The sequence below is a fragment of the Nocardia sp. NPDC004340 genome (assembly GCF_053602575.1).
On sequence record NZ_JBSGDW010000002.1, the window covers coordinates 507,353 to 738,038 of the forward strand.

Sequence of the window (230,686 nt, forward strand, 5' to 3'; positions counted from 1 at the left end):
GCTCCTGCTGGGCGCGCTCCACCCAGGGAATGGCGTCGAACAACAGCTGATCGTTGTTGCGCGGGGTGAGCCTGCGCAGCTCGTCGCCCGGGCGGTGCAACAGCACCGTGCGCAGTGCGCCGACCTCCGAGGTCACGGAAAACGGTCGCGCCGTGGGTGCGGCCTTTGTTCCCATGACACGACGGTAGTTGCCCGCGGCACGGATGGCATGCAATTCGCACCTGGGAAAACCTCGAGTCGCCCCGGTGAATCCTCCGGTCGCCGGGTCGCCACGGCCGGAAACCTGGAGTAATGTTCAGGAATGCAGACCGCGTCGTGGCAGGCGAAGGAGCTGACCCCCGGTCAGCTCGCCCAGCGAGCCGGAGTTTCGGTGTCCGCCTTGCACTTCTACGAACGAGAAGGGCTGATCAGCGCCCGCCGGACCAGCGGCAACCAGCGCCGCTACTCCCGCGAGACCCTGCGCCGGGTCGCCTTCATCCGCATCTCCCAGCGGGTCGGCATTCCGCTCGCCGAGATCCGCCGCGCCCTCGACAACCTCCCCGACGGGCGCAATCCCAGCCGCCGCGACTGGGAGACCCTGTCCACCACCTGGCGCGCCGACCTCGACGACCGGATCGAACAGCTGGTACGGCTGCGCGACAACCTCACCGGATGCATCGGCTGCGGATGCCTGTCGCTGGGCGTGTGCAAGATCTTCAACGCCCACGACCACCTGGGCGACGAGGGCCCGGGAGCGCGCGTGCTGGACACGCACGCGGCCGAGAACTGTGTCTAATTTGCCCTCCGCTTCGCTCCGGGCGGGTTCGCGGCCCCTGGTCCCGATTCTTCCCTCCTCCGCTCCTCCGCTTCGCTCCCCCGCTCCGTCAGTCCAGAATCGAGACGGCCGCGAACCTGACAGCGGCGGCACCGCGACCAAGTGTGCCCCTACCCCTTGGGCAAGAAGGTCGTGAACAGGTCGTTGGCGCGGTGCATGGCGAACTCGTACGGCCAGGCGAACTTGCGGGCCCACCAATAGCCGAAGCGGATGTCGAACTGGGTGTGGATCAGGTAGGTGCCCTTCTCCACGCCGCGCAGAATCGTCTGGGCCACCTCGTCCGGGGACTTGGCGTGGCGGCGGAAGCGCTTGATCCAGGCCTGGATTCGCGGGTCGTCCCGGTCGACCCCGACGATGTCCACGGTCTGCACCAGCGGGGTGTCGACCGCGCCCGGCACCACCAGGTGGACATTGATGTCGTGACGGGCCAGATCGAAGCGCAGCACCTCCGAGACGCCGCGCAGACCGAACTTGCTGGCGCTGTACGCGGCGTGCCACGGCAGCGCGAGCAGACCGGCCGCGGAGGACACATTGACCAGCGCCCCGCCCCGCCCGGCCTCGACCATGGGCGGCACGAAGTTCTCGATCACATGGATGGGACCCATGAGGTTCACATCCACCATGCGCTTCCAGTGCTTGTGCTCGAGGTTCTCGACGGTGCCCCAGGTGGAGACGCCCGCGATGTTCATCACCACGTCGAGCGAGCCGAGCTGCTCGTGCACCTTCTCCGCGAAGGCGGTGACGGCGTCGTAGTCGCTGATGTCGAGGGCGGTGGCCACCTCCACGATGCCGCCGCCGGAACGGATGGATTCGACGGTGGCGTCCAGCCCCTCGACGTTCACGTCGGTGAGCACCAATCGGGCGCCCTTGCGGGCAGCCGCCAGCGCCGTGGCCCGGCCGATGCCGCTCGCCGCGCCGGTAATCAAAGTCTTCTTGCCGCTCAGGCCACGATCACGCACGCCGATCCATCCCTTACTTCGACAGCCCTGTCAGAACCGCACGCTACAACACGAACAATAGTGTTCGCGAGTCGGGCGAGTACCGGTTTCGCCCCGATTTTCCGGGGGCTCGGATCATTTCCGGGCAGGTCAGGACGGTCCGGGCAGGACCGACCGGCTGGTACCGGGCAGATCCAGATCCAGCGCGATCCGGCCCGCCGCCAGATGCTCCTCGACCTCCTCGGCCGGCATCGGCCGCGCGATCAGGAAGCCCTGTGCCCGGTAACAGCCCAGCGCCACCAGCGTGCGCGCCGCCACCGTGGTCTCCACACCCTCGCCGACCACACCGAGACCGAACGAACCCGCCAGCCCCACAATCGATTTCACGATCGCCAGATCATCCGCGCTGGCGCCCAGCCGCTGCACGAACCCGCGGTCGATCTTCACCGCGTCCACCGGCAGCGCCTTCAGATGCGACAGCGACGAATACCCCGTCCCGAAGTCGTCGATCGCGATCTGCACGCCCATCCGCTTGAGCCCGCGCAACGTCACCTGCGTGCGCGCGAGATCCTGCACCACAACATGTTCGGTGATCTCCAGGCACACCGACGACCCGTCGATCCCGTACCGCCGCAGAATCCCCTCCATGGTCTCCACGAAGTCCAGCGAAACCAGCTGCACCGGAGACACATTGATCCGGATCACCACATTCGACGCCAACCCCCGCCGCCGCCACAACGCGAACTGCTCACTGGCCGTGCGGATCACCCACCGCCCCAGCTCGCCCGCCAGATTCGTGGCCTCCGCCACCCCGACGAACGCCCCCGGCGGCAACAACCCCCGCGTCGGATGCTGCCACCGCACCAACGCCTCCAAGGCGACGACCCGCCCCGTCCGCAAATCCACCTCGGGCTGATAGTGCAACACCAGCGACCCGTCCGACACCGCGCTCCGCAGATTCAGCTCGACATCGTCCTGCAACTCGAACTGCGCCCGCATCGCGTCGGTGAAGACAGCCACCCCATTGCCACCACTGGACTTCGCCGACAACAGGGCATGATCGGCCCGCCGCAGCACGTCGGAGACCGTCGTCTCCCCGGGAATGCCCAGCGCGACACCGACACTGGCCCCACGGCTGACGGTTTCCTCCCCGCCCGTCACCCGCCGCCCGATCAACTGCTGAATCCGGGTGGCCTCCACCCCGGCCGACTCCGCGTCCATCGGCTTCGCGGGCACGATCACGAATTCGTCGCCACCGAGCCGGGCGATCATGTCGGCGGGGTCGAGGTTCTCGCGCAATCGGGTCGAGAGCGAGCGGATGAAATTGTCGCCCGCGGTGTGTCCCAGGAAGTCGTTGAGCGCCTTGAGCCGATCCAGATCGAGGAAGAAGGTCGCCACCGGGCCGGCATTACCGGCACGTAGCCGCTCCTCCATGTGCTCCAGCAGCGCGCGCCGGTTCACCAGACCGGTCAGATCGTCGTGCATCGCGATGAATCGGAGCCGTTCCTCGGCCACGACACGTGCCTGCAACTGCGCGAACAGGGCGGCGATCGCCTTGAGCACATTCAGTTCACGAGTGCTCCACTCGCGGTCGCCCTCTTTGATGAAACCGAGTAATCCGGTCGCTCGGCCACGGGAAACCAGGGGCACCGCGGCGGCGGACACGGCCTCGATTCCGGCGGCCTGGTGAATCAGACGCTGATAATCGGCGAATTCGGGGACGGGCCTGATGATGATCGGCTCGGTGGTCTCACCGAAGCGCGTCAATGCCTCGGTGGGATCCTCGAGGTTGGCCACCTGCAAAGGATCGACATCCACGGGCAGCTCGCGATGCGGCCATTCGGCGATCAGGACCGACGCCGCGCGGGTCTCGTCCGTGAAACGCAGGAAGCTGAAATCGACATCGAAGTGCTCCACCAGCCAGGCCAGCACACGCTCACTCGCGGCCGCCATCGTGGACGCATCGACCGCCATCAACTCCGAGGCGACCTGGGTCACCAATGAGTCGAGAGTTCGCCGAGGCACCTTGTCTCCGATCTCACTCGCCGCGCATGCCGGGACTCGGTATCCGACGCCGGCCGCTGCGAACAGCAGGCTCCGACGCGTATCCGAGACGCAGCACCAGCGCCATCGTTTCGTGCCCAGGCACTTCCAACAGCTCCAGGAACCTGCCCTGAAGTGACGTTAGTGTATCGGCGAACTCCGGGGAAACCGTATGTAGTTCCCCGGGGCGTCGGGCATAAAGGAACACCGGAGAAACGGGTTGAACCGCGAGTCCGGACTGTTCGGCGGCAATCCAGACCCGTTGGAGCGCCTCTCCTGCCTGGGCATATGCCACGAGTTCGGACGGGTCGTCCAACTCCGGACGAGGGAAGGTCAGTGCCGCCACGGCCGAACTGGATCGCAGTTTCGTCAGCGTGTCCTCCACCAGGGCGGTACCGCCCGACCAGGAGCGCAGATGGGCCATGACATCGGGGCGAATGGCGATCTCGAGCTTGGCCAGACCGTCCGGCCGGAGATCCAGGGTGCGCAGATCCATCCCAGTCCGCAGATCGTCGCCGGGCCATCGAAGCTCGGACGTCATCTCGGCATGCATGTCCCGGGTCAGGTAGCGCGTCCGCTCGGATTCGGCCAGCATGCGCGCCGCGGATTCGATACCGGGACGATCGGTGACCAGGTGCAACGTCGCACCCGCTCGCGTCGCCACGGCCCGGAGTCCGTCCACGACCTCGACCGGGATCGGCGCGCCGGTGCCCTCACCACGATTGGTGCGCCGATCGAGCAGCGCCCTGTAGTGCTGGGACAACTCCCGATCAGCACCCGAGCCCCACCGCAGCACGGCGGTGAGCGGTCCCGCTGGGCCGGTCCGCAGCTCGCTCTCGCCGAGCATCCCGTGTGCGGCCGCGGCAGCGCGCGCGTTGAACAGCGCCGCTCCGACCGCGAGCGCGCTGCCCCGGCGGCCGATGTCCATCATCGAGGAGTGCTCGGCCGCGAGAGCGATGGTCACCGCGTCCGCATCGGCGCGCAGCGTCCACGGCTGGGCGTTGCCACCCGAGGGCGCCCGCTGTGCGCATTCCAGCACGGCCTCGACGCCTGACCGTGGGCCCTGCTCGTCCGGTCCGTCCGGCCACACCAGTTCGTCCCGGAGTTCGGGCTCGACGATCTCGTCCAGGCTCTTCTCGATGTCGACGCGGGTGCGTCCGGACCGCAGCTCCTGTCCCAGTCCGATCCGGCGCACCGCGGCGGCCACATTGGAGCCGCCGAGCTGCACGTCGGAGGCCAATTGCGGCCAGCTGTTGAGCGTCTCGCCGATCTCCACCATGCTCGCGGCCAGCGTGGCCGACAGATTGCGGCCGTCCAGAATGCGGACCATGAGCGGGGTCTTGTCGCGGGTGGACAGTCCGCGCAGTTCAGCGGCCGTGACGCCGCCCAGCAAGCCGTGGAACGGCTCGCGCTCCGGTTCCAGATCGAAACGCTCGACATCGAGCAGCCCGCGGTCACTGGAGTGCATCACCAGCGGGAGCCTCAGGCGGCGAGCGCCCTCGCGCACCGCGAGCTTCATGTCGAACGAATCGCATTCCTCGACAACGATGTCCAGACCGGTGAGAAAGGCCTCGATGTTCTCCTCGTCGACGCCGGTGGGGAAGATTTCCACGGGCAGATACGGATCCAGCTCGGCGATCCTGCGGGCGGCGACCACGGCCTTGTTGGCCCCGAGGTCGAACAGGGTGCCCGGGAGCCGGTTCAGATTGGAGAGCTCGACGGTGTCGAAGTCCGCCAGCCGCAGCAGTCCGCAGGTGCCTTCCATGGCGAGCACATGGGCCACGGCGTGACCGACGCTCTGCCCGACCACACCGATGGCCTGGGTGCCGAGGATCTCCTGTTCCGCGCGAGTGAGGTTGTTCCGATTCCGGTCGAGCCGAACGGTACGGAGCAGCCGCGGACCGGGCAGTGCGACAACCGCACGGCGCCAAGGGTAATACGCCCACCGATCCGACTCCGGTGAATCGAATATTTCCGGAGGCGCAACCAGACTCGCGAACTCGGCGCGCAAATCGGCGCGCAAGTCCCGGACCTCGATCGTCGAATCCGACAACAAGTCGGCAAGCCGGGCAGCGTGCTCCGGATCGGATTCATCGAGCAGTATCGGGCGATAATGCTCCTCCGATCCGCCGTTTTCGATCATTACGCCAGCCCTTGGGCCGGTGCCCAGACAATGCGCGGCAAAAGGCCATTCTCCCGCAATTGAGACAATTCGATCTCGATCATTCGCGCCTGCGATTCGGTCGCCACGGAAGCATATGTATCCATATCCCACCAGATCGCGAACGTGCGGTAACGATCATCCGGATACGACGACGGCGGAATCCACCAGGCCACATTCGCCCCGCTGCTGCGATAGAGATTCAACGCGTGCTCCGGCGAATGCGAACCGATGTAGCGGACACCGAGCAGCAATGCGGCGTGAACACAGGCCCGCGACATCCAATCGGCCAGCGCGTGGCGGTGTTCGGAATCACGGTTCACCCAGCCGGCCTTGCACTCGATCACGCCGTGCGGGATCTGCTCGGCGATCAGGTGCCGGAAAGCCGAGTCACCTTCCAGCCCTTCCCAGCTCGCGACCGCACGCATCTCGTCGACCTGCTTGTGCGGGCCCTCGGCCCGCACGCCCGCGACAACTTGCCCCTCAGGATCGAGCGCCACGAAGAACAGCGATGTGGTGGCGCCGTCGATCACCTTGTCGTACTCGAGCGCTTCCTCGGAGCCGAACCACCGATAAGCCGCCAGCGCGCCGTCCATGTTTCGGCGCCACAGATCCGGGTCGGACTCCGGAGAGCCAACCAAGATCGTGTATCCGGTTCGCGGCTCCTGAAATCGGAGCATGCCGTGACCTGGACTTTTCGCCGGGACGCGCTCGATCGGTTCGACTGACATACAGTTCCACTCCAACTAAACAACTGACCCGCGCGACTGCTGCGACTTCGCCCGATACGGTCATGCATCAACCAGTGGCGGACGTAGGCGCCTAGGGGAGTATCCGCCAGGGCGCTGAAATTGTCCAGGCGTCCGGCAAATCCTCCGGAACCCGAATGGCTGTAAAGAAATCCCGCCAGGTCAAACCATTGCTGTCAGTCATGAAAACTGTCGACAAGACCGGTTGGTTCTCAATCAGTTAACGGTTGGCTATCAGACCAGGATGGAGATGAAGAGCTCCAGTTCGGCCGGGCCGTGCCAGATCTCGATCTCCTCGCGGTAGGCGCGGGTGATCTCGGCGGAGGCGGTGGCGTCGTCCACCTGGGCCCAGACATCCTCGACAGGGTCGTGGTAGTCGCCGTTGGGGCTGAACCGGGCGTAGACGCCCTTGGGGACGCGGATGAGGATGTCGCCGATGGGGGCTTCGTCGGGGCCGGGGTATTCATAGGAGACCAGGACGTTGTAGTTGCCGGCCGGGTCGGGGACGTAGACCGTGACCAGAGGGCGCTGAGTGGCGTCGCGATCACGGAGGCGGTCGCGCAGGAACTCGATGAGCTCGCTGTTGGAGACCTTGAAGCTGGGGCGCACCCGGGGAACCACCAGGCCGCCGTAGACGCCGCCGGGGCGAACCACGATCGAATAGGTCATGACGGCTCGACCGCCAGATACAGATCGATCTTGTAGGCGTGCGGGTAGGTCTCGAAATCACCGGTGTGAATGCGCTTGATCTGGTTGTGCTCCTCGGCGTAGGCGATCTGCGTCCACAGGTCGGTCATCACCTGCGGGAAATTGCCGATCGAGGAGAAGCGGGCGTAGGTGCCACGCGGCAGGCGGGCCACCAGATGGCCGCGAGTCACCTCGTCGAGCGAGGAGCACTGGTAGCCGACGATCTGGGTGTTGTAGGTGCCCAGTTCGGCCCCGTAATCGGTGTAGGCGGAGGCCAGCGGGCCACCGAGGTCCTGGTGCAGGACCGCGGCCCAGGCCACCTCGAGGTCGTGATCGCGCAGTTCGCCGAGGGCGCGTTTGGGACTGCGCACCGGCAAACCGGCCACCCAGGTCTCGTCCCGCTCGACGATCTCGAACTGCATTGGAAGGAACTCTCTCGAGGTGTGATTCACAGCCGGTCGGCCAGGCCTTCGCCATGCTATCAATCGCCGGGGACCGTGCCGGGCGACACGACAGAGGCGCTCGTCTCACCGGGCGGCGGGGTCGTCCTCGCGGCGGCGGTGCGGGCGGGCCATGGGTGCGTGCCAGTGCCGGAACAGCGCGAGCAGGCGCAGGGAGACCGCGCCCGCACCGGCCAAAGCGCCTGTCCAGTAGGTGTATTGGCCGTAGTGCAGCAGGGTCGCCGTCACCGCGGATCCGAGCAGCGCGGGGACCGCGTAGAGCTCACCGTCACTCAGCACGCTCGGTGTGACACCGGCCAGCACGTCGCGGATCACACCGCCGCCGACCGCGGTCACCAAACCGAGCGCGGCGGCCGAGGTCGCCGACATGCCGTGCTGGAACGCGGTGACCGTGCCGGTCACACAGAAGATGCCGAGGCCGATCGCGTCGGCCACGTTCAGCGGGGTGCGGACCAGGCGGACCGGCGGATGCCAGAAGAAGATGAGCGCCGCCGCCAGCAGCGCGGTGCCGGCGTAGGAGACCTGCACGAAGGCGAGCGGCGGGGTGCGGCCGATCACCAGATCGCGGATGACGCCGCCACCGGTCGCGGTGGCCACCGCGAGCACCGCGATGCCGACCACGTCGAAGCGGCGGCGCACCGCGAGCAGCGCGCCCGACACTCCGAATGCGAACACTCCCATCAGGTTTCCCGCGCTCTGCGCCGCGTCGGCGGCGGTGCCGAGTTCGACGAGATCACTCATTGCACGCCCGGTTCCCTTCCTGGGGTCGCTAACTCTCGGCTAACGGCGCTCAGTATGCCCGGTCCGCCGAGCCGACGCCCAGCCGCACGGTACGGGCCGGAATGTGATTGAGTCGCCTGGTGTGCCGCACAATTGCCCAGCTCGATGCGGAACTGACCGCCTGTCGCGCCTGCCCGCGACTGGTGGCCTGGCGCGAACAGGTGGCCCACGAGAAACGGGCCGCGTTCAGTGACGAGAATTACTGGGGCAAGCCGGTTCCCGGGCTCGGTCCGGCCGATGCCCGGCTACTGCTGGTGGGGCTGGCGCCCGCGGCGCACGGAGGCAATCGCACCGGCCGCATGTTCACCGGTGACCGCAGCGGCGACGTGCTCGTCGCGGCCATGCACGCGGTCGGCCTGACCAATCAGCCGACCAGCGTCTCCGCGGACGACGGTCTGCGTTTGCTGGGAACTCGCGTGACCGCGCCGGTGCACTGCGCGCCGCCCGACAACAAGCCCACGCCGCTGGAACGCGACACCTGCCGCCACTGGCTCACCACCGAATTGACGCTGCTCGCGCCGACCTTGCGCGCGATCATGGTGCTCGGCGGCTGGGGCTGGCAGGCGCTGCTGCCCGCACTGTCCGAATCGGGCTGGGTGGTGCCCAAACCCAAGCCGCGGTTCGGGCACGGCGCGCACGTCGAACTGGACGCCGCCGCACCCGGCCGGTCCCCGATCCATCTGTTCGGCACCTATCACCCGTCCCAGCAGAACACCTTCACCGGCCGCCTCACCCCCGCGATGCTGGAGCAGGTGCTGCGGGACGCCGCCCGCGCCGCGGGTCTGCGCTGAGCCACCGCCGGCGTTACGGTCGCCGGTCCAGTACGGCGGACCGGCTAGGATACGGTCGTGAGCAGGGCCGATGACGAATCCGGGCAGAGCGGCGCGACCGTCCGGGGTGGCGGGAACGGCGTCCGGCCGCGGCGGGCCGAGACCCGGCAGCGGCTGCTGGACGCGGCGTTCGAGGCGTTCGCCGAGGAGGGGTTCGGCCGGTGCTCGGTCGAGCAGGTGTGCGAGCGGGCCGGCTTCACCCGAGGCGCGTTCTACTCGAACTTCACCTCCCTGGAGGAGCTGTTCCTCGCCATGTGGGAACAGCGGTCGGCGCTGATGCTGGCCGAGGCCGCGGCGGTGCTGGACGCGCCCGGCTCGGTGGCGAACGATCCCCGCCGCGCCGTGGAACAGGTCCTCACCGCGGTTCCGGTGGACGACAAGTGGTTTCGGATCACCTCGGAGTTCACCGCGCACGCACTCCGCAATCCCGACCTGCGGCAGGTGATGGTGGCGCGCGAGGAGGCGATCGCCGCGGCCCTCACCCCGGTGGTCGTCGCGCTCATGCGACGCAATGGCCGGCGAGTGCCCGATCCGGCCGCGCTCGGCCGCGCACTGGTGGCCGTCCACGACGGCACCCTGGCCCAATGCCTGCTGGAACCGGACAACCCCGCGGTCCGCGAATACCGGATCGACCTGTTCCTCCGAGTCCTCGACTCCTACAGCGAACCAGCCTGACCGTTGACCTGAATTCGGCGGATTGCGCCCAATGGCGTGCGGTATGCCGAACGCCGGCCCGCGGCATTCCCGCACGCGTCGAACGAATTCCGCCCCCACGCCCACCCCGAGCACATGACCAATGCTCATATCAACATGAATCAACACCGGCCCGTATTCGAAATTCCGTTCGCCGGACAGGAATTCATCCCACAGTTCCAGCAACCACCGCCCACCCACCCTCGGCAGCCACGGAATCACCTGCGCCAGAACCACCTCCACCCTCGCCGCAAATTCCACCCGCGCATCCACTCCATCACTCCAGTCCCCCCCAGGACCGCCACCGGAAACCCGCGCAACCCAGCCAAGCTCTCCGCCACCGCCCGAGCCGTTTCCACCCGCCCAGCCCCATACCCAAGATCTCCCCTCCCCCAGCCCGGAACGCCCGCCCATCCACGCCACCACCCCAAGAAACCCCTCCTAACCAGCCGATTCGCCGACTCCCCACCCCACCTGCTAATGTTCTCCGAGCGCGGATCGGAAGATCCGGCGCGGGGCTATAGCGCAGTTGGTAGCGCGTCTCGTTCGCATCGAGAAGGTCAGGGGTTCGATTCCCCTTAGCTCCACAGAGCAAGAGAGCCGCAGGTCATCGACCTGCGGCTCTCTTGCGTATGCGGCAGCGCGCGGATCCGGTAGGTGACCTCAGAAACAAGACTGGGCATCTGTCCGATACACCTCGGAACGTCCGCCCGATAGTGTTCGGATGTTTGATTCCTCGAGTTGGGTAGCCCGATCGGGAGTCGGCTCCTGGCTCTTCATGTGATACGAACCGAGGGGATTCATGGGCAAGTCATTGGGTATCGCCGCGACGGTTGCGGCCATGAGTGTTTCGGGATTGGGCTTCGTGGCGGTTGCCGGGTCGGGTAGCGCGCAGGCCGCGCCGCAGGACTGCACCGTGACGAAGGGCGTGTTCGACGCGTCCGCGGTGTGCGGGGCGGATGGCGGCGCCAACTATGTGCTGCATCTCGACTGTGTCGGCCTCTACGCGAGCGGGCCGTTCCCGCTGTATGCCGTCGGGGCCTACAAGGTGCTGAGCTATCCGTTCACACCGTCCGGTCAAACCATCTCGGCCGGTTGTACCGGTATGGGTCCCGGCGTCTTCGCGCTGGCGACGAATGCCTACGTCGAGATCTACAACCCTTAGCGCCACAGGAAGGGCCCGGTCCGAACAGGACCGGGCCTTTTTCGTGCCGTGGGTCAGAACATTCCGTGGGGGTGCGGGATGGGGGACGGGACCGGTTGGACGACGTCCCAGTGTTCGGCGATGCGGCCGTTGTGGACTCGGAGGATGTCGACGACGGCGGTTTCGGGGAGGTGGGGAGAGGTGAGGCGGGTGTGGACGGCTACCAGGGTGTCGTCGGCGATCACTCGGTGGACTTGTTGGGTGGCGGTGGTGAGGGCTTGGCCGGCGGGGGTGGCGAAGAAGTCGATGAAGGCTTGGCGGGCCGTGGTGGTGGCGGGGTCGTGAGGGACTCGGGGGTTGTGGGAGATGAAGTCGTCGGCGAGGAGGGCGAAGGCGGCGGGGAGGTCTCCGGTGGCGAAGTGGTCGAGGAGTTCGAGAACCGCGGCGCGGCTGGATTCGGTGGTGGTCATGATGGTGAGACGGATGGCGGAGTGGCCGCGTCACAGGGGGATTCGTGGTTTCGTGTGACGGATCGGGGGGTTGGGACGTCGATAGGGCATGAACGTGGAGTTCGTGGATGTGCGGGCGGAGCTGTTCGGGGCCGCGTATCGGATGCTCGGTAGCCGGGCCGATGCGGAGGATGTGGTGCAGGAGGCTTGGCTACGGTGGGATCGGGTGGATCGGGCGGGGGTGGAGGAGCCGCGGGCTTACCTGTTCCGGATGGTGAGCAGGCTGGCGATCGATCAGATGCGGAAGGTCACGGCGCGGCGGGAGAGCTATGTCGGGCCTTGGCTGCCGGACCCGTTGCTGACGGGGCCAGAGGTGGATTCGGAACTGGCGGAGTCGGTTTCGATGGCGCTGCTGGTGGTGTTGGAGTCGCTGGATCCGGTGGAGCGGGCGGTGTTCGTGCTGCACGAGGCCTTCGGATTCGAGCATGCGGAGATCGCGCAGATGATCGGCCGGACGGAGCGGGCGACACGGCAATTGGGTTATCGCGCACGGCGATACGTCGAGGCGCGACGGCCACGGCACCGGCCTTCGCTCGGGGAGCATCGGGAGGTGACGGAGCGGTTCCTCGCCGCCGCGCTCGGTGGCGACCTCACGGTGCTCACCCAGCTCCTGGCACCGGACGTGGTGTTCTGGGCCGACGCCGACGGCACCGCGGAGACACCACGCGAACTGATCAGCGGCATGCTCCCGGTCGCCGGTTACCTGTGCTCGGTCACCTGGGCCTGGCCGACCGACGCGGAGGTGCGACCAGCCCTCGTCAATTACGGTCCAGGAGCGGTCATCACATCCGGTGGCAGACCGGCCATGGTCGTCTCCCTCGATATCGCGGACGACCGCATCCACGCGGTCCGGTTCATTCTCAACAGCGTCAAGATCGCTCACCTCGGCTGACGACGTACCGAGGGTGTACGTCGCCCGCAGCGTCAGCTGACGGATGTGGCGGTGGGGGCCGGCGGGCGACAGTGGGATCACGAAAACCCCTACACCACAGGAGGACACGATCATGGATATGAAGCTCGAAGTCGTCGTGCTGCCCGTGTCGGATGTCGAGCGTGCCAAGGCGTTCTATGTGGATCGGCTCGGGTTCCGGCTCGACGCGGATTTCGCGGTGAACGACGGATATCGCGTGATTCAGGTGACGCCGCCGGGGTCCGGATGCTCCATCATCTTCGGGGCGGGTGTCAGCGAATCCGCGCCGGGGACGCTGCGCGGCCTGCACCTGGTGGTCACCGATATCGAGAAGGCGGTCGTGGAGTTGACCGAGCGCGGGGTGGCCGTCGACGGTCCGTTCCGGGACGCGACCGGCGTCTTCCATCACGCCGGCACCACCGATCGCGTCGCGGGTGCGCATCCGGAGCGGCGCAGCTACGGTTCCTTCGCTGCGTTCGGCGATCCCGACGGCAACAGCTGGTTCCTGCAGGAAATCACTCAGCGCGCGCCCGGCCGCTGACCCGCACCGAAAGCAGATCATGTCCGACGAGAACATCCAGATGTACGACGTCATCGTCCTCGGGGCGGGACCGGTGGGCGAGAATGTCGCCGACCGCACCGCCGCCGCGGGACTCCGCACCGTCATCGTCGAATCCGAGCTGGTCGGCGGCGAATGTTCGTACTGGGCTTGCGAACCCAGCAAGGCGCTGCTGCGGCCCGCGCTGCTGTACGGCGAGGCCGCGCGGTTCCCGGGCGTCGGGAACGCGGTCACCGGGCCGCTCGATGCCGACGCGGTCCTGAAGCATCGCGACCGGATGGCGGCCGATTGGGACGATCAGGGCCAGGTCGAATGGCTCGAATCCGCCGGCATCGCCTTGATGCGCGGTCATGGGCGGCTCGACGGGGTGCGGGAGGTGACGGTCGAGACGCCCGGCGGTGGCACCGTGCGATTGCGGGCCCGGCACGCGGTCGCGGTGTGCACGGGCACCCGGGCGGCCCTCCCGCCGCTGCCGGGCCTGGACGCGCTGCGGCCGTGGACCAGTCGTGAGGCCACCAGCGCCCGCGAGGTGCCGAGCAGACTCGGCATTCTGGGCGCGGGAGTGGTCGCCGTCGAAATGGCCACGGCGTGGCGGGCTCTGGGGTCCGAGGTCGTGCTCATCGCACGGGAACCGCGGCTGCTCACCCGCGTCGAGGAGTTCGCCGCGGACCTGGTCGCCGATCGGCTGCGTGCGGCGGGTGTCGACCTGCGATTCGGGTCGGGCATCGTGAGCGCGGAACGGGCGGGCGGACCCGACGACGGCATCCACCTCGGCCTGTCCGGCGGCGAGCGGATCGTGGTCGACGAGCTGCTGTTCGCGACGGGCCGGGCGCCGCGCACCGACGATATCGGCTTGGAGACAATCGGTTTGGCCTCCGGCGAATGGCTCGCCACCGATGACGCGTTCACCGTGACCGCCGTCGACGGCGAATGGCTGTACGCCGTAGGCGATGTCAATCACCGGGCGTTGCTCACCCATCAGGGCAAGTATCAGGCGCGGATCGCGGGGCAGGTCATCGCGGATCGGGCGGCCGGGCGGGAGCTGGACCGGTCGCCGTGGGGCGCGCACGCCGGGACCGCCGATCTGGTCGCGGTCCCGCAGGTGGTGTTCACCGATCCGGAGATCGCCGCGGTCGGCCTCACCACCGAGGAGGCGGCGCGGCTGGGCCGCACGGTGGATGTCGTCGACTACGAGATCGGCCGGGTCGCGGGCGCGATCCAGCACGATCCGGAATATCGCGGCCGGGCGCGCATCCTCATCGACCCGGAGCGCCGGGTGATCGTCGGGGCCACCTTCGCCGGACCGGGCGTGGCGGAGCTGCTGCATTCGGCGACCATCGCCATCACCGGCGAGATCATCGTGGACCGGCTCTGGCATGCGGTGCCGTCGTTCCCCACCATCAGCGAGGTGTGGCTGCGACTGCTGGAGACCTACCGGGATCAGCGCGCGAAGCCCTGACCGCGCGGCGGCGTGTGACCGTCAGCGAGTACGTCATCCGACGCTCGCGGCCAGCGCCCGGCGGCTCCTAGCGTCACCACCATGACCAGCATCTTTCGTCCCGCCCTCGACGCGGGAGCACACGGATGATCACCTATGACCGGCTCTACGTCGGCGGCGTCTGGACCGAACCCAGCGAACCGGCCCTGCTGGAGATCCTGTCCCCACACGACGGATCGCTCCTCGGCGCGGCGGCACAGGCGCAACCCGCCGACGTGGAGCGCGCGGTCGCGGCGGCCCGCGCCGCCTTCGACAGCCGGGAATGGCGTGACACCCCGCCGAGCGAACGAATCACGGTGCTGCGCAGGTTCAACGAACTGCGCGAGGAGCAGGCCGACCGGATCGCCGAGCTCATCACCGCCGAGAACGGCTCCGCGGCGTGGTTCACCCGGGCGGGTCAGGCCGCGCTGACCCGGCAGGCCAACGCGTATCTGACCGCCGCGGAGAGTTTCGACTGGGAGCGCACCCTCACTCCGTCGGACCCGGATTCCCCGGTGCGCAGCGTGGTTCGGCGCGAGCCGGTCGGCGTGGTGGCCGCGGTGATCCCGTGGAACTCCCCCTTCTCCTCCGCCACATCGAAGATCCTGCCCGCCCTGTTGACCGGAAACTCCGTGGTGCTCAAGGTTTCTCCGGAGAACTCGCTCAGCATGGGCCTGCTGGCCGAGCTGCTGGATCGCGTCGGCCTGCCCGGCGGCGTGGTCAGTGTGCTGCCCGCGGAACGGGAAACGAGCGAGTACCTGATCTCGCATCCCGCGGTGGACAAGATCGCCTTCACCGGCTCGACCGGGGCGGGTCGCCGGATCGCGGCCATCGCGGGTGAGCAGCTCAAACGGGTCAGCCTGGAACTGGGCGGCAAGTCGGCGGCGGTGATCCTGCCCGATGCCGATCTGACCGCGGTCGTGAACGGCCTGAAGTTCGGCTCGCTGCTGAACAATGGCGAATCCTGTATCGCCCAGACGCGCATCATCGCCCCGCGCTCCCGCTACGAGGAGGTGGTCACGGCACTGGCGGAGCTGGTCGAATCCCTGCCGGTCGGTGACCCGCGCGACCCGCGGACCTTCATCGGCCCGATGGTTCGCGGCGATCAGCAACAGCGGGTCCGCGATTACATCGAGATCGGCATCGCCGAGGGCGCGCGCCTGGTCTGCGGCGGCCCGCAGCTGCCGCCGGGACTGCCGGACGGCTTCTATGTCACGCCAACGGTTTTCGCCGATGTGACCCCGTCCATGCGGATCGCCCGGGAGGAGATCTTCGGCCCGGTGCTGGTCGTCCTCGCCTACGACGACCTCGACGACGCCGTGCGCATCGCCAATGACTCCGACTACGGGCTCTCCGGCGGCGTGTGGTCGGCGGACGTCGACGCGGCGCTGTCCGTGGCCCGCCGGATCCGGACCGGGACCGTCACCGTCAATGGCGCGCCGGTCGGCTTCGACGGCCCGTTCGGCGGCTTCAAGGCCAGCGGGATCGGCCGCGAATACGGCGTGGTCGGTCTGGGTCAGTACACCGAATTCCAGACGATCACCGTCTGACGTCGCTGCTAGGGTGGTCCCGTGCTCATCGAGGAAGTCGACAGAATCTAGCCGCCCGGTCGAAGGCGGCGCTTTCTCTCACACTTGTCGCTCGGCCCCGTCGGCCGCGCGCTCCTGGCCTTCGCCCGGCTCCGAGACGTTCCCGAATCACGTCCGGCCGCTCGTTCGCGAGCAGGAAAGAGTCGACAACCCATGTCCACATCCATGCCTTCCGCGGTCACCCTGCGGAATCTGTCCTTCGAATGGCCCGACGGCAGCATCGCGCTGTCCGGGCTCAATGGCACCCTCAGCACCGGGCGCACCGGTGTGGTCGGCCGCAACGGCGCGGGGAAATCAACGCTGTTGCGGCTGATCGCCGGAATCCTGACCCCGACGGCGGGGCGGGTCGAAACCACCGGCGCGGTCGGGTATCTCCCCCAGAGCCTCACCCTCGGCCGTGATGCGACGATCGCCCAATTGCTCGGTATCGCGGGCAAACTCGCGGCTTTGCGCGCGATAGAGTCCGGCGAGACGAGCGACGAGCATTTCGAGACGATCGGCGACGACTGGGACATCGAAGCCCGCGCCGACGAGGCGCTCCACGAAATCGGTTTCAGCGCGGCCGATCTGAACAGAGGAGTCGGCGAGATCTCGGGCGGCGAGGCCGTCCTGGTAGCGATCACCGGCCTGCGGGTCCAGCGCACGCCCATCACCCTGCTCGACGAGCCGACCAACAACCTCGATCGCGAAACCCGCGCCAAGCTGGCCGGATTCGTGGATTCCTGGCCCGGAACCCTGATCGTGGTGAGCCACGATCTCGAACTGCTCGAGCGGATGGACGCCACCGCGGAGCTGCGCGGCGCGGAACTGGCGGTCTTCGGCGGGCCGTACAGCGCCTGGAAAGCGTCTGTCGAACAGGAGCAGGTCGCGGCCGTCCAGGCCGCCCGCACCGCCGAACAGGCCGTGAAGGTCGAGAAGCGGCAGCGGATCGAGGCCGAGACCAAGCTCGCCCGCCGCGAGCGCACCGCCCGCGCGACCCAGCGGGACGGGGGGATTCCACGGATTCTCGCGGGCAACCGGGCCAGTCGGGCCCAGGGTTCGGCGGGAGCCATGCGCACCACGCTGGACGCGAAACTCCAAGCCGCGCAACAGCTGCTGGACGACGCGTCGTCCCGGGTCCGCCGTGAGGAGCACATCCACCTCGACCTCCCGGATCCGGATGTGCCGCGCAGCCGCCGGATCGCGGAACTGAGTGACGGTGATCGGCGGGTCGTCATTCAGGGCCCGGAACGCGTAGCGCTGGTCGGCCCCAATGGCTCCGGTAAATCGACGCTGGTCGAGAACCTGCTCACGGGCCGCGATCCGGACCGGGGCAGTCTGCTCACCGAGCGGGTGGGGTATCTGCCGCAGCGCCTGGACAACCTCGACGAGGACGCCAGCGCACTCGACAACGTGCACGCCGCGGCACCCACGGCGACCCCGGCCGTGATCCGTAATCATCTGGCCCGCTTGCTGTTACGGGGCAGCAGTGTGGAACGTCCGGTCTCGACGCTGTCGGGCGGTGAACGGTTCCGGGTGTCGCTGGCCCGCCTGTTGTTCGCCGATCCGCCGGCGCAGCTGCTGATTCTGGACGAGCCGACCAACAATCTCGATATCACCAGCGTCGAGCAGCTGACCGAAGCGCTGGCCGACTATCGCGGCGCGATCCTGGTGGTCAGCCACGACTATCCGTTCCTGCGCGGGATCGGGATCGACACCGTGGTGGAACTCGAACCGGGCGGCCGCATTCAGCAGCGCAGCGCTCTGTAACCGTCTCCGGCTCCGGGCGCCTTCGGGTGCTCGGAGCCGGATCTGCACAACCGGGGCTTCCGCCGCCGTCAGAGACGGTCGGCGTCGATGATCGCCTGCGCGAACGGCCGTGGCGCTTCCTGCGGGACGTTGTGCCCGATCCCGTCGAGGACGCGGTGCTCGTACTTGCCGGTGAACTTGCCGCGGTATCCCTTGCCGTCCTTGGCCGCCCCGTCGAAATCGCTGCTGACGGTGATCGCGGGCACCGAGATGACCGGCCCGGCGGCGAGCTGCTGTTCGTAGCCGTCGTACTGCGGTTCGCCCGGGGCCAGGCTCAGCCGCCACCGGTAGTTGGAGATGACGATGTCGACGTGGTCGGGATTGTCGAAGGCGGTCGCGCTGCGGTTGTAGGTCGCGTCGTCGAAAGTCCAGGCGGGAGAGGCGCGTTGCCAGATGAGCTTGTTGAAGTCGTGGCGGTTGCGGTCATAGCCGAGACGGCCGCGTTCGGTGGCGAAGTAGTACTGGTACCACCAGCCGAGCTCCGCTTCGGGCGGCAGGGGCTGCTGCTGGGCAGCCTGCTGGGTGATGAGGTAGCCGCTCACCGCGACCATGGCCTTGACGCGCTGCGGCCACAGGGCGGCGATGACGTCGACCGTGCGTGCGCCCCAGTCGAATCCGCCGAGCACGGCCTTGTCGATGTGCAGGGCGTCCATGAAGTCGACGATGTCGCGCGCGATGGCCGACTGCTGGCCGTTGCGCACGGTCTGCGGGGACCGGAAGGTGGTTTCGCCGTAGCCGCGCAGGAAGGGCACCAGGACCCGGTACCCGGCGTCGGCCAGCAGCGGGCCGACATCGGCGAAGCTGTAGGCGTCGTAGGGCCAGCCGTGCAGCAGGATCACGGGTTGTCCGGTGGCGGGCCCGAATTCGGCGTAGGCGACGTTCAGCACGCCCGCGTCGATCTTCTTGATCGGGCCCAGGCCGGTGTGCGCGCCCGATCCGGCCCGCGGGTTCACGCTCGTGGGAGCCGGCGCGGGCGTGGCGGAGTCGGTGGCGCAGGCGGTGAGGGTGGCCGCGGCCAGGCCCGCCGCCAGCGTGGCGCCGAAGAGGCGTCGTCGGTCGAGGTTCATGCCTTCGACGCTAGGGAGCGGGCCTGGCCCGCCGCGTGCGTCGGATGACGTAATCGGTGTCGATCGATCGCGGCGGCGACCCGCCGATCACCCGGCCGTTTCGTCCAGGGTGGGCAGCAGGGCCGCGAGATCCCCGCGCGAACTGATGCCCAGCTTCGGGAAGATCCGGTGCAGGTGGGTGCTGACGGTCCGGTGCGACAGGTAGAGCCGCTGCCCGATCTCGCGGTTGGTCAGGCCCTGCGCCGCGAGTTGCGCGATGCTCAGTTCGTGCGGGGTGAGCCGCTCGCGGGCATCGGGGTCGCGGTTCGGGCTCGATTCACCGGCGCTGCGCAGTTCCAGGCGGGCCCGTTCGCTCCACGCGGTGAAGCCGAGCGCGTCGAAGATCTCACGGGCCGTGCGCAAGTGGGTGCGGGACTCGACCACGCGGCGCTGCCGCCGCAGCCATTCGCCGTAGGCCAGGTGCAGGCGGCCGCGTTCGGCGGGCCAGCCGGTCAGGTCCGCGGCCAGGGCGGCGGCGAACGCCTCGGCGGCCTTGTCACCGGCGAGAACCGCTCGGGCATAGCGCATGCCGATGTGCAGGGCGGGTGACGGCGTGGCCTCGGCGGACGCTTCGAGTCCGCGCAGCAGGTCGGCCATGGCGTCGGCTTGCCCAGCGCGGACGGCGGCCTCGGCGAGTTCGGTGAGGAAGTACGCCGCCAGCGCCGGTGAATGCGACGGATCGCGCGGATCGTGGATGCGGGCCAGGTCGGTGAAGGCGTCGTCGAATCGGCCTTCCCCGAGCGCGGTGAGCCCGCGGGTGAGCTGCACGGTGGCGAGCACCGGCCGGGCTCCCGCGGCCAGTCCGGTGCGTTCGGCGTCCGCCGCCAGGGTGGTGGCCTCCGCGTAATCGCCACGCAGCGCCGCGATTTCGGCCTGCACCGACACGATCACCGCGTGCATGAACGGCTGCTCTGTCTCCAGCGCGAACGCCGCCGCCTCGGCCGCGATGGGTGCGGCGGTGGCGATATCGCCGAGCCGGGCCAGGCTCCACGCCTGGATCGCGAGCGCCCGGGTCAGCAGCCCCAGCCGTCCGGCGGACCGGAATCCGGGCGCGGACGCCGCGGCGAACTGGGCCGCCAGATCGAACGCGCCGACCTGGTAGGCGGCGCTGCTGAGATAGTGGTCGACCTCGGTGTCGCGGCCGGAGGTCGCCGCCAGCGTGCGCAGGTGGCCGAGGACCTCGTCGTCGCGCTCGAACGGGGCCACGATCGAGTCGATCGCGAGCTTGGCCGGATCTCCGCCGGGAATGGCGAAGGTGTCGGCGACCGCGAGCACCGCGCGGCGGGTGTCGGGCCCGGGTTCGGACCAGAAGCAGCGGGCGGCCGCCGCCCACAGGATCCGCAGCGCGGGATCCGGGTAGCCGTCGGCGGCGACATCGGCCGCCAGCACGGCCAGTTCGCCGATACGCGTGTGGCTTTCGCGCATGCCGTCCTCGAAACCGGAGAGCAGCCAGGCCGCGGTGGCCTGCTGTCCGGCCGTGAGGGGCAGCATGCGCGCGGCGTCCACCAGCCGTTCGACGGTGTCGCGGCTGCCCGCGTCGACGGCCAGTTCGGCGGCGCGCAGCAGGCGGTCCGCGCGGCGGCCGGGGGTGACGGTGAGGGCCGCGGCGTGTTCCATGGCGGCGACCGCGCCGCCGCGGTGCCGGGACCGTTCGGCGGCGGCTTCGAGCGCGGCGGCGACGTCCTCGTCGGCGCCGGCCGTGCCCGCGGCCCGATGCCACACCTGGCGTTCCGGCGACTCGGCGAGGACGTCGGCGAGGGCCAGGTGGGCGCGGCGGCGTTCCGCGCCGGTCGCCGCGGCCACCAGGGCGGAGCGCACCAGGGGATGACGGAAAGCGACCGTGCCGGAACCGATGTCGACCAGCCGGGCTCCGACCGCCGGGGCGAGATCCTCGGCGGTGACGGCGGAATCCAGGAGCATCCCGGCGGCGGTGAGGGTTTCGGCGACCGAGTCGCCGTCGTTCAGGGCGGCGACGAGCAGGACCGAGCGGGTCGGGCCGGGCAGAGTGGCGCTGCGAGCCGAGAAGGCCTGTTCCAGACGCTCGGTCAACGGCAGAGTCGAAGCGGTCTCGGTGAGATCCATTGCGGCCATGGGTAGCTCGGTCAGGGCGAGCGGGTTGCCGTGCGATTCGGCCAGCACGCGGCGCCGGACCTGCGCGGGCAGATCCGGCGCGATGGCGTCGAGCAGCGCGTTCGCGTCATCGCCGGCGAGCGGTCCGAGACGCATGACGGTCAATCCGGCCGCGCTCACCGGCGAGGCCGCGCCGTCGCGCCGGGTGGCCAGCAGCGCAACGGGTTCGGAGTCGAGGCGGCGGGCGACGAAGGCCAGCACCTCGGCGCTGGCCAGGTCGAGCCAGTGCACGTCCTCGGCGACGACCAGCACCGCGCGCTCGGCCGCCGAATCGGCGAGCAGGGTCAGGGCGGCGAGCCCGACCAGGTGGATGCTCGGCTCGTCGATGCTCTCCGACATGCCCAGAGCGGTTGTCAGCGCGTCGAATTGCCGGGCGGGCAGGGTGTCGAACTCGCGGCGCAGCGGATACAGGAGCCGGTGCAGCCCGGCGTAGACGAGATTGCGTTCGGCTTCCACGCCCGCGGTCCGCAGCACGCGATGACCGGCGGCGGAGGCGGCGGCGACGGTCTGCTCGACCAGTGTCGACTTCCCGATGCCGGGCTCGCCCTCGATCAGGATGCCGCTGCGCTCGCCGGGTCCGTCCACCAGGGCGGACAGGTCTTTGAGTTCGGTGTCGCGTCCGAACAACGGCATGGTGCGGAATCCTCCTCCGGGCCCGCACGGCAGATGTGGGTCCCGCCGCGACCCTACCCACGGTTGATTACGTCAAGACAGCGTCATCTGACAGATTCGGCGACCCGGCCGTGACGGCGAAGGTATTCCCATGGCTACCGTTCGATTCCACCTGATGTCCACCCTGTCCCCCGCCGAGGTCATGCACGTGCTGACCGACTTCGGCCCCACCCGCCCCGACGCCTGGCCCAGCATCGACGCCGAGCACTTCGCCGTCCACGCTCGCGGCGACAATTGGGCCGAGGTCACCGAGGGCACCGCCGCGGCCTGGGAGCGCGCCCGCTACGACTGGGACCCGTCCGGTGACACCGTCACCATCACCACCCTCGATTCCAAACTCTTCGGCGCGGGCGGCGGCTGGGTCTTCCGGATCACCCCCGACCTGTCCGGCAGCCGGGTGGACGTCGAGCTGACCCGCACCCCGCAGGCCCTCAAAGGCAAGATCCTCGCCGCGCTGCTGCCCCTGATCGGCCCGTCCTCCCTCCGCAAGTCCTTCGCCACACCGCTGCGGGCCGCGTGATGTCGGCATCGCAGCCCCACCAGCACTTGATCGCCGATCTTTTCGTCTGCGGCCCGGTCGCGATGCTGCTCTGGTCCGAGACCGCCGTGCTACACGGTCGCGGGCCGTCGGTGCGAGACCTCCTCGGCTAGCCGGGATCCGGTTGTCGGTTCGGGAAGATCGGGTGGCATCGCGCGCTTGTACCGTCCATGACGACAACCGGCTCGGAAGACCTCGTGAACCAGCAGCACCCGAACGGCTCGACCGTGCTGTCGGTCGGATTGCATCCCAGCGCTGTGGATTACCGCAACTATCCACAGTTGACCGAGGAGATTCTGAGCGCACGCATCGCGGCCGGCGAGGCCGCGTTGCGGGAGGCGGGGTTCGATCTGGTGTCGTGTCAGCTGCCCGCCGACCCCGACGCGGCGGAAGCCGCACTGCGCGAACGCATTGCGGGGCAGACGTTCCGGGCGGCCATGATCGGCGCGGGCGTCCGGATGGCGGGCGAGCACACGCTGCTGTTCGAGCGGCTGGTCAACACGCTGTCCGACGAGGTGCCCGGAATTCGGTTCTGCTTCAACACGTCACCGGAGACCACCATCGACGCGCTGCGCCGCTGGGTGGAGCCCCGCGTGCGCTGACGCGTCAGTCCTGGTCGTCCAGCTTCTGCCACATCGCCTGGCCGATCGCCACCACACCGCGGGCGGGCAGGGTGACGTTCCCGATCCGGGGGTTGGCGTCCAGGTGGGCGGGGCGACCGAGGTCGTGACCGTCGAGGACCGCGGTCGAGTCGGTGACCAGGTACATGCGTTCGGGCATGAGGAGACCGGTGTGGCCGCTGGGCATGGTCCCCGCCATTTCGAGATGACCCAGACCCAGTGCCGCGGCCATCATTTCGCGTGAGCGGATGAGGGCGCGGGAGCGCCAGGTGGCGAGGGGCATATGCCCGCCGACGGCGTTGAGGGCGCGCAGGGCCGGGGTTTCCGTCACGGTCAGCGTCCAGTCCAGGGCCGGGTCGTCGACGGTGACGTGCAGGGACGTCGGGCCCGTCCATTCGGCGCCGATCGACGCGAGACCGGTGTGGTCGCAGGCGGGACCGTAGTAGCGCGGGCACGCGTGATCGACACGGTCGCCGTCCACGAAGATCGACCAGCGGCCTTCGGGGTCGCGATGCCAGACGGTTTTGTAAGGGCCGAAGTCGTTTTCGGGGAAGACGCGCAGCGCCAGCACATGACCGCTGTCGAAGGGGAGGCCGAAAACGCCCCAGCCCTTGACGTATTCGTGGCCGGGCCAGGGCGCCTGCCCGGTGCGTTCGGGGAGGCCGGTGAGCCGGGAGGCCAGATCGAGCATGAGGTCACCTCCGGTGGGGTCGGTAGCTGATGTTTCGACGGTAGGCGCGGCGAACCCGGGTGTCGTCGGGCGTTCTCCCTACGAATCGGTGGCCAGTGTGTCGAGCAGACCGTGCTGGACGGCGTAGAGGGTGACGGTCGAGCGGGTCGACGAACCGGTCTTGGTGTAGATGCGCTCGATGTGGGTGCCCGCCGTTTTCGGGGCGATGCCCAGGGTGCGGGCGACCTGTCGGGTGGACGCGCCACGGGCGATGAGGGCCAGGACCTCGAGTTCGCGCGGGGTGAGGCCGTCCGGACCGGTGCGGCGACGCTGCCGGGGCTGACCGGCCGCCTCGAGGACGGCGTCGACCGCGCCCGCGTCGAGCCGTCCGCGCCGCACCTCGGAGCGCAGTTCGGACAGAATCCGCTTGGGCGGCAAGGCATCCCGATAGGCGCGCGGTTCGCTCATCGCGCGGTAGGTGTCGGCGGCGGCCAGCAGCCGCGCCGAGACCGGGATAGACGGGCCGGTCAGGCCGCGATGCGCGCCCGAGCCGTCGAGTCGCTCGTAGGCCATGGCGGCGATGGCGCCGATCCGGGCCAGTCCGCCGGGGCGGGCGAGGACCCGTTCGGTGTAGTACGAGTTCATCCGCAGCCGCTCGAGCTCGGTGACGCTCAAGGGGCCGGGCTTGTCGAGAATCGTCGCGGGAACACCGTGCAGCCCGATGTCGTGGAGCAGGGCCGCGCGGCGCAGCACCGTGACATCGGGTTCGGCGAGCCCGGCGGCGGCCCCGGCGCGGGCCGCGAGATCGGCCACGCCGCGGGAGTGCCCGGCCCGATAGGGCGAGCGCAGATCGGTGAAGTCGGCGATCACCTCCAGGGCCGTATCCAGTTCGGCCCCGGTGAGATTGCGGCGCAGTGCGGGATCGGCGGCGATGAGTTCCCCGTAGTCCGGCTCGGAATCGTTGTCGGCCAGCAGGTCCCGCGCCGAGGCACAGAATTCGTCCACCACGGCCGGATCGAACTGGGTGCCCCGCCGGGCCCGGGCGACCTCGACGGCGGCCTCGATTCCGGCGGTCCGATGCAGCACCTCGGCCACGTCGGCGAGATGGAACAGCCGCATCCCCAACCCGATTCGCTCCCCGCCGACCCCGACCGGCACCCCCTTGCCGTCCCACCGCGCGAAGAACTGCCGCAGCGAGTCCCCGACCGCGGGGGCCAGCCCGAGCCGGTCGGCCATGGTCGACGTGGTGAGGCAGTGCGACATGAGGCCGCGCTCGATATCGCGCCCGCCCCTCGCCGCGATCGCCACCGTCTTCCGCACCCGCTGCGCGAACGGCCCCGAAGCCCCCGCGTGCGAGAGGAAGAACCGCGCCCCGCCCATGCCCCGCAGGTCGGTCCCGTAGCTGTCGGCCCGGAACGCGATGTCGTCCCCGAACCACGCCGAGACTTCGGGCGCGTCGGCCACGCACCCGGCCCAGGCCAGGACCGCGGTGTAGTACAGGTCGGACCGCTCCCCCTCGCTCAGCCCGACCCGCTCCCCCAGCCGCGTGGCGAGCCGCCAGGACCGCAGCACGTGCGCCATCGGCTGGCCCAGACCGAGGTCCATCGCGAACGAGAACGCTGCCAGCAGTGCCGCCAGCGAAACACCCGTGTCCCGAGCGTCACGCGTCATGCTGCGAGCATAGGCGCGCGCCGATCCGTTCGATCTCGGATCGGCCCGCGACCTGGACCGATGAGGCGGGTATTGCCCGTCAGTCGGCGGCGATCGCCTCGAAGGTGCCCGCCCGATAGGAGCCGCCCTTGGTCTTCGTGATGACCGCCAGGCGGTTGGCCGCGTTGATCACGGCGATGACGTAGACGAGCGCCGCGGCCTGGTCCTCGTCGTAGTGCTTGCGCACCGAGGCCCACGTCTCGTCGGACACGCCATGACTCGCGTCGGCGAGGCGGGTGCCCTCCTCGGTCAGGGCCAGGGCGGCCTGCTCGGGTTCGGTGAAGACGGTGGATTCGCGCCAGACGGCGACCAGGTTGACGCGGGTCGCGGATTCGCCCGCCGCGGCCAGTTCCTTGGTGTGGGCGTCGACGCAGAAGCCGCAGCCGTTGATCTGACTCGCCCGCAGTTCCACGAGTTCCGTCAGCGATTTCGGGAGGCCCGACTGAGAGATCGCGAGTCCGACGCCGGCGAACCGCTTGTTGAGCTTGGCTCCGACGGCGTTGGCGTTCAGGTCGATTCGGGGTTCCATCGTGTGATCCTCACGTGCGGTGGTGAATTGGACGACCACAAGACGCCCGAGAGCCGGTGCGTGTGACAGCCGCGAAGCTGTGAGGTGGGCCACGAGCCGAAACGAGAACGCCCGCGCCATCCGGGGATGACGCGGGCGGGAGGACGCGCGGCTACTTCGGTTCCGGGTGGGTGGCGGGGGTGTGGATGATGTCGAAGTACACCGTCTTGTCGTTGGCGTCCGGGTACACGCGGTAGGTGAATTCCTTGTCGTTCAAGGTGATGATGTCGGTGACGCGGCGGAACTTCTCCTGTCCCGCATCGTCTTTCGCGACGATGGTGCGGGTCTTGCCGTCGGCGGGGACGGACCAGTCGCCGTGCATCTTCGGGGTGTCGTCGAGGTTGTACATGGTGAAGGTGCCGTCGGGCTTGAAGTAGGCGAAGCCGACGTAGTTCTTCACATTGTCGTCGGTCAGCGGCACCTGGGCGCCGTGGGCGTCGGTGGCGGAGGTGGTCTCCCAGGCGGTGGCGGCCAGCACGGCGGCCGGGGAACCGGGAGGAACGGCCACGGTGGCGGAGGCCGCCGCGGAGGTGGTCGGCTGGGCGGGGGTGGTGTCGGAGCTGGAATTGTCATTGCTGCTGCAGGCGCCGAGCGCACCGACCGCCGCGAGGGCCACGGCAAGAGTCGCGATTTTCTTCGTCATCTCTTTACCAGTCATCCGGCTCACTCTAGTTACCCGGCGGCCAGACCACGCTGAAGGAATCGCTGGCAGGAGCGGATGGCCGCGGGCAGGTCCACGGCGTCGGGGGCGATCTGATACTGGGCCGCCACGCCGCGCAACATGCCGGTCAGCACGGTCGCGGTGGACGCCGGATCGACATCGGCGGACACCGACCCATTGCGCTGTCCGGCGCGCAGCAATTGGTCGACGCCGTGCCGGAAACGTTCGTCGTCGGTGGCGAAGACCGGACGCAGCGCCGCCTCGGAAGGCATTGCGGCGCCCCACATCACGAAGAAGGCGCGGCTGGTCCGGGGGTAGCCGATCATGGCCTTCAAGTAGTCCTCGGCCAGCTGTGAGAGTACCGCGACGGCGTCGACTCCGGGCTCCTCGAGCTTCGCCGCGGCCCCGCCGACGAACTGCGCCTGGATGCGCTGCGCCAGTTGATCGACCAGTGCCGCCTTGGTGCCGAAGTGATGGTTGGCCAATCCGCGGCTGTAGCCCGCGAGTTGCCCCACATCGGCCAGCGACGTCTGCTCGACACCGCGCTCGGCGAACAGCGACTCGGCCGCATCCAGCAACGCCTGACCGGCCTGAGCAGCGCGTTCGCGCTGGGTGCGGCGTGGGGGCGGGGCCGCGTCGCTCCCCTTCGCCGTCGGGGCCACCGGCTTCCCGGTGGCCTCCGCCATGGACCTCTCCGTGCGACCCGCCATGGCGCCACCCTAACTAGCCCAGTCGTGAACCACCGTTGACGGGCACCACTTGCCCGGTCACATAGTTCGACAGCGGCGAGCACAGCCAGAGGATGACGTCGGCCGCCTCCCCGACGGTGCCGGTGCGGCCCAGCGACACGAACGGCATCGGCCGCGCCGCGTAGATCTCGGCCTCCGTGGGCGGGACCTCCGGATCCACCGTGATGCCCATCCGCTGCGCCTGTTTGGCGGGCATGCCCACCCGGATCTCGCGGCCGCCGGTGTGGATGACCTCGCGATCGGATTGCGGCTGCCCGAAACGGGTTTGGATGATCCCGAACGCCACGGCATTGACATTCACGTGCATCGAACCCCACTCCTGCGCGAGGCTGCGGGCCAGCCCGAGCACACCGGCCTTGGCCGAGGCGTAGTTGGCGGCGCCGTCGAGTCCGAGCAGCCCGGCCATGGAGGAGACCATCACGGTCTTGCGATGGCGCGTGATCCCCTCGGCGGCGTCGGCCCGGGCGGCCGCGCGGAACACCGGCGCGCAGGCCCGGGCCAGGCGGAACGGCACCACCAGGTGGATGTCGAGCATGGCCTGGAACTGGTCGTCGGTCATGGCGTGGACGCGGGCGTCCCACGCGTATCCGGCGTTGTTGACCACGATGTCGAGGCCGCCGTACGTGTCGATCGCGTGGGCGACGAGGTCGTCGCACGCGCTCGGCGCGACCAGGTCGGCGACGAAGGCGGTGGCCGTGCCCGGACCGTGGGCGTCGTCGATCGCGGTCACCGCCTCGTCCGCCTTGTCCTTGTCGACATCGGCGATGACGACCTTGGCGCCGTGGGCGGCCAGCACCGTCGCCGTGGCGCCGCCGATTCCGCGGGAACCACCGGTGACGATGGCGACCTGCCCGGCCAGCAGGGTGCTCTCGAAGCTCGGTTTCCGCATGGTCAGCGTCCCTTCCAGACCGGCGGCCGCTTCTCGGCGAAGGCGCGCAGGCCTTCTCGCAGATCCTCGGAGTGGTGGAGTGCGGTCAGGTAGGGCAGCTGCTTCGTCCAGGCTTCCTCGTCGGTCCAGCCCCGGGAGTCGACGACGATCTGTTTGCTCGCCCGCACGGCCAGCGGCCCGGCGGCGCAGATGTCGCGAGCCAGCTCCAGCGCTCCGTCGACCGCGCCGCCCGGCTCGGCGAGCCGGTTGATCAGTCCGAGTTCGGCGAACAGCGTGGCGGGCCAGGGCTTTCCGGTCAGGATCAACTCCATCGCCAGGTGATACGGAATTCGTTTGGGGAGCCGGAAACACCCGCCGCCCATGGCCACCAGCGACCGCGCGGCCTCCGGCAGGCCCAGACTCGCGGTGCGCGAGCAGACGATCAGATCGCAGGCCAGGCACAGTTCGAGACCGCCCGCGAGGGCGTGGCCCTCGACCGCGGCGATGATGGGTTTGACCGGCGGCCGGGCCATGATGCCGAAGCCGCCGCGGCGTTCGGTCACGCCCATATCGCCGGTCGCGGCGGCGATCAGGTCCTGTCCGGCGGAGAACACCAGGTCGGAGCCGGTGAGGACGGCACAGCGCAGCGCGTCGTCGGCCTCGTAGCGGTCGATGGCCGCCTCCAGGGCGCGCGCGGTCGCGCCGTCGAAGGCATTGCGGCGTTCGGGCCGGTCGATGCGGATGAGCAGGATCCGCTCGTCGATCACCTCGGTCGCGATGAGATCGGGCCGGTCAGACATTGCGCTCACGTCCTTCCCAATATGGTTGGCGCAGTTCGTGTTTCATGACCTTTCCCACCGGGTTGCGGGGCAGGTCGGTGACGAAGTCGAAGCGGCGCGGGCGCTTGTAGCCGGCCAGCCGCCCTTCCAGGTGGGCCAGCAGTTCGGCCTCGGTCGGCGCGGATCCCGGTGTCGCGACGATGTAGGCCAGCGGCTTCTCGCCGAAATCCGCGTCGGGGATGCCGATCACGGCGGCGTCGATCACCCGCGGGTGTGTGACCAGGGCCTTCTCGATCTCGGCGGGATAGATGTTGACCCCGCCGGCGACGATCATGTCCTTGATCCGGTCGGTGATGAACAGGAAGCCGTCGGTGTCGAGGTAGCCGACATCGCCGGTGCGGTAGAAGCCGTCCTTGACCACGTCCTCGCCGAGCGGCGGACCGCCGAGATAGTTGCGCAGCACGATCGGCGTATCGACCGCGATCTCCCCGGATTCCCCGGCGGGCAGCCGATTCCAGTCCGCGTCGACGATGGCGATCTCGACCCCGTCGAACGGCAGGCCGCTGGTGCCCGGCTTGGCGAGCTGATGTTCGGGCGCGGTGTAGCTGATCATGCCGGGTTCGCTGGCGCCGTAGCTCTCCCACAGCACGTCGTCGCCGAAGCGCTCGACCACCCATTCCTTCAATGACTGCGGGACCGGCGCGGCCCCGGTTCCGATGTGCCGCACGGAGGACAGGTCGTAGCGGTCGAGCACGGCGGCGGGGAGCTTCTGGATGCGCAACAGCATGGTGGGCACCGCGATCCAGGACTGGATGCGATGCTCGTCGATGAGTCGCAGGGCCGTCTCCGCGTCGAACGGGTCCAGCGTCACCACGGTGCCGCCTCCGCCGCAGGCCCGCATCGCGACCGCCGGCCCGGCGCCGTGATGGATCGGCATCGTCAGCAGGGACCGCACCGCATCGGGCAACGGGGGGATGGACGCCACCGAGACGAGATACCGCTGGAGGCGCTCCCAGTCGGTGATGGTGGCGGGATCGGTCGGCGGGACGCCGCGGGGGCGGCCGGTGGTGCCGGAGGTGTACAGCACCAGGGCGGGCCGGGCCGCGCCGAAACGTGCCGGGGCGTCCGGTGTTTCGAGCAGATCCTCGTAGCGGATCCCGGGTGCGTCCGGGGTCTGGCCGGCGGTGATCAGCAGGCCGACCGCGTCCGGATCCCATCCGGTGACGTCGATGTCATTGCACGCCAGCCCTTTCGCGCCGCTGTCGCGCAGGATGTACAGCGTCTCCTCCGGGGTCAGCCGCCAGTTCACGGCCACCTGGGCGACGCCGAGCTTCTGCAGGGCGCGCTGGACGACGAAGTACTCCGGCGCCAGCCGGAACCTGGTGCCGATCCGATCGCCACCGGTCAGCCCTTGCCGGGCCAGGCCCTCCGCGACCCGGTCGGCCGCGTCGTTCCACTCCCGGTAGGTCAGTACGACGCCGCCGCTGACCACCGCGGGCGCGTCCGGTCGATGAGCGGCCCAGAACTCCGGGGATCCATTGTCGGGTTGATTCATGATTCCTCCTCGCGTGCGAGCACGTGTACGGCGCAGACCGCGCCGACTCCGACCATGTGCGCCAAGCCGATTCGGGCGTCGGGGTGTTGCCGCGCCCCGGCCTCGCCACGCAACTGGACGGTCAGTTCCGCGATCTGCCCGACGCCGGTCGGCCCGATCGGATGTCCCATGGACAGCAGTCCGCCGGAGGCATTGACCGCGACCTTGCCGCCGATATCGAAATCGCCCCTGGCCAGGGCGGCCGCGGCGCGGCCGGGCTTGCACACCTCCATGGCCTCGAGATAGACGAGCTCCTCCACCGTGAAGGCGTCGTGCAGCTCGATCAGATCCACGTCGTCGATGCTCACGCCGGCCGCCCGCAACGCCTCGGCCGTGGTTTCCGCGGTCAACGCGGCATCGAAATTCTCGGTGCCGTAATAGGTTTCCGACCGCAGCGCCGAGGCGCGCACCCGTACCGCGCGCGTCCGATCGAGGCCGAGGTCCGTGATCGCCCGGTCGGAGACGACGATGGCGGCGGCCGCGCCCTCACCGATCGGGCAGCACTGCAGGCGGGTGAGCACGCCGCTGAGAGCCGGCGGGGCCAGCACCTCTTCGAGCGTTCTGGCCTTGGGGCGCTGCGCATTCGGGTTGAGTGCGGCATTGCGACTGTTCTTCACAGCCACCCGAGCGATCTGCTCCGGCGTCGCGCCCGTCTCGTACATGTAGCGCGAGGCCAGCAGCGCGAAATGCGAGACCGGCAGCAGACGATTCCCGACCAGGTCCTCCAGCCCGGCGGCGCGGGCGGGCATGGTGAGGTTCAGCGGCTTGTCGACGCCGACCGCGATGGCCACATCGTGCAGGCCCGCGGCGACATCGAGGTAGGCCTGCCGGAAGGCGCTCGACCCCGACGCGGAGGCGTTCTCGACCTGCATCATGGGGATGCCGGTCGCACCGAGGTGCCGATACATCAAGCGCGACAACGCCATCGACGTGGTCGCCGTCCCGGTGTACGCGGTTTGCACCTGGTTCCAGCTCAGGCCCGCGTCGGCGAGCGCCGCGCGGACGGCGGTGACGCCGAGCTCCGGATACGGTGTGCGACCGGGCTTCCGGTACGGATGCAACCCGACGCCGACGACCCACGCGGGCCGCAGGTCCGCACTCATGGCCGCACCTCACTCTCGGCCGGGACGGTCGCGAAGGCGGGCTCGACCAGCTCGGCGTCATCGCGCCGCACGACATGCCAGCGCGCGGCGACCCGATCACCGATCCGTGGCGCGTGCGACTCGGGGTGCGTCAGCGCGCGGATCAGCGGCCCCTCGTCGAGCACGATCTCCGCGACGGTGAAGGGAGCCGCGCCGAGCGGGTCGACCGCCACCTCCGCGACCGCGAACACCACGCCTTCCGCGCGCAGGGCCCGCGACCGAAGCCGTCCCTCCCCCGCGCCGCACATTTCGCAGCCGAGCCCGATCGGCGGGAAGTACACCCGGCCGCACGCCTCGCATTCGCAGCCGAGCAGCACCGGATCGTCCGGCAGCGGGTCATAGAGCCTGGGGTTGACGGCTACGCGCATCGCGACCTCGCAAACTTACTTGTTGAGCGTTCAGTAAGTGTGAACGTAGCAGTGATCCGCGCCACCGGGAAGGGTCTTCCCGGATTTGCCCCGCCACCGGGGCGGATAGGCCGAATCCGCCCAATCCCCGATTCCGCCGCTCACGCATATTGCGAGCCCGGTCACAGCTGTGGCAGAGTGATCCCCGCAATATTGAGACTAGGTAGTCTCACAACTTGGGGATTCAGGGTGAGGAAGTGGGTCGATGAAGACCAGACGACTGACCGGGCGGCTCGTGCGCTTCGGGACGGTGTCCATCACGACGCTGGTGGCGGCGGCATTCACGGTGGGACCGGCGCACGCCGATCCGGCCGCGCCGACGCTGCCCTCGATCGCGCCGGCGCAGGTGCTGCCACTGCCGCCGGAGCTCGATCCCGGCTTCTACAACCCGTCCGCCGACGTGATCGCCGCCGCCGCGCCCGGCGAGATCATCGCGGCCCGGCAGGTCAATCTCGGCAACTTCGGGCTGATCCCGCTGAACGTGGACGCCTGGCAGGTCTCCTACCGCTCCAACAACAGTCGCGATGAGGCCATCCCGGCGGTCGCCACCCTGATCAAGCCGCGCGGCACCGCGCCCGCGCCGCGCAAGCTGCTCTCGGTGCAGATCGCCGAGGACTCCACGCAGGGCTACTGCAGTCCCTCCTATGCGCTGCAACACCTTTCGGCCGCGCCGTTCCTCGGGCAGATCGTCGCGCCCGCCGAATTCCTCTTCGCACAGGCCGCGCTGCAGAAGGGGTTCGCGGTGGTGATCCCCGATCACGAGGGCCCGAATTCGGCGTACGCCGCCGGGCCGCTGGCCGGGCGCATCACCCTCGACGGCATTCGCGCCGCCACCTCGTTCGCGCCGCTCGGCGTCGGCGCGGGCGCGCCGACCGCGCTGTACGGCTACTCGGGCGGATCGATGCCCACCATGCACGCCGCCGAGATGCGCAAAACCTATGCGCCGGAACTGAATATCGTGGGCGCGGCCTCCGGCGGCACCGGCGCGGATCTGGGCGCGGCACTGCTCATGGCCAACAATCAGGCCACCGCGGGCCTGGTGCTGGGAGCGGTCCTCGGGCTCTCGCGGGAGTACCCGGAATTCAGCGCGCTGCTGGACCAGAAGCTCAACCCGCTCGGCCAGCTGCTGCGCACGGTGAAGGCGCCGTTCTGCGTGCAGTATCAGACCGCGCTGCTGCCGTTCCTCAATATCACCGGCATGATCAACTCCCCCGACCCGCTCGGCGAACCCGCTGTTCAGGCCATGCTCGAGGACACCCGCCTGGGCAAGAGCCTGCCCGACATGCCGCTGTTCGTGTGGCACTCGCGCTGGGACGAGATCCTGCCGTTGCCCGCGGCGGACAAGCTGGTCGACACCTACTGCGCGCAGCCCGGAGCGCAGGTCACCTACACCCGGGACTGGGCCAGCGAGCACGTCATCGGCGAGGTCTCCGGCGGACCGGCCGCGCTGCTGTGGCTGTTCGATCGCTTGAACGGTATTGGCGCGCAACCGGGCTGCTCCACCACCGACATGCCGTCCATGCTCGGCACCCCCGGTGAGCTGCAGACCCTGGGCGAGACGCTGGGTGAGACCTTCGCCTCATTCTTCGGCAAACCGATCGGGGCCTGATCAGCGGATTCGGGTCATGGTGCGGTAACGACTCATTCGCATAAGTAACACTCGGATCTCCGGTTACGACGTCTCCCTGTGTAGACGGCCCGCTCAGTCGCTGGGCCTGACGGTTCACTTGTCGGGGTGAAATGGGGATTCGGGCATGGATATTCGCGGGTTCGCGAAACGACATAAGATCGCGTCGGCGGTCGCCGCTCCCGCGGTACTGGGTGTGGCGGCCGCGATAGCGGCCACCTACGCGCTGACGGGGCCGGATTCGAAGCAGGCCGATCCGGCGCTGACTTCGTCGGTCACCGAATGCCATGACATGGTGACCATCTCGGTGGCCGGGCGCAACGACTCGCCGCAGTCCGGAACCACCAAGATGCTGGTCGACGCGAACGGCAACGAACTGCCCGCCGCCCTGTCCGACGATTACCAGAGCCACTGGGTGGACCCGGTGGTGAACGCCCCCGGCGGCTCGGTCGACTCCAATTCGTATTCGGCCGTCTACATCTCCTATCCCGCCAACCTGAACAGCTACGAGGACGCCGTCAATACCGGTGTCGCCAATACCGAGCAGGTCATGCGGGATATCTCCGCGGCCTGCCCGAACACCAAGTACGCGATCGTCGGCTATTCCGAGGGCGCGGACGTGGTGCGGCGGGTGGCCATGCAGATCGGCCACCAGAGCGCGGGCGCGGACGGCAAGTACGGGATCGTGGATCCCGGCAATGTCGCGGGTGTGGTGATCCTCGCCGACGCCGGCCGCACCGCCGGGGAAGGTCCGTTCCCGGGCGCGAAGGACCCGAGCCGTCCGGACAACTTCGATCAGAGCTACCAGACCGGCAAGCAGGTCGCGGGCGGGCAGGGCGCGCTGCCCGACCAGGCCGGTGACTTCGGCGCGCTGAACGGCCGCATCGCGTCCTTCTGCTCCGACGGCGACCTCACCTGCGCGGCGCCGAAGAACATCTCGCTGCTGCAGCTCGCCATCAATGTCGGCCGCCAGATCAATGCCGACCAGATGCAGAACGAGGGCCTCAACCCGACCACCGGCATCGACGTCGCCGTCGTGCTGGGCAAGATCGCGGGCGACGCCTTCGCCGACATCGCGCACAACCCGGGCTGGTGGACCAGCAAGGAAACCTTCCTCGACGTGCTGCTGAAGGTGTCGAAGCCCGGTTACCAGGCGAACCAGCAGAACGCGACCCCGGTGGCCGCGGACAATATCGCCGCCGAGAACATGTCGCCGCTGGCATACCTGCCGCAGAAGGTCTTCAACGAGGTCATCGGGCTGATCACCACCAACCAGAACACCATCCCGGTGATCATGAACGACCCGTACAACCTGACCCTGGGCCCGAACGGCACCGGTCACCACTTCGACTACTGGCACGACTCCAACCCGGACAACGGCAAGCCCGTCAGCTCCGCCGAGTACGCCGCCGCCTGGCTCACCGAACTGGCGAAGCAGGCCCAGGCCCACCAGCTCGACCCGAAGACGCTGACCACCACGCCGAGCCCGACCACCACGTCGAAGGCTCCGGCCGTGCTGGCCGCCGCCCCGAAGTCCGGCGAGGCCGCCACCACCACTCCGGCGACCGGAACCACGACGACCACCACCACCCCGGCCCCGGCCGTCACCACCACGACGCCGCCGGCCACCACGACGGTCGCCCCGGACACCACCACCGCGCCGGTCACCACCACTCCCCCGGTGACCACCACCGCCCCGACGACGACCCCCGTCGTCACCACCACCACCGCGGCGCCCACCACCACGCCCACGAACTGACAGCAACATGCGCCCTGGCATCTGCGTATGCCAGGGCGCGCACTGATTTGGTAACGGTCGGGGTAACTCGTCGGGCACGCTCGAAATCGGTTCGGCACCCATCGCGGGCACGGGTGCACGGCTGGCAACGGCTCCCCAGCCGTCCGCTGAAGGCCCGGAGAGGCGGGCTAGCTGAACCAGACCAGGCTGCCCAGCCCCGCGATCAGGCAGTAGACGGCGAAGGGGGTCAGGGTCTTGGTCTCGAAGTACGCGGTCAGGAACTTGACCGAGATGTAGGACAGCACGCCCGCGACCACGCTGCCCGCGACGGCGGGACCCAGGATGGCATGGTTCTCGGGCTTGAACAGCTCCGGCGTCTTCAGCACCCCGGCCGCCAGGATGACCGGGGTGGCCAGCAGGAACGCGAAACGGGCGGCGTCCTCGTGGCGCATGCCCTTGAACAGGCCCGCCACGATGGTGCTGCCGGAACGGCTGATGCCCGGGAAGAGCGCGGCGATCTGCGCCGATCCGATCAGGGTGGCGTCGCGCATGGTCAGACGGGACAGGCGCACGTCCGAGGCGCGGTCCGGGTCGGTCATCGGCAGCACGATGGTGTCCTCCATGGACACGTCCCGGCGGCCCGTCGGACTGGAGAGCACGAATTCGCCTTCGGGCTCACGCTTGCGCATGATCTCCGCGGACAACAGCACGAAACCGTTGATCGCCAGGAAGATCGACGTGGGCACGGGAGTGCCGAGGTAGTTCCGGACGATCTTCTCCAACAGCAGTCCGGCGAGGCCGACCGGAATCGTCGCCACCACCAGCAGTACGCCCAATCGTGCTTCGGGAGTGCGGATCTCGCGGGTCAGCGCCACATCCCACAGGCCGCGCAGGATGCGCACCCACTCCCACCGGAAGAAGATCACCAGGGCCAGCGCGGTGGCGACGTGCATGGCCACCAGCAACGCCAGGTACGGGGAATCCTTGGCGGACATGCTCAGATCGTCGGCCCACTGCCCGCCCACCCAGGCCGGGAGCAGGATGCTATGGCCCAGACTGGAGACCGGGAAGAGCTCGCTCACCCCTTGCAGTGCGCCGACGACGATCGACTCCAGGTAACTGATGGCCATTCGAATTCCTGTCGGGCAGCGGTGCGGGGATCCGAACACCCCGATGGCGCCGGGGCAGCTCGCCTGGCGAGGCTACCGGAAGCAATCCAATTGCGCGGCGCGGCGTCCGGCGGCGTGGAATACTTCGGCGATATGCAGTACAGGGGATTCGGTAATCCCGATGTCGGCGAGGATCCCGAGTTAGCTCAGGCCCGCATCTTCCTGGACGAATTGGAAAGGCATGTAGTCAAACTCACGCGGCGATTACAAACCGCGCCCACGGCGGAAGCCCGGCAAACGATCTCGGCCGAACTCTCCACGGTGCGCAAGTATGTCGATCGCATTCACCGCAGATTTCCCGGCATCGCCGTCGCTCATTGATCGAGCCGCGGCCGCCAGCGTTCGGCGGAGCGGACCATGTCCAGGCCCACCCGCTCGAGATAGTCCCCCATGCCCAGCAGCCGCAGCCCGGCGGGCGTGGCCACACCGAGCGCGTCCGCGCCGTGCCGCGCCTGGGCCGCCAGCCGCTCGTTGACCTGCGCTCCGGCGAGAGTGGCTCGGTACCAAGCGGATTCGTCGATCACGTAGCGGTCGCGGCGGGTGCCAGGGTCCCGGTCACGACGGATCAGCGCCCGCTCCTCGAGCCGCCCCACCGCCGCGGAGACCGTCGCCGGGCTCACCCGCAACTGGGCCACCAACTCGGCGGCGGTGAGGCTGCCCGAGTCCGCGGCGTACAGCCGGGCCAGCACCGCGGCGGCCATGCGCGGCATCCCGAACTGCGCGAACAGCAGCGCGAAGCGGTCGCTGACCTCGGTCAGCAGCATCGGATCGCGGCCGTATTCGTCGACGCCGGAAGGCTTCTCGATCGGCTTGGGGCGCGGCGTGCGGCGGCGCGACCGCACCGCGGTGGCGGCCTGCGCCAGCTCCGCGCGGTAGCGGCCCGGACCGCCGTTGCGGGTCACCTCGCGGCTCACGGTGGAGGTCGGCCGGGACAGGCGACGGGCGATCTCGGCGTAGCCGAGGCCCCGGGCCAGACCGGCGGCGATGAGGCGGCGATCATCGGGGCTGAGTCTTCCTCCGGGCACGGAGCGGCTCCTTCATCAGATGCCGCCGAGGCGGCGCGGCACCACCCTATTGCAACACGAAAACCGCACGGCGGGCGCCGCAAATGATCATCGCGACAAACGAAAACCCTTGGCACACTTGCGTTATCCGGTTCGTGACGGCATTCGGTCGTCACCCCGGTTGGGAACGCAACGTAGCGTTCGCCATCAGTCGAACAGCCCGCGCTTCACAATCCGGTCAGTTCGGCCAGCACCGTGAAGTCCATGATGTCCGCGCCCGCCAGGAACACCGGCTGCGTGGTGTGCGCCCCGCGCACCCGCACCTCACCGCGCGGGCCGCCGTAGCTCACCTTCGCCGCACCACGCTCGATGAGCCGCACGTCCAGGCTGTGCGCCGCCTCCGCCAGCGAGGCGAACAACAGCAGGCCCTCGTAGCAGGATTCGCCGATATTGTTCAGCGCCGGGGCCAGCTGACCGTAGCGGGCGGTGTAGCGGCTGCCGAAGGCCATCGCCTCCCGTGACACCAGGCTCTCGAAATAGCCGCTGGCGGTGAACAATCCGCGCGCGCTGTCCGGGCCGCCCGCGTAGAGCACGTCCTCGCCGATCATCATGCTCAGCCGCAGGCGGCTCTCGTCCAGCCCGGCCGCCGCGAAGGCCTGATTGAAGGCCGCGCAATCCGCGCCGACCATGAACAGCAGCACCCCCTCGGCGGGCGAACTGCGGATGAGGTCCAACGCCGCGGTGAAATCCCGGCTGCCCAACGGCACGAACACCTCACCGACCACGTCGATATCGCTCGTGTCAGCGAATTCCCAAGTGACCCTCGCTGTTTCACGTGGCCAGACATAGTCGTTGCCGACGATGCACCAGCGGCGCACGCCCCGCTCGGCGCGGAACCAGCGCAGCGCGGGGAACAACTGCTGATCCGGGGTCTCCCCCACCATGTAGACGCCGTCGGAGTCCTCGCCGCCCTCGTAGAAGGTGGTGTAGACGTAGGGCACCCGGCCCGCGGTGTACGGGGTGATGGCCTTGCGCGCGTTCGACAGGTGCCAGCCGACCACGCCGTCGATCATGCCGCGGCTCACCATCCGGTCGATCCGCGCGGCCAGCATCGGCAGCGGCGCGCCCGCGTCCACCGGATGCAGCCGGACCGGGCGGCCCAGGATCCCGCCCATCGCATTGATGTCCTCGACGGCCAGCGCGGCGCATGCCTCGCAGGAGGGCCCGAAGATGCCGGCCGAACCGCTCATCGGGACGACCAGGGCCAGGTCCACCGTCGCCCGGCGCGACCCGGCCTCACGTGGCGTCATCGATCATCACCGCCGTTCGAATGCCCACGTTCCGCCCGCGCGTCCACCCGGGACCGCGTGATGCGAGACGAAGGGGCACGATAGCACCGTGAACAGTCCTGACGCGCGCGAGCTCATGTTGCTCGCCGGTGAGCGCACCATCGCCGAACGCGGGCCGGACGTGGCCCTGCGCGATATCGCGGTGGCGGCGGGACAGCGCAACAACTCCGCGGTCCACTATCACTTCGGTTCCCGGGACGGCCTCATCGCCGCCATTATCGAACGCCATCAGCCCGCATTGGAATCCCGCCGGACCGAACTGCTCGCCGAACACGAGTCCTCGGGCGCCCCGGACAGTGTCGCCGCGCTGGTCGCCATTCTGGTGCGGCCCATGTTCGACGTGCCCTACGCCGACGGCTCGACGCACTACGCGCGGTTCCTGGAGCAGGCTCGCGCCCATCCAGCGGTCACCGGACCCAATCTCAACGAAAAGCGTTGGCAGACAACAAGAGTGCTCGTCGCCAGGCTGTATCACGCACTGGCGGAACTGACTCCGGCGCAACGCCGGTACCGACTACAGGCCATGACCACGGTCATGTTCGCCCTGCTCGCCGACTACGAGCGCTCCGTGCTGTCCACCGAGGTCGAACGTGACGACGTACGCGACAGCATCATCGCCATGATCGTCGGACTACTCAGTGAACCGGTGGCCCACCCCGGTCAGGGGGCCGCCGTCCGGGCATTCGGATCGAAACCGCACGGCACCTCGTAGACCACGCCGCCGAACGTGATGCCGAAGAGCCGGCCCGCCGAGAAGCCTTGCGCGCCAAGGCCGTACTGCACCTCGCTGGTCAACAGCGGGCCGGGAGCCTGAATCATCGGTGGCATAGACGGTTCCGTCTCCGGCCGCGGTGGCGGGCGTGGCGAGAACCAGTGCCGCCGTTTTCCTTGCCCTCATGCCTTACCTCGCGTTGTCGATCGATCACGAATTCGTGGTGATCACGTCGAATGGTCCCGAGCGGTTCACTGGAAGCGACGCGCTCCGGTCACCGGCATATTCGACAGCGGCGAGACCTTCACGCCGGACCCGTAGTCACTGGCGTGGATGACCTTCCCGTCGCCGAGATACATCGCCGAGTGGCCACCACCGTAGTAGGAGACCAGATCGCCCGGCTCCAATTCGTCGATCGTGACCGGGGTTCCGGCTGCGAGCTGTGAATAGCTCGTGCGCGGCACTTCCACGCCCGCCTCTCGATACGACCACTGCACGAAACCGGAGCAGTCGAAGGAGTCCGGGCCGGTGCCGCCGGCGCTGTAGTTCGCGCCGAGTTTGGTGCGGGCCGCCTCCACCGCACGCTCGCCCGCCGTCTTCGGCATCACCGCGGGCACCGTGGTGCGGGTGACCGCGGAATCGGTCACGCCGGGGATTCCGGCCAGCGGGGGCAGGGCGGCGGGCACCACGAAGGTGCCGAGACCGGCGACCGACACCGTGCGCGATTCCTGCGCGGGGGGCTGGATCACGGCGCTCGGGGCGGCGCCCGTCGGGGTGGCGATGGCCGGGGTGCCGATCGCCGGGATCACGATGGCCGAGCGCAGCGACTCCGGGAACAGTGGCCGCACCGGCGCCGGGTCGGGCATCGTGTCGGCCGGGGCGATGACGATGCGTTGCGGCGCCACCGTCATACGGGGGGCGTCCGGCTCACCGATCGCCGATTCCGGCGTGGGGGAAGTGGTTCCGGCCGCGGGGGGCAGGATGCCGATCGCGGGGGTCACCCGGCCGAGCGGGGCGGCGATCTCGTCCGGGATGTCGATCGCCCCGATACCGGGGATCGTCACCGGCGCCGCCTGCGCCTGGCCCGCCGCGAAGAACAGGGCGGCTCCGACGGCTGCAGCTCCGAGGACTCCTGTCACCAGGGTCCGCAGGCTCAGCCGCGGAAGTAATCGAACCTTCTGTCTATCACCGTTTGTTTCCATGAGCGGTCGTCCTCCGATCAAGCCGTGAAAGCTATCCGGTATCCGTCCATCACGCGAAATTTCGGTACTGCCAGCAGATCCGAGAATGCATATTTCGCCGGAACGTCAGAGCTGGCAACGAATGACATGCGTGTTATGCATTACGAAACGGTAACCATTGACGGCTGTGTCCAATTGGACACAGCCGGTTTCAACCAATTCGACACCTCCGAGCGAGCCTTCGCGGGCGCGTCCCACGCGCGTGTGAGACTGATCGAGGAAGCTGCCCTCCCCATCAACAGGAGGTTGATCGATGACCAAATCCCCTGCGCTAGGCAATCTTCCCGAGCCACTGGTGATCACGCTCGGGAATCTCAAAGGAGGCGTGGGCAAGACGACATCCGCCTTCTTCATCGCCTCGTATTTCGCTACCGCGCATGAACTTCGAGTGCTGGTGATCGACGCCGACCCGCTGAGCCAGACCGGATACTCCTGGTATCGGCGACTACAGAAGGCCGAGGTCGACATTCCCTTCGAATTGCTCGCCTTCCCCTCACGGCACGTGAACGACTGCATCACCGACAATTCCGCGAACTACGACGTGATCATCGTCGACGCCGGCGGTGAATCGGCCGACATCTTCAAGGCCGCCGTCCCCGTCAGCGACGAACTCATCCTCGTCACCAGCGTCAGCCCCTCGGAAGTCAAACGCGTCCCCAGTACCTACCGCGCCGCCGAGGAAGCGGCCGCCGAACACGAGAAGGCCATTCGCGTGCGTGTGCTCATGACCAAGGTTCCGGTCACCATGAAGAACGGCGTCAACGTGTCCACCGAATACCGCACGCAGCGCGGGAATCTGGAGGACGCGGGCTACGAGGTCTTCGACTCCTACGTCAGCGCCTGGAAGTGGTATCGGGAGGCCGCCGACGGCGAAGTCGGCGACGGCGCCGAGAACCCGATCGAGGATCTCGGCGAATACCGGGCCGTCGGCGACGAACTGGTGCGCGACTACATCGAGTCCCGCGTCCCGGCGGAGGTGTCGGCCTGATGCCGCCCCAGCGCAGAAAGACCTCCATCGGCGGCGGCCTGGGCCGCAACCCGCTGTCCGACGAGGCCGAGCACACTCCCCCGGTGTCCCCGCTGCGCGACGCCAAATGGCCGCGCACACCGAAACTCTCACCGGCCGCCACCACCGTCCTCATGGCACCGGCCGCGCCCGCGGCGGCCCCGGCGGACGCGGCGGCATCCGCCGCCACCGCGACCGCCACCCTGGCGCCCGAGACGGTGGCGGCCGAAAGGGTGGCGACCGAACCCGTGGCCGCGCCACCGGTCACGCCCGCGCCGAAGATCCCGGCAGCACCGAAGGCTTCGGCGCCGGAGCCGGTGGCGTACGAGGCCGCCCCGGCGGCGGCCGAGAGCGCGCCCGGCGTGCTGGACCTTCCGCTGCCCACCGCGGGCGGCGACGGGCCACTCAGCCGCAGCGAGTCCGAACAGCTCGAGGTGTGCGAGTCCTCCATCGACGCGCTGCGGGTGGCCTTCTGGACCGCCGGGCGCGCGCTGCAGATCGTGCGCGACGGCCGGCTCTACCGCGCCGACCACGCCAGCTTCGACGAGTACGTGGAGAAGCGCTGGGACATGCAGCGGTCCTACGCGCACAAGCTGATCCGGGCCTGGCCGCTCGCCGCGCGCCTGCACCCGGTCGCGCCGGCCCTCAACGAGGGCCAGATCCGCGAGCTGCTGCCGGTGGCCGCGGCCTACGGCGAGGACGCGGCGGTCACCGTGTACACCACGCTGGCCGCCGACGTGAAGGTCACCGCGGGCAAACTCCGCGAAGCCGTCGCGGTGCTGCCCGACGACTACGAGGAGGGTGCGGTGGTGCAGCGGCTGCGCGCCTGGCTGCGCGGTGACCTCTCCGAGGAGCAGCCCGCCACCGCCGACGTGTTCAGCGCGGTCGAGTCCCGGCTCACCGCACTCACCCAGAAAGTGGTGAAGGGGTCCGGCGAGCATCCGGTGGCGGCACGCGAATTCGCGGCAAAACTCCGGACGCTGGCCGAACTCATCGAGCGGCAGATTCCGGTAACCGGGCGAATGCCGGACATCGAATAGCTCGCGACAGCACCCGCCGAAAGGGCCCGGCCGAAAGCCGGGCCCTTTCGCTGTAATAGCAAAAGCCTATTCAATTTCGCGAGAGACAACCCTCGAACCTCTCAGGAGCGACACCCCCGAACTTCGGAGACTCGGAGCCTCACACCCGAACTCCAGACAACTCTCAGCGTCGCCTGAAGTAGCCGCGGTCGTCGCGCACCAACCGGTAGTCATGGGCCCGCGTCGGCCTTGCCCACACTGCCTATTCACCCCAGATATGCGAGAAGGGCTCCCCGTTGGACGGGGAGCCCTTCTCGGTGCGTTGTGGGCTATTCGCCTACCGCGCGGCGTTCGCGGGCGCCGGCGGCGCGCTGGCGGGTCGCACGGGCCTCGGCGGCGTCGAAGAGGTCGAGATGCTCGAAGAACGGGTCCTCGTCGTCGGATTCGACCAGGACGGCGCGGCGCAACTGGGTGCGGGTCTCGTCGCGGTCGGGGCGGGGACGTTCGCGCGTACGTCGCTCGTCCTCGGCGTCGGACTCGGTCTGCTGGCGGGACGCGCGCGCGGCGCGGCGGCGGCGGATGTCCTCCTCGAGGCGAACCTGCTTGCGTAGGTACGCGAGGTAGGCGACCAGCACGATGCCGGACAACGCCGAGAGCCACCACACGAGCGAGGAGATGGCCAGGCCGGAGGCGGCGAACAGCAGGACGGCGAGCACCAGGCCCAGGACCGCGCGCTGGCGGAAGGTGTAGCGGGCCGCGCGGGCGGCGGCGTCCGCCTCAGGGTCGAATCCGCCGCGTCCGCGCCGGGACGGCACGAAATCCTCGTCGTCGGATTCGAGTTCGGGTTCCGGATCCGGGTCACGCAGGGCGGGGGCGCGGGAGGCCCGCTTGCGGGGCTCGGCAGCGGCCGCGTCGACCACGGCGGCTTCCGGCTCAGCGTCGTCGGTCTCTGCCGCGGCATCCACGGTCTCGGATTCTGTCTCATCCGTGGCGGTTTCGGGGTCGGTCTCGGATTCCGCTGCGGCGGGCTCGGATTCGGCGGCGTCCGCGTCCGCGTCGTCGGCGTCCTCCGGGTCGGTCGAATCCGTCTCGGGCTCCGGCAGTTCGGCGCTCACCGCGGCGACGACCTCGTCCTTCTCGGCTACGGCTGCTGCCGTCTCGGCCGCGACGGCGGCGGTGAGGGCTTCCGGTTCGGCGGGGCTGTCGTCCGATCTGGTCATCCGATCCTCCGGATCCTCGCTCGGGTGAAGCTTTCTGCGAACCGGCACGTAGTCCGGGTCGGTGTCATGTCCGGTCGCCGGACCTTTCCTGGTGCTTCGCTTGGCACCGCCGCGATGCAACACTCGTGTCGAGAGTGCGGCGTCGGTGTGCTGCCGGATGCGGGGATGGCGATTGGCCAGCATCGGGAAGAGCACGAAGACCCAGAGCACCACCAACCCGATCCACAAGATCGAATTCGGCATTGGCCCTTACACCTCCGTCCCGCCCTGTTGTCTGTCCCTTCTGATCGGAAAACAGACGCACCACCGACGTGCGTAGGTTAATTCCACGCCGTGGGTATTCCCCTCAGGCGCGCCGACCACACACGCAACACTAGTCACACGAATTCGGTCGCGAAAACTCTCACACGCCGCGCTCAGCGAGTTATCAGGCTTTGCTGGCGCGCCCCGCGCGAATCAGTCTGTCCACCACGGTCCCCGAAACCTCCTCGACCGTCATGCCGACCAGCAGGTGATCCCGCCACGCGCCGTCCACGTCGAGGTAGCGCTGCAGCATGCCCTCCTCACGGAAACCGACATTGCGCAGAACCGCCTGACTGGCAAGGTTTTCCGGCCGCACCGTGGCCTCGACCCGATGCAGGCCCACCTCACCGAAGCAGTGGTCCAGGCCCAGGGCCAGCGCCGCGGTGGCCACGCCCTGCCCGGCCAGCTCGCTCGACACCCAATAGCCGATCCACGCCGACCGCAGCGCGCCGCGCACGATATTGCCGACCGTGAGCTGACCGCTGAACTGGCCGTCCACCTCGATGACGAGCGGAATCATGGCGCCACGCCGCGCCTCGGCCTTCAACGCCGACCACAGCGCGGGCCAATTGCTGGAGTGGTTACGCGCCTCCCACGGGCCACGGCCGGTGGGCTCCCACTTCTCCAGATAATCCTTGTCCCGGACCCGGATCCGGCCCCACGCGGACGCGTCCCGCAGGCGGATCGGCCGCAGCGTGACCGTGCCCGCCGCGACCCGCACCGGACCCAGATGCGCCGGCCAGCCCGGATGCTGGGCCGAACGAAAGACGTTCATCTCCACGCCTCACCCACGCTGAGCCAGGAACGCGACCTGGACCTCGTCACCGGTACGCACCTCGGTGGTCTCGGGGTCGATCACGATGAGGCTGTTGGCCTCGGCCATGGTGGCCAGCAGATGTGAGGACGCCCCGTTCGGGCCGCCCAGCGGCTGCACCAGGTAGTCGCCGGTCTGCTCGTCGCGCATGAGCTGCGCGCGCAGATAGCCGCGGCGGCCCGGGATCGAGGCGATCGGCAGGATGGTGCGCGCCCGCACCATGCGTCGCATGGGGTGGCGGCGGCCCAGCGCGATCCGGATCAGCGGCCGCACCATGACCTCGAAAACCACCAGCGCGCCAACCGGATTCGCGGGTAGCAGGAAGGTCGGCACCTCGTCGCGGCCGAGCAGGCCGAAACCCTGCACCGACCCGGGATGCATGCCGACCCGGGTGATCTCCAGCTCGCCGAGCCCCTCGAGGGCCTCGCGCACCTGCTCCGACGCCCAGCCGCCGACCGCGCCCGCGATCACGACCACCTCGGAGCGGACCAGCTGGCCCTCCACGACGTCCCGCAGCCGCTTGGGATCGGCGCTGACGATGCCGACCCGGTTCACGTCCGCGCCCGCGTCGCGGGCGGCGGCGGCCAGGGCGTAGGAGTTCACGTCGTAGACCTGGCCGGGTCCGGGAGTGCGGTCGATGTCGACCAGCTCGCCGCCCACCGACAGCACCGACAGCCGGGGCCGCGGATGCACCAGCACCTTGTCCTTGCCGACTGCGGCCAGCAGGCCCACCTGGGCCGGGCCGATGATGGTGCCGGCGCGCACGGCCAGATCGCCGGGCTGCACGTCGTCGCCGATGCGGCGCACGTAGTCGCCGGAGCGGACCGCCTCGTAGACCTTGACCCGGGCGCGGCCGCCGTCGGTGTTCTCCAGCGGCAGCACGGCATCGGCGAGGGTCGGCAGCGGCGCGCCGGTGTCGACCCGCACGGTCTGGCGGGGCTGGAGGCGGATCGGCTGACGGGAACCGGCCGCCACCTCGCCCACCACCGGCAGGCTCAGGAGCACCGAATTGCCGTCCTCGTCACGGATATTCGCGCCCGCGCCGGCCACATCCACACTGCGCACGGCGTAGCCGTCGATGGCGGCCTGGTCGAAGCCCGGAAGGGGGCGCTCGGTGACCACATCCTCGGCGCACAGCAAACCCTGTGCCTCGCTGATCGCGACCCGGACCGGCCGTGGGGCCACGGCCGCGGCGGTCACCTTGATCTGCTGATCCTCAACCGAGCGCATGCCGCCCTTCCGTAGTCGCTCCCGTCCGTCGCCTCATTCGCATGTGGTCAGCTGCGGATTCCAGTCCGGACCGAGCCGCTGCTCGAGCCACTCGCGCAGGGCGGGACCGTATTCCTCGCGTTCCAGAGCGAAATCGACCGCAGCACGAAGATAACCGCCAGGGTTGCCCAGATCGTGCCGCGACCCACGATGCACCACGACATGAACCGGGTGGCCCTCCGCGATCAGCAGCGCGATGGCGTCGGTCAGCTGCAGTTCGCCGCCCGCGCCGGGAGTGATGCGGCGCAGCGCGTCGAAGATGGCGCGGTCCAACAGGTATCGCCCGGCCGCGGTGAAGGTGGAGGGCGCCTCGTGCACGGCGGGCTTCTCCACCATGCCGTTGACCTTGAGCACGTCGCACGGGCCGTCGGGCAATTCCTCGACGTCGAAGACGCCGTAGGCGCTGACCTCTTCCTTGGGCACGTCGATGGCGCACAGCACCGAACCGCCGTAGGTGTTCCGCACGTTCGCCATCAGCTCCAGCACGCCGCCGGGCAGCACCAGGTCATCGGGCAGCAGCACCGCGATGGCGGTCTCGTCGGCGTCGAGCACCGATTCCGCCTGCGCCACCGCGTGACCCAGGCCCAGCGGCTCCTCCTGCACCACCGAGGTGACGTCGAGCAGGGCGGGGGCCTTGCGCACCTTCTCCAGCAGATGGAACTTGCCGCGCTCGGCGAGGGTGCTCTCCAGCACCAGGTCCTCGACGAAATGCGCGACCACACCGTCTTTCCCGGGCGAGGTCACGATCACCAGCCGATTGGCGCCGGACTCCGCGGCCTCGGCGGCGACCAATTCGATGCCCGGGGTGTCGACCACCGGCAGCAACTCCTTGGGAACCGTCTTGGTCGCGGGCAGGAACCTGGTGCCGAGCCCGGCCGCGGGGACCACCGCGGTGCGGAAGCACGACTCGGTTCCGCCGCCAGTAGCTGTCATGAATTTCACCCTATCCATCCGTCATATGCCCGAGAGTGGCTCGTGGCCGCCTCGATATCCCCGAGAGCCTAAGGGGCGAGGACGGCAGGAGCGCACCGAACGCCGGACCGAGGGCGTTCTCACCGACCGACCCGTTCTTTTCATTTGGCGTTCGTCGCACTGTGACCTCCCTCGTACCCACTGGTTGTTGACTGACACCCATGACCGATCGTGAGGATTCCCACAACCCCGATTCCACGCCGGACAACCCCGACACACCTACTGTCAGCACCCCTGATACCAGTCGCGCGGTCAGCCGCCGCCGATTGTTCGGCGCCTCCGCCGCCGCGGGCCTGGCCGGACTGGCCGTCGGCGCGGGCGGCGCGGTAGCACTGAAGAGCACCGGATCCAACGCCCCCGCCTGGCCCCGCGCCGCCGAACTCGTCACCACCCCCGACCGCGCCGCCGCGCCCCGCGTCTCCGGCCTGCACCTCCAGTTCGGGGCCGACGCGGCCCGCGAGGTCGTGGTCACCTGGCACACCCTCGGATCGGTCAACGCGCCGGCCGTGCGCTACGGCACCGCCGACTCCGGATTCGGCACGACGGTTTCCGCGCAGACCCGCACCTACCGGGATGCCAAGTCCGGCATCGAGATCCAGGCCCATCACGCCCGGCTCACCGGCCTGTCCCCCGACACCGACTACGTCTACGCCGCCGGACACGACGGCGCGCCACCGGAACTGGGCACCATCCGCACCGCGCCCGCCGGGCGCGCCAAGTTCCGGTTCACCAGCTTCGGCGATCAGGGCACGCCCACCGTCGGCAAGATCGTCGACGGCAAGGCCGTCAACGACAATCTCGGCTCCCAGTACGCCGGCGACATCACCTCCGCGGTGGAATCGCTGGCCCCGCTGTTCAACCTGGTCAACGGCGACCTCTGCTACGCCAACCTGTCCATCGACCGCATCCGGACCTGGAACGACTGGTGGGCCAACAACTCTCGCTCGGCCCGCTACCGGCCCTGGATGCCCGCCCCCGGCAACCACGAGAACGAACTCGGCAACGGACCCATCGGCTACCAGGCGTTCCAGACCTACTTCACCGTCCCCGACGCCGGGAGCGAGGACCACGCCCGGGGCCTCTGGTACTCGTTCACCGTCGGCGGCATGCGGGTGATCGCGGTCGCCAACGACGACGTCTGCCTGCAGGACGGCGGCAACAGCTACGTCAAGGGCTACTCCGGCGGAGCCCAGAAGCGCTGGCTGGAAAGCGAACTGGCCAAGGCGCGCGCCGACCGGGGCATCGACTGGGTGGTGGTGTTCATGCACCAGGTCGCCATCTCCTCGGCCGACAAGGCCAATGGCGCGGACCTGGGCATCCGCACCGAATGGCTGCCGCTGTTCGACAAATACCAGGTCGACCTGGTGCTGTGCGGGCACGAACACCATTACGAGCGTTCGCATCCCGTGCGCGGGACGACCGGGTCCGAGACCCTCACGCCCAAGCCCGCCGGCACCCGCAAGGACCTCGTCGACACCGGCCAGGGCACCGTCCACCTGGTGATCGGCGGGGGCGGCACCTCGGTGCCGTCCAACCACCTGTTCTTCCCGGGCGACAAGTGCCGGGTCATCACCGCCGTCGGGAACGCGGATCCGGCGACCGGCAAGAAGGTTCCGGCGTACGTGCTCGAGGACGCGCCCTGGTCGGCGTTCAAGGACGCCGAACATCCTTACGGCTTCTGCGCTTTCGACGTCGACCCCGGCACGCCCGGCGGGAACACCACCATCAAGGGCACCTACTACGCCCTCACCGGGCCGACCAGCGAGCTGAAGGCCGTCGACACGTTCACCCTGACCCGGCCGCGCTCGGATCGCTGAACGCGGCGGGCGCGGATCGTCCGGGACGGCCGTCCTAGGGTGGAAGCGTGACGGACGAGTGGGACAAGACGGCGTGGCGCGCGGAGATCCTCGCGCGCCGCAAAGCCCTGCCCGCCGAGGTCCGCGAGCACGAGGCCGCGGCGCTGGCCGCCGCGGCCGGAGGGCTCGCGGACAGCGGCTGGGTCTGCGCCTACGTGCCCGTGGGCGGAGAACCCGGCTCGGTGGCCCTGCTCGACGCGCTGCGGGCCGCCGGCGCCCGGGTGCTGCTGCCGGTCACCGGCGAACCCGGGCCGCTCACGTGGGCCGAATACACCGGGCCCGACGGGCTGCGCCGCGGCCGGTTCGGATTGCGCGAACCGGACGGCGACCCGGTCGCGGACGGAATCTCGACGGCGTCGACGATTCTGGTTCCGGCGCTCGCGGTGGATCGGCGCGGAGTCAGATTGGGACGCGGGGCCGGTTATTACGATCGAAGTCTGAACGCCGCGCGCGACGACGCGCGATTGATCGCCGTGGTGCGCGACGACGAACTCGTGGACCGTTTGCCGGAGGAGTCGCACGACCATCGAATGGGGTGGGCACTGACCCCGTTCGGCGGGCTGCGCCGCCTCGGAGATCGGGCCGGGAATTGACACCCGATTGGCAGCGTTGGCACTGCCAGCTGTAGAGTGCTAATTCGACGAAGAGCGTGGAGGTTTCCCGATGCCTACTTACTCGTATGCATGCACCGAGTGCGACAACAAGTTCGACATCGTGCAGTCCTTCTCCGATGACGCACTGACCACGTGTGACCGTTGCAACGGCAAGCTGCGCAAGCTGTTCAACTCGGTCGGCATCGTCTTCAAGGGCAGCGGCTTCTACCGCACCGACAGCCGCAACGGCTCCACCTCGTCCGAGCCGGCCAAGCCGTCGTCCTCTTCGTCGGACAACGGCGGCTCGAGCTCCACCGCGTCGAGTGCGACCACGTCGAGCACCTCGACCCCGTCGTCCAGCGGTTCCAGCACCTCCGCGGCCTGATCCCAGCTTTCTCCACAAGCTCTTCGTTATCCACAGCCCGGGTCCGGCCCGGGCGTGCCGGTGTCGGGGCGACCGTACGCTGCCCCCATGACGCGACCGTATCGAGCTTTCCTGCACGCGTTCCGTAGCCGCCTGACCTGGGCGGACTCGGCGCTACTGCGGCGGGCCGGGGCGGTCGCGTTGCTCATCGCGGCGGCCTTCCTGGCCGTACGCCCGGATCCATCCACAGACCGCATACCCGTGCTGGTCGCCGCGCGGGAGCTGCCGCCCGGGCAGGTGCTCGGCGACGGCGATCTGCGCACCGCCGACCGGGAGACCGCGACTCTGCCGGCCGGAGCCGTGCGCGACGCCGCGCGGGTGCGCGGGGCCACCCTCGCCGCCGCGCTGACGACCGGGGAGATCCTCACCGAGGTGCGGGTGCTGGGCCCGCGACTGGCCGCCGTGGCGGGCGGCTCCCCCGATGCGCGCATCGTCCCGATTCGCCTGGCGGACAACGCCGTTGCCGAGATCCTGCGCTCCGGCGACCGGGTCGACGTGGTGGCGGGCGAGGACACCGGCGGGACCGGCCGTCCCGCACGGCTATTGGCCGCCGACGCGGCCGTGGTGCTGGTCCCGCAGGCCGACGGCGCCCGCGGGCGCACGGACCGGGTGGTGCTGGTCGCTTTGGATTCCCGACGCGCCACCGTGGTGGCCGCCGCCTCGCTGCGAACGGCGCTCACGGTCGTGTTCCACTGAACCGGCGCATCGGTGAACTAGCATCGCCTCACATCCCCATAACTCTGCGTTCGATCCCTCAGGTGTAGAGGAGTTTCGACAATGCTCAAGGGTTTCAAAGATTTTCTGATGCGCGGCAATATCGTCGACCTGGCCGTGGCGGTCGTCATGGGCACGGCCTTCGTCGCGGTCGTCACCGCCTTCACCGACGGCATCGTGACACCACTGCTCGCGGTGTTCGGCGGCACCAATCAGCTCGGACTGGGCTTCCAGCTGGTGGCCGACAAGCCCGCCACCTTCATCGCGATCGGGCCGATCATCACCGCGGGCATCGATTTCGTCATCATCGCGGCGCTGCTCTACTTCATCGTCGTCATCCCGGCCAACAAGGCCAAGAAGAGGTGGGGCGCCAAGGAGGACGACGCGCTCACCGACAACGAACTGCTGCGCGAGATCCGGGACCTGCTCGCGGAGCGCAGCGCGGGCGGGCGGCACGAGCTCTGACCCGCGGAGCGAACTCCCCTGCGCCACAACGCAGAACGGGCCCGGCGCGAAAAGCGCCGGGCCCGTTCGGATTACACCGGGGTGTGGATCAGCCGAGGCTGAAGGGCTGGCCCCACAGGGTGACCCAGCTGATCACGTTGTCGGTCTCGACCTCGACGCTCACGAAGGCGCGCGCCTGGGCGTAACCGCCACAGCCGTTCAGGCCGATGGTCTCGTCCGACCAGGTGACCGAACCGCTGGTGCCACTGAAAGCGTTGCGCTTCTTGTGGATTTCGTGACCGAAGTCGTCCGGCATCTCGAGGTCGAGGATGTAGAACGACTTGGCCTGACCCGGACCCAGGGTCAGGTTGGCGCCGGAGTTCACGCCGCCGGTCGGAGTGGCGTTGCCACTGCTGTCCCAGCTCGCACCGCCTTCAGCACCACCGCTGACGCCGCCGCCGTCGATGGTGACCTGGCAACCCACGACATAACCGGGGTAGATCTTGCCGCCGGTGGCGGTGGTGTCGCCGGAGATGTTGACCTGCGCCGACGCCGAGACCCAGGCGTTGCGGTGCACGGGGGTGGCACCCAGCGACGGGCTGATGTTGGCGGACTCGCCGACCAGCTTCACCGTGACCACGGTGCCGTCGGACAGGGTCTGGGTGAGCTCGCCGCCCGGCAGCGGCACGAAGGTGTCGGCATTGGCCGCACCGGTGGAGAACAGGCCAAGGGCCGCGGTGGCGACGGCACCGACACCGGCCACCCGCGCCATTGTCTTACGGATGTTCATATCTGGTTGTCCCTCAGATTTTGTTCGCTTGCGCGAGAAAGGATTTGGCGGGCGGAGACCACTTAGCCGATGCTGAACGGCTGGCCGTAGAGGGTGGTCTTGGAGTAGTGATCGCCGATGACCTCGACGACCGTGTACGCACGCGCCTGGGCGTAGCCCGCGCAGCCCTGGATCTGGATCTCGGCGTCCCGGTACTCGACCGAGTAGGTGCCAGCCTTGGTGATGTCCTTGTAGTCGATCTGGACGAACGCCACCTGGCCGGGGCCGAGGTTGACACCGATCGAACCACCGATGCTCGCGCTGTCGAGGTTGATGCTGCCGGAGACACCGGCGGAGATCGCGTCCTCACCGATGGAGATCTGGCAGCCGACGATGTAGCCGGTGTTGATCTGCGAGGTGCCGTGGGTGGACGAGTTGTTGCTGCCGGGGATACCGACCGGACCGTTGTTCGGACCGACTGTGCCCTCGGGGGTTTCGGTGACCACCGCGGAGGCGGCGCCGCTCACCCACACCACACGGCCGGCACCGTTGGCAGCGAGCGACGGCGACACGATGGCGTGCTCACCCGTCCGGGTAATGGTGACGGTGCCCGCCGGGTTCACCTTCTGGCCGTCCGGCAACGGCACGAAGGTGTCAGCGTTAGCGGCACCAGTGGAAAAAAGGCCGATGGCCACGGCCGCGGCCGCGCCGATGCCCGCAAAACGGGCCGCGGCACGCACACCGTGGGTGCGGTTCTCGCTCATACTTCCCCTCATCAGGTTCTTGCGATCAACCTCGACCACCGAGGTTGAAAAGGGACCCTTGCGGATTCCCCGGTTGAGTTTGTCGCCACATTGTTGCCACTGTGTTACTCGTTACAAATTCTTTTCTCGTAGCGACGCAGGGCACTTTACATCACAGCTGTGACCTCTGAGACGTGAGCGAACAGGATCGACCACTCGCCGACACAAACCCGCAGGTATGCAGAGAAAGTCGTGGATAGCAAAAGGGGCCCGGTGCTAATCGCACCGGGCCCCTTGGCATTCCGCTGAGCGGAAACTGATCAGCCGAGACTGAAGGGCTGACCCCACAGCGTGTAGGCGGTGATCACATGGTCGGTCTCGACCTGAACCGCGATGAACGAGCGCGCCTGCGCGTAGCCGCCGCAGCCGCTCAGGCTGATGGTCTCGTCCGACCACGTCACCGAACCGGAGTTACCCGAGAACTTGTTGCGCTTGTAGTGCGCCTCGCTGCCGTAATCGTCGGGCGCTTCCTGATCCAGGACGTAGAACGCCTGCGACTGGCCGGGGCCCAGGGTCAGGTTGCCGCCGACATTCGCGCCGGCCGACGGGCTCGAGCCGTCGTAGTTGGCGCCCGCGCTCGGGCCGCCGTTGGCGCCGCCGCCGGAGATGTTGACCTGGCAGCCGACCACGTAACCGGGGACGATCTTGCCGCCGGCATTGCCGTTGGTGCCCGACAGCTCGACGCGCGCACTGCCCGAGACCCAGGCGTTGCGGTGCAGCGGGGTCGCGCCCAGCGACGGGTTGATATTGGCCGACTCGCCGGTCATGGAGATGGTGACGATGGTGCCGTCGTCCATGGTCTCGGTGATGGAGCCGCCCGGCAACGGCACGAAGGTGTCGGCGTTGGCCGCACCCGTGGAGAACAGGCCCAGGGCGGCGGTGGCGACGGCGCCGATCCCGGCGGCCCGCGCCATGGTTTTGCGAACGTTCATGATGGTTTTCCCTCTAGGGTCGAATTCGCTTACGCGAGAGATGAATCGGGTGTCTGACCACACGTCAGCCGAGGCTGAACGGCTGCCCGTAGAGGGTGGTCTTCGAGTAGTGGTCACCGATGATCTCGACCACGGTGTAGGCGCGCGCCTGGGCGTAACCCGCGCAGCCCTGCACGTCGACCGGCACATCCTTGTAGTCGATGGAGTAGCGACCCGCGTCGAGGACGTCCTTGGAATTGATCTGGAGGAAGGTCACCTGGCCGGGGCCGAGGTTCAGACCGATGGAACCGCCGGCGTTCGCGCCGGTCAGGCTCACGCCGCCGGAGATGCCGGCGGAGATGGCGTTGTCGGCGATGTTCACCTGGCAGCCGATGATGTAGCCGGTGTTGACCTGCGACGCGCCATGCGTGGAGGAGTTGTTGGTGCCCGGACCGTTGGTCGGGCCGTTGTTCGGGCCGACCGTGCCCGCGGGGGTCTCGGTGACGTCGGCGACGACCTTGCCCGAAAGCCAGGCGGTGCGGCCCGCGCCGTTCGCCGACAGCGACGGCGAGATGACGGCGTGCTCGCCGAGACGGTTGATGGTCACGCCCGCTCCGACCTTCTGACCGTCCGGCAACGGTACGAAGGTGTCGGCGTTGGCGGCGCCGGTCGACAGTAGGCCGAAAGCCACGGAGGCGGCTGCGCCGATGCCCGCGGCACGCGCGGTCCAACGCAAACCGGCAGTCCGGTTCTCGCTCATTGTTCCCTCATCAGTTTTTTTGCGGACAACCCCGACCACCGGGGTTGAAGAGGGCCCGCTACGGCACAGAACTCGGCTAGAGCAACTATCAAGCGCGCTGCTCATTTTCTATTCAGCCGTAGCTTTGTCGACCCGGAAGAGACTTTAGCCACAACAGCTACTGATTGGCAACAAAAAGATATAGGGCGCGTCAAATCACAGCCTCCGAGATAGGGCTAATTCTCGGCAGCCGTGATGTGAACGAGACTCAACCGTGATGGGGCGGCTTCTGCGCGCGCAGCCAATCATCGGAGGACTGAACGGAATCCGGCTCGGGAGTGCGCTCGTCCTTGGTCGTGGACGGCAGCTCGTCGCCGAAGACGCGCGCGAGCCGGGCGCGTTCGGCGGGTGTCAAACGACGAGACCCCGCCCGGCGCTCGGCCGGACGGGGCGACTCGGGTGAATCAGGTGTGTCGGCGTCGGTCATTCCGACAGACCGGACAGTTCATCGATGACCTTGCTCGCCAGCGGGCCCAGGGTGGCCATGCCATCCCGGACCGCGGCGCGCGAACCCGGCAGGTTCACCACCAGCGTGCTGCCCGACACCCCGGCCAGTCCGCGCGACAGGCCCGCGTCCAGCGAACCCGAGGCCAGGCCCGACGCCCGCAGCGCCTCGCTGATCCCGGGCAGCACCCGGTCCAGCACCTCCTCGGTGGCCTCCGGCGTCACGTCACGCGGGGACATGCCGGTGCCGCCGACCGAGATGACCAGGTCGACACCACCGATCACCGCGGTATTGAGGGCATTGCGGATCTCCACCTCATCGGCCGACACCGACACCGAGGCGTCCACCAGGAACCCGGCCTCGGTGAGTAGCTCGGTGACCAGTGGACCCAGCGAGTCCACTCCGCCATGGGCGGTTCGATCGTCGACGACCACGACAAGAGCACGGCCCGCCACAGCGGCATCGATTTCCATGGTGCTCACCGTAGCGCCCTTGTCCGACAACAGCTCCCATCCCCCGTCGGAGGTGACACGGATCGCCGGTACCGGTTCCCTGCCATTGACACGGTTGCTCATCGTCCGCCCTCCGCGGCTGCTTCGCCGAGGGTGACCTCGACGGTCTTGGGGTTCTTGCCCTGGTCGTCGGTGTAGGTCACCTTGACCTTGTCGCCGGGCCGGTGCGAGCGCACCCCGGCGATCAGTGAATTGCCCGAGTCCACGATCTGGTCGTCGATCTTGGTGATGATCGCGTTCTTCGGGATGCCCGACTTGGCGGCCGGGCCGTCGGGCGACACGTCCATCACGCGCGCGCCGTTCACATCGTCCTGCGCCCGCACGGTCACACCGATCTGGGCGTAGGTGGCCTTGCCGTTCTTGATCAGCTCGTCGGCGACGCGGCGCGCGGTGTCCACCGGGATCGCGAAGCCCAGGCCGATCGAGCCGCTCTGCGCGCCCGCCGACTCGGCGGTGCCCATGGTGGCGATGGCGGTGTTGATCCCGACCAGCTTGCCGTTCATATCGACCAGCGCGCCGCCGGAATTGCCCGGGTTGATGGCCGCGTCGGTCTGGATGGCGTCGATGACCGTGCCCTGCGAACCCGGCTCGCCACTGGTGGAGACCGGGCGGTTCAGCGAGGAGACGATACCGCTGGTCACCGTGCCCGCCAGGCCCAGCGGCGAACCGATCGCCACCACGCCCTGACCCACCTGCAGATTGCCGGACTGACCCAGCTCGATCGGCTTCAGATCCGACTTGCCGGTCACCCGGATGACCGCGATGTCGGACACCGGGTCCGCGCCCACCACGGTGGCCGGGGCGGTCGAGCCGTCATTGAACGCCACATCCATCTTGGCGTTCTGGCCCGCGCCGCTGACCACGTGATTGTTGGTGAGGATCAGCCCGTCCGAGGACAGCACCACCCCGGAGCCCTCGCCCTCGGCCCGCGCGCCCGCGACCCGGATCATGACCACGCTGGCGAGCACCTTCTGCGCCACCGCCTGCACCGAACCCTCCGGCGCGGGCGCGGCCTTGCCATTGCCCGCGGGCTGATCGAGCGCATTGCTGACCGTGCCGTGATCGCTGCCGTGCGTGGCCAGCGCGCCCACCGCGCCACCGATACCGCCGCTGAGCAGCGCCAGCACGACCGCGCCCGCGACCAGACCGGTGCGGCCGGACCGCTTCGGCCCCGGCGCCCCGCCGTACGCGAAACCCGGCGCACCCGGCACCCCGGGCCCACCCGGACCACCGGGCACGGCCGGAATCACCTGCGTCGGATGCGGACCCGCCGCGTACGCCGGAAGCTGCCCCGTCGAATACGCCGACTGCTGCCCCGTCACGTACGCGGGCTGCTGGCCCGTGGCGTAGGGCGACTGCCCCGCCCCGGCGGCGGGCTGCTGTCCCGTGGCGGGCGCGGGCTGCTGCCCGGCCGCGTACCCGGCCCCCGACGCCGCGTACGCCTGCCCGTAACCCCCGCCCGGAATCTCCCCGGCCGGCGGATTCCCACCGCCGTACTGCTGCGAATAAGGCTGTGCGCCACCGAAAGCCGCCCCATAGGCGGGGCCGGCGTGCGGCGCGCCGAAACCCGCCTGCGCCGCACCGGGCAGCACCTGGGTGGCCGGATCGACCGCACCCGAACCCGGTTGCCCCGCAACGCCGTACGCCGTTCCGGCCGGACCATCGAAGGCCGGTGCACCGGCGGGCGGCTGCGCGCCCGCGACGGGCTGATCGACCCGGGGATCGCCGCCCTGAGCCTGAGGCGCTCCGCCGGAGAACGATTGCGCCGCACCGAAACCGGGCGCGCCGGGCGTACCGGGAGCGCTCGACGCGGGACCCGCCGCGGGCGCTCCGGGATGACCGGGCTGCGCCGGGGGCGGGAAGGCGCCGGGAGCCGGAGTCGAGCCCGGGCCGGCGGGCGCGAAGCCGTTGAAGGAGTCGGCGGCGGGAGCGCCCGCGCCCGCGGGATCGCGCTTCGGCAGGCCCGACGCGGTGGTGTCGGACCCGGCGGGCTGCCCGCCGGCGGGCCCGGAGGGTGCGCCGGCCGCCGCGGCGTTGTCGGCGGCCTGGCCTTCGGGCTCGGTGCCCCGCTGGTTCGAATCCTCGGTCATTTCTCGTTTTCTCCTCGAGTCTCGTCGCCAAGCCTGGCGGGAACGACTGAGAGTGGACTGAGACCGTGCTTGCTTTTCGCCGAGCTTTCCGGGTTCAGTTGTCCGCCTCGGCGGGCAGGGGCGGTGCGCTTTCTCCAGGCAGAACGATACGGATCAACGCGCCCCCTCGGTCGGAAGTGTCGATGTTGATGGTGCCACCGTGTTTGGTCACCACCTGCTTGACGATGGCCAGGCCGAGCCCGGAGCCGGGCATGGAGCGCGAGGCCGTGGTGCGGTAGAAGCGCTCGAACACCAGCTCGCGTTCGGCGGGCGGGATGCCGGGCCCGGCGTCGTCGACGGCGAACTCGAGCAGTCCGCGCCCGTTCTCGCGCATGGTGACGAACACCTGCGCGCCCTCCGGACTCCACTTGGCGGCATTGTCGAGGACATTGAGCAGGGCGCGTTCCAGGCCGGGTTCGTCGCCGTAGACGAACCAGGGCCGCAGCTGGGCCTCGAAGTCGATTCCGGTGCGCCGCCGCCGGACTCGCTCCAGCGCGCGCTCGGCGATCTCGCCGAGGTCGATGCGCTCGTACACGGTTTCCGGGGCGTCCTCGCGGGCCAGGTCGACCAGATCGCCGACCAGCGTGGACAACTCCTCGATCTGGGCCATCACGTCCGAGCGCAGTTCGGCCATGTCCTCGTCGGGGATGCGGGGCGCGCCCGGCCGCGAGGAGGCGATGAGCAGTTCCATATTGGTGCGCAAAGAGGTCAGTGGCGTCTTCAGCTCATGGCCGGCGTCGGCCACCAGGCGGCGCTGCCGTTCCCGGGATTCGCCGAGGGCGCGCAGCATGGTGTTGAAACTCTCGGTGAGCCGGGCCAGTTCGTCGTCGCCGGTGACCGGGATGGGGGTCAGGTCGTCGGTGCGGGCGATGCGTTCGGTGGCGGCGGTGAGCCGGGCGATGGGCCGCAACCCGGTGCGGCCCACGGTGGTTCCGGCCGCCGCGGCCACGATGACCCCGCAGCCGCCGACCACGAACAACAGCCAGGCCAGCCGGTCCAGGACTTCCTTGGTGGGTTGCAGCCGCTGCGACACCACCAGCGTGGACCCGGAGTGGGTGCGGCGGGCCAGCACCCGCTGATCGTCGACGGTGCGCAGCGAGAACCCGATCTCGCCGCGGGCCACCTGCCGTTCCTGATTGCCGATCGGCGGAATCGTGGTCTGCGGCGGCACGTACTGCGACTGGTCCGCGAACACCAGCGCCACCCCGACATCGCTGGAGTACAGCCCCGCGAACACCAGCGACTGGAAGCCGAGGCTGTCGAGGTTGTTGTCGATCATCACCGAGGCGCGGGCCCGCAGCTGCGAGTCCACGTCGGCGTACAGCGACCGGGCCACCATGGCGTAGGCGGCGATGGAGGTGAAGGCGACGGCGACGGCGACCACCGAGGCGGCCAGCAGCGTCACCCGCCAGCGCAGCGACACCGAACGGGTCAGCGGCATCGGCGGCCGAAGTCCGTCGTTCTCCGTCCGCGATCCGAGTCCGGCGACCGCCGTCCGCCGGGGAACCGTTCTACCCACGAGCGCCCTGCCTACGGAGGAGTCTCGCGCAGCACGTAGCCGACGCCGCGCACGGTGTGGATGAGCCGCGGCTCACCGTCGGCCTCGGTCTTGCGGCGCAGGTAGCCGATGTACACCTCGAGCGCGTTGCCGGAGGTGGGGAAGTCGTAGCCCCACACCTCCTCCAGGATGCGGCTGCGGGTGAGCACCCGGCGCGGGTTGGCCATCAGCATTTCCAGCAGCGAGAACTCGGTGCGGGTGAGGCTGATCGGGCGTTCGCCGCGGGTGACCTCGCGGGTGACGGGGTCGAGCGAGAGGTCGGCGAAGGACATGGCCTCGGAGGAGGCGTCGACCGGGTCGCCGGCGGTGCGGCGCAGCAGGGCGCGCAGCCGGGCCAGCAGTTCCTCCAGCGCGAAGGGCTTGGGTAGGTAGTCGTCGGCGCCGGCGTCCAGCCCGGCGACCCGCTCGGACACCGAATCCCGTGCGGTGAGTACCAGAATCGGCAGATCGTCGCCGGTGCTGCGCAGTCGGCGGCACACCTCGAGCCCGTCCAGCCGGGGCATCATGACGTCCAGGACCAGGGCGTCGGGTCGCTGACTGGCGGTCTTCTCCAGGGCGTCCAGACCGTCGACGGCGAGGTCGACGGTGTACCCGTTGAAGGTCAGCGAGCGACGCAGCGATTCACGAACCGCGCGGTCGTCGTCGACTACCAGAATGCGCATGGCCACCAGTCTGCCCACAACGACTGAGAGTCCACTGAGAAGGGCCCCTCCGACACGCCGGGGGGGTGAGGCAGATGACCTGCGTGTTTTACGAACGGCCGATGCTGAGTGGTTGCAGTGTCACCTAATTCGACGCGAAAGCCGTTGTGGCAAGCCCGCATTCGGAGGCTTATACACTACGTCCTCCGAATTGCCGTTACTCAGCTCACGCGGTATGTTGCAGGCCGGAAAAGAAGACCCTTAGTTGGTTCTGCGCGGGCTCGACCCCAAAGCCGTACAACCGCATACGTACCCGGGGGTCAATCGTGAAAGCGGAGGCGACGGAAGCGGGATGGAAGCAGCACCCCGGTCGTGGCAATTCAGCCTGTCCAACTGGCCCGTTACCCGCAAGGTCGGCATCGTGCTGGTGCTCCCGGTGCTTCTCGCCGCGACCTTCGCGGTACTGCGCATCAACAGCGAATTGCAGACCATCTCCAAACTGAGCGCGGCCTCGGAGCAGATGGACGTGCTCCGCCCCACGGTCAAATTCCTCACCAGCACCAATGAACTCGCGGTCGCCGCCATCGTCGGCGGCAACCAGGACGTGGACGCCGACCTCGACGCCGCCACCGCCAAGTTCGACCAGGCCCAGGCCGAACTGGAGACCGCGCTCAAGTCCTCCAACGCCGACCCCGGCGTCGTGAAGGAACTGAGCACCGCCATGGCGGTCGCGAAGACCATGCGCAACAGCCTGCGCACCAGCTCCCCCCAGACCATCGGCGATCAGGCCGACGAGGTGCAGACCCGGGCGCAGAACTCGCTCGCGGGCGCGCCCACCGTCGGCGACCTCCGGGTGCAGCAGTCCTTCCTGCAGTTCGGCGCCGCCCTGACCGCCTCGCGCCTGCTCACCCAGGAGCGCGTCATGCTCGCGGTGCCGGGCGCCGGCGCCAACCCCGCGCTGCGGACCAAGCTGCTCACCGCCATCGGCGCCGAGATCACCATGATCGAGGTGTACCGCGGCATGGCGCCGGAATCGGCGCAGAACGCGAACACGCTGAAGGACAATGCCGGCGCCCGCGTCGGCATCCTGATGCAGAACGTGCCCGATCCGGGCACCCTGCCCGCCATGCAGGACTCGCTGCGCGGCAGCGCGGACGCCTACGCCTCCGAGGTCGCGACCGTCGCGGGCACCATGGGCGCCAAGCTGTCCGAGCTCACCACCGAGGCGCGCAACAACGTGCTGCGTGACACCTCCATCGTGATCGGCATGCTGCTGGCCGGTCTCGCGCTGGCGCTGGTGGTGGCCCGCTCGCTGGTCGTGCCGGTCCGCCGCCTGCGGCGAGACGCCTTGCAGGTGGCCCACATCGACCTGCCGCAGGAACTCGAGGTGGTGCGCGCCGGCGGCGCGACCCCGGAGATCTCGCCGGTCGACGTGCACACCACCGAGGAGATCGGGCAGCTGGCCCGAGCCGTCGACGACATCCACTCCCAGGCCCTCCACCTGGCCGCCGAACAGGCGCGACTGCGCCTGCAGATCGGCAACATGTTCGAAACCCTCTCGCGCCGCAGCCAATCCCTCGTGGAGCAGCAGCTGTCGCTGATCGAGGAACTCGAGCGCGACGAGGACGACTCCGAGCGCCTGCAGTCGCTGTTCCGCCTCGACCACCTCGCCACCCGCATGCGCCGCAACGGCGACAACCTGCTGGTGCTGGCCGGAACCGCGCTGCGCCGTGGCCATCTCGCGCCGGTGCCGCTGTCGGACATGCTGTGGTCCTCGGTCTCCCAGGTGGAGGACTACCAGCGCGTCGAGATCGGCACCGTGCCCGACGGCATCGTGGCCGGTGAGCCCGCCGTCGACATCGAGCACCTGCTGGCCGAGCTGATCGACAACGCGCTGCGCTACTCCCCGCCCACCACGCCGGTCGCGGTGTCGGTGGCGCGCGCGGTGGACGGCGGCTACCTGATCGAGATCACCGACCGCGGCCTCGGCATGAACGCCGACGACCTGCAGGGCATCAACGACCGTCTGGCCTCCGGTGGCGAGGTCAATGTCGAGACCGCGCGCCGGATGGGTCTTTTCGTCGTCGGCCGCCTGGCCAAGCGGCACCACATCACGGTCAGCCTGCGCCGCACCTCCGCCATGGTGCAGCAGCCGGGCATCACCGCCAGCGTGCACCTGCCGGGCAGCCTGGTCTCGCCCGCGCCGGAACGCCTCGGCGACCCGACCGGTCAGTACCCGGTGGCCACGGCCCTGCCCATGCCGCCGTCGGCCCTGGCCTCCGGGCCGATCCCGGCCGCGGCCCTCGCCTCGGGCCCGATTCCAGCCGCCTCGGGGCCGATTCCGCCGGCGCCGGGACAGATTCCGCCGCCCGTCGGACCGATCACCGGACCGAACCCGGTGGTCAACCCGCCGCGGCTGACGCCGGTCCCGAACCTGCCCGAACCCCCGACCGGCCGCTTCCCGACCACCAGTTCCGGCCTGCCGCAGCGCAAGCCCGGCACCGATACCGGTGAGCACCCGATCGTCCCCGCGTTCCCGGAACCGCCGCAGCCGCAGGCCGATCGCTTCTCCGACGGATTCACCGACGCCTTCTCCCCCGACGACGCCCGGGCCTACGGCGCGAGCGCCGTCCGGCCCGAACCCGCGGCGTCGCAGGGGCCCGCCCCCATGAGCTTCTGGGGCGAGGCCGCCGAGTCCACGGAATCGGCCGAGCACAGCACGGTTTCCGAGCAGGCCACCGGGTCCGAGCCGGACACCGACGAATCGGCCGGTTACGCGCCGGAGCCGATCGCCCCGGCCGCGGAAACGGTCGCCCCGCTCCCCCAGCGGGTCGCGCCCCAGCAGGTCACGCCGATGCCGCAGCGGGTCGCCCAGGTGCCCGAGCGCCTCGATCCGGCGCCCGAGCCCGTCGCGCAGGCGCCCGAGCCCTTCACCCCGGCGCCCGAGCCCTTCACGCCGCCGGCACGGGAGACCTTCACTCCGACCGCGCCGATCACCAACACCCGCAACGGCGGCTACGTCGAGAACCCCAACGGCCCGGACACCGGCAGCTACTTCGGCAACGGTTTCAGCGCCTTCGGCGACAACGACCGCCCCACGCTCCCGCCCACCGCCGGCCCCGGCAGCGTGAGCGTCGGCGACATCGGCGAAGCCGCTGTTCGAGGCGGCGACAACGCTATTCGCGGCAATGACGCCGCGCGCGGCAACGAGGCCGCACCCGCCGGATCGCGTCCGGCCGCGCCGCAGACCGGCCTGCGTCCGGTCGAGGGTGCTCCGACCCCGATCTACCAGCGCATGGTCTCCGAGTGGCTGGTGGAACCGGCCGACGGGCAGCAGACCGGCGCCGCCTGGTCGTCGACTTCGGACGTCGGCTGGGCCGCGGCCGAGGACGCGGCCAACCCGACCACAAACAGTCGTACCGAAGGCGGCCTGCCGATTCGGCGGCCCGGCGCCCAGCTGGTGCCGGGCGCGGTGGCCCAGGAGGACGACGGTACCGGCCGTGACCCGGAAGAGATCCGCAACAGCCTCAGCAGGCATCTCAGCGGCGTCCACTCCGGGCGGGTCGACTCCCAGTACAACGACGGAGGGCATGCATGACCGACACCCAGAGCACCACAACGGATGAGAATCTGAACTGGCTGGTCACCCGCTTCACCAAGGAGGTGCCCGGGGTCTCGCACGCCGTGCTGGTCTCCGCGGACGGTCTGCTGCAGGCCACCAGCCCGCACCTGCCGTCCGACCGCGGTGAGCAGCTGGCCGCGGTGACGGCCGGTCTGGCCAGCCTGTCCGCCGGCGCCGCACAGCTTTTCGAGGGCGGCAAGGTGATGCAGTCCATCGTGGAGATGCAGCGCGGCTACCTGCTGGTCATGAGTGTCGGCAATGGCTCGCACCTGGCGGTGCTGGCCAACAAGCAGCACGACATCGGCCGCATCGGCTACGAGATGGCCCTCCTGGTCGACCGGGTCGGCTCCGTCGTCTCGGCCACCGCCCGCACTGCCTAGATGAGTCGAACACTGCCTAGATGAGCCGCAAATGACCAATCCTCATGGCGGTGGCGGTAACCGGCCACCGACCACCCGAGTTCGCCCCTACGCCTTGACCTCCGGCCGTACCGAGCCGGCGGTCGAGCTACCGCTGGAAGCGGTCGTCGAAACCCTGTCCTACACCGCCCACTTCGACTGGCCCGCCGGCGACGTGCGCACCGAGATCCTGCGGCTGGGCACGGCCCGGCTCTCGGTCGCCGAGATCGCGGCGCACCTGGGCCGTCCGCTGGGCATGGTCCGGGTCGTCATCGGCGATCTGGTGGTCGCCGGAACCCTGCGTGTGCATTCGACTTTGAGCGATCAGGCGACCTTCGACGAGCGCCGCTCCCTGATGGAGAGGACCCTGCATGGACTCCGCGCCCTATAACGGCGGAGGCTACCCCGCCGGCCCGCACGGGGGGCCGGCGTACACGACCGGGCAGTTCCCGAACCCGGGGCTGCAGTACCCGCCGCGGCCGGGCGAGGAGTCGCGCACCGCGTCGACCAAGATCGTCGTGGCGGGCGGATTCGGCGCGGGCAAGACCACCTTCGTCGGCGCGGTCTCCGAGATCGTGCCGCTGCGCACCGAGGCCATGGTGACCGGCTACTCGGACGGGGTCGACGACCTCGCCGCCACGCCCGGCAAGGAAACCACCACCGTGGCCATGGATTTCGGGCGCATCATCCTGCCCGGCAACCTGGTGCTGTACCTGTTCGGCACGCCCGGGCAGCGGCGGTTCTGGTTCATGTGGGACGACCTGATCAAGGGCGCCATCGGCGCGGTCGTGCTGGTCGACACCCGCCGCATCGAGGACAGCTTCGCGGCCGTGGACTTCTTCGAGGCCAAGTCGCTGCCGTTCCTGATCGCGGTCAACCGCTTCCCGGACGCGCCACGCTTCCCGGTCGCCGAACTGCGCGAGGCGCTCAGCGTCCGCGAGGGCGTGCCGATCGTGGACATCGACGCGCGTGACCCGGTCGAGGTGCGGCGGTCGCTGGCCGCGGTCACCGAATACGCGATCGAACGGCTGACGGTGGCGCAGCGCGAAACCGCGCAGCGCGGCTGACGTTCGCCCATCCGGGTTCGGGCTTACGAAGGACAGAGGTGTCTGGATGATCTACTTCTCGATGGGCTACTGGGTGCTCGCGCTGGCGGTGATCGTGTCGTTCGCGGGTGCGGCCTGCGGGCTGGCGTGCATTCGGCAGTCCACCAAGTCGGTGACCCAGAAGTTCCGGATCGTATGGCTTTTCGTGGCGGCGGTGTCGATCGGCGGCGTCGGGGTCGCGATGCCGGTGTTCGTCTCCATGCTCGGTTTCGACGTGCGCGGCACCCAGCTGCGCTACGACAACCTGTCGATCACGCTGTTCTCGGTGCTGTCGGCGATCACCGTGTTCCTGGCGCTGCTGATCACCGGCAAGACGCTGGTGTGGTGGCGGCTGCTGGTCGCGGCGGCCGTGATGGCCTTCGGGATCGGCGACGTGCACCAGCTGCTGCTGGGCGCCATCCGGATCCAGGGCACCGCGGACCGCGGCCTGGTGTCCACCGTCGCGGTGTACGCGATCGCGTTCGTGCTCTCCGCGCTGACCCTATGGTTCAGCCTGTGGGTCGGTTCGGTGCCGATGGTGCTGGCCGGCGCGGTGGTGTACGCGGTCCTGGTGACCAGCATGCATTACGCCGGACTGACCGGCCTGCAGGTGCACGTGGACCCGAACGCGCCCGCGCCGCAGGGGAACGTGCTGTTCACCTTCTTCGTGCCGTTCTTCATCATCGGCACGCTGTCGCTGGCGATTCCGATCACCGCCATCCTGGTCGCCCCGGATCGGCGCGAAGCCCGCGCCCCCATGGCGACCCCCGATCCGGCGGTCGCGCACAGCACGTCGCTGCAGGCGGCCTCGCAGCACGCCGCGTCGCAGCAGCAGGGTGCGCGCCGGCCGGAATCGGCGCTCTGACCCGCACTAGCGCGGCACGTCCCGGGGATCCAGCAGACCGAACAGCTCGCCCTGGGGCGCGGCCATGATGGCCATCCGGCCGAATGGTCCGTCGGTGGCGGACATGAGGACGGTCGCGCCCAGTTCCACGGCGCGGGTGAGGCCGGAATCGATGTCCTCGGACTGGAACCAGGTCAGCCAGTAGGGCTGGGCGGGGGCGACGCCGTTCACGCTGTCGTCGTTGATGCCGCCGACCGAGCCGGTCCCGCCGGGCGGGGTGAAGGTGGCGTATCGCGTTGTCTCGTCGTCGAATTCGGCGAAGGCGAAGCCGAAGACCGCCGCGTAGAAGGACTTCGCGGCCTCGAAATCGCCGGTGTGCAAGTCGTTCCAGACGTAGGCGCCGTGCTCGTTGTACACCGCCGCGCCGTCGTGGGCGCGGGCCTCCCACACCGCGAAAGGCGCGCCGGCGGCGTCGGCGGCCACGAACATGCGGCCGAACTCCATCACGTCGAAAGCGGGCACCAGCAGGCGGCCGCCCGCCGCGGCCACCTGCCGCGCGCAGGCGTCGGCGTCGGGCACGGCGAAGTACGTGGTCCACACCGAGGGCACCCCGGCCTCGGGTTTGGGCCCGATGCCAGCCACCGCGCGGCCGTCCCGCAGCGCCATCAGGTAGCCGCCCGACTCCTCCCCGCCGCCTTGCATGTCCCAGCCGAACAGTCCGGCGTAGAACTCGCCGGCCTTTTCCGGATCGTCGACCTGACAGTCGACCCAACACGGTGTTCCGGGCGGCCACGCCTCGTCGCGTACAGGCATTTACGAATCTCCGTTCTCGCTCATCAGTGACGCACCTCACAAAGCGCCCCCAGTCAACCACTCTCGATCGATCGCCGCGATGGTTCGGATTCGGCTCCCGGCGGCGCCGCCGTCGAATTACAGTGGGAGTCATGCGTTTCGGGCTGGACTACGCCGCAGGTCGGCCCGCACCGAGTGCCATCACGGCCAACGGCTACGACTTCGTGGTTCGCTACCTGTCCGAGGGCGGCCCCTCGCTGCCGGGCAAGCTGCTCACCCCCGCCGAAGCGGATGACCTGCGCGCACACGGGATTTCCATCGTCGCCAACTGGGAGACCACCGCCGCCCGCATGCTGGACGGCTACGGCGCGGGCGTCACCGACGCGCGCGCCGCGCTGGCGCAGATGCTGCGCTGCGGCGGGCGGGCGGATCGGCCGATCTACTTCTCCGCGGATTTCGACGCCACCCCGCAGCAGCAGGTGCCGATCGACGCCTATCTGGACGGCGCGGCGAGTGTCCTCGGACGCTCGAATGTCGGTATCTACGGCGGGTATTGGCCGGTGAGCCGAGCGCTGGACGCCGGGACGGCGACCTGGGCGTGGCAGACGGTGGCCTGGTCGGGCGGGCGGGTGGATCCGCGGATCGCGATCTACCAGAACGGCGAGCAGGTGATCGTCGACGGCGTGGAATGCGATGTGAACCAAACCGACCGAATCGATTTCGGCCAGTGGGATGTGGAAACGGAGGAACCCGACTTGACACCCGAACAGGACGCGGCATTGCACGACATCCAGATCCAGCTGCGCGGACCCGGCCTCAACGGCTGGCCGCAGCTGGGCACCGATGCCCAGGGTCGCAACCGGACGGTGGTGGACGGGCTGGCGGCCGCGCTCACGCGGATCGACGAACTGCGCACCGAGATCAGCGAACTCGAAGCCACCACCGCCGAGTTGAAGGAGGAACTGGCGCGGGTGGCGGGCAAGGGACACTGGCCCTTCCCGTTCTCGCTCGTCGAGGGTCCCGCCACCGCGTTCGCCGATCAGCTGGCAAAGCTCGAGCAGTTGCTGCCGGATGTGCCGTTGCCGGGCTGGGGAACCGGACCGAACGGACATTCCGGCGATAAGGCCGCGAATGGACCAGCCTCGGCGAGTCCGGCACCGAAAGCCGTATCCGACAGTTAGATTGGGTGAATTGTCGGATTCTCTCCGTCGGGGAAGAACCCGAAACGGCCTCTGAAGTGGCGATGAGCGGGTTCTCCTGTAATCAGAAGAACCCGCCCTCAAGGCACGAGAATACCGTCACCAGGCCACGACTTCACAACTTTAGGAAGACTTTTTCGCACCCTCGCGAAAAGTCCACCCGTGACCGGGGCCTCCGCAACACCCGAGCAGATCACTGGTGGGACAGCAACTTCAAGGCTATTGTCGGGCTCGTCCGTTCTCTTGTTCCAGTTCCAGACGAAGGAGGCTCTCGTGGCCGTCAACGTGGTACTCGACAAAGCTCTCGACAAGGCCTACGAATCCAAGTCTCTCGACGACATCCTGGCCGCGCCGCCGTCGGCACTCGCCGGACTCACCGAGAAGCACGACGCCCAGCTGCTCGAGGCGCTCGGTGTGAAGACCATCGCCGAACTCGGCAAGAACAAGTACTTCCGTCTCGCCGCCACCCTGGTGGACCTGGCCGCGAAGGAGGGCTGACGGACCCCGGGGAAACCCGGACCCGCAGCAGTGGAGAGGTTCGGGGGGCCAAGCCCCCGAACCCCCACGACCCGCAGTTTCCCTGAGACTCAGCGTTTCCCGGGACCGATGGTCAGAGTTTCCCGGGATCGATCAGTCCGCGTTCGACGGCTCGCAGCAGCCTCCGCGGCACCATACGCACCACTCCCCCTACCGTGACCGGCACCAGATCCGGCGGGCTCGCCTTCCATTGCGAGCGGCGGCTGTGGGTGTTCGCGCGCGACATCCTGCGCTTCGGAACGGCCATTATCGGTTCTCCTCACCTGTTGTCGAAGTCTGATTGCGCACGCGCGCATCGTCGGGCCGGGTGTCGCACGGCTCCTCGTGCTGGTCGCCGAACGGGTCGGCCCACAGCGCGACCCGCTCCGGGGCGAATCGCACCTGACGCAGTTCGTCCTCGTCCACCAGCGCCCAGTGCAGCGCGTGCCGGATCTCCTCGGGATCGGCGTCGGCGACCAGGATCACCAGGGAGGTGTGGCGGTCGCCGAAGCGCTCGTGCCAGCGCAGCGACGCCAACGCGCGGCGCTCCGGATCCACCTCGTCCAGTTCGCGGGACGTCATGGCCGCCAGCCACTTTCCCGCGCCGCCGACTCGCAGCCCACCGCCCGCCGATTCCAGCCACACCACCTCGTCGGGCTGCGTCGCCAGCCACGCCCGGCCGCGCGCGCTCACCACACCGTCCAGTAGCACGTCGATGGCCGTATGCAGTCGATCGGGATGAAAGGGTCGGTCGGTGGCGAATTCGACCAGTGCCACACCGCAATCCGGCTCCAGCGGAGGCGCACCGGCGAGCAGCGAGGCGTGCGGATCGAAGGGCGCGCCGCGGCGCGCGTCGACCGGTACCCGGCGCAGCAGCCAGTTCAGATCGTCGACATCCAGCGCGGCGGGCTCGGCCACCCACCCGATCGGCGCGCGCGGGGCCAGCCTGGCCAGCACCGCGCTCGTGCGCTCGCGGTCCACGAGATCGGCTCCGGAATCGAAAACCAGGAGGGCATCGGCGAATTCGGCCTGGCCGACGGCCAGCTGGGCCACAGTGCGCTCGTCCTCGACGGTGGCGTGGCCGCGCTCGTACAGCGTCTCGTCGCCGGTCGCGTCGGCCAGCCAGTCACGCGCGTCGATGCAGGTCAGCACGGAATCGATCCGCACGGAGCCGCCGGCCGGTCCGTCGACGCGACCGACCACGCCGGTGACCACCACGTCATCGATGGCCTGGCACACCGCTTCCGCCTCGAAGGCCGGGTCCAGCGCGAGCACGATGCGCCGCACCGAATCCCGTTCGGCCAGCAGGCACAGGTAGGGCAGCAGATCGGCGCGCAGTGTGCAGGAGACGCAGCCGTGCGCGAGTTCCAGCACAGTGACGGTCTCGCGGCCGTCGATCCGGACGGTCCGGCGCACCACACCCTGGCGCAGCTCGCTCAGATCGTGCCGCACCACGACGGTGCCCGGCTTCTCGCCCAGCAGGCGGGCCGCCCGTTCGACGCCGTCGGCCGCGCGTCCGGGGAGTCCCGCGAGGACGAGCACAGGCTTGCGTTGGGACGCCACCGGTCCCCCTTTCGACAATGATTTTCAATTACCGAGGAGTGACGGTACCGTGGAATACGTTCTTTGTCGAAAACGGTTGTCATAACCATTGAACTCCGGAAGGGAGTGCTCATGTCGGCCATCTGCCAGGTCACCGGTCGCAAGCCGGGCTTCGGCAAGTCCGTATCGCACTCGCACAAGCGGACGAACCGGCGCTGGGACCCCAATATCCAGCGCAAGACCTACTACCTGCCCAGCGAGGACCGGCGCATCACGCTGACCGTCTCCGCCAAGGGCATCAAGACCATCGACCGCGACGGCATCGAGGCGGTCGTCGCCCGGCTGCGCGCGAGCGGCCAGAAGATCTGAGAGGGAGAAGATGGCATCGAAGTCGACCGATATCCGGCCCGTCATCAAACTGAAGTCCACGGCCGGGACCGGCTACACCTACGTCACCCGCAAGAACCGGCGCAACGACCCCGACCGCATGGTCCTGAAGAAGTACGACCCGGTCGTCCGCAAGCACGTCGACTTCCGCGAGGACCGGTGACATGGCGAAGAAGTCCAAGATCGCCAAGAACGAGCAGCGCAAACTGATCGTGGAACGCTGGGCCGAGCGTCGCGCGGAACTGAAGGAGATCATCCGCAAACCGACCACCGACCACGCCGAACGGGTGGCCGCGCAGACCGCCTTACAGAAACTGCCGCGCGATGCCAGTCCGGTACGATTGCGCAATCGGGACGCCGCGGACGGACGCCCGCGTGGCCATCTCCGCAAGTTCGGTCTCTCGCGTGTGCGCGTTCGCGCGATGGCCCATCGAGGAGAGCTGCCCGGTGTGCACAAATCGAGCTGGTAAGCATCCACGATTCGTGAGTGAGGAACCGCTGACATGGCAGTGAAGCGAGCACCGTCGAAGAAGATGCGGGCCGAGCAAGCCCGCCGTCCGAAGAAGAACCCCCTCATCGCGGCCGGCGTCGAGACCGTCGACTACAAGGACGTGAATCTGCTCCGCACGTTCATCTCCGACCGCGGCAAGATCCGCAGCCGCCGCGTCACGGGACTGACCCCGCAGCAGCAGCGCCAGGTGGCGGTGGCCGTGAAGAACGCGCGCGAAATGGCTTTGCTGCCTTTCACGAGCCGGTAGCGCGCGACCTCCGCGGGGCGAAAGCCCAAGAGTTGAAACAACTCTCGGAACTCTCAGGGGCATTCGCCCCTGAAACCCCAACAGCGCGAACAAGGCCCCCGAGTGCATCCGCACTCGGGGGCCTCTTCACGTATGTCGTGGCGGCGCCGCGATTACGGGATGGTCAGCACCTGGCCGGGCTGAATCAGGTCCGGGTTGTCGACACCGGAGGCGTTGGCGATCTCCTGGTAGCGGTTGCCGTCGCCGTAGAAGCGCTCGGCGATGGCCCACAGGGTGTCACCCGGCTCGACGGTGTAGGTCTGGGCGGCGGGCGGCGGCGGGGGAACTTCCTCGACCGCGGCGGCCTGGGTCTGGACCGGCTCCGGAGCGGGGAGCGGGTTGTCGGTGTTGGTGCCCGACGACCACAGCGAGCCGCCGTCGGAGCCGTACAGCACGACATTGCGGTCGGCCTGCACGACCAGGCGGTCCGCGCTCTTGCCATTGGTCTCGGTGGACCAGGCGGCGCCGTCCTCCTTGTAGAGGACGAAGTTGCCGTCATCCTGCAGGGTCGCCTTCACGACGCCCTGACCGTTGGTGCCGGAAGCCCATTCGACCTTGCCGCTCGGGTCGGACAGCACCAGGTTGCCATCATCTTGCAGAGTCAGGGTGTACGCGCCGCCTTGCAGCGACTGACCACGACCGAGTTCTTCGCCAACCTTCAACGAGTCGCCCACGGTGCGTCCTTTCGGGAGGGGGGAACATGAGATAAGACGATGTCGCGGAACTGCATTCGCACATCTGGGGACGACAGTACCGACTCCGCCCCCGTCACCGCATCGTTACGCGCCGGTTCTGCGAAGATTTCGGCGTGTCTTCGCCAGAAATTCGCCGGCTGGGCTTACACGGCGCTCCGGACCGGTCGTGCGGTCGCGGGACATTAGGGTGTCAGCCATGTACGGGACACGGGCACGCCGCCTGATCGCTGCCGCCGCAGCCACTCTCATCGGGATCGGCCTCACCGCCTGCGGGAGCTCCGGCGACAGCGGCGGCACCTCCTCCAGCAGCACCGGCGCGACCACCACCGCCGCCACGCCCACCGAAGCCACGAACGGACAAATCGGACGCGAGTTCACCGCCGACCCGACCATCGTGAGCCCGCACGGCATTTCGTTCGACAGCTGGACCCGCGTCGCCCCCGACAAGATCGCGGTCAACTTCCAGACCGGCTCCCCCGAGTGCTACGGCGTGGACGCGAGCGTGAAGGAGACCTCGTCCACCGTCACCGTGGACCTGCGCTCGGGCACCCGGGCCGACGCCGTCGGCCGGATGTGCACCATGATCGCGGTCTTCGGCACCCTCGAGGTGCAGCTGAAATCGCCGCTCGGCGACCGGAAAGTATTGAGCGCCACGTAGATCCCGCGGACGCGACAGGGCCCGGACCGCGTATGCGATCCGGGCCCTGTCCCGATCTCGTGGTACCGCTACCGCGTCACCGCCGACTCGCGCTCAGTGCGCGAAGTGGCGAGATCCGGTGAGGTACAAGGTGACTCCGGCCTCACGGCACAGGTCGATGGTGTCCTTGTCGCGGATGGAACCGCCCGGGTGCACGATGGCGCGCACGCCCGCCGCCACCAGGATCTGCGGGCCGTCCGAGAACGGGAAGAACGCGTCGGACGCGGCCACCGAACCCTTGGCCCGCTCGCCGGCCCGCTCCACCGCCAGCTTGCAGGAGTCGACCCGGTTGACCTGACCCATGCCGACGCCCACGGCCGCGCCGTCATCGGCCAGCAGGATGGCGTTGGACTTCACGGCACGGCAAGCGCGCCAAGCGAATTCGAGGTCACGCAGGGTGGCCTCGTCGGCCGCCTCGCCCGCCGCGAGGGTCCAGTTGGCGGCGCTGTCACCCTCGGCGTCGAGGATGTCGCGGTCCTGCAGCAGCGCACCGCCGCTGACCGGACGCAGCTCCGCGCCCTTGCGCTGGGCCGGATCGGCCACCAGCACGCGCACGTTCTTCTTGCGCGCCAGCACCTCTACCGCGCCGTCGGCGTAGGACGGGGCCACCACGACCTCGGTGAAGATCTCGGCGACCTGCTCGGCCATCTCGACCGAGACCTCACGGTTGGCCGCGATCACGCCGCCGTACGCGGAGACCGGGTCGGTGGCGTGCGCCTTGCGGTGCGCCTCGGCGATATCCGCGCCGACCGCGATGCCGCACGGGTTGGCGTGCTTGATGACCGCCACGGCCGGGGCGTCGAAGTCGTAGGCGGCGCGCCAGGCGGCGTCCGCGTCGGTGTAGTTGTTGTACGACATCTCCTTGCCGTGCAACTGCCGCGCCTGCGCCAGCCCGCGCGGGCCGCCCTGGCTGGTGTACAGCGCGGCCGCCTGATGCGGGTTCTCGCCGTAGCGCAGCACGTCCTCGCGCTGCCAGGTGCCGCCGATCCACTCCGGGAACTGCTGCGCGGCAGCGGATTCCGGCGCTACGGCCGGAACCGCCACACCGGTCATCCAGCTCGCGACGGCCACGTCGTAGGTGGCGGTGTGCTGGAAAGCCTTGGCGGCCAGGGCGGTCCGCTCGGCGAGGGTGAAACCACCCTGCGCCACGGCGGCGATCACCTCGGCGTAGTCACCGGTGTTGACGACCACCGCGACCGACGGGTGGTTCTTCGCGGCGGCGCGCACCATGGACGGACCGCCGATGTCGATCTGCTCCACGCACTCGTCGACGCTCGCGCCCGAGGCCACGGTCTGGGTGAACGGGTACAGGTTCACCACGACGAGCTGGAAGGCCTCGACACCGAGCTCGACCAGCTGGTCGACGTGCTCTTCCTTGCGGGTGTCGGCCAGGATGCCGGCGTGCACGCGGGGGTGCAGCGTCTTGACCCGGCCATCCAGGGTCTCCGGGAAACCGGTCAGGTCTTCGACTTTGGTGACCGGAATGCCGGCGTCGGCGATCTTGCCGGCGGTCGAACCGGTGGAGACCAGCTCCACGCCCGCCTGGTGAAGACCCGTGGCCAGTTCGATCAGCCCAGTCTTGTCGTAGACGCTTACGAGGGCCCGCTTGATCGGCTTGCGTTCACTCACCGGAGAACTCGCTCATCTGGGATAACTGCCTTTCGTCCATCGGAGACAATGCCTCGGGTAGCGACGGCGGCGACGGTCTCCGCCAGCAGCCGGCGCTCCACGACCTTGATGCGCTCGTGCAGGGTCGCCTCGTCGTCATCGGGCAGCACGGTGACCGCCTCCTGCGCCAGGATCGGCCCGGTGTCGATGCCCGAATCGACCAGGTGCACGGTCGAACCGGTCACCCGCACGCCGTAGGCGAGCGCGTCCCGCACCCCGTGCGCACCCGGGAACGCGGGCAGCAGCGCGGGATGGGTATTGATGATGCGACCGCCGAAACGGTCCATGAAAGCCGGGCCCAGGATCTTCATGAAGCCCGCCGACACCACCAGATCGGGCGCGAAGGCCGCCACGATCTCGGTCAGCGCCCGGTCCCATTCGGCGCGATCGGCGAACTCGCCCAGCGCGACCTTGAACGAGGAGACGTCGAACGCCTCGGCGTGCTCCAGGGCGGCACAGTCGCGATCCACGCCCACGGCGACCACCTGCGCCGGGTAGCCCGGCTGCCGGGTCGCTTCCAGCAGGGAACGCAGCAGGGATCCGGTGCCGGAGGCGAGCACCACGACGGACGCGGGTGCGGTCGGCGGCAACATCGGGGCGGGCGTGGACGTCAGCGCACTACTCCCTGTCGATCGGGGCGGGGAAGGGACAGCGGGAAGCTATCCGCCGACCAACAGCCTAACGACCGTGCACGGGCTACTTGTCCGGCAGGTCTCCCTCTACCACTTCCGCGTCGACGATGTCGGGGTTGTCGGCGGATTTCACACCGCCGCCGGGCCCGTCGTCGTCCTGGTCGTCGACCAGTTCGCCGTCCAGGGCGCCGTCGAGATCCTCGTCGTCGTACCAGCCGCTCTCGGTGTGGCGGCCGGCGGCGGACGCGGCGGCGGGGGCGTCCTCGCCGAGCTCGTCGTCGTAGTCGTCGTAGTCGTCGTCGTAGTCGTCGTCGGCATACTCGCCTTCGGCGTAGTCGTCCTCGTACTCGTCGTCCGCGTACTCGTAGCCGTCGTCCGCGTAGTCGTCGTACTCGCCGTCCGCGTACTCGTCGTTCGCGACAGCGGGCGCCGCGGCCGGGCCGCCGAACCAGCGCGCGCCGAGCAGGCCCACGTATCCCGCGACCGCGAACCACACGAACACCAGCACCGCGCTCAGCGCGGTCGGGCCGATCCGGCCGAAGGTCCCGAGCTCGCCACCGGCCAGCGCGCCCAGCAGCGCCATGGCCACGGCCGCGACCCCGGCGGCGGTCAATGTCGCCCAGGGCGCGCTCGCCCGATCCCGGGAGGTGCGCCCGCATTCCAGCCCCGACAGCACGCCGATCGCCGCGGGCGCCAGCAACAGCACCAGCCACCACAGCGCCACCGGACCCGACGGCACCGCGGCCGCCACCGGCACCGCGGGCACCGGCGCGCCGTCGATCGCGAACAGGCTCAACGATCCCGGGCCGATCCGGACCTGCCCGCCGACCAACAGGCTCACCCCGTCGACCGCGAAATTCGGCAGGTAGGCCAGCGACAGCAGCGTCAAACCCACTGCGCCGGAGACGGTTCCGGCGGCCGCGTGATAGGTGTCGCCGATCCGGGACCAGTGCGCCAGGAACGACACCACGGTCAGTACCGCTGCGGCGGCCAGCAGCCGGCCCGCGGCCAGCGCACCCGCCCGGGCGCCGGGAACCACCCAGTCCGGCAGCGGAATCGGCAGCAGCTCCGCGAACTCGCGCCAGCGGCGCGACCCGATACCGGCCATGGCGGCCAGCAGGTTCAGCCAGGCCACCCAGGCGAACGCGGCCAGGGTGTCCGGCGGCTGCAGCGGCACCAGGGCCGCCGCGTCCTCGGCCACCGCCAGGCAGACCGCGGTGATCAGCAGCGGACCGCCCACGGCCGCGCCCAGCACCCAGCCCAGATCACGGATCTCACAGTCGGAGTCGGCGGCCTGGGCGCTGTCGCGGGCCACCAGCCACAGCATCAAGAGGGTCGGCAGCAGCGGCCACAGGCCGATCCCGGTCTTGCCGATGACCAGCGGAACCTGATGCACCGCAAGCCAGCTCGCGGCGATCGCCCCGGACGAGCCGCCCATGCCGCCGCCCGCCGCGAACAGCGCCGCGTACACCAGGATGAAGATGATCAGCAGCGTGATGGCCGACGCCCGCGCCGCCACCAGCATCAGGACCCGCGCGAATTCCGGGGTGAGCGAACCGAATCCCCCGCCGTCGCCCCCGCCCCGCTGCGCCGGCGGCCGCCGCGGCGCCCGCAGATCGGGGTCGCTCAGGCGAGCCAGGGCAGTTCTCGGGGCACTCATGGACAACCAGCGTGGCAGCATCTCGGAAACCGTAGGGTCAGGCGCGCCGGGAAGCGGCGCGCGGGCAAAGAGAACGGCCCCCGGTCGGATACCGGAGGCCGCACCTTTGACGCGGAAACTACTTGTCGTCCTGGCCCGGACGGAAGGCGCGGGTGGCGTCCGCGGCCGGATCCGCCGCCTGCTCGCCACCGAACGGCTGCGCCGGGCGCTGCTGCTGCTGACCGCCGAAGTGCTGGGTCGCGTCCGCGCTGCCCGCGGGCTGCTGCGGCGCGCCGTAGGACGGCTGCTGGCCGAAGGACTGCTGCGGCTGCTGACCGTACCCGGGCTGCTGCTGACCGTAGGTCGGCTGCGAACCGGTGCCGTACCCCGCGGGCTGCTGACCGTACCCGGCCTGCTGGCCGTACGACGGCTGCTGACCGTAGGCGGGCTGGGCGGGCTGACCGAACGACTGCTGCGGCTGCTGGCCGTAGCCACCCTGCTGGCCGAACGACGGCTGCTGGTAGGACTGCGGACCGGTCTGGCTGAACGGCTGCTGCGGCTGCTGACCGAAACCACCCTGCGGCGCGGCCGGTTTCGGCTCCGGCGCCTTCACGATGCCGGCCTCGAACAGCAGCGCCAGCACCGCCACCACGGCCTGCACGAACGACAGGAACAGGATCACCCAGCCGCCCCACTTCAGCGTCATGCTGTCGCCGAGGTTGAAGGAGCCGAACAGGATTCCCAGGAACGCGCCCAGCGAGGCCGCGGCCACCACGCCGGTGTTGCCGGTCTGCTTGGGCAGCAGGGACAGCCCGGCCACCAGGCCCGCGATCAGCAGGATCGTCACCAGCGCCGCGGAGCCCGCGCTCTCGAACAGGCTGAACGTGGTGTCACCGCCGACGCGGGTGTTGCCGATCTCGACGGCCTTGGTGCCGACGTAGGGCGCGAAGCCCAGCAGGAAGTTGAGGACGCCGAGCGCGGCGACGCCGACGGTCAGGAAGAAGGGCAGGCCCTTGCCCGCGCCGGGCGTGCCGCCCGCGACAGGCGCTGCACCCGAACCGGCCGCGGGAGCGCCCGCGCCGAATCCGGATCCGGAGGAAGGCGTCGGCTGGGGCGCGTTGTATCCCGAGCCCCCGGTCGGGTAAGCCATGTCGTCGTCTCCTATCGAGTCGTTCACGAACCTCCACCGACGCTACTGCACGCAGCGGCCGGTGGCAGCATCTACCACCACCCGTGCCTCTACCGCAATAGCCGATTCAGCGGGGTACCCGACCGCTGTACCCGCCCCCGCCCGCGCCCAAACGCCCGGCGGACGGGGCATTGCTCACACCCCGTGAATCACGAAGGCCGCCTGTCGAATTCGACAGGCGGCCTTCGTCGGAAGCGAACCATCAGGCGCTGATGGAAGCCTTCTCCAGGATCTCGCGCGCGAGGGCGGCGGTCTCGGACGGGGTCTTGCCGACCTTCACGCCCGCGGCCTCGAGGGCGTCCTTCTTGGCCTGGGCGGTACCGGCGGAGCCGGAGACGATGGCGCCGGCGTGGCCCATGGTCTTGCCCTCGGGGGCGGTGAAGCCCGCGACGTAGCCGACGACCGGCTTGGTGACGTTGGCCTGGATGTAGGCCGCGGCCCGCTCCTCGGCGTCGCCGCCGATCTCGCCGATCATGACGATGAGCTTGGTCTCCGGGTCCTTCTCGAACGCCTCGATGGCGTCGATGTGGGTGGTGCCGATGACCGGGTCGCCGCCGATGCCGATGGCGGTGGAGAAACCGAAGTCCCGCAGCTCGTACATCATCTGGTAGGTCAGCGTGCCCGACTTGGAGACCAGGCCGATCGGGCCCTTGCCCGCGATGTTGGCCGGGGTGATGCCGACCAGCGACTCACCCGGGGTGATGATGCCGGGGCAGTTCGGGCCGATGATGCGGGTCTTCTCACCCTTCTCCACGTTGTAGGCCCACGCGTACGCGGTGTCCTGCACCGGGATGCCCTCGGTGATGACCACGAGCAGCGGGATCTCCGCGTCGATGGCCTCGATGATGGCGTCCTTCGAGAAGGCCGGGGGAACGAACGCGATGGAGGTGTCGGCGCCGGTCTTCTCCATGGCCTCGGCCACGGAAGCGAACACGGGGAGCTCGACGGTGTTGCCGTCCTTGTCCACGTGCGACACGGTGGTGCCGGCCTTGCGGGCGTTGACACCGCCGACCACGTTGGTGCCCGCCTTCAGCATCAGAGCGGTGTGCTTGGTGCCCTCACCGCCGGTGATGCCCTGGACGATGACCTTGTTGTCCTTGTTCAGGAAGATAGACATGTGGGTTCGTGTCCTTACTTGGCGGCGGCCAGTTCGGCGGCCTTGTCGGCGCCTTCGTCCATGGTCTGAGCGAGAGTCACCAGCGGGTGGTTGAAGTCGGCGAGGATCTTGCGACCCTCCTCGACCTTGTTGCCGTCGAGGCGCACGACCAGCGGCTTGTTGGCCTCGTCGCCCAGGGTGTTGAGGGCGCCGACGATGCCGTTCGCGACCGCGTCACAGGCGGTGATGCCACCGAAGACGTTCACGAACACGGACTTGACCTGGGCGTCACCCAGGATGACATCGAGGCCGGCGGCCATGACGGCAGCCGAGGCGCCGCCACCGATGTCGAGGAAGTTGGCCGGCTTCACGCCGCCGTGGTTCTCACCGGCGTACGCGACGACGTCGAGGGTCGACATGACCAGACCCGCGCCGTTGCCGATGATGCCGACCTCACCGTCGAGCTTGACGTAGTTGAGGTCGTTCTCCTTGGCCTTGAGCTCCAGCGGATCGGTGGCGTCGATGTCCGCGAACTCGGCGTGGTCGGCGTGGCGGAACTCGGCGTTCTCGTCCAGGGTGACCTTGCCGTCGAGGGCCAGGATCTCGTCGTTGGGGGTGCGCACCAGCGGGTTGACCTCGACCAGGGTGGCGTCTTCCTTGATGAAGACTTCCCACAGCTTCTGGATGGTGACCGCCGCGGCATCCAGGATGTCGGCCGGCAGGTGGCCCTGCTCGGCAATGCTGCGCGCGAAGGCCAGGTCCACGCCCTTGACCGCGTCGACCGGCACCTTGGCCAGACGATCCGGCTTGGTGGCGGCGACCTCTTCGATCTCCATGCCGCCCTCGACCGAGCACATGGCCAGGTAGGTGCGGTTGGAGCGGTCCAGCAGGAAGGAGATGTAGTACTCCGCCGCGATGTCCTTGGCCTCGGCGACCAGGACCTTCTTGGTGATGTGGCCCTTGATGTCCAGACCCAGGATGTTGGTCGCGTGGGTGAAGGCGTCGTCCGGGGTGGCGGCGTACTTCACGCCACCGGCCTTGCCGCGGCCACCGACTTTGACCTGCGACTTGATCATCACCGGCTTGCCGATTTCCTCGGCGATCGCACGTGCGTCCTCGGCCGAGTCCGTGACGCGGCCCTCCGACGAAGGCACTCCGTGCTTCACGAAGAGTTCCTTCGCCTGATATTCGAAGAGATCCATGTACTCACCGTCTCGTCTGCGTTGTTGTGACAACGTCTTGGTTGGCGGCCCGTCGTCGGAGGCGGGTCGGATCGGACTCTAATCAGTCACATGGAGCGGAAATCAGCCGCATACAGCCTAAGTGGCGCAGGTCACGGGATTGTCTCCGGGAGCGGAAAACCCCTCGTCAATGCTACTGACGGGTAGCTTGTTGACCCGGTGCCAGGTGGAGCCCGCGAATCCCGGAGAGTGACACTGGCTACTACGTAGCGTAGTTGACAAACCTCACGCGGTTACCCAGGGCACAGTGAGCACATTCCGGATGAATGAGTGATGAATGTCACAGCAGTGTGTCGAACCAGTCCCATCGCTTGCTGAGCCGCAATCGTTTCGTTACCGTCGTTGCGGTCGATGTCACAACCCGGTCACGGACAGGAGGACGGCAGGCTTTGAGCGACAGCTCGTTCCCTTCGCAGCACCGGCCCCGCCGCGGCCACCGCTATCGCGAGGACGCGGATCATCCCGGCGGCGCAACGGCATTCGATTCTCCCGTCAGTACCCACAGCGCGGTCGCCCACGGCGAGTGGGACGCGACCCAGGCCTGGAACGGCGGCGCCCAGTGGGAGCAGTCCGCCCAGCCGTGGGAGCAGCCCGCGCAGCAGTGGAACCAGCAGGCCCAGTGGGATCCGCAGGCGCAGTGGCAGTCCGACGCCGACTGGAACGGCGACACGCAGTGGGGTGGTGAGCCCCAGCAGCAGTGGGACCCCCAGCAGCAGTGGGACGACGCCCCGCAGTGGCAGCAGGCCGAATCCGACGACTGGCAGGCCGAGCCGAACTGGGACTACAACGCCCAGACCACGGTGAACGGCTGGGCCGCACCGAATCCCACCGATTGGGCGCCGCAGTCGCGGACCAACTGGGATCCGACCGCGGACCCGACCCCCTCCGACAACTACCGACCGGTCTACACCTTCAAGACCGCGTCCGGTGAGAAGCTCCAGTTCTCCGGCGACGGCGCCCGCGTCGATCACGGTGCCTTCGACGACTATTCGGGCGAGGACGAGCGTCCCACCCGGTCCGGCGGCAAGCGCCGCGCCGGCGGCTCGCATCGCCTACCCGCCCCGCCCGCCGCGCTCAAGGGTCGCGCCGCGGTGGTGGCGGTCGCGGCCGGCGCCGTCGTGGCCGCGGGTCAGGCCACCATCGAGTCGTCGGCCAACAGCGACACCAGCAATGTCGACTACCAGGCCGCCTCGCAGGTCAAGGAGGTCGCCGCGACCTCCGTGGTCGGCGGTTCCGACACCACCGCGGGCTCCCCGCAGGTGCTGAACCCGAACGCGCCCGCGAACCTGGACCAGTTCAACGACATTCTGGCCAAGGGCAAGCAGTTCGCCGCCGACATGGCCAACCAGGAGGCCTCGAAGTACCGGCCGCTGTGGACCAAATTCACCGCCGCGGGCACCTTCACCTCCGGCTACGGCATCCGCTGGGGCGTCGCCCACCAGGGTGTGGACATCGCCGCCCCGATCGGCACCGCGATCTACGCGGTCGCCGACGGCACTGTGCTCGAGGCCGGTCCCGCTTCGGGATTCGGCATGTGGGTCCGGCTGCTGCACGACGACGGCACGGTCACCATCTACGGCCACATCGACACCGCGACCGTCTCCCAGGGCCAGCGCGTGCTCGCGGGCGACCAGATCGCCACGGTCGGCAACCGCGGGTTCTCCACCGGCCCGCACTGCCACTTCGAGGTCTGGCTCAACGGTGTCGACAAGATCGACCCGCTGCCCTGGCTGGCCTCCCGCGGCATCTCCCTGGGTCCCGAGCGGGACTGACAGGCCCCCGAAACAGCGAAAAGGCGCGTCCCGCGGGACGCGCCTTTTCTCGTATCTCGCCGGGTGCCCCGGGTCAGTGCCGATTCGCGCGGTACCAGCCGATCAGCGCGTCGGTGGAGGAGTCCGCCTGCGGCTGTGGATCTTCCGCGGCGGTGAGCAACGGCGCCAGCGCCAGCGCCTGCTGCTTGCCGAGCTCCACGCCCCACTGGTCGAAGCTGTCGATGCCCCAGATCGCGCCCTCGGTGAAGACCTGGTGCTCGTACAGGGCGATGAGCTGTCCGAGTACCGACGGGGTCAGCCGGGGCGCGAGAATGGCCGTGGAGGGCCGGTTTCCGGGCATCACCTTGTGCGGCACCAGGTTCGGGGCGGTGCCCTCGGCGGCGATCTCCTCGGCGGTCTTGCCGAAGGCCAGCACCTTGGTCTGGGCGAAGAGGTTGCTCATCAGGATGTCGTGCATGCTGCCCGTGCCGTCCATGGTGGGCAGATCGTCGGTGGGACGGGCGAATCCGATGAAATCGGCGGGCACCAGCCGGGTGCCCTGGTGCAGCAGCTGGTAGAAGGCGTGCTGGCCGTTGGTGCCGGGCTCGCCCCAGAAGATCTCGCCGGTGGAAGTGGTGACCGGGGAGCCGTCGGCGCGCACCGACTTGCCGTTGGACTCCATGGTCAGCTGCTGCAGGTAGGCCGGGAAGCGGGCCAGGTCGTTGGAGTACGGCAGCACCGCGCGGGACTGGGCGCCGAAGAAGTTCGAGTACCAGACGCCGAGCAGGCCGAGCAGGACCGGCGCGTTCTCGGCCAGGGGCGCGTTCCTGAAATGCTCGTCCACGGTGTGCATTCCGGCCAGGAATTCGGCGAAGCGCTCCTTGCCGACGACCGCCATGACCGACAGGCCGATGGCCGAGTCCACCGAGTAGCGGCCGCCGACCCAGTCCCAGAACCCGAACATATTGGCGGTGTCGATCCCGAAGTCGGACACCCGCTGCGCGTGCGTGGACACCGCCACGAAGTGCTTGGCGACCGCGTCCTCGCCGAGCGCCGCCACCAGCCAGCGCCGGGCCGCGGTGGCATTGGTGAGCGTCTCCAGGGTGGAGAAGGTCTTGGAGGCGACGATGAACAGCGTGGTGGCCGGGTCCAGGCCGTCGAGCTTCGAAACCAGGTCTGCCGGATCGACATTCGAGACGAAGCGGGCGGCGATGCCGGCGTCGGCGTAGTGCCGCAGCGCCAGGTACACCATGGCCGGGCCCAGGTCGGAGCCGCCGATGCCGATGTTCACCACGGTGGTGATGCGTTCGCCGGTCGCGCCGCGCCACTGCCCCGAGCGGACGGCGTCGGTGAACGCGCCCATCCGCTCCAGCACGTCCTGCACCTCGGGGACGACGTCCTCGCCGTCCATGTCGATGTGGCCGCCCGCGGGGACCCGCAGCGCGACGTGCCCGACCGCGCGGTCCTCGGAGGTGTTGATCCGCTCCCCCGCGAACATGGCGTCGCGGCGGCGTTCCACCTCCGCGGTCTCCGCCAATTCGACCAGCAGGTCCAGGGTTTCGCGGGTGACGCGGTGCTTCGAGTAGTCGATGTGCAGGTCACCCACCCGCACGATCAGCTCCCGGCCGCGCTCGGGATCCTCGGCGAAGAACTCACGAAGATGCCGCGAAGCCAGGGAGGAGTGGTGATCGTGCAGTTTCCGCCAGACCGCCGACGCGGTGATGTCGCTGCTCACGATCGCCGAGGTTACAACCTCAGTGTTACGACTCGCAGGTAACAAGCGGTATCGGCGGGGTTCGCCCAGCGCAGAGTGAAATTCGGGGGCGAGGCATAGGCTGGCGGACATGGTGTCTGAGACTGAGCTTCTTTCGTCCGTACCCACCCGGCTCTGGATCGGCGGGCCGGTGGAGGCCACCGGCGGCGCGACCTTCCCCGTCCACAATCCGGCGACCGGCGAGGTCATCGCGCGGGTCGCCGACGCGACTCCCGAGGACGCCGTGCGAGCGCTCGACGCGGCGGCCGCGGTACAGGCCGAGTGGGCCGCGACCCCGGCCCGCGAGCGCGGGGAGATCCTGCGCGCGGTCTTCGAGGCGATCACCGCGCGGGCCGACGAGTTCGCGCTGCTGATGACCCTGGAAATGGGTAAAGCGCTGCCGGAGAGCCGCAATGAGGTGCGCTACGGCGCCGAGTTCTTCCGCTGGTTCTCCGAGGAGGCGGTCCGCGTGCACGGCCGCTATCAGGCGGCCCCGGGTGGCACCGGCCGAATCCTGGTGCACAAGCAGCCCGTCGGGCCCTGCCTGGCCATCACGCCGTGGAACTTCCCGCTGGCCATGGGAACTCGCAAGATCGGCCCGGCGCTGGCGGCGGGCTGCACCATGATCGTGAAGCCGGCGGGCGAGACCCCGCTGACCATGCTGCTGCTGGCCCAGCTGTGCAGCGAGGCCGGGCTGCCGGACGGCGTGCTGTCGGTGATCACCACCTCGCGGTCGAGCGCGGTCACCGCTCCCCTGCTGAACGACCCGCGCCTGCGCAAGCTGACCTTCACCGGATCCACCCCGGTCGGCAAGAAGCTGGTCGAGCAGTCCGCGCACGGCCTGCTGCGCACCTCCATGGAGCTGGGCGGCAATGCCCCGTTCGTGGTCTTCGACGACGCCGACCTGGACGCGGCCGTGCAGGGCGCGGTGCTGGCCAAGCTGCGCAACGGCGGTGAGGCGTGCACCGCGGCCAACCGTTTCCACGTCCAGAATTCGGTTCGCCAGGAATTCACCGACAAGCTGGTGGCGGCCATGGCCGAATACCGGCTGGGCAATGGCGTGGACCCGGACACCACCCTGGGCCCGCTGATCAACGAGAACCAGCTCGACACCGTGAGCGATCTGGTGGACGACGCGGTGTCGGCGGGCGCGCAGGTGAGGCTGGGCGGCAAGGCCCCGGGCGGGGCGGGCTGGTTCTACCCGGCCACCGTGCTCACCGACATCCCGTCCCAGGCCCGCATCCTGCGGGAGGAGGTGTTCGGCCCGGTCGCCCCGATCGTCGGATTCGACACCGAGGCCGAGGGCCTGGCGGCGGCGAACAACACCGAATTCGGCCTGGTCGCATACGTTTACACCCGCAGTCTGGACCGGGCGCTGCGGGTCGCCGAGGGCCTGGAGACCGGCATGGTCGGGGTCAACCGCGGCGTCATCTCCGACCCGGCCGCGCCCTTCGGCGGCGTGAAGGAATCCGGCTTCGGCCGGGAGGGCGGCTACGAGGGCATCGAGGAGTACCTCGACACCAAGTACATCGCCCTGCCCTAGGAAGACGAAGAACCGCCCCGGGGTCGAGACACCCGGGGCGGCCTGGGGATGCTGCATCCGTGGCTCCGCATGCAGCGTGGCTTGGTGTGGTGGCCGCGCGGAACGGCACCGCTCGTTGTATCGGATCGAGCGGTGCTCGTCGTTAACGGTGAATCAGTGGCCTAGCCGGCCGCGACCCAGACGCAGCAGGAGCATGGCGAGGGTGTGCCCCTCCTGGCCCAGCTCGCTGAATCGCTCGAGTACCTTCATCTCACGGGAGTGGACGAGCTTGGGCCCGCCGTTCGCCATTCTGGTCCGTCCGATGATGCGCGAGACCTCGGTGCGGCGCTTGATGGCCGCGAGGATCTCGGCGTCCAGCTTGTCGATCTCCAGGCGCAGCTTTTCGATCTCCGCTTCGGAGGGCAGCGGGGCGGAGTCCGAGCCGGTGGCAGACTCGGAATGTCCCGTCGTCGAGATGCTCATACTTTCAACTCCTCGTGGTCCAGAACGTGGATCGGCGGGTGGACCCATCCTGTTACCGATCGGTTCTTCACCAAGAATCTGACCTGTCGGCCATACATTGTCCCCCCTGGAAATCAATTGTCTCCCCAGGATCGGGCTCAGGTGCACTGTGCCCTGGGTGGGCAGGTGTGTCGCACCGCGGTCGAGCCGGTCATGGGACGAGTCTGCCACGGGGAGGTACCCAAGCAAAACGGGTACGTTTGTGAATCTCCTGAGTTTCCTCCTGTCACACGGTTCACCAGAAGTTCGCCGGACCGGCACTAATCGGACACCTGTGCGATCCCGCCCGACAGCTGTCGGTGCGCGCCGGTAGCGTGGATGGGCGATGAATACGACGGTGGCACAGGGCGACGAGCAGAAGACCCAGCAAGCGCGGGGTGGCGGAGCGTTGCTCGAGGGATTGAATCCACAACAGCGCGCCGCGGTGATGCACACCGGCACCCCGCTGCTGATCGTGGCCGGGGCCGGTTCTGGAAAGACCGCGGTCCTGACCCGTCGTATCGCCTATCTCCTCGACGCCCGCGGGGCGCGGCCGAGCGAGATCCTGGCCATCACCTTCACCAACAAGGCCGCCGCCGAGATGCGGGAACGCGTCGCCGGGCTGGTCGGCCCGCGCGCGGCGGGCATGTGGGTGTCGACGTTCCACTCCAGCTGCGTGCGCATCCTGCGCACCCAGGCGTCGCTGCTGACGGGGATGAACTCCAACTTCTCCATCTACGACGCCGACGACTCCCGGCGGCTGCTGGGCATGATCATCCGCGATTTCGAGATCGACCCGAAGAAGTACACGCCGCGCCTGCTGGCCACCGCCATCTCGAACCTCAAGAACGAGCTCATCGACGCCTCCCAGGCCGCGGCCGACGCCGAGACCGAGGAGGCCGAGCTGCCGCGCATCGTGGCGCGGGTCTACGGCGAGTACCAGCGGCGGCTGCGCGCGGCCAACGCCTTCGACTTCGACGATCTGATCGGCGAGACGGTGTCGGTGCTGCAGCGGCATCCGCAGGTGGCCGAGTACTACCGCCGCCGCTTCCGGCACGTGCTGGTCGACGAGTACCAGGACACCAACCACGCCCAGTACGTGCTGGTGCGCGAGCTGGTCGGCCATCACCGCGGCGGGGTGTGGGGCGACGACCCGGACACCGGCTCCGAGCAGCGGGTGCCGCCCTCGGAACTGTGCGTGGTGGGTGACGCGGACCAGTCGATCTACGCCTTCCGCGGCGCGACCATCCGCAATATCGAGGAGTTCGAGCGCGACTTCCCGGACGCGGAAACCATTCTGCTGGAACAGAACTACCGTTCCACCCAGCACATCCTGACCGCCGCCAACGCGGTCATCGCCCGTAACGAGGGCCGGCGCGACAAGAAGCTGTGGACCGATCAGGGCGACGGCGATCTGATCGTCGGATATGTGGCCGACAACGAGCACGACGAGGCCTCGTTCGTGGCCCGCGAGATCGACCGGCTGGTGGATCAGGGCGACGCCAACTACGCGGATGTGGCGGTCTTCTACCGCACCAACAACAATTCGCGCGCCCTGGAGGAGATCTTCATCCGGATGGGCCTGCCCTACAAGGTGGTCGGCGGCGTCCGCTTCTACGAGCGCAAGGAGGTCCGCGACATCGTGGCCTACCTGCGGGTGCTGGAGAATCCGGACGACGCGGTGAGCCTGCGCCGGGTGCTCAACACCCCGCGCCGCGGTATCGGCGATCGCGCGGAGGCGTGTGTGGCCGTGCACGCCGAGCAGCGGAACATCGGTTTCGCGCAGGCCTTGCGGGATGCCGCGGCGGGCAAGGTCGCGCTGCTCAATTCCCGGTCGCAGAAGGCGATTTCGGGGTTCCTGGAGCTGCTGGAGGAGATCCGGGCGGCCGGGGCGCAAGCCGATATGGACTTCCCCGATGTGGGTTCGATCGTCGAGGCCGTGCTGGATCGCACCGGATACCGGGCCGAGCTGGAGGCCTCCGATGATCCGCAGGACGGCGCGCGGCTGGACAACCTCAACGAATTGGTGAGCGTCGCACGGGAATTCAGTTCCGAGGCGCGCAACAATGTGGAGGCCGCGCGGGACGAGGGCCTGGTGCCCGAGCAGGCCGAGGGCGAGCCGGAGCCCGGGTCGCTGGCGGCGTTCCTGGAGCGCGTCTCGCTGGTGGCCGACGCGGACCAGATCCCGGAAGAGGGTTCGGGCGTGGTCACCATGATGACCCTGCACACCGCCAAGGGCCTGGAGTTCCCGGTGGTGTTCGTGACCGGCTGGGAGGACGGCCAGTTCCCGCACATGCGCGCGCTGGGCGATCCGGCGGAGTTGCAGGAGGAGCGCCGGCTGGCCTACGTCGGCATCACCCGTGCCCGCAAGCGCCTGTATCTGACCCGCGCGGTGGTGCGTTCGGGCTGGGGGCAGCCGGTGTCGAATCCGGAATCCCGCTTCCTCCAGGAGATTCCGGGTCATCTGGTGGATTGGCAGCGGCTGGAGCCGGCGCCCTCGCAGTCGCGCGGTTTCCGCCGCCGCGGCGAGGACGACGGCCTGGAACGGGATTGGACGCGCGGCGACGGCTGGTCGGACTCCCGTCCCGGACTGCGCGGTCGCGGCGAGGGCCGGCCCGCTCCGGCGGCGGCCGGGGTCAAGCGCAACAACACCGGTCTGGTGCTGGCGGTCGGCGATCGCGTCAATGACGACAAGTACGGCCTGGGCCGGGTCATCGCGGCGGAGGGTTTCGGGGCGCTGGCCACCGTCACCATCGACTTCGGCACCGCGGGCAAGATCCGGCTGATCCCGTCCTACAGCCGGACCCTGACCAAGCTCTGATCAGCCGAGGCGGCTGAGGACGTCGTAGGCGCGCCCGGCGTCCTCGGGGAACACCAGGATCCGGAAGTGGTCCTTCAGGTTCCGCCACCGGTGGATGCGCGCCGGGCCCAGCGTGGCGCGCACCCCGTGATTGTTCAGCAGCTGCCGCACGTGGCGCGCGGACCGCATGTCGTAGGCGGTGGCGGCGGCCACCAGCAGTCCGTATTCGCCGTCGCCGGTGCGTGTCCGGAGTTTCATGCTCGACTCCCGTTGTCCTGCTTCGCTTTCAGCACCATCAGCTGTGCGCGCTCCTCATGATGACTCGAGGCGGTGAGGGCCTCGCGCTCGGCGGCCGGATCCGCGGTCAGGAACCCGCCGATTCCGGGTGCGCCCGCGGCTCCGAGCTTGCTCATCTTCTTCGGAACCGGCGCGCCTTGGTATGCCACCGTCCCGAGCGACTGGTGCACCTCGATGTACTCGCCGTGCGGCAGTCGCTTGACGATCCCGGTCTCGATCCCGTGTTCCAGTACCGCCCGGTCGCTGCGTTGTAGTCCCAGGCAGAACCGGTAGGCGACGGTGTAGGCCAGCGGCGGCGCCAGCAGGAGCGCGATCCGGAAGAACCAGGTCGTCGCGTTGAGCGAGATATCGAATTTCAGGGCGATGATGTCGTTGACGCAGGCGAAGGTGAGCACCAGGTAGAAGGCGATGGCCATGGCCCCGATCGCGGTGCGCACCGGCACATCTCGCGGCCGCTGCAGCAGATTGTGGTGCGCGGTGTCGCCGGTGAGCCGCTTCTCGATCCACGGGTAGAGCGGGAGCACCACCAGCACCAGGCCCATCACCACGGCCACCCAGAACGGCGCGGGAATGGTGTAGCGGCCCAGATAGATCTCCCAGGGCGGCATGAGCCGGGCCAGGCCGTCGGTCCACATCATGTAGAAGTCGGGCTGGGATCCGGCCGAGACCTGAGCGGGGTTGTAGGGCCCGAGATTCCAGATCGGGTTGATCTGGAACAGGCCGCCCATGAGCGCGACGGTGCCGAGGGTGAAGGCGAAGAACGCGCCCTGGTCCAGTGAGAACACCGGGACGATGCGCGCGCCCACCACATTCCGCTCGGTGCGGGCGGGACCGGGGAACTGGGTGTGCTTCTGGTACCAGACCAGGGCGATGTGCGCGCCGATCAAGGCCAGCATGATGCCCGGGAAGAGCAGCACGTGGGTGATGTAGAGCCGCGGGATCAGGACGGTGCCGGGGAATTCGCCGCCGAAGAGGAAGAAGTGGGTCCAGGTGCCCACCACCGGGACCGCCATGGTGATGCCGCCCAGCGGCGAGCGCAGGCCGGTGCCGGAGAGCAGGTCGTCGGGCAGCGAGTAGCCGAAGTAGCCCTCGAACATGGCCAGCATCAACAGGATCGCGCCGATCACCCAGGTGGCTTCGCGAGGTTTGCGGAACGCGCCGGTGAAGAACACCCGGAACAGGTGGATGATCATCGACGCCGCGAACAGCAGGGCCGCCCAGTGGTGGACCTGCCGGACGAACAGTCCGCCGCGCACGTCGAAGGAGATGTCGAGGACGCTGCGGTAGGCGGCGGACATCCGCACGCCCCGCAACGGCTGGTAGACGCCGTTGTAGGTGACCTCGGTCATCGACGGTTCGAAGTACAGCGTCAGGTAGACGCCCGACAGCAGCAGGATGATGAAGCTGTACAGCGCGATCTCCCCGAGCAGGAACGACCAGTGCGTCGGGAACACCTTGTTGATGGAGCGTTTCAGGCCCGCGGCGAGGTGATACCGCTGGTCGGCGGCATCGGCGCGGTTCGCGGTGGTGGTCATGACCATGAGACGCCGGCGGGTCCCGAAACGTGACATCCGACTACGACAGATTGTCGTAGATCACAGCCACCCGGTGAGCGGTCAGTCCACGTAGCCGCGCTGGATGATCGATTCGACGTCCACGCCCCCGGGCAGGGTTCCGAACGCGATCCCCCAGTCGCCGCCGAACCTGGTCTCGCAGAAGGCGTCCGCGACGGCCGGGTGGCCGTGCCGCACCAGCTGCGCGCCCTGCAGCACCAGCGCCATCAGCTCGACCACGCGGCGGGCCCGGTATTCGATGTCGGCGAAGTCGGTGAGCTCCTTGCCGATCCGGTCGATGGCCTCGTCCAGGTGGCGGTTGCCGCCGCGGGCCAGGTTGACCTCGTTGAAGAACGCCTCGACGGTCTCGGGCTGACGGCCCATGGCGCGCAACGCGTCCAGCGCCGCCACATTGCCCGAGCCCTCCCAGATGGACATGAGCGGGGCTTCCCGGTACAGGCGCGGCATGCCGGATTCCTCGGCGTATCCGTTGCCGCCGAAGCATTCCAGCGCCTCGGCCGCGTGCGCGGGGGCCCGCTTGCACACCCAGTACTTGGTGACCGCGAGCGCGATGCGGCGCAGCGCGGCCTCGGCCGGATCGGAGTCGGCGCGGTCGGTGGCCCCGGCCAGGCGCATCATGACGGTGGTGGCGGCGTCGGATTCGATCACCAGGTCCGCCAGCACGTTTCGCATGGCGGGCTGGTCGATGAGCTTCTTGCCGAACACCTCCCGGTGGCGGGCGTGGTGGGTGGCGAAGACGACCCCGGCGCGCATGCCGGTGGCCGAGCCGATCACGCAGTCCAGGCGGGTCATGTTGACCATCTCGATGATGGTCTTGACGCCCGCGCCCTCCGCGCCGACCAGCCAGCCGACGGCGTTCTCGTACTCGAGTTCGGAGGAGGCGTTGGACTTGTTGCCCAGCTTGTCCTTCAGCCGCTGGATGCGCAGTGCGTTGCGGGTGCCGTCGGGCAGCACCCGGGGCAGCAGGAAGCAGGACAGCCCGCCCGGCGCCTGGGCCAGGGTGAGGAACATGTCGCCCATGGGGTGCGAGGTGAACCACTTGTGGCCGACGATGCGGTAGCTGCCGTCGGTCAGCGGGGTGGCGGTGGTGGTGTTGGCGCGGACGTCGGAGCCGCCCTGCTTCTCGGTCATGGACATGCCCGCGATGAGACCGGCCTTGGTGGACGGCTCGCGCAGGCCGAAATCGTAAGTGCGCGAGGCGAGCAGCGGCTCGTACTTCGCGGACAACTCCGGATTGTGGCGCAGCGCGGGGACCACCGCGTAGGTCATGGAGATCGGGCACATGTGTCCGGCGTCGGCGATGCCCCACGTGAAGAACTTGGCGGCGCGGGCGGTGTGCGCGCCCGGCCGGTCGTCGCGCCACGGCGCGCCGTGCAGGCCGTGGGTGACCGCGACATCCATCAGGTTGTGCCAGTACGGGTGGAATTCCACCTCGTCGATGCGGTGACCGTAGCGGTCGTGGGTGTGCAGGACCGGCGGGTACTCGTTGGCGACCCGGCCCCACTCCTGGGCCTCGATCCCGCCCGCGAGCACGCCCAGTTCCCGCACCTCGGCCTCGGCCCAGCCCGCGCCCTCCCGGTGCAGGCCCTCGATCAGCGCGGGGTTGCGGGAGTTGTCGAACGGGGAGATGGGCGGCACCTGGTTGAAGACGTCGTGGGTGTGCATGACGGGTGACTCCTATTCGTGGGGGACGCCGCGGGCTTCGGCGGGGACGCCGAGGGCGCGCAGGGCGAAGGCGACCAGTTCCGGCAGCACCGACTCGATCTGGAGCTGCTGGGAGAGCGGCCCGACCAGCACCTCGCCGATCGCGCCGACCAGCGCGGTGGCGGAGGTCGCCGGATCCTGCGGCGGCAGTTGGCCATTGGCGATGCCGTCGGCGATGGCGGCCACGTAGGTCTCGGCGAAGGCCCGGCGGAAGCGCAGGCGTTCGGCGTCGACGGCGGTGTCCACGGGCTCGGCGAGCAGCACGTAGGCGAGTTTGGGGTTCTTGAGGGCGCGGCCCGCGAAGGTCTCGACGGCCGCGGTGACCCGATCGGAGGCGGTGCGGCCCTCCCCCGCCGCGCCCGCCTCGGCGACGGCGTCGACCTCGCGGGTGACGACCTCGCGGAAGACGGCGGTGACGAGTTCGGCCTTGCCGCTGAAGTTCTTGTAGACGGTGCCGGTGGCGACCCCGGCCTCGGCGGCGACGGCGGCCATGGACAGTCCGGAGAAGCCGTCGCGGGAGAGGACGGTCATGGCCGCGCGCACGATCGCCCCCGCCTGGGCGTCCAGTCGAGCCTGGACAGCGGGTGTTCTCCGATAGGCCATGCAAGAAGTGAACCACTCATTCATTTCTTGACGCAAGCCCACCCGTCACCCACCGCCACCCTTCATTCGAGACGCTTCGCGCCGCAGCCCTGTTTACGGCGTAACGTCGGGCCCGTGACAGTACGAGTGGAGCGCAACGGCCCCGTCTACACCGTGATCCTGCACCGCCCCGGAGCCCGCAACGCGGTCGACGGACCCACCGCGAAAGCCCTGGCCGACGCCTTCCGCGACTTCGACGCCGACCCCACCGCCGCGGTCGCCGTGCTATGGGGCGACGGCGGCACCTTCTGCGCCGGCGCCGACCTCAAGGCGCTGGGCACCGAACGCTCCAACCAGGTCACCGAGGACGGCGACGGGCCTATGGGCCCCACCCGCATGAAACTGTCCAAGCCGGTCATCGCGGCGGTCTCCGGTTACGCGGTCGCGGGCGGCATCGAGCTGGCGCTGTGGTGCGATCTGCGAATCGCGGAGCAGGACAGCACCTTCGGCGTCTTCTGCCGCCGCTGGGGCGTGCCGCTCATCGACGGCGGCACGGTGCGGCTGCCGCGCATCATCGGCGAGGGCCGGGCGATGGATCTGATCCTCACCGGCCGCGCGGTCGGGGCCACCGAGGCGCTGCAGATCGGCCTGGTGAACCGGGTGGTGCCGAACGGCGAATCCCGGCGCGCCGCCGAGGAACTCGCGCTCGAACTGGCGGCGCTGCCGCAGACCTGCCTGCGCTCGGACCGGATGTCGGTGCTGGAGCAGGACGGGCTCGAGGAGCCGGCGGCGATCTCCAACGAGCTGCGGCACGGCATGAAGGCCCTCATGGACGGCGCGCTCGACGGCGCCCAGCGCTTCGCGGCGGGTGCGGGACGGCACGGCGGCAGCGCGTAGCGGAAGCCCCGCATACGCCCGGCAGCGCGCTGCCGGACCGATCGGTACGCTAGCCGTTCGATGAATCGGCTGAGCGTGCTGGACGAGATCTTCCTGCGGTCGCATCGGGGTCTGGGCACCCCGATCGTCCTGCAGGGACTCTGGCGTACCGCCGAACCCGTGCATCCGGCGCTGTTGTGGCGGGTGCACCGCGATCTGCGCACCGGGCCGCTGGGGCGGCGCGTGGTCCGCTCCCGTGTACCCGGGGCGCGGCCGCGCTGGCAGCCCACCGAGTCCGCCTACCCGTTCACCATGACGAGCGAGCCGATTCCGGTCGCCGCGATCCTGGACTGGGCCGACCGGCAGGGCGAGGACCTGAACCCGGAGACCGGGCCCGGCTGGCGGCTCTCGGCGGCGCGGCTCGACGACGGCGGCTGCCTGGTCGCGCTGACCTGCTCGCACGCCCTGGCCGACGGGCGCGCGCTGACCCTGGCCATCGACAACGCGCTGTCGGGCATTCCACTCGCGGCTCCCGTTGCGGGACATTCGGATTGGGCTGACGCGCGCGGCATGTGGGCGACCGTGCTGGGCGGAACCGCTCGCGCGCTGCGCCGCGGCATCCCGGCCCGACCGGTCCCCAACGCCGACCGGAAGACGGTGCCGGGCAGCAGGAAATCCGGTGACCGACCGGCCACCCGCGCGACCGTGCTGCAGATTCCGGCCCGCGACTGGAATCGCGTCGCCGTCGCGCATGAGGGAACCGCCAACAGCCTGTTCGTGTACGTGATCGCGAAAATGCTGTGGGCCGGCGGATTCCAGCCCGACACCATCGCCGCCAGCCTCCCCGTCGACACCCGCGACGAACCGCGCGTGGACAACGACATGTCCATGACCGAGATCGCCATCACCCGCGACGACACCCCGGCCACCCTGCGGCAGCAGGCCCGGCGGGCCTACGAGCACCGCATGACCAGCCCCGGCGGCATCCCCGAGGAACTCCTCCAGGTCATCCCCGACCGCTGGGCGTACCGGCTGGCCAAGGGCGCGGGCGAGCGCGACATCCTGTGCTCCAATATCGGCAACCTGCCCGAATCGCTGCTGGCGCTGGGGCCGCACGCCTGCACCGGGGTGGCGGCGCGCGCCATCCACCCGGGGTTGCGGCTCGACGCCCTGCCCCGCACCCGGCTGTCCGGGTACCTGACCCGGATCGCCGACACCTACACGCTGTCGCTGGTGAGCCTGGACCCCGACGCCGTGCCCACGGCCGCGGCGCTCACGGCGCTGGCCGACGCGGAACTGTCCGCGCTCGGCCTGCCGTACACCCGGTGGTGACGCCGCTCAGGTGAGCGCCGGAATCCGAACGCCTTGCCAGGCCAGGCGTTTGGTGCGGTCCGGGTCGAATTCGACCCGGCTCGGGGAATCGATGATGAGGGTGGCGCGCTGGTCCTCTGTGTAGGCGGGCCACTCCGGGAGCGGGGCGCCGGTGCGGGCGAAGGACAGCCAGTTGTCCTGGAACTGTTTCGACACCGACCGGAATCCCCGATGCCCGCCCAAAGTCGTCATGGCCCGGCCGATACCCGTGTCGACCGCGCCGAACACGGGAATCAGATCGAGGGCGTGGGTCGCGCCGAAACCGCTCAAATGCACTGCGCGCGGGGCGAAGTCGTAGCGGTAGGCGTAGGTGGGCGCGAACCGGCTGTGCGCCTCCATGACCCGGACCGAGGGCCGCCAGAAGGTGAAGTCGCCACCCATCCGAACGGTCGCCTTCTTGCCCGGGAAGCCGGGATAGGCGGCGGCGACCCGGGATTCGACGGCCGCGCCGTATTCGGACAGCGCGTCGTGCAGGCGTTCCTCCGAGGTCGGCATGGTGCGGCCGAGTTTGGTGAAGATCGGGCCCTCGCCGTCGGCCTCGAGGGCCTGGTCGACGTGGCGCAGCAGCCAGCGCATGCGGTCGGGGGTGGTGGGCAGGGTGTCGTCGAGGCGCACGAACAGGGTGGCCTCGTCGCGGTTGGTGCCGAGGATCAGCGGCACCCGGTGCGCGGTGCCGTTGGCGAACGCGGCCACCGGTGCGGCGGGCAGGAATTCGCCGTCCACCACCGGGGCGACCGGGAACAGGCCCGGCTGCTCGTGCATGACGCGGGCCAGCGCGCGGTCGACGCCCTTGCGGATGTCATTGGCCCCGGCGGTGCTCAGGGCCTGCGCGGCGTCGGCGGGGTCGATGCCGAGTTCGTCGAGGCAGCGGCGGGCGAAGAGGCGGGCCTCGGCCTGGCTCGGCGACCAGTCGGCGGGCGCGCTCTGCGCGATGCCGCGATGGAACAACCCGGCCGCGGCGGGGGTCGCCATGAGCGACAGCACCGCGTGCGCGCCCGCGGATTCACCGAAAATGGTGACGTTGCCGGGGTCGCCGCCGAAGGCCGCGATATTGCGCTGCACCCATTCCAGGGCCGCGACCTGGTCCCGCAGCCCCAGGTTGGAGTCGAATTGCCGGTCGGGCGTGGAGTATTCGCCGAAATCGACGTACCCGAACGCGCCCAGCCGGTAGTTGACCGACACCACGACGACATCGCCGCGGGCCGCCAGCCGCGCACCGGAATACAGTCGCAGCGCGGAGGTTCCGATCATGTAGCCGCCACCGTGGATGAACACCATCACCGGCCGTGGCGTCCCCGACGGCGAGTTCGGCGCCGCCACATTCAGCGTGAGGCAGTCCTCGCCCGTCGCCTGCGCCTGCCGCGGCCCGATCCGCGCACCGTCACGGTGTTGCATTGCGGCATAGCCGAAGTCGGTCGCGTCCCGCACCCCGGTCCAGGGCAGCACCGGCTGCGGCGCCCGAAAGCGCAAGTCGCCGACCGCCGGCGCGGCGAAGGGAATGGACCGCCAGCGTGAGACGCGGCGGCCCCGGATTCCGCGAACCACCCCGTCCGCGGTCGTGATGTCTGTGGTTGCCACCATTGGAAAAGCGTAGACCCAACGCTGGGGCGCTCCCAGGGCCTACGCGCCCGGACCCCATATTTGGCGACTCCCGCCACCCCGGGACGAGCGGCTCCCCCACCAGGCCCGGGCAACACCGGCCGATTCAGGAGGCCCGGACGCACCGGGCCGGGCGCGGATCCGGGACCGCTCGTCGACGCGGTCCCGGGGGCGGGTTGTTCGGGTCCCTACTGGAGGTAGCCCTCGACCTGGCGGGCGGAGTTGGGCTGGGCCTCGTCGGGGTTACGGCCCTGGTCGAGGCGGGCGCGGCGCTGGCGGAGCAGGTCCCAGCACTGGTCGAGCTGGACCTCGATCTCGGCGAGCTGGCGGCGTTCGGCCTCCGGGTCGAGTTCGCCGCCGGTGGTCTGGGCGCGCAGCTCGTGCTCACGATCCACGAGTTCCTTGATGCGGGCGTGGATGTCCTTTTCGGTCATGCGGTCCACTGTACGACCCGGGCCAGCGCGTTTCCGGCCAACCGGACCGCGCCGGGCAGGTCCGCCGCAGGCAGGGCGGCGTATCCGAGGGCTATGCCGAAGGTATGCCGGGGGCCGACGTGGTGGCGGGACAGGCCGTCCAGGTAGACGCCGTCGGCACGGGACGCGGCGATCGCGCGATCCTCCTGCTCCGCGCTCGCGAGGGGGACGTAGACGTGCGAACCCGCGTCGTCGCCGCGCACCTCCAGACCGTGGCGGCGCAGTTCCGCCAGGACGAGGGCGCGGCGGGCGGGCATGTCGCGGCGCAGGCGGCGCAGATGCCGGGCGAGGTCTCCCGCGCGGGCGAGTTCGGCCACCACCTGCTGTCCGGCGGGCGAGGGGCTGGTGCCGGTGAGTTCGCGGTGGGCGAGCACGGCCTCGGTGACGGCGGGATCGGCCACCAGCCAGCCGGTTCCGAGCGTCGGGGTGAGGATCTTGCTGGTGGTGCCGAGGTGCACGACCACGTCGGGGGCGAGGGTGGCCAGCAGGGGCAGCGGCGCGGTGTCGTACCGCAATTCGCCGTCGTAGTCGTCCTCGATCACCAGGGCTCCGGTGCGGCGCGCGAATTCGATGAGCCGCACCCGCCGCGCCGCGGGCATGCGCGCGCCGAGCGGAAACTGGTGCGCGGGAGTGCAATACACCATGCGCGCGTTCTCGGGCAGCAGTTCGACGCGCAGTCCGTCGGCGTCGACCGGCACCGGCACCAGGCGCGCGCCCGCCGCCCGGAACGCGCCGCCCGCCCGCTGATACCCCGGATCCTCGATCGCCACCACATCGCCGGGCCGCAGCAGCGCGGCCGCGAGTTCGCCTGCCGCCGCGCTGGTTCCGGCGGTGGCAAGCACTGTCGCCCCGCTGCCCGCGCCCAATCCTCGATGCCGCAGCAGGTGCTCCACCACGGCTTCGCGATACGCGGCCTCCCCGCGCCGATCCCGCCGGATCACCGGCGTCCGATCCGACGCGGCCCGCCAGGCGCGACGCCACGCGGCGGCATCGATGGCCTCGATCGAGGGCGCTCCCGCACCCAGGTCCAGCAGCCCGGCCAGTGGGTCGACCCGCTGCGGCCCGTCGCCCTGCGCGTCCACCCGCGGCGGCGTGGCCGTCAGATACGTCCCCGACCCGTGCCGGCCGTCCAGCCACCCCTCCGCATGCAACTGGTCATAGGCGGCCGTCACCACCGTCCGGCTCACCCCCAGCCGAGCCGCCAACTCCCGCGACGACGGCAGCCGGTCACCCCCGCGCAGCGCCCCGCTGGTCGCGGCCCGCCGCAGCCCATCGGCCACCTGCACGACCAGCGGCTCCCGCCCCTCCCGCTCGATGGCGAACGGCAGATCGTCATCGACCAGGCGATTCCGGCGCAAGTGGCCTCCTGACATCTCAGCGAACAGTCGACATCAGGATGCCACTCGACGCCTCAGAACCTGCGCGACGAGGGCATAGAGAACGAACCCAGCCCCGGCGCTGGTGATCGCGTAGATCGTCATGTGCCGGACGCAGTCGTAGAGACTCACGTCCGCGATCGGATCGGTGCGGGCGTAGAGGGCCGCGACCGCCGCGACCGCGATCAGCGCGGCCGAGACCCAGCCGCGCCAGGGATCCTGGGCAACGCGCCGCGCCCCTCGATACCAGGCGATCACATAGCCCGCGAGCAGCAGCATGCCGCCGACGGACGAGACGTACCCGATCACGTTGTACACCCGATGCGGCCCGATCACCGACTCCCGCAACACTTCCCAATGCCGTACCGCGATACCGTCGGTGTGGGTGAACTCGTCCCACGCCAGGTGCGTCATCGCGCCGACCGTCAGGGCCGCGACCGCCGCCACCACCCCCGGCCGACTTCCGCCGATCGCCTTGCCGAGCATCCCTTGCACCGCGCCGCGCAGTCCCCACGCGACCGCGACCAGGATCGCCCCCAGCAGCGCGTCCACCGGCAGCCCCCACAGCGCATGCGTCACCGAACCATCCACACCCGTCCACAGGTAGTAGGGCAGGTCCGGCGCGATGCTCCCGGCGACGAGCCCGGGAAACCACAACGCCCGCCGCAAGGGCAGGACGGCCGCCGGATGCGCCACCGTGAACGGCACGAACCCCCAAAGTGGTCTGCGAATCTTCCGAAGAATTGGCTATTCAACAATGCCAATTCCCGGCCGAAACTGGTCATATGAGTGAGACAGCGACGACCCGGACCCCATTGTCACCCACCCCGCGCAGCAGCCTCACCCGGTCCAAGGAGCGGGGCAGCACCGACCGCGCCGACCTGGACGCCATCCTCGACACCGGCCTGCTGTGCCACCTCGGTGTCCTGCTGCACGGCGCCCCGGTGGTCATCCCCACCATCTACGGCCGCGACGGCGACACTCTCTACCTGCACGGCTCCACCGGCGCCGGCAACCTGCGCGCCGCCATGACCGGCGACGTCTCCCTGACCGTCACCCACGTCGACGGCATCGTCTACGCCCGCTCCGCCATGCACTTCTCCATGAACTACCGCTCGGCCGTGATCCACGCCCGGCCGGTCGAGGTCACCGATCCGGAGGAACGCATGCACGCCCTCCGCGTCATCGTCGAGCAGGCCGCCCCCGGCGCCTGGGACTCGGTCCGCTCCCCCGACAAGAAGGAAATGGCCGCCACCGCGGTCCTGGCCCTCGACCTGACCGAGGCCTCGGTCAAGATCCGCACCGGCGGCCCGCGCGACACCCCCGAGGACATCGCCACCGGTGGTGTCTGGGCAGGCGTCCTCCCCCTCCGCCAGGTCTTCGACGCCCCGATCCCCGCCGCGGACCTGGAGACGGGCATCGAGGTTCCGAAGCACGTCATGGAGCGGTGTAGCGAAAGCGTAGTAACGCTGTAGCCAGTCCCGTATTCTGGGATGATGACGAGTCCAGCGGAGCTTCCGGAGATCCCTCAGCGGGAGCTGCGGAACGACGCGAGCCGGGTCCTCCGCGAGGTCCGCGCCGGGCGCTCCTACACCATCACGGTCGATGGAACCCCGGTCGCGGATCTGGTTCCGCACCGGAATCTGCGCCGGCGTGCGGCCGTTCCGCTCTCCGAAGCCATCGCGGCCTTCAGCGGACCGTCCGGTGCCGCGACGGGAACACCGAGCGATTCGGCTGAACTCATCGACGATTCGCTGTACGACCCGTACGACCGGGCCTATCGCCGTGGGGAATTCGCGGAAGACGGTGGCGAATGAGCCCGGTACCCGTTCGCGGCCTGGTCGATACGAACGTGCTCATTCTGCTCGAGGCCCTGGACCCGGATGAGCTGCCCGCCGAGTTGGTTATCAGCGCGGTGACGATGGCCGAGCTCGCGGCGGGCCCGCATTTCGCGACCGAACCGGGTGAACGCGCCGGCCGGATCGAGCGCCTCCAGAATGCGGAAGCCCTGTTCGAGCCGCTCCCCTTCGATACCCGGGCAGCGCGGCGGTTCGGGCACATCGTCGCGTCGGTTCTCGCGGCGGGGCGAAATCCCAAGCCCCGGCGGGTCGACTTGATGATCGCCGCCATCGCCTCCGTGCACGGATTGCCGTTGTTCACGGTCAATCCGGATGATTTCACCGGCCTGACAGGGTTGGTCGATGTCCAGAAGGTCACCCACCCGGACAATCGCTGACCCTGCTACTTGAGCAGGCGGGACATGCGGCGGTCGGCGAGGATCTTGCCGGAGGTCTGGCAGGTGGGGCAGTACTGGAAGGACTTGTCGGCGTAGGAGACTTCGCGGACGGTGTCGCCGCAGACCGGGCAGGGGAGGCCGGTGCGGGCGTGGACCTGGAAGCCGGAGCGTTTCTCGCCCTTGAGGCGGGCGGCGTCCTGGCCCACCGAGCGCAGGATGGCGTCGGAGAGGGTGGCGCGCATGGCCGAGTAGAGGGCGGTCAGCTGCTGGGGGTTGAGGGTGCCGGAGTTGGCGAAGGGGGAAATCTTTGCGGTGTGCAGGATTTCGTCGGAGTAGGCGTTGCCGATGCCCGCCATCAGGGTTTGGTCGGTGAGGGCGTTCTTCACGCGTTGGGAAGTGCCGCCGAGGATTTCGGCGAATTCGAGTTCGCTGACCGCGAGGGCGTCCGGGCCCAGGCGGGCGATGCCGGGCACCGAGAGGGGGTCGGACGTAATCCACACGGCCAGGCGTTTCTTGGTGCCCGCCTCGGTGAGATCGAAGGCGGGCGTGGCCCCTTCGGGGGTGAAGAAGTGCACCCGCAGGGCGAGCGGGCCCTTGCCGGGTTTGGGCGGATTGGCTCCCGGTTCGTCGATCCACCGCAGCCAGCCGCCCCGCGACAGATGGGTGATCAACCACAGCCCGTCGCAATCCATTCCGAGGTGCTTGCCCCAGTGCCCCACCCCGGTCACGTCCCGCCCCGACAGCGCCGTCACCGGCGGATCGAAGGTTTTCAGCACGCTGAGCGCGGCCACGTCGACCCGCCCGACCACCGCCCCCACCGCATGCTCGACCAGAAACTGCTCGAGCGCCACGATCTCCGGTAGTTCGGGCAACGGATCTCCTCCAATCCCCGAGGCATCCACCCGAGTCAGCCGACCCGGGCGATCGCCTCCACCCTAACCCGACCGCCCGACACACCCGAGCTTCAGCGCGCGGGATACGCCCCGTGGAACACGGTGCGGCCGAGCGGGCGCCGCCCCGGATGCCGGCGGCTCTCGGCGGCGTATCCGACCGACATGAGCAGCGCGACGGCCACGTCATCACGCCCGTCGAGCCCGATCACCCTCTTCACCTCGTCCTCGTCCCACCCGTTCATGGGCGCGGTGGCGAGCCCGAGCTCGGTCGCGGCCAGCATGACGTAGCTCGCCGCGATCATGGCGTCCTTCACCGCGTATTCACGCAGCAGGCCGCGCTCGGCCAGCCCCTGCTGGAACTCGGTGGACGCGGCGGCGAATCCGGCCGCGAACTCCTCGCTCCAGGCCCGATTGCCACGAGCGAGTTCGAAGATGTCGGACCGATCTGCCCGCCAGGCATGTGGTTCGGCGACGAAGACCAGCATGACGGGGGCCTCGGCGGGCTGGGGCTGGCCACCGGTGGCCCGGGTCAGACCTTCGCGCCCGGCCGCGTCGGTCACCACCACCAGCGACCGGTCCTGCAAATTCCAGCTGGAGGGCGCCTCCATGGCGAGTTCGATCAGGGTGTCGAGGGCCTCCGCCGGGACCGGGTCGGGTCGATAGTGGCGGATGGTGCGGCGGGTGCGGATCGCGTCGGCGACGCTCATCGATGTCATGCCACTAACTATCGGAGAGTGACTCTCGATTGGGAAGAAGGCACTAAATAGTGCGCTACTCTCGAAAAGGTGACAGTCGTGGAATCCTCGGGCCTTCCCGCCGACGTCTACTCGGCGAAATGCCCCACTCGCCAGGTGCTCGATCACATCGCCGGCAAATGGACGGTGCTGGTGATCGATTCACTGCTGGACCAGGGCACCCTGCGCTACACCGAACTGTCCCGCCGCATCGGCGGGGTATCCCAGAAAATGCTGACCCAGACCCTGCGCAGCCTGGAAGCCGACGGATTCCTCACCCGCACAGTGCATCCCACCATCCCCCCACGCGTGGAGTACGAACTCACCGACCTGGGCCGCAGTCTCGCCGAGCCCATTGCCGCCCTGCGCGTGTGGACCGAGACCCACATCAACGAGATCGAGCGGGCGCGAGCCGCCGCGAGCTGAGCCTCAGCGGGAGCGGCGCAGGAGGTAGATGTCCATGATCCAGCCCTTGGCCTCCCGGAGGGCGGCGCGGCGGCGGGTGATGCGGGATTCGACGACCCGCAGCGGGCCTTCGATGACGACCTCGTCGGGCATGCCGAGATACGCGCCCCACCAGATGTAGATGTCGTCGCCGGGCAGCTGGGTGAACGAGCATTCGCCGTCGAGCATGACCAGGGTGGATTGACCGTCGGTCAGCCCCTCGTCGCGCAGCCGGCGGCCGGTGGTGATGTGGAGGGGTTCGCCGATCTCGTGCAGGACGGTCCGGTGGGCCGCGGCGAGGGCCTGCACGCTGGTGATGCCGGGGATCACCTCGTAGTCGAATTGGATGCGGCCGCGGTCGAGGACGCGTTCGACGATGCGCAGGGTGCTGTCGTAGAGGGACGGGTCGCCCCAGACGAGAATGCCGCCGACGCCCTCGGTTCCGGCGAAGGCCCGTTCCAGGAGTTCGGCGCGCGCCTCGTGCCAGTCGGCGACCACGCCCTGGTAGGCGGCGTCGGCGCCACGCGCGGGCACGCTGCGGTCGCGCGGCGGGTCGGTGATCTCCACGACCGTGTGCGGTTGCCGGACGTGTTCGGCCAGGATCGCCGCGCGCACGTCCGTGAGCTCCTGTTTCTCGGCCCCCTTGCCGATCAGGAAGAACACGTCCACCTGGCGCATCGCCTTGACGGCCTGCACCGTCACCTGGTCCGGGTCCCCCGCCCCGATTCCGATCACAAACAACTTTCGCACGGTGCGTAAGCTTGCCAGGCGTGGAGAGCGCCCGAGATACCCAGTACGAGGACCTGCTCCGACTGGTGCTGGAGTCCGGCACCCCGAAGGCGGATCGCACCGGCACCGGCACCCGCAGCATCTTCGGACATCAGCTGCGCTACGACCTGTCGCAGGGCTTTCCGCTGATCACCACCAAGAAGGTGCATCTCAAGTCGATCGTCTACGAGTTGCTGTGGTTCCTGCGCGGTGACTCGAACGTGAGCTGGCTGCGCGAGCACGGCGTCACCATCTGGGACGAATGGGCCGACAAGCAGGGCGAATTGGGTCCGGTCTACGGCGTGCAGTGGCGGTCGTGGCCCAGCCCGGACGGCACCCACATCGATCAGATCTCGCAGGTGCTGCAGACGCTGCGCACCGACCCGGACTCGCGCCGCATCATCGTGTCGGCCTGGAACGTGGCCGAGCTGGACAAGATGGCCCTGGCCCCCTGCCACGCCTTCTTCCAGTTCTACGTGGCCGACGGCAAGCTGTCGTGCCAGCTGTATCAGCGCAGCGCGGACCTGTTCCTGGGCGTGCCGTTCAATATCGCCAGCTACGCGCTGCTGACCCTGATGGTGGCGCAGCAGACCGAACTGCAGCCCGGCGAGTTCATCTGGACCGGCGGCGACGTCCACATCTACGACAATCACGTGGAGCAGGTGCGCGAGCAGCTGACCCGCGAGCCGTACCCGTTCCCCAAGCTGCACCTGCGTCCGGCCCCCTCGTTGTTCGACTACGAATACGAGGACGTGAAAATCGAGGGCTACCAGCATCATCCGGCCATCAAGGCGCCGGTGGCGGTGTGAGCAGAACCGTCGGCCTGATCTGGGCGCAGACGACGCGGGGAATCATCGGGCGGGACAATACGATTCCGTGGCGGGTGCCCGAGGACATGGCGCATTTCAAGGACGTCACCTTCGGTCATCCGGTGGTGATGGGCCGTAAGACCTGGGATTCGCTGCCCGTGCGTTTCCGTCCGCTGGACGGTCGCCGCAATATCGTCGTGACCCGGCAGCCGGAGTGGGCGGTGGACGGCGCGGAGCGCGCGGGTTCCCTGACCGAGGCGCTGGAGATGACCGGCGACAAATCGGTGTGGATCATGGGCGGCGGTGAGATCTACCGCGCGGCAATGCCTTTCGCGACGGAGCTGATGGTCACCGAGATCGACGCGGATATCGACGGCGACACCGTCGCTCCGGCGATCGACCGGCAGTGGCGGGCCGAGGCGGCCGATTGGCGGGAGTCGTCGACGGGTCTGCGCTATCGATTCCGTCGTTATACGCGGCCCCGCATATAACGCGCGGATTCCTCGTCCGGCAATTCCCGCACACACCGCGCCGAAACCGCCGAGCGCCCCGGGTGTGTCCGGCATACTCAGCGATACCCCGGCGAAAGGCAGTCCATGGACAAGAAGTCGCTGACCGCGGTTGCTCGCCAGCAGCTGAAGCTGGCCGCCACGGCGTCGAGCGGGCGTAGTTCGTCGACCATCTACGGCGGCCACACGCATTCGCTGCGGCAGACGGTGATCGCGTTGACGGCCGGACAGACGCTGGCCGAGCACGAGAATCCGGGCGAGGCGACGCTCATGGTGATCAGCGGGGTGCTGGTGTTGATCAGTGGCGCCAACGAGTGGAAGGGCTCGGCCGGCGATCTGATCGTGATCCCGAACGCACGGCACAGTGTGAAAGCCATCGATGACGTGGCGTTTCTGCTGACCGTCGCCAAGTAGCCCACCAGGGCGTTCGCACGGCGCGAACCTGACACGGACGTACCGGACGGTTCGGTGGTCGGCGGCAGGGCCTAGGGTGGTGCCCATGGGTGAGCCACAGTCGATCCTCGACCCGCTCACACCGGCGGCCATCTTCCTCGTCGTGACCATCGACGAGGGTGGCGAGTCGGTGGCGCGGGATTTGCTCGCAGATCTGCCCGGGTTGCGGCGTTCCGTCGGTTTCCGGGTGCCCGGTTCCGGCCTCGCGTGCATCACCAGCATCGGGTCCACCGCCTGGGACCGCCTGTTCACGGGGCCGAAACCCGCACAGCTGCACGAGTTTCCGGGCTACCTAGGCGAGCGGCACCAGGCCCCGGTCACGCCGGGCGACCTGCTGTTCCACATCAAGGCCGAAACCCAGGACGCCTGTTTCGAATTGGCGATGAAGATCGCCGAGCGGCTGTCCGGGGCGGGCACGATCGTGGATCAGACGGTGGGGTTCCGCTATTTCGAGCAGCGCGATCTGCTCGGCTTCGTGGACGGCACCGAGAATCCGGAGGGTCAGCTGGCCGTCACCGCCGCGCTGGTGGGTGACGAGGATCCCGAATTCGCCGGTGGCAGTTACGTGACCGTGCAGAAGTACCTGCACGACCTGGATTCGTGGAAGTCGCTCTCGACCACCGAGCAGGAAAAGGTCATCGGGCGAACCAAACTCGACGACTACGAGCTCGACGCGGCCGAACAGCCCGCGAATTCCCATGTGGCCGTGAACGATCAGGACGTCAGCGGCAATATCGTGCGCGCCAACATGCCGTTCGGCTCGGTCCAGGACGGCGAGTTCGGCACCTACTACATCGCTTACGCCGACGATCCGGCCGTGACCGAGACCATGCTGACCCGTATGTTCCTGGGCAGCCCGGACGCCGCCTACGACCGCATCCTGGATTTCTCCACCGCCGTCACCGGTACCTCGTTCTTCACCCCGCCCGCCGCGTTCTTCGACGCGCTGCCCGACGCGCCCGCCCCGGCGGCGGTCGCGGCCGCGCCGGAATCCAATGGCGCGGGCGGCGGAAACGGATCGCTGGGAATCGGGACGCTGCGAAATCGTTGACTAGCTACGAAATCGTCGAACCGACAAGGAGCTGACGTATGAACAACCTGCATCGCGAACTGGCGCCGATCACCTCGGAGGCATGGAAGGCCATCGAGGAGGAGGCGACGCGAACCTTCAAGCGGCACATCGCCGGTCGCCGCGTGGTCGATCTGTCGGGACCGCACGGGGTCGACTACTCCGCGGTCGGCACGGGCCGCGCCACGGCGATCGAATCCCCGGGCGAGGGGGTGCAGGCGCGGCAGCGCGCGGTGGTGCCGCTGGTCGAATTGCGGGTGCCGTTCACGCTTTCGCGCACCGAACTCGACAATGTGGAACGCGGAGCGCAGGACGCCGACCTGGATCCGGTGAAGGCGGCCGCCAAGAAGATCGCGTTCGCGGAGGACCGTGCGATCTTCGAGGGCTATCCGGCGGCGGAGATCCAGGGCATCCGGGCCGCCACCTCGTGCGAGCCGGTGAAGCTGCCCGGTGACGCGCGTCTGGCCCCCGAAGCGGTGGCGCAGGCATTGAGCAAGCTGCGGCTGGCCGGTGTGGACGGCCCGTATTCGGTGCTGTTGTCCGCGGACCTGTACACCGCGGTCAGCGAGACCTCCGATCACGGTCACCCGATCCGCACGCACATCGAGCGGCTCATCGACGGCGAGATCATCTGGGCGCCGGCCATCGACGGCGCGTTCGTCTTGTCCACGCGCGGCGGCGATTTCGATCTGCAGCTGGGCCAGGACCTGTCGATCGGCTATCTCTCCCACGACGCCGAGACGGTGCAGCTGTACTTCCAGGAGAGCCTGACGTTCCTGGTGTACACCGCCGAGGCGGCGGTCGCGCTCGAAGCGTGATCAGGTGATGCGGAAGCGGTTTCGATACTCCGTCGGCGTCGTGTCCAGCGTGCGCCGGAAGGCCCGGGTGAGGGTGTCGGTGGTGTTGAAACCGCTCAGCGTCGCCACCCGTTCCAGAGTGTGATCGGTCGTCTCGAGCTGGTTGCGCGCGAATTCCACACGCGCGGACTCGATGTAGGCGGCCGGGGTGGCGCCGAGGTCGGTCTTGAAGATGCGGGTCAGCTGCCGTTCGCTCACGTGCGCCTCGGCGGCGAGGTCGGCGACGGTGAGCTGGTCGCCGAGGTGGCGGGTGATGTAGTGCCGCAGGTCGTCGATGCGCCGCGTGGTCGAGATCGGTTCGAGTGACACGCTGAACTGGCTCTGCCCGCTGGGCCTTTTCAGGAACATGACCAGCTGCCGCGCCACCCGCAGTGCGAGCGCGTCGCCGAAGTCGTCGGCGACCAGGGCGAGCGCCAGGTCGAGGCAGGCGGTGAGTCCCGCTCCGGTCCAGACGTTCTCGTCGCGGATGAAGATCGGGTCGGCGTCGACCTCGACGGCCGGATGCTCGGCGGCGAGCTGGGTGGCGGTGGACCAGTGCGTGGTGGCGCGTCGGCCGTCCAGGAGTCCGGCGTCGGCGAGGATGTGCGCGCCCACGCACACCGAGGCGACCCGCCGGGTCTGTCCGGCGAGTCTGCGCACCCACTCGACCACGGCCGGGTCGCTGAGCGCCCGCACCCGCCCGTCCCCGTCCACCTCGACCGCGCCGGGCACGACCAGGGTGTCGATGCCGCGGTCGCCGATCTCGGCGAAGGTGATGTCGGGCAGCACCCGCACGCCCGCGGAGGTGGTCACCGGGTCGAGGGTCTCGGCGGCGAGGGCGACGCGATATCCGGTCTCCCCGTTCATCTCTCGCCGCAGCAGCGCGAAGACCTCGGGCGGCCCGGTCACGTCGAGCAGATCGACGCGGTCGAACAGCACGATGACCACGAATCGTTCGATGGTGCCCACGGTCCTCCGTCCACCCGGCGATGTCCGGATTTGCAGGTTACATGACATTTCCGACACGCCCGCGGGCTCATAGCGTGGACGACGTCCCCCGCACCAGGCGGCCCGGACCACGACCCGACCGGAGGAATTCCCCATGTCCGCCCAGACTCTGCGCGACCTCAGCGGCTTCGATCAGACCCCCGCCACCCTGGCCGACGCCACCCTGATCCTGGTCGACTACCAGAACACCTACACCCGCGGCGTGATGGAGCTGACCGGCTGGGAGCCCGCCCTCGATGCCGCCGCCGACCTGCTGGCCCGGGCCCGCGCCGCCGGTGCTTCGGTCATCCACATCGTGAACGACGGCGGCCCGGGCACGCCCTACGACATCACCGACGAGATCGGCCGCATCCATCCCCGGGTGGCCCCGATCGACGGCGAACCCGTTGTCGTGAAGACGGTTCCGAACGCCTTCGTCGGCACCGACCTGGCCGCGCACGTGGACGCGGCGGGCCACAAGGATGTCGTGATCGCCGGTTTCATGACCCACATGTGCGTCACCTTCACCACCGAGGGCGCGTTCCTGCGCGGCAATCACCCCACGGTCGTGGCCGACGCGTCCGCCACCCGCCCCCTGCTGTCGGCCGCCGGCGAGGTCGGCGCCGCCCAGTTGCACGAGAGCGCGCTGGCCACCATCGCCGACCTCTACGGCGTCGTGGTCGCCGCCGGCTCCGAACTGAACTGAATCACGGGTCAGGGCTGGCGGGGCATCGCGCGACTGGTGTGCAGGTAGCGCGTCTCGGCGTGCCCGTCGCCGTTGATCAGGCCGTAGACGGTGTGGCGGCCGCGGATCGGGTGGGCGGCGATGAGGGCGTCGGGCCGCAGGTGCAGCACTTCGATGCGGTCGGGGACCGCGACCAGGGCGGCCTCGGTGGTGAGGGGTTTGGTGGAGAGCCAGGCGCGGCCGTCGGGGTCGACGTCGATGGCGTGCTCGTACATGGCGGAGCGGTAGCGGCCGCCGACGCGGGCGGCGTCGACCGGTTCGGGGCGGGCCGGGGGCACCGGGCGGGCGGGCAGCCGGATGCCCGCGTGCTCCCACAGCAGGTCCTCGACCAGATCGCGGTAGAGCCCGAACGCGCTTCCGCCATTGGCCAGCAAGGCGATCGCGACGCCGGAGCCGGGCGCGATGCGCAGGAAGGCGTTCTGGCCCAGGGTGCTGCCGTCGTGCCCGAACAGCCCGGTGGCGGCGTCGAACAGCTGCCAGCCCAGTCCCCAGTGGGTGCCGTAGCCGATGTCGGGCACCTCGATGTGCGGCCGGGTCATGTCCCGCACCGCGGATTCGGGGAGCACGGCGGTCCCGTCCGGGGCGCGGCCGGCGGACAGGTGCAGCCGGGCGAACCCCAGCAGGTCGCGCGCGGACATGGCGAGCCGCGCTCCGGCCGGGGCATTGGAGGCCGGGAGCGCCCACACCGGCGCGGGCAGCGGGCCGGTCTCGGGCTCGAATCCGGTGTGCCCGACCGCGGCCCGGAACAGGATGGCCTCGTCGGCGTCGGCGGCCACCCGGGTCAGCCCGAGCGGGGTCACCAGCCGTTCCCGCAGCAGTGTGTCGAAGGGCTTGCCGCGCAACACTTCGAGGATGCGACCGAGCAGCACGTACCCGCTGTTGCAGTAGGAGAACATGGCGCCGGGCCGGTGCACCTGCCCGGCGTCGGCGATGGCGGGCACGAAGTTGGCGACCGCGTCCGCGCCGCGCCCGGTGTCGAGGAACAGGTCGCCGTCGATGCCGGAGGTGTGGCCGAGCAGCTGCCGGACGGTGATGGCGGCGGCCGCGTCCTCGTCGCGCACCCGGAATTCGGGCAGGTAGCGCCGCACCGGGGCGTCGAGGTCGAGCAGGCCCTCGGCGACGGCCTGCATGATCAGGGTCGCGGTCCACGGCTTGGTGATCGAGCCGATCTGGAACACCGAATCCGTGGTCGCCGCAACGCCGGTCGCGGTGTTGAGGACCCCGGCGGCCGCGTCGGTGATCCGGCCGCCGGTCAGGACCGCGACCTGTGCGCCGGGCACCCCGTACTCCTCGATCAGGTCGCCCAACCGGCGTTCGAGATCGACGGCTGGCACCATGGGTCGCTCCTTCGGGTAATGCTGACCCACACCGCCGGAGGCGGCAGGAGTGGGCATCGTAGGTTAGGTCGGCGACGGCGCCGGTGTCGAGATCGCCGGGCACCCGGGACCCGGGCCGGGTACGGTGACGCGCAGTCGGTTGCGGGAGGCGATGAGCGATGGTGCGGGCGGGCGTGGTGCCGGGACGCCGGATTGCCGGTTACGCGGTGGCGGGCGTGTTCCTGGTCGCGGTGGTCTGCGCCGGGACGATCGGGGTCTTCGGGCTGAATCGGGTGTTCACGGGGTTGTTCTTCGGGGCGGCCGCCGCCGTGGGGCTGTTGATCCTGCTGTTCGGGCGGGACGGGGTGGAACTGACCGAGGCGGCGATCGTGCGCCGGACGCCGTGGGGCACGTCGACGGTGGCGTGGGATCGGGTGGTGGCGGCGCGGTTCGCGCTCGACGAGCACGGCCGCTGGACGCTGGCGCTGGATCTGACCGACGGCGACGAGCCGCACCGGGAACTGGTGCTGCTGTCCATCCCGCCGGTGCACCGCCCGGTGGCGAGCGCCTACGACCAGCGCAAGCGCGAGCAGGTCACCGAGATCCGAACCATGTTGCGGCAGCGCCGGATTCCGGTGACCATCCTGCCGGAGATCGCCGAGGCGTTGCAGGAGCACTGGAAGATCGCCCCGCCCACGCGTTGATCCCCGTCGGGCCCGCTCGGGTACCCGGTTAGGGTGGGTGCCGTGATTCGTACCGCAGCACTGGCGCACATCCGGGACCGCCGCATGCTGCAGACCCGGTCCGACGGCAAGACCGTCTTCTACATGGCGGGCGGCAAGATCGATCCGGGCGAGACCCCGGAGATGGCCCTGCACAGGGAGATTCGCGAGGAGCTCGGGGTCGGCACGGCCGGGGTGAGCGAGCTGGGGGTGTTCGAGGCCGAGGCGTACGGGCACATGCCCGGCACCCGACTGCACATGACCTGCTTCCTGGGCGAGCTCACCGAGGAGCCGCGAGCCTCGGGCGAGATCGCCGAACTGCGCTGGTTCACCCTCGCCGAGTACGCCGCCATGGACGAGGTCGCTCCCGGTTCGCTGCTGGTCTTCCAGCGCCTCCACGCGCTCGGCCTGATCGACTGATCAGCAACCCGGTGTGACGCAACCGAAGACGTCGACCCGGTCGTCCGGCCTGCGCCGGGACGGTCAGCTGCTCTGATCGTCCCCGGTGCCGTCGGACATCGACCGCGAGTCGTCGGGCGGCACATTGTCGGCGGTCCCCGTGTAGGGCCGGTTCGGGATGCGGGTGGCCGCGGCCAGGCCCACCAGCAGGAACAGCGCGGCGGCCAGCAGGGTGGTGCGGGTGGAGTCGGTGAAGGCCCGGCTCAGCGCGTCCGCGATGGCCGCGCCGCCCCCGTGTTCGCGCACCCCGGGGATGGCGCCACCCGCGGATTCCCGGGTGGCGGTGGCGAGGGTGTCGGCGGCGTCCGGCGGCAGATCCTTGACCGTCGAGAGGCGGCGCGGCAGATCGTGGGCCAGGGCCCCGGACAGCAGCGCACCGACGACCGCGGTACCGAAGGCGGAACCGACCTGCCGCACCGTGCTCTGGGTGGCCGAGCCCTGACCGGAATTGCGCGGCGGCACATCGGCGAGCACCGTCCCGGTCAGCTGGGCCGACGCCATGCCGAGCCCGATGCCGTACCCGATCAGCAGCACCGCCAGCCACCAGCCCGAGATGTGCGGGGTGACGAACAGCGCGGCCAGGGCCACCGCGACGACCTCGAAGGCGAGGCCCAGCTGCACCACCCGCACCGGCCCGTAGCGCCGCACCAGCCCTTCGGCGATCCCCGCGGCCAGGAAGGCGCCGACGGCCATGGCGGCCAGCACGTAGCCCGCGCCGAGGGTGGACAGCCCGAGCACGTTCACCATGAACAGGGGCAGCACGAACAGCAGGCCGAACTCGCCCAGCGCCACCAGGAACGCGGTGATATTGCCCCACCGGAAGCTGGGGATCTTGAACAGCGCCGGATCCAGCAGCGCGGAACGGCCGACCAGATGGCGGTGCTGTTCCCACTTCACGAACAGGTACAGCGCCAGCACGCCCAGCACCAGCAGCACCGGGATCGGCGAGATGGGTGCGCTGACCGGCCATTTCCATCCGGCGATCGGGAACTCCCGCAGCGGTTTCCACCAGCCGTAGGTCTGGCCCTCGATGAGCGCGAACACCAGCAGCGCGAAACCCATTGCGCTGAGCAGGAATCCGTCCACGTCCAGGCCGGGCGCGTTCTTGCCGGTACGGGTCTCGGGGACGAACAGCACCAGCCCGATCAGCACCACGATGCCCAGCGGGATGTTCACCAGGAAGATCCAGGGCCAGGTGAAGTAGGTGGTGAGCCAACCGCCGAGCAGCGGCCCGATGGCGGCGACGCCGGAGATGACCGAGCCCCACACCGCGAAGGCGATGGCCCGGTCACGGCCGCGGAACAGCGCGTTCACGGTGGCCAGCGTGCCGGGCATGACGCCCGCCGCGCCGATGCCCTGGATGACGCGGCCGAGGATGAGGGGTCCCGCGCTGTGCGCCCGCGCGGCGAGCAGGCTGCCGAGCAGGAAGACGATGACGCCCGCGGCGAACATGGTGCGCCGTCCGAGCCGGTCGCCGAGTCGGCCGCTGGTGATCAGCAGCGCGGCCAGCACGACCGCGTAGATGCTGTTGATCCATTGCGCCTGAGTGAAATTCAGCCCGAGCTGGTCGATGAGGACCGGCAGTGAGACCGAGACGATGGTGCCGTCGAGCACCACCATGCCCAGGCCCAGCGCCAGCACGCCGAGGGTGATCCACTTCCTGCGCCCCAGATCGGGCCGAATTTCCGTCATCCGTCGCTCCCGCCGCTGAACAGTCGTCCGAGGACGCCGATGTTCCGGTTAGCTACCTATGCGCGAAATGTCCGTTGCTCAGTGTAGGCCGAGGTTGTTGGACAGCTGAACATTAGCCGGTCGGAAAGGGGAAACGATGCATGCCGGAATCGGATAACTTGGAAATCGTGTCGATGATGAAGGGTTCCAACGTTCCGGTGGCGGCCTCCGAGGTTCGGATCGAACTGGGCTGGGAATCGGGACCCGGGGTCCCCGACGCCGACGCCTCCGCGCTGCTGCTGGCCGGTGGGCGGGTCCGCTCGGACGCCGATTTCGTGTTCTACAACCAGCCCGCGCACGCCTCCGGCGCGGTGCACCACCGCGGCAAACAGCCCGGACCCGTCGTGGTCGACGCGCTGTCGGTGGATCTGCCGCGGGTGGAGCCGCAGATCGACAGCATCGTGCTGGCCGCCTCCGCGGACGGCGGCACCTTCGCCCAATTCCGGGGCCTGCACGTGCGTTTGGTGGATGCCCGCGGGGTGGAGCTGGCCCGGTTCGACAGCGCCGACGCCACCTCCGAGACCGCGTTCGTGCTGGGTGAGCTGTACCGCCGCGACGGTGGCTGGAAGTTCCGCGCGGTCGGCCAGGGCTACGCCTCCGGACTCGCCGGACTCGCAACCGATTACGGCATCACCGTCGACGACGCGCCCGCCCCGCAGCCGATTCCGCCGCAGCCGGTCGCTCCCCCGCAGCAGTTCACACCGCCTCCGCCGCAGTTCACACCGCCACCCGCGCCGCAGCAATTCGCTCCGCCACCGCCGCCGCAGCAATTCGCTCCCCCGCCCGCGCCGCAGCAATTCGCTCCCCCGCCCGCGCCGCAGCAATTCGCTCCGCCGCCTGCGCCGCAGCAGTTCGCACCCCCGTCGCCGCAGCAATTCGCGCCCGCGCCACCGCCCCAGCAGTTCGCGCCCGCGCCGCCGCCCGCGCCCGCGCCGCGGGTGAATCTGGCCAAGATCTCGCTGACCAAGGAGGCCCCTGCGGTCTCGCTGACCAAGGCGGGCGCGACCGGCGGCATCATGCGGGTCAACCTGAACTGGTCGGTCCCGAGTTCGGGCGGCCTGTTCGGGCGCAGGCGCGCGCAGGGCGGTCTGGATCTGGATCTGTGCGCCTTCTGGGAGCTGACGGACGGTTCCCGCGGCTGTGTCAGCGCGCTGGACACGTTCGGCAATCTCACCAAGCCGCCGTTCATCGCGCTGGATCAGGACGACCGCACCGGGAACAGCGCGACGGGCGAGAACCTGGCCATCAATCTGGACCAGACCACGGCCTTCCGCCGCATCCTGGTGTTCGCCTCGATCTACGAGGGCGCCCAGGATTTCCGCGGCGTGCACGCCACCGCGACCCTGTTCCCGCGCGACGCCCCGCCGATCGAGATGGAAGTGGGCGGCTGCCAGGACGATTCGCGCGAGATGGTGCTGGCGCTGATCGAGAACATCGGCGGCGAGCTGGTGGTGCGCCGCGAGGGCCGGTTCATCCGCCCGCCGGAGGGCCGCAAGTTCTGGGGCAAGATGGCGGTCGATCAGGCCTACGGCTGGGGCCTGAAATGGGGCACCTCGAAGGGCAAGTCCTGAGCCGTCCGGCTCAGTTCGACGGCGCCCGGTGTACCGCCGGGCGCAGTTCGCGCGCCAATTCGAGTGCGGCGAGCCGGTTCTCGGCGAGCGGCCCGGTCCAGCAGAGCAAGCGCAGGATGGCGTCGGGAATGAGCTGTTCGGCGTACTCGGGCGCCGCACCCTCGTCGGAGCGCATATTGATGACCGATTCGACGAGCCGGAAGGGCAGTCGTTCGGCTCCCGCGACCGCGCCGGTCCCGGCTTCGGCGATGACGGCGGCGGCCAGGGTCTCGTAGTGACCGCGCAGTTCGTCTCGGCGTTCCCGGAAGCGGGCGAAGCGTTCGCTGCGCAGTTCGGGTAGGAGGTACAGCGCGCCGAGGTTCCAGCGGCTGGCGCAAAGCTGGCTGACGTCGAACCAGGCCAGCGCGTAGAGCCGCACGGCGGCGGGTTCGGGACGTTCGGCGAGGGTGCCCGCCAATTCCAGTGGCGCGGTGACCGTTTCGGCGAGCAGCGCGTCGAGGATGTCGTCCTTGGCGGCGAAGTGGTGGTACAGCGAGGCCTGCCGGATACCGACGGCGTCGGCGACCGCCCGGGTGGAGGTGTTGCCGTACCCGTGGCTGGTGAACAATTCGGCGGCGGCGTCGAGGATTTCGGCACGCGGCGTCTGGCCCGCGCGCCGGCGCGGTTCGAGGCGGGGCCGGCCGGGTCCGAGTTGGGTCACCGTTTCATTCTGTCCTACCGCTTCCGCCACCTGGCAGGTGAGGTTCCTGTCACTTGATAGAAATCCCGGCAATGCAGAAGTTACGGCGGGCCACGCACCCGATACATCGGCGTCACCGGAGCGGCGATCGCGAATGGAAACCTTTCAAGCGATAGATATTCGCCTCGGGAAAGACTCACCGCCCATGGTTGCCTCCGCCGAAGCCCTCACCCCGGGCTCCCCGACCGGTCCCGATACCAGCGCCGACAGCACCGATCTGGCGCGTTTCGGCTATCAGCCGGTGCTGCACCGCAAGCTCGGCCGCTACGCCTCCTTCGCGGCCGGCTTCTCCTTCGTCTCCATCCTGACCACCATCTTCCAGTTCTTCGGCTTCGGCTACTCCTTCGGGGGCGCGGCCTTCTTCTGGACCTGGCCGATCGTCTTCGCCGGCCAGTTCCTGGTGGCGTTGAACTTCGCGGAACTGGCCGCGCGCTACCCGATCTCGGGCTGCATCTATCAGTGGTCGCGCCGCCTGGCCGGGGAGGTGGTGGGCTGGTTCGCGGGCTGGATGATGATCATCGCGCAGATCGTGACCGCCGCGGCCGCCGCCATCGCGTTGCAGGTGGTGCTGCCGACCATCTGGTCGGGCTTCCAGCTGATCGGCACCGACACCGCTCTCACCTCCCGTGACGGGGCCTCGAACGCGGTGCTGCTGGGCAGCGCGCTGCTGGCGCTCACCACGCTGATCAATGTGATCGGCATCGACTGGATGGCGCGGATCAACTCGCTCGGCGTCACCATCGAGATCATCGGCGTGCTCGCGGTGATCGCGGTCTTCTTCACCCACACCGATCGCGGGCCGGGCGTGGTCACCCACACCGATCAGGCCGCGGCCGGACCCTATTGGGCCGCGTTCCTGGCCTCGGGGCTGATGGCCGCCTACGTGATGGTCGGATTCGACTCCGCCGGTGAGCTTTCCGAGGAGACCAAGAATCCGCGCCAGGTCGCGCCGCGCACCATCCTGTCCGCGCTGGCGGTGTCGGCGCTGGGCGGCGGGCTCATCCTGCTGGGCGCGCTGATGGCCGCCCCGAGCCTGTCCGACGGCTCGCTGGCGAGCGGCGGCCTGGCGTACGTGATCGAGGCCAAGCTCGACACCACGCCCGGCAAGGTGGTGCTGGCGTGCGTGGCCTGCGCGATCACGGTGTGCACCTTGGCGATCCAGACGGCGGGCTCGCGACTGCTGTTCTCCATGGCCCGCGACGAGCGGCTCCCGTTCTCCAAGCAGCTGGCGAGCGTGCACCCCCGCTTCGGCACCCCGGTGTGGCCCGCGGTGGCGATCGGCGTGCTCGGCATCGGCCTGCTGCTGCTGAACCTGGGCAACGCGGCCATCTTCGCGACCCTGGCCAGCGTCTGCATCGTCATGCTCTACATCGCCTACCTGCTGGTCACGGTGCCGCTGCTGGTGCGCCGGATCAAGGGCTGGCCCGCCGACGTGGCCGGTGACGCCGCGGGCACCAAGCTCTTCGCGCTGGGCCGCTACGGCATCGCGATCAACGCGCTGGCCGTCGTCTGGGGCGTCGCCATGGCGGTGAACCTGGCCTGGCCGCGCAGCGCCGTCTACACCCCGAACGGCGGGGGCTGGTGGATGCTCTGGGCCGCACCGCTGTTCGTCCTGGTCACGCTGGCGGTGGGGGCGGTGGTGCACCGGCTGGTGACGCCCGCCCGCGGCCCCGTCGCCGAGACCGTCGCCCAAATCGCCTGAACGGAGTAGCAATGACCACAGCGAACACCACGGGAGCGCGGGACCACGCCCGCGCCCAGGCCGCGGCCGCCGCCGACTTCGGACCGGAGCTGCCCGCCGATGTCGACAACACGAACATCACCGTCGCCCAGCGGATTCCGGCCGGTGGCTACGCGAATGTCGTGCTGGCCCGCGGCACCCGGGTGCGGCTGTCCGATCCGGACGGCGGGGCGTGCGCGCACGTCCTGCTGTTGCGGGCCGAATCTCCGTGGGAGCGGCTGAATGTCGCGGACACGGTGAAGGTGCCGTGGCAGGCCTACCTGGGCGTGGGTCATCCGCTGCTGTCGGATCAGGGCCGGGTGCTGGCCACGGTGCTGACCGACACCTCGGGGAGCCACGACACCCTGTGCGGACCGTCGCCCGCCGCCCGCCAGGGCCTGCGGATGGCCGGGGTGAAGCAGGGTCTCGAGCCCCGCGACATCGGGCCGACGGTGTCGTTCTTCCGGGGCGTGCGCGTGGAAACCGATGGCGCGCTGACGATCACCGGTGGGACGGGCGGCGCGGGCGCGGCGGTCGAGCTGCTCGTCCACCTGCCGGTGACGCTGCTGGTCGCCAATGCCGAGCACCCGCTGGACCCCACCCCGGTGACCCCGCTGGATCTGGTGGCCTGGTCCGCGCCCGCGGACCTCGCCCTGTCCCCGAACCCCGACCCGGAATACCTGCGCGCGGTGGAGAACACCGAACAGGACTGGCACGCACGCACTCTGGAGGCACGCGCATGATCACCACCACCCGCACGGTCGTCCTCGACGAGACGGTCCCCGCTCGCGCGCCCTGGTCGGCCGTGGTGCGCGCCGGGGAGCAGCTGGAGATCATCGACCTGCACGGCAATCAGGCCGTGGATTGCCTGCTCTACAACGCCGCGGACCACGCCGACCGCTACAGCGCCCAGGCCACCATCACCGCGCAGCGCAATATCTTCCTGGGGACCGGCAGCGTCCTGCTCACCGAGGCGGGCACTCCGCTCATGACGGTCGTCGCCGACGAGGTCGGCAATCACGACACGGTGGCCGGGGCGTGCTCGCAGGAGTCCAACACCCTGCGCTACGGCCACCACACCCGCCATCAGCACGCCTGCGTGGAGAACTTCCTGGCCGAGGGCCTGAAGTGGGGCCTGGGCAAACGGGACCTGGTCTCGAACATCAACTGGTTCATGAATGTTCCGGTCGAGGCGGACGGGACGCTGGGCATCGTGGACGGCCTGTCCGCGCCCGGCAAGACCATCACCCTGCGCGCAGAGATCGACACCCTGGTGCTGGTCTCCAACTGCCCGCAGATCAACAATCCCTGCAACGGTTTCGACCCGACGCCCGTCCGCATGGTGGTGACCCGATGACTGCCGTGCTCCCCGATCTCGCGGTGACCGAGAAGCCCTCCCCCGCACCGGCTTTCCGGGTCGTCCGCCCTGGCATGCAGACGACGGTGCAGGATTGGCCCGCCCGGGTCGGCTACTGGCACGTGGGTGTGCCGCCGTCGGGCCCGATGGACGACCTGTCGTTCCGGCTGGGCAATCGGGCCCTCGGGAACCCTGAGGGCGCGGCGGGCCTGGAGTGCACGCTCGGCGGCCCGGCGCTGCGCTTCGACAGCGACACCTGGGTGTGCGTGACGGGCGCCCCGGCGCCGGTCACGGTGAACGGCCGCGCGGTCCGGCAGTGGCGTAGCGTGCTGGTGCCCGCGGGCGGGGTGCTGGATGTCGGCATGGTGCGCGGGCCCGGCATGCGGTGCTACGTCCTGGTGGCGGGCGGCATCGAGGTGCCCGAATACCTGGGCAGCCGTTCGACTTTCACGCTCGGCAAGTTCGGCGGCGGCACCGGGCGCGCGCTGGCCGCGGACGACGCGTTCGAGCTCGGCCCGGCGGGCCGGGTCACGGCCGGGGTGCCCGGCGACGATCAGCCGGTGCTGACCCGGCGGTGGGAGCTGGCGGTCACCGAGGGCCCGCACGGTGCGCCGGAGTTCTTCACCCGCGCCGACTTCGACACCATCATCGGCACCGACTACGAGGTGCACTTCAACTCCGATCGGACCGGGGTCCGGCTGATCGGGCCGAAGCCGCAGTGGGCGCGCCCGGACGGCGGCGAGGCGGGCCTGCACCCCTCCAATATCCACGACACCGCGTACTCCATCGGCGCGCTGGACTTCACCGGCGACACCCCGATCCTGCTCGGCCCGGACGGCCCCAGCCTGGGCGGGTTCGTCTGCCCGGTCACCGTGGTCGCCGCCGACCGCTGGAAGCTGGGCCAGCTCACCCCGGGCGACAGCGTGCGCTTCGTGCCGGTGCGCGCCGAACGCGCGGCCTCGCTGCGGGAACTGGGCGCCGAGCGCCGCGCCGCGTGGCCGGTGGTGCTGTCCACCGGCGGCGACGGCGACGACGGCGTCCTGGCCCGCCGCGACGGCGCGGACACCGCCGTCACCTACCGCCGTGCGGGCAATGACGGCCTGCTCGTCGAATACGGCGATATGACACTGGATCTGGAGCTGCGTGCCCGCGTGCACGCCCTGCACCAGGCGCTGCTGGAACGCGCCGAGCCGGGCATCACCGAGCTGACCCCGGGCGTCCGGTCGCTCCAGGTGCGCAATGATCCCGATCGCCTGCCCACCCGCAAGCTGCTGGACCTGCTGGCCGAGGTGGAGGCCGACCTGCCCTCCGCCGACCAGCTGGTGGTCCCGAGCCGCACGGTGCGCCTGCCGCTGTCCTGGGACGACCCGTCCACCCGGGAGGCCATCACCCGGTACATGCACGGCGTCCGCGCCGACGCACCGTGGTGCCCGTGGAACATCGAGTTCATCCGCCGGATGAACGGATTGGCCTCCGTGGACGAGGTTTTCGACACCGTCTTCGCCGCCGAATACCTGGTGCTGGGCCTCGGTGACGTCTATCTGGGCGCACCGGTCGCCACCCCCACCGATCCCCGGCACCGGCTGGTCACCACCAAGTACAACCCGGCCCGCACCTGGACCCCGGAGAACGCGGTCGGCATCGGCGGCGCGTACCTGTGCATCTACGGCATGGAGGGTCCCGGCGGCTACCAGTTCGTCGGCCGCACCACCCAGGTGTGGAACCACCGCTCCAGCGGGATCGGCGAAGACCCGTGGCTGCTGCGCTATTTCGACCGGATCAGCTGGTATCCGGTGAGCGCCGAGGAACTGCTCGACCTGCGCGCCGACACCGCCGCCGGGCGGGGACAGCTGCTGGCCGAGGACGGCGAGTTCCGGCTCACCGACTACCGGAAGTTCCTGGCCGACAACGCCGACTCCATCGCGGACTTCCGCGCCCGGCAGGCCGACGCCTTCACCGCCGAACGCAACTCCTGGCGCGAGGCGGGCGAACTCGCCGAAACACCCTGACCCGATCCCACCGCCCTGACCCGATCTAGGAGCACGAATGACCACGTGGATTCACCGCCGCGACGATGCCGAGGTGGCCACCGACATCGCTTCCGCCGCAGGCATTCTGGCGGGGCTGCGACTGGCCGTGAAGGACAATGTGGACGTGGCGGGCCTGCCGACCACCGCGGCCTGCCCCGACTTCGCCTACGCCCCGGAACGGGACGCGCCGGCGGTGGCGGCGCTGCGGGCGGCGGGCGCGGTCGTGGTCGGCAAGACCAATCTCGATCAGTTCGCCACCGGCCTGGTCGGCACCCGCTCGCCGTACGGCGTGGTCGAGAACGCGCTGCGGCCCGGATACGTATCGGGCGGTTCGAGTTCCGGCTCGGCGGTGGCGGTGGCCGCGGGCGAGGCGGACATCGCCATCGGCACCGACACCGCGGGCTCGGGACGCGTCCCGGCCGCGTTGCACGGCCTGGTCGGCATCAAGCCGACGGTGGGCGTGATCTCGACCGAGGGCGTGGTGCCCGCGTGCCGCTCCTACGACTGCGTGACGATCTTCGCCGCCGACCTGGGCCTGGCCGACCGCGCCATGGGCGTGATGGCCGTCGGCGCCGCGGGCCGCCCGTGGCCCGCCGACACCCGTCTGGCCGCTCCACCCAAGCCGGTGGTGGCCGTCTTCGAAACGCTGCCGGACCTGGATCCGCAGTGGCACAACGCCTTCGAGCGCACGGTCGGGGCGCTGCGCGATGCGGGCGCGACCATTGTCCAGATCGATCCGGCCCCGTTCCTGGCCGCCGCGAAACTCCTCTACGAAGGCGCGCTGGTCGCGGAACGCTATGCCGCGGTCGGCGAGTTCGTCGACGCGCATCCCGAATCCGTCGATCCCACAGTCGGTTCCATCATCCGGGCCGCCCGGGACCTGCCCGCGCACCGGCTGGTCACCGACCTGGCCGCGCTGGAACGCCTGCGCGCCACCGCCATGGCGAGTCTCGCGGGCGCGGACGCGCTGCTGACGCCGACCGTGCCGGTCCACCCGACCGTCGCCGAGGTCGCCGCCGACCCGATCGGCGTCAATTCCCGGCTCGGCACGTACACGAACTTCTGCAACCTCTTCGACCTGTGCGCGGTGGCGGTCCCCACCGACGAGCCGCATTTCGGGGTGACGGTGCTGGCCCGCGCGTTCGAGGACGCCGTCGCGATCGACATCGCCGCACTGATCGCCGGCACGCCGCTCGACCGGTGCTGGCCGACGGCCGTCGCGCCCGTGCGGGACCTGATCGTCTTCGGTGCGCACCTGCGCGGTCAGCCCCTCGAACACCAGCTGATCGAACTGGGCGCCCGCTGGGGCGGCCCGGTCGAGACCGCCCCGCACTACCGCCTCGGCGCGCTCGACACCGTTCCGCCCAAACCGGCCGTAACCCGGGTCGCCGCAACCGAATCCGGTGTCGCGGTGGCCGGGGAGCGCTGGCTGCTCTCCCCCACCGCCCTCGGCCGCTTCCTCGCGAATCTGCCCGCCCCCATGCAGCTCGGCGCCGTCGAGCTGGCCGACGGCACCTGGCCCACCGGTTTCGGCTGCGCCGGGGCCGCCGCCGAATCCGCCAAGGACATCAGCGAATACGGCGGCTGGAAGGCGGCGCTGGCGGCCGGCGCCGTCGGCTGAGGCCGGTCTTCCCGGATCAGTCCTGCCAGAGGGCTACGATCCGCTCCGCATCCGACTTGCCTTGGGCGCGACCGGCTTCCAGTGACGGGACCCGGGTGGCGGTATCGAGGGGATTGAGGCCGAAGGCGGTGGTGGCCGCCTCGTCGGGTGCGATCACCTCGACCCGCGCCCCGGCCGCGACCAGTCCCGCGACCTGGGCCTCGAGCTCCTCGTCCGGCATGGGCGCGATCACCAGCACCCGCGCGTAGCCGGTGGCGAGGTCGGCGTTCACCGAGGTCCGGACGCCGCCGTCGGTGTAGCGCACCCCGTCGATGGTGACGCACGGCCACACCATGGGCACCGCCGAACTGGCCTGCACGGCGTCGACGAGCGCGACCCCGGAGTCCTTGTCGAAGACCCGCGGTTCCCCGGTCTCGGCATTGACCGCGACGATGCGCAGGTCGCGGGCGGGCCACTCGTGCACCGGCAGCCGGGTCTCGATCACGGCCCGGCGGTCCGCCTCGGGGACGGTCTCGGCGGTCAGCGCGAGCGCCCCTATCCGCTGCCGCCGCTCGGGCGAATCCCCCTGCGTCTCTTCGATGATCGCCGTCATGGTCTCCCAGAGCCCGGCGAACTTCTCCATGGACGGCACGATCTCGCGGCTCTGCACCGCCGGATCCACCTGCCGACGCACCAGTTCCGCGAGCTCGGTCCCGCTACCGAGCTGCGCCGTCACGTTCGACCCCGCCGACGTCCCGAGGAGCAGGTCCGCCCCCGTCACATCCACCCCCGCGTCGGCGAGCCCGGCCACGATGCCGGTCGCCCAGGAAATCCCCGCCACACCACCGCCGCCGATGACCAGCGCACGTTCGGTCGTCATTCCGTCCCACTTTCTCACCACGAGGAAAACACACCCTGCGGTTCGCAAGTTACCGGCTGCGCGCCCGTCGCGACGGTTGTGCGGGATGTCGGCTCAATCCGAGATCTGGGTGGCCGCGGCATTGGTGGCGTCGCGGATCACCCGCAGGCTCGCGGTGAGGTCGTCGAGCTGGGCGGGGGTGAGCAGGCTGGTGAACCAGCGGTCGATGCCGTCCAGGTAGGCGGGCAGCACGCGGGCGACGCGGGTGGCCCCGGCGGCGGTGAGGACGGCGTAGGAGCTGCGCCGGTCGGCGGGGTCGGGTTCGCGGCGCACGAAGCCGTTGCGTTCCAGGCGGTCCACCAGCCGGGTGACGCCGCTGGTCGAGAGACCGGTCTGGGTGGCCAGGTCGGTCATGCGTAGCCGGCGGCCGGGTGAGCGGCTCAGGCGCATCAGTGCATTGAGGTCGAGACCGGAGAGTCCATTGCTCTTCCAGGTCTCCTCGAGCCGGGCGATGAGCCCCTCATGGGCCTCGTAGAGCAGGCCGACGGCGGTCAGCCGAGGGTCGTCGAAGAGATGCTTGGGATCCACGCCGACCAGCGTAAACCAGGTGATTTCGCTGGGGATAGTTGACACGCGGAACAAATGCGCTATCTTGTTGTCAGCGCAATATTCCGCACAGCAACTAAATGGAGGTTCTCATGACGACACAGCGCTGGGCAGCGGGATTCCGTGCGCCGCTGGTGAATCCGGCCGAGGAGATCAAACTGGCCGAGCCGCGGGACTTCGCCGACGAGACGGTCCGCCAGGTGGTGCGGGTGGCCGGCGGCGGATCGAGCCTGCGGGTGCGGCTGACCAACCGGTACGGCACCGAAGACCTGGTGATCGGGGCGGCCCGGGTCGCGCTCCGCAAGGCGGGCGGCGAGATCGTGGCGGAGACCGATACCGAGGTGCGGTTCGCGGGGTCCGCATCGACGCGGATCCCGGCCGGAGCCGATCTGGTCAGCGATCCGGTCGAGCTGGCGGTGGAGGCGGGCGCCGAACTGGCGGTCAGCGTGTACCTGCCGGAGCCGACGCGGCCCGCATTCGCCCAGTTCCCGATGGATTCGAGCTGGATCAGCGCCGGCGATCGGACCGGCGACGCTGCTCCGACCGATGCCGAGGAGACCGCGCTGCGGTTCTTCCTCACCGGCATCGACGTCGCTGCCGATGCCGACGTGCCGGTGCTGGTGGCCTTCGGCGACTCCTGGTTCGAGGGTGTCGGTTCCACCCACGCCGCCAACCGGCGCTCGGTGGACGTCCTCAACGAGCGACTGGCCGCCGGGTGGGCGGTGAACCAGGGCATCAGCGGCAACCGGCTGCTGACCGACGAGATCGGCGAGCACGGCCTGGCCCGGTTCGAGCGGGATGTGTTGTCGGTGCCCGGGGTCGCGGCCGTGTGGGCCAACTTCGGCATCAACGACCTGATCCTGGCCGGGACCGCCACCGCCGAGGCGCTGATCGCCGGGTTCACCGCGCTGGCCGAACGGGCCCACGCGGCCGGACTTCCGGTGTACGCCAACACCATCGGGCCGTTCGCCGGGGCGATTTACCCCGGACTCTCACTGGAGGACGGCATTCCCGTCCGCAACGTGCTCAACGAGTGGCTGCGCGGCACCGACGTGTTCGACGCCGTCTTCGATGTGGCCGCGGCCGTGGAGGATCCGGCCCGGCCGGACTTCATCCGCCCCGACCTCGACGGCGGCGACGGCATGCACCTCAATGACGCGGGAGCGCGGGCGATGGCGGAGACGGTGGATATCACCGTGCTGCCGTCCGCTTTTCAGGGCAACCGCGGCCCGGCGGCCTGATCCTGCCGTAGCCCGGCGGCGCGTCGGTGGCGCTCTCGATCAGTCCTTCCTTCGGCGGAAATTGAGTAGGGAGATGCGCAGACCGCTGAACACGTAGACGGACGCCCACACCGAGATCACGATGAGGACAACGAACATCGGTAGCCAGCTGCTCTTAGCGTGATCGACGCTCCACCAGACCGTCGTGAACAGAATCGCGGAGACGAACAGCAGGATGTCGCGCAAGCTGCCGCGATAGGAGGCGGCCGCTCTGCGCAGCGGCCGGTATCGGTTGACGGTCGCGACCAGGTCGTCGATGCGGCTATCGATGGCTCGTTGGAGTTCGGCTCGCCGCTCCGCCTCCTCCGGCGGTAGGCGGTCCAGCAGTTCCATATCCTGGCTGATCGTCTTGCGGACGTCCGGGCCCTTCAGATAACCCGCCGCTGCACCGAGAGCCAATCCACCAGCGACGGGTGCGATCCCCACGGCAAGATCAACCAGAGCGGGCATGCTTCCGTCTCCTCAGCCACCAATCAACATCGCGGCGAGAGCGCCGGCCGACTCGCGGCGGTGGAGGCATCGCTGAACCTACGAATGAAGACCGTGCCCCTACCGGACTGTGGCCGATCACGGCTAACCTGAATTATCGTCCTTTTCCGAACGCATGGAAAGGGATGCGGCTTCGGTCAGAGCATGCGCACCGGAGCCGCCAGGTCGACGTGGTCGTGACAGTGCCTGGCGCCGGGCCGATCCGTACCGGGTCTGGTTCGGCAATTTCATCGCGTAGCTATCGCTCGCCATGCAGGACCATGACAACTGGTCGGGGTTGGAACAAAGCGGGTCATGGGCTGCACCCGAGGGCGGCGAAGCGGACGACAGCAGTGAGACCACTGTCTGGTGTCACCGATTTCGCCGCTCGATCACCCCAAGGAACAAACATGTCCAGCAAAATGATCAAGTTCGCGGCCGCAACCGCTATTGCCTTGTCGCTAGGCGCTATCGCAGCTCCGGCGGCTTCGGCCGGCCCCATTGCGACGGCACCTGCGATTTCGACATCGACCGTTACTCCTGTCGATGGATCACTTGCTATCTGCTTCCCCCTGGGCAGTGTGGTCTGGTGCATCTGAGACCACAGTCCAACGTCTAGGTACGGTTGGGAAGGAGCTGCCAGGATACTGTGACATCCCCGCCCCTTCCTGGGGGCGGGGCTTCGTTCCTCAGGCGGCCGTCGAACGAGGTTTGCCGTCCGCTGTTCAGTGCACGCGCGGTCCGGCGGCCTGATCCTGCCGCAGCCCGGCGACCCACAGGTCGTCGGTCAGGGTTTCGGGGCCGTCGGCGGCGGCGTAGTAGCCGACGATGGTCCGGAAGGTCGTGCCCACGAAGGCGGCGTCGTCCCCACAGCGGACCGCGGTTCCCGCGAGGACGGCGTTGACCAGGGCGAACAGGCGGGCGTTCTGTTCCACGTCATTGCCCTGGACGATGGCGATCTCGCGGGTCATCAGATTGCAGAAGCGGGTCGGGGCGGCGGAGGAACCGTCGTGCGATATATCGGAACCCGGTTCCGGATCGTCCGCGCGGGCGTTGAGGATCGCACGGGCGACGGCCTGCCCCTGGTGGCCGCCCCGGCTGGTGCCCCGTCCGTGTAATCCCGCTTCCCGCAGGGCTTTGTCGAACCGCGCGATCCGCTCCGGGTAGAGCGCCGACAGAATGGTGTGGGCGGCGACCGCGATGGCGGCGTCGGGCGCGGCGCCCGGGGCCGCCACGGGTGGCGCGGTCAGCCAGGTGCCGTGCGGTGCACCGAAAATGCTGAAGATGGCATCGTGCATGGCCAGGTGTACTACGGCCAGGGCACGGGAACTGCCGGTGTCGGTGTGCGCCATGCGGTCCGACTCCAGCGCCACCGCGTTCCAATACAGGATCTGATCCACTGTCGCTGTCTCCCAATGTTTCGAGCAGTGGGACCAGCGTCGCCGGATAGGCCCGGAATGTCGGCAGTAGTGCGCTACCCGATTCCAGGCCGATGATCGGCGGCGAGGTGAGTAGCCGCGGTCAACGGGGTTTCACCTCGGCCAGCAGTTCGGGGCCGCGCTCCTCCAATCGGGTGGTCGCCCAGCGGATTCCGAGCAGCGCGGCGAGTACGCCGAGCAGCACACCGACCGGCAGGGCCGCCCACTGCACGAGCGAATTGTGCAGGTAGGCACCGATTCCCAGGATGGCCAGGGCGGGAGCGGCGGCCAGCACCTGCACCACGCCCACCGCCAACTGCATGAGCATCTTCATGCAGCCGGGGTTCCCGGTGCCCGCGAACGGATTTCCGCGCTGCGGCGGCAGTGCGAAGGCGGCGTGCGTGGACAAATACACGACGGCGCCCACGCCCACGCCGAACAGCACCGGCAGCGTGGACAGCGCCCACGGATACAGGTGGGCCAGACCGAGCGCGCCGGGGAGGACGAGCGTGGAGATCAGGGAGACCGGCCCGACCAGCAGCGCCCAGGAGTAGGCCCGGCCGCGGACGTCCGCCCGGGCCGCGCCCGGCGTCACCAGCGTTTGCCAGACCGCCGTGCCGTCGAATCCGTACAGGTTGGTACTGGACATGGTGGCCAACCACACCACGAAAGCGCCCGAGAACGCGATGGTCCCGCTACCGCCGTTGCGGACCGACAGGAAGATCGGCAGCACGAAGCCGATGATCAGCAGCGGGATCAGGGCCGCGCGCCGGCGGCCGTCCCGCCACCAGGTGCGCAGTTCCTTGGCGACCACCGCGCCGACCGGAGTGGTGGGCAGGAAGCGGTCGAGCAGCCCGCCGCCGGTGTCGACCATCTGGGCCTCCGGCGCGGGCGGGGTGGTGAGCCGGCGCTCCAGCAGCACCGCCCACGACTGCCACAGCACCAGCGACAGCAGGGCCAGACCGAGCAGCGCCAACAGCGCGAGTAGGTAGTCGCCTCGGGAAGCGGCCTCGACGGCGTACGGGGCCCAGCCCGACGGGACCGAGCGCAACAGGATGGACAGGCCGCCGCGGTCGCCGTCGAGTTTCGGGCCGGCCGTGGTGATGAGCAGATTCAGCGGGTAGTACGCCAACCCGATGAGCGCCGCGAACAGCACGCCCAGGTCCTTGCCGCGCCGGGAGCGCATGGCCGCGCCCAGCCAGGCCACCACCACGCGGGCCAGCAGCACCACGAACACGAGTTGCAGGACCACGCCGAGCGCCGCGATTCCGGCTGCGGCCCAGCCGATCTGAGCGCCCAGCAGGACCAGCCCGGCGAAGGCGATCAGGTTGACGATGGGCGCGGGTCCCACGAACGCGGCGGCCCCGAGTCCGTAGGCGAGTTCCCGAGTCGTCAACGGCAGCAACCGGAACTGCTCGGGTTGCAGGGTTTCGTCGCTGGTTCCGGTGAGGACCGGCCCGCAGATCCAGCCCAGGGTCCAGGCCCCGAACAGCGCGGCGGCGATGGTCACGCCCCCGTGCACGCTCTCGTGCCCCTTGGCGATGAGCACCGCCGTGAACAGGGCGACCGCCAGTCCGAAGACGCTGCCCAGCACGAAGTTCAGCGCCGACCGGCTCTCGCGCAGGCTGCGTCCGATGATGCGCAGCCGCATCCGGATCAGGACGCCAACCACGACAGCCCCTCCTCGCCGCCGACCCGCCCCCCGACGAGCCGCACGAACGCCTCCTCCAGGGTCCCGTCGCCACGGACCTCGGCGAGGGTGCCGCCCGCGACCACGCGCCCCCGGTTGATCACGGCCACCCGATCGCAGATCGATTCCACCAGGGCCATCACGTGACTGGACAGGACCACCGATCCCCCGGCGGCCACGAACCGTTGCAGGATCGTCCGGATGGTTCCCGCCGAGACGGGGTCCACGGCTTCGAACGGCTCGTCCAGCACCAGCAGTTTCGGCGCGTGCAGCAGCGCCGTGGCCAGCCCGATCTTCTTGCGCATACCGGCCGAATAGTCAACGACCACAGTGTTTTCCGCGCCGTCGAGCTCGAGCACGTGCAGCAGCTCGTCCGCCCGCCCGACCACGGTCGCCTTGTCCATCCCGCGCAGCAGCCCGGTGAAGTTCAACAGCTCGCGCCCGGTCAGCCGCTCCGGCAAGGCCATCCCGTCGGGCAGCACCCCGACCACGGCCTTCGCGGCGACAGGGTCCGCCCACACGTCGTGCCCGAAGATCCGCGCCAGCCCCTGGTCCGGCCGCAACAACCCCACCGCCATCGACAGGGTGGTCGTCTTCCCCGCGCCATTGGGTCCCACCAGCCCGAAGAACGACCCGGGCGGCACCGCCAGGCTCACGCCCTCGACCACCCAGGGCCCGCCGAATCTCCTGTACAGCCCGCTCAGCTCGAGCGCCATCTGCCCGTTGGTCGTCACAAGCCCCTCCTTCGCGCGCGCCCCCACGGCGCTTTGCCCACGATACGTCCGAACTCGCTGTTCAACGAGTTATCGCGAGCGGCTCTCACGGCGCAACGAGCCCGCCCCTGGACGGCGGCTAGGGCAACAGTCTCGCTGTGTCCAAAGCGATTTCGAAGGGCCGCTGCATGACGACCTCGGATCCCGCGGCTGCGCGCCGCACCAGTTCGTACTCACCGGTGTCGGCGAGCGCGTAGGCGAACAGTATCGGCAGTTCTTCGCCGGGCAGTTGGCCCTTGAAGCGCGCGGTCTCCAGCCGCCAATAGTTGGGGATTCCGGCAGCGGTCCAGCGATCGGAAGCGGGCACGTGCATAGTCGAATTGTCCAGCTCATGTACCGGCATCGCCAAGGCAAACACCCCCCGATTCGCAGCTGAAGTCCGAAACCACCGCCAACGGGGTCGAGGCTAGCTCGGTTCAGCAGACGACTCGCCGGTGACGAACATTTGTTCGTTCGTCACCGGCGAGTTGCCGCTAGCTGGGGATGACGCGGATTTCGTCGCCCGCGTCGCCCGCCGGGTCGGCCTCGGTGGTGAACCAGTGGGTCACCTCGCCGTCCTCCAGGTCGGCGGGGATGTCGCCGGTGGGGAGGACGGAGAGCGCGCCCGCGGTCGAGGACGACAGGAACTCGTCGATGGCCGCGGTGCCGGTGGAGGCGGTGGTGTACGTGGTCGACTCGTAGTCGATCTCGTGGTCGCCGCGCAGGGTGGCCGCGCGGTCGAGGGCCTCGGACTGGGTGAGGGTGGCCCAGTTGTCGGCGTTGCGGTAGATGAAGGCCGGGTCGGTTTCGGACAGCGGGCGGACTCGGTCGCTGTAGGAGACCGGGTGCGCCGGGCGGGCGGTCAGGTCGGCCTGGACCTTGGGGTCCGAGGGGACCAGCCAGCGGACCGAGCTGGCGGCGGGTTCCAGGGCGATGCCGAAACCGGCTCCGGCGGCGAGGATGTCGCCGAAGGAGAGGGTGTCGGCGAACAGTGCCGCGGCACCGGCCTTCTGGATGGCCCAGACCGCCACGACCGCGTCGACCGAGTGCGGGAGGGCGACGGCGACGATGTCGCCGGGGCCCGCGCCGCGTTCGATGAGCAGACGCGCCAACTGGGAGCTGCGGCGGTCCAGGACGTGGTACGCGATCTCCTCGCCACCGGACAGCAGGGCGGGCGCCTGCGGGTCCTCCTCGACGACCTCGGCCAGCACGTTGGCCACGGTCGCCGTGCCCACCCGCGCCGCGTCGGCCGCGGAATCGGCCGGGGTGACGGCGCTTTCGGCGAGGATGCGGGCACGTTCGCCGGCATCGAGGATGTCGATGTCGCCGACCAAGCCGTCGGCATCGCCGACCAGCGCGTCCAGGATCCGGTTGAAGCGCGCGGCGAGGATGACGACCTCGTCGGCGGTGAACCGGCTGCCCAGGTAGCGCATGGAGATGTCGATGGTCTCGCCCGCCATGATGACCAGGCTCATCGGGTAGTGGGTGTTGTCGTTGATACCGACACCACTGACCGACATGCCGTCGATGGAGCTGGCGGCCGCGATCGCGTCCTTGTCCACCGGGTAGGACTCGAACGCCATCATGGTGTCGAATTCCGCTCCGGCGCCGGCCAATTGCAGGATCTCGGTGAGCCCGATGTGGTGGTGCTCGAGCAGGTCGGCCTGATCGCTCTGGACGCGCTGCAGCAGCCCGCCGATGGTCAGGCGGTCATCGACCCGGATGCGCACCGGCACCGTGTTGATGAACAGACCCACCATGGCTTCCACGCCCGGCAGGTCGCCGGGGCGGCCGGAGACGGTGGCGCCGAACACCACGTCGCTGCGCCCGGTGAGGCGGCCGATCAGCACCGCCCAGGAGGTCTGGATCAGCGTGTTCAGCGTGACGTTGAGTTCCCCGGCGCGCTTGGTGAGCGCGCGGGTGCGTTCGGCGTCGATGTCGACGGTGTAGCGGCCGATCTCGTAGTTCTCGTCGCGGGTCGCGGCCGGCGCGAGCTGGGTGGGCTCGCTGACCCCGGCCAGGGCGCGCTTCCACGCCTCGATCGACTCGTCCCGGTTCCGTCCGGCCAGCCAGGCCAGGTAGTTGCGGAACGACGGCACCCGCGGCAGCACCGACGCATCGCCGCGCACCGCGTACAGCACCAGCAGGTCCTGCATGAGCAGCGGCATGGACCAGCCGTCCACCAGGATGTGGTGGGTGGTGATGACCAGGTGCACCAGGTCGCCGCTGATCCGGAACACGTTGAACCGCATGAGCGGAGCCGCGGACAGATCGAAGTGATCGGCGCGATCGGCCTCGATCATCTCCCGCATGCGCGGATTGCGTTCGGCCTCGGGCAGATCCGTCAGGTCGATGACCTGGAACGGCGCTTCCACGCGATCCAGCACGACCTGGTGGGCCTGGCCGTCGGCGTCGGTGACGAACGCGGTCCGCAGGCTCGGGTACCGGTCGAGGATGGCCTGCGCGGCCACCTTCAAACGGTCCACGTCCACCACACCGCTCAGGTCGAGCACGGTCTGAATGGTGTAGACGTCCACCGTGTTCTGGGTGAGCAGCGCGTGGAACAGCAGACCGGACTGCAGCGGCGAGAGCGGCCACACGTCGCCCAGGGCCGGGTAGTTCCGTTCCCAGACTTCGATGTCGGACTGCGCGACCCGGACCAGCGGCAGGTCGGACGGCGTGAGACCGCCCGCCTCCGGCCGATTCGCGTGTTCGGCCAGCGCGGTCAGCGCCGCCACGAACAGGTCGGCGAACTCCTGCACCCGCTCGCGCTCCAGGAGGCCGCGCGGGTAGGAGAAGGCCGCGCCCAGCTGCGGGCCGTCCTCGCCGTCGGTGACGATGGCGTTGATGTCGAGGGTGGCGTTGGCGGGCATGTCGGCGTCCATGTCGCCGTCGAGGCGACCCAGGTCGTCGACCGGCACCCAGCCGATCTCGGCCATGCCCTCGGGCGCTTCGCCCGCGGACATGCGGCCCAGGTAGTTGAAGCTGATCTGGCCGACGTCCCGCAGCTGCGGGGCGGTGTCGGGGTTGAGGTGCCGCAGCAGACCCCAGCCCAGACCCTTGTCGGGCATGGCGAGCAGCTGTTCCTTGACCGATTTCACGATGTCGCCCAGGGCGTTTCCGCCCGCGAACGCCTCGTCGAGGTTGGCGCCGTTCAGGTCCAGGCGGACCGGGAAGGCCGCGGTGAACCAGCCGACCGTGCGCGAGAGATCCGCGCCCGGAACGATCTCCTCTTCACGACCGTGGCCCTCGAGCTTGATCAGCGCCGAGCCGCCGGTGGTCTCCCCGCGCCAGCGCGCGACCGCCATGGCCAGCGCCGAGAGCAGGCCGTCGTTCACGCCGCCGCGGTACAGGCCGGGGACGGCGGTGAGCACGGCGTCGGTGACCTCGGCCGGAACGCTGACCTCGATCCGTTCGACGGTGTCGAAGGTGTCGACGGTCGGGTCGAAGGCCCGCGAACCCAGCTGCGGGTCCGGTGTCTCGGTGACCCGCTGCCAGAACGGCAGTTCCGCGACCCGCGCCTCGCTGCGCGATTCCTCGACCAGGGCGTGCGCCCAGCGGCGCAGCGAGGTGCCGGTCTCGGGCAGCGCGATCGGCTGCTCGAAGGCCACCTGCGACCAGGCCAGACCCAGGTCCGGGATCAGGATGCGCCAGGAGACGCCGTCCACCACCATGTGGTGCGCGACGATGAGCAGCACGTCGCGGCGGACGCGAGCCTCGTCGGAACCCTCGGGGGCGAAGGCGAACCAGACGAACTGCACCATGGCGGCGTTCGCCGGATCCAGTCGGCCCAGGGCGGCGTCGAATTCGACGCTGCCGACGCGGGTCAGCTCCTCGTCGGAGATGTCCGCGGCCAGCTCGACCCGATGCACGAGCGCGTCGACGTCGACGGCGCCCTTCGGCAGCGCCTCGAATTCGAAGCCGTCCGAGGCGTTTCCGTTCAGGCGCGAGCGCAGCACGTCGTGGTGGTCGAACAGGGCCGAGATGGCCCCGACGAGCACCGGCCGGGTGATGCCGTCCGGCAGGCGCAGCGGCATGGTCTGCGAGAACCGGTCGTAGGACGAACCGCTCGACAGGATGGCGTGCATGATCGGCGTCAGCGGGATGTCGCCGACTCCGCCGCCGGGCAGTTCGGCCAGCTTCTCCTGCGCGGTGTCGTCGCCCAGCGTGGCCACCTCGGCCAGTCCGGCGACGGTCCGCTGCTCGAACACATCGCGCGGTGAGAACTTGATGCCGCGCGCCTTGGCCCGCGAGACCAGCTGGATGGACAGGATCGAGTCACCGCCGAGGGCGAAGAACGAATCGTCGGCACCCACCTGCTCCACACCGAGCACGTCGGCGAAGACCTCGGCGAGCGTGGCCTCGAGTTCGGTGACCGGAGCGCGGAAGTCGCGCGCGGTGAACACCGGCTCGGGCAGCGCCCGGCGATCCAGCTTGCCGACCGGGGTCAGCGGGATGGCGTCCAGAATCGTGATCGCGGTCGGCACCATGTATTCCGGCAGGCGGCCCGAGACGTGCTCGGTCAGCGCCGGAATGTCGATGCTGCGGCCGGCGACCGGGAGCACGTAGGCCGCCAGGATGGTGGCCCCCGCCTCGGTCTTGTGACCCACGGTGACCGCGAAGTCGACCGTCTCGTGCGAGGCCAGCGCCGCGTCGATCTCACCGAGCTCGATGCGGAAACCACGCACCTTCACCTGGAAGTCGTTGCGGCCCACGTATTCGACCAGGCCGTCCGGGGTCCAGCGGACCACGTCGCCGGAGCGGTACATGCGCTCGCCCGCCACGAACGGGTTGGCGACGAACCGCTCGGCGCTCAGGCCCGGGCGGTCGTGGTAGCCACGCGAGAGCTGGATACCCGACAGGTACAGCTCACCCGCGACGCCCACCGGCACCGGCCGCAGCCGCGAGTCCAGGATCAGGGCCTGCATGCCGCGGATCGGACCACCGATGGTGACCAGTTCGCCCGGCGTCAGCGCGTCGCTGATGTTGGTCATGATCGTGGTCTCGGTGGGGCCGTAACCGTTGTGGAATGCACGAATCGTGCGGTTCTCCAACGGAATCGCCCACTTCTCCACCAGATCGGCCGGAACGGCTTCACCACCGGCGACCAGGACGCGCAGCGAGTCCAGACCCTTCGGATCCAGGGTGGCGAGCGCGGCCGGGGTGATGAACGCGTGCGTGGCCCGCTCGCGCTTGATCACCTCGGCGAGCTCCTCGCCGCCGTAGACGCCCGGCGGGACCACCACGAGGGTGCCGCCCGCGCCGATGGCGAGCAGGTACTCCAGCACCGACGCGTCGAACGACGGCGACGCGAAGTGCAGTGCGCGCGAACCGGAGTCGAGGTGGTAGCGCACGATCTGCTCGGTGGCGAAGTTGGCCAGACCGGCGTGCGTCACCACGACGCCCTTGGGCATGCCCGTGGTGCCGGAGGTGTAGATCACGTACGCGACGTGCTCGGGCCGGACCACGCCCCACCGCTCGGCGTCGGTGACGGGTTCGGCCGAATGCGAGGCGATCTCGGCGTGCACCATCGGATCGTCGAGCGAGATCCAGCCCGCCAGGCTGGCGACCGGCGGCAGCCCCTCGAGTTCGGCGTCGATGGTCAGACCCAGCACCGCGCCGGAGTCGTTCACCATGTGCGCGATGCGGTCCGCCGGGTAGGACGGGTCGACCGGCACGAACGCCGCGCCCGACTTGGCGACGGCCCAGATGGCCAGCACCGATTCGAAGGAGCGCCGGATGGCCACGGCGACACGGGTTTCCGGTCCGGCGCCGCGCTCGATGAGCACCCGCGCCAGACGCGAGGAGGCCGCGTCGAGTTCGGCGTAGCCCAGGGCCTGGCCGTCGAAGGCGACGGCCTCGCCGACCGGGTTGTTGGCGACGGCGTCGGCCAGCAGCTCGGGCAGCGTGCGCGGCGCGATGGCCGGTCCGCCGGTGCGGGTGATCAGATCCGCGCGCTCGTCGGCGGCCAGGATCTCCAGATCGCCGACGGCCTGGCGCGGCGCGGAGACGATCTCGGTGAGCAGCCGGACGAACCGCGCCGCGAAGCCCTCGACGGTCTCCTGGTCGAACAGGTCACGGGCGTAACCGAATTCGGCGTACATGCCCGCGTCCGCGTCGGCCGGGGCCTCGGTCAGGGTGAGCATGAGGTCGAACTTGGCGATCTCGTTCTCGAAGTCGACCGCGGCGGCCTTCAGGCCGGGCAGCTCGAAGGAGCCGCCGGGCAGGTTCTCGAACGACAGCGCCACCTGGAACAGCGGGTGCCGCGCGGTGGAGCGTTCCGGGTTGAGCAGCTCGACGAGCCGCTCGAACGGAATGTCGGCGTGCGCGAACGCCGCCAGGTCGCTGTCCTTGTTGGCGGCGAGCAGCTCGGTGAAGCCGGTCTGTCCGTTCACCTCGGTGCGCAGCACCAGGGTGTTGACGAACATGCCGATCAGATCGTCCAGCTCGGCTTCGCCACGGCCCGCGATGGGCGCGCCGATGGCGATGTCGGTGGTGCCGGACAGGCGCGCCAGGAACACCGCGAGGGCGGTGTGCACGACCATGAACATGGTCGCGTTGTTGGTGCGCGCGATCTGCTGCAGGCCGCGGTGCAGGTCGTTGGAGATCGGGAACAGCACCCGGCCGCCGCGGAAGGTCTGCGCGGTGGGGCGCGGGCGATCCGAGGGCAGGTTCAGCTCGTCGGGCAGGTCGGCCAGCGCGGTGCGCCAGAACTCGGCCTGCGCGGAGACCAGGCTGGTCGCGTCGTCCTCGGAGCCGAGCACCTCGCGCTGCCAGATCGAGAAGTCCGCGTACTGCACCGGCAGCGGGGCCCAGCCGGGCTGCACGCCGGCGGCGCGGGCGGCGTAGGCCACCATGACGTCGCGGGTGAGCGGGCCCATGGACCAGCCGTCGGCAGCGATGTGGTGGGTGACGAAGACGAGCACGTGCTCGACGACGGCGGTGCCGTCGATCGACTCAGCGGGCGCGTCCTCGACGCGGAACAGCTTGGCGTGCAACGGAACTTCGGTGGTCACGTCGAAGCCGGTGGTGACGAGAGCGGCGATCCGCTCGGTCACCGATTCGGCCGTGACGGTGACCGGACGCAGATCCGGCATCGCCTGCGCGGCGGTCACGATCACCTGTGCGGCAGCGCCGTCGACCTGCGGGTAGATGGTGCGCAGCGTCTCGTGGCGGCCGATCACGTCGGACACGGCCTCGCGCAGCGCGTCCACATCCAGCGCGCCGGTGAGGCGCACGGCGACGGGCACGTTGTACGCGGCCGACGCGGTGTCGAACTGGTTGAGGAACCACATGCGCTGCTGCGCCAGCGACAGCGGCACGGTCTCCGGACGCGGTCCGGCGGTGAGCGCCTTGCGATCTCCCGCTCCGGCGTGCTGCTCGACCTTGGCGGCCAGCCCGGCGACGGTCGACGCCTCGAACACGGCGCGCACCGGCACCCGCGCGTCCAGGGCCGCGCCGATGCGCGCGGCGACCTGGGTGGCGAGCAGCGAGTTGCCGCCGAGGGCGAAGAAGTCGTCGTCCGCGCCGACCCGCTCGATACCGAGCACCTCGGCGATGACGCCCGCCACGATCTCCTCGATCGGGGTGGACGGCGCGCGGAAGGCGGTGGTCTCGAACTCGGGCTCCGGCAACGCCTTCCGGTCCAGCTTGCCGTTCACATTGAGCGGCAGGGCGTCGAGCACCACGAAGGCCGACGGCACCATGTACGACGGCAGACCCGCCGACAGCGCCGACTTCACCAGCGGCACATCCACACCCGAGCCGGACGGCACCAGGTAGGCGACCAGGCGGTCACCGGTCTTGGCGTCCTGCTTGGCCAGCACCGCGGTCTGCGCGATCTCGGGCAGCGCCAGCAGCGCGGCCTCGATCTCGCCGAGCTCGATACGGAAGCCGCGGATCTTCACCTGGAAGTCGGTGCGGCCCCGGTACTCCAGCTCGCCGTTGTCCGACCAGGCGACGAGGTCACCGGTGCGGTACATGCGCTCGCCGACGGCGAACGGGTTGGCCACGAAGCGATCCGCGGTCAGGTCCGGTCGCGCGAAGTAGCCGCGGGCCAGCTGGGTGCCGGCGAGATAGAGCTCACCGGACACGCCGTCGGGCACCGGGTTCAGGCGCGCGTCGAGCACGTAGACCCGCGAGTTCCATTCCGGCGCACCGATCGACACCGAGCCCTTGTCGGCGTCGGTGACCTGGTGGCTGGTGATGGACACCGCGGCCTCGGTCGGGCCGTACAGGTTGAACAGTCGACTTTGCCGGTTCAAGGCGCGGAAGCGCTGGGCCACCGCGGCGGGCAGCGCCTCACCGATGGCCAGCACCCGGCGCAGCGCGGCGTTCATGGTGCCGTCGCCCGCGGTGAGCAGCGCGTCGAGCATGGACGGCACCACGTGCAGGGTGGTGACCCGCTCGCGCGCCATCAGCTCGTTCAGGTACGCCGGATCGCGGTGGCCGTCGGCGGCGGCGATCACCAGGCGGCCACCGGTGACGGCGGCCGACCAGAACTCCCAGACCGAGAGGTCGAAGGTGGCGGCGGTCTTGAGCAGCACCGCGTCGTCCGGGCCGAGCCCGAATTCCGCACCCTTCCACTGCAACTGGTTGGCGATGGCCGCGTGCGGCAGCGCCACGCCCTTCGGGCGGCCGGTCGAACCGGACGTGAAGATGACGTAGGCGGTGTGGTCCGGACGCAGCGGGGCGACCCGGTCGGCGTCGGTGATCGGGCCGAGCTTCGCGGCGGGCGCGAGCTCATCCATTCGCACCAGCGGCGCGACGCCGGTCGAGAACTCCGCGGACGCGTTGGTCAGCACGCACACCGGCGCGGCGGTCTCCAGGATGTACCCGGTCCGCTCGGCGGGCTGGTCGGGGTCGACCGGCACGTACGCGCCACCGGCGACCGAGACCGCGTACATGGCCACCACCAGGTCGACCGAGCGCCGCAGCGCCAGCGCGACCCGCGCCTCCGGGCCGACACCGATCGAGATCAGGTGGCGGGCCAGGCCGTTGACCCGCGCGCCGAGTTCGGCGTAGGTGAGCGTCTCGCCGTCGGGGCCGATGAGGGCGATGGCGGTCGGCTTGGCGGCCACCGTCGCGGTCAGCATCGACGCCAGCGTGGCGGTCGAATCCACCTGGTGCGCGGTGTCATTGCGCCGGTCCAGGATCTCGGCCCGCTCGGGGGCGGCCAGGATCTCGATCTCGCCGACCACGATCCGCGGCGCGGCCACGATCTCGCGCAGCAGGGCCACGAAGCGATCGGCGAAGCCGACCACGGTCTCCCGGTCGAAGATGTCCGTCGCGTAGGTCAGGATGCCGGTGATGCCGTCGGCCGCGCCGTCGTCGCCGTACAGGTCGGAGACGATCAGGTGCAGGTCGAACTGCGACAGCTCGGTGTCCACGTCCAGGCCGGACACGCTCAGGCCCGGGAGTTCCAGGGTGGAGCGGGTCAGGTTCTGGAAGGACAGACCCACCTGGAACAGCGGGTGCCGCGCGGTCGAACGGGCCGGGTTGAGCACCTCGACGAGGCGCTCGAACGGCACGTCCGCATTGGCATAGGCCTGGATGTCGGTCTCGCGCTGACGCGCCAGCAGGGCGTCGAACGGTTCGCCGCCGTCGACCTCGGTGCGGAACACCAGGGTGTTGACGAACATGCCGATCAGGTCGTCGAGGACGGCCTCGCCACGACCGGCCATCGGCGTGCCGATGGCGATGTCGCTGGAGCCCGACAGCCGCGCGAGCAGCACGGCGAGCGCGGTGTGCACGACCATGAACAGCGTCGCGCCCTCGGCGCGGGCCAGATCGACCAGCCCCGAGTGCAATTCGGCGTCGATGCGGATGTCGATCTTGCCACCGGCGAAGGACTGCACCGCCGGACGCGGCCGGTCGGCCGGGAGGTCCAGCTGGTCGGGCAGCCCGGCCAGCGCCTGCTGCCAGTAGGCGACCTGCTTGGCGGCCAGCGAGTCCGCGTCGTTCTCGTCACCGAGCAGTTCGCGCTGCCAGATGGAGTAGTCCGCGTACTGCACCGCGAGCGGGCTCCAGCCCGGCTCCTGCTCGAGCGAGCGCGCCGCGTAGGCGGTCATCAGGTCGCGGGTCAGCGGCGCCACCGAGGAGCCGTCACCCGAGATGTGGTGGATGACCAGTGCCAGCACGTATTCCGCCGGAGCCGCGGCGTCCGGGTTCACGATCCGGAACTGACCGGTGGGGGCGATGTCGGCGAAGTCGAAGGTGTAGGCCGCCGCGTGCGCCGCGGCTTCCGACTCGACCGGAGCCGGGGCCGGGGCCTCGCCCTCGATCTTGAACAGCGCCACCTTGATCGGCACCTCGACGGTGACGTCGAAGCTGGTGGAGGTCAGCTCGACCACCGCGCCGACGACCTCGTCGGCGGTCACGGTGCGCACCTCGAGCTCGGGCACGGCCTGTGCCGGCGGCAGGATGACCTGCACCGGGCCCTGCTCGGTTTGCGGGTAGATGGTGCGCAGGATCTCGTGGCGGGCAACCACATCCGCGATGGCCGACCGCAGCGCGTCCTCGTCGAGCGCGCCGGACAGGCGCACCGCGACCGGCACGTTGTAGGCCGCCGAGGCGGTGTCGAAGCGGTTGAGGAACCACATGCGCTGCTGGGCCAGCGACAGCGGGATGTTCTCCGGTCGCGGCGCCGCGATCAGCGCCTTGCGGCCGCCGGCCCCGGCGTCGTGCTCCACCCGGGCCGCGAGCGCGACCACGGTGGACGCCTCGAACAGCAGTCGCACCGGCACCCGGGTGTTGAGCGCCTCGCCGAGGCGCGCGGCGACCTGGGTGGCCAGCAGCGAGTTGCCGCCCCACTGGAAGAAGTCGTCGTCCAGGCCGATACGGCCGGATTCGACGCGCAGCACCTCCGCGAACACGCCCGCCACGATCTGCTCGATCGGGCTGACGGGGGCGCGGAAGACCGCCTTCTCGAAGGTGGGCTCCGGCAGTTCCTTGCGGTCCAGCTTGCCGTTGGCGTTGAGCGGCAACGCGTTCAGCGGCATGAAGACCGACGGGATCATGTACGACGGCAGTTCGGCGGCCAGCGCCGACTGCAGCGCCTGCTTGTCCGGATCGCCGTCGGCGCCGACCACGTAGGCCACCAGGCGGTCGCCCAGCACCGGGTCGGTGTGCGCGACCACGGCGGCGGAGGCGATGGAATCCAGGCGCAGCAGCGCGGATTCGATATCGCCGAGCTCGATGCGGAAGCCGCGGATCTTCACCTGGAAGTCGGTGCGGCCCCGGTACTCGAGCTCGCCGTTCGCCTGCCAGGCCACCAGGTCACCGGTGCGGTACATGCGGGAACCGTTCTCGGCGAACGGGTTCGCGACGAAGCGGTCCGAGGTGAGGTCGGGGCGGCCGAAGTAGCCGCGCGCCAGCTGCGCGCCGGCCAGGTACAGCTCGCCGGAGACGCCCACCGGCACCGGCCGCAGACGCGAATCCAGCACGAACACCTGGGAGTTCCATTCGGGCGAGCCGATGGACACCGACAGCTCGTCGCGCTCGGTGACCCGGTGGTTGGTGATGGACACCGCGGCCTCGGTCGGGCCGTACAGGTTGAACAGCTCGGTGCGCGGACGCTCCCGCAGCACGCGCTGCGCCAGCGGTCCGGGCAGCGCCTCACCGATGGCCAGGATGCGCCACAGCGAGTCCGGCAGCCCGTCGGTGAGCAGCGCGTCCAGCATGGACGGCACCACGTGCAGGGTGGTGACCCATTCGCGGGCCATGAGCTCGTTCAGGTACGCCGGATCCTTGTGCCCGTCGGGCGCGGCGATGACCAGGCGGCCACCGCAGGCCGCGGCGGACCAGAACTCCCAGACCGAGAGGTCGAAGGTGGCGGCGGTCTTGAGCAGCACCGCGTCGGCCGGGTCTAGGCCGAATTCGGTGACCTTCCAGAGCAACTGGTTCACGACCGCGCCGTGCGGCAGCGCCACACCCTTGGGGCGGCCGGTGGAGCCGGAGGTGAAGATGACGTACGCGGTGTTCGCGGCGGTCAGCATCCGCACCCGGTCGGCGTCGGCGACCGGCTTCGCCGAGTGGACGCTCAGGTCCAGCTCATCGATGCGCAGTACCTCGGCCAGTTCGGTCTCGAAACCGACGGCGGCCGTGGTGAGTACCGCCTTGGGCGCGGCCGTCTCCAGGATGTAGCCGACGCGCTCGGCGGGCTGATCCGGATCGATCGGCACGTAGGCGGCGCCGGCCTTGGCGACCGCGTACATGGCGACCACCAGGTCGGTGGACCGACGGATGGCCAGTGCCACCCGGTCTTCGGTGCCGATGCCGCGCGCGATGAGCTCCCGCGCCAGCTGGTTCACCCGCGCGTCGAGTTCGGCGTAGGTGAGGTTCTCCACGTCGTCGGCGGTGTCGGCGACGATGGCCACGGCCTTCGGGTCCTCGGCCACCGAGCGATCCAGCAACGAGACCAGGGTGGCTTCCGAGCCGCCCTCGAACACCGTGTTCACGTCCTGCGCGGTGTTGTTCCAGCGCTGCAGGATTCGGGTGTTCTCGTCGTCGTCGAGCAGGTCGATGTCGCCGACCGGGACGGCGGTGTCGGCCAGGATGGCATCCAGCACCCGCACGAACCGGTCGGCGAAGGCGCGCACGGTCGACTCGTCGAACAGGTCGGTGGCGTAACCGAATTCGGTGAGGATCTCGGCGGGGGTGCCGTCCTCGGTGTAGCGATCGTAGAGGGTGACGTGCAGGTCGGTCTTGGCCAGCTGCGAGTCGAATTCGACCGCGGCCACGTGCAGGCCCGGCAGTTCGAAGGCGGTCTCGGCCAGGTTCTGGAACGAGAGGCCCACCTGGAACAGCGGGTTGCGCGCGGTGGAACGGACCGGGTTGAGCACCTCGACGAGGCGCTCGAACGGCACGTCGGCGTTGGCGAAGGCCTCCAGGTCGCGTTCGCGGACCTCGGAGAGCAGGTCGGCGAAGCTCGCGTTGCCGTCGACCTGGGTGCGGAACACCAGGGTGTTCACGAACATGCCGATCAGGTCGTCGAGTTCGCGTTCACCACGGCCCGCGATCGGGGTGCCGACCGCGATGTCGTCGGTGCCCGACAGGCGGGCGAGCAGCACCGCGAGGGCGGCGTGCACGACCATGAACAGCGAGGCGTTGTTGGCGCGGGCCAGTTCGTGCAGCTTGGCGTGGCGTTCGGCGTCGATGTCGAAGCGCAGCGCCTTGCCGTGGAACGACTGCGCCGGCGGACGCGGCCGGTCGGTGGGCAGCTCCAGCTGGTCCGGCAGCCCGGCCAGCGCGCGGGTCCAGTACGAGACCTGCTTGGCGGCCAGCGATTCGGCGTCGTCCTCGCGGCCGAGCACCTCGCGCTGCCACAGCGCGTAGTCGGCGTACTGCACCGGCAGCGGAGCCCACTGCGGGACGTCGCCGTTCGCCCGGGCCACGTAGGCGGCCATGATGTCGCGCGCCATCGGGCCCATGGAGGAGCCGTCGGCGGAGACGTGGTGGACGGTGAACGCCAGCACATGCTGGGTGGTCTCACTGTCGGTGATCCGGAACATCTTGACCGCCAGCGGAACCTCGACGGTGACGTCGAAGGTGGTCATGGCGAATTCGATGATCTTGCCGAGCAGTTCGGCCTCGGTCACCGGCTCCGGCACCAGTGTCAGATCGGTCTGCGCGGCGGCCAGGATCACCTGGTGCGGGCCCTCGGCCGACCGCGGGTACACGGTCCGCAGCACCTCGTGGCGGGCGATCACATCGCCGATGGCCTGCTTCATGGCGTACAGGTCGAGCGCGCCGGTGAAGCGGACCGCCAGCGGAATGTTGTCGACCGCCGAGGTGGTGGTGTCGAACTGGTTGAGGAACCAGTAGCGCTGCTGCGCGGGCGACAGCGGCATGTGCGCGGGCCGCTCACCGGCGACCAGGCTCGGGCGACGGCCCGAACCGGCATTGCGCTCCACCCGCGCGGCCAGCGCCGCGACGGTGGACGCCTCGAACAGATCGCGCACGGCCAGCTGGGTGTCCAGGGCCGCGCCGAGGCGGGCGGTGACCTGGGTGGCGATCAGCGAGTTGCCGCCGAGTTCGAAGAAGTCGTCGTCGACGCCGACCCGTCCGACGCCCAGGACGTCGGAGAAGGTGCCCGCCACGATCTCCTCGATCGGGGTGGACGGCGCGCGGAAGACCTTGGCCTCGAACACCGGCGCGGGCAGGGCCTTGCGGTCCAGCTTGCCGGAGGCGTTGAGCGGGAAGGCGTCCAGCACCACGAAGGCGGCCGGGACCATGTAGCCGGGCAGGCCGTCCTGCAGTTCGGCGCGCACGGCGTCGAGGTCGACGGTGTGGCCGGCGGTGGGGATGACGTAGCCGACCAGCTGCTCGCCGAGGCGGTCGTCGGCGCGGACGACCACCACGGACTGGGCGATGGAGTCGATGGCGGTGAGCGCGGCCTCGATCTCGCCGAGCTCGATGCGCAGACCGCGCAGCTTCACCTGGAAGTCGGTGCGGCCCAGGTACTCCAGCTCGCCGCGGCCGGTCCACTTCACGAGGTCGCCGGTGCGGTACATGCGCTCGCCGTTATGGAACGGGTCCGCGACGAAGCGGTCGGCGGTCAGCTCCGGGCGGGCGACGTAGCCGCGCGCCAGCTGGACGCCCGCGAGGTACAGCTCACCCGCGACACCCGGGGCGACCGGGTGCAGACGCGAATCCAGCACGTACACACGGGTGTTGAAGACCGGCGCGCCGATCGGCACGGACAGCGTGTCGGCGTCGTCCACCTCGTGGTAGGTGACGTCGACGGCCGCTTCGGTCGGGCCGTACAGGTTGTGCAGACGCGCGCCGGTCAGTTCGCGCAGCTTCTGCGCGGTCGGCGCGGGCAGCGCCTCACCGGAGGCGAACACCTGGTGCAGCGAAATGCGGTCGGAGGCCTTCTCGGTATCCATTTCCCGGTCGGCCAGGGTGGCCACGAACACCGACATCATCGACGGCACGAAGTGCGCGGTGGTGACACCGGTGGCGATGATCAGGTCGGCCAGGTAGCCGGGATCGCGGTGGCCGTCGGGCTTGGCGATGACCAGCGAGGCGCCGATCTGCAAGGGCCAGAAGAACTCCCACACCGACACGTCGAAGGTGGCGGGCGTCTTCTGCAGCACCACGTCGTCGTCGAACAGGCCGTACTCGGTCTGCATCCAGACCAGGCGGTTGACGATGGCGGTGTGGCTCACGGCCACACCCTTCGGACGACCGGTCGAACCCGACGTGAAGATCACGTACGCGACGTCGTCGCCACGCAGCGGGGCGATGCGGTCGGCGTCGGTGATCGGGGCGTCGGAGTAGCCGGTCAGGTCCAGCTCGTCGATCAGCAGTGTGCGCGTGGTGGTTTCGAACCCGTCACGCGCGGTGCTGAGCACGCACACCGGCTGCGCGGTGTCCAGCACGTACTGGTTGCGCTCGGCCGGGTGGTCCGGGTCCAGCGGCACGTAGGCGCCACCGGCGAGGGTGACGGCGTACATGCCGACCAGCAGCTCGAAGGAGCGCCGCATGCCCAGGGCCACATAGGAATCCGGTCCGACGCCCTCGGCGACGAGGTGGCGGGCCAGCTGGTGGGCACGGCCGGCGAACTCGCCGTAGGTCAGACTCGTCCCCTCGAACACCAGGGCGGTGAGGTTCGGGGTCCGCTTGGCCTGGTCCTCGAACATCGACGCGAGGGTGACCTCGGCGGCGAGCTTCTTGCCGCCCAGGGCGACGCGCTTGACGTCGTACTCGGTGGCGTTCCAGGACCGCAGCACCTGGCGGCGCTCGGCGGCGTCGAGCAGCTCGATGTCACCGACCAGCGCGGTCGGCTCGGCGACCACGGCGGACAGCAGGCGCACCAGGCGATCACCGAATCCGGCGATGGTGCTCGCGTCGAACATGTCTGTGGCGTAGGCGAATTCGGCGGTCATGCCGTCGCCGTCGGCGCGCTCGAAGCGCGGGGAGGCGGAGCGCATGTTGAGGTGCAGGTCGAACTTGGCGGTGACCACGTCCAGCGGCACGCCCGCGACTTCCAGTCCGGGCAGGGCGAAGGTCGCCTCGCCGGTGTTCTGGAACGACAGCATGACCTGGAACAGCGGGTGCCGGGCCTGCGAGCGGGCCGGGTTGAGGATCTCCACCAGGCGCTCGAACGGCAGGTCGGCGTGGCCGAAGGCGGCCAGGTCGCTGTCCTTGGTGCGGGCCAGCAGCTCGGTGAACTTCTCCCCCGAGTCGACGCCGGTGCGCAGCACCAGGGTGTTGACGAACATGCCGATGGCGTCGTCGAGCACCTGCTCGCCACGGCCGGCGACCGCGGTGCCGATGGCGATGTCGTCGCCGCCGGACAGTCGCGCCAGCAGGGCCGCGAAGGCCGCGTGCACGACCATGAACAGCGAGGCGCCGTGCTGGCGGGCCAGGGCCTCGAGTCCGGCCAGCAGCTCCGCGTCGATGGCGAACTCGTGCACGCCACCGGCATTGGAGGCCACGGCCGGGCGCGGCCGGTCGGAGGGCAGGTCGATCTGGTCGGGCAGGCCCGCCAGGTCGTTGCTCCAGTAGGCCACCTGCTGCGAGATCAGCGAATCGGCGTCGTCCTCGGAGCCGAGGGTCTCGCGCTGCCAGAGCGCGAAGTCGGCGTACTGGACGGGCAGCGGAGCCCACTGCGGCGCTTCGCCATGGGCGCGCGCGGCGTAGGCGAGCATGACGTCGCGGGCCAGCGGGCGCACCGACCAGCCGTCACCGGAGATGTGGTGGACCACGAAAACCAGGACGTGCGTGGGCACGACGGCGGTGCCGTCAATGGACACCATGGCATCCGAGACCCGGAACAGCCCGGCGCGCACCGGCGCGGCGGCGGTGACGTCGAAGCCGGTGAGCACCAGTTCGGCGATCCGCTCGCGCAGGTCGGCCTCGGCCACGTCGATCACGGCGGCGTCCAGGCGGACCTGGTCGGCGGGCAGGATCACCTGCACGCCACGGCCTTCGGCGTTCTCGGGGTAGACCGTGCGCAGCACCTCGTGGCGCTCGAGCACGTCGCCGACGGCGGCCAGCAGCGCATCCGTGTCGAGGTCGCCGGTCAGGCGCACCGCGAGCGGGATGTTGTTGACGGCCGAGGCGGTGTCGAAGCGGTTGAGGAACCACATGCGCTGCTGGGCCAGCGACAGCGGGATCTCGTCCGGGCGAGCCTGCGCCACCAGGGCGCGGCGGCTGCCGGTGCCCGCCTGCGCCTCGACCCGGGCCGCGAGGGCGGCCACGGTCGGGGCGTCGAACAGGGCGCGGACGGGGATCCGGGTGTCGAGGGCCGCGCCCACGCGGGCGACGACCTGGGTGGCGATCAGCGAGTTGCCGCCGAGTTCGAAGAAGTCGTCGTCGGCGCCGACCGGGGACTCGAGTCCGAGCACCTCGGCGAAGACCTCGGCCACGATCTCCTCGGCCCGGGTCGCGGCGGCGCGGAATTCGCGGGCGGCGAACTCCGGCTCCGGCAGGGCACGGCGGTCCAGCTTGCCGTTGGCGCTGAGCGGGAACCCGCCCAGGGCCACGAAGGCGGCCGGAACCATGTAGGAGGGCAGCTGCTCACCGAGGTGGGCGCGCAGGGCTTCCACGTCGATGGCGTCGGCGTCGAGCGCGATCGGCTCGCTGGTCGCGGCGTCGGCCGGGACCACGTAGGCGACCAGCTGGTCGCCGGTGCGAGCGTCGGAGCGCAGCACCACCACGGCCTGGGTGACCGAGTCGTGCGCGGTGAGCGCGGCCTCGATCTCGCCGAGCTCGATGCGCAGACCGCGCAGCTTCACCTGGAAGTCGGTGCGGCCGATGTACTCCAGCTCGCCGTCCGCGGTCCAGGTGACGAGGTCACCGGTGCGGTACATGCGCCTGCCCGGGGTGAAGGGGTTGGCGACGAAGCGGTCCGCCGACAGGTCGGGGCGGGCCACGTAGCCGCGCGCCAGCTGCACACCGGCCAGGTAGAGCTCGCCCGCCATGCCCGGGGCGACCGGGTGCAGGCGCGAATCCAGCACGTACACCTGGGTGTTGAACACCGGACGGCCGATCGGCACGGTCTCGGTGTCGGCGTCGACGACCTGGTGGTAGGTGACGTCGACCGCGGCCTCGGTGGGGCCGTACAGGTTGTGCAGGGCCGCGCCGGTGACCCGGCGCAGCTGCTGGGCGGTGGTCGCGGGCAGCGCCTCACCGGAGGCGAACACCAGACGCAGGCCGGTGCACCGCGCGGCGGCGGGCTCGGCCACGAACACGGCCATCATCGACGGCACGAAGTGCGCGGTCGTGACGCCTTCGCGGGCGATGGTTTCCGCGAGGTACACCGGGTCACGGTGCCCGTCCGGCTTGGCCACGACCAGCTTCGCGCCGATCTGCAAGGGCCAGAAGAACTCCCACACCGACACGTCGAATGTCGCCGGAGTCTTCTGCAGCACCACGTCTTCGGCGGTCAGACCGTATGCGGCCTGCATCCACACCAGACGGTTCACGATCGCCGAGTGCGGCACCGCCACACCCTTGGGGCGACCGGTCGAACCGGACGTGAAGATCACGTACGCGGTGTTCGAAGCATCCAGCGGCGCACGGCGATCCGCGTCGGTCAGCGCGGCGTCGGAGTAACCCGACAGGTCCGCGGTGTCCACGGCGAGGGTCGGCACGGTGGCGTGGGTGAACCCGTCGCGCTCGGTGGTGAGCACGCACACCGGCCGGGCCGTCTCGAGCACGTAGTCGATGCGGTCGGCGGGCTGGTCCAGGTCCAGCGGCACGTACGCGCCACCGGCCTCGACGATCGCGTACATGGCGACCACCAGGTCCAGCGAGCGGCGCATACCCAAGGCCACCATGCTCTCCGGGCCGACGCCGGCCTCGACGAGCTTGCGGGCCAGCTGGTGCACGCGGCCCGCGAACTCGGCGTAGGACAGAGCTGTCCCCTCGAACGCGACGGCGACCGCTTCGGGGGTCCGCTCGGCCTGGGCCTCGAACAGTGCGACCAGCGTCTCGCCCGCGTCCCCGGAGGCGCTGCGCACGATCTCGCCCGCGGCGGTGTCCTCGGCCGAGAGGGTGCCCGACGTCAGTTCCGCGACCACGGACACGACGTCGGCGGTGGTGCGGTTCCAGTCGCGCAGCACGCGGGTGCGCTCGCCGCCGACCAGCAGGTCGATATCGCCCACGGCCCGCTCCGGCTTGGCCGCGACGGCCTTCAGCAGCAGGTCGAACCGGTCGGCGAAGCGCGCCATGGTGGCCGCGTCGAACAGGTCGGTGGCGTAGATGAGTTCGGCGGTGATGCCGGACTGCGGGGCGGCGGCGTTCTCGGTGAGCACCAGTTGCAGGTCGAACTTGGCGGTGTCGATCGGCAGTTCGACGGCGCTGACGGTCAGGCCGGGCAGTTCCAGTTCGGTGATGCCGGTGTTCTGGAACGACAGCATGACCTGGAACAGCGGGTGCCGGGCCTGCGAGCGGGCCGGGTTGAGGATCTCCACCAGGCGCTCGAACGGCAGATCGGCGTGGCCGAAGGCCTGGATGTCGGTGCCGCGCACCGTGTCCAGCAGTTCGGTGAAGCCGGCGCCGCCGTCCACCTCGGTGCGCAGCACCAGGGTGTTGACGAACATGCCGATGAGGTCGTCGAGGGCGCGTTCGCCTCGACCGGCGACCGGGGTGCCGATGGCGATGTCGGACTCGCCGGACAGGCGAGACAGCAGCACGGCCAGCGCCGAGTGCATGACCATGAACAGCGTGGTGCCGCGGGTGCGGGCGAGTTCGGCCAGCGCGCCGTGGGTTTCGGCGTCGATGTCGAACACGTGGGTGGCGCCGCGGCCCGAGGCCACGGCCGGACGCGGCCGGTCGGACGGCAGCTCCAGCTGGTCGGGCAGGCCGCGCAGCGACTCCCGCCAGTACGAGATCTGCTGCGAGATCACCGATTCGGCGTCGCGCTCGTCACCGAGCACCTCGCGCTGCCACAGCGCGTAGTCGGCGTACTGGACGTCGAGCACCTGCCAGCCGGGTTCGCCGCCCTCGACGCGCGCGCCGTAGGCGGTCATGACGTCCCGGGTGAGCGGGCCCATGGAGAAACCGTCGGCCGAGATGTGGTGCACCACCAGCGCGAGCACGTGCTCGGTGGGGCTGACCTCGAACAGGCGGGCCCGGAACGGCACGTCCACGGTGACGTCGAAGCCGGTCAGCACCAGCTCCGAGAGCGCCTGCGGCAGTGCGGTTTCGGAGACCTCGACCGGGGTCAGGTCCGGGATGACCTGGCTGGTCGGGACGATCTCCTGGTACGCGTGGCCGTCGATCTCGGGGTAGCGGGTGCGCAGCGACTCGTGCCGGGCCAGTACGTCGGCGACGGCGATCTGCAGGGCCTGGCGGTCCACCAGACCGGACAGCCGCACGGCCGCCGGGATGTTGTCCACGGCCGATTCGGGATCGAACCGGTTGAGGAACCACATGCGCTGCTGGGCCAGCGACAGCGGCAGCCGCTCGGGCCGCTCCTGCGCGACCAGCGCCAGGCGGGTGCCGGAGCCGGAATGGGTTTCGGCCTTGGCGGCCAGCGCGGCCACGGTCGAGGACTCGAAGATCTCGCGCACGCCGAGCTGGGTGTCCAGCGCGGCGGACAGGCGCGCCGCCACCTGGGTGGCGATGAGCGAGTTGCCGCCCAAGGCAAAGAAGTCGTCGTCCAGGCCGACCCGCTCCAGGCCGAGGATCTCGGCGAACACACCGGCCACGATCTGCTCGACCGGGGTGACGGGGGCGCGGAACACCGCGGCCTCGAACACCGGCGCGGGCAGCGCCTTGCGGTCCAGCTTGCCGGAGGCGTTGAGCGGGAACTCGTCGAGCACCATCAGGATCGACGGCACCATGTAGGACGGCACGCTCTCGCCGATCTCGGCGCGTACGGCCTCCACGTCCACGCTGCGGCCCGCCGCGGCGATGACGTAGCCGACCAGCTGGTCACCGGCGTGCGGGTCGTGGCGCACCACGACCACCGACTGCGCGATGGAATCCAGTGCGGTGAGCGCGGATTCGATCTCGCCGAGCTCGATGCGCAGACCGCGCAGCTTCACCTGGAAGTCGGTGCGGCCGATGTACTCCAGCTCGCCGTCCGCGGTCCAGGTGACGAGGTCACCGGTCCGGTACATGCGCTGCGACGTGCCGAACGGGTTGGCCACGAAGCGATCCGAGGACAGGTCCGGCCGTGCCACGTAGCCGCGGGCCAGCTGGTCACCGGCGAGGTACAGCTCGCCCGCGACGCCGACCGGAACCGGCCGCAGGCGCGAATCCAGCACGTACACCTGGGTGTTGAACACCGGACGGCCGATCGGCACCGAGTCCACGTCGGCGTCCACGACCTGGTGGTAGGTGACGTCGACCGCGGCCTCGGTGGGGCCGTACAGGTTGTGCAGGGCCGCGCCGGTGAGCTCGCGCAGCTTGTGCGACGGCTTCGGGGACAGCGCCTCGCCGGAGGCGAAGACCATGCGCAGGCTGGTGCACCGCGCGGCGGCCTCCTCCGCCACGAACACCGCCAGCATGGACGGCACGAAGTGGGTGACCGTGACGCCCTCGCGGGCGATGAGGTCGGCGAGGTAGGCCGGATCGCGGTGGCCCTCGGGCTTGGCCACGACCAGCTTCGCGCCGATCTGCAAGGGCCAGAAGAACTCCCACACCGACACGTCGAACGTGGCCGGGGTCTTCTGCAGGACGACGTCCTCGGCGGTCAGGCCGTACTCGGCCTGCATCCACACCAGGCGGTTCACGATCGCCGAGTGCGGCACGGCCACACCCTTCGGGCGACCGGTCGAACCCGACGTGAAGATCACGTACGCGGTGTTCGAATCCCGCAGCGGCGCACGACGATCCGCGTCGGTCAGCGGAGCGGCCGAGTAGCTCGACAGGTCCAGCTTGTCGATGCGCACCTGCGCGGTGTCGACCGGGAGATCCTCACCGGAGGTCAGCACGGTCACCGGGTCGGCGGTCTCGAGGATGTACTCGGTGCGCTCGGCCGGGTGGTCCGGGTCCAGCGGGACGTAGGCGGCGCCGGTGACGGCGACGGCGTACATACCGACGACCAGGTCCAGCGAGCGCCGCATGCCCAGCGCCACGAACGATTCCGCGCCGACGCCGCGCTCGACGAGCCAGCGGGCCAGGCGGTGCACGCGCTCGCCGAACTCGGCGTAGGACAGAGCTGTCCCCTCGAACGCGACGGCGGTCGCTTCGGGAGTCCGCTCGGCCTGCGCCTCGAACATGGCGACCAGGGTGGCGTTCTCGGCCTTGTGCTCGGTGAGCACGGCCTCGACGTCGAAGGTGGTCGTGTTCCAGGTCTCGACGACCTGGGTGCGCTCGGCGGCGTCGACCAGCTCGATATCGCCGACGGCGGCAGCGGGATCGGTGGTGATCGCGGTGAGGACCCGGATCAGGCGGTCCGCGATGCGCTCGACGGTGGCCTCGTCGAACAGGTCACGCAGGTAGCCCGCGCGGATGCGCAGCCGGGTGTCGAGCTGGGCGATGAGGGTGAGCGGGTAGTGGGTGGCGTCCGCGGCGTCCAGGCCGGTGACGGCCATGCCGTCGATGTCGGCGGCCTGGGACCGGATGCCTTCGGCGTCGACCGGATAGGACTCGAACACCACGAGGGTGTCGAAGAGTCCGCCGATGCCCGCGGCCGACTGGATGTCGGCCAGGCCCACGTAGTGGTGGTCGAGCAGGTCGGCCTGCTCGCCCTGGGTACGGGTGAGCAGCGTGCTCGCCGCCTCGGCCGGGTCGAAGGCGACCCGCACCGGCACGGTGTTGATGAACAGACCCACCATGGACTCGACGCCCGAGAGCTGGGCCGGGCGACCGGACACGGTGGTGCCGAACAGCACGTCCTCGCGGCCGGTGAGGCGGCCGAGCAGGATGCCCCAGGCGACCTGGAGCACGGTGTTCGGGGTGACGCCGAGTTCGGCGGCCAGCCCGGTCAGGCGTGCGGTCGCGGCCTCGTCCAGGTCGAAGAAGTACTCGCCGGACAGCGCGGTGATCTCGCGGCCGGTGTCGGGACGGGTGAGCAGGGTCGGCTCGGAGACCCCGAGCAGCGACTTCTGCCAGGCCGCCAGCGACGCCGAACGATCCTGCTGCGCAACCCATTCCAGGAAGTAGCGGTAGGACCGCACCGGCGGCAGCACCGCGGTGTCGGAGTGCGTGGCGTAGAGCACCAGCAGGTCCTGCATGAGCAGCGGCATGGACCAGCCGTCGAGCAGGATGTGGTGGTTGGCCACGGCCAGCTGGTAGCTGTGCGTGTCGGTCCGCACCAGGGTGTAGCGGATGAGCGGCGGCGCGGTCAGGTCGAATCGCTCGACCCGGTCGGCGGCCAGGATCTCCGCGGCCCGCGCGGCGCGAGCGTCCGCGTCGGCGATATCGGTGAGGTCGTGGTTGGTCCACGCCACCTTCACACCGTCGATGACGACCTGCACGGGAACGCCCGAGGCGTCGTTGACGTAGGCGGTGCGCAAGATCTCGTGACGGTCGAGCAGGGCCTGCGCGGCCGCCCGCAGTCGGTCGGCGTCGACGCGGCCCTCGAGGGTGAGCACCGCCTGCGCGGTGTACACGTCGACGGAGGTGGCGGCGAGCTGCGCGTGGAAGAGCAGACCGGCCTGCAGCGCCGACAGCGGCCACACCTGGTGCAGGGAGCCGTAGCGCTTCTCCCAGCCGTCGATGTCGCGCTGGGTGACGCGGACCAGGCCGAAGTCGGACGGGGTGTGCCCGCCCTTGGCCGAATCGGCGTGCGCGGCAACGGCTTCGAGCGCGGTCATCCACAGGGCGGCGAACTCGGCGATCTCGGTGGCGGAGATCAGCGTGCTCGGGTAACCGATCTGCGCGGTCAGCTTGTCGCCCGCGACGATGGCATTGATGTCGATCGGGGCCATGGCGGGCATGTCGGCGTCGTAGGAGCCCGCCAGGTCGGCCAGGTCGGCCGCCGGGATCCAGCCGAAGCCGCGCAGCGCCTCGGGCACGTCGCCCTCGTTGACCCGGCCCAGGTAGTTGAAGCTGACCTGGCCCGGCAGCTGCTTGGGCAGCTGGGCGGCGGTGTCGGAGTTCATGTACCGCAGCAGGCCGTAACCGATGCCCTTGTCGGGCACCGCGAGCAGCTGCTCCTTGACCGTCTTGATGGCCCGGCCCATGGCCGCGCCGCCGGTGAGGGCGGCGTCCACGTCGATGCCGGACAGGTCGAAGCGCACCGGGAAGATTGCGGTGAACCAGCCGACCGTGCGGGACAGGTCGGCGCCGGGCACGACCTCTTCCTCGCGGCCGTGGCCTTCCAGGCGGACGAGGGCGGACTTCTCCCCCAGGCCCTTGCCGGCGCGGAACTTGGCCACCGCCAAGGCGAGCGCGGTCAGCAGACCGTCGTTCACGCCGCCGTGGAACAGGGCGGGCACGGTGGTCAGCAGCGAGCGGGTGGCCTCGGCCGACAGCTCGACGCGGTGCTTGACGATGGTCGCGGTGACGTCGACGGCCGGGTCCATGGCGCGCTCGGTGAGCAGCGGGTCCGGGCTCTCGACGACGTCGCGCCAGAACGCGAGCTCGGCGACGCGCTCCTCGGTGGCGGCCTCCCGCTCGAGGGCGTGCGCCCAGGTGCGCATGCTGGTGGCGGGGGCGACCAGTTCGGGGGTCTGCCCGGCGGACAGCTGGCCCCAGGCGGCGACGAAGTCCGGCACCAGGATTCGCCAGGTGACGCCGTCGACCACCAGGTGGTGACCGGCGACGATCAGGCGTCCGGCGCGGCTGTCGTCCGAGGGCTCCAGCCATACGAACCGGATGACCTGGCCCGCGGCCGGATCCAGCTTGTCGAGCGTGGCATCCAGTGCGGCCGCGGCGATCTCGAACAGCCGCTCGTCGGTGACGGCGGCGTCGAACTCGGTGCGGTCGATCAGCGAATCCGCGTCGATGGTTCCGGGCGCGGCGGTCTCGACGATCCAGTCCGCGTCCGGCACCCGGCGCAGGCGCGCCCGCAGCATGTCGTGGCGGTCGATGACCGCGCCGACGGTGGCGGCGATGCCCGCGCGGTCGATGCCGTTCGGGAGCTCCAGGGCCATGGTCTGGTTGAAGCGGCCGAACTCGCCCGGCCGGCCCGCCATGAAGCGGACCACCGGCGTCAGCGGCATGACACCCACGCCGCCGCCGGGCAGCTCGGTCAGCTGCGGGGCCGAATCGCCCTGGCCGTCCACGGATACCGTCGCGATGGCGGCCAGGCCGGACACGGTGCGCTGCTCGAACACATCGCGCGGTGAGAACACCACGCCGCGCGCCTTGGCCCGCGACACCAGCTGGATGGAGACGATGGAGTCGCCGCCGAGCGCGAAGAACGAGTCGTCGATGCCGACCCGCTCCAGGCCCAGCACCTCGGCGAACACCTCGGCGATGGTCTGCTCGAGGGTGTTGCGCGCGGCCCGGAAGACCACCTCGGTGGCGAAGACCGGCTCGGGCAGCGCCCGGCGGTCCAGCTTGCCGACCGGGGTCAGCGGCACCCGGTCGATGATCATCACCGAGGACGGCACCATGTACGCGGGCAGACGCTGCTCGACGTGCGCGGTCACGGCCGCCACATCGATCGAATGCCCCGGCGTGGCAACCACGTACGACACCAGCGAGGTCGCGCCCGCGGCGTTCTTGTGGCCCACGGTGACCGCGAAGTCGACCGTCTCGTGCGAGGCCAGCGCCGCGTCGATCTCACCGAGCTCGATACGGAAACCGCGCACCTTGACCTGGAAGTCGGAGCGGCCGACGTACTCGACCAGGCCGTCCGGGGTCCAGCGGACCACGTCACCGGTGCGGTACATGCGCGCGCCGTCCACGTACGGGTTGGCGACGAAACGGTCGGCGGTCAGGCCCGGCCGCGCGTGGTAGCCGCGCGCCAGCTGGATGCCCGACAGGTACAGCTCACCCGCGACGCCCACCGGCACCGGGCGCAGGCGGTTGTCGAGGATCAGCGACTGCATGCCCCGGATCGGACCACCGATGGTGACCAGATCGCCCGGCACCAGCGCGTCGCTGATGTTGGTCATGATCGTGGTCTCGGTCGGACCGTAGCCGTTGTGGAACGCACGAATCGTGCCGTCCGGCAGCGTCCCCTCTCCAATGGGCACCGCCCACTTCTCCACCAGATCGGCCGGAACGGCTTCACCACCGGCGACCAGCACGCGCAGCGAGTCCAGGCCCGCCGGTCCGAAGGTGGACAGCGCGGCCGGGGTGATGAACGCGTGGGTGGCCCGCTCGCGGCGGATCAGCTCGGCGAGCTCCTCGCCGCCGTAGGTGCCCGGCGGGACGACCACCAGGGTGCCGCCCTTGCCGATGGCCAGCAGGAATTCCAGCATCGACGCGTCGAACGAGGGCGACGCGAAATGCAGTGCGCGCGAGGAGGAGTCGAGCGCGTACCGCTCGGCCTGCTCGACGGTGAAGTTGGCCAGACCGGCGTGGCTGACCACGACGCCCTTCGGCACACCGGTGGAGCCGGAGGTGTAGATGACGTAGGCCGGGTGCTCCGGGCGCAGCGGGCGCACCCGCTCGGCGGCGTCGATCGCGGTGTCCGCGAACGCGTTCAGATCCAGGTCGTCCAGCACCAGCCACTCGACCGAGTCCGGCATGTCCGCGCGTACCGACGCCACGGTCAGGCCGACCGGCGAACCGGAGTCGGTGACCATGTGGGCGATGCGGTCGGCCGGGTAGCTCGGGTCCACCGGCACGAACGCCGCACCGGTCTTGGACACCGCCCATTCGGCGAAGTAGGACTCGTCCGAACGCGGCACGGCGACGGCGACCAGATCCTCGGTGCCGATGCCGCGCTCGATGAGCAAGCGCGCCAAACGGTTCGAGCGGGAATCCAGCTCGCCGTAGGACAGACTCCTGCCCTCGAACACCACCGCGGGCGCGGCGGGATCGATGGCGACGGCGTCGGCGATCAGCTCGGGCAGGGTGCGCGCCGGGACGGCGGGCAGACCGAACCGGGCCACCAGATCGGCGCGCTCGCCGGAGTCCAGGATGTCGATCGCGCCGACACCGATCTCCGGGTTCACGGCGACGGCCTCGAGCACCCGCACCCAGCGCTGCGCGAACCCGGCCGCGGTGGCCGCGTCGAACAGATCGGTGGCGTAGGTCAGGGCCAGAGCCATGCCGGAGTCCTGCTCCGACAACGTGAACTGCAGGTCGAAGCGCGAGATGTTCTCGTCGAGGTCCAGCGTGGAGACCGTCAGACCCGGCAGCTCGATGCTGGTGCGGTCCAGGTTCTGGAAGGCCAGCATGACCTGGAACAGCGGGTTGCGGGCCTGCGAGCGCTCGGGCGCGAGCAGCTCCACCAGCCGCTCGAACGGCACGTCGGCATTGCCGAAGGCGTCGAGGTCGGTGTGCCGGACGCGATCCAGCAGGTCGGTGAACGACTCGCCGGGCTCGATGCCGGTGCGCAGCACCAGCGTGTTGACGAACATGCCGACCAGGTCGTCGAGCGCCGCCTCACCGCGACCGGCGACCGGGGTGCCGACCGCGATGTCGTCGCCGCCGGACAGGCGGGCCAGCAGCACCGCGAGGGCGCTGTGCATGACCATGAACAGTGACGAACCGCGCTGGCGGGCAACGTCTTCCAGCGCCGCGATCAGCTCGGGCGACAGCGTCCGCTGCAGGGTCGCGCCGCGGTGCGAGGCGATGGCCGGGCGCGGGCGGTCGGTGGGCAGGGCCAGCTCGTCCGGCACGCCGCCGAGCACGCGCTGCCAGTAGGCGACCTGGCGGGCCATGATCGAGGACGAATCCTCTTCCGAGCCCAGCACTTCGCGCTGCCACAGCGCGAAGTCGGCGTACTGCACGGCCAGCGGGGCCCAGCCGGGCACCGCGCCCTGGGTGCGCGCGGTGTAGGCGACCATGACGTCGCGGGCCAGCGGGGACATGGAGAAACCGTCGCCGGCGATGTGGTGCACGACCACCACGAGCACGTGCTCGGTGGCGACGGCGGTGCCGTCAATGGACTGAGTCTCACCGCCCGCGCGGAACAGGCGGGCGCGCAGCGGAACCTGTTCGGCCACATTGAAGCCCAGCGTCGCGAACGCGGTCACCGTGGCGGTGAGCTCGGCCGCGGCGACCGTGACCGGCCGCAGATCGAGGGCGATCTCCTCGGCCGGGACGACCACCTGCATGGGGGTGCCGCCGTGCTCGGGGTACTTGGTGCGCAGCGACTCGTGGCGGCGGACCACGTCGGCGACCGCGAGTTCCAGTGCGGCGGTGTCGAGTTCACCGGTGAGGCGAATCGCCAGCGGCAGGTTGTAGGCCGCCGAATGGGTGTCGTACTGGTTGAGGAACCACATGCGCTGCTGCGCGAACGACAGCGGCACCAGCTCACCCGGAATCCGGCCGCGGGCGGTCAGCTTGGCGCGCGAGGCGCCGTCGGCGTGCGATTCGATGCGGGCCGCGAGGGCCTCGACCGTGGTGGCCTCGAACAGGGTGCGCACCGCGACCGTGGTGTCCAGGGCCGCGCCGACGCGCGACACGACACGGGTGGCGATGAGCGAGTTGCCGCCCAGGTCGAAGAAGTCGTCGTCCAGACCGACCCGCTCCAGGCCGAGCACCTCGGCGAAGACGGCGGCGACCGTCTCCTGGGTCGGGGTCTCCGGTGCGCGGAAGGCACGCGCCTGCGCGGCCGGGGCCGGGAGGGCGCGACGGTCCAGCTTGCCGTTGACGGTCAGCGGGATCCGGTCCAGCACCACGACGGCCGACGGGACCATGTAGGCGGGCAGCAGCTCGGCCGCGCCGTCGCGGACGGCGTCCACGGCGGGCGCGACACCGTCCTGCGGCACCACATAGGCGACGATGCGCTGATCGCCCGGCTGGTCCTCGCGCACGATGACCGCGGTCTGCGCGACCCCGGCCTGCGCCAGCACCGCGGACTCGATCTCGCCGAGCTCGATGCGGAAACCGCGGACCTTGACCTGGTCGTCGGCGCGGCCCAGGTATTCGAGCTCGCCGAAGCGGTTCCAGCGGGCCACGTCACCGGAGCGGTACAGGCGGGCGCCCGGCGCACCGAAGGGGCTGGCCACGAAGCGGGCCGCGGACAGGTCCGGGCGGCCCAGGTAGCCGCGCGCCAATTGCGCACCGGCGACGTACATCTCACCCGCGACGCCGACCGGCACCGGGTGCAGGCGGTCGTCGAGGACGTACACGCGCAGACCGGCGATGGCCCGGCCGACCACCGAACCGGTGGCGGCGGCGATGGTGTCGGCGTCGAGCACCCGCACGGACACGTGGACCGTGGTCTCGGTGATGCCGTACATGTTCACCAGGTACGGGGTGGAATCCCCGTGGCGGGCAACCCAATCCGACAGGCGGCGCAGCTCCAGCGCCTCACCGCCGAAGACGACGTAGCGCAGGGCCAGGTCCTGCTGGTCGCCGGCGGTGGCCGCGATGCGGTCGGCCTCGGCCAGCTGGTAGAACGCCGACGGCGTCTGGTTGAGGACGGTGACCTGCTCGCGGCGCAGCAGTTCCAGGAACTGCTCCGGGGAGCGCGACACGTAGTAGTCGACGACGACGAGCTTGCCGCCGTAGAGCAGCGGGCCCCACAGCTCCCACACCGAGAAGTCGAAGGCGTAGGAGTGGAACAGGGTCCACACGTCGTCGGGTCCGAAGCCGAACTCGCGATCGGTGTTCGCCATCAGGCGCACCACATTGCGGTGCGCGACCGCGACGCCCTTGGGGCGGCCGGTCGAACCGGAGGTGTAGATGACGTAGGCGACGTGGTCCGGGTGCAGCGCCGCACGGCGGTCGGCATCGGTGACGGGGCCGTCGGCCGCGTCCACGATGTTCCCGGCCTCCAGCGAGAAGCCGTCCAGGAGAACGGTGTTCAGCTCGGCCGGGAGCTCGACCTGCACGGTCGAGTCGGTGATCACGCTGGTGGGCTTCGCGTCCGAGAGCACGAAGGCGATGCGGTCGGCCGGGTAGGACGGATCGATCGGCACGTAACCCGCACCGGTCTTGATCACGGCCAGCAGCGCCACGACCAGGTCCGCGGAACGCGGCAGCAGCACCGCGACCAGCGACTCCGGACCCGCGCCCTCCCCGATCAGCCTGCGCGCCAGCACGTTCGCGCGGCGATCCAGCTCGAAGTAGGTGAGCTCCTCGTCGCCGAACCGCACCGCGACCCGCTCCGGGTGAGCGGCCACGGCCAGGTCGAACAGGCCCGAGATGGTGGCCTCGGACGCGGCGAACGGGCTCGCCAGCGCTTCGAGGGGGTTGGACAGGCGCTCGGCGGCCCCGCCCAGCGCGGCCAGCGCGGCGGCCTCGGGCGCGATGCCCGAGATGCCCTCGGCGACGGCGAGTTCGGCCTCGGCGACCGCCGCGCGCGCGGTCTCGGCCAGCTCGACGATGTCCTCGCCCGCGGAGACCCAGTACTCGGCGACGTCGTGGCGTTCGCCCTCGCCCAGCAGGTCGATGTCGCCGATCAGGGCCGACGGTTCCTCGGCGACGGCGCGCAGGATGCGGACCAGGCGCTCGGCGAAGGAGATGACGGTCTCGGCGTCGAACAGATCGGTGGCGTAGTTCCAGGACAGGCCCAGCGACCCGTCGGCGCGCTCGCTCACCGTGAGCTGCACGTCGAACTTGGCGGTGCCCGGATCGAATTCGACGACCTCGAGGGCCAGGTCGGGCAGCTCGACGGCGGCCGCGTCCTTGGCGCTCGCGGCCTCGAAGGTCAGCGCCACCTGGAACAGCGGGTGGTGCGCCTGCGACCGGACCGGGCTGAGCACGTCCACCAGCCGCTCGAACGGCACGTCGGCGTGCGCGAAGGCGGCCAGGTCGGTGCGGCGCACCTGGGCGAGCAGATCGCGGAAGGCCGCGTCCGGCCGCACCTCGCTGCGCAGCACCAGGGTGTTGACGAACATGCCGACCACGTCGTCGAGGGCGCGTTCACCGCGACCCGCGATCGGGGTGCCGATGGCGATGTCGGTGGACCGCGACAGGCGTGCGGACCAGGCCGCGAGCGCCGCGTGGACCAGCATGAACAGGGTGACGTCGTGTTCGCGGGCCACGCCGGTGAGGGCGCGGTGCAGGTCGGCGTCGATCGAGAAGTCGTGCACGCCACCGGCATTGGTGGCGACCTCGGGACGCGGCCGATCGGCGGGCAGCTCCAGCTGCTCGGGCAGGTCGGCCAGCTGGGTGGTCCAGTAGCCGATCTGCTGGGCGGCGATCGACTCGGGATCGGTCTCCGCGCCCAGGATCTCGCGCTGCCACAGCGTGTAGTCGGCGTACTGCACCGGCAGCGGCGACCAGGCCGGGGCCTCGCCGGTCGCGCGGGACAGGTAGGCGGCCACCACGTCACGCAGCAGCGGGCGCAGCGACGCGCCGTCCGCGCTGATGTGGTGCAGCACCAGCACGACCACGTGCTCGGTCTCGCTGAGGCTGAGCACCGTGGCACGGAACGGCAGTTCCCGGGTGACGTCGAAGAAGACGCTCGCCAGCTGGGTGATGCGCGCGGTCAGGTCGGCCGCGGTGACGGACTCGGTCCGCACCTCGAAGTCGATCTCGGACAGCGGCAGGACGCGCTGGAAGCCGTCGCCCTCGATCTCGGGGTAGACGGTGCGCAGCGACTCGTGCCGGGCCAGCACATCGCCCAGGGCGGCGGTGAAGGCGGCCGGATCGATCGCGCCGGTGAGCTTCAGCGCCACCGGGATGTTGTTGACCGCGGTGCGGTTGTCGAAGCGGTTCAGGAACCACATGCGCTGCTGCGCCAGCGACAGCGGCACCAGCTCCGGACGCTCCTGCGCGACCAGGGCGGCGCGCGCGCCGGTGCCGACGCGCGATTCCAGCTGTGCCGCCAGCGAGGCCACGGTGGAGGCCTCGAACAGCGCGCGCAGCGGGATGTCGGCGTCCAGCGCCGCGGACAGGCGCGCGATCACCTGGGTGGCGATCAGCGAGTTGCCGCCCAGCTCGAAGAAGTCGTCGTCCAGGCCGACCCGCTCCAGGCCGAGCACGTCGGCGATGGTTCCGGCGACCGTCTGCTGCACCGGGGTGGCCGGGGCGCGGAAGGTCTTGGCGGCGAAGGTCGGCGCGGGCAGCTGCTTGCGGTCCAGCTTGCCGGAGGCGTTGAGCGGGAAGGCGTCCAGCACCATGAAGGCGGCCGGGACCATGTAGGCCGGAAGCTGTTCGGACAGCACGTCCTTCACGGCGTCGACGTCGAGGTTGCCGTCGGCGGCGATCAGGTAGGCGACCAGCTGATCGCCGGTGCGCTCGTCGTGGCGGACCACGACCACGGACTGCGCGACGGCGGGCAGCGCGGTGAGCGCGGATTCGATCTCGCCGAGCTCGATGCGCAGACCGCGCAGCTTCACCTGGAAGTCGGTGCGGCCCAGGTACTCCAGCTCGCCGTGACCGGTCCAGGTGACGAGGTCACCGGTGCGGTACATGCGCGCGCCGTCGCCGAACGGGTTGGCCACGAAGCGATCCGCGGTCAGGTCGGGGCGGGCCACGTAGCCGGTGGCCAGCTGGTCACCCGCGAGATAGAGCTCACCCGCGACACCCACCGGAACCGGGTTCAGGCGCGAATCCAGCACGTACACCTGGGTGTTGAAGACCGGCGCGCCGATCGGCACCGAGGTGATGTCGGCGTCGACGACCTCGTGGAAGGTCACGTCGACCGCGGCCTCGGTGGGGCCGTACAGGTTGTGCAGACGGGCGCCGGTCAGCTGCCGCAGCTTCTGCGCGGTCGGCGCGGGCAGGCCCTCACCGGAGGCGAAGACATTGGTCAGGCTGACGCAGTCGGACGCGGCCGGCTCGGCCACGAACACCGCGAGCATGGACGGCACGAAGTGGGTGACCGTGACGCCCTCGCGGACGATGATCTCGGCCAGGTACGCCGGGTCGCGGTGGCCGTCGGGCTTGGCGACCACCAGGCGCGCGCCAACCTGCAAGGGCCAGAAGAACTCCCACACCGACACGTCGAACGTGGCCGGGGTCTTCTGCAGCACCACGTCGTAGGCGGCCAGCCCGTACTGGGCGTGCATCCACACCAGGCGGTTGACGATGGCCGCGTGGCTCACGGCCACACCCTTGGGGCGGCCGGTGGAACCGGACGTGAAGATCACGTAGGCGGTATTGCCCGGGCGCAGCGGCGAGCGGCGCTCGGCATCGGTGACCGGGCTGTCGTCGAAGGCCGACAGATCCAGCTCGTCGATCCGAACCTGGCGCGCCTCAACGCCTTCCAGGTCGTCGCCCGAAGTGAGCACGCAGACCGGCTGCGCGGTCTCGAGGATGTACTGGGTGCGCTCGGCCGGGTGATCCGGGTCCAGCGGCACGTACGCGCCACCGGCGACGGCCACGGCGTACATGCCCGCGACCAGGTCGATGGAGCGGCGCATGCCCAGCGCGACGAAGGATTCCGGTCCGACGCCCTCGGCGATCAGCCAGCGCGCCAGCTTGCGCACGCGGGCCGCGAACTCGGCATAGGACAGACTTGTCCCCTCGAACGTGACAGCCGTCGCGTCCGGGGTCAGCGCGACCTGCGCCTCGAACAGCGACACCAGCGTCGCCGCCGCGCCCTCGTCGATCTCCGGCAGCGCGGTGTCCAGCTCGAACGCGGTCTCGTTCCAGCCGACCAGCAGCTGACGGCGCTCGGTCTCGGTCAGCAGCTCGACATCGCCGACCAGCTGGGCCGGGTCCGTGGCCACGGCGGTGAGCACGGCGACGAAGCGCTGCGCGAACACACCCGCGTACTGCGCGTCGAAAAGGTCTGTGGCGTAGACGAGCTCGGCGTCCATGGCGGAGTCGCCGTCGACGACCTCGCTCAGGGTCATCTGCAGATCGAACTTGGCCGACTGCTGATCGATGGCCAGCTCGGCCACGCTCAGGCCCGGTAGCTCCAGCGAGGCACGCCCCAGGTTCTGGAACGACAGCATGACCTGGAACAGCGGGTGCCGCGCCTGCGAGCGGGCCGGGTTGAGCACCTCGACCAGGCGCTCGAACGGCACGTCCGCGTGGGCGAAGGCCTGCAGATCGCGCTCGCGCACGGTCTTCAGCAGGTCGGTGAAACTCGCGCCGGTGTCCACCGGGGCGCGCAGCACCAGGGTGTTGACGAACATGCCGACCAGGTCGTCGAGCGCCTGCTCGCCACGGCCCGCGACCGGAATGCCGACCGCGATGTCGTCGGTGCCGCTCAGGCGGGCCAGCAGCGCGGCGAAGGCGCTGTGCACCACCATGAACAGGGTCGTGCCATGGGCCTGCGCCACCCGGTTCAGCCCGGCGATGAGCTCGCCCGGCACCTGGAACCGGTGGGTGCCCGCGTCGTAGGAGGCGACGGCCGGGCGCGGCGTGGTGGACAGGCGCAGCTCGTCCGGCAGGCCGGACAGGGTGTCGCGCCAGTAGTCGAGCTGCTCGGTGATGAGCGAGCGCGGGTCCTCTTCCGAACCCAGGGTCTCGCGCTGCCACAGCGCGTAATCCGCGTACTGCACCGGCAATTCGGTCCAGCCCGGGGTCTCGCCCTGACTGCGCGCGATGTAGGCGGTCATCAGGTCGCGGACCAGCGGCGTCATGGAGAAGCCGTCGGCGGCGATGTGGTGGGCCACCAGGACCAGCACGTGCTCGTCGGCCGCGAGGCGGTAGGCGCGCAGGCGCACCGCGGTCTCGGTGGTGACGTCGAAGCCGCGCGCGGCGAAATCGTAGACCGCGGCGAACAACTCGCCCTCGGTCACGTCCAGCACGTCCAGCTCCGGAATGGCGCGCCCGGTGGGCAGCACCTTCTGGTAGGCGACGCCCTCGTGCGACGGGTACAGGGTGCGCAGCGACTCGTGGCGCGCCATCACGTCGGCGATCGCGCCGCGCATGGCGTCGAGATCCAGTGCGCCGGTGAGCCGTACGGCCGCCGGGATGTTGTTCGCGGCCGATTCGGGATCGAACCGGTTGAGGAACCACATGCGCTGCTGCGCGAGCGACAGCGGCGGGTACTCGGGACGGGTGCGGACCGTGAGCGCCTGACGCACACCGGTTCCCGCGTGCGACTCCACCCGCGCGGCCAGCGCGGCCACGGTCGGGGCCTCGAACAGCACACGCACGCCGATCTCGGCGTTCAGCGCGGCCGCCAGGCGAGCCACCACCTGGGTGGCGACCAGCGAGTTGCCGCCCAGCTCGAAGAAGTCGTCGTCCACGCCGACGCGCTCGGCGCCGAGCAGGTCGGCGAAGATCTGCGCGATGATCTCCTCGATCGGGGTCGAGGGGGCGCGGAAACGCTTGGCCTCGAACACCGGCGCGGGCAGGGCCTTGCGGTCCAGCTTGCCGGAGGCGTTGACCGGGAAGGCGTCCAGCACCACGAGCGCGGCCGGAACCATGTAGGCGGGCAGCGAGGCGCTCAGCGCGGCCTTCACGCCGTCGACGTCGACCACGGCGTGAGGCTCGCGGACCACGTAACCCACCAGCTGGTCGCCCGCGTGCGCGTCGGTGCGGACCACCACGACGGACTGGGCGATGGTCGGCTGCGCCAGCAGCGCCGCCTCGATCTCGCCCAGCTCGATGCGCAGACCGCGCAGCTTCACCTGGAAGTCGGTGCGGCCCAGGTAGTTCAGTTCCCCGGCGGCGGTCCAGGAGACCAGGTCGCCGGTGCGGTACATCCGGTCGCCGGAGACGAACGGGTTGGCCACGAAACGGTCCGCGGACAGGTCCGGGCGGCCCAGGTAACCCCGCGCGAGCTGATCACCCGCGAGGTAGAGCTCACCCGCGACACCCGGCGCGACCGGGTGCAGGCGGGCGTCGAGGACGTAGGTCTCGGTGTTCCACACCGGGCGGCCGATCGGCACGAAGACGGTGTCGGCGTCCACGACCTCGTGGTAGGTGACGTCGACGGCCGCCTCGGTCGGGCCGTACAGGTTGTGCAGACGCGCGCCGGTCAGCTCGCGCAGCTTCTGCGCGGTCGGCGCGGGCAGCGCCTCACCGGAGGCGAACACCTGCCGCAGCCGCGGTGCGGTGGCGGCGGCATCACCGCTGTCGGTGCCGAGGGTGGCGACGAAGACCGACAGCATCGACGGCACGAAGTGCGCCGTGGTGATGCCGGTTTCCGCGATGACCTGGGCCAGATAGACCGGGTCGCGGTGGCCGTCCGGCTTGGCGACCACCAGGCGCGCACCGGTCTGCAAGGGCCAGAAGAACTCCCACACCGACACGTCGAAGGTGGCCGGGGTCTTCTGCAGCACCGCGTCGGTGGCGTCGATCGGGTACTCGTGCTGCATCCACAGCAGGCGGTTCACGATCGCGCCGTGCTCGACGGCCACGCCCTTGGGGCGGCCGGTCGAACCGGACGTGAAGATCACGTAGGCGGTGTGCTCGGGCCGGATCGCCTGTCCCCGTTCGGCATCCGTGATCGGAGCGTCGGAGTAGGCGTCCAGGTTCAGGGTGTCGACTTCCAGCACCGGCACATTGCGGCCGGTCACGAAGTCGTCGCGGCCGGTGGTCAGGATGGCGACCGGGCGCGCGGTGTCGAGCACGTAGTCGATGCGCTCCATCGGCTGGTCCGGGTCCAGCGGCACGTACGCGCCACCGGCCTCCAGCACGGCGTACATGGCCACGACCAGATCCAGCGAACGCCGGATCGCCAGGGCCACCGGCGATTCCGCGGTGACGCCCTGCGCGATGAGCTTGCGGGCCAGCTTGTGCACCCGCGCCGCGAACTCGGCGTAGGACAGAACTGTCCCCTCGAATTCCACGGCAGGCGCATCAGGGCTGGTCAGAGCCTGGGCTTCGAACAGCGAGACCAGCGTCGCCGCCTCGCCTTCGGGCAGCGCGGGCAGCACCGAGGCCAGGTTGAACGCGGTGTCGTTCCAGCCGTCGAGCACCTGGTCGCGCTCGCCGGTGACCAGCACGTCGATATCGCCGAGCGGGCGATCCGGGTGCTCGATGACAGCGGCCAGGATCAGATCCAGTCGCCGCGCGAACGCCTCGATGGTGGGCTCGTCGAACAGGTCCAGCGCGTAGGAGATCTCGGCCGACATGCCGGCGTGCTCGCCGTGGTCGTCCTGCGCCTCCTGCAGGGTCAGCTGCAGGTCGAACTTGGCCAGGCGGGCGTCGTAGTCGATGCCGTTGACCGAGAGGCCGGGCAGTTCCAGGCTGGCCTGCCGGGTGTTCTGGAAGGTCAGCATGACCTGGAACAGCGGGTGGCGGGCCTGCGAACGGGCCGGGTTGATGACCTCGACCAGGCGCTCGAACGGCACGTCCGCGTGCGCGAAGGCGTGCAGGTCGGTGTCGCGGGACCGGGCCAGCAGGTCGGCGAAGGTCTCCGAGCCGTCCACCTCGGTGCGCAGCACCAGGGTGTTGACGAACATGCCGATCAGGTCGTCGAGCGCGGCCTCACCGCGGCCGTGCACCGGGGTGCCGATCGCGATGTCGGAGGTGCCCGACAGGCGGGCCAGCAGCACCGCCAGCGCCGAGTGCATGACCATGAACAGCGAGGCGTTGTGCCGGCGGCCCAGATCCACCAGCGCCTGCTGGGTTTCGGCGGAGATGGCGAACGGGTAGGTGCCGCCCTGGTAGCTGGCCACGGCCGGACGCTGCCGGTCGGAGGGCAGCACCAGTTCGTCGGGCAGGTCGGCCAGGGCCTCGGTCCAGTAGCGGATCTGCTTGGAGATCAGCGCGTCCGGATCGTCCTCGGAGCCGAGCACCTCGCGCTGCCAGAGCGCGTAATCGGCGTACTGCACCGGCAGTTCCGCCCAGGCCGGGGCCTCCCACGAGGTGCGGGCCGCGTAGGCCACCATCACGTCGCGGGCCAGCGGGCCCATGGACCAGCCGTCGGCGCTGATGTGGTGGACCACCATGCCGAGGATGTACTCGGTGTCGCTGATCTCGAAAAGCGCCGCGTGCAAAGGCACTTCGCCGGTGACGTCGAAGGCCATGGTGGCCAGCTCGACCAGGTGGTCGATCAGGTTGGACTCGGTGACCGGTACCGGGGTCAGGTCCGGCACGATCTGCGCGGCGTCCAGCACCCGCTGCACCGGGCCGTGCGCGGTCTCCGGGAAGACCGTGCGCAGCGACTCGTGGCGGTCGATGACGTCGATGACCGCGACCTGCAGCGCCGCGATGTCCAGCTCACCGGAGAGCCGGATGGCGACGGGGATGTTGTTGACCGCCGAGGCGGTGTCGAAGCGGTTGAGGAACCACATGCGCTGCTGCGCAAGCGAAAGCGGAACCTCGTTCGGCCGCTCGCGAGCGACCAGCGCCTTGCGGCCGCCGTCGCCGACATGCGATTCCACCCGGGCCGCGAGGGCCTCCACAGTGGCCGCCTCGAACAGCATGCGCACCGGCACGCGGGTGTCGAGGGCGGTGCCCAGGCGGGTCGCCACCTGGGTCGCGATCAGCGAGTTGCCACCCAGCTCGAAGAAGTCGTCGTCGACGCCGACGCGGACGATGCCCAGCACCTCGCCGAAGATCTGGGCGATGATCTCCTCGATCGGCGTTGTCGGAGCGCGGAATTCGCGCACCTCGAACCGCGGCGTCGGCAGTGCCTTGCGATCCAGCTTGCCGGAGGCGTTCAGCGGGAACGCGTCCAGCACCATGATCGAGCCCGGCACCATGTACGCGGGCAGGGTGCGCTGCAACGAGGTCTTGACCCCGTCCAGGTCCACCGGGCCGCCGGCCACGATGTAGGCGACCAGTTGATCGCCGGCCACGGTGTCGATGACCAGCACCACGGCCTGCTGCACCTTGGGGTGGTCCAGCAGCGCGGTCTCGATCTCGCCGAGCTCGATGCGCTGACCGCGGAACTTCACCTGGAAGTCGGTGCGGCCGATGTAGTCGATGACGCCCGGGTCGTTCTGGTTCCAGCGCACCAGGTCACCGGTGCGGTAGAGCCGCGAACCCGGCTCGCCGTAGGGGTTGGCGACGAAACGCTCGGCCGACAGGTCCGGACGGCCGAAGTAGCCGCGCGCCACCTGCACACCGCCGAGGTACAGCTCACCCGGGACGCCCGCGGGCACCGGGCGCAGGCCCTCGTCGAGCACGTAGGTCTGCGCGTTCCACACCGGGCGACCGATCGGCACCGAGGTGACCACCGGCGCGTCGATGGCGGCGGCGGTGGCGTGCACGGTGAACTCGGTCGGGCCGTACAGGTTGTGCACGGCCGCGGTGGAGAAGCGGCGGAACGCGGTCACGGTGGCCGGCGGCAGCGCCTCACCGGCGACCAGCACCGCACGCAGGGACAGGCATTCGGACGCCGAGGCCGTGGAGGCGAACACGCTCAGCATGGACGGCACGAACGAGGTCATGGTGACCCGGTGGCGTCCGATGACCTCCGAGAGGTACATCGGGTCGCGGTGGCCGTCCGGCGCGGCGATGACCTGCTGCGCGCCGACCGCCAGCGAACCGAACAGCTCCCATACCGACACGTCGAAGGTGACCGGCGTCTTCTGCAGGATCACATCGGTGTCGTCGATGCCGTATTCGGCGGTGATCCAGGCGATCTGGTTGAGCACCGCGGCGTGCGGGATGGCCACGCCCTTGGGGCGGCCGGTCGAGCCGGAGGTGAACAGCACGTAGGCGGCATTGTCCGGCCGCAGCGGCGCGAGCCGGTCCGCGTCGGTGACCGGGGCGTCGCCGTACTCGTCGAGGTCCAGCGAATCCAGTTGCAGCACCGGGCAATCCGAGGATTCCACGGCGTCGTCGACGGTGGTGAGCAGCACCACCGGCTCGGCGGTGCGCAGCACGTAGTCGGTGCGCTCGGCCGGGTGGTCCGGATCGATCGGCACGTAGCCGCCACCCGCGGTGAGGGTGGCGTAGATGGCGACCAGCATGTCCACCGAGCGGCGGATGCCCACCGCCACCAGGGACTCCGGACCGACGCCGGCGTCGACGAGCTTGCGCGCCAGGCGGTTCACCCGGGCCGAGAACTCGGCGTAGGTCAGCTCCTCGGCGGGGCCGAACATGCTGCCGCTGCGCTCGCCCGGATCGAAGATCAGGGCGGTGGCGTCCGGGCGGATCCGGACCTGCTGCTCGAACAAATCCAGAACGGTTGCCGCGCCGCGCAGTTCGCGGGCGGTGTGGTTCCAGGCGTGCAGGACGGTCTCGCGCTCACCGGCGTCGAGGACGTCGATGTCGCGGACCACGGTGTCCGGGGCGGCCACGGCGGTCTCGAGCACGCGCAGGTAGCGCTGCCCGAACTCGGCGACGGTCGACGCGTCGAACAGGTCGGTGGCGTAGGACAGGATCACCGACAGCCCGGCGGGCTCGCCGCCCAGGCCGCGCTGTTCGGTCAGGGTCCACTGCAGGTCGAACTTGGCGATGTCGACCTCGAGCTCGTCCGCGGAGACGGTGAGGCCGGGCAGCTCCATGGAGCCGTGCGACATCTCCTGGAACGACAGCATGACCTGGAACAGCGGGTGCCGGGCCTGCGAACGGGTCGGGTTGAGCACCTCGACCAGTCGCTCGAACGGGACATCGGTATTGGCGAAGGCCGCCAGGTCGGTCTCCCGGGTGCGGGCCAGGAAATCGGTGAAGCGTTCCGCCCCATCCACTTCCGAGCGCAGCACCAGGGTGTTGACGAACATGCCGATCAGGTCGTCGAGCGCCTGCTCACCGCGACCGGCGACCGGGGTGCCGATGGCGATGTCGCTGGTGCCCGAGAGGCGGGCCAGCAGCACGGCCAGCGCGCTGTGCATGACCATGAACAGCGAGACGCCCTGGGCGCGAGCCAATCCCGCGAGCCGGACGTGCAGCTCGGCCGGGATCTCGAAGGTGACGCGGGAGCCGTGGAAGCTCTGCACCGGCGGCCGCGGGCGATCCGCGGGCAGGTCCAGCTGATCCGGCAGCCCGGCCAGGGCCGTGCGCCAGTAGTCGTTCTGGCGCGCGGCCATGGAGTCGGCGTCGGATTCCGAGCCGAGCACCTCGCGCTGCCACAGGCTGAAGTCCTGGTACTGCACCGGCAGCGGCGCCCACGCGGGCTCCTGACCGGCGACCCGGGCCAGGTAGGCGGCGGTCATGTCGCGCGAGAGCGGACCGAACGAGAAACCGTCGGCCGCGATGTGGTGCACCACGAACGCGACCGCGAGATCCACTTCGTTGTCGTCGGCGACGGCATGACGGCCGGTCTCGGCCCCGGCGGCGACCCGGTACACGCGTACCCGGATCGGCAGCTGAGTGGAGACGTCGAAGCCCGCGGACGCGAACTGCGCCAGCGCGGAGCGCAATTCGGCCTCGGCGAGGTCGTGCACCTCGATGCCGAGATCCACCTCGTCCATGGGCAGCACCTGCTGGAAGCCGCCGTCCCCGGACTCCGGGAAGATGGTGCGCAGCGACTCCTGGCGCGCCACCACGTCGGTCAGCGCCAGCTGCAGCGCCTCGATGTCGACCTGTCCGCGCAACCGCACCACGAACGGCAGGTTGTAGGTCGGGACGTTCGGGTCGAACTGGTTGAGGAACCACATGCGCTGCTGCGCCAGCGACAGCGGCACCCGCTCCGGACGCTCCCGCGCCACCAGCGGCGGCCGCGAGACATCCGCGGGCCCAGCGGCTTCCACGCGCGCGGCCAGTCCGGCCACGGTCGGGGTCTCGAACAGCGCGCGCACACCCAGGCGGGTGCTGAACGCGGCCGAGATGCGGGCCACCACCTGGGTGGCGACCAGCGAGTTGCCGCCCAGATCGAAGAAGTTGTCGTCCACGCCGACCCGGTCGTGACCGAGCACGTCGGCGAACACGCCCGCCACGATCTCCTCGGCGGCGGTGCGCGGGGCGCGGTATCCGGCGGCGTCGGCGCTGAACACCGGCTCCGGCAGGCCCTTGCGGTCCAGCTTGCCGGAGGTGTTGAGCGGGAACGCCTCCAGCACCATGATCGAGGCCGGGACCATGTAGGTCGGCAGCTTCTCGGCGGCGAAGCGGGTCAGCTCGGCCGGGTCGATGCTCTGGCCCGGAACCGGCACCACGTAGGCGACCAGCTGCTGACCGGTGGCGGTGTCCATCACCAGCACGGCGGCCTGGCTGACCGACGGGTGGGCCAGCAGGTCGGTCTCGATCTCGCCGAGCTCGATGCGCTGACCGCGGAACTTCACCTGGAAGTCGGTGCGGCCGATGTACTCCAGCGCACCGACGGTACCCGATTTGTCGCTCGCGACGAGGTTCCAGCGCACCAGGTCACCGGTGCGGTACATGCGTTCGCCGGTGAGCGACAACGGATTCGCGACGAAGCGGTCCGAGGTCAGGTCCGGGCGGCCCTTGTAGCCGCGCGCCAGCTGGCGGCCCGCCAGATAGAGCTCACCCGCGGCGCCGATGGCGGCCGGTCGCAGATGCGAATCCAGTACGTAGACTTCGACATTCCACTCGGGTACACCGATCGGCACCGTGACGGTGTCGGCGGCGGTGTTCTCCCAGTAGGTGACCGAGACCGCGGCCTCGGTGGGGCCGTACAGGTTGTGCAGGCCGGCCGAGGTGATCTCGCGGAAGCCCGCGCCGGTCTCCGGCGGCAGCGCCTCACCGATCACGAAGACGTACTTCAGCGTGGCGCACTGGGCGCGGGTGGCGTGCGCGACGAACACCGTCAGCATGGACGGCACGAAGTCCGTGACCGTGACGCCGTGGCGCTCGATCATCTCCGCCACGTACAACGGATCGCGGTGACCGTCCGGGGTGGCCACGATCAGCTTCGCGCCGACCAGCAGCGGCATGAAGTAGCCCCACAGCGACACGTCGAAGGTGGTGGCCGTCTTCTGCAGGTACACATCGTCTTCGGTCATCGGATACTCGTCGAGCATCCACAGTTCCTGGTTGACGATGGCGTGGTGGGTGACCGCGACGCCCTTGGGGCGGCCGGTCGAACCCGAGGTGTAGATGACGTAGGCGGTGTTGTCCGGGCGCAGCGGCGCGCGGCGGTCCGCGTCGGTCACCGGCTCGGCGGAGAACGCCGACACGTCGAGGGTGTCGATCTCCAAGCGCCGCACCGACTCCGGCAGCTCGAGCTCGTCGCGGGCGGTGGTCAGCACGCAGACCGGTGCCGCGGACTCCAGGATGTAGGCGGTGCGGTCGGCCGGATGATCGGGGTCGATCGGCACATACGCGCCACCGGCGCGCAGCACCGCGTGCATGCCCACGACCAGCTCCAGCGAACGCCGCATGCCCAGGGCCACCAGCGATTCCGGGCCGACGCCGTCCTCGATCAGGAAGCGGGCCAGGCGGTTGACCCGCTCGCCGAACTCGGCGTAGGTGAGCTGCTCGCCCTCGAACTCGACGGCCACATTGTCCGGGGTCAGCGGAATCTGCGTGTCCAGCAACGCCGGCAGCGTGGTGACCGGCACCTCGTGCGCGGCGGAGTTCCACTCCACCAGGGTGCGGGTGCGCTCGGCCGCGGTGGTGATGGGCAGGCCCCACACCGGCTGCGCCGCCTCGGCCGCCAGGAAGCGGTCGAAGAACTCCAGGAAACGCGCGTGGTGACTGCGGGTCTCCTGGTCGGAGTACAGGTTCGGGTTGGTCTCGAAGTCGATGTGGTTCCGGGTGCCCTTCACCGACTGGTAGAAGTTGACGCCCAGGTCCTCGATGGAACCGGTGGACAGCACGCTGTACTCACCGGTGATGTCGCCGAGCACGACCTCGTTGTGGAACAACATGATGTTGACCCACGGGCCGAAGAACTGCGACCCGACCTCGCCACCGGAGAAATCGCCGGAAGAACTGTCGCGCTTGATGTCCTCGGCGCGGTAGCGCTGGTGACGCAGGGCGCCCGAGACGGCCACCGTCACCTGGCCGAGCAGATCGGTGACCGTGGAGTCGTGGCCGACCTTCAGGCGCAGCGGCACGATGTTCGAGGCAGCGCCACCGGAGCGGCGCATGATCGCGGTGGTGCGCGCGGTCACCGGGAGGCTGAGGACGACGTCCTGACTGCCGGTCCACTGCGCGAGGTAGGCGGCGAAACCGGCGATCAGCAGACCCGCGGGCGAGGACTCGTGGCGGGCCACGGCCTGATCCAGCAGTGAGGTCTGGCCCTTGGTGAGCGCGGCCGTGGCGATCCGGTTGATCGCCGCCGGCGGCGCGGAACGTCCGGCCAGGCTGGTGCCGTCCTCGACACCGGCGATCCGCTCGGCCCAGTACTCCTTGTCGGACTTGAAGCGGCTCGAGTCGCGGTAGGCGAACTCCTGCTCGACCAGGGTGGGCAGGTCGGTCAGCTTGTGCGGCGGGGGCTCGACGCCATTGACGAACGCGGTGTAGACCTCGGCGACCCGGGTCATGTAGGTCACCGCGCCGAGACCGTCCAGCACGATGTGGTGGATGCGCGCATACCAGTAGTAATGGCCGTCGGCCAGTTTCAGCATGCAGGTGCGGATGAGGCGGTCGCGGGTGAGTTCCAGGGGCGCGCTGTAGTCGGCGCGCATCCAGGCGTGGGCGGCGGCGGCCGGATCGGCCTCGGCGCTCAGATCGACGTGGTAGATGGTGCGGTCCAGCGAGTGGTCCACCATCTGCATGGGCTCGCCGTCACGCTCGACGATGCGCAGGAAGCCGGAACCGAACTCCTCCGAGCCGCGCACCATGGCGGCCTCGAGCAGCGCCATGTCGAGTTCCCCGCGCAGCTCGACGTACTGGGCGATATTGATCGGAACCTGCGGGTCCAGGTGCTGGGCATACCAGATGCCGAGCTGCGCCGGCGACAGCGGGAAAAGTTCGCCCGATCCCGGTGCGATTTCGCTGCCAGCTTCGCCGATGCCGCCGAAATCCAGCCGGTCCAACCCAAACCTCGCTTCCGGAACACCACGACCGCAGCGTTCCCCGCCGAAAAACCCGAACAGGACGCCACCGCTGCGGTCAGCGTGACGTCCGGCGTTCGGGGCTTACTTCACCGTCTTGTTTTTGTTGTCGAGACTCCCTGGGAGGTATCCCCCCAGCTGGCCGATCTTGTTACATGGGCGCGACCACACCCACCGGCCAACGCCGGGTCACAGTCGTGATTCTGGTGACGGACACTCGGTCCAATCTACCGGCAGCGCGCAAGCGGGAATCCGAAAGGGCCATAGCCGTCGGCTATCTTCCCATTTCACTGTTTCAGCCAGTGATATGCGACCTATCGCGACCAGGGTCGTACAGGTGAGACTGCGCGCAATCGATACTTTCGGCCAGTGCCCGGCCCACCAGAATGACCGCGGCCTGCCGCAGCCCGGCTGCCTCCACACGGTCCGCGATGTCGGCCAAGGTTCCACGGAGAACCTGCTGCTCGGGCTGGGTCGCCCGGTACACCACGGCCACCGGGCAGGCACTGCCGTAGTCGGCGGTCAGCTCCTGCGCGAGGGCGCGGATCCGGGTGATGGCCAGGTGCAGCACCAGCGTGGCCCGGGTGCGGGCGAAATTGGCCAGCGCCTCCGAATCGGGCATAGCCGTCGAGCGCGCGTGTGTCCGAGTCAACACCACCGACTGCACCTGTTCGGGCACAGTCAGTTCCGCCCCGAGCAGGGCCGCGGCGGCGGCGTACGCGGGCACCCCGGGCGTCACGTCCCACGGGATCCCCAGCGCGTCGAGTCGCCGCTTCTGTTCGGTGAGGGCCGAATATATGGAGGGATCGCCCGAGCACAGCCGCGCGACCTCCTTGCCCTCGGCGTGCGCCCGCGCGCAGTGCGCCACGATCTCGTCCAGATCCAGCTTCTGGGTATCGATCAGCTCGGCGTCGGGCGCGCAGTACGCCAGCACTTCCGGGTCCAGATACGTCCCCGCGTACAGGCACACCGGGGATCGGCGCAGCAGTTCGACCGCGCGCACGGTCAGCAGATCCGCCGCCCCGGGCCCGGCCCCGATGAAGTGCACTGTCATCGGGCGAGTCTCGCACACCCGCTCAGGCGAACCGTCCGACCGCCACCAGCACCGCCACCACGAACAGCACCACGTTCGACAACGACCGCCCATACTCCCCGCGTCGCACGTGGGTCACGAACCCGCCGACCATCACCAGGGCCAGACCCACCGCGGCGATCGGCGTCAGCACCTTCGCGATCCCCGTGGCCCACGGCAGCACGACCCCCAGGCCGCCCAGGATCTCCACGATCCCGATCCCCCGCACCGCGTTCTGCGACAGGTCGTCCACCCAGGGCATTCCGCCACGCAGCTTGTCCTTCTCGATCGCCGCCTTCGCGACGCCCCCGAGCACGAACGACGCCGCGAGCACGATCTGCCCGATCCACAGCCAGGTGTTCATTGGTCCTTCTCCTTGTCGTACATCCAGCTCGCGGCAACGGAATCCGCGACCCGGTCGATCAGCGCCCGATCGCCCTGCCCACCGAGCATGGTGAGCCAGAGGAAGACCGGTCCCGCGAATTGCGCGTGCGCCCAATCCAAGTCGGGCACACGGGCCAGATCCCCGCGCTCGACCGCCCGCTCGGCGACCGCCCGGATGAGCTCACGCTCGGGCAGCAGGCAGACGTCCTCGAACACGGTCTGCAGCGTTCCGTCGCGCATCAGATCCGCCATGAGCTCGGGCAGCACCGCCCGCACCCGCGGATTCCCCATGCGTTCGACGAAGTCCGCCGCGACCTCGTGCAGATCACCGCGCAGACCGCCGGTGTCGCGATACTCGCGCGGCCGCAGGTCCCCGATCAGATGATGCAGTGCGAGCGCGGCTTTCGACGGCCAGCGCCGGTACAGCGCGGCCTTGCCCACCCCGGCCCGGGTCGCCACGTCCTGCACGCGCAGGCCGGCGTAGCCCACCTCGGCGAGCAGGGCGACGGTCGCCTCGCGAACGGCCAGATCGGTCTCGGCCGACAGCGGCCGGCCCGGCCGCGGACCCTCGGATACGGAACTCACGGTTCCGAATCTAACACATAACGGAACTCACGGTTCCATAATCGGAGATTTCAGCCGCTGACCTTGAAATCGGCGAGGACCTTGGTGGGGAAGAGCCGGACGACGAGTTCACCGGGGACGCCGTTGCGCTTGCCGAACTCCTCGGCGCTGTCCGCGCCCATGTAGCGGGCGGCGATATCGGTGGCGGTGCGGATCAGGTCGTCGGGATCCTCGGAGACCTCGGTCACGCCCTGCACCTGAACGAAAGAGTATGGGGGCTCGGATACGTCGACACAGAGGGTGACGCGGCCGTCGCGCAGGATCGAGCGGCCCTTGGCGGTGTCCTTGCCGGTATTGAAGACGATGTGGTCGTCCTCGACGATGAACCAGATCGGGGCGATCAGGGGACGGCCGTCGGCGGCCACGAAGGCCAGCTTGCCGGTGCGGGTGCCCGCGCTCAGAAACTCGCGTACTCGGGAATCGGAGAGTGAGGCCATAGCGGACACCGTACGACGCTCAGCCGCGCGCGCCCCGGAGGCGGGCGATCTGGGTTTTGCTGAGCTCCTGAGCCTTTCGCATGTGCGCGATGATCGCCTCGAGTTCGGCGTCGGTGTGGTCGCTCAGCATGGCCTCCCAACCCTCGCCCAGGTCGTCCCACGTCGCGGTGATGCGAGCGACCGCCTCGGGGACCGGGGTGACCAGCACCCGGCGGCGGTCCTCGGGATCGGCTTCGCGGGTGACATAGCCGCCGCGTTCCATACGGTCGACCAGGCGGGTGGCGGAACCCGTGGTCAACCCGGTCATGTCGGCGATCTGCTTGACCGTCAGCGGCTGCGATTCCGCGGTGAGCAGGCTCAGGCATTGCAGGTCGGTGGGATGCAGTCCGAGCTTGTCCGCGATGGCCTGGTTGAACAGCGTGTACGCGGCCATGTACCGGCGCGATTCGCCGGAGAGCTCGTCGTACAACGCCCGGCGACGCTGGGATGTCATCTGGATCACACTCCTAATTAGCTGCGCGACGCAGCAATCTCCAATAGATTGCTGCGTGGCGCAGTTAATGCGCCGCACAGCAGATAATACCCCTGGAGGAACCATGCTCACCATCGCGGTCACCGGCGCCACCGGCGCCCAGGGCGGAGCCACCGCCCGCGCCCTGCTCGATCGGGGCCACCACGTCCGCGCCCTCACCCGCTTCCCCGACTCCCCCGCCGCCGAGCGGCTGCGCGCGCTCGGCGCGGAGATCCGCCGGGCCGACTTCGACGATCGCGCATCGCTGGATGCCGCACTCGCCGGGGCGGATTCGCTGTTCGCGGTCACCACCCCGTTCGACACCGACACCACCGTCGAGGTCCGGCACGGCGAGAACCTCGTCGAGGCCGCTGTCGCCGCTCACCTCGGCCACATCGTCTTCACCTCCGTCGCGCACGCCGACCGCGAAACCGGTGTGCCGCACTACGAGAGCAAGTTCGCGGTCGAGCGCCGGCTGACCGCCTCGGGCGTGCCGTGGACCGTCATCGCTCCGGCCGCCTTCATGGACAACTACGCCACCGGCTGGACCCTGGACGGCCTGCGCGAGCAGACGTTCTCCTGGCCGATGCCCACCGAGCAGCCGTTGACCCTGATCTGTGCCACCGATATCGGCGCGTTCGCGGCCCTCGCCCTGGACCGCCGCGCCGAATTCGCCGGTCGTCGTATCGATATCGCGGCGGACGAGCTCACGCCCGCGCGGATCGCCGCGACCCTGGCCGCCGCCATCGGCGCGCCGATCGCGCACCGGGAGGTCCCGCTCGCGTACGTGCGCTCCCGTTCCACCGATCTGGCCGCCATGTTCGAGTACTTCTCGACCGTCGGTCTCGATGTCGATGTCGCCGGTCTGCGCCGCGACTACCCCGAGATCGCCTGGCATTCCTTCGCCGACTGGGCGTCGACCCAGGATTGGCCCGCGCTGCTGGCCGCCGCGCCTGCCGCCCACTGAGTTCGGCGGTTCCGCGCGGTCAGATCGCTCCGCGCTCTCGGGCCCTGGCCACGGCGGAGGTTCGGGACTTCACGCCGAGCTTCGAATAGATGTGGACCAGGTGGGATTTGACGGTGGTCTCGGAGAGGAAGAGGCGTTTGCCGATCTCGCGGTTGGAGTGGCCGTCGGCGACCAGGCGCAGGACTTCGATCTCGCGGGGGCTCAGGGTGGTGTCGGGTTTGCGGACCCGGGTCATGAGGCGGGAGGCGACCGACGGGGAGAGGACGCTCTCGCCGTCGGCGGCGGAGCGGACGGCGGCGAGGAGTTCGGCGGGCGGGGTGTCCTTGAGGATGTAGCCGACGGCGCCCGCCTCGATGGCGCCGAGGATGTCGGCGTCGGTGTCGTAGTTGGTGACCACCAGGACGTTCGGCGGGTTCGGGAGGCCGCGCAGGGCGGCGGTGGCGTCGGCGCCGGACTTGCCGGGACCGAAGCGGAGGTCCATCAGGACCAGGTCGACCTCGGTCGTGGAGCAGAAGGCCACCGAATCCTCGGCGGTGGCGACCTCCCCGACGACGTCGATGTCATCGGAATCGGTTTCGGCGACGCTGGAGTCGAGGAGGGCGCGCAGGCCCGCGCGGACGATGGCGTGGTCGTCGGCGAGGAGGATGCGGATCATTGGTCCTCCAAGGGGAAGTAGACGGTGACCGCGGTGTGGCCGGGTTCGGATTCGACATCCATGGTGCCGCCCTGCTGCTCCACCCGATTGCGCATGGCGTTCAAACCGAAGCTGCCCGACGGGGATTCGGCCAGCACGGCCGGATCGATGCCCACACCGTCGTCGACCACGTCGAGGTGCACGGCGTCATCGCCGTAGGTGAGGGTCACCCGCATGCGCTGAGCCTGCGCGTGCCGCACCACATTCGACACCGCGCCCTGCGCGATGCGGACCAGCGCGGCCTCGATCGGCATGGGCAGCGCCTGCGGATCGCCCTCGACGAGAACCTCCGCCTCCAACCCTGGGGCGGCGGCCCGCTCCGCGATCCGGGTGAGCGCGCCCGCGAGGGACTGGCCCTCCAGCGCGGCCGGCGTGAGTTCGGCGATGAGATGGCGGGTTTCGACGAGACTGTCGGCGGCGGTCTCCCGGGCCAGCCGAATCCGTTCCAGCGCCGGATGATCGGGGGCGGCCCGCTCGACGGCGTGCAGCAGCAGCTGAATACTGCTGAGCCCCTGCGCGACGGTGTCGTGGATCTCCTGCGCCAGCCGCTCCCGTTCGGCCATCTTGCCCGCGGTGCGTTCCTGTTCGGCGAGAGTCTCTCGGGTGGCGAGCAATTCGTCGATGAGCCGCTGCCGTTCCGCGGCCTCCCGGAACAGCGCCTCGTAGCCGAGCCCGATGGCGACCGCGACCAGCGCGCCCAGCAGCGGGCCGATCACACCGGCGACCGTCCAGCCGCGGTGCGCGGCGAACCCGACGACGGCGACCACGGTCGCGGCGATCACCGCCAGCACGCCCCAATAGCGCGGCAGCAGATGCAGATAGAGGAAGAAGAGGCCGAAGACCAGGTAGACGGCCAGCGGGGCGACGAGCACCAGGGCCAGCCAGAGCAGGGTCAGCGCACCGAGCCAGATCCGCGCTCCCACCAGGTTCCGGCGGAACCGTCCCCCGGCGAAGTAGACGCCGAGGAAGACCTCGGCCAGCACGACCACCAGCACCTGATGGGCCCCGGAGACGACCTCCTGCACCGCCACCACCACGGTCAACGCCACGACCAGCACGTGCAGCCCGAGCTGCAGTGCGGAGAAGACGGGAGTCAGGGGGGACCGGTGCACGCGACCAGCTTATGCCGGGCAATTACCCCGGCATCCATCGAAAGTAGGAAACGCCGCCGTGCCGTTGGCGGACCGGGATTCGTTCCGCGGCGCGATGGCGGGACGGGCTTTCCCGGCGAGGGTGTAAGTATGTTCGTCGCATTCAGAGATCTGCGGGCGGCCCGCGGCCGCTTCCTCCTGATTACCCTGGTGGTCACGCTGGTCGCGCTGCTGGTCAGCTTTCTCAGCGGTCTCACGGCCGGTCTGGCGCACCAGAACATCTCCGCCATCGAATCGCTGAAGACCGACACCGTCGTCTTCTCCGACACCGGCTCCTCCCCCTCCTTCGACTCCTCCACGCTGAGCACCGAACAGGTGCAGACCTGGGAGCGCGCGGGCGGCACCGTCGACCCGATCGGCATCAGCCGCACCCGCGCCACCGTCAACGGCGCGTCCCCCACCCAGGTGGCGCTGTTCGGCGTGCAGGGCACCCCCTTCGGCAAGCGCACAGCTACCGAACCCGGATCGGTGATCCTCTCCAAGGCGGCCGCGAAGAACCTCGATGCGAAGTCCGGTGACACGGTCGAGCTGGGCTCGGCTCGCTACAGCGTGGCGGGCGTGACCGACGACGACTGGTACGCGCACACCCCGGTGGTGTGGATGACCCTGTCGGACTGGCAGGCGCTGAACCCGCGCTCGGGGGCGGCCACCATCCTCGCGGTCTCGGGGGTGAGCGAACAGAAGGCACTGAACTCGAGTGCTCACACCACCACGACCAGCAGCAAGAACTCACTGTCCGCCATGTCCTCCTACCAGGCCGAGAACGGGTCGCTCACGCTGATGACCGTCATGCTGTTCGCCATCTCGGCGCTCGTGATCGGCGCGTTCTTCACGGTGTGGACCGTGCAGCGACAGCCCGACATCGCGACCTTGAAGGCCTTGGGCGCGACCACCGGCTCCCTGATCCGGGATGCCTTGAGCCAGGCCCTGATCGTGCTGCTGCTCGGTGTCGGCGTGGGTGTCGGAATCACGGTCGTGGCCGGACTGTTCATGGGCGGCGCGGTGCCGTTCATCCTCAGCGCGAGCACGACACTCTTCCCGGCCGCCGCCCTGATCGCGCTCGGCCTGCTGGGCGCCGCCTTCGCCCTGCGCTTCCTCGTCACCACCGATCCGCTGACCGCGCTCAACCAGGCCCGCTGATGACCACGATCCCTTTGCCTCCCAGGAGCATCGCGATGACCAACACACTGACCGTCTCCGACCTCACCCTCACCTTCCCGGACGGCGCGGACCGCATCACCGCGCTCGACCACGTGAACCTGCGCGTGGGCGGCGGCGAGATCGCCGCCATCACAGGGCCGTCGGGGTCCGGCAAATCCACACTGCTGGCCACGGTGTCGACGCTGCTGCGGCCGGACTCGGGGCGGGTGGAGCTCGAAACCGCCTCGGGAAACGTGAATCTCGCCGAGCTGAGCCGCCGGGACGCGGCGACGATGCGGCGGAACTCGATCGGGATCGTGTTCCAGCAGTCCAATCTGGTGCCGGCGCTGACCACCATCGAGCAACTCGAGGCGATGGTGCACCTGGGGCAGAGCTGGTTCGTCTCCCCCGGCACGCGGCGCGAAGCTCGTGCGCGGGCACGGGATCTGCTGCACGCGGTGGGGTTGAGCGGCCACGAGAACAAGCGGCCCGCTCAGCTCTCGGGCGGGCAGCGGCAGCGGGTCAATATCGCCCGAGCGCTGATGAACGATCCGTCGCTGCTGGTCATCGATGAACCGACCAGTGCGTTGGATCAGGAGCGCGGGGCGGCGATCATCGACTTGATCGTTGGGATCGTGCGAGAGCATGGTGCAGCCACTTTGCTTGTTACACACGATCTTTCACATTTGGATCAGATGGACAGCGTTTACCAGATGGTGGATGGTGTTCTTACACAGCAGCAATCGGCAATTGCTGCATGAATTACTAAGGTATACCGGACATTTCGTGTTCCCTGGGTAATAGCACGGGCGTAAAATGGAGGCATGGATTCGAATGGGGGTGACACTCGACGACTGCGGTATCGCTGAACTGGCGGCCGCAGTCTCGACCCAGCGTCAACTCGCCGCCCTGGACACTCGCCTGATCATCGAAGCGGGAGAACGGTCCCTGCACGCGCGTAGCGGTGCGGGGAAGATGGTGCCGTTCCTGCGCCACACCCTCGGCCTGTCCCGCCACGACGCGGCGGTGCGGGTAAAGATCACACACCACTGCGGCGAATTCGTGCAGCAGACCGGACGCGTCGCCCCGCCGGTGCTGCCGGTGACAGCCGAAGCGTTTGCCGCCACAGACATCTCGCGCGATCACGTCCGCCACATCATGGACGTGATGAACCACCTTCCCGTCGACGTGCCCACCGAAGCGCGCGCCGAGGCCGAACAGATCCTCGTCAACTACTCGCGCAATGGGTGGCCCGATGATCTGTTGAAGATCGGTCGCGACATCCTCGCCCGCCTCGATCCCGACGGGAAGGTCATCTCCGACGCCGACCGTCGCCGCCGTCGCGGAATCACCCTGTGCCGCCCTGGAGTGGACGGGATAACCCGCATCGAAGGCTGGATCACCCCCGAGCTGCGTGCGTGCCTCGATGCCGTTGAGTCTTTGGTCTTTCAGCTCTTGTCTTTGACCGCACGCCCTGCACGATCACGGATCGCACGAATCTCCTCCACCAACTCCGCCGGACCATGCACCGTGATCTCAACCCCCAACTGCAGCAATCGATGCGCCACCCACTCGGGCAAGTCATCTCGCCGCATATCCAACGCACAAGCCTCCGGCCCCCGCGCGACTACATCGCCCGGCCCCTCCCCCAGCCGCCCGATCACGGCCGAGGCAGGAGCAGCGATATCCACGAGAAAGTGCAGCGACGGCGTCCCCCAATCGGTTCGATCACCGGTGATGTAGGCAGCGGGGTCCGCGGCGGGAAGCTCTCGGGCAACGAACCGAGCGCCGGTCGCGAGCACCCGACTGACCCTGTCCGCTCGAAAGCTCCGCCAGTCATCGCGGTCGAGATCGAACCCAACCAGGTACCAGCGGTGCCGATAGGGCACGAGCCCGACCGGCTCCACATGCCGACGGGTCTCGGCACCATCCGCCGCCTCGTACGCGAAACGGACGCGTTCAGTATTGGAGATCGCCGCCGCGAGTGCGGTGAGCAGCTCCGGGTCCACGGACTTCGCACCCGCACCGGGCGCGATGGTGGCGACACCCAGAACCCGCACTCGGCGGCGCAGCTTGGCGGGCAGGACCTGTTCGAGTTTGGCGAGCGCGCGGACCGAGGCCTCCTCGATGCCGGCGATGGCGGATCCCGCGGCGCCGCGCAGGCCGACGGCGATGGCCACGGCCTCGTCGTCGTCGAGGAGCAGCGGCGGCATGGCGGCGCCGGCCACCAGTCGATAGCCGCCGGTCGCGCCCATGGTGGCCTCGACCGGGTAGCCGAGGTCGCGGAGCCGGTCGATATCGCGGCGCACCGTGCGGTCGGTGACGCCGAGACGGTCCGCCAGTTCGCTGCCGGGCCATTCGCGCGGGGTCTGCAGGAGGGACAGCAAACGGAGCAGCCGGGCCGACGTATCGCTCATGAATTCCATCCTGCGCTCGAAGTAGGACAACAATAGTCCTACATGCTTCGTAACTTGGTCGGTGAACCGTTCACCGAATACCAAGGGGAGCCACGATGACCAGCACCGATATCCGCCCGTTCCGCATCGCCGTGCCGCAGTCCGAGCTCGACGACCTCCACGACCGCCTGGCGCGGGCCAGGTGGAGCGGGCAGCTGCCGGGGCAGGGCTGGGAGCGCGGTGTGCCGGTGGACTATCTGCGCGAGCTGGCCGAGTATTGGCGTACCGAATTCGACTGGCGCGCAGAGGAAACCGCATTCAATGAGTTCCCCCAGTTCCTGACCGAGATCGACGGGCTGGATGTGCATTTCCTGCATGTGCGTTCCGAGGATCCGGACGCGGTGCCGCTGATCCTCACGCACGGGTGGCCGAACAGCTTCGTCGAGTTCACGAAAACCATTCCGCTGCTGACGAATCCCCGGGCGCACGGCATGGAATCGGCGCGGGCTTTCCACGTGGTGATTCCGTCGGTACCCGGGTTCGGGTTCTCCGAGGCGCCGCGTGAGCCGGGGATGAAGCCGCGCCGGGTCGCCCGGATGTGGGTGGAGCTGATGGCGCGGCTCGGTTACGACCGGTACGGCGCGCAGGGCGGGGATCTGGGCGCGTACGTGGTGCAGGAGATGGCGATCGCCGATCCGGATCATCTGATCGGCGTGCACATCGACGGCGGTATCGGGATGCCGACCGCGGCGGACGTGCCGACCATGACGGCCGAGGAGCGCGCCGAATGGGATCTCATGCAGAAGTGGCAGTCCGGGGTGAACCACCACGTGCTGTTGCGGCAGGCGCCGCAGACCTTCGCGCACGGGTGGGCCGATTCGCCGGTCGGGCTACTGGGCTGGCTGGTGCACAAGTTCAACGAGTTCTCACCGCTGGCCGATCACCTGGAGGAGGCGGTGGATCGCGACCAGCTGCTGGCCAACGCGAGCGTCTTCTGGTTCACCAATACCGGCGCCACCTCATCGTGGCCCATGTACAACGGCCTCGGCGAGGACGGATTCGCCTGGCCGGCGGGCCAGAAACTGGTCCCGATCGGCGTGTATTCCGGCGGATCGCCGCTCATGCGCCGCCTCGCGGAACGCGATAACACCATCGCGTACTGGCCCGAGGGCAACACCGGTAACCATTTCCTCGCCATGGATGTGCCCGGGGCGCACGCGGCCGATATCCAGACCTTCTTCGACCTCGTGTCACGGCGACGTTAGCGGACCGGTCGGTCCCGAAAGACGTAGGGTGCTCGTCATGGCGAGGACCAAGGAGTTCGACCCCGGCACCGCCTTGCACCGCGCTCTCGAATTGTTCTGGGAGCAGGGCTACGAGGCGACCTCGATGGCGGATCTGGTTGAGCGTCTTGGGATTGCCAAGGCGAGCATCTACGGCACCTTCGGCGGCAAGCGCGACCTCTATCTGAAGGCTCTGCGGCGCTATCTCGAGACCACCGATCCGGCCATCATGGCGGAGCTGTCGCAGCCCGGTCCGGTACTGCCGGCGGTGCGCGGACTGGTCGAGCGGTTCGTGCGTGAAGCCTCCAGTCCCGATTCGTATCTGGGTTGCATGGTGGTGAACAGCGCGGTCGAACGGGCCCGCACCGACGAGGCGGTGGCGCGGCTGGTGGAGTCCAGCTGGGCGCACCTGGAAACGACGTTGACTTCGGCATTGCTGCGGGCTCGCGCGCAGGGGGAACTGGCCGCGGATTCGGATCCGCGTTCACTTGCCCGATTCCTCCTGGTTTTCCTCCAGGGTGTCCGAGTCCTCGAGCGAACGCCGGATTCCGCTGCGCGCCTGCGTGATGCCGCGCGGACAGCCGTATCCGTGCTCGCCTGAACGGATTTCCGATTCATCCACAGTTTTCACGACCGGCCGGATTCGAGACTGATCGTTCCATATAGAACAGGCTCACCGATTGATCGTCGGTTATGGGGAGGTTCCCCTAGCGGAATGGCAGTGGGCTGTTGAACCGGCAGACACGTCCCTGTCATCTGCGCTGACTACTGTGCTTGGAATTCGCAGGGAGCGGTATTAGGAGCAGTAGCGATGAGGGACACACTGCCATCCAAGAACCAGGTCCTTCAGGCTTGCCGTGGGACAGGTTTTCCCGGACATCCACTATTGCGCGCCGCGCACGATCTGACCGGACTACACGAGCGCCTGCTCAGCGCCCGGCCGGAGCAGCTCACCGAACTCGACACGCGCCGTTCGAATTTGGTGCACGAGATCGACTGCTGGGTGACGGCGCAATTGCCACCGTCACACGGCGCGGCCCGCGTGCACACCGAGACGCTCGGCGCGGTCATCGATCGGCTGGCCCGGCTCACCGCCGCCGCCTATGCCGCCCTGGCGCGCGAATCCGGCCGGGATCTCACCGTGACCTGGGAGCATCTGGCCGAATTGGCCGTCGGCTACGAGGATTTGGCGTCGGAGGTATGCACCGGGCGGCGGCGCCTGCCCGGTGCACACTGAGTAACCCCGCTCATCCGCGGGCTTCCGGTTATCCGCGAGGCTTCTGAGCGGCGTACCAATCGAGCAGTTCGGGCACGTCGACGGCGGTGGGGGCCACCACGGTGGCGGCTTCCGCGCCCTGGAAGAGCTTCTTGATCGGCACTTCCAGCTTCTTGCCGGTGCGGGTGTGCGGAATGCCGGGCGCGGCGATGATTTCGTCGGGGACATGCCGCGGGGACACCTCGGCGCGAATGGTCGCATTGATCCGGCCGCGCAATTCGTCGGTCAATTCGACGCCGGGGGTGAGCACCACGAACAATGGCATCCAATAGCCGCCGTCGGGCTGTTCGGCACCGATGACCAGCGCCTCGGCGATCTCCGGAATACGTTCCACCGCCTGGTAGATGTCGGCGCTGCCCATCCGGATGCCCTGCCGATTCAGGGTGGAATCCGAGCGCCCGTGCACGACGATGCTGCCGTGGCCGGTGATGGTGATCCAGTCGCCGTGCCGCCAGACGCCGGGGAACATCTCGAAGTAGGCGTCACGGTAGCGGGAGCCGTCGGCGTCGTTCCAGAACGACACCGGCATGGACGGCATCGGCTTGGTGATGACCAGCTCACCGACCTCGTCCCGAACCGGATTGCCCTGTTCGTCCCAGGCGTCCAGGGCCACACCCAGATACGGGGCCGACAGTTCACCCGGCCACACCGGCACGGTGCGGACGCCGCCGATGAACGCCGACACCACGTCGGTGCCGCCGCTGATCGAGGCCACCGGCACCCGCTCGCCGACATTGTCGCGCAGCCACAGCGAGGACGACGGCGGCAGCGACGAGCCGGTGATGCCGACCAGCCGCAGCGCGGACAGGTCGTGGTCGGTGCGGGGCACGGATCCGGCCTTGGCGCAGGCCAGCACGTAGCCGGGGCTGGTGCCGAGGACGGTGGCGCGGGTGCGGGCGGCCAGCCGCCACAGCGCGTCCGGGGTGGGCGCGGCGGGGCTGCCGTCGTAGCAGACGATGGTGGCGCCGACCAGCAGTCCGGCGACCTGGAAGTTCCACATCATCCAGCTGGGGCTGGTGTACCAGAAGAACGTGTCGTCGGGCCCGATATCGGATTGCAGGGCAACGGCTTTCAGGTGCTCCAGCAGCACGCCGCCGTGTCCGTGCACGATGCCCTTGGGCTTGCCGGTGGTGCCGGACGAGTACAGCACCCACAGCGGGTGCGCGAAATCCACGGCTTCGATGTCGAAGTCGACATCCGCGTCGCCCGGATCGACGTTCGCCCAGGCGATCGCGTCCGGCACGGCCGCGCCGATGCGCGACACCACCACGGTCCCGGCCAGCGACGGCAGGCCCGCACGCAGCGCCGCGATATCGGCGGTCTTGTCGTGCACCTTGCCGCCGAAGCGGTACCCGTCGGCCGTGACCAGCACCTTCGGTTCGAGTTGGCCGAGCCGGTCGAGGGCGGCCTGCGCGGAATAGTCCTGCCCGCAAGCGCTCCAGACGGCTCCGATACCGGCGGTGGCCAGGAACGCGATCACGGCTTCGGCGATGTTCGGCAGGTATCCGGCGACCCGGTCGCCGGGGCCGACGCCCATTTCGCGCAGGGTGCGCGCGAACCCGGCGGCGGTGGCGACCAGCGCTGCCCAGGAGATCTCGGTGATCTCGCCGGTCTCGTCGACCGACAGGATCGCGGGCCGGTCGTCACGAACCTGCCGCAGCACCTGCTCGACATAGTTCAGCCGCGCCCCCGGGAACCACCGCGCGCCCGGCATTTCCGTGGAGCCGAGCACGTCGCCGGTCCGGTCGCCGAGGTCGAAGTAGTCCCAGAGCGCGCCCCAGAACCCTTCCAGGTCGTCGATCGACCACTGCCACAAGGCCTGATAGTCCGGGAAGGACAGTCCTGTCCGCTTCTCGGCGAACAGCGCGAAGCTGGTCACCTGGGCCTGGGCGAGATCGTCGTCGCTCGGCACCCACTGTGGTTCCACCGCCATACCTCCTACAACGCGTATCCCGCGCTGCCGGCCGCGTCGGCCCGCTGCACGATGCGCTCGGCGTGCCGGATGACCGGCATATCCACCATGCGCCCTTCGAAGGTGAAGACACCCCGATGGTTGGGTGCTTCCACCAAAAGCCTTTGCGCCCAGTCGACCTCCGTGGCGGCGGGCGCGTAGGCGGTCCGGATGACCGGCAGCTGACGGGGGTGGATGGCCACCTTGGCGTCGAAGCCGATGGCCACCGCGTCCTCGGACTCGGCGGCCAGCCCGGTCAGATCCGCGATGTCGAGATACACCGAGTCCAGCGCGAACTTGCCGTACGCCTTGGCCGCCAGCAGCGACTGCGACCGCACGTGCCGGGCCACATCGCGGTAGCCGCCGTGCGCGTGTCGGCTGGAATTGCCGCCCAGCGCGGCGACCAGGTCCTCCGCGCCCCACATGACGCCGATGGCATTGCGCACCATGACCGCCCGGCCGACGGCGAGCGCGCCCAGCGGGGATTCGATGAGCGCGATCACCTCGTAGTCGGTGAGCCGCGTGATCTGCTCGGCCGATTCGCATTTCGGCAGCATGATGCGGCGGTACTCGGTGCGCACCAGGGCGTCCAGGTCGAGCATGTGCTCGAGGGTGCCCGCGGCGTTCACCCGCACGACGGTGCGCTCGGGGTCGAGCGGGTTGGCGATCAGCGCCTCGCGGGCCGCGGCCTTGTCGGATTCGGCGACGCCGTCCTCGAGGTCGATGATGACCACGTCGGCGGCCGCGAGCGCCTTGCCGTAGCGCTCGGGGCGGTCGGCGGGGCAGAAAAGCCAAGCGGGGCCGGGCATTTCCCAACTCATGAAGGCTCCTCCAGCGAGCTGGTCAGTGGATTCCGCCTCACCAGGGTCTTGCGGACGGCGGTGGCGACGACGTCACCGTGTTGATTGCGGCCGGTGTGCGCGAAGGTCACGATGCCCTCGCCCGGCCGGCTCTTGGACTCGCGCAGCTCGGTGACCACGGTCTCCGCGTACAGCGTGTCGCCGTGGAAGAGCGGCTTGGGGAACGCGATATCGGAGAAGCCGAGGTTGGCCACGATGGTGCCCTGCGTCAGCTGGGCGACCGACAGACCGACCAGCGTCGAGAGCGTGAACATGGAGTTCACCAGTCGCTGATGGAACGGCGGCAGCGCCTCGGAGAACGCCGCGTCCAGGTGCAGGGCCTGGGTGTTCATGGTCAAGGTCGTGAACAGCACATTGTCGGCCTCGGTGATGGTCCGCCCCGGCCGGTGCTCATAGACCACACCGACCTCGAACTCGTCGAACCACAAGCCGCGCTGGACGACCCGCTTCACCTCGACTGTGTCCGATGGACGCTCGCTGCGCTCGCTCACAGGCCGAGCTCCCGACCGATCAGCATCAACTGCACCTCCGTGGTGCCCTCACCGATTTCCAGGATCTTGCTGTCGCGATAGTGCCGGGCCACAGCATATTCGTTCATGAACCCGTAGCCGCCGAAGATCTGCGTGGCGTCGCGGGCATTGTCCATGGCGGCCTCGCTGGCGACCAGCTTGGCGATGGCGGCCTGCTTCTTGAACGGCTTGCCGGACAGCATGAGCGCGGCCGCGTCGTAGTAGGCGGTGCGGGCCATGTGGGCGCGGGCCTCCATGCGGGCGATCTTGAAGGCGATGGCCTGGTTGCTGCCGATCGGGCGGCCGAAGGCCTCGCGGTCCTTGGCGTAGCGGACGCTCTCGTCCACGCAGCCCTGGGCCGCGCCGACCGACAGCGCGGCGATGGCGATCCGGCCCTCGTCGAGGATGCGCAGGAAGTTGGCGTAGCCGCGGCCGCGCTCGCCGAGCAGGTTCTCCTCCGGCACCCGGACGTCGACGAAGCTGAGCGGGTGGGTGTCGGAGGCGTTCCAGCCGACCTTGTTGTAGGCGGGCTCGGCGGTGAAGCCCGGGGTGTCGGCGGGAACGATGATCGTGGAGATCTCCTTCTTGCCGTCCACTCCCCCGGTGACCGCGGTGACCGTCACCAGCCGGGTGATATCGGTGCCCGAGTTGGTGATGAACTGCTTGGAGCCGTTGATGATCCAGCTGTCGCCGTCGAGCACCGCGGTGGTGCGGGTGCCGCCCGCATCACTGCCCGCACCCGGCTCGGTGAGGCCGAACGCGCCCAGCGCGCGCCCACTGGCCAGCAGCGGCAGCCACTCCGCCTTCTGCTTGTCGTTGCCGAAGCGGTAGATCGGCATGGCGCCCAGCGAGACACCGGCCTCCAGGGTGATGGCGACACTCTGGTCGACCTTGCCGAGCTCCTCGAGCGCCAGGCAGAGCGCGAAGTAGTCGCCGCCCATGCCGCCGAACTCCTCGGGGAACGGCAGGCCGAACAGGCCCATGTCGGCCATGCCGGAGACGACCTCGTACGGGAAGCTGTGCTCGGCGTCGTGCTTGGCGGCGACCGGGGCCACCACCTGGTTGGCGAAGTCGCGGACGGTGAGGGCGAGTTCGCGGTACTCGTCCGGAAGCGTTCCGGTGGACAGGAAATCGGTCATGACTGGGTGTTCTCCTCGGCGATGATGCGAGCCAGCGGCTGTTCGAGTTTCACCTGCGCGCCCGGCTCGACCAGCAGTTCGACGCGGCCGGCGATGGGGGCGGTGAGGGTGTGTTCCATCTTCATGGCCTCCACGACCACGATGGGGGCGCCCGCCGCGACGACATCGCCGTCGGCGGCGGGGGTGGCGATGACCGAACCCGGCATGGGGCTCTGGATCTCGGCGTCGCCGACGTGGGCGTCGCCGCCGCGGACGTCGGCCTCGGCGACCTCGCGCAGCAGGGCGGTGCCGGTGCGGTCGGCGACCCAGATGTGCCCGGGCGCGGTGGCGACCCGGTAGCGGCCGCGCAGGCCGTCGATGGCGAGGGTGAGGGTGTCGCCGTCGGAATCGACGGTGAGGGTGCGCCGCTCGCCGTCCTCGATCCAGGTGGTGGCCCGGTCCGGGGTGCCGGAGAAGAACACGTGCGCGGTGCGGTCGCCGCCGATCAGGCGGATGCCGAAGGGCGCGTGCGCGCCGACCCGCCAGCCGGTGGGCAGCTGCCACGGATCCACCGGGCCGTCCGGCCAGTGCCGCAGCCACAGCCGCGCGGCGGCCGCGATGAACTGCTCGTCGGTGACGGCGGCGGGGGCGAAGTCGGCGGCGCGGCGGTCCAGCAGGCCAGTGTCGAGCCGTCCGGCGAGGACGTCCGGGTCGGCGAGCAGGAAGCGCGCGAAATCGGTATTGGTGCGCACACCGAGGATCTGTGTGTCCCGCAGGGCCGCATCGAGTGCGGCGATGGCCGCGCCGCGGTCGGCGGCGTGCGCGATGACCTTGGACAGCATCGGGTCGTAGTCGGAGCCGACCACGGTGCCGGTGCGCAGGCCCGAATCCACCCGCACGCCCGGGCCTTCCGGCTCGGACAGGGCGAGCACGGTGCCGCCGGTGGGCAGGAAGTCGCGGCCCGGGTCCTCGGCGTACACGCGCGCCTCGATGGCGTGCCCGGTGAGCCGGACGTCCTCCTGCGCGGCGGACAGCTTCTGTCCGGCCGCGATGCGGACCTGGCATTCCACCAGGTCGACGCCGGTGACCAGTTCGGTGACCGGATGTTCCACCTGCAGCCGGGTGTTCATCTCCATGAAGAAGAACTCGTCCGGCTGGTCCGCGGAGACGATGAACTCGACGGTGCCCGCGCCGACGTAGTCGACACTGCGGGCGGTATTGCAGGCGGCCGCGCCGATCCGGGCCCGGGTGCGGGCGTCCAGCAAGGGCGAGGGGGCTTCCTCGATCACCTTCTGGTGGCGGCGCTGCAGGCTGCACTCGCGTTCGCCCAGGTGCAGCACGTGACCGAACTGGTCGGCCAGGATCTGCACCTCGATGTGGCGGGGGCGGGTGACGAAGCGTTCCAGGAACAGGGTGTCGTCGCCGAAGGCGGCCCCGGCCTCGCGGCGGGCGCTGACCAGGGCGGCGGGCAGGTCGGCGGGATCGTCGACCCGGCGCATGCCCTTGCCGCCGCCACCGGCGGACGGCTTGACCAGCACCGGGTAGCCGATCTCGGTCGCGGCCGCGATCAACTCGGCGTCGGTGAGACCCGGCTTGGCGATGCCGGGCACCACGGGCACGCCGTATTCGGCGACCGCGTTCTTGGCGGTGATCTTGTCGCCCATGATCTCGATGGCGCGCGCGGACGGGCCCAGGAAGGCGATGCCCGCCGCCTCGAGCGCGGCCGCGAAGGCCGAATTCTCGGACAGGAAGCCGTATCCCGGGTGCACGGCCTGCGCGCCGGAGCGCACGGCGGCGGCGACCACCTTGTCGATGTTCAGGTAGGACTCGCGCGCGGCGGCCGGGCCGAGGCGGACCGCGGTGTCGGCCTCGCGCACGTGGCGGGCGTCGGCGTCGGCGTCGCTGTAGACGGCGACGGATCGAATTCCCATGTCGCGCAAGGTGCGAATCACCCGGACCGCGATCTCGCCGCGATTGGCGACGAGCACGGTGTCGAACACGACGGGCTGAGCTTTGTTCATCAAGGTCATCACATCCGGAAGACGCCGTAGGAGACGGGCTCGAGCGGGGCCTGCGCGCAGGCCGAGAGGGCCAGGCCGACAACGGTTCTGGTGTCGGCGGGGTCGATGACGCCATCGTCCCAGAGCCGGGCCGTGGAGTAGTACGGATTGCCCTGGGCCTCGTACTGCTCACGGATCGGGGCCTTGAACTTCTCCAGATCCTCCTCCGACTGGTCGCCGCGCACGGTCGCCAGCACCGAGGCCGCCTGCTCGCCGCCCATGACGGAGATGCGGGCGTTCGGCCACATCCACAGGAAGCGCGGCGAATACGCGCGCCCGCACATGGAGTAGTTGCCCGCGCCGTAGGAGCCGCCGATCACCACGGTCAGCTTCGGCACCCGGGCGCACGCGACCGCGGTCACCATCTTCGCGCCGTGCTTGGCGATGCCGCCCGCCTCGTAGTCGCGCCCGACCATGAAGCCGGTGATGTTCTGCAGGAACAGCAGCGGGATCTTGCGCTTGTCGCACAGTTCGATGAAATGCGCGCCCTTCATGGCGGATTCGCTGAACAGCACGCCATTGTTGGCGACGATGCCGACCGGGTGGCCGTGGATCCGGGCGAAGCCGGTGACCAGGGTCTTGCCGTATTCGGCCTTGAATTCCTGGAATTCGCCGCCGTCGACGACGCGGGTGATGACCTCGCGGACGTCGTAGGGGGTGCGCAGGTCCACCGGCACCACGTCGTACAGCTCGTCCTGCGGCGCGATCGGGTCCACGGTCGGCGCGACATCCCACGGCGTCGGCGTCTTCGGGCCCAGCGTGGCCACGATATTGCGCACGATGCGCAGCGCGTCCTGATCGCTCTCGGCCAGATGATCGGTGACGCCGGAGGTGCGCGAGTGCAGATCGCCGCCGCCCAGTTCCTCGGCGGTGACGACCTCGCCGGTGGCCGCCTTCACCAGCGGCGGGCCGCCCAGGAAGATGGTGCCCTGATTGCGCACGATGACGGTCTCGTCGCTCATGGCCGGGACGTACGCGCCGCCCGCGGTGCACGAGCCCATGACCGCGGAGATCTGCGCGATCCCCTTGGCGCTCATGTTCGCCTGGTTGAAGAAGATGCGGCCGAAGTGCTCGCGATCGGGGAACACCTCGTCCTGCCGGGGCAGGTACGCGCCGCCGGAGTCGACCAGGTAGACGCACGGCAGATTGTTCTGCAGCGCGACTTCCTGGGCGCGCAGATGCTTCTTGACCGACATCGGGTAGTAGGTGCCGCCCTTGACCGTCGCGTCGTTGGCGAGGATCACGCACTCGCGCCCGGAGACCCGGCCGATGCCGCCGATCACGCCCGCACCGGGGCATTCGTCGTCGTACATGCCGTTGGCCGCCAGCGGCGACAGCTCCAGGAACGGGCTGCCGGTATCGAGCAGCTGGTCCACCCGCTGGCGCGGCAGCAGCTTGCCGCGGGCCAGGTGCCGTTCCCGCGATTTCTCGGGCCCGCCCAGCGCGCTGACGGCCAATCGCTCCCGCAGCTCCTCGACCAACGCCAGGTGCGCGTCCCGGTTCCCGGTCCGCGTCTGTTCGCTCAGCGTCATCCGCTCCGCCTCCCCGTGCGTCCGATCCGGTCCGCTCGGTTAGTCACCAATAACTGGAAAATAAGATAATCTTCACTAACTGAGTTGTCCAGCACCGCTGAAAGGAGCCACGGTGAACAGTGCGACGGAACCCGTGGGGCTGACCCGGCGCGAGCAGCTCAAGGCGCAACGTCGCGAACAGCTGCTGGAGGCGGGTGCGCGACTCATCGCGGACCGCGGATTCCTCGGCATGCGGCTCGACGATCTCGGCGCGGCGGCCGGCATCAGCGGGCCCGCCGTGTACCGGCACTTCCCCAACAAGGAGGCGCTGCTGGTCGAGCTGCTGGTCGGCATCAGTCAGCGGCTGCTCGACGGCGGCCGGTCCGTGGCGCTCGCGGCGGGTTCCCCGCGCGAGGCGCTCGGCGGCCTGGTGGACTTCCACCTCGACTTCGCGCTCGGCGAACCCGAGCTGATCCGCATCCAGGATCGCGACCTGGAGAATCTGCCGGAGTCGGCGCGCCGTCAGGTGCGGCGCACGCAGCGGCAGTACGTGGAGGTGTGGGTGGCGGTGCTGCGGGAACTACGCCCCGACCTACCCGAGCAGGCCGCGCGCGTCCAAGCGCACGCCACCTTCGGCCTGATCAACTCGACCCCGCACAGCGCACCGGCCAGCGCCACCAGGGCGCGCCCGATCCTGCGCCGCATGGCCCTCGCCGCCCTGGACTGACTCCCCCACCGGCTCCCCCACCTGTCCCGAACGAGCGGTGGCGCGGACGGAATCGAATCCGTCCACGCCACAGGCTGTTTCACCGCTTCGATCGAACTCAGTTCGCGGACGACCCGCTGATCCGGGTCTGCGCCGCGGCCAGGCGGGCGGCGAACTCGGGCGATTCGAGCGACGCCAGCTGCGGGATCACCTCGGTGCTGACCGCCTCCGCGTGGGTGGGCAGGGCACGGGTGGCGCGCATGGTGCGCTTGGTGGTGATGAGCAGCTCACGTGGGACTTCCGCTGTCGCGGAGGCGTATTCGACGGCGGCGGCGACCAGGGCGGCGTGGTCGCCGTCGACGACCCGGTGCACCAGTCCGGCGGTTGCCGCTTCGTGCGCGTCGAGCACCTCACCGAACAGCGTCATGGCCGTCGCCTGCTGCGGGCCCACCGCGCGCTGCAGCATCCAGGTCATGCCGCCGCCGGGGTGGATGCCCAGGCGCAGGAAGCGAGCGTCGAAGCGGGCGTTGGGATTCGCGAAGCGCAGGTCGGCGGCCAGCGCCAGGTTCAGGCCCGCGCCGACGGCCTGGCCGCCGACCGCCGCGATGGTGGGCAGCTTGCAGCGGGCCACCGCAAGGAAGCCTTCATAGATGGCCCGCAGGCCCTCTTCCTTCGCCTCGCCCAGGGCGGTCAGGTTGGCGCCCGCGCAGAAGGCGGGGGGCGTGCCGGTGACCACCAGGGCGTGCACCGATTCGTCGGCCTCGGCGTCCGCCACCGCGTCCGCGAGATCGGCGGATAGATCCAGCGTCAACGCATTCCGCTTGTCGGGGTCGTGCACCGTCACCAGCGCCACGGACTTCAGGCGCTCCACCTTGATCTCGGCCATGGCCCCAGATGGTAACGGCGCGCGGGGCGCCGCGTTCACGCACCGCGTAGTTCGCGCGCGGCGGTCCGCAACACCATGTCGAAGCTGAGGCTCACCACCGGGGCCGCCAGGAAGGTCCACATCGGCGCGAGCACGGGCGCGGCGATCTCGAAGGTCGTCGACCAGTGCACCAGGGTGCCGTCGGCGACCGGGTCACAGCTGATGGAACCCTCCTGATGCCGCAGGCGCGGAACGGATTTCAGCCCGCGATACCGCATCAGCCGGGGCGGATCGTATTCGGTGATCTCCTGGGTGAGCCGCATGAGCGGGGTCACCACCAACCGCACCGCGCCCACGCCGTTGCCCGCGGTATTGCCGGGGCGGACCAGGGTGACGCGGCGGACGAACGGAACCCGTTGATAATTCGCGACATCGGTGAGCCAATCGAAGACATCCGCGGGCGGGGCGGCGATGGTGCGTTCGACGTCGACCGTGCGCATCCCGGCAGACTACCCAGATCGGCGGCGGGACGTCGGCCGAAATGCCTGGTGATTACCATTGCGATATGACCGTCGAGGAGCAGCCGCAGCGCGTGATCCGCCGCCGACCGAAGAATCGGCGCGCGCAGATCGCCGCCACTTCGGCCGCCGCCTTCGGATCGCTCGGCTACCACGGCGTGAGCATGGAGGACATCGCCACCCGGCTCGGTATTTCGTCGGCCGCCCTGTACCGGCACTATCCGAGCAAGTACGCGCTGTTCCGGGAGGAATTGCTGCGCCTGTCGCGGCTCACCGCCGAGGCGGCCACGCTGCCCGACGAGTCCGAGGGCCTGTCCCCGCGCGCCCGGCTGAACCGGGTGCTGGATCGGATGATCGCCGAGACCATCGCCAATCGCGCCACCGTCACCCTGGTGCGCTGGGAGCGCCGCTATCTCGACGACACCGATCGGCAGATCCTGGAGGAGCAGTTCATCGTGGCGCTGACCACGTTGCGCGCGCTCATCGCGGACGTGCGGCCCGAACTCGACGGGCACGACCGCGCGGTGCGGGCGGTGTCGATGCTCAGCGTCATCTCCAGCATCGGCGACCACCACGCCACGCTGCCCGCGAAATCGCTGACGGCCCTGCTGCATTCGGCTTGCGACGCCATCCTCGACACCGAGCTGCCGCCGGAGGGCACCGCGGCGGAGCCGCCGCGCGCGGTGGAGATCCCGCGCAGTTTCAAGCACGAGCTGCTGCTGAAGAAGGCGGTGGAGCTGTTCCACCAGCGCGGCTACCCCAATGTGAGCGTGGAGGACATCGCGGCCGCGGCCGATCTGTCGGCGGCCTCGGCGGTGTACCGGTACTACCGCAGCAAGGGCGATCTACTGGCCGCCGCGTTCCGCCGGGCGGCGGACCGGGTGTCCGGGGCGATCGGCCCGGCGGTGGCGACCTCGTCGACTCCGGCCGAGGCGCTGCGCAAACTGGTGGATCTGTATGTCGCGGGATCGTTCGCCGAGCGCGAGCTGACCTTCGTGTACTACGCCGAGTTCGGCCATGTCTCGGCCGAGGAGCGCACCATGCTGCGCAATGTGCAGCGGCTCATCGTGGCCGAGTGGGTGCGGCTGCTGGTGGCGGTGCGCCCGGAACTGTCCGAGAGCGAGGCGCGCATCCTGGTGCAGGCCGGGTTCGGTCTGGTGGTGGATCTGGGGCGCGAGTTCGGCGGTCACGCGTCGATCTGCCCGCCGCCCAGGGTGATCCGGCTGATGGAGGTCACCCTGTTCGGCGCCGACATACCGGAGCGCTGAACCTCCGAAGGCCGGAGGGCTAGGCCTTCAGGGCGGTCAGCGGGACGAAAGGCGCGTAGTCGCAGACGTGCCCGTTGTCCCACTCCCACAGCGAGACCGGATCGACGGCCACGCCGCTCTGCAGGATGAGCCGCCAGCCGCCGTCCTCCCGCTGCCAGATATCGCCGTCCCGGTCCCAGTAGAGACCGATCACGTGTGGTTCCAGGGGCTCGGGCCGGCTCATATCTCCCTCTCATAGCTAATCTTCAGCGATTGCGCGAGTGCGGGCGCTCCGGGACTATTTCGTGGTAACCAGGGTTTACGTTCGGAGCAAATATATTTGCCAATCGTTCGCTCGCCCAGGAAGCGGCGCGCGCGAGTCGAATTCGCTTCGCCGAATTCTCGCGGCCGGCCGGTATCGTGCACAGCGCATGGTCGGGGAGGACTGCAAGACTAGGGCCGAAAGGCGTTGTTGCCCATGAGAATCATCAGCACTGTCGCAATCGCGGCGAGCGCCGCCGTCCTGTGGTCGGCCGCGCCCGCGCAGGCCGGGCCGGAGACCGGGTCCGCGGATCGGCCGCTGCCGGCCGGGAGCACCATCGAACCGGTCATCGACTGCGGGCCGACCGCCGCGCATCCGTATCCCGTGGTGGTGCTGCCCGGCGGGGACGGCAGCACGGATCAGACCGCCGCGCAGTGGGAGACCATGGTCGGCGCACTGCGCGGGGCCGGATACTGCACTCTGCTGTTCCAGGGCGGTGTGGTGAACAGGAAGCGGTGGTACGGCGATATGCCCGCCGAGGCAGGGCAGGTCGCGGATTTCATCGCGAAGGTGCGGGAGACCACCGGGGCCGAGAAGGTCGAGATCGTGGCCCACTCGGCGGGGACCATCGTGACGAACTACTACCTGAAGCTGCTGGGCGGGGCGCCGACGGTGAGCCACGCCGTGTTCATCACGCCCGAGGTGCGCGGCTGTGACGGCGCGGGTGTCCTCGGCATCCCGAATCCGCCCATCACCCCCGTGCAGCTGCTGCACGAGCTGCCCGTGCTGAGCACCCTGCTGGCCGCGGCCTCGCCGGAATTGGCCACAGCCCTGCAGATGACACCGGATTCGCCGGTGTACAAGGCGATTTTCGATACGCGGGTCACCCAGCCCGGGGTCACCTATTCGGTGATCGCGACGCGCCGGGATCAGCTCGCCACGCCCGCGCCGCAGTGCTCGACCCTCGACGAACCGGGCGTCGAGAACGTGGTCTACGAGGACCTGTTCCCGGACGCGGCGCCGGTGGACCACTCACTGATCCGATCCAGCGCCGAGACCGCGGGCTGGGTCCTGGACCGGTTGCGGCGCTGAGCCCCGGGGGCCGCCAGGACGGGTTGCCCTGGCGGCCTTCACACACCTGCCCGAAAGCTGCTACGTAGTCGCCGGCGGCCAGGTGAAGGAGGAGCCGGAGCCCAGCGACTTCGCCAGGAAGCTGAAAAAGTCGTTCACAGCACTACCGCTGAACATGCAGGCCTCCTAGACGACCGGAGTCGGGGTAGGGGTAGTGCCGCCCGGCTGGGTGACCGAGGTCGAGGAGCCGGAGCCGATGACCTTCGCGATCGCGATGAGCAGGTCGGTCATACCGCTGCCAGTGTAGAAATCCACAGCGATTTCCTTTCGAGAATTTCGTGAGTGCGGCGCGAATTACTTCGCGCTGTGGGTCTTGAGCTTCGGGCCCTTGGGGTTGTAGCTCGCGGTGGAACCGGCGCCCAGGAACTTCAGCACCTGGGAGACAACAGCGCCGATGTCGACCGAAGGCGTAGTGCCGGGATCCGGAGGAGTGGTAGTCATGGTGATTCCCTTTCTTTCACGACGCGGACAGACCCCCTCGATGTGTGGTTTCTTCTCGGGACCGCCGCACGGGGCCATTTGACCCCGGGTCTGTGGATACGGAACTCGGTGTTCCGCTGGTCTATTCGGGCTCGACCGACATGGCCTGGACGAGCGAGGCAGGTCGCATGTCGGTCCAGTGCGCCTCGACGTAGTCCAGGCAGCTCTGTCGCAGGGCCGGGCCGTGCGCCGCGGTCCAGCCGCCGGGGATGGCGGCGAACACCGGCCACAGCGAGTGCTGGGCCTCCTCGTTGACGAGAACATAGAACTGGGCGTTTTCGTCGTCGAACGGATTGCTCATTCGGGTTGCCTTTCTAGGTCCGGGGCGTGGTGGTGTTCAGCACACGGGCGATGGACACGAGTGCGTCGGGCGAGGTCATTCGCCAGTGGGTGGCCGGGACGGCGATGTTCTCCAGCTCGCCGTCGACGGCGTCGGTCCAGCTCGAGATGCCTCGGCTGCCGGTCGGATCGTCCAGGGCGGCATGGAAGTACAGCAGGTCGCCGCTGAATCGGCGGGGACGGTAGGCGGCGATGAGCGGGAACGAGGCGACCGCGCTGTCCACGATCCGGGCGATCCGGTCCGTGCCGACCTCGGCTTCGGCGTCGACCAGTCCGGGAACCTCGCCCAGCAACTCGGTCACCGGCACGGCGTCCTCGGCGCCGTCGCCGACGTCGAGCGAGCTGTCGAGCATGGCCAGCGTCGCGACCTGCTGCCCTTCGGCCTGGAGCCGCACCGCCATGGCGTGCGCCAGCACGCCGCCGAGCGACCAGCCGAGCAGGTGGTACGGCCCCTCGGGCTGTACCGCGCGGATCTCGCGCACGTAGCGCGCCGCCCACTCTTCGATCGAATCCGGCAGCGGCACATCGGCGGCCAGGGTCGGGGACTGCAAGCCGTAGATGGGCCGGTCCTCGTCCAGGTGCGCGGCCAGGCCCGCGAAGGACCAGGACACGCCGCCGACCGGGTGGACACAGAACAGCGGTGCGCCCGTGCCCGACGGCCGGATCGGCAGCAGGACACCGAAGGCGGCGTCGGCGTCGATACCGCCCGGAGCGCTCAGCGGTCCCGCCATCTCGGCGGGGGTCGGCGCGGCAAAGACCAGTACGACCGGAACCCGCTGTCCGAGTTGCTCACCCAGCCGGGTGGCCAGGCGGACGGCGAGCAGCGAGTTGCCGCCCAGCTCGAAGAAGTTGTCGTCCAGGCCGACCTGCTCGGCGCCCAGCACCTCCGCGAACACCGCGCACACGGCGATCTCCACGTCGGTACCCGGGGCACGGTATTCGCGCGCCGCGAACTCCGGCGCGGGCAGGGCGGCGCGATCGACCTTGCCATTGGCATTGCGCGGCACGGCGTCCAGGAACAGCAGCGCCTCGGGCACCATGTAGCTGGGCAGCAGTCCGGCGAGCCGGGCACGCACCTGCGCGGAGTCGATGGCGTCGGCCGCGCTGTAGTAGCCGACCAACCGGGCGGTGTCGGCCGCACCGTCGACCACCACGACCGCGTCGGTCACGCCCGGGTGCGAGCGCAGGGCGTGCTCGATCTCGGCCAGCTCGATGCGGTAACCGCGCACCTTCACCTGGAAGTCGCGGCGGTCCACGAATTCCAGTACGCCGCTGCCCGATTCGTCGGCGGCCCGGGTCCAGCGCACCAGGTCACCGGTGCGGTAGAGGCGGGAACCGGCCGGACCGAAGGGATCGGCGACGAAGCGCTCCCCCGTCAGGTCCGGGCGGCCGTGGTAGCCGCGGGCCAGCTGCGCGCCACCCAGGTACAGCTCACCGGTGACACCGACCGGCACCGGCCGGAGCCGGTCGTCGAGGACGTAGACCCGGTTGCCCGGCTCGGGCGTACCGATCGGCACCACGGCCTGGCGGATGTCGGTGTCGGTGCGGAATCGGGTGACCGACACCGCCGCCTCGGTCGGGCCGTACAGGTTGTCGATGCGGGCGGGCGTCGCCGCCGCGGCGCGGGCCAGGGTCCGCGCCGGCAGCGCCTCACCGATCACGAGCAGGCGACGCAGCGACGCGGGCAGGCCCGCGCCGGCGACATCGGTCAGCATGGCCAGCAGCGACGGCACCAGGGTGAGGGTGGTGACCGACTCCCGGCGGACCAGGTCGAGCAGGCCCTCCGGATCGTGTTGCGCGCCATCGGGAGCCAGCACCAGCCGGGCGCCGGTGCGCAGCGCCCACCAGAGTTCCCAGATCGAGAGGTCGAAGGCCGCGGAGGTCATCCACAGCACCGCGTCGCTCTCGGTGAGCTCGTATTCGGACTGCATCCAGTCCAGCTGGTGCGCGACGGCCGCGTGCGGCAGCGCCACGCCCTTGGGCTTGCCGGTCGAACCCGAGGTGAAGATGACGTAGGCCGGGTCCGCCGGCGAGGACGGCGCGTTGCGCTCCTCGTCGCGAATCGCGTTGCCCGGCAGCGTCATATCCTCGGCGGCCGAGACGTCGAGCAGGATGGTGTGCTGCAGCAGCGTGTCCGGCAGGGTCATGCCCCGCGTGGCGCTGGTCAGCACGACCGGCGGCGCAGCCGTCTCCAGCACCATGGCGGTGCGCTCGAGCGGGTGGGCCGGATCCAGCGGCACGTACGCGCCACCGGCCCGCACCACCGCGTACATGGCGATCAGCAGTTCGATGCTGCGCGGAAGCGCCAGCGCCACCAGGGTTTCCGGTCCTACGCCCACCCCGAGCAGTACCCGGGCCAGGCGGTTCACCCGCTCCGAGAAGTCGCGGTAGCTCACCGCCCGCCCCTGCTCGACGAGCGCGATAGCGAAGGGCGTGCGCAGCACCTGCGCGTCGAAGGCGTCGAGCATTCCGCTCGGCGGGAACGCGGTTCCGGCCGGGTTCCAGTCCCGCAGCAGACGTTCGGATTCCGCCGCGCCGAGGATGTCCACATCCCCGATCGGCGACTCCGGAGCGGCGATCACCCCGGCGAGGAGGCGCTGCAGGCGATCGGCGAAGCCGGCGACGGTGACCTCGTCGAACAGGGCGGTCGCGTAGGTCATGGTCGCGGTCATCCCGGCCGGCGCGCCCGCGGCGTCGTAGCGGTCGGTGATGATCAGGTGCAGGTCGAACTGCGAGACGTCGGTATCGAATTCGATGGCCGAGACCCCGAGCCCGTCCAGGTCGAGACCGGCCTGGCCCTGGTTGTGGAAGGAGAACCCGACCTGCACCAGCGGGTGGCGCGCGGTGGAGCGCTCCGGGTTGAGCACCTCGACGAGGCGCTCGAACGGCACGTCCACATTGTCGAACGCCGCGACGTCGCGGGCCCGGGTGCGGCGGACCAGGTCGGTGAAGCCCTCGGCCGGTGCGACCTCGGTGCGCAGCACGAGCGTATTGACAAACATGCCGACCAGGTCGTCCAGCGCCGCGTCGCCACGCCCGGCGACCGGGGTGCCGACCGCGATATCGGTCGATCCGGTGAGCCGGGACAGCAGCGCCGCGAAGGCGGCGTGCACCGTCATGAACAGCGTCGCGCCGGCGGTGCGGCCCAATTCGGTGAGGGCCGACTGGGTTTCGGCGTCGATGGTGAAATCGACGCGGCGTCCGTCGGTGTCCAGCACCACCGGCCGGGGCCGGTCGGCGGGGACGGTCAGCAGCGGGGGCAGCCCGGCCAGCGTCTCGGTCCAGAAGCTCAGCTGGCGGGAGGCCAGCGAGGCCGGATCGTCCTCGGAGCCCAGCAGCTCGCGCTGCCAGACCGCGTAGTCGGTGTACTGCACCGGCAGTGGCGTCCAGGCCGGGGCGACGCCGGCCTTGCGTGCCGCGTAGGCGGTCATGACGTCGCGGGCCAGCGGCGCCAGCGAGGTGCCGTCACCGGCGATGTGGTGCATCACCACGACGAAGACATGGTCCTCGGGGGCCAGCTGGAACAGCGCCGCCCGCAGCGGCACCGCCGCGGTGACATCGAAGCCCTGGCTGATCATGTCGGTGACCGCCGCGGTGACGGTCGCCTCGGTGACCGGAATCGCCGCGAGCGCCGGAAGATCCGCGACCGCGGTGGCGGGCAGCACCAGCTGCACCGGACCCGCCGCCGTCTCCGGGTAGACGGTGCGCAGCACCTCGTGCCGGACCACCACGTCGGCGATCGCGGCCTGCAGCGCCGCCACGTCCAGGGCGCCGGTCAGGCGGATGGGGAGCGGGATGTTGTAGGCGGCGGAGTCCGGTTCCAGACGGTTCAGGAACCAGATGCGCTGCTGCGCCAGCGATACCGGCACCGGGCCGTCACCGACGCGGGGCAGCAGCGGCGGGCGGGCGGGGGCGTTCGCGTCGGCTTCGAGCACGGCGGCGGTGAGCGCCTCGACCGTGGTGTGCTCGAATACCGTCCGCACCGGCACCCGCGCGCCGAAGGCGGCGCTCAGTCGCGCGGCCAGCTGGGTCGCGGTGAGCGAGTTGCCGCCGAGGGCGAAGAAGTCGTCGGCGATGCCGACCCGCTGCCCGTCCTCGATGCCGAGCACCGCGGCGACCACCTCGGCGACCGTGTGCTCGGCCTCGGTGCGCGGCGCGATGAACTCGGCGGTACGGAATTCGGGCTTCGGCAGGGCGCGGCGATCCAGTTTGCCGTTGACGGTCAACGGGATCGAGTCCACCACCACGAAGGCCGACGGGACCATGTGGGCGGGCAGCAGCTCGGCCGCACCGGCGTGGATCGTGTCCACGACGGGCGCGACACCGTCCTGCGGCACCACGTAGGCGACGATCCGCAGATCGCCCGGCTGGTCCTCACGCACGATGACCGCGGTCTGCGCGACCCCGGCCTGCGCCAGCACCGCCGACTCGATCTCACCGAGCTCGATACGGAAACCACGGACCTTCACCTGGTCGTCGGCGCGGCCCAGGTATTCGAGCTCGCCGGCCCGGTTCCAGCGGGCGACGTCACCGGAGCGGTACAGCCGCTTACCGGTCTCACCGAAGGGGCTCGCCACGAAGCGGGTCGCGGACAGGTCGGGGCGACCCAGGTAGCCGCGCGCCAGCTGCGCACCGGAGATGTACAACTCGCCCGCGACGCCGACCGGCACCGGGTGCAGACGCTCGTCGAGCACGTAAGCGTGCAGACCGGGAATCGCATGACCGATCACCGATCCGGTGGCGACGGCGATGGTTTCGGCGTCGAGCATCCGGTGGGACACGTGCACGGTGGTCTCGGTGATGCCGTAGATGTTCACCACCTGCGGCGAGGTATCACCGTGGCGGGCAATCCAATCCGAGAGGCGGCGCAGTTCCAGAGCCTCACCGCCGAGGATCAGGTAGCGCAGGGCGAGCGGCTGCTGCTCCCCGGCGGCCATCGCGAGACGGTCCGCCTCCGAAAGCTGGTAGAAGGCCGACGGGGTCTGGTTGAGCACGGTGACCTGCTCGCGGCGCAGCAGTTCCAGGAACTGCTCGGGCGAACGCGACACGTAGTAGTCGACGACCACGAGCTTGCCGCCGTAGAGCAGCGGGCCCCACAGCTCCCACACCGTGAAGTCGAAGGCGTAGGAGTGGAACAGCGTCCACACGTCCTCGTGATCGAAGTCGAACTCGGGCACGATGTTCGCCATGAGCTGCACGACGTTCCGGTGCGCCACGGCCACGCCCTTGGGGCGGCCGGTGGACCCGGAGGTGTAGATGACGTAGGCGACGTCGTCCGGTCGCAGCAAGGTCAGGCGGTCGGCGTCGGTGATCGGCGCGTCCGGCCACTCCTGCGAATCACCGTCCAGCAGAACGATGTTCAGATCCGGTGCCGGTTCGCCGTCCCGCGTCAGCGCGGACCGCACGGTCGAATCGGTGATCACGCTGGTGGGTCGCGCGTCCGACAGCACGTACGCGATGCGGTCGGCCGGGTAGGACGGATCGATCGGCACATAACCCGCGCCGGACTTGAGCACCGCCAGCAGCGCCACGACCAGATCGGCCGAACGCGGCAGCAGCACCGCGACCAGCGACTCCGGACCGGCGCCCGCCGCGATCAGCCTGCGCGCCAGTGCGTTCGCGCGGCGATCCAGCGAGAGGTAGGTGAGCTCCTCGTCGCCGAACCGCACCGCGACCCGCTCCGAGTGCGCGGCCACCGTGGCGTCGAACAGGCTCGGCAGGGTGGCGTCGGACTCGTCGACGCCGTCGCCGGTGTACCCCCACAGGTCGGTGACGTCGCGGCGCTCGGCCGCCTCCATCAGGTCGATGTCACCGATGGGCGCGGTCGCGTCCGCGGCCACGGCGCGCAGTACGCGTTCCATCCGCTCGGCGAAGGACACGATGGTCTCGGCGTCGAACAGGTCGGTGGCGTAGTTCATTTCGATGGCCAGCCGGCCCTCGGCGTCCGGTTCGCCGGACACGGTCACCTGCAGGTCGAAGCGAGCCACCGGGGCCAGGTAGTCGACGCCCTCCAGGGCCAGGCCGGGGGCCGAGTAGGACGGGTTGTCGAGGTTCATGTACGTCAGGGCGACGGTGAACAGCGGGTTGCGGGACTGGCTGCGGGGCAGGCCGAGCGCGTCCACGACCTGGTCGAACGGCACGTTCGCGTGGTCGAAGGCGGCCAGGTCGGCCTCGCGGGTCTGCGCCAGCAGCGCGTCGAATCCGCGGCCCAGGTCGGGGCGGGTCCGCAGCACCAGGGTATTGACGAACATGCCGACCAGGTCGTCGAGGTCGGCATTGCCGCGGCCCTCGATCGGGGTGCCGATGGCGATGTCGGTGCCCGCCGACAGGCGGGCCAGCAGCACCGTCAGCGCGGCGTGCCACACCATGAACGGGGTGACGTTGTGCGCCTCCGCGATTCGCGTGATCGCGCCGGTCAGATCGGCGTCCAGGTGAGTGTGGAGGTACGCGCCGTGGCCGGAGGCCACCTCCGGGCGGGGCCTGTCGGTGGGCAGGGCGATCTCGTCGGGCAGGTCGGCCAGGGTCTCGGTCCAGAACGCCAGTTCGCGGGCGCCGACGCGCTCCAGGGTGGCCTGCTGCCAGAGCGCGAACTCGGCGTACTGCACGGGCAGATCCGTCCACTCCGGCGCGTGCCCCGCCGCCCGGGACAGGTAGGCGGTGATGGTGTCGCGCAGCAGCGGGTTCATCGACTGGCCGTCACCGGCGATGTGGTGCTGAACCACCACCAGCATGTGGCTGTGCTCGGTCTCGCGCAGCAGCGCGACGCGAATCGGCACGGTGTCGGTGACGTCGAAGCCGGTCGAGACGAAGGCTTCGATCCAGGCAGGGTCCGCGGCGTTCGCGCCGGTGTGGATCTCGAGCGGGAGCGGCACGGTCTCGGCGGGCAGGATCAACTGGTAGCCGAGGCCGTCGGCGTCGGACGGGTAGATGGTGCGCAGCGCCTCGTGGCGAGCGACCACGTCGGCGAAGGCCGCCGTCAGCACGGTGGTGTCGATCTCGCCGGTGATGCGGACCGCGGAGGGCAGGTTGTAGGCCGCCGATTCGGGGTCCAGGCGGTTGAGCAGCCACATGCGGGTCTGCACCGGGGACAGCGGGATTCGCTCCGGCCGGACCATCCGGCGCAGCGGCAGGCCGGTGCCGCCGGCGGTGACCAACGCCGCCAGTCCGGCGACGGTGGGTGCCTCGAACAGCTGGCGCACCGACAGGTCCGCGCCGAGCGCCGCGTTGGCGCGGGCGATCAGGCGCATGCCGAGCAGCGAATTGCCGCCACGGGCGAAGAAGTCGTCGTCCGCGCCGAGGGTGACGCCGCCGAGCAGGTCCCCGGCGAGAGCGGCCAGGGTGGCTTCCGCGCCCGCCGCGGGTTCGCGGAAAGCGACGGTGGCCGAGGTGAACTCGATGGCGGGCAGGGCCGCCCGGTCCAGCTTGCCGACGGTGGTGAGCGGCATCGCGTCCAGCACCGCCACGTGGGCGGGCACCATGTACGAGGGCAGCTGGGTGCGGGCGTGGGCCAGCACCGCCTCGGCGTCGAGCTGCTCGCCGGACACGTAGCCGACCAGGCAGTCCGCCCCGGTGGTGTCCTGGGCCAGCAGCACCACCGCGTTGGCCACGCCGGGCGCGGACAGCAGGGCGGCCTCGATCTCGCCGAGCTCGACGCGCTGACCGCGCAGCTTGATCTGGAAGTCGTTGCGGCCCATGTAGACCAGGTCGCCGGTGCGGTTCCAGCGCACCAGGTCGCCGGTGCGGTACATGCGCGCGCCGGGCACGCCGAACGGGTCGGCCACGAACCGGTCGGCGGTCAGCGCGCCGCGGCCCTGATAGCCGCGGGCCAGCTGGGCGCCGGCCAGGTAGAGCTCGCCGATGACGCCCATCGGCACCGGGCGCATGCGGGCGTCGAGCACGTAGGCGCGGGTGTTCCAGTTCGGGCGGCCGATGGCGACCTCGAAATCCGGGTCGGCGTCGGAGAACTCGTGGTAGATGGTCGAGATGGCGGCCTCGGTCGGACCGTAGGCGTTGTGCACCGAACCGCCGACCAGCTCACGCAGCCGACCGAGCAGTTCGACGGGCAGCGCCTCACCACCGGTGTGCAGGTGGCGGAACGACTTCAGGGCGTCGCCGTGGCCCTCGGCGATCAGCGCGGCCAGCACCGACGGCACGTGTTCGGCGATGGTGACGCCGAATTCGCGCATCAGGTCGGCCAGGTAGTCCAGGTCCAGCGGGCCCGGACGCGGAACCACCAGGGGCGCACCGACCATGGCGGGCAGGAAGCACTCCCACACCGAGACGTCGAAGGCCAGCGGGGCCCGCTGCATGATGCTGTCCTCGCGGGTGACGCCGTAGCGCTCCTCGAGCCAGCGCAGCTGGTTCATGATGGCGCGGTGGCTGGTGGCCACGCCCTTGGGCAGGCCGGTGGAGCCGGAAGTGTACAACACGTAGGCCAGGTTGTCCGGGTGCAGCACGCCGAGCCGGTCCGCGTCGGTGATCGGCGCGTCCGAGAACTCCTCCAGCGCACCCGATTCCGCCAGCACGGCGAGGTCGAGCACGCGCACGCCCGCGAGTTCGGGCAGCGTGGCCCCGCCGACGGTCAGCACCAGGGTGCTGTCCGAAGTGCCGAGCACATGCGCGATGCGGTCGGCCGGATGGGACGGGTCGACCGGCACGTAGGCGGCGCCGGCGGCCACCACCGCGTACAGCGCGACCACCATGTCGACCGACCGCTGGGCGGTGACGCCGACGATCGCGTCCGGGCCGACGCCCTGCGCGATCAGCAGGCGGCCCAGGCGATTCACGCGCCGGGCCAGGTCCGCGTAGCCGACCCGCTCGCCCTCGAAGACCAGCGCGTCCACGTCGGGATCCAGCGCGGCCCGCGCGTCGAGCAGTTCGGCCAGGGTCTCGACCGGCAGCGGCCGGGTGGTGGCATTGCGATCCACCAGCAGCGCACCGCGTTCGGCGCGCGACATGATCTCCACGTCACCGGCGGCGACGCGGGGATCGGCGAGCAGCGCCCGCAGCACGCGTTCGAAGGTCTCCTGGAAGCCGCCGATGGTGGCGGCGTCGAAAAGATCGGTGGCGTAGGTGATGTAGACGTCGATGCCGCCGGGCGCGCCGTCGGCGCCGGTGGTCTCGGCCAGCGTCCAGTCCAGGTCGAACTGGGTGGCGGTGGCGTCCACGGTGAGCGCCTCGATGGCCAGGCGGTTCAGCTTGATGCTGGGCCGGGCGTGGTTCTGCAGGGTCAGCGTCACCTGGGCCAGCGGCGCGTGCGCCTGGGAGCGCACCGGATTCACCGCTTCGACCAGCATCTCGAACGGCACCACGGCGTGGTCGAAGGCGGTCAGATCGGTGTCGCGGACCTGGGTGAGCAGCTCGGCCAGGGCGGCGTCCGGGCGCACCTCGGTGCGCAGCACCAGGGTGTTGACGAACATGCCGACCAGGTCGTCGAGGGCCTCGTCGCCGCGGCCCGCGACCGGGGTGCCGATCACGATGTCGGCGGTGCCGGACAGGCGGGCCAGCGTCACCGACAGCGCCGTGTGCAGCACCATGAACGGGGTGACCCGGCGCTCGGCCGCGAAAGCCAGGACGGCCGAGTGCAATTCGGCGTCGAAGCGGCCGCTGAAGCCCGCGCCGCGGCCGCTGGCCACGGCGGGCCGGGGACGGTCGGTGGGCAGGGGCAGCACGTCCGGGACGCCGTGCAGGCGGCGGGTCCAGTGCGTGAGCTGCTGGGCCAGCACCGATTCGGGGTCTTCGGGGCCGCCGAGGGCGGCGCGCTGCCACAGCGCGAAGTCGGCGTACTGCACCGGCAGCGGCGCCAGGTTGGGGACCTCACCGGCGCAACGCGCCACGTAGGCGGTGGCGATGTCGCGGGTGAGCGGGCCGAAGGACCAGCCGTCGGCGGCGATGTGGTGCACCACCAGGACCAGCAGGTGGACGCCCGGCTCGTCGGTGAGTTCGAGCAGCCGGATGCGGAACGGCACCTCGGCGGTCACGTCGAAGGCGGTGCGCGCCACCGATTCCACCAGTCCGGGCAGTTCCGCGGCGGTGACGGACTCGGGGACCAGGTCGATCAGGCGGGTGCCGGTGGGCAGGATGAGCTGGCTCGCCTGGCCGTCGTGCTCGGGGTAGATGGTGCGCAGGGTCTCGTGACGGTCCACCACGTCGGACACGGCCGCGCGCAGGGCCTCGATGTTCAGCGCACCGGTGAGGCGCAGCGCGAACGGAATGGTGTAGCCGTCGCGAATGTCGAAGCGGTTGAGGAACCACAGCCGCTGCTGGGCGATGGACAGCGGGATGTGGTCGCCGCGTTCCTGCGCGACCACGGGCGGCAGCTCGACCAGCGTCTCGGCGTCGGCCGCGCGGATCTTGGCGGCCAGGCCCGCGACGGTGGCGTCCTCGAACACCGCGCGCAACGGAATCCGCACGCCCGCGGCCTTGCCCAAGCGCGCCACCAGCTGGGTGGCGATGAGCGAGTTGCCGCCGAGGGAGAAGAAGTCGTCGTCCGCGCCGACTCGCGCGGCGCCGAGCAGGGAGGCGAAGACCTCCGAGACGATCCGCTCCTCGGGGCCGGTGGCCGCGCGGAAGGCGGTGGTGGCGGCGGCCGGGGCGGGCAGCGCGCCGCGGTCCAGCTTGCCGGAGCTGTTGACCGGGAAGGAGTCCAGGCTCATCAGGACGGCGGGCACCATGTAGACCGGTAGTCGCTGCGCCAGTTCGGCTTTCAGCGCCGCCACCGAGATCTCCGCGCCCGCGGCGGGCACCACGTAGCCGACCAGCTGCGCGTCGGCGCCGGAGCCGTGCACTACGACCACGGACTGGGCGACCTCGGGGTGCGCGGTCAGCGCGGCCTCGATCTCCCCCAGCTCGATGCGCAGACCGCGCAGCTTCACCTGGAAGTCGGTGCGGCCCAGGTACTCCAGCTCACCGTCGCGGTTCCACTTGACCAGGTCACCGGTGCGGTACATGCGCTCCGACCCACCGAACGGGTTGGCCACGAAGCGATCCGCGGTCAGGCCCGGGCGGGCCACGTAGCCGACCGCCAGCTGGTCACCGGCGAGGTACAGCTCGCCCGCGACGCCCACCGGGACCGGGCGCAGGCGCGCGTCCAGCACGTAGAGCTCGGTGTTGAAGGTGGGCCGGCCGATCGGCACGGCGTCCACGTCGGCATCGGTGACCCGGTGGTAGGCCACCTCGACCGCGGCCTCGGTCGGGCCGTAGAGGTTGTGCAGTTCCGCGCCGGTCAGCTCGCGCAGCCGGTGCGCGGGCTTCGAGGACAGCGCCTCACCGGAGGCGAAGACGATCCGCAGCGAGGTGCAGCGCGCGGCGGCCTCCTCGGCGACGAAGACGGTCATCATGGACGGCACGAAGTGCGCGGCCGTGATGCCCTCGCGGGCGATGAGTTCGGCGAGGTACACCGGATCGCTGTGGCCCTCGGGCTTGGCGATCACCAGGCGCGCGCCGATCTGCAAGGGCAGGAAGAACTCCGGGACCGACACGTCGAAGGTCATCGGGGTCTTCTGCAGCACCACGTCGGCGGCGGTCAGGCCGTGCGCCGACCGGCCCCAGACCAGGCGGTTGACGATCGCGGCGTGGCTGACCGCGACGCCCTTGGGGCGGCCGGTGGAGCCGGAGGTGAAGATGACGTAGGCGGTGTTGGAATCCCGCAGCGGGGCACTGCGATCCGCGTCGGTGATCGGCGCCTCGGCGATGCCGGTCAGGTCGAGCAGGTCGATGCGCACCTGGGCGGTGTCGAGCGGCAGGTCCACGCCGGAGGTCAGCACGGTCACCGGGTCGGCGGTCTCGAGGATGTACTCGAGCCGGTCGGCCGGGTGGTCGGGGTCCAGCGGCAGGTAACCGGCGCCCGCCGCGGACACCGCGTACATGCCGATCACCAGGTCCAGGGAGCGCCGCATACCCAGTGCGACAAGCGATTCCGGGCCGACGCCCTCGCTGATCAGCCAGCGCGCGAGCCGGCGGACGCGGCCCGCGAACTCGGCATAGGACAGACTCGTCCCCTCGAAGGTGAGGGCGACGGCGTCGGGGGTGCGGGCGACCTGCTCCTCGAACAGCGAGATCAGGGTCTTGGCGTCCGCGGCGGCGGCCGGGGTCAGCCCCAGCGCGGCGTCCACATCGAAGGCGGTGTCGTTCCAGCCGCGCACGACCAGGTCGCGCTCGACCTCGCCGAGCAGGTCGATGTCGCCGACCAGGACGGAGGCGTCGGCGGCCACGGCGGCCAGCAGGCGGCCGAACTGCTCGGTGAGCGAGGCCGCGGTGGCGGCGTCGAACATCTCGGTGGCGTAGCGCAGGTTGCCGGTCAGACCGGACTGCTCGCCGAGTTCGCCGACGACCAGGTGCAGGTCGAATTTGACCGTGGGGTCGTCGATCTCGACGGGGGTGACGGCCAGTTCGGGCAGCTCGAAGGTGCCCGTGCCGCCGCTCATCCGGGCGTCGTTGAACGACAGCATGACCTGGGCCAGCGGCGGCGCGCCGGTGGTGCGGTCCACGGCCAGCGCGTCCACGATGCGCTCGAAAGGCAGTTCGGCGTGGCCGAAGGCGGCCAGGTCGGCGGTGCGCACGGCGCCCAGCAGATCGGCGAAGCTCCGGTCGGCCTCGACCTGGGTGCGCAGCACCAGGGTGTTGACGAACATGCCGATGAGGGCGTCGAGTTCGCGTTCGCCGCGGCCGCCGATCGGGGAGGCGACCGGGATGTCGGCGGTGCCGGAGGCACGGGCCAGCAGGGCCGCGAAGGCGGCGTGCACGACCATGAACAGGGTGACGCCGTGCGCCCGCGCCAGCTCGCGCAGTCCGGCGGCCACGGTCTCGTCGATCGAGAACGGCACGGCCGCACCGGCATTGGTGGCCACGGCGGGGCGGGGACGGTCGGCCGGGAGGGCGAGCTGCGGCGGCAGGCCGGCCAGGGTCTCGCGCCAGAACTCGATCTGCTGGTGTGCGACGGTGCCGGGGACCTCGGCGTCGCCGAGCAGTTCGTGCTGCCAGAGGCTGTAGTCGGCGTACTGCACGGCCAGCGGTTCCCAGCCGGGCTCCTGGCCCGCGACCCGGGCCAGGTAGGAGCGCATCAGGTCGCCGATGAGGGGCTGCAGCGACAGCGCGTCGGCGGCGATGTGGTGCACGACCACGGCCAGCACGTACTCGGTCTCCGCGGCGGCCTCGTCGTCGAGGACGAACAGCGCGATGCGGGAGGACAGTTCGGCGGTGACGTCGAATCCGGCGGTGGCGAAGGCGGTGATCGCCCCGGTCACCTCGGCCGCGGTGACCGGCACCGGGCTCAGGCTCAGGCCGATGTCGGCGATGTCCAGGATCTGCTGGTACGGACCGGCTTCCGAGTCCGGGTAGCTGGTGCGCAGCGACTCGTGGCGGGCCAGCACGTCCAGGGTGGCCTGCTCGAGGGCGGCGATGTCCAGGTCGCCGCGCAGGCGCAGCACGATCGGCAGGTTGTAGACGCTGTGCTCGCCGTCCTCGGCCTCGATGCGGTTGAGGAACCACAGGCGCTGCTGGGCGGGCGAGAGCGGAATGCGGTCCGGGCGCGGGCGCGCGGCCAGCACCGGCCGGGCGGCATCGGGATTCGCGGCCACCAGCGCGGCGGCCAGGCCCTCGACGGTGGAGAACTCGAACAGCAGGCGCACCGGCACCCGGGAGCCGAGCTCGGCGCCGATGCGGGAGGTGACCCGGGCGGCGTCCAGGGAGCTGCCGCCCAGGGCGAAGAAGTCGTCGTCGAGACCGGCGCGCTCGGCGTTCAGCACCTCGGCGAACACGGCCGCCACCAGGCGCTGGGCCGGGTCGATCGGCTCACGGAAGGCTCTGGCGCGCAACTGCGGAACGGGCAGCGCCTTGCGGTCCAGCTTGCCGCTGGAGTTGAGCGGCAGTTCGGTCAGCGCCATCAGGGCGGTGGGCACCATGTAGGGCGGTAGCACCCGGGTCAGGCCCTCGCGCAGGGTCTCCGGGTCCAGCTCGACACCGGGGGCGGGCACCACGTATCCGGCCAGGAAGTCGCCGGAGTCGGCGCCGACCAGACGCACCGCGGCCTGAGCCACCTCGGGCGCCAGCAGCAGGGCGCTCTCGATCTCGGCCAGTTCGATGCGCTGGCCGCGGAACTTGATCTGGAAGTCGAGGCGCTCGAGGTAGACCAGCTCGCCGTCCTCGGTCCACTTCACCAGGTCGCCCGTGCGGTACATCCGCGACCCGTCACCCCCCTGCCCACTCGGGCCGAAGGGGTTGGCCACGAAGCGATCCGAGGTCAGGTCGAAGCGGCTGTGGTAGCCGCGGGCCAGCTGGGCGCCCGCCAGGTACAGCTCGCCGGGCACGCCGATGGCGACCGGGTGCAGGCGCGAATCCAGCACGAACACCTGGGAGTTCCACTCCGGCTCGCCGATCGGGACGGCGAGGGTGTCGGAGCGGTGCGCCTCCCGGAAGGTGATGGACACCGCGGCCTCGGTGGGGCCGTACAGGTTGTGCACGCCGGCGTCGCTGACCGCCCAGAAGGCGGTCACGGTCTCGGGCGGCAGCGCCTCGCCGATGACGAAGATGTCGCGCAGCGAGTCGAGTTCGCCCGCCTCGGCGTGCGCGGCGAACACCGACAGCATGGACGGCACGAAGTCGGTCAGTGTGACCTGGTGCCGGGCAATGGTTTCCGCGATGTAGCGCGGGTCGCGGTGGCCGTCGGGGGTGGCGACCACCAGGGTCGCGCCCGCGCGCAGCGGCAGGAAGTAGCCCCACAGCGAGACGTCGAAGGTGGTGGCGGTCTTCTGCAGGTAGACGTCCTGGGCGCGGACGCCGTACTCGGCCTGCATCCAGGCCAGCTGGTTGGCGATGGCGCGGTGGGTGACCGCGACGCCCTTGGGCTTGCCGGTGGATCCGGAGGTGAACAGCACGTAGGCCGGGTGGTCGGGGTGCAGGACCCCGTGCCGCTCCTTGTCGCCGATCTTGGCGGCGGAGTAGTCCTCGAGGTTCAGTTCGTCGAGGTGGTGCAGGGGCACGTCGATGGTCTCGGGCAGCGTGAAACCGTCCCGGCGGGTGGTGAGCACCGAGTGCGGGCCCGCGGTGGCCAGGATGTGGCCGATCCGCTCGGCCGGGTGCGCGGGGTCGACCGGCACGTAGGCGCCGCCCGCGCGCAGCACGGCGTACATGGCCACGACCAGTTCCACCGAGCGCGCCATAGCCAGCACGACCAGCGATTCCGGGCCGACACCGGCGGCGATGAGGTGCCGCGCCAGGCGGTTGGCCCGCTCGGAGAACTCGGTGTAGGTCAGCTCGGTGTCGCCGAAGACCAGCGCGCGGTTCTTCGGCGTGCGCGCGACCTGCGAGTCGAAACCCTGGTGCAGGAACAGATCCGGGACGCGGGCGCCGGTGGCGTTCCAGCTGGAGGTGACATAGTCGTACTCGCCGGCGTCGAGCAGTTCGATATCGCCGACGGCGACGGTGGCGTCCGCGGTGGCGGCGGCCAGCAGGCGGGTGAACTTGGCGGCCAGCTCGCGCACCGTGTGGTCGTCGAAAAGGTCGGTGGCGTAGGTGTATTCGACCCGGTAGCCGTCACCGGCGGTGTTCACGGTGAGCTGCAGGTCGAACTTGGCGATGCCCGGATCGAAGTCCAGTTCCTCGGCCGTGAGGCCGGGCAGCCCGGCGGTCAGCTCGCCCAGGTTCTGCATGAACAGGGCCACCTGGAACAGCGGGTGGCGGTTGCGGGCGCGCGGCGGGTTGAGCACCTCGACCAGGCGCTCGAACGGCACGTCGCGGTGGGCGAAGGCGCGCAGATCGCGGTCACGCACATGGGCGATGAGGTCGCCGAAGGAGTCCGCGTTCCGGACCTCGGTGCGCAGCACCAGGGTGTTGACGAACATGCCGACCAGGTCGTCGAGGGCCTGATCGCCGCGTCCGGCCACCGGGGTGCCGATGGCGATGTCGGTGGTGCCGGACAGCCGGGCCAGCACGGCGGCCAGCGCGGCGTGCAGCACCATGAACGGGGTGGCGCGGTGCGCGGCGGCCAGCTTGTCCACCGCGGCCCGCAGGTCGGCGTCCAGCACGGTCTCGAAGGTCGCGCCGCGACCGCTGGAGGCGGCGGGCCGCGGGCGGTCGGCGGGCAGGTCCAGCTGGGCGGGCAGTTCGGCGAGTTCGTCCGTCCAGAAGGAGATCTGGCGGGCGGACACCGAGTCCGGGTCGGACTCGTCGCCCATCCAGGCGCGCTGCCACAGCGCGTAGTCGGCGTACTGCACGGCCAGCGGCGCGAACTGCGGGCGCTGCCCGGCCTGGCGGGCCACGTAGGCCATCACCAGGTCGCGCACCAGCGGGCCGATGGAGGCGCCGTCGGCGGCGATGTGGTGGGCCACCACGACCAGGGTGTGGTCGCCGGGGCCCGAGCGCAGCAGCCGGGCCCGCAGCGGCACCTCGGCGGTGACATCGAAACCCTGTGCGGCCAAGCCCAGTACGGTGCCGACCAGCTGGTCCTCGGGCACGTCGCGCGGGGTCAGGTCGACCGCGGCGGCGGGCAGCACCATCTGGGCCGGGCCCTGCTCGGCGGCCGGGTAGTAGGTGCGCAGCGACTCGTGGCGCTCCACCACGTCGGCGAAGGCGGCCGCCAGCGCCGCGGTGTCGAGGTCGCCGCGCAGCCGCAGCGCGAACGGCATGTTGTCCACCGCGGCCGGATCGAATTCGTCGGCGGCCGGATCGTATTCGCTGCGCGCGTAGTGGTTGAGGAACCACATGCGCTGCTGGGCGGGCGAGAGCGGGATGTGGTCCGGGCGCGGGCCCGCGGTCAGCGGCGGCCGGGCCGGGCCCGCGTTGTCGCCCAGCGCGGCCAGCGCGGACACCGTGGGCCGCTCGAAGAAGTCGCGCACGTCCACGGTGACGCCGAGGGTCTCGCGGATGCGGGCGATGGCGCGGGTGGCGATCAGCGAGTTGCCGCCGATGGTGAAGAAGTCGTCGTCCGCGCCGACCACCTCGAGGTCGAGCAGGTCGGCGAAGATGGCCGCGACCGCCTCCTCGGCGGCGGTCTCCGGCGCGCGGTAGGCGGTGACGGCGTCGGCGAAGTCCGGTTCGGGCAGCGCCCGGCGGTCCACCTTGCCGTTCACATTGAGCGGCAGCCGATCCATCGGCACCAGCAGCGACGGCACCATGTACTCGGGCACGTGGGTGCGCACGGTGGAAAGCACGGTGGCACTGTCGATCTCGTGTCCGTCGGCGGCCACCACATAGCCGACCAGGTTCTGCTCGCCGTCGGCGCGGGTGTGCATGAGCACCGCCGCCTGCGCGACGGCGGCGTCGCGGCGCAGCGCGGTCTCGACCTCGCCGAGCTCGATGCGCAGACCGCGCATCTTCACCTGGAAGTCGCTGCGGCCCACGTATTCCAGCTCGTCGGGGCCGTTGTCGGGGTTGGACACCCAGCGCACCAGGTCGCCGGTGCGGTACATGCGATCGCCGGAGGGGCCTTCGGGGTTGGCCACGAAACGCTCGGCGGTCAGGCCGGAGCGACCGGCGTAGCCGCGGGCCAACTGCGGGCCGGCGATGTAGAGCTCGCCGACCACGCCGACCGGCACGGGACGCAGATCCTCGTCCAGGACCAGCACTTCCACGTCGTCGCCGGGGCTGCCGATCGGGATGGAGTCGACGTCGGCGGCGGTGACCTCGTGCGAGGTGGCCAGCACGGTGGACTCGGTCGGGCCGTACACGTCGAAGAGGGTCGCGCCACTGACGCTGCGGAAGTCAGCGGCGGTTCCGACGGGGACGGTCTCGCCACCGGTGAGCAGGTAGCGCAGCGAGTCGGGCATCTCCTCGCCGCTGCGCATCACCTCGCCCACCAGCGCGGCCAGCATGGAGGTCACGAAGAACGCGGTGGTGACCCGGGATTCGCGGATCACCCGCACCAGGTAGGCCGGGTCCAGGTGACCGTCGGGGCGGGTCATCGCGATCCGCGCGCCGGTGGTCAGCGGCCAGAAGATCTCCCACACCGAGGCGTCGAAGGTGGTGGAGGTCTTGAACAGCAGCGCGTCCTGGTCGGTGAGCCGGAACTGCCGCTGCTGCCAGCGCAGGAAGGCGATCACCGCGCGGTGCGGAATGGCCACACCCTTGGGGCGGCCGGTGGAGCCGGAGGTGAAGATGACGTAGGCCAGGTTGTCCGGGCCCGGCTGCGGTAGCTCCGGGTCGTCGGCCGGGGACAGCAGCCGGTCGCCGTTGATGCCCAGTTCCCGTGCGTTGTCCTCGAATTCGTCGATGCGCAGCACCGGCGCGGCGATCTCGAACGGCGGGTGATCGGCGGTGGTGGTGAGCACCACCGCGGGCTGGGCCACCTCGAGCACGTAGGAGGTGCGCTCGGCCGGGTGGTCCGGATCGATCGGCACGTACGCGCCGCCCGCCTCCAGGATGGCGAACATGCCGACCAGCAGTTCGAAGGAGCGGCGCACCGCGAGGCCCACCAGCACGTCCGGGCCGACGCCCAGGGTGCGCAGGTGGCGCGCGAGAACGGTGACGCGCGTGGCGAATTCGGCGTAGGTGAGGGTCTCGCCCTCGTAGTCCACGGCGATGGCGTCCGGGGTGCGCTGGACCTGCGCCCGGAACTGGGTGCTGAGCGTCTCGACCGGGGCCAGCTTGGGGTCCAGGACATCGGACGCCGCGAGCACGGCGTCGTCGACCAGGGCCTCGAGCGCCGCGGTCAGGCCGCCGGCCTCACCGTCCATGAGGCCGGGCAGCTGGCCGGAGACCACCACCTGGATCAGCGCCTCGGGCTCGAGCGCGCCGCCCATGGCCTCGCTCAGCATGGCGATCTCGGCGGCCAGGACACCGTAGGCGACGGTGTCGCCCGCGTAGCGCAGCGCGACGCGGTCGGCGTCCAGCTCCGCCACGACGGCAATCAGACATGGTAGGTCGCCCACGCCGTAGGCCCGGCGCAAGGCCGTGACCCGTCCGGTCCGGTTGGTGGCGATCGACTCTGCGTAGTGCATCAGAGGCTTCCTTCCGACGTGCTTTCCGTGCTGAGGACCAGGGCCTGCGCGTCCGCGGTGAGCGTGCTCAGGACCTGACGGAGTCCGGCCGCGCCGAGGGCGGCCAGAATGCCGGGCACCAGCCCGGCGAGTGCCACGTTGACCAGCGCCTCCGGCTTCGCGGCGGCGCCCATGGCGCGGGCGGTGACGGCGATCTTCTCGGCGAGATCCCGGTACGTCACCGTGTGCTCGCCGTGCGTGACGGCGACCGACGCGGGAGCGGCGGCCGCAGCGGCGGCGATCAGGGTGGGCAGGTCGGCCGCGGCAGAGGTGGAGGAATTCTGCTGCGGCGCGACCGATTCGGCCTTCGGCGCGCCGGTGCCGGGGCGGCGGTTGCGCTCCGCCTCGGTCCGGATGTCGATGGCGCGCAAGGACACGTCCGGGTTCGCGACGACGGTGTCGAGGACCGACCGCAGGCGCTGAGCCAGCAGACGCACGGAGTCGGCCTCGAAAATGTCTGTCGCGTACCCGAATCGCATGTCCAGGCCGGTCACCTTCCCGGCCGCGTCGTGCTGCTCGATGCCGGTGAGCTGGAGGTCGAACTTGGCCTCGATCAGCTCGGGCTCGAGCGCCGCCACGGTCAGCCCGGGCAGTTCGACCGACACCGGCGCCATGTTCTGGAAGGCGAAGGCCACCTGGAACAACGGGTTCACCGAGGCCGAACGGCCCCGGCCGGTGGCGGCCAGCACGGCCTCCACCACCCGCTCGAACGGGACGTCACCGTGGTCGAACGCGGCCAGATCGCGATCGCGCACCTGCTTCAGCAGGTCGGTGAAGGTCAGCTTGCCGTCCACCTCGGTGCGCAGCACCACGGTATTGACGAACATGCCGATCAGGTCGTCCAGTGCCCGCTCACCGCGACCGGCGACGGGAACGCCGATCGAGATGTCGCGCTGGCCGGACAGTTTGGCCAGCAACACGGTGAAGGCGGCGTGCACGACCCCGAACAGGGTGGCGCCGTGCGCGCGGGCCAGGGTCGACAGTCGTTCGACGGTGTCGGAGTCCACCGCGAAATCGATCGTCTTGCCCAGCATTTCCCGCCGCGTCGGCCGGGGCCGGTCGGTGGGCAGCTCCAGCTGGTCCGGGGCGGAGGACAGTTCGTCCACCCAGAAGGCCAGCTGGCGCGAGAGCAGGCTCTGCGGATCGGCGTCGGAGCCGAGCACAGTGCGCTGCCAGGCGGCGTAATCGCCGTACTGGACCTCGAGCGGGGTCCAGGCGGGAGCGGCGCCGGACGTACGGGAGGTGTACGCCAGCACCAGGTCCCGGGTCATGGGCAGCACCGAGTAGCCGTCGGCGCTGATGTGGTGCAGCACCACCATGAGGACGTGCTCGTCCGGAGCCAGTTCGAACAGCACGACCCGCACCGGCGGGGCCACGGTCACATCGAAGCCCGCCGCGGCCACCTCGACCAGCGCGGCCTGGAGGTCGTTCTCCGACACCGGAACCGGGGTCAGCTCGCCGTCGAGCTCGCCGACCTCGAGCACCACCTGCACGGCCTCGCCGGCCACCTCGGGGTAGCGGGTGCGCAGGATCTCGTGGCGCTCCAGCACATCCCGCAGGGCCGCCGTCAGCGCGGCCCGGTCGAGGTGGCCGGTGAGCCGGATGGCGGTCGGCACGTTGTAGGCGCCCGACTCCGGCTGCAGGCGGTTGAGCACCCACATCCGCTGCTGCGCCAGCGACAGCGGGGCCGGGCCCGCGTCGGTGCGGCGCACCAGCGGCGGCAGCGCGTCGGCGTGGTCGGCGGTGGCGATCCAGGTCGCCAGGCCGTCCACGGTCGGCGCCTCGAACAGGGCCGAGACCGGCACCCGCACACCGAGATCCGCGCCGAGCCGGGCGGCCAGGCGGGTCGCCATCAGCGAGTTGCCGCCGAGGGCGAAGAAGTCGGTGTCCAGGCCGATGAGGACGTCCTCGGCCGCGCCGATCACCTCGGCGAAGCCCGCCGCGACCGCCTGCTCGACGGCCGTGGTCGGCTCGCGGTAGGCCGCGACCGCGAAGACCGGCTCCGGCAGCTGGGCCCGGTCCACCTTGCCATTGGCGTTCAGCGGCAGGGCGTCCAGGACCATGAGCGCGGCCGGGACCATGTACTTCGGCAGCTCCGCGCCCAGGGCGGCGCGCAGCGCGGCCGACACCTCGTCGCGGTTGTCGTCGGCGGTGCCGGGCACCGCGGCGTAGGCGACCAGGCGCGACCCCGCGTCACCCGCGGTGCGGGCGACGGCGACCGCGGCGGTGACGCCGGGCTGGCGACGCAGCGCGGTCTCCACCTCACCGAGCTCGATCCGGAAACCGCCGATCTTGACCTGGAAGTCGGCGCGATCGATGTACTCGAGCGCCCCGTCCTCACGCCAGCGGACGATGTCGCCGGTGCGGTACATGCGGCCGCCCGCGAACGGGTCGGCCACGAAGCGGTCGGCGGTCAGGGCCGGGCGGCCGAAGTAGCCGCGGGCCAGCTGCGCACCCGACAGGTACAGCTCGCCGGGCACGCCGACCGGGACCGGCGAGAGCCGGGCGTCGAGCACGTACGCGCGGCTGTTCCAGGCGGGCGAGCCGATCGGCACGGCCTGCCGGTGCCGCTCGGTCACCTCGAAGGCGGTGATCGAGACGGCCGCCTCGGTCGGTCCGTACAGGTTGAACAGCCGTGCGCCGGAACCGTTCTCGGCGTGGTTGTCGAGGAACTCGGCGGCCGTGGCGGCGGGCAGCGCCTCACCGATGGCCAGTACCGCGCGCACCGATTCGGGCAGCGGGCCGCCGGCCAGCAGCATGCCCAGCAGGGAGGGCACCGGGTGCAGGACGGTGACGCCGTGGCCCTCGATCAGGGCGCGCAGGCGGTCCGGATCGCGCTCCTCGCCCGCGGCCGAGACCAGCAGGCTGCCGCCGGTGGTCAGGGTGGACCAGAACTCCCACACCGACAGGTCGAAGGTGGCGGGCGTCTTCAACAACGCGCGGTCGCCCGCGCCCAGCTCGAATGTGGTCCGCAGCCAGCGCAACTGGTTGACGATGGCCGCGTGCGGCACCGCGACGCCCTTGGGCAGGCCGGTCGAGCCGGAGGTGAAGATGACGTAGGCCGGGTGCTGCTCGCGCAGCGGGCGCACCCGCTCGGCGTCGGTGACCGGGGCGGCGGACAGCGCGGACAGGTCGAGCCGGTCCACCTCGAGCACCGGCGCCGCGGTGGTGAACGGCACGCCGTCCGCCGAGGTGGTGAGAACCACCGCGGGAGCGGCGGTCTCGACGATGTAGGCGATACGGTCGGCCGGGTGGTCGGGGTCGATCGGCACGTACGCGCCGCCCGCCTTCACCACCGCGTACATGGCGACCACCAGGTCGATGCCGCGGCGCATGGCCAGCACCACGCCGGTCTCCGGGCCGACGCCAGCGGCGATCAGGCGACGCGCCAGGCGGTTCACCCGGGCGTCGAATTCGCCGTAGGTGAGCGAGGTTCCGGCGTCGTCCAGCAGCGCGACCGCGCCGGGGGCGACGGCCGCCTGCTCGTCCACCAGGTCGGCCAGGGTGGCCGGGGCCAGCTGGCGCGCGGTGGCGTTCCAGTCGTGCAGGATGCGCTGACGCAGGCCCGCGCCCAGCAGATCGACATCGCCGATGGCCGTCTCCGGCTGCGCCACCACGGTTTCCAGCAGCCGGGCCAGCGCGGCGGTGAAGCGCTGCGCGGTGGCCTCGGTGAACAGGTCGTGGGCGTAGCCGAGGGTCAGCTCCAGACCGGCGGGCGCGCCGGACTCGGCGTAGTGGTCCACCGCGAACAGGTGCAGATCGAATTGCGCGACGTGGGTGTCGAATTCGACCTCCGACACGGTCAGGCCGGGCAGCTCGAGGTTGGCGCGCTCGTGGTTCTGGAAGGACAGGCCCACCTGGACCAGCGGGTGCCGGGCGGTGGAGCGGGCCGGGTTCAGCACCTCCACCAGGCGCTCGAACGGCACGTCGGCATTGCCGAAGGCGGCGATGTCGCCGGTGCGGACCCGGGCCAGCAGATCGGTGAACGGCTCGGCGCCATCGGTTCCGGTGCGCAGCACCAGGGTGTTGACGAACATGCCGATCACGTCGTCGAGGGCGGCGTCGCCGCGGCCCGCGATCGGGGTGCCGACCGCGATGTCGGAGGTGCCCGACAGCCGCGACAGCAGGGCGGCCCAGGCCGCGTGCACCACCATGAACAGGGTCGCGCCGTGGCGGCGGCCCAGTTCGGTCAGGCCGGCGTGCAGCTCGGCGTCCAGCGGGAGCCGGATGTAGCTGCCGCGCAGGCTCTGTCGCGCCGGACGCGGGTGGTCGACGGGCAGGTCCAGCTGGTCGGGCAGCCCGGCCAGGGTCTCGCGCCAGTAGGCGAGCTGGCCCGCGGCCACCGACTCCGGATCGTCCTCCGAGCCCAGCAGCGCGCGCTGCCACAGCGCGTAGTCGGCGTACTGCACGACCAGCGGCGTCCAGGACGGCTTGGCGCCGCCCAGGCAGGCGTTGTAGGCGATCATCAGGTCGCGCACGAACGGCACCACCGAGGAGCCGTCGGCCGAGATGTGGTGCAGCACACCGGCGAGCACGTGATCACCGGTCGGCACGCCGTCGGCGTCCACGATGCGCAGCAGCAGCACCCGCACCGGCACGTCCACCGTCACGTCGAAGGTGGTCGTGGCGAATTCGGTGACCTTGCCGACCAGTTCGGCCTCGGTGAGGTCGACGGGCTTGAGCTCCGAGATCACCTCCGCGGCGGGCAGGATCACCTGCGCGGGGCCCGCGGCCAGCTCCGGGTAGACGGTGCGCAGGGTCTCGTGGCGTTCGATCACTGCCGCGAACGCGGCCTCCAGCGCCGGGGCGTCCAGCTCGCCGGTCAGGCGCAGCGCCACCGGGATGTTGTAGGCCGTCGACGAGCGGTCGAAGCGGTTCAGGAACCACATGCGCTGCTGGGCGGGCGAGAGCGGCAGGTGCTCGGGACGCGCGCCCGCGGCCAGCACCGGCCGCTTCGGGCCGTCGGCCTCGGCCTGCACCCGCGCGGCCAGCGCCGCCACGGTCGGGGCCTCGAACAGCGCGCGCACGCCGACGGTGGTGTCGAACAGCGCGCCGATGCGGGCGACCGCCTTGGCCGCGAGCAGCGAGCTGCCGCCCAGGGCGAAGAAGTCGTCGTCCGCGCCGACCCGCTCGATGCCCAGCAGGTCCGCGTACACATTGGCGATGAGTTCCTCGGCCACGGTGGCGGGCTGGCGGTACTCGGTGCCCTCGAAGACCGGCGCGGGCAGCGCCGCGCGATCCAGTTTGCCGTTGACGGTCAACGGGATCCGGTCCACGACCACCACGGCGGCGGGGACCATGTGCTCGGGCAGTTCCCGGGCGAGGGCGGTGCGCAGGTCGGTGGTGGACACCACGGAACCGGACGCGGGCACCACGTAGCCGATGATGCGGGAAACCTCGGCGGCCTCGTCGTGGCGCACGATGGCCGCGGCCTCGCGCACCGCCGGATCCAGCAGTAGCGCCGCCTCGATCTCGCCCAGCTCCACGCGGAAGCCGTGCAGGTTCACCTGCTGGTCGATGCGGCCCAGGTACTCGAGGTCGCCGGTGGCGGTCCAGCGCGCCAGATCGCCGGTGCGGTAGGCGGATTCGCCGGGAGCGCCGTACGGATCGGCCACGAAGCGGCCCGAGGTGAGCGCGGGGCGGTTCAGGTAGCCGCGCGCCAGCTGACCGCCGGAGACGTAGATCTCGCCGGGGACGCCGACCGGGACCGGGCGCAGCCGCGAATCCAGCACGCGCACGGTCAGACCCGGCAGCGCGCCGCCGATCACGCTGGCCGAACCGGTGTCCGGGGTGATCGGGCGGTAGGACACGTGCACCGTGGTCTCGGTGATGCCGTACATGTTGATCAGGGCCGGGCCCTGCGGGTGCCGGGCGAACCAGCCCGAGAGCCGCTGCGGCTCCAGCGCTTCGCCGCCGAAGATCACGTAGCGCAGCGCGAGCTCGGAGTCGCTCTCGGCGTCGGCGGTGATCAGCTGGTAGAAGGCCGACGGGGTCTGGTTGAGCACGGTCACGCCCGCGGTGGACAGCAGTTCGCGGAACTGCTGCGGCGATCGCGAGGTGAAGTAGTCGACCACCACGACGCTGCCGCCGTACAGCAGCGCGCCCCACAGCTCCCACACCGAGAAGTCGAAGGCGTAGGAGTGGAACATGGTCCACACGTCGGCGGGCCCGAAACCGTAGTGGCCCTGGGCATTGTCGAACAGCCGGATCACATTGCGGTGCGGGATCACCACGCCCTTGGGGCGGCCGGTGGAGCCCGAGGTGTAGATGACGTAGGCGGTGTCGGCCGGGCGCAGCGGGGCGCGCCGGTCGCGGTCGGTGACCGGGGCGGCGTCGTAGCCGTCCAGGTCGATGGTGTCGAGGCAGACCACCGGGCCGCCGAACCAGCCGGCGGGCAGCTGGGCCGCGCCGCTGCTGATCGCGCACACCGGGCGGGCGTCGTCGATCACATACTCGATGCGGTCGGCCGGGTAGTTGGGGTCGATCGGCAGGTAGCCGCCGCCCGCCTTGACCACGGCCAGCAGCGCCACCGCCAGCTCCTCGGTGCGCGGCAGGGCCACGGCCACCAGGGATTCCGGTCCGACGCCGGCCGCGATCAGGCAGCGGGCCAGGCGGTTGGAGCGGGCGTCGAGCTCGGCGTAGGAGAGGGTGACGTCGCCGGAGCGCACCGCCGGGGCGGCCGGGTCGATGGCCGCCGCGGTGGCGAAACGGTCCGCCAGCGTGGTGAATTCGGCGATGTCGGGTCCGGTGCCGGCCCACTCGTGGAGGACGCGGGCACTCTCCTCGATGGTCAGCAGCGGGATGTCGCCGACCACCACGGTGTCGTCGGCGGCCACCGACGCCAGCACCCGGTCGAAGCGACCGGCGAGGGCGGCGATGGTGTCGGCGTCGAACAGCTCACTGGCGTAGCTGATCTCGATGTCCATGCCGTTCGGGCGGCCGTCCGGGCCGTGCTGCTCGAGCACCGTGAACTGGAGATCGAACTTCGACACCCCGGCGTCCAGGGCCTCCGGGCGCACCGTCAGGTACGGCAGTTCCACCGCGGGCAGCGCGTAGTTGTGGAAGGTCAGCGCCACCTGGAACAGCGGGTGGCGGGCCTGCGAGCGGGCCGGGGACAGCACCTCGACCAGGCGCTCGAACGGCACCTCGGCGTGCGAGAGGGCCGCGATGTCGTCGGCGCGCACCGCGTTCAGCACGGTGTCGAAGCCGGCGCGCGGGTCGATCTCGCTGCGCAGCACCAGGGTGTTGACGAACATGCCGACCAAGGCGTCGAGCTGCTGCTCGCCGCGGCCCGCGACCGGGGTGCCGATCGCGATGTCGGTGCTGCCCGAGATCCGGGCCAGCAACACGGCCAGCGCCGCGTGCACGGTGCTGAAGAGCGTCGTGTCGTGGGCGCGCGCCAGATCGACCAGGCCGCCGTGCAATTCGGCGTCCACGCTCATGCGGTGGGTGCCACCGCGCAGCGAGGCCACCGCCGGACGCGGGCGGTCCGCGGGCAGCTCCAGCTGCTCGGGCAGCCCGGACAGGCGCTGCTGCCAGAACGCCAGCTGCCGGTGCGCGAGCGAGTCCGGATCGGTCTCGTCACCGCGACGCTCGGCCTGCCACAGGGTGTAGTCGGCGTACTGCACCGGCAGCGGGGCCCAGGCGGGCGTCACACCGGCGCGGTGAGCCTGGTACGCGGTCATGAAGTCCGCGGCCAGCGGGCCCATCGAGAAACCGTCCGAGCTGATGTGGTGGACCACCAGCACCAGCACGTGATCGGTGGGCGACAGGCTGAAAACGGCCGCGCGCACCGGGGTTTCGGTGGTCAGGTCGAACGGGCGGGCGACGACCTCGGCCACCCGGGCGGTCAGTTCGTCCGCGGTGATCGGGGCGGTGACCAGGCGGGCATCGCCCTCGGCCAGCACCCGCTGCACGGGACCGTCCGGCCCGTCGGGGTAGACGGTCCGCAGGGTCTCGTGGCGCGCCACCACATCCCGCAACGCGGCGTGCAGGGCGGCCGCGGCCAGCGGGCCGGTCACCCGCAGCACCATGGGGATGTTGTCGGCCGCCGCGCCGGGGCCGACCCCGGTCGCGTCGGCGTGGTAGCGGTTGAGGAACCACATGCGGCGCTGCGCGTCCGACAGCGGCACCAGCGCGGGGCGCGGGCGCGCGGTCAGCGGCACCAGTGTGCCGCTGCCCGAACGGGATTCGGCGACGGCGGCCAGACCGGCGACGCTCGGGGCGTCGAACAGGTCGCGCACCGACAGTTCGGCGTCCAGCGCCGCGCCGACCCGGGCGACCACGCGGGCGGCCAGCAGCGAGCTGCCGCCGAGCGCGAAGAAGTCGTCGTTCGCGCCGATCCGGTCGACGCCGAGCAGGTCCGCGAAGACCCCGGCGACGACGTCCTCGGCCACGGTCTCGGGCGCGCGGTAGGCCGCGGTCTCGAAGACCGGGGCGGGCAGCGCCGCGCGATCCAGCTTGCCGGAGGCATTGACCGGGAACTCGTCGAGCACCACGAACGCGGCCGGAATCATGTACGCGGGCAACAGGCCGCCCAGCGCCGCCTTGACGGCGTCCAGGTCGATGGCGTGGCCGGGCTCGCGCCGCAGGTAGCCCGCCAGCTGATCGCCCGCGTGCGGGTCCGAACGGACCAGCACGACCGCCTGGTTCACACCCGGCTGCGCCAGCAGCGCGGCCTCGATCTCGCCCAGCTCGATGCGCAGACCGCGCAGCTTCACCTGGAAGTCGGTGCGGCCCAGGTAGATCAGCTCACCCTCGGCGTTCCAGGTGACCAGGTCGCCGGTGCGGTACATGCGCGCGCCAGTCCCGAAGGGGTTGGCCACGAAGCGATCCGCGGACAGGTCCGGGCGGCCCAGGTAGCCGCGGGCCAGCTGATCGCCCGCCAGGTAGAGCTCACCGGCGACACCCGGCGCGACCGGGTTCAGGCGGCCGTCGAGCACGTAGGTCTGGGTGTTCCAGACCGGGCGGCCCATGGGCACGAACGCGGTGTCGGTGTCGATCACCTCGTGGTGGGTCACCTCGACCGCGGCCTCGGTCGGGCCGTACAGGTTGTGCAGGCGCGCGCCGGTCAGCTCGCGCAGCTTGGCGGCGGTGCCGACGGGCAGGCCCTCACCGGAGGCGAACACCTGGCGCAGGCCGGTGCAGTTCGCCGCGGCCGGCTCGGTCACGAAGACCGCCATCATGGACGGCACGAAGTGCGCGTGGGTGATGCCCGCGCGAATGATCAACTCGGCCAGGTACTTCGGGTCACGATGGCCGTCGGGCGCGGCCACGACCAGCTTGGCGCCGATCTGCAAGGGCCAGAAGAACTCCCACACCGACACGTCGAAGGTGAAGGGGGTCTTCTGCAGCACCACATCGTCGGCGGTCAGCCGGTAGCGGTCCTGACCCCACACCAGGCGGTTCACCACGGCGGCGTGCGACACCGCCACGCCCTTGGGGCGGCCGGTGGAACCGGAGGTGAAGATGACGTAGCAGGCGTTCGACTCCCGCAGCGGCGCGAGCCGATCGGCGTCGGTGAGCGGGGTCGCGGCGTAGCCGGCCAGATCGAGGGTGTCGACGGCCAGCACCGGCAGGTCGCGCGCGGTGGTGAAACCGTCGCGGGCGGTGGTCAGCACGAGCACCGGGCCCGCCGCGTCCAGCACGTAGTCGGTGCGCTGCTCGGGCTGATCCGGGTCGACCGGGACGTACGCGCCGCCGGCGGCCAGGATCGCGTACATGCCGACCAGCAGGTCGTGCGAGCGGCGGATCGCCAGCGCCACCCGGGATTCCGGGCCGACGCCGCACTCGACCAGCTTGCGGGCCAGGCGGTGCACGCGGCCGGAGAACTCGCCGTAGGACAGAGTCGTCCCGTCGAATTCGACTGCCGGGGCGTTCGGGCAGGTCAGAGCACGCGACTCGAACAGGGCGACCAGGGTCGCGGGGGTGGTCTCGCCCCACGCGCCGACCGGCAGCGCCGAGCGGATGTCGTGGGCGGTGTCGTTCCAGCCGGTCAGCACCTGGGCGCGCTCGGCGTCGGTGAGCAGGTCGATATCGCCGACCGGGCGGTCCGGGGTGGCGGTGACCGCGTCCAGCACCACGTCCAGGCGACGGGCGAAGGCCGCTACGGTGGCCTCGTCGAAAATGTCGGTGGCGTAGGTGAACACGGCGTCCAGCCCGCCCGCCGCGCGGTCCTCGACCAGCGACAGCTGCAGATCGAACTTGGCGATGCCCGGGTCCAGCTCGACCCGCGAGGCGGTCAGGCCGTTCAGCTCGAGGCTGGTCTGCGTGGTGTTCTGCAGATCCAGCGCCACCTGGAACAACGGGTGGCGGGCCTGCGAGCGCATCGGGCTGAGCACCTCGACCAGGCGCTCGAACGGGACGTCCGCGTGCGCGAAGGCGCGCAGGTCGGTCTCGCGCACCTGGGCCAGCAGCTCCCGGAACGAACGGTCCGGGGCCACCTCGGTACGCAGCACCAGGGTGTTGACGAACATGCCGACCAGGTCGTCGAGCGCCTGCTCGCCGCGCCCGGCGACCACCGAGCCGATCGAGATGTCCGCGCTGCCGGACAGTTTCGCCAGCAGCGTGGCGTAGGCCGCGTGCAGCGCCATGAACAGGGTGGCGCGATCGCCCTCGGCCAGCTCGCGCAGGCGGGCGTGCCGCTCGGAGGAGACGGCGAAGCGGTACTGCGCGCCGTGGCGGGTCGCCACGGCCGGGCGCGGCCGGTCGCCGGGCAGCTCCAGAGTGTCGGGCTGACCGGACAATTCGGCGCGCCAGAAGCGAACCTGGTCCGCCAGCAGGGATTCCGGGTCGTCTTCGGCGCCGAGCAGGTCACGCTGCCACAGCGTGTAGTCGGCGTACTGGACCGGTAGCGGCGTCCACGCCGGGGCCGCGCCCGCGGTGCGGGACGCGTAGGCCAGCATGAGATCCCGGGTCAGCGGCGCGATGGACCAGCCGTCGGCGGCGATGTGGTGCACGGCGAGCACCAGCACGTGGGTCTCGGGCGCCACCCGCAGCAGGGTGAGCCGGGCCGGAGCCTGCTCGTCCACCGCGAACGGCAGCACGGCCAGCTCGAAGATCCGGGTCTCCAGATCCTCGGCGCCCACCTGCTCCACCGCCAGCGCGACACCGGACCGCTCGACCGGCAGCACCAGCTGACGGCCCACGCCGTCCACGGCCGGGTATACGGTGCGCAGCGTCTCGTGCCGCGCCACCACGTCGGTGACCGCGGCGGCCAGCGCGTCCGCGTCCAGCGGGCCGTCCAGGCGGATGGCCGCGACCAGGTTGTCGGCGATCGAGCTGTTGTCGAAGCGGTTCAGGAACCACATGCGCTGCTGCGCGTAGGACAGCGGCACCACCTCGGGCCGCTCCCCCGCCACCAGCGGCGCGCGACCGCCGGTACCGGCCAGATCGGCCAGCCGGGCCGCCAGCTCGGCGACGCTGGACGCCTCGAACAGCAGGCGCACCGGGACGGTGGTGTCCAGGGCCGCGCCGAGGCGGGCCACCACCTGGGTGGCGATCAGCGAGTTGCCGCCGAGCTCGAAGAAGTCGTCGTCCGCGCCGACACCGGCGGCGGGCGCGTCGGCCTCGACGGCCGAATCCAGGTGCACCGGAGCGTTGTTCGACGCCGGAGCCGCGGCCACCGCGGCGGCCGCCAGAGTCGCGTCCACCGGGGTCGCGTCGGCGACCGGGGCCAGGCCCAGCACCTCGGCGAAGACCTCGGCAACGAGCAGCTCGATCGGCGTTGCGGGAGCACGGAATTCGCGGGCCGCGAAGACCGGGGCGGGCAGCGCGCGGTAGTCCAGCTTGCCGTTGACGGTCATCGGCATGGCGTCGAGCACCATGAAGGCCGAGGGAATCATGTACGCGGTCAGGCGTTCCGCCAGCGCGGTCCTGATCTCGGCGACCTCCACGCCGCCGGCGGCCGGCACCAGGTAGGCCACCAGCTGATCGCCGCGCGACGCGTCGTGGTGCAGGACCACCACGGCCCGGCGTACCTGCGGCAGCGCCGCCAGCGCGGCCTCGATCTCGCCGAGCTCGATGCGGAAGCCGCGCAGCTTCACCTGGGAGTCGTTGCGGCCCAGGTACTCCACCTGACCGTCCGCGGTCCAGCGCACCAGGTCGCCGGTGCGGTACATGCGTTCACCGGATGCCCACGGGCAGGCCACGAACCGGCTCACGGTGAGCTCCGCGCGATTGCGGTAGCCGCGGG

At 70.0% G+C, this 230,686-nt stretch carries 162 protein-coding genes, 1 tRNA gene and 1 pseudogene (2 of these 164 cut by a window edge); 69 read left to right on the top strand and 95 right to left on the bottom strand.

Annotation, left to right across the window (positions count from 1 at the left end; translation table 11 throughout):
* Positions 1-175, bottom strand: the 5' portion of a protein-coding gene (gene arcA, locus ACWEOI_RS09905) for an arginine deiminase (RefSeq protein WP_433668418.1). The gene continues 1,052 nt to the left of window position 1, outside the view; 175 of the gene's 1,227 nt are visible here — the first part of the coding sequence; its start codon is at positions 173-175; its stop codon lies off the left edge, out of view.
* 126 nt (positions 176-301) lie between these two features.
* Between arcA and soxR the strand changes: the two genes are divergently transcribed.
* The gene (soxR, locus tag ACWEOI_RS09910) at positions 302-775 is read left to right on the top strand and encodes a redox-sensitive transcriptional activator SoxR (protein ID WP_433668419.1); all 474 of its coding nucleotides are present in this window, start codon (positions 302-304) and stop codon (positions 773-775) included.
* A gap of 149 nt (positions 776-924) precedes the next feature.
* On the opposite strand, the gene ACWEOI_RS09915 is transcribed toward soxR, so the two are convergent.
* The 7 genes from ACWEOI_RS09915 to ACWEOI_RS09945 form a co-directional block, all read right to left on the bottom strand.
* Positions 925-1,773 (bottom strand): SDR family oxidoreductase, encoded by an 849-nt coding sequence (locus ACWEOI_RS09915; protein WP_452359409.1) that lies wholly within the window; start codon positions 1,771-1,773, stop codon positions 925-927.
* Between the two features lie 129 nt (positions 1,774-1,902).
* Entirely contained in the window at positions 1,903-3,726 is a 1,824-nt protein-coding gene (locus tag ACWEOI_RS09920; RefSeq protein ID WP_452359578.1) for a putative bifunctional diguanylate cyclase/phosphodiesterase, read from the bottom strand.
* A gap of 64 nt (positions 3,727-3,790) precedes the next feature.
* Entirely contained in the window at positions 3,791-5,938 is a 2,148-nt protein-coding gene (locus ACWEOI_RS09925; protein ID WP_452359410.1) for an Rv1355c family protein, read from the bottom strand.
* Positions 5,938-6,687, bottom strand: coding sequence for a hypothetical protein (locus tag ACWEOI_RS09930; protein ID WP_452359411.1), 750 nt, complete (start codon positions 6,685-6,687; stop codon positions 5,938-5,940). Before ACWEOI_RS09930 ends, ACWEOI_RS09925 begins: the two co-directional genes overlap by 1 nt.
* Before the next feature lie 252 nt (positions 6,688-6,939).
* Positions 6,940-7,374, bottom strand: a complete 435-nt coding sequence (locus ACWEOI_RS09935; RefSeq protein ID WP_433668426.1) for an effector binding domain-containing protein — start codon at positions 7,372-7,374, stop codon at positions 6,940-6,942.
* A complete protein-coding gene (locus ACWEOI_RS09940; protein ID WP_379271204.1) occupies positions 7,371-7,814 on the bottom strand; it encodes a GyrI-like domain-containing protein in 444 nt (147 codons plus the stop codon). Before ACWEOI_RS09940 ends, ACWEOI_RS09935 begins: the two co-directional genes overlap by 4 nt.
* Before the next feature lie 105 nt (positions 7,815-7,919).
* Positions 7,920-8,594, bottom strand: coding sequence for a TRIC cation channel family protein (locus ACWEOI_RS09945; protein ID WP_433668428.1), 675 nt, complete (start codon positions 8,592-8,594; stop codon positions 7,920-7,922).
* A gap of 119 nt (positions 8,595-8,713) precedes the next feature.
* On the opposite strand from ACWEOI_RS09945, the gene ACWEOI_RS09950 reads away from it, so the two are divergent.
* From ACWEOI_RS09950 to ACWEOI_RS09965, 4 genes are all read left to right on the top strand, one after another.
* On the top strand, positions 8,714-9,424 hold the full coding sequence (locus tag ACWEOI_RS09950) for a uracil-DNA glycosylase (RefSeq protein ID WP_452359412.1): 711 nt from the start codon (positions 8,714-8,716) through the stop codon (positions 9,422-9,424).
* Positions 9,425-9,577: 153 nt separating this feature from the next.
* Entirely contained in the window at positions 9,578-10,138 is a 561-nt protein-coding gene (locus tag ACWEOI_RS09955) for a TetR/AcrR family transcriptional regulator (RefSeq protein ID WP_357092400.1), read from the top strand.
* Between the two features lie 532 nt (positions 10,139-10,670).
* A tRNA-Ala gene (locus ACWEOI_RS09960) sits at positions 10,671-10,743 on the top strand.
* 215 nt (positions 10,744-10,958) lie between these two features.
* Positions 10,959-11,321 carry a hypothetical protein gene (locus ACWEOI_RS09965; RefSeq protein WP_433668431.1) on the top strand — a complete coding sequence of 121 codons (363 nt, stop codon included), beginning with the start codon at positions 10,959-10,961 and terminating at the stop codon, positions 11,319-11,321.
* A gap of 53 nt (positions 11,322-11,374) precedes the next feature.
* Here ACWEOI_RS09965 and ACWEOI_RS09970 read toward each other — a convergent pair whose 3' ends face one another.
* On the bottom strand, positions 11,375-11,770 hold the full coding sequence (locus ACWEOI_RS09970; RefSeq protein ID WP_452359413.1) for a nuclear transport factor 2 family protein: 396 nt from the start codon (positions 11,768-11,770) through the stop codon (positions 11,375-11,377).
* An 88-nt stretch (positions 11,771-11,858) separates the two neighbouring features.
* On the opposite strand from ACWEOI_RS09970, the gene sigJ reads away from it, so the two are divergent.
* The 5 genes from sigJ (at position 11,859) to ACWEOI_RS09995 (ending at position 18,093) form a co-directional block, all read left to right on the top strand.
* Positions 11,859-12,701 (top strand): RNA polymerase sigma factor SigJ, encoded by an 843-nt coding sequence (gene sigJ / locus ACWEOI_RS09975; protein ID WP_452359414.1) that lies wholly within the window; start codon positions 11,859-11,861, stop codon positions 12,699-12,701.
* A 112-nt stretch (positions 12,702-12,813) separates the two neighbouring features.
* Entirely contained in the window at positions 12,814-13,260 is a 447-nt protein-coding gene (locus ACWEOI_RS09980) for a VOC family protein (protein WP_452359415.1), read from the top strand.
* Positions 13,261-13,279: 19 nt separating this feature from the next.
* A complete protein-coding gene (locus ACWEOI_RS09985) occupies positions 13,280-14,737 on the top strand; it encodes a dihydrolipoyl dehydrogenase family protein (protein ID WP_452359416.1) in 1,458 nt (485 codons plus the stop codon).
* A gap of 125 nt (positions 14,738-14,862) precedes the next feature.
* A complete protein-coding gene (locus tag ACWEOI_RS09990; protein ID WP_452359417.1) occupies positions 14,863-16,305 on the top strand; it encodes an aldehyde dehydrogenase in 1,443 nt (480 codons plus the stop codon).
* A gap of 192 nt (positions 16,306-16,497) precedes the next feature.
* A complete protein-coding gene (locus ACWEOI_RS09995; RefSeq protein WP_452359418.1) occupies positions 16,498-18,093 on the top strand; it encodes an ABC-F family ATP-binding cassette domain-containing protein in 1,596 nt (531 codons plus the stop codon).
* A 68-nt stretch (positions 18,094-18,161) separates the two neighbouring features.
* Here the strand turns inward: ACWEOI_RS09995 and ACWEOI_RS10000 are convergent, their stop codons facing one another.
* Together ACWEOI_RS10000 and ACWEOI_RS10005 are read right to left on the bottom strand one after the other, a co-directional pair.
* Complete coding sequence (locus tag ACWEOI_RS10000; RefSeq protein ID WP_452359419.1) at positions 18,162-19,199, bottom strand: alpha/beta fold hydrolase; 1,038 nt, start codon at positions 19,197-19,199, stop codon at positions 18,162-18,164.
* A gap of 87 nt (positions 19,200-19,286) precedes the next feature.
* A complete protein-coding gene (locus tag ACWEOI_RS10005) occupies positions 19,287-22,001 on the bottom strand; it encodes an ATP-binding protein (RefSeq protein ID WP_452359420.1) in 2,715 nt (904 codons plus the stop codon).
* Positions 22,002-22,131: 130 nt separating this feature from the next.
* Here ACWEOI_RS10005 and ACWEOI_RS10010 point away from each other — a divergent pair, with 130 nt between their 5' ends.
* Both ACWEOI_RS10010 and ACWEOI_RS10015 read left to right on the top strand, forming a co-directional pair.
* Complete coding sequence (locus tag ACWEOI_RS10010) at positions 22,132-22,560, top strand: hypothetical protein (RefSeq protein ID WP_433668447.1); 429 nt, start codon at positions 22,132-22,134, stop codon at positions 22,558-22,560.
* Between the two features lie 188 nt (positions 22,561-22,748).
* A complete protein-coding gene (locus ACWEOI_RS10015; RefSeq protein WP_452359421.1) occupies positions 22,749-23,180 on the top strand; it encodes a hypothetical protein in 432 nt (143 codons plus the stop codon).
* Between the two features lie 4 nt (positions 23,181-23,184).
* On the opposite strand, the gene ACWEOI_RS10020 is transcribed toward ACWEOI_RS10015, so the two are convergent.
* The 10 genes from ACWEOI_RS10020 to ACWEOI_RS10065 form a co-directional block, all read right to left on the bottom strand.
* The gene (locus ACWEOI_RS10020; protein ID WP_452359422.1) at positions 23,185-23,889 is read right to left on the bottom strand and encodes a hypothetical protein; all 705 of its coding nucleotides are present in this window, start codon (positions 23,887-23,889) and stop codon (positions 23,185-23,187) included.
* 78 nt (positions 23,890-23,967) lie between these two features.
* Entirely contained in the window at positions 23,968-25,539 is a 1,572-nt protein-coding gene (locus ACWEOI_RS10025) for an HD domain-containing phosphohydrolase (protein ID WP_452359423.1), read from the bottom strand.
* A 79-nt stretch (positions 25,540-25,618) separates the two neighbouring features.
* Positions 25,619-26,107 (bottom strand): carboxymuconolactone decarboxylase family protein, encoded by a 489-nt coding sequence (locus ACWEOI_RS10030; protein ID WP_452359424.1) that lies wholly within the window; start codon positions 26,105-26,107, stop codon positions 25,619-25,621.
* A gap of 151 nt (positions 26,108-26,258) precedes the next feature.
* Complete coding sequence (locus ACWEOI_RS10035) at positions 26,259-26,789, bottom strand: DUF4822 domain-containing protein (RefSeq protein ID WP_452359425.1); 531 nt, start codon at positions 26,787-26,789, stop codon at positions 26,259-26,261.
* 29 nt (positions 26,790-26,818) lie between these two features.
* On the bottom strand, positions 26,819-27,517 hold the full coding sequence (locus tag ACWEOI_RS10040; protein ID WP_433668458.1) for a TetR family transcriptional regulator C-terminal domain-containing protein: 699 nt from the start codon (positions 27,515-27,517) through the stop codon (positions 26,819-26,821).
* 13 nt (positions 27,518-27,530) lie between these two features.
* The gene (locus ACWEOI_RS10045) at positions 27,531-28,445 is read right to left on the bottom strand and encodes an SDR family NAD(P)-dependent oxidoreductase (RefSeq protein WP_452359426.1); all 915 of its coding nucleotides are present in this window, start codon (positions 28,443-28,445) and stop codon (positions 27,531-27,533) included.
* Between the two features lie 2 nt (positions 28,446-28,447).
* A complete protein-coding gene (locus ACWEOI_RS10050) occupies positions 28,448-29,224 on the bottom strand; it encodes a crotonase/enoyl-CoA hydratase family protein (RefSeq protein ID WP_452359427.1) in 777 nt (258 codons plus the stop codon).
* Entirely contained in the window at positions 29,217-30,758 is a 1,542-nt protein-coding gene (locus ACWEOI_RS10055) for a class I adenylate-forming enzyme family protein (RefSeq protein ID WP_452359428.1), read from the bottom strand. Before ACWEOI_RS10055 ends, ACWEOI_RS10050 begins: the two co-directional genes overlap by 8 nt.
* A complete protein-coding gene (locus tag ACWEOI_RS10060; RefSeq protein ID WP_452359429.1) occupies positions 30,755-31,900 on the bottom strand; it encodes a thiolase family protein in 1,146 nt (381 codons plus the stop codon). Before ACWEOI_RS10060 ends, ACWEOI_RS10055 begins: the two co-directional genes overlap by 4 nt.
* On the bottom strand, positions 31,897-32,307 hold the full coding sequence (locus tag ACWEOI_RS10065) for a zinc ribbon domain-containing protein (protein WP_433668468.1): 411 nt from the start codon (positions 32,305-32,307) through the stop codon (positions 31,897-31,899). The genes ACWEOI_RS10060 and ACWEOI_RS10065 overlap by 4 nt, the downstream gene beginning before the upstream one ends.
* Before the next feature lie 244 nt (positions 32,308-32,551).
* Between ACWEOI_RS10065 and ACWEOI_RS10070 the strand changes: the two genes are divergently transcribed.
* Together ACWEOI_RS10070 and ACWEOI_RS10075 are read left to right on the top strand one after the other, a co-directional pair.
* Entirely contained in the window at positions 32,552-33,955 is a 1,404-nt protein-coding gene (locus ACWEOI_RS10070; protein ID WP_433668470.1) for a lipase family protein, read from the top strand.
* Positions 33,956-34,100: 145 nt separating this feature from the next.
* Positions 34,101-35,732, top strand: a complete 1,632-nt coding sequence (locus tag ACWEOI_RS10075; RefSeq protein WP_433668471.1) for a cutinase family protein — start codon at positions 34,101-34,103, stop codon at positions 35,730-35,732.
* Positions 35,733-35,899: 167 nt separating this feature from the next.
* On the opposite strand, the gene ACWEOI_RS10080 is transcribed toward ACWEOI_RS10075, so the two are convergent.
* Positions 35,900-36,847 (bottom strand): undecaprenyl-diphosphate phosphatase, encoded by a 948-nt coding sequence (locus tag ACWEOI_RS10080; protein WP_452359579.1) that lies wholly within the window; start codon positions 36,845-36,847, stop codon positions 35,900-35,902.
* An 84-nt stretch (positions 36,848-36,931) separates the two neighbouring features.
* Between ACWEOI_RS10080 and ACWEOI_RS10085 the strand changes: the two genes are divergently transcribed.
* Entirely contained in the window at positions 36,932-37,201 is a 270-nt protein-coding gene (locus ACWEOI_RS10085) for a hypothetical protein (protein WP_433668473.1), read from the top strand.
* Here the strand turns inward: ACWEOI_RS10085 and ACWEOI_RS10090 are convergent.
* Both ACWEOI_RS10090 and ACWEOI_RS10095 read right to left on the bottom strand, forming a co-directional pair.
* A complete protein-coding gene (locus tag ACWEOI_RS10090) occupies positions 37,195-37,905 on the bottom strand; it encodes a MarR family transcriptional regulator (RefSeq protein WP_433668475.1) in 711 nt (236 codons plus the stop codon). The genes ACWEOI_RS10085 and ACWEOI_RS10090 overlap by 7 nt on opposite strands.
* A 206-nt stretch (positions 37,906-38,111) precedes the next feature.
* A complete protein-coding gene (locus ACWEOI_RS10095; RefSeq protein ID WP_452359430.1) occupies positions 38,112-39,194 on the bottom strand; it encodes a substrate-binding domain-containing protein in 1,083 nt (360 codons plus the stop codon).
* 88 nt (positions 39,195-39,282) lie between these two features.
* Between ACWEOI_RS10095 and ACWEOI_RS10100 the strand changes: the two genes are divergently transcribed.
* Entirely contained in the window at positions 39,283-39,945 is a 663-nt protein-coding gene (locus ACWEOI_RS10100; protein WP_433668478.1) for a TetR family transcriptional regulator, read from the top strand.
* 251 nt (positions 39,946-40,196) lie between these two features.
* Here the strand turns inward: ACWEOI_RS10100 and ACWEOI_RS10105 are convergent, their stop codons facing one another.
* Complete coding sequence (locus ACWEOI_RS10105) at positions 40,197-41,084, bottom strand: C40 family peptidase (protein WP_452359431.1); 888 nt, start codon at positions 41,082-41,084, stop codon at positions 40,197-40,199.
* A gap of 355 nt (positions 41,085-41,439) precedes the next feature.
* On the opposite strand from ACWEOI_RS10105, the gene ACWEOI_RS10110 reads away from it, so the two are divergent.
* Complete coding sequence (locus tag ACWEOI_RS10110) at positions 41,440-42,174, top strand: ParA family protein (RefSeq protein WP_379271157.1); 735 nt, start codon at positions 41,440-41,442, stop codon at positions 42,172-42,174.
* Complete coding sequence (locus ACWEOI_RS10115; RefSeq protein WP_452359432.1) at positions 42,174-43,232, top strand: hypothetical protein; 1,059 nt, start codon at positions 42,174-42,176, stop codon at positions 43,230-43,232. Before ACWEOI_RS10110 ends, ACWEOI_RS10115 begins: the two co-directional genes overlap by 1 nt.
* A gap of 308 nt (positions 43,233-43,540) precedes the next feature.
* On the opposite strand, the gene sepX is transcribed toward ACWEOI_RS10115, so the two are convergent.
* The 4 genes from sepX to ACWEOI_RS10135 form a co-directional block, all read right to left on the bottom strand.
* Positions 43,541-44,674, bottom strand: a complete 1,134-nt coding sequence (gene sepX / locus ACWEOI_RS10120; RefSeq protein ID WP_452359433.1) for a divisome protein SepX/GlpR — start codon at positions 44,672-44,674, stop codon at positions 43,541-43,543.
* A gap of 184 nt (positions 44,675-44,858) precedes the next feature.
* Positions 44,859-45,509 (bottom strand): GNAT family N-acetyltransferase, encoded by a 651-nt coding sequence (locus tag ACWEOI_RS10125; protein ID WP_357092247.1) that lies wholly within the window; start codon positions 45,507-45,509, stop codon positions 44,859-44,861.
* A 9-nt stretch (positions 45,510-45,518) separates the two neighbouring features.
* Positions 45,519-46,778, bottom strand: coding sequence for a molybdotransferase-like divisome protein Glp (glp, locus tag ACWEOI_RS10130; RefSeq protein ID WP_357280640.1), 1,260 nt, complete (start codon positions 46,776-46,778; stop codon positions 45,519-45,521).
* 33 nt (positions 46,779-46,811) lie between these two features.
* The gene (locus ACWEOI_RS10135; protein ID WP_357280643.1) at positions 46,812-47,750 is read right to left on the bottom strand and encodes a UTP--glucose-1-phosphate uridylyltransferase; all 939 of its coding nucleotides are present in this window, start codon (positions 47,748-47,750) and stop codon (positions 46,812-46,814) included.
* Between the two features lie 200 nt (positions 47,751-47,950).
* Between ACWEOI_RS10135 and ACWEOI_RS10140 the strand changes: the two genes are divergently transcribed.
* The 5 genes from ACWEOI_RS10140 (at position 47,951) to mscL (ending at position 51,841) form a co-directional block, all read left to right on the top strand.
* Positions 47,951-49,606 (top strand): purple acid phosphatase family protein, encoded by a 1,656-nt coding sequence (locus ACWEOI_RS10140; RefSeq protein WP_452359434.1) that lies wholly within the window; start codon positions 47,951-47,953, stop codon positions 49,604-49,606.
* A 47-nt stretch (positions 49,607-49,653) separates the two neighbouring features.
* Entirely contained in the window at positions 49,654-50,238 is a 585-nt protein-coding gene (locus ACWEOI_RS10145; protein WP_452359435.1) for a 5-formyltetrahydrofolate cyclo-ligase, read from the top strand.
* A gap of 70 nt (positions 50,239-50,308) precedes the next feature.
* Positions 50,309-50,623, top strand: coding sequence for an FmdB family zinc ribbon protein (locus ACWEOI_RS10150; RefSeq protein WP_433668490.1), 315 nt, complete (start codon positions 50,309-50,311; stop codon positions 50,621-50,623).
* Positions 50,624-50,710: 87 nt separating this feature from the next.
* Positions 50,711-51,358 carry an SAF domain-containing protein gene (locus ACWEOI_RS10155; protein WP_452359436.1) on the top strand — a complete coding sequence of 216 codons (648 nt, stop codon included), beginning with the start codon at positions 50,711-50,713 and terminating at the stop codon, positions 51,356-51,358.
* Positions 51,359-51,439: 81 nt separating this feature from the next.
* Positions 51,440-51,841 (top strand): large conductance mechanosensitive channel protein MscL, encoded by a 402-nt coding sequence (gene mscL, locus ACWEOI_RS10160; RefSeq protein WP_433668493.1) that lies wholly within the window; start codon positions 51,440-51,442, stop codon positions 51,839-51,841.
* 88 nt (positions 51,842-51,929) lie between these two features.
* Here the strand turns inward: mscL and ACWEOI_RS10165 are convergent, their stop codons facing one another.
* The 9 genes from ACWEOI_RS10165 to ACWEOI_RS10205 all read right to left on the bottom strand — a co-directional run bounded on the left by ACWEOI_RS10165 (position 51,930) and on the right by ACWEOI_RS10205 (position 60,408).
* The gene (locus tag ACWEOI_RS10165) at positions 51,930-52,610 is read right to left on the bottom strand and encodes an MspA family porin (protein ID WP_379092729.1); all 681 of its coding nucleotides are present in this window, start codon (positions 52,608-52,610) and stop codon (positions 51,930-51,932) included.
* A gap of 62 nt (positions 52,611-52,672) precedes the next feature.
* Positions 52,673-53,353 (bottom strand): MspA family porin, encoded by a 681-nt coding sequence (locus tag ACWEOI_RS10170; RefSeq protein WP_379280686.1) that lies wholly within the window; start codon positions 53,351-53,353, stop codon positions 52,673-52,675.
* Between the two features lie 299 nt (positions 53,354-53,652).
* Positions 53,653-54,324, bottom strand: coding sequence for an MspA family porin (locus ACWEOI_RS10175; protein WP_452359437.1), 672 nt, complete (start codon positions 54,322-54,324; stop codon positions 53,653-53,655).
* Positions 54,325-54,388: 64 nt separating this feature from the next.
* Complete coding sequence (locus tag ACWEOI_RS10180; protein ID WP_379279415.1) at positions 54,389-55,063, bottom strand: MspA family porin; 675 nt, start codon at positions 55,061-55,063, stop codon at positions 54,389-54,391.
* Positions 55,064-55,310: 247 nt separating this feature from the next.
* The gene (locus ACWEOI_RS10185) at positions 55,311-55,529 is read right to left on the bottom strand and encodes a hypothetical protein (RefSeq protein ID WP_379092717.1); all 219 of its coding nucleotides are present in this window, start codon (positions 55,527-55,529) and stop codon (positions 55,311-55,313) included.
* Entirely contained in the window at positions 55,526-56,020 is a 495-nt protein-coding gene (locus tag ACWEOI_RS10190) for a MogA/MoaB family molybdenum cofactor biosynthesis protein (protein ID WP_357280873.1), read from the bottom strand. The genes ACWEOI_RS10185 and ACWEOI_RS10190 overlap by 4 nt, the downstream gene beginning before the upstream one ends.
* 98 nt (positions 56,021-56,118) lie before the next feature.
* On the bottom strand, positions 56,119-57,525 hold the full coding sequence (locus ACWEOI_RS10195; RefSeq protein WP_433673489.1) for a trypsin-like peptidase domain-containing protein: 1,407 nt from the start codon (positions 57,523-57,525) through the stop codon (positions 56,119-56,121).
* A gap of 718 nt (positions 57,526-58,243) precedes the next feature.
* A complete protein-coding gene (locus tag ACWEOI_RS10200; protein WP_357280877.1) occupies positions 58,244-59,629 on the bottom strand; it encodes a HAMP domain-containing sensor histidine kinase in 1,386 nt (461 codons plus the stop codon).
* 89 nt (positions 59,630-59,718) lie between these two features.
* Positions 59,719-60,408 (bottom strand): response regulator transcription factor, encoded by a 690-nt coding sequence (locus ACWEOI_RS10205; RefSeq protein WP_357092281.1) that lies wholly within the window; start codon positions 60,406-60,408, stop codon positions 59,719-59,721.
* Between the two features lie 331 nt (positions 60,409-60,739).
* Here ACWEOI_RS10205 and ACWEOI_RS10210 point away from each other — a divergent pair, with 331 nt between their 5' ends.
* Genes ACWEOI_RS10210 through ACWEOI_RS10230 form a run of 5 tightly spaced genes read left to right on the top strand, consistent with a single transcriptional unit; the run spans position 60,740 to position 66,357 of the window.
* Positions 60,740-63,985, top strand: coding sequence for an ATP-binding protein (locus ACWEOI_RS10210; protein ID WP_452359438.1), 3,246 nt, complete (start codon positions 60,740-60,742; stop codon positions 63,983-63,985).
* Positions 63,982-64,389, top strand: a complete 408-nt coding sequence (locus ACWEOI_RS10215) for a roadblock/LC7 domain-containing protein (protein ID WP_213559341.1) — start codon at positions 63,982-63,984, stop codon at positions 64,387-64,389. Before ACWEOI_RS10210 ends, ACWEOI_RS10215 begins: the two co-directional genes overlap by 4 nt.
* A gap of 31 nt (positions 64,390-64,420) precedes the next feature.
* Positions 64,421-64,798, top strand: coding sequence for a DUF742 domain-containing protein (locus tag ACWEOI_RS10220; RefSeq protein ID WP_357092287.1), 378 nt, complete (start codon positions 64,421-64,423; stop codon positions 64,796-64,798).
* Positions 64,779-65,474, top strand: a complete 696-nt coding sequence (locus tag ACWEOI_RS10225; protein WP_433668500.1) for an ATP/GTP-binding protein — start codon at positions 64,779-64,781, stop codon at positions 65,472-65,474. Before ACWEOI_RS10220 ends, ACWEOI_RS10225 begins: the two co-directional genes overlap by 20 nt.
* 46 nt (positions 65,475-65,520) lie before the next feature.
* The gene (locus tag ACWEOI_RS10230) at positions 65,521-66,357 is read left to right on the top strand and encodes an MHYT domain-containing protein (protein WP_433668502.1); all 837 of its coding nucleotides are present in this window, start codon (positions 65,521-65,523) and stop codon (positions 66,355-66,357) included.
* A 6-nt stretch (positions 66,358-66,363) separates the two neighbouring features.
* Here the strand turns inward: ACWEOI_RS10230 and ACWEOI_RS10235 are convergent, their stop codons facing one another.
* Positions 66,364-67,149: a VOC family protein gene (locus ACWEOI_RS10235; RefSeq protein WP_452359439.1), complete on the bottom strand. Its 786-nt coding sequence runs from the start codon at positions 67,147-67,149 to the stop codon at positions 66,364-66,366.
* A 131-nt stretch (positions 67,150-67,280) separates the two neighbouring features.
* Here ACWEOI_RS10235 and ACWEOI_RS10240 point away from each other — a divergent pair, with 131 nt between their 5' ends.
* Positions 67,281-68,309: a glycoside hydrolase domain-containing protein gene (locus tag ACWEOI_RS10240; protein WP_433668506.1), complete on the top strand. Its 1,029-nt coding sequence runs from the start codon at positions 67,281-67,283 to the stop codon at positions 68,307-68,309.
* A 291-nt stretch (positions 68,310-68,600) separates the two neighbouring features.
* A complete protein-coding gene (locus ACWEOI_RS10245; RefSeq protein ID WP_357092301.1) occupies positions 68,601-68,825 on the top strand; it encodes a hypothetical protein in 225 nt (74 codons plus the stop codon).
* 112 nt (positions 68,826-68,937) lie between these two features.
* Here ACWEOI_RS10245 and rpmF read toward each other — a convergent pair whose 3' ends face one another.
* A complete protein-coding gene (gene rpmF, locus ACWEOI_RS10250; protein WP_357092303.1) occupies positions 68,938-69,111 on the bottom strand; it encodes a 50S ribosomal protein L32 in 174 nt (57 codons plus the stop codon).
* Positions 69,111-70,406 (bottom strand): ribosome hibernation factor-recruiting GTPase MRF, encoded by a 1,296-nt coding sequence (mrf, locus tag ACWEOI_RS10255; RefSeq protein ID WP_452359440.1) that lies wholly within the window; start codon positions 70,404-70,406, stop codon positions 69,111-69,113. Before mrf ends, rpmF begins: the two co-directional genes overlap by 1 nt.
* A 111-nt stretch (positions 70,407-70,517) precedes the next feature.
* On the opposite strand from mrf, the gene rpmB reads away from it, so the two are divergent.
* The 4 genes from rpmB to rpsR are packed head-to-tail and all read left to right on the top strand — an operon-like array spanning position 70,518 to position 71,530.
* Positions 70,518-70,754 (top strand): 50S ribosomal protein L28, encoded by a 237-nt coding sequence (rpmB, locus tag ACWEOI_RS10260; protein ID WP_357092309.1) that lies wholly within the window; start codon positions 70,518-70,520, stop codon positions 70,752-70,754.
* A 10-nt stretch (positions 70,755-70,764) separates the two neighbouring features.
* Positions 70,765-70,935 carry a 50S ribosomal protein L33 gene (gene rpmG, locus ACWEOI_RS10265; RefSeq protein WP_067710392.1) on the top strand — a complete coding sequence of 57 codons (171 nt, stop codon included), beginning with the start codon at positions 70,765-70,767 and terminating at the stop codon, positions 70,933-70,935.
* A 1-nt stretch (position 70,936) separates the two neighbouring features.
* Positions 70,937-71,242, top strand: coding sequence for a 30S ribosomal protein S14 (gene rpsN / locus ACWEOI_RS10270; RefSeq protein WP_433668510.1), 306 nt, complete (start codon positions 70,937-70,939; stop codon positions 71,240-71,242).
* A 33-nt stretch (positions 71,243-71,275) separates the two neighbouring features.
* On the top strand, positions 71,276-71,530 hold the full coding sequence (gene rpsR / locus ACWEOI_RS10275; RefSeq protein WP_357092315.1) for a 30S ribosomal protein S18: 255 nt from the start codon (positions 71,276-71,278) through the stop codon (positions 71,528-71,530).
* Positions 71,531-71,682: 152 nt separating this feature from the next.
* Here rpsR and ACWEOI_RS10280 read toward each other — a convergent pair whose 3' ends face one another.
* A complete protein-coding gene (locus ACWEOI_RS10280) occupies positions 71,683-72,243 on the bottom strand; it encodes a LysM peptidoglycan-binding domain-containing protein (RefSeq protein WP_357092318.1) in 561 nt (186 codons plus the stop codon).
* Positions 72,244-72,460: 217 nt separating this feature from the next.
* Between ACWEOI_RS10280 and ACWEOI_RS10285 the strand changes: the two genes are divergently transcribed.
* Positions 72,461-72,922, top strand: coding sequence for a hypothetical protein (locus ACWEOI_RS10285; RefSeq protein ID WP_433668513.1), 462 nt, complete (start codon positions 72,461-72,463; stop codon positions 72,920-72,922).
* Positions 72,923-73,015: 93 nt separating this feature from the next.
* Here the strand turns inward: ACWEOI_RS10285 and purH are convergent, their stop codons facing one another.
* The 6 genes from purH to sucC all read right to left on the bottom strand — a co-directional run bounded on the left by purH (position 73,016) and on the right by sucC (position 80,387).
* Entirely contained in the window at positions 73,016-74,590 is a 1,575-nt protein-coding gene (purH, locus tag ACWEOI_RS10290; RefSeq protein ID WP_433668515.1) for a bifunctional phosphoribosylaminoimidazolecarboxamide formyltransferase/IMP cyclohydrolase, read from the bottom strand.
* Positions 74,587-75,222 (bottom strand): phosphoribosylglycinamide formyltransferase, encoded by a 636-nt coding sequence (purN, locus tag ACWEOI_RS10295; RefSeq protein ID WP_433668517.1) that lies wholly within the window; start codon positions 75,220-75,222, stop codon positions 74,587-74,589. Before purN ends, purH begins: the two co-directional genes overlap by 4 nt.
* Before the next feature lie 103 nt (positions 75,223-75,325).
* Entirely contained in the window at positions 75,326-76,921 is a 1,596-nt protein-coding gene (locus ACWEOI_RS10300) for a cell division protein PerM (protein ID WP_452359441.1), read from the bottom strand.
* A 118-nt stretch (positions 76,922-77,039) separates the two neighbouring features.
* Positions 77,040-78,050, bottom strand: a complete 1,011-nt coding sequence (locus ACWEOI_RS10305; RefSeq protein WP_433668521.1) for a DUF5336 domain-containing protein — start codon at positions 78,048-78,050, stop codon at positions 77,040-77,042.
* Positions 78,051-78,291: 241 nt separating this feature from the next.
* Complete coding sequence (gene sucD, locus ACWEOI_RS10310; protein WP_357091330.1) at positions 78,292-79,206, bottom strand: succinate--CoA ligase subunit alpha; 915 nt, start codon at positions 79,204-79,206, stop codon at positions 78,292-78,294.
* A gap of 14 nt (positions 79,207-79,220) precedes the next feature.
* A complete protein-coding gene (gene sucC / locus ACWEOI_RS10315) occupies positions 79,221-80,387 on the bottom strand; it encodes an ADP-forming succinate--CoA ligase subunit beta (RefSeq protein ID WP_357091328.1) in 1,167 nt (388 codons plus the stop codon).
* A gap of 839 nt (positions 80,388-81,226) precedes the next feature.
* Here sucC and ACWEOI_RS10320 point away from each other — a divergent pair.
* Positions 81,227-82,198, top strand: coding sequence for a peptidoglycan DD-metalloendopeptidase family protein (locus ACWEOI_RS10320; protein ID WP_433673490.1), 972 nt, complete (start codon positions 81,227-81,229; stop codon positions 82,196-82,198).
* Positions 82,199-82,271: 73 nt separating this feature from the next.
* Here the strand turns inward: ACWEOI_RS10320 and pgi are convergent, their stop codons facing one another.
* Positions 82,272-83,912 carry a glucose-6-phosphate isomerase gene (pgi, locus tag ACWEOI_RS10325; RefSeq protein ID WP_452359442.1) on the bottom strand — a complete coding sequence of 547 codons (1,641 nt, stop codon included), beginning with the start codon at positions 83,910-83,912 and terminating at the stop codon, positions 82,272-82,274.
* A gap of 109 nt (positions 83,913-84,021) precedes the next feature.
* Here pgi and ACWEOI_RS10330 point away from each other — a divergent pair, with 109 nt between their 5' ends.
* The gene (locus ACWEOI_RS10330) at positions 84,022-85,473 is read left to right on the top strand and encodes an NAD-dependent succinate-semialdehyde dehydrogenase (protein ID WP_433668525.1); all 1,452 of its coding nucleotides are present in this window, start codon (positions 84,022-84,024) and stop codon (positions 85,471-85,473) included.
* 153 nt (positions 85,474-85,626) lie between these two features.
* On the opposite strand, the gene ACWEOI_RS10335 is transcribed toward ACWEOI_RS10330, so the two are convergent.
* Positions 85,627-85,935 (bottom strand): chorismate mutase, encoded by a 309-nt coding sequence (locus ACWEOI_RS10335; RefSeq protein ID WP_357091322.1) that lies wholly within the window; start codon positions 85,933-85,935, stop codon positions 85,627-85,629.
* A 364-nt stretch (positions 85,936-86,299) separates the two neighbouring features.
* On the opposite strand from ACWEOI_RS10335, the gene pcrA reads away from it, so the two are divergent.
* Entirely contained in the window at positions 86,300-88,774 is a 2,475-nt protein-coding gene (gene pcrA, locus ACWEOI_RS10340) for a DNA helicase PcrA (RefSeq protein ID WP_452359443.1), read from the top strand.
* On the opposite strand, the gene ACWEOI_RS10345 is transcribed toward pcrA, so the two are convergent.
* The 4 genes from ACWEOI_RS10345 to ACWEOI_RS10360 form a co-directional block, all read right to left on the bottom strand.
* Positions 88,775-89,011 carry a hypothetical protein gene (locus ACWEOI_RS10345; RefSeq protein WP_452359444.1) on the bottom strand — a complete coding sequence of 79 codons (237 nt, stop codon included), beginning with the start codon at positions 89,009-89,011 and terminating at the stop codon, positions 88,775-88,777.
* Positions 89,008-90,585, bottom strand: a complete 1,578-nt coding sequence (gene qcrB, locus ACWEOI_RS10350) for a cytochrome bc1 complex cytochrome b subunit (RefSeq protein ID WP_433668529.1) — start codon at positions 90,583-90,585, stop codon at positions 89,008-89,010. The genes ACWEOI_RS10345 and qcrB overlap by 4 nt, the downstream gene beginning before the upstream one ends.
* A gap of 81 nt (positions 90,586-90,666) precedes the next feature.
* Positions 90,667-92,289 carry an acyl-CoA dehydrogenase family protein gene (locus tag ACWEOI_RS10355; protein WP_452359445.1) on the bottom strand — a complete coding sequence of 541 codons (1,623 nt, stop codon included), beginning with the start codon at positions 92,287-92,289 and terminating at the stop codon, positions 90,667-90,669.
* Between the two features lie 12 nt (positions 92,290-92,301).
* A complete protein-coding gene (locus tag ACWEOI_RS10360; RefSeq protein WP_452359446.1) occupies positions 92,302-92,931 on the bottom strand; it encodes a TetR/AcrR family transcriptional regulator in 630 nt (209 codons plus the stop codon).
* A gap of 114 nt (positions 92,932-93,045) precedes the next feature.
* On the opposite strand from ACWEOI_RS10360, the gene ACWEOI_RS10365 reads away from it, so the two are divergent.
* Positions 93,046-93,807 carry a crotonase/enoyl-CoA hydratase family protein gene (locus ACWEOI_RS10365; protein WP_357091311.1) on the top strand — a complete coding sequence of 254 codons (762 nt, stop codon included), beginning with the start codon at positions 93,046-93,048 and terminating at the stop codon, positions 93,805-93,807.
* A 60-nt stretch (positions 93,808-93,867) separates the two neighbouring features.
* Entirely contained in the window at positions 93,868-95,118 is a 1,251-nt protein-coding gene (locus ACWEOI_RS10370) for a hypothetical protein (RefSeq protein WP_433668535.1), read from the top strand.
* Between the two features lie 6 nt (positions 95,119-95,124).
* Here the strand turns inward: ACWEOI_RS10370 and ACWEOI_RS10375 are convergent, their stop codons facing one another.
* The 4 genes from ACWEOI_RS10375 to ACWEOI_RS10390 all read right to left on the bottom strand — a co-directional run bounded on the left by ACWEOI_RS10375 (position 95,125) and on the right by ACWEOI_RS10390 (position 99,313).
* Entirely contained in the window at positions 95,125-96,738 is a 1,614-nt protein-coding gene (locus ACWEOI_RS10375) for a carboxylesterase/lipase family protein (protein ID WP_452359447.1), read from the bottom strand.
* Between the two features lie 206 nt (positions 96,739-96,944).
* Positions 96,945-97,190 carry a DUF2630 family protein gene (locus ACWEOI_RS10380; RefSeq protein WP_357280742.1) on the bottom strand — a complete coding sequence of 82 codons (246 nt, stop codon included), beginning with the start codon at positions 97,188-97,190 and terminating at the stop codon, positions 96,945-96,947.
* Positions 97,187-98,587 (bottom strand): MocR-like pyridoxine biosynthesis transcription factor PdxR, encoded by a 1,401-nt coding sequence (gene pdxR, locus ACWEOI_RS10385; RefSeq protein ID WP_452359448.1) that lies wholly within the window; start codon positions 98,585-98,587, stop codon positions 97,187-97,189. Before pdxR ends, ACWEOI_RS10380 begins: the two co-directional genes overlap by 4 nt.
* Positions 98,588-98,620: 33 nt before the next feature.
* Positions 98,621-99,313 (bottom strand): DUF4184 family protein, encoded by a 693-nt coding sequence (locus ACWEOI_RS10390; protein WP_452359449.1) that lies wholly within the window; start codon positions 99,311-99,313, stop codon positions 98,621-98,623.
* A 77-nt stretch (positions 99,314-99,390) separates the two neighbouring features.
* On the opposite strand from ACWEOI_RS10390, the gene ACWEOI_RS10395 reads away from it, so the two are divergent.
* From ACWEOI_RS10395 to ACWEOI_RS10405, 3 genes are read left to right on the top strand one after another with little or no spacing between them, the layout of a single operon-like run.
* Positions 99,391-100,080 carry a pyridoxamine 5'-phosphate oxidase family protein gene (locus tag ACWEOI_RS10395; RefSeq protein WP_452359450.1) on the top strand — a complete coding sequence of 230 codons (690 nt, stop codon included), beginning with the start codon at positions 99,391-99,393 and terminating at the stop codon, positions 100,078-100,080.
* Between the two features lie 21 nt (positions 100,081-100,101).
* Positions 100,102-100,422, top strand: coding sequence for a type II toxin-antitoxin system Phd/YefM family antitoxin (locus ACWEOI_RS10400; RefSeq protein WP_452359451.1), 321 nt, complete (start codon positions 100,102-100,104; stop codon positions 100,420-100,422).
* Complete coding sequence (locus ACWEOI_RS10405) at positions 100,419-100,841, top strand: type II toxin-antitoxin system VapC family toxin (protein WP_404204440.1); 423 nt, start codon at positions 100,419-100,421, stop codon at positions 100,839-100,841. Before ACWEOI_RS10400 ends, ACWEOI_RS10405 begins: the two co-directional genes overlap by 4 nt.
* Before the next feature lie 5 nt (positions 100,842-100,846).
* Here ACWEOI_RS10405 and ACWEOI_RS10410 read toward each other — a convergent pair whose 3' ends face one another.
* Positions 100,847-101,713: a DNA-formamidopyrimidine glycosylase family protein gene (locus tag ACWEOI_RS10410; RefSeq protein WP_433668544.1), complete on the bottom strand. Its 867-nt coding sequence runs from the start codon at positions 101,711-101,713 to the stop codon at positions 100,847-100,849.
* A gap of 92 nt (positions 101,714-101,805) precedes the next feature.
* Entirely contained in the window at positions 101,806-102,450 is a 645-nt protein-coding gene (locus ACWEOI_RS10415; protein WP_452359452.1) for a nitroreductase family protein, read from the bottom strand.
* 69 nt (positions 102,451-102,519) lie between these two features.
* On the opposite strand from ACWEOI_RS10415, the gene ACWEOI_RS10420 reads away from it, so the two are divergent.
* A complete protein-coding gene (locus ACWEOI_RS10420) occupies positions 102,520-102,894 on the top strand; it encodes a winged helix-turn-helix transcriptional regulator (RefSeq protein ID WP_433668547.1) in 375 nt (124 codons plus the stop codon).
* 3 nt (positions 102,895-102,897) lie between these two features.
* Here the strand turns inward: ACWEOI_RS10420 and cobF are convergent, their stop codons facing one another.
* Positions 102,898-103,662 (bottom strand): precorrin-6A synthase (deacetylating), encoded by a 765-nt coding sequence (gene cobF, locus ACWEOI_RS10425; RefSeq protein WP_452359453.1) that lies wholly within the window; start codon positions 103,660-103,662, stop codon positions 102,898-102,900.
* A 20-nt stretch (positions 103,663-103,682) separates the two neighbouring features.
* Between cobF and ACWEOI_RS10430 the strand changes: the two genes are divergently transcribed.
* From ACWEOI_RS10430 to ACWEOI_RS10450, 5 genes are all read left to right on the top strand, one after another.
* A complete protein-coding gene (locus ACWEOI_RS10430; RefSeq protein ID WP_433668551.1) occupies positions 103,683-104,489 on the top strand; it encodes a thymidylate synthase in 807 nt (268 codons plus the stop codon).
* Positions 104,486-104,980: a dihydrofolate reductase gene (locus ACWEOI_RS10435; RefSeq protein ID WP_433668553.1), complete on the top strand. Its 495-nt coding sequence runs from the start codon at positions 104,486-104,488 to the stop codon at positions 104,978-104,980. Before ACWEOI_RS10430 ends, ACWEOI_RS10435 begins: the two co-directional genes overlap by 4 nt.
* A 105-nt stretch (positions 104,981-105,085) precedes the next feature.
* Positions 105,086-105,412 carry a cupin domain-containing protein gene (locus ACWEOI_RS10440; RefSeq protein WP_404204542.1) on the top strand — a complete coding sequence of 109 codons (327 nt, stop codon included), beginning with the start codon at positions 105,086-105,088 and terminating at the stop codon, positions 105,410-105,412.
* An 85-nt stretch (positions 105,413-105,497) separates the two neighbouring features.
* Positions 105,498-106,502 (top strand): Dyp-type peroxidase, encoded by a 1,005-nt coding sequence (locus ACWEOI_RS10445; RefSeq protein ID WP_452359454.1) that lies wholly within the window; start codon positions 105,498-105,500, stop codon positions 106,500-106,502.
* A gap of 38 nt (positions 106,503-106,540) precedes the next feature.
* Positions 106,541-107,338 carry a family 1 encapsulin nanocompartment shell protein gene (locus ACWEOI_RS10450; protein WP_452359455.1) on the top strand — a complete coding sequence of 266 codons (798 nt, stop codon included), beginning with the start codon at positions 106,541-106,543 and terminating at the stop codon, positions 107,336-107,338.
* Here ACWEOI_RS10450 and ACWEOI_RS10455 read toward each other — a convergent pair whose 3' ends face one another.
* Positions 107,339-108,325, bottom strand: coding sequence for a DJ-1/PfpI family protein (locus ACWEOI_RS10455; RefSeq protein ID WP_433668558.1), 987 nt, complete (start codon positions 108,323-108,325; stop codon positions 107,339-107,341).
* 133 nt (positions 108,326-108,458) lie between these two features.
* On the opposite strand from ACWEOI_RS10455, the gene ACWEOI_RS10460 reads away from it, so the two are divergent.
* Positions 108,459-109,049, top strand: coding sequence for an isochorismatase family protein (locus ACWEOI_RS10460; protein WP_452359456.1), 591 nt, complete (start codon positions 108,459-108,461; stop codon positions 109,047-109,049).
* Between the two features lie 8 nt (positions 109,050-109,057).
* Here the strand turns inward: ACWEOI_RS10460 and ACWEOI_RS10465 are convergent, their stop codons facing one another.
* Positions 109,058-110,425, bottom strand: a complete 1,368-nt coding sequence (locus tag ACWEOI_RS10465) for a serine hydrolase domain-containing protein (RefSeq protein WP_452359457.1) — start codon at positions 110,423-110,425, stop codon at positions 109,058-109,060.
* 158 nt (positions 110,426-110,583) lie between these two features.
* Here ACWEOI_RS10465 and ACWEOI_RS10470 point away from each other — a divergent pair, with 158 nt between their 5' ends.
* Both ACWEOI_RS10470 and ACWEOI_RS10475 read left to right on the top strand, forming a co-directional pair.
* Complete coding sequence (locus ACWEOI_RS10470; RefSeq protein ID WP_357091273.1) at positions 110,584-111,108, top strand: hypothetical protein; 525 nt, start codon at positions 110,584-110,586, stop codon at positions 111,106-111,108.
* A gap of 42 nt (positions 111,109-111,150) precedes the next feature.
* Positions 111,151-111,546 (top strand): NUDIX hydrolase, encoded by a 396-nt coding sequence (locus ACWEOI_RS10475; RefSeq protein ID WP_452359458.1) that lies wholly within the window; start codon positions 111,151-111,153, stop codon positions 111,544-111,546.
* A gap of 63 nt (positions 111,547-111,609) precedes the next feature.
* Here ACWEOI_RS10475 and ACWEOI_RS10480 read toward each other — a convergent pair whose 3' ends face one another.
* Positions 111,610-113,277 (bottom strand): DHA2 family efflux MFS transporter permease subunit, encoded by a 1,668-nt coding sequence (locus ACWEOI_RS10480; RefSeq protein ID WP_433668565.1) that lies wholly within the window; start codon positions 113,275-113,277, stop codon positions 111,610-111,612.
* Between the two features lie 173 nt (positions 113,278-113,450).
* On the opposite strand from ACWEOI_RS10480, the gene ACWEOI_RS10485 reads away from it, so the two are divergent.
* A complete protein-coding gene (locus ACWEOI_RS10485) occupies positions 113,451-114,887 on the top strand; it encodes a TerD family protein (RefSeq protein WP_452359580.1) in 1,437 nt (478 codons plus the stop codon).
* Between the two features lie 10 nt (positions 114,888-114,897).
* Here the strand turns inward: ACWEOI_RS10485 and ACWEOI_RS10490 are convergent, their stop codons facing one another.
* Positions 114,898-115,587 carry a TetR family transcriptional regulator gene (locus tag ACWEOI_RS10490; RefSeq protein WP_433668567.1) on the bottom strand — a complete coding sequence of 230 codons (690 nt, stop codon included), beginning with the start codon at positions 115,585-115,587 and terminating at the stop codon, positions 114,898-114,900.
* Between the two features lie 184 nt (positions 115,588-115,771).
* On the opposite strand from ACWEOI_RS10490, the gene ACWEOI_RS10495 reads away from it, so the two are divergent.
* The 5 genes from ACWEOI_RS10495 to atzF all read left to right on the top strand — a co-directional run bounded on the left by ACWEOI_RS10495 (position 115,772) and on the right by atzF (position 122,354).
* The gene (locus ACWEOI_RS10495) at positions 115,772-117,328 is read left to right on the top strand and encodes an amino acid permease (protein WP_433668569.1); all 1,557 of its coding nucleotides are present in this window, start codon (positions 115,772-115,774) and stop codon (positions 117,326-117,328) included.
* Positions 117,329-117,339: 11 nt separating this feature from the next.
* Complete coding sequence (locus ACWEOI_RS10500; protein WP_433668571.1) at positions 117,340-118,089, top strand: DUF1989 domain-containing protein; 750 nt, start codon at positions 117,340-117,342, stop codon at positions 118,087-118,089.
* On the top strand, positions 118,086-118,703 hold the full coding sequence (locus ACWEOI_RS10505) for an urea amidolyase associated protein UAAP2 (RefSeq protein ID WP_433668572.1): 618 nt from the start codon (positions 118,086-118,088) through the stop codon (positions 118,701-118,703). Before ACWEOI_RS10500 ends, ACWEOI_RS10505 begins: the two co-directional genes overlap by 4 nt.
* A gap of 74 nt (positions 118,704-118,777) precedes the next feature.
* Positions 118,778-120,712, top strand: coding sequence for a 5-oxoprolinase/urea amidolyase family protein (locus tag ACWEOI_RS10510; RefSeq protein WP_452359581.1), 1,935 nt, complete (start codon positions 118,778-118,780; stop codon positions 120,710-120,712).
* Between the two features lie 37 nt (positions 120,713-120,749).
* Entirely contained in the window at positions 120,750-122,354 is a 1,605-nt protein-coding gene (atzF, locus tag ACWEOI_RS10515) for an allophanate hydrolase (RefSeq protein WP_452359459.1), read from the top strand.
* Between the two features lie 16 nt (positions 122,355-122,370).
* Here atzF and ACWEOI_RS10520 read toward each other — a convergent pair whose 3' ends face one another.
* Complete coding sequence (locus ACWEOI_RS10520) at positions 122,371-123,213, bottom strand: patatin-like phospholipase family protein (RefSeq protein ID WP_433668575.1); 843 nt, start codon at positions 123,211-123,213, stop codon at positions 122,371-122,373.
* 93 nt (positions 123,214-123,306) lie between these two features.
* Complete coding sequence (locus ACWEOI_RS10525) at positions 123,307-123,780, bottom strand: MarR family winged helix-turn-helix transcriptional regulator (protein WP_357091253.1); 474 nt, start codon at positions 123,778-123,780, stop codon at positions 123,307-123,309.
* A gap of 110 nt (positions 123,781-123,890) precedes the next feature.
* Between ACWEOI_RS10525 and ACWEOI_RS10530 the strand changes: the two genes are divergently transcribed.
* A complete protein-coding gene (locus ACWEOI_RS10530; RefSeq protein WP_452359460.1) occupies positions 123,891-125,039 on the top strand; it encodes a GDSL-type esterase/lipase family protein in 1,149 nt (382 codons plus the stop codon).
* 39 nt (positions 125,040-125,078) lie between these two features.
* Here ACWEOI_RS10530 and ACWEOI_RS10535 read toward each other — a convergent pair whose 3' ends face one another.
* The 11 genes from ACWEOI_RS10535 to ACWEOI_RS10585 all read right to left on the bottom strand — a co-directional run bounded on the left by ACWEOI_RS10535 (position 125,079) and on the right by ACWEOI_RS10585 (position 177,040).
* The gene (locus ACWEOI_RS10535) at positions 125,079-125,528 is read right to left on the bottom strand and encodes a hypothetical protein (RefSeq protein WP_452359461.1); all 450 of its coding nucleotides are present in this window, start codon (positions 125,526-125,528) and stop codon (positions 125,079-125,081) included.
* 743 nt (positions 125,529-126,271) lie between these two features.
* The gene (locus tag ACWEOI_RS10540; RefSeq protein WP_433668579.1) at positions 126,272-126,946 is read right to left on the bottom strand and encodes a hypothetical protein; all 675 of its coding nucleotides are present in this window, start codon (positions 126,944-126,946) and stop codon (positions 126,272-126,274) included.
* Between the two features lie 121 nt (positions 126,947-127,067).
* Positions 127,068-128,636: a hypothetical protein gene (locus tag ACWEOI_RS10545; protein WP_452359462.1), complete on the bottom strand. Its 1,569-nt coding sequence runs from the start codon at positions 128,634-128,636 to the stop codon at positions 127,068-127,070.
* Positions 128,621-129,370 (bottom strand): ABC transporter ATP-binding protein, encoded by a 750-nt coding sequence (locus ACWEOI_RS10550; RefSeq protein WP_357091369.1) that lies wholly within the window; start codon positions 129,368-129,370, stop codon positions 128,621-128,623. Before ACWEOI_RS10550 ends, ACWEOI_RS10545 begins: the two co-directional genes overlap by 16 nt.
* A gap of 136 nt (positions 129,371-129,506) precedes the next feature.
* Entirely contained in the window at positions 129,507-129,740 is a 234-nt protein-coding gene (locus ACWEOI_RS10555; protein ID WP_452359463.1) for a hypothetical protein, read from the bottom strand.
* Positions 129,741-129,900: 160 nt separating this feature from the next.
* Positions 129,901-174,012 (bottom strand): non-ribosomal peptide synthase/polyketide synthase, encoded by a 44,112-nt coding sequence (locus tag ACWEOI_RS10560; RefSeq protein ID WP_452359464.1) that lies wholly within the window; start codon positions 174,010-174,012, stop codon positions 129,901-129,903.
* Positions 174,013-174,325: 313 nt separating this feature from the next.
* On the bottom strand, positions 174,326-175,084 hold the full coding sequence (gene cobM, locus ACWEOI_RS10565; protein ID WP_379271151.1) for a precorrin-4 C(11)-methyltransferase: 759 nt from the start codon (positions 175,082-175,084) through the stop codon (positions 174,326-174,328).
* A gap of 22 nt (positions 175,085-175,106) precedes the next feature.
* Positions 175,107-175,466: a DoxX family protein gene (locus tag ACWEOI_RS10570; protein ID WP_433668586.1), complete on the bottom strand. Its 360-nt coding sequence runs from the start codon at positions 175,464-175,466 to the stop codon at positions 175,107-175,109.
* Positions 175,463-176,071, bottom strand: coding sequence for a TetR/AcrR family transcriptional regulator C-terminal ligand-binding domain-containing protein (locus tag ACWEOI_RS10575; RefSeq protein ID WP_433668588.1), 609 nt, complete (start codon positions 176,069-176,071; stop codon positions 175,463-175,465). Before ACWEOI_RS10575 ends, ACWEOI_RS10570 begins: the two co-directional genes overlap by 4 nt.
* A gap of 50 nt (positions 176,072-176,121) precedes the next feature.
* Positions 176,122-176,547: a PPOX class F420-dependent oxidoreductase gene (locus ACWEOI_RS10580; protein WP_452359465.1), complete on the bottom strand. Its 426-nt coding sequence runs from the start codon at positions 176,545-176,547 to the stop codon at positions 176,122-176,124.
* A gap of 19 nt (positions 176,548-176,566) precedes the next feature.
* A complete protein-coding gene (locus tag ACWEOI_RS10585) occupies positions 176,567-177,040 on the bottom strand; it encodes a MarR family transcriptional regulator (RefSeq protein ID WP_433668591.1) in 474 nt (157 codons plus the stop codon).
* 103 nt (positions 177,041-177,143) lie between these two features.
* Here ACWEOI_RS10585 and ACWEOI_RS10590 point away from each other — a divergent pair, with 103 nt between their 5' ends.
* Positions 177,144-178,025, top strand: a complete 882-nt coding sequence (locus ACWEOI_RS10590) for an NmrA family NAD(P)-binding protein (RefSeq protein ID WP_433668593.1) — start codon at positions 177,144-177,146, stop codon at positions 178,023-178,025.
* A gap of 19 nt (positions 178,026-178,044) precedes the next feature.
* On the opposite strand, the gene ACWEOI_RS10595 is transcribed toward ACWEOI_RS10590, so the two are convergent.
* Both ACWEOI_RS10595 and ACWEOI_RS10600 read right to left on the bottom strand, forming a co-directional pair.
* Complete coding sequence (locus ACWEOI_RS10595; protein WP_452359466.1) at positions 178,045-178,680, bottom strand: LuxR C-terminal-related transcriptional regulator; 636 nt, start codon at positions 178,678-178,680, stop codon at positions 178,045-178,047.
* A complete protein-coding gene (locus ACWEOI_RS10600) occupies positions 178,677-179,831 on the bottom strand; it encodes a sensor histidine kinase (protein WP_452359467.1) in 1,155 nt (384 codons plus the stop codon). The genes ACWEOI_RS10595 and ACWEOI_RS10600 overlap by 4 nt, the downstream gene beginning before the upstream one ends.
* Positions 179,832-179,960: 129 nt before the next feature.
* Here ACWEOI_RS10600 and ACWEOI_RS10605 point away from each other — a divergent pair, with 129 nt between their 5' ends.
* The 3 genes and pseudogenes from ACWEOI_RS10605 to ACWEOI_RS10615 all read left to right on the top strand — a co-directional run.
* Entirely contained in the window at positions 179,961-181,010 is a 1,050-nt protein-coding gene (locus tag ACWEOI_RS10605; protein WP_433668598.1) for an ABC transporter permease, read from the top strand.
* A gap of 35 nt (positions 181,011-181,045) precedes the next feature.
* Positions 181,046-181,771 carry an ABC transporter ATP-binding protein gene (locus tag ACWEOI_RS10610; protein WP_452359468.1) on the top strand — a complete coding sequence of 242 codons (726 nt, stop codon included), beginning with the start codon at positions 181,046-181,048 and terminating at the stop codon, positions 181,769-181,771.
* A 73-nt stretch (positions 181,772-181,844) separates the two neighbouring features.
* Positions 181,845-182,444 (top strand): annotated as a pseudogene (locus ACWEOI_RS10615) (DUF222 domain-containing protein); the annotation flags it as partial.
* A 14-nt stretch (positions 182,445-182,458) separates the two neighbouring features.
* Here the strand turns inward: ACWEOI_RS10615 and ACWEOI_RS10620 are convergent.
* Positions 182,459-183,427: a helix-turn-helix transcriptional regulator gene (locus ACWEOI_RS10620; RefSeq protein ID WP_452359582.1), complete on the bottom strand. Its 969-nt coding sequence runs from the start codon at positions 183,425-183,427 to the stop codon at positions 182,459-182,461.
* 95 nt (positions 183,428-183,522) lie between these two features.
* Between ACWEOI_RS10620 and ACWEOI_RS10625 the strand changes: the two genes are divergently transcribed.
* The 3 genes from ACWEOI_RS10625 to ACWEOI_RS10635 all read left to right on the top strand — a co-directional run bounded on the left by ACWEOI_RS10625 (position 183,523) and on the right by ACWEOI_RS10635 (position 185,926).
* Entirely contained in the window at positions 183,523-184,671 is a 1,149-nt protein-coding gene (locus ACWEOI_RS10625; protein ID WP_452359469.1) for an epoxide hydrolase family protein, read from the top strand.
* Positions 184,672-184,708: 37 nt separating this feature from the next.
* On the top strand, positions 184,709-185,290 hold the full coding sequence (locus tag ACWEOI_RS10630; RefSeq protein WP_433668604.1) for a TetR family transcriptional regulator: 582 nt from the start codon (positions 184,709-184,711) through the stop codon (positions 185,288-185,290).
* Positions 185,291-185,500: 210 nt separating this feature from the next.
* Positions 185,501-185,926, top strand: coding sequence for a DUF4254 domain-containing protein (locus tag ACWEOI_RS10635; RefSeq protein WP_433668606.1), 426 nt, complete (start codon positions 185,501-185,503; stop codon positions 185,924-185,926).
* A 28-nt stretch (positions 185,927-185,954) separates the two neighbouring features.
* On the opposite strand, the gene ACWEOI_RS10640 is transcribed toward ACWEOI_RS10635, so the two are convergent.
* The 6 genes from ACWEOI_RS10640 to ACWEOI_RS10665 are packed head-to-tail and all read right to left on the bottom strand — an operon-like array spanning position 185,955 to position 193,995.
* On the bottom strand, positions 185,955-187,898 hold the full coding sequence (locus tag ACWEOI_RS10640; protein ID WP_452359470.1) for an acetoacetate--CoA ligase: 1,944 nt from the start codon (positions 187,896-187,898) through the stop codon (positions 185,955-185,957).
* Positions 187,899-187,903: 5 nt separating this feature from the next.
* Positions 187,904-188,737, bottom strand: coding sequence for an aldolase/citrate lyase family protein (locus tag ACWEOI_RS10645; RefSeq protein WP_433668609.1), 834 nt, complete (start codon positions 188,735-188,737; stop codon positions 187,904-187,906).
* Complete coding sequence (locus tag ACWEOI_RS10650; protein ID WP_433668611.1) at positions 188,734-189,267, bottom strand: MaoC/PaaZ C-terminal domain-containing protein; 534 nt, start codon at positions 189,265-189,267, stop codon at positions 188,734-188,736. The genes ACWEOI_RS10645 and ACWEOI_RS10650 overlap by 4 nt, the downstream gene beginning before the upstream one ends.
* Entirely contained in the window at positions 189,264-190,424 is a 1,161-nt protein-coding gene (locus ACWEOI_RS10655; RefSeq protein WP_379271135.1) for an acyl-CoA dehydrogenase family protein, read from the bottom strand. Before ACWEOI_RS10655 ends, ACWEOI_RS10650 begins: the two co-directional genes overlap by 4 nt.
* Entirely contained in the window at positions 190,421-192,424 is a 2,004-nt protein-coding gene (locus tag ACWEOI_RS10660; RefSeq protein ID WP_452359471.1) for an ATP-binding protein, read from the bottom strand. The genes ACWEOI_RS10655 and ACWEOI_RS10660 overlap by 4 nt, the downstream gene beginning before the upstream one ends.
* A gap of 8 nt (positions 192,425-192,432) precedes the next feature.
* Positions 192,433-193,995, bottom strand: coding sequence for a carboxyl transferase domain-containing protein (locus tag ACWEOI_RS10665; protein WP_452359472.1), 1,563 nt, complete (start codon positions 193,993-193,995; stop codon positions 192,433-192,435).
* A gap of 112 nt (positions 193,996-194,107) precedes the next feature.
* Between ACWEOI_RS10665 and ACWEOI_RS10670 the strand changes: the two genes are divergently transcribed.
* Positions 194,108-194,701 carry an SACE_7040 family transcriptional regulator gene (locus ACWEOI_RS10670; protein WP_433668616.1) on the top strand — a complete coding sequence of 198 codons (594 nt, stop codon included), beginning with the start codon at positions 194,108-194,110 and terminating at the stop codon, positions 194,699-194,701.
* Between the two features lie 97 nt (positions 194,702-194,798).
* On the opposite strand, the gene ACWEOI_RS10675 is transcribed toward ACWEOI_RS10670, so the two are convergent.
* Positions 194,799-195,566 carry an enoyl-CoA hydratase gene (locus ACWEOI_RS10675; RefSeq protein ID WP_433668618.1) on the bottom strand — a complete coding sequence of 256 codons (768 nt, stop codon included), beginning with the start codon at positions 195,564-195,566 and terminating at the stop codon, positions 194,799-194,801.
* Positions 195,567-195,601: 35 nt separating this feature from the next.
* Positions 195,602-196,045 (bottom strand): SRPBCC family protein, encoded by a 444-nt coding sequence (locus tag ACWEOI_RS10680; protein ID WP_433668620.1) that lies wholly within the window; start codon positions 196,043-196,045, stop codon positions 195,602-195,604.
* A gap of 65 nt (positions 196,046-196,110) precedes the next feature.
* On the opposite strand from ACWEOI_RS10680, the gene ACWEOI_RS10685 reads away from it, so the two are divergent.
* Positions 196,111-197,331 (top strand): TetR family transcriptional regulator, encoded by a 1,221-nt coding sequence (locus ACWEOI_RS10685; RefSeq protein ID WP_433668621.1) that lies wholly within the window; start codon positions 196,111-196,113, stop codon positions 197,329-197,331.
* Positions 197,332-197,350: 19 nt separating this feature from the next.
* On the opposite strand, the gene ACWEOI_RS10690 is transcribed toward ACWEOI_RS10685, so the two are convergent.
* Positions 197,351-197,554, bottom strand: coding sequence for a hypothetical protein (locus ACWEOI_RS10690; protein WP_357091198.1), 204 nt, complete (start codon positions 197,552-197,554; stop codon positions 197,351-197,353).
* A gap of 234 nt (positions 197,555-197,788) precedes the next feature.
* Between ACWEOI_RS10690 and ACWEOI_RS10695 the strand changes: the two genes are divergently transcribed.
* Positions 197,789-198,664, top strand: a complete 876-nt coding sequence (locus tag ACWEOI_RS10695; RefSeq protein WP_452359473.1) for an esterase/lipase family protein — start codon at positions 197,789-197,791, stop codon at positions 198,662-198,664.
* Positions 198,665-198,829: 165 nt separating this feature from the next.
* Here the strand turns inward: ACWEOI_RS10695 and ACWEOI_RS10700 are convergent, their stop codons facing one another.
* The 5 genes from ACWEOI_RS10700 to ACWEOI_RS10720 form a co-directional block, all read right to left on the bottom strand.
* A complete protein-coding gene (locus ACWEOI_RS10700; RefSeq protein ID WP_433668625.1) occupies positions 198,830-198,958 on the bottom strand; it encodes a hypothetical protein in 129 nt (42 codons plus the stop codon).
* Positions 198,959-198,997: 39 nt separating this feature from the next.
* A complete protein-coding gene (locus tag ACWEOI_RS10705; RefSeq protein ID WP_452359474.1) occupies positions 198,998-199,144 on the bottom strand; it encodes a hypothetical protein in 147 nt (48 codons plus the stop codon).
* Positions 199,145-199,265: 121 nt separating this feature from the next.
* Positions 199,266-199,484: an MbtH family protein gene (locus tag ACWEOI_RS10710; protein ID WP_213559250.1), complete on the bottom strand. Its 219-nt coding sequence runs from the start codon at positions 199,482-199,484 to the stop codon at positions 199,266-199,268.
* 13 nt (positions 199,485-199,497) lie between these two features.
* Positions 199,498-218,454 carry a non-ribosomal peptide synthase/polyketide synthase gene (locus ACWEOI_RS10715; protein ID WP_452359475.1) on the bottom strand — a complete coding sequence of 6,319 codons (18,957 nt, stop codon included), beginning with the start codon at positions 218,452-218,454 and terminating at the stop codon, positions 199,498-199,500.
* Positions 218,454-230,686, bottom strand: the 3' portion of a protein-coding gene (locus tag ACWEOI_RS10720; RefSeq protein WP_452359476.1) for a non-ribosomal peptide synthase/polyketide synthase. The gene runs 5,767 nt beyond the window's last position; only the last 12,233 of its 18,000 coding nucleotides appear in the window; the start codon falls outside the window, past its right edge — the gene reads right to left on this strand; the stop codon is at positions 218,454-218,456. The genes ACWEOI_RS10715 and ACWEOI_RS10720 overlap by 1 nt, the downstream gene beginning before the upstream one ends.

Excerpts from the sequence above, each read along its gene's own strand:
- soxR (WP_433668419.1), top strand. The coding sequence starts at position 302 with ATGCAGACCGCGTCGTGGCAGGCGAAGGAGCTGACCCCCGGTCAGCTC.
- ACWEOI_RS09920 (WP_452359578.1), bottom strand. The coding sequence starts at position 3,726 with ATGGCGGTCGATGCGTCCACGATGGCGGCCGCGAGTGAGCGTGTGCTG.
- ACWEOI_RS09925 (WP_452359410.1), bottom strand. The coding sequence starts at position 5,938 with ATGATCGAAAACGGCGGATCGGAGGAGCATTATCGCCCGATACTGCTC.
- ACWEOI_RS09930 (WP_452359411.1), bottom strand. The coding sequence starts at position 6,687 with ATGTCAGTCGAACCGATCGAGCGCGTCCCGGCGAAAAGTCCAGGTCAC.
- ACWEOI_RS09935 (WP_433668426.1), bottom strand. The coding sequence starts at position 7,374 with ATGACCTATTCGATCGTGGTTCGCCCCGGCGGCGTCTACGGCGGCCTG.
- ACWEOI_RS09940 (WP_379271204.1), bottom strand. The coding sequence starts at position 7,814 with ATGCAGTTCGAGATCGTCGAGCGGGACGAGACCTGGGTGGCCGGTTTG.
- ACWEOI_RS09945 (WP_433668428.1), bottom strand. The coding sequence starts at position 8,594 with ATGAGTGATCTCGTCGAACTCGGCACCGCCGCCGACGCGGCGCAGAGC.
- ACWEOI_RS09965 (WP_433668431.1), top strand. The coding sequence starts at position 10,959 with ATGGGCAAGTCATTGGGTATCGCCGCGACGGTTGCGGCCATGAGTGTT.
- ACWEOI_RS09970 (WP_452359413.1), bottom strand. The coding sequence starts at position 11,770 with ATGACCACCACCGAATCCAGCCGCGCCGCGGTTCTCGAACTCCTCGAC.
- sigJ (WP_452359414.1), top strand. The coding sequence starts at position 11,859 with ATGAACGTGGAGTTCGTGGATGTGCGGGCGGAGCTGTTCGGGGCCGCG.
- ACWEOI_RS09980 (WP_452359415.1), top strand. The coding sequence starts at position 12,814 with ATGGATATGAAGCTCGAAGTCGTCGTGCTGCCCGTGTCGGATGTCGAG.
- ACWEOI_RS09985 (WP_452359416.1), top strand. The coding sequence starts at position 13,280 with ATGTCCGACGAGAACATCCAGATGTACGACGTCATCGTCCTCGGGGCG.
- ACWEOI_RS09990 (WP_452359417.1), top strand. The coding sequence starts at position 14,863 with ATGATCACCTATGACCGGCTCTACGTCGGCGGCGTCTGGACCGAACCC.
- ACWEOI_RS09995 (WP_452359418.1), top strand. The coding sequence starts at position 16,498 with ATGTCCACATCCATGCCTTCCGCGGTCACCCTGCGGAATCTGTCCTTC.
- ACWEOI_RS10000 (WP_452359419.1), bottom strand. The coding sequence starts at position 19,199 with ATGAACCTCGACCGACGACGCCTCTTCGGCGCCACGCTGGCGGCGGGC.
- ACWEOI_RS10005 (WP_452359420.1), bottom strand. The coding sequence starts at position 22,001 with ATGCCGTTGTTCGGACGCGACACCGAACTCAAAGACCTGTCCGCCCTG.
- ACWEOI_RS10010 (WP_433668447.1), top strand. The coding sequence starts at position 22,132 with ATGGCTACCGTTCGATTCCACCTGATGTCCACCCTGTCCCCCGCCGAG.
- ACWEOI_RS10015 (WP_452359421.1), top strand. The coding sequence starts at position 22,749 with ATGACGACAACCGGCTCGGAAGACCTCGTGAACCAGCAGCACCCGAAC.
- ACWEOI_RS10020 (WP_452359422.1), bottom strand. The coding sequence starts at position 23,889 with ATGCTCGATCTGGCCTCCCGGCTCACCGGCCTCCCCGAACGCACCGGG.
- ACWEOI_RS10025 (WP_452359423.1), bottom strand. The coding sequence starts at position 25,539 with ATGACGCGTGACGCTCGGGACACGGGTGTTTCGCTGGCGGCACTGCTG.
- ACWEOI_RS10030 (WP_452359424.1), bottom strand. The coding sequence starts at position 26,107 with ATGGAACCCCGAATCGACCTGAACGCCAACGCCGTCGGAGCCAAGCTC.
- ACWEOI_RS10035 (WP_452359425.1), bottom strand. The coding sequence starts at position 26,789 with ATGACGAAGAAAATCGCGACTCTTGCCGTGGCCCTCGCGGCGGTCGGT.
- ACWEOI_RS10040 (WP_433668458.1), bottom strand. The coding sequence starts at position 27,517 with ATGGCGGGTCGCACGGAGAGGTCCATGGCGGAGGCCACCGGGAAGCCG.
- ACWEOI_RS10045 (WP_452359426.1), bottom strand. The coding sequence starts at position 28,445 with ATGCGGAAACCGAGCTTCGAGAGCACCCTGCTGGCCGGGCAGGTCGCC.
- ACWEOI_RS10050 (WP_452359427.1), bottom strand. The coding sequence starts at position 29,224 with ATGTCTGACCGGCCCGATCTCATCGCGACCGAGGTGATCGACGAGCGG.
- ACWEOI_RS10055 (WP_452359428.1), bottom strand. The coding sequence starts at position 30,758 with ATGAATCAACCCGACAATGGATCCCCGGAGTTCTGGGCCGCTCATCGA.
- ACWEOI_RS10060 (WP_452359429.1), bottom strand. The coding sequence starts at position 31,900 with ATGAGTGCGGACCTGCGGCCCGCGTGGGTCGTCGGCGTCGGGTTGCAT.
- ACWEOI_RS10065 (WP_433668468.1), bottom strand. The coding sequence starts at position 32,307 with ATGCGCGTAGCCGTCAACCCCAGGCTCTATGACCCGCTGCCGGACGAT.
- ACWEOI_RS10070 (WP_433668470.1), top strand. The coding sequence starts at position 32,552 with ATGAAGACCAGACGACTGACCGGGCGGCTCGTGCGCTTCGGGACGGTG.
- ACWEOI_RS10075 (WP_433668471.1), top strand. The coding sequence starts at position 34,101 with ATGGATATTCGCGGGTTCGCGAAACGACATAAGATCGCGTCGGCGGTC.
- ACWEOI_RS10095 (WP_452359430.1), bottom strand. The coding sequence starts at position 39,194 with ATGACGCCACGTGAGGCCGGGTCGCGCCGGGCGACGGTGGACCTGGCC.
- ACWEOI_RS10110 (WP_379271157.1), top strand. The coding sequence starts at position 41,440 with ATGACCAAATCCCCTGCGCTAGGCAATCTTCCCGAGCCACTGGTGATC.
- ACWEOI_RS10115 (WP_452359432.1), top strand. The coding sequence starts at position 42,174 with ATGCCGCCCCAGCGCAGAAAGACCTCCATCGGCGGCGGCCTGGGCCGC.
- sepX (WP_452359433.1), bottom strand. The coding sequence starts at position 44,674 with ATGCCGAATTCGATCTTGTGGATCGGGTTGGTGGTGCTCTGGGTCTTC.
- ACWEOI_RS10125 (WP_357092247.1), bottom strand. The coding sequence starts at position 45,509 with ATGAACGTCTTTCGTTCGGCCCAGCATCCGGGCTGGCCGGCGCATCTG.
- glp (WP_357280640.1), bottom strand. The coding sequence starts at position 46,778 with ATGCGCTCGGTTGAGGATCAGCAGATCAAGGTGACCGCCGCGGCCGTG.
- ACWEOI_RS10135 (WP_357280643.1), bottom strand. The coding sequence starts at position 47,750 with ATGACAGCTACTGGCGGCGGAACCGAGTCGTGCTTCCGCACCGCGGTG.
- ACWEOI_RS10140 (WP_452359434.1), top strand. The coding sequence starts at position 47,951 with ATGACCGATCGTGAGGATTCCCACAACCCCGATTCCACGCCGGACAAC.
- ACWEOI_RS10150 (WP_433668490.1), top strand. The coding sequence starts at position 50,309 with ATGCCTACTTACTCGTATGCATGCACCGAGTGCGACAACAAGTTCGAC.
- ACWEOI_RS10155 (WP_452359436.1), top strand. The coding sequence starts at position 50,711 with ATGACGCGACCGTATCGAGCTTTCCTGCACGCGTTCCGTAGCCGCCTG.
- mscL (WP_433668493.1), top strand. The coding sequence starts at position 51,440 with ATGCTCAAGGGTTTCAAAGATTTTCTGATGCGCGGCAATATCGTCGAC.
- ACWEOI_RS10165 (WP_379092729.1), bottom strand. The coding sequence starts at position 52,610 with ATGAACATCCGTAAGACAATGGCGCGGGTGGCCGGTGTCGGTGCCGTC.
- ACWEOI_RS10170 (WP_379280686.1), bottom strand. The coding sequence starts at position 53,353 with ATGAGCGAGAACCGCACCCACGGTGTGCGTGCCGCGGCCCGTTTTGCG.
- ACWEOI_RS10175 (WP_452359437.1), bottom strand. The coding sequence starts at position 54,324 with ATGAACGTTCGCAAAACCATGGCGCGGGCCGCCGGGATCGGCGCCGTC.
- ACWEOI_RS10180 (WP_379279415.1), bottom strand. The coding sequence starts at position 55,063 with ATGAGCGAGAACCGGACTGCCGGTTTGCGTTGGACCGCGCGTGCCGCG.
- ACWEOI_RS10185 (WP_379092717.1), bottom strand. The coding sequence starts at position 55,529 with ATGACCGACGCCGACACACCTGATTCACCCGAGTCGCCCCGTCCGGCC.
- ACWEOI_RS10190 (WP_357280873.1), bottom strand. The coding sequence starts at position 56,020 with ATGGAAATCGATGCCGCTGTGGCGGGCCGTGCTCTTGTCGTGGTCGTC.
- ACWEOI_RS10200 (WP_357280877.1), bottom strand. The coding sequence starts at position 59,629 with ATGCCGCTGACCCGTTCGGTGTCGCTGCGCTGGCGGGTGACGCTGCTG.
- ACWEOI_RS10205 (WP_357092281.1), bottom strand. The coding sequence starts at position 60,408 with ATGCGCATTCTGGTAGTCGACGACGACCGCGCGGTTCGTGAATCGCTG.
- ACWEOI_RS10210 (WP_452359438.1), top strand. The coding sequence starts at position 60,740 with ATGGAAGCAGCACCCCGGTCGTGGCAATTCAGCCTGTCCAACTGGCCC.
- ACWEOI_RS10215 (WP_213559341.1), top strand. The coding sequence starts at position 63,982 with ATGACCGACACCCAGAGCACCACAACGGATGAGAATCTGAACTGGCTG.
- ACWEOI_RS10220 (WP_357092287.1), top strand. The coding sequence starts at position 64,421 with ATGACCAATCCTCATGGCGGTGGCGGTAACCGGCCACCGACCACCCGA.
- ACWEOI_RS10225 (WP_433668500.1), top strand. The coding sequence starts at position 64,779 with ATGGACTCCGCGCCCTATAACGGCGGAGGCTACCCCGCCGGCCCGCAC.
- ACWEOI_RS10230 (WP_433668502.1), top strand. The coding sequence starts at position 65,521 with ATGATCTACTTCTCGATGGGCTACTGGGTGCTCGCGCTGGCGGTGATC.
- ACWEOI_RS10235 (WP_452359439.1), bottom strand. The coding sequence starts at position 67,149 with ATGCCTGTACGCGACGAGGCGTGGCCGCCCGGAACACCGTGTTGGGTC.
- ACWEOI_RS10240 (WP_433668506.1), top strand. The coding sequence starts at position 67,281 with ATGCGTTTCGGGCTGGACTACGCCGCAGGTCGGCCCGCACCGAGTGCC.
- rpmF (WP_357092303.1), bottom strand. The coding sequence starts at position 69,111 with ATGGCCGTTCCGAAGCGCAGGATGTCGCGCGCGAACACCCACAGCCGC.
- rpmB (WP_357092309.1), top strand. The coding sequence starts at position 70,518 with ATGTCGGCCATCTGCCAGGTCACCGGTCGCAAGCCGGGCTTCGGCAAG.
- rpmG (WP_067710392.1), top strand. The coding sequence starts at position 70,765 with ATGGCATCGAAGTCGACCGATATCCGGCCCGTCATCAAACTGAAGTCC.
- rpsN (WP_433668510.1), top strand. The coding sequence starts at position 70,937 with ATGGCGAAGAAGTCCAAGATCGCCAAGAACGAGCAGCGCAAACTGATC.
- rpsR (WP_357092315.1), top strand. The coding sequence starts at position 71,276 with ATGGCAGTGAAGCGAGCACCGTCGAAGAAGATGCGGGCCGAGCAAGCC.
- ACWEOI_RS10285 (WP_433668513.1), top strand. The coding sequence starts at position 72,461 with ATGTACGGGACACGGGCACGCCGCCTGATCGCTGCCGCCGCAGCCACT.
- purN (WP_433668517.1), bottom strand. The coding sequence starts at position 75,222 with ATGTTGCCGCCGACCGCACCCGCGTCCGTCGTGGTGCTCGCCTCCGGC.
- ACWEOI_RS10300 (WP_452359441.1), bottom strand. The coding sequence starts at position 76,921 with ATGAGTGCCCCGAGAACTGCCCTGGCTCGCCTGAGCGACCCCGATCTG.
- ACWEOI_RS10305 (WP_433668521.1), bottom strand. The coding sequence starts at position 78,050 with ATGGCTTACCCGACCGGGGGCTCGGGATACAACGCGCCCCAGCCGACG.
- sucD (WP_357091330.1), bottom strand. The coding sequence starts at position 79,206 with ATGTCTATCTTCCTGAACAAGGACAACAAGGTCATCGTCCAGGGCATC.
- sucC (WP_357091328.1), bottom strand. The coding sequence starts at position 80,387 with ATGGATCTCTTCGAATATCAGGCGAAGGAACTCTTCGTGAAGCACGGA.
- ACWEOI_RS10330 (WP_433668525.1), top strand. The coding sequence starts at position 84,022 with ATGGTGTCTGAGACTGAGCTTCTTTCGTCCGTACCCACCCGGCTCTGG.
- ACWEOI_RS10335 (WP_357091322.1), bottom strand. The coding sequence starts at position 85,935 with ATGAGCATCTCGACGACGGGACATTCCGAGTCTGCCACCGGCTCGGAC.
- pcrA (WP_452359443.1), top strand. The coding sequence starts at position 86,300 with ATGAATACGACGGTGGCACAGGGCGACGAGCAGAAGACCCAGCAAGCG.
- ACWEOI_RS10345 (WP_452359444.1), bottom strand. The coding sequence starts at position 89,011 with ATGAAACTCCGGACACGCACCGGCGACGGCGAATACGGACTGCTGGTG.
- qcrB (WP_433668529.1), bottom strand. The coding sequence starts at position 90,585 with ATGACCACCACCGCGAACCGCGCCGATGCCGCCGACCAGCGGTATCAC.
- ACWEOI_RS10355 (WP_452359445.1), bottom strand. The coding sequence starts at position 92,289 with ATGCACACCCACGACGTCTTCAACCAGGTGCCGCCCATCTCCCCGTTC.
- ACWEOI_RS10360 (WP_452359446.1), bottom strand. The coding sequence starts at position 92,931 with ATGGCCTATCGGAGAACACCCGCTGTCCAGGCTCGACTGGACGCCCAG.
- ACWEOI_RS10370 (WP_433668535.1), top strand. The coding sequence starts at position 93,868 with ATGAATCGGCTGAGCGTGCTGGACGAGATCTTCCTGCGGTCGCATCGG.
- ACWEOI_RS10375 (WP_452359447.1), bottom strand. The coding sequence starts at position 96,738 with ATGGTGGCAACCACAGACATCACGACCGCGGACGGGGTGGTTCGCGGA.
- ACWEOI_RS10380 (WP_357280742.1), bottom strand. The coding sequence starts at position 97,190 with ATGACCGAAAAGGACATCCACGCCCGCATCAAGGAACTCGTGGATCGT.
- ACWEOI_RS10395 (WP_452359450.1), top strand. The coding sequence starts at position 99,391 with ATGAGTGAGACAGCGACGACCCGGACCCCATTGTCACCCACCCCGCGC.
- ACWEOI_RS10400 (WP_452359451.1), top strand. The coding sequence starts at position 100,102 with ATGACGAGTCCAGCGGAGCTTCCGGAGATCCCTCAGCGGGAGCTGCGG.
- ACWEOI_RS10405 (WP_404204440.1), top strand. The coding sequence starts at position 100,419 with ATGAGCCCGGTACCCGTTCGCGGCCTGGTCGATACGAACGTGCTCATT.
- ACWEOI_RS10415 (WP_452359452.1), bottom strand. The coding sequence starts at position 102,450 with ATGACATCGATGAGCGTCGCCGACGCGATCCGCACCCGCCGCACCATC.
- ACWEOI_RS10440 (WP_404204542.1), top strand. The coding sequence starts at position 105,086 with ATGGACAAGAAGTCGCTGACCGCGGTTGCTCGCCAGCAGCTGAAGCTG.
- ACWEOI_RS10445 (WP_452359454.1), top strand. The coding sequence starts at position 105,498 with ATGGGTGAGCCACAGTCGATCCTCGACCCGCTCACACCGGCGGCCATC.
- ACWEOI_RS10450 (WP_452359455.1), top strand. The coding sequence starts at position 106,541 with ATGAACAACCTGCATCGCGAACTGGCGCCGATCACCTCGGAGGCATGG.
- ACWEOI_RS10460 (WP_452359456.1), top strand. The coding sequence starts at position 108,459 with ATGTCCGCCCAGACTCTGCGCGACCTCAGCGGCTTCGATCAGACCCCC.
- ACWEOI_RS10465 (WP_452359457.1), bottom strand. The coding sequence starts at position 110,425 with ATGGTGCCAGCCGTCGATCTCGAACGCCGGTTGGGCGACCTGATCGAG.
- ACWEOI_RS10470 (WP_357091273.1), top strand. The coding sequence starts at position 110,584 with ATGGTGCGGGCGGGCGTGGTGCCGGGACGCCGGATTGCCGGTTACGCG.
- ACWEOI_RS10480 (WP_433668565.1), bottom strand. The coding sequence starts at position 113,277 with ATGACGGAAATTCGGCCCGATCTGGGGCGCAGGAAGTGGATCACCCTC.
- ACWEOI_RS10485 (WP_452359580.1), top strand. The coding sequence starts at position 113,451 with ATGATGAAGGGTTCCAACGTTCCGGTGGCGGCCTCCGAGGTTCGGATC.
- ACWEOI_RS10495 (WP_433668569.1), top strand. The coding sequence starts at position 115,772 with ATGGTTGCCTCCGCCGAAGCCCTCACCCCGGGCTCCCCGACCGGTCCC.
- ACWEOI_RS10500 (WP_433668571.1), top strand. The coding sequence starts at position 117,340 with ATGACCACAGCGAACACCACGGGAGCGCGGGACCACGCCCGCGCCCAG.
- ACWEOI_RS10505 (WP_433668572.1), top strand. The coding sequence starts at position 118,086 with ATGATCACCACCACCCGCACGGTCGTCCTCGACGAGACGGTCCCCGCT.
- ACWEOI_RS10510 (WP_452359581.1), top strand. The coding sequence starts at position 118,778 with ATGCAGACGACGGTGCAGGATTGGCCCGCCCGGGTCGGCTACTGGCAC.
- atzF (WP_452359459.1), top strand. The coding sequence starts at position 120,750 with ATGACCACGTGGATTCACCGCCGCGACGATGCCGAGGTGGCCACCGAC.
- ACWEOI_RS10520 (WP_433668575.1), bottom strand. The coding sequence starts at position 123,213 with ATGACGACCGAACGTGCGCTGGTCATCGGCGGCGGTGGTGTGGCGGGG.
- ACWEOI_RS10530 (WP_452359460.1), top strand. The coding sequence starts at position 123,891 with ATGACGACACAGCGCTGGGCAGCGGGATTCCGTGCGCCGCTGGTGAAT.
- ACWEOI_RS10535 (WP_452359461.1), bottom strand. The coding sequence starts at position 125,528 with ATGCCCGCTCTGGTTGATCTTGCCGTGGGGATCGCACCCGTCGCTGGT.
- ACWEOI_RS10550 (WP_357091369.1), bottom strand. The coding sequence starts at position 129,370 with ATGGCGCTCGAGCTGAGCGGGCTGTACAGGAGATTCGGCGGGCCCTGG.
- ACWEOI_RS10555 (WP_452359463.1), bottom strand. The coding sequence starts at position 129,740 with ATGCACGTGCCCGCTTCCGATCGCTGGACCGCTGCCGGAATCCCCAAC.
- cobM (WP_379271151.1), bottom strand. The coding sequence starts at position 175,084 with ATGACAGTGCACTTCATCGGGGCCGGGCCCGGGGCGGCGGATCTGCTG.
- ACWEOI_RS10570 (WP_433668586.1), bottom strand. The coding sequence starts at position 175,466 with ATGAACACCTGGCTGTGGATCGGGCAGATCGTGCTCGCGGCGTCGTTC.
- ACWEOI_RS10580 (WP_452359465.1), bottom strand. The coding sequence starts at position 176,547 with ATGGCCTCACTCTCCGATTCCCGAGTACGCGAGTTTCTGAGCGCGGGC.
- ACWEOI_RS10585 (WP_433668591.1), bottom strand. The coding sequence starts at position 177,040 with ATGACATCCCAGCGTCGCCGGGCGTTGTACGACGAGCTCTCCGGCGAA.
- ACWEOI_RS10590 (WP_433668593.1), top strand. The coding sequence starts at position 177,144 with ATGCTCACCATCGCGGTCACCGGCGCCACCGGCGCCCAGGGCGGAGCC.
- ACWEOI_RS10595 (WP_452359466.1), bottom strand. The coding sequence starts at position 178,680 with ATGATCCGCATCCTCCTCGCCGACGACCACGCCATCGTCCGCGCGGGC.
- ACWEOI_RS10605 (WP_433668598.1), top strand. The coding sequence starts at position 179,961 with ATGTTCGTCGCATTCAGAGATCTGCGGGCGGCCCGCGGCCGCTTCCTC.
- ACWEOI_RS10610 (WP_452359468.1), top strand. The coding sequence starts at position 181,046 with ATGACCAACACACTGACCGTCTCCGACCTCACCCTCACCTTCCCGGAC.
- ACWEOI_RS10620 (WP_452359582.1), bottom strand. The coding sequence starts at position 183,427 with ATGAGCGATACGTCGGCCCGGCTGCTCCGTTTGCTGTCCCTCCTGCAG.
- ACWEOI_RS10625 (WP_452359469.1), top strand. The coding sequence starts at position 183,523 with ATGACCAGCACCGATATCCGCCCGTTCCGCATCGCCGTGCCGCAGTCC.
- ACWEOI_RS10630 (WP_433668604.1), top strand. The coding sequence starts at position 184,709 with ATGGCGAGGACCAAGGAGTTCGACCCCGGCACCGCCTTGCACCGCGCT.
- ACWEOI_RS10635 (WP_433668606.1), top strand. The coding sequence starts at position 185,501 with ATGAGGGACACACTGCCATCCAAGAACCAGGTCCTTCAGGCTTGCCGT.
- ACWEOI_RS10640 (WP_452359470.1), bottom strand. The coding sequence starts at position 187,898 with ATGGCGGTGGAACCACAGTGGGTGCCGAGCGACGACGATCTCGCCCAG.
- ACWEOI_RS10645 (WP_433668609.1), bottom strand. The coding sequence starts at position 188,737 with ATGAGTTGGGAAATGCCCGGCCCCGCTTGGCTTTTCTGCCCCGCCGAC.
- ACWEOI_RS10655 (WP_379271135.1), bottom strand. The coding sequence starts at position 190,424 with ATGACCGATTTCCTGTCCACCGGAACGCTTCCGGACGAGTACCGCGAA.
- ACWEOI_RS10660 (WP_452359471.1), bottom strand. The coding sequence starts at position 192,424 with ATGAACAAAGCTCAGCCCGTCGTGTTCGACACCGTGCTCGTCGCCAAT.
- ACWEOI_RS10665 (WP_452359472.1), bottom strand. The coding sequence starts at position 193,995 with ATGACGCTGAGCGAACAGACGCGGACCGGGAACCGGGACGCGCACCTG.
- ACWEOI_RS10675 (WP_433668618.1), bottom strand. The coding sequence starts at position 195,566 with ATGGCCGAGATCAAGGTGGAGCGCCTGAAGTCCGTGGCGCTGGTGACG.
- ACWEOI_RS10680 (WP_433668620.1), bottom strand. The coding sequence starts at position 196,045 with ATGCGCACGGTCGACGTCGAACGCACCATCGCCGCCCCGCCCGCGGAT.
- ACWEOI_RS10685 (WP_433668621.1), top strand. The coding sequence starts at position 196,111 with ATGACCGTCGAGGAGCAGCCGCAGCGCGTGATCCGCCGCCGACCGAAG.
- ACWEOI_RS10690 (WP_357091198.1), bottom strand. The coding sequence starts at position 197,554 with ATGAGCCGGCCCGAGCCCCTGGAACCACACGTGATCGGTCTCTACTGG.
- ACWEOI_RS10695 (WP_452359473.1), top strand. The coding sequence starts at position 197,789 with ATGAGAATCATCAGCACTGTCGCAATCGCGGCGAGCGCCGCCGTCCTG.
- ACWEOI_RS10705 (WP_452359474.1), bottom strand. The coding sequence starts at position 199,144 with ATGACTACCACTCCTCCGGATCCCGGCACTACGCCTTCGGTCGACATC.
- ACWEOI_RS10710 (WP_213559250.1), bottom strand. The coding sequence starts at position 199,484 with ATGAGCAATCCGTTCGACGACGAAAACGCCCAGTTCTATGTTCTCGTC.
- ACWEOI_RS10715 (WP_452359475.1), bottom strand. The coding sequence starts at position 218,454 with ATGCACTACGCAGAGTCGATCGCCACCAACCGGACCGGACGGGTCACG.